232 protein-coding genes, 1 tRNA gene, 1 pseudogene and 1 riboswitch (1 of these 235 cut by a window edge) are annotated in these 225,739 nt (G+C 65.9%); of the genes and pseudogenes, 124 read left to right on the top strand and 110 right to left on the bottom strand.

Annotation, left to right across the window (positions count from 1 at the left end; genetic code table 11):
- The 3 genes from M2428_RS01170 to M2428_RS01160 all read right to left on the bottom strand — a co-directional run.
- Positions 1-3,511: the 5' portion of an ATP-dependent DNA helicase gene (locus M2428_RS01170; RefSeq protein ID WP_277522729.1), read on the bottom strand. Its footprint begins 119 nt before the window's first position; the window shows 3,511 of its 3,630 coding nt (coding positions 1-3,511); it begins with the start codon at positions 3,509-3,511; its stop codon lies off the left edge, out of view.
- A complete protein-coding gene (locus M2428_RS01165; RefSeq protein WP_277522727.1) occupies positions 3,508-6,873 on the bottom strand; it encodes an ATP-dependent DNA helicase in 3,366 nt (1,121 codons plus the stop codon). The genes M2428_RS01170 and M2428_RS01165 overlap by 4 nt, the downstream gene beginning before the upstream one ends.
- 74 nt (positions 6,874-6,947) lie before the next feature.
- The gene (locus tag M2428_RS01160; protein ID WP_277522725.1) at positions 6,948-7,364 is read right to left on the bottom strand and encodes an MGMT family protein; all 417 of its coding nucleotides are present in this window, start codon (positions 7,362-7,364) and stop codon (positions 6,948-6,950) included.
- Between the two features lie 97 nt (positions 7,365-7,461).
- On the opposite strand from M2428_RS01160, the gene M2428_RS01155 reads away from it, so the two are divergent.
- The 4 genes from M2428_RS01155 to M2428_RS01140 all read left to right on the top strand — a co-directional run bounded on the left by M2428_RS01155 (position 7,462) and on the right by M2428_RS01140 (position 11,045).
- Positions 7,462-8,172, top strand: coding sequence for a 3'-5' exonuclease (locus tag M2428_RS01155; RefSeq protein WP_277522722.1), 711 nt, complete (start codon positions 7,462-7,464; stop codon positions 8,170-8,172).
- Between the two features lie 435 nt (positions 8,173-8,607).
- The gene (locus M2428_RS01150; RefSeq protein ID WP_277523568.1) at positions 8,608-9,543 is read left to right on the top strand and encodes an ABC transporter substrate-binding protein; all 936 of its coding nucleotides are present in this window, start codon (positions 8,608-8,610) and stop codon (positions 9,541-9,543) included.
- Positions 9,544-9,546: 3 nt separating this feature from the next.
- Positions 9,547-10,311 carry an amino acid ABC transporter permease gene (locus M2428_RS01145; protein WP_277522721.1) on the top strand — a complete coding sequence of 255 codons (765 nt, stop codon included), beginning with the start codon at positions 9,547-9,549 and terminating at the stop codon, positions 10,309-10,311.
- Positions 10,308-11,045: an amino acid ABC transporter ATP-binding protein gene (locus M2428_RS01140; RefSeq protein WP_277522719.1), complete on the top strand. Its 738-nt coding sequence runs from the start codon at positions 10,308-10,310 to the stop codon at positions 11,043-11,045. Before M2428_RS01145 ends, M2428_RS01140 begins: the two co-directional genes overlap by 4 nt.
- A 112-nt stretch (positions 11,046-11,157) precedes the next feature.
- Here M2428_RS01140 and hemL read toward each other — a convergent pair whose 3' ends face one another.
- From hemL to hemE, 10 genes are all read right to left on the bottom strand, one after another.
- The gene (hemL, locus tag M2428_RS01135) at positions 11,158-12,489 is read right to left on the bottom strand and encodes a glutamate-1-semialdehyde 2,1-aminomutase (RefSeq protein ID WP_277522717.1); all 1,332 of its coding nucleotides are present in this window, start codon (positions 12,487-12,489) and stop codon (positions 11,158-11,160) included.
- A 5-nt stretch (positions 12,490-12,494) separates the two neighbouring features.
- Positions 12,495-13,619: an LLM class flavin-dependent oxidoreductase gene (locus M2428_RS01130; protein ID WP_277522716.1), complete on the bottom strand. Its 1,125-nt coding sequence runs from the start codon at positions 13,617-13,619 to the stop codon at positions 12,495-12,497.
- On the bottom strand, positions 13,619-14,599 hold the full coding sequence (hemB, locus tag M2428_RS01125) for a porphobilinogen synthase (protein WP_277522714.1): 981 nt from the start codon (positions 14,597-14,599) through the stop codon (positions 13,619-13,621). The genes M2428_RS01130 and hemB overlap by 1 nt, the downstream gene beginning before the upstream one ends.
- Positions 14,596-15,525 (bottom strand): uroporphyrinogen-III synthase, encoded by a 930-nt coding sequence (locus M2428_RS01120; RefSeq protein WP_277522713.1) that lies wholly within the window; start codon positions 15,523-15,525, stop codon positions 14,596-14,598. Before M2428_RS01120 ends, hemB begins: the two co-directional genes overlap by 4 nt.
- Before the next feature lie 65 nt (positions 15,526-15,590).
- Complete coding sequence (gene hemC, locus M2428_RS01115) at positions 15,591-16,589, bottom strand: hydroxymethylbilane synthase (RefSeq protein WP_277522711.1); 999 nt, start codon at positions 16,587-16,589, stop codon at positions 15,591-15,593.
- Positions 16,586-17,881 carry a ferrochelatase gene (locus M2428_RS01110; protein ID WP_277522709.1) on the bottom strand — a complete coding sequence of 432 codons (1,296 nt, stop codon included), beginning with the start codon at positions 17,879-17,881 and terminating at the stop codon, positions 16,586-16,588. Before M2428_RS01110 ends, hemC begins: the two co-directional genes overlap by 4 nt.
- Positions 17,878-18,624: a hydrogen peroxide-dependent heme synthase gene (gene hemQ, locus M2428_RS01105; protein WP_277522707.1), complete on the bottom strand. Its 747-nt coding sequence runs from the start codon at positions 18,622-18,624 to the stop codon at positions 17,878-17,880. The genes M2428_RS01110 and hemQ overlap by 4 nt, the downstream gene beginning before the upstream one ends.
- A gap of 147 nt (positions 18,625-18,771) precedes the next feature.
- Positions 18,772-19,644, bottom strand: coding sequence for a hypothetical protein (locus M2428_RS01100; RefSeq protein ID WP_277522705.1), 873 nt, complete (start codon positions 19,642-19,644; stop codon positions 18,772-18,774).
- A gap of 230 nt (positions 19,645-19,874) precedes the next feature.
- Entirely contained in the window at positions 19,875-21,374 is a 1,500-nt protein-coding gene (gene hemG / locus M2428_RS01095) for a protoporphyrinogen oxidase (RefSeq protein WP_277522703.1), read from the bottom strand.
- Positions 21,375-21,378: 4 nt separating this feature from the next.
- Positions 21,379-22,494, bottom strand: coding sequence for a uroporphyrinogen decarboxylase (hemE, locus tag M2428_RS01090; protein WP_277523566.1), 1,116 nt, complete (start codon positions 22,492-22,494; stop codon positions 21,379-21,381).
- Between the two features lie 204 nt (positions 22,495-22,698).
- Here hemE and M2428_RS01085 point away from each other — a divergent pair, with 204 nt between their 5' ends.
- The gene (locus M2428_RS01085; RefSeq protein ID WP_277522702.1) at positions 22,699-24,093 is read left to right on the top strand and encodes a glutamyl-tRNA reductase; all 1,395 of its coding nucleotides are present in this window, start codon (positions 22,699-22,701) and stop codon (positions 24,091-24,093) included.
- A gap of 85 nt (positions 24,094-24,178) precedes the next feature.
- On the opposite strand, the gene M2428_RS01080 is transcribed toward M2428_RS01085, so the two are convergent.
- Complete coding sequence (locus M2428_RS01080) at positions 24,179-25,198, bottom strand: SDR family NAD(P)-dependent oxidoreductase (protein WP_277522701.1); 1,020 nt, start codon at positions 25,196-25,198, stop codon at positions 24,179-24,181.
- A 97-nt stretch (positions 25,199-25,295) separates the two neighbouring features.
- On the bottom strand, positions 25,296-26,519 hold the full coding sequence (gene moeB / locus M2428_RS01075; RefSeq protein WP_277522699.1) for a molybdopterin-synthase adenylyltransferase MoeB: 1,224 nt from the start codon (positions 26,517-26,519) through the stop codon (positions 25,296-25,298).
- Between the two features lie 155 nt (positions 26,520-26,674).
- Between moeB and M2428_RS01070 the strand changes: the two genes are divergently transcribed.
- The 3 genes from M2428_RS01070 to M2428_RS01060 all read left to right on the top strand — a co-directional run bounded on the left by M2428_RS01070 (position 26,675) and on the right by M2428_RS01060 (position 28,024).
- Positions 26,675-27,322 (top strand): TetR/AcrR family transcriptional regulator, encoded by a 648-nt coding sequence (locus tag M2428_RS01070; RefSeq protein WP_277523564.1) that lies wholly within the window; start codon positions 26,675-26,677, stop codon positions 27,320-27,322.
- 61 nt (positions 27,323-27,383) lie between these two features.
- The gene (locus tag M2428_RS01065) at positions 27,384-27,608 is read left to right on the top strand and encodes a DUF3107 domain-containing protein (RefSeq protein WP_277522697.1); all 225 of its coding nucleotides are present in this window, start codon (positions 27,384-27,386) and stop codon (positions 27,606-27,608) included.
- A 113-nt stretch (positions 27,609-27,721) separates the two neighbouring features.
- Positions 27,722-28,024: a hypothetical protein gene (locus M2428_RS01060; RefSeq protein ID WP_277522695.1), complete on the top strand. Its 303-nt coding sequence runs from the start codon at positions 27,722-27,724 to the stop codon at positions 28,022-28,024.
- A 40-nt stretch (positions 28,025-28,064) separates the two neighbouring features.
- Here M2428_RS01060 and M2428_RS01055 read toward each other — a convergent pair whose 3' ends face one another.
- The 4 genes from M2428_RS01055 to thiO form a co-directional block, all read right to left on the bottom strand.
- Positions 28,065-28,733, bottom strand: a complete 669-nt coding sequence (locus M2428_RS01055; RefSeq protein WP_277522693.1) for a 4a-hydroxytetrahydrobiopterin dehydratase — start codon at positions 28,731-28,733, stop codon at positions 28,065-28,067.
- Between the two features lie 58 nt (positions 28,734-28,791).
- Positions 28,792-29,616 carry a thiazole synthase gene (locus tag M2428_RS01050; protein WP_277522691.1) on the bottom strand — a complete coding sequence of 275 codons (825 nt, stop codon included), beginning with the start codon at positions 29,614-29,616 and terminating at the stop codon, positions 28,792-28,794.
- A gap of 5 nt (positions 29,617-29,621) precedes the next feature.
- Positions 29,622-29,858, bottom strand: coding sequence for a sulfur carrier protein ThiS (thiS, locus tag M2428_RS01045; RefSeq protein ID WP_277522689.1), 237 nt, complete (start codon positions 29,856-29,858; stop codon positions 29,622-29,624).
- Positions 29,855-31,183 (bottom strand): glycine oxidase ThiO, encoded by a 1,329-nt coding sequence (gene thiO / locus M2428_RS01040; protein ID WP_277522687.1) that lies wholly within the window; start codon positions 31,181-31,183, stop codon positions 29,855-29,857. Before thiO ends, thiS begins: the two co-directional genes overlap by 4 nt.
- Positions 31,178-31,298, bottom strand: a riboswitch (TPP riboswitch). It overlaps the preceding gene by 6 nt.
- Positions 31,299-31,324: 26 nt before the next feature.
- On the opposite strand from thiO, the gene thiE reads away from it, so the two are divergent.
- Positions 31,325-32,020, top strand: a complete 696-nt coding sequence (gene thiE / locus M2428_RS01035; protein WP_277522685.1) for a thiamine phosphate synthase — start codon at positions 31,325-31,327, stop codon at positions 32,018-32,020.
- Between the two features lie 24 nt (positions 32,021-32,044).
- On the opposite strand, the gene M2428_RS01030 is transcribed toward thiE, so the two are convergent.
- Positions 32,045-32,716, bottom strand: coding sequence for a ferritin-like fold-containing protein (locus M2428_RS01030; protein WP_277522683.1), 672 nt, complete (start codon positions 32,714-32,716; stop codon positions 32,045-32,047).
- A 41-nt stretch (positions 32,717-32,757) separates the two neighbouring features.
- Between M2428_RS01030 and M2428_RS01025 the strand changes: the two genes are divergently transcribed.
- From M2428_RS01025 to M2428_RS01015, 3 genes are all read left to right on the top strand, one after another.
- The gene (locus M2428_RS01025) at positions 32,758-34,260 is read left to right on the top strand and encodes an RNB domain-containing ribonuclease (protein ID WP_277522681.1); all 1,503 of its coding nucleotides are present in this window, start codon (positions 32,758-32,760) and stop codon (positions 34,258-34,260) included.
- Between the two features lie 328 nt (positions 34,261-34,588).
- Entirely contained in the window at positions 34,589-36,364 is a 1,776-nt protein-coding gene (locus M2428_RS01020; RefSeq protein ID WP_277522679.1) for a DEAD/DEAH box helicase, read from the top strand.
- An 8-nt stretch (positions 36,365-36,372) separates the two neighbouring features.
- Entirely contained in the window at positions 36,373-37,245 is an 873-nt protein-coding gene (locus M2428_RS01015; RefSeq protein WP_277522677.1) for a site-specific DNA-methyltransferase, read from the top strand.
- Between the two features lie 172 nt (positions 37,246-37,417).
- Here the strand turns inward: M2428_RS01015 and M2428_RS01010 are convergent, their stop codons facing one another.
- Positions 37,418-38,263, bottom strand: a complete 846-nt coding sequence (locus M2428_RS01010) for a PHP domain-containing protein (RefSeq protein ID WP_277522676.1) — start codon at positions 38,261-38,263, stop codon at positions 37,418-37,420.
- Positions 38,264-38,387: 124 nt separating this feature from the next.
- On the opposite strand from M2428_RS01010, the gene M2428_RS01005 reads away from it, so the two are divergent.
- A complete protein-coding gene (locus M2428_RS01005; RefSeq protein ID WP_277522674.1) occupies positions 38,388-39,971 on the top strand; it encodes an aminopeptidase P family protein in 1,584 nt (527 codons plus the stop codon).
- Between the two features lie 84 nt (positions 39,972-40,055).
- Here the strand turns inward: M2428_RS01005 and M2428_RS01000 are convergent, their stop codons facing one another.
- The gene (locus M2428_RS01000; RefSeq protein ID WP_277522673.1) at positions 40,056-40,925 is read right to left on the bottom strand and encodes a general stress protein; all 870 of its coding nucleotides are present in this window, start codon (positions 40,923-40,925) and stop codon (positions 40,056-40,058) included.
- Between the two features lie 77 nt (positions 40,926-41,002).
- On the opposite strand from M2428_RS01000, the gene M2428_RS00995 reads away from it, so the two are divergent.
- From M2428_RS00995 to M2428_RS00985, 3 genes are all read left to right on the top strand, one after another.
- Positions 41,003-42,286, top strand: coding sequence for a CBS domain-containing protein (locus tag M2428_RS00995; RefSeq protein ID WP_277522671.1), 1,284 nt, complete (start codon positions 41,003-41,005; stop codon positions 42,284-42,286).
- 67 nt (positions 42,287-42,353) lie between these two features.
- Positions 42,354-43,067, top strand: coding sequence for a DUF1003 domain-containing protein (locus M2428_RS00990; protein ID WP_277523562.1), 714 nt, complete (start codon positions 42,354-42,356; stop codon positions 43,065-43,067).
- A gap of 11 nt (positions 43,068-43,078) precedes the next feature.
- On the top strand, positions 43,079-44,221 hold the full coding sequence (locus tag M2428_RS00985) for an Mrp/NBP35 family ATP-binding protein (protein ID WP_277522669.1): 1,143 nt from the start codon (positions 43,079-43,081) through the stop codon (positions 44,219-44,221).
- Between the two features lie 95 nt (positions 44,222-44,316).
- On the opposite strand, the gene M2428_RS00980 is transcribed toward M2428_RS00985, so the two are convergent.
- From M2428_RS00980 to sigE, 3 genes are all read right to left on the bottom strand, one after another.
- Positions 44,317-44,712, bottom strand: coding sequence for a twin-arginine translocase TatA/TatE family subunit (locus M2428_RS00980; protein WP_277522667.1), 396 nt, complete (start codon positions 44,710-44,712; stop codon positions 44,317-44,319).
- An 81-nt stretch (positions 44,713-44,793) separates the two neighbouring features.
- The gene (locus M2428_RS22215; protein WP_346780697.1) at positions 44,794-45,975 is read right to left on the bottom strand and encodes a hypothetical protein; all 1,182 of its coding nucleotides are present in this window, start codon (positions 45,973-45,975) and stop codon (positions 44,794-44,796) included.
- Between the two features lie 119 nt (positions 45,976-46,094).
- A complete protein-coding gene (sigE, locus tag M2428_RS00970) occupies positions 46,095-46,748 on the bottom strand; it encodes an RNA polymerase sigma factor SigE (protein WP_277522665.1) in 654 nt (217 codons plus the stop codon).
- A gap of 273 nt (positions 46,749-47,021) precedes the next feature.
- Between sigE and M2428_RS00965 the strand changes: the two genes are divergently transcribed.
- The gene (locus M2428_RS00965; RefSeq protein WP_229995003.1) at positions 47,022-47,654 is read left to right on the top strand and encodes an O-methyltransferase; all 633 of its coding nucleotides are present in this window, start codon (positions 47,022-47,024) and stop codon (positions 47,652-47,654) included.
- A 153-nt stretch (positions 47,655-47,807) separates the two neighbouring features.
- Here the strand turns inward: M2428_RS00965 and M2428_RS00960 are convergent, their stop codons facing one another.
- The 4 genes from M2428_RS00960 to M2428_RS00945 all read right to left on the bottom strand — a co-directional run bounded on the left by M2428_RS00960 (position 47,808) and on the right by M2428_RS00945 (position 50,849).
- Entirely contained in the window at positions 47,808-47,975 is a 168-nt protein-coding gene (locus tag M2428_RS00960; protein WP_079550332.1) for a DUF3117 domain-containing protein, read from the bottom strand.
- Between the two features lie 254 nt (positions 47,976-48,229).
- Positions 48,230-49,456, bottom strand: coding sequence for a hypothetical protein (locus M2428_RS00955; RefSeq protein ID WP_277523560.1), 1,227 nt, complete (start codon positions 49,454-49,456; stop codon positions 48,230-48,232).
- Positions 49,457-49,557: 101 nt separating this feature from the next.
- Positions 49,558-49,914, bottom strand: a complete 357-nt coding sequence (locus tag M2428_RS00950) for a DivIVA domain-containing protein (RefSeq protein WP_277522656.1) — start codon at positions 49,912-49,914, stop codon at positions 49,558-49,560.
- A gap of 35 nt (positions 49,915-49,949) precedes the next feature.
- The gene (locus tag M2428_RS00945) at positions 49,950-50,849 is read right to left on the bottom strand and encodes a TIGR00730 family Rossman fold protein (protein WP_277522654.1); all 900 of its coding nucleotides are present in this window, start codon (positions 50,847-50,849) and stop codon (positions 49,950-49,952) included.
- A gap of 197 nt (positions 50,850-51,046) precedes the next feature.
- On the opposite strand from M2428_RS00945, the gene M2428_RS00940 reads away from it, so the two are divergent.
- The 4 genes from M2428_RS00940 to M2428_RS00925 all read left to right on the top strand — a co-directional run bounded on the left by M2428_RS00940 (position 51,047) and on the right by M2428_RS00925 (position 54,328).
- On the top strand, positions 51,047-51,802 hold the full coding sequence (locus tag M2428_RS00940) for an amino acid ABC transporter ATP-binding protein (protein ID WP_277522652.1): 756 nt from the start codon (positions 51,047-51,049) through the stop codon (positions 51,800-51,802).
- Between the two features lie 58 nt (positions 51,803-51,860).
- Positions 51,861-52,745 carry a glutamate ABC transporter substrate-binding protein gene (locus M2428_RS00935; RefSeq protein WP_277522651.1) on the top strand — a complete coding sequence of 295 codons (885 nt, stop codon included), beginning with the start codon at positions 51,861-51,863 and terminating at the stop codon, positions 52,743-52,745.
- Between the two features lie 99 nt (positions 52,746-52,844).
- Complete coding sequence (locus M2428_RS00930) at positions 52,845-53,495, top strand: amino acid ABC transporter permease (protein ID WP_277522649.1); 651 nt, start codon at positions 52,845-52,847, stop codon at positions 53,493-53,495.
- Entirely contained in the window at positions 53,492-54,328 is an 837-nt protein-coding gene (locus M2428_RS00925) for an amino acid ABC transporter permease (RefSeq protein ID WP_277522647.1), read from the top strand. Before M2428_RS00930 ends, M2428_RS00925 begins: the two co-directional genes overlap by 4 nt.
- A 74-nt stretch (positions 54,329-54,402) precedes the next feature.
- On the opposite strand, the gene dapE is transcribed toward M2428_RS00925, so the two are convergent.
- The gene (gene dapE, locus M2428_RS00920) at positions 54,403-55,500 is read right to left on the bottom strand and encodes a succinyl-diaminopimelate desuccinylase (RefSeq protein ID WP_277523558.1); all 1,098 of its coding nucleotides are present in this window, start codon (positions 55,498-55,500) and stop codon (positions 54,403-54,405) included.
- A gap of 202 nt (positions 55,501-55,702) precedes the next feature.
- Between dapE and dapD the strand changes: the two genes are divergently transcribed.
- Together dapD and M2428_RS00910 are read left to right on the top strand one after the other, a co-directional pair.
- The gene (gene dapD / locus M2428_RS00915; RefSeq protein WP_277522644.1) at positions 55,703-56,713 is read left to right on the top strand and encodes a 2,3,4,5-tetrahydropyridine-2,6-dicarboxylate N-succinyltransferase; all 1,011 of its coding nucleotides are present in this window, start codon (positions 55,703-55,705) and stop codon (positions 56,711-56,713) included.
- Positions 56,714-56,878: 165 nt separating this feature from the next.
- Positions 56,879-57,676, top strand: a complete 798-nt coding sequence (locus M2428_RS00910; protein ID WP_277523557.1) for a hypothetical protein — start codon at positions 56,879-56,881, stop codon at positions 57,674-57,676.
- Positions 57,677-57,791: 115 nt separating this feature from the next.
- Here the strand turns inward: M2428_RS00910 and M2428_RS00905 are convergent, their stop codons facing one another.
- From M2428_RS00905 to fdxA, 5 genes are all read right to left on the bottom strand, one after another.
- Positions 57,792-58,403, bottom strand: coding sequence for a hypothetical protein (locus M2428_RS00905; RefSeq protein ID WP_277522642.1), 612 nt, complete (start codon positions 58,401-58,403; stop codon positions 57,792-57,794).
- 47 nt (positions 58,404-58,450) lie between these two features.
- Complete coding sequence (locus M2428_RS00900; RefSeq protein ID WP_277522640.1) at positions 58,451-59,203, bottom strand: TetR family transcriptional regulator; 753 nt, start codon at positions 59,201-59,203, stop codon at positions 58,451-58,453.
- 181 nt (positions 59,204-59,384) lie between these two features.
- A complete protein-coding gene (locus M2428_RS00895) occupies positions 59,385-60,668 on the bottom strand; it encodes a citrate synthase (protein ID WP_277522638.1) in 1,284 nt (427 codons plus the stop codon).
- Between the two features lie 228 nt (positions 60,669-60,896).
- Positions 60,897-62,045 (bottom strand): succinyldiaminopimelate transaminase, encoded by a 1,149-nt coding sequence (gene dapC / locus M2428_RS00890; RefSeq protein WP_277522637.1) that lies wholly within the window; start codon positions 62,043-62,045, stop codon positions 60,897-60,899.
- Between the two features lie 12 nt (positions 62,046-62,057).
- Positions 62,058-62,384 carry a ferredoxin gene (fdxA, locus tag M2428_RS00885; protein ID WP_026266493.1) on the bottom strand — a complete coding sequence of 109 codons (327 nt, stop codon included), beginning with the start codon at positions 62,382-62,384 and terminating at the stop codon, positions 62,058-62,060.
- Positions 62,385-62,535: 151 nt separating this feature from the next.
- Between fdxA and M2428_RS00880 the strand changes: the two genes are divergently transcribed.
- Entirely contained in the window at positions 62,536-62,784 is a 249-nt protein-coding gene (locus M2428_RS00880) for a hypothetical protein (protein ID WP_277522634.1), read from the top strand.
- 475 nt (positions 62,785-63,259) lie between these two features.
- On the opposite strand, the gene M2428_RS00875 is transcribed toward M2428_RS00880, so the two are convergent.
- The 3 genes from M2428_RS00875 to typA form a co-directional block, all read right to left on the bottom strand.
- Positions 63,260-64,069: a type IV toxin-antitoxin system AbiEi family antitoxin domain-containing protein gene (locus M2428_RS00875; protein ID WP_277522632.1), complete on the bottom strand. Its 810-nt coding sequence runs from the start codon at positions 64,067-64,069 to the stop codon at positions 63,260-63,262.
- A 332-nt stretch (positions 64,070-64,401) separates the two neighbouring features.
- On the bottom strand, positions 64,402-64,779 hold the full coding sequence (locus M2428_RS00870; RefSeq protein WP_277522629.1) for a hypothetical protein: 378 nt from the start codon (positions 64,777-64,779) through the stop codon (positions 64,402-64,404).
- A 26-nt stretch (positions 64,780-64,805) separates the two neighbouring features.
- On the bottom strand, positions 64,806-66,734 hold the full coding sequence (typA, locus tag M2428_RS00865; RefSeq protein ID WP_277522627.1) for a translational GTPase TypA: 1,929 nt from the start codon (positions 66,732-66,734) through the stop codon (positions 64,806-64,808).
- A 282-nt stretch (positions 66,735-67,016) separates the two neighbouring features.
- On the opposite strand from typA, the gene M2428_RS00860 reads away from it, so the two are divergent.
- Entirely contained in the window at positions 67,017-67,949 is a 933-nt protein-coding gene (locus M2428_RS00860; protein WP_277522626.1) for an SGNH/GDSL hydrolase family protein, read from the top strand.
- Between the two features lie 122 nt (positions 67,950-68,071).
- On the opposite strand, the gene M2428_RS00855 is transcribed toward M2428_RS00860, so the two are convergent.
- The 5 genes from M2428_RS00855 to M2428_RS00835 form a co-directional block, all read right to left on the bottom strand.
- Positions 68,072-69,793 carry an ABC transporter ATP-binding protein gene (locus tag M2428_RS00855; RefSeq protein ID WP_277522624.1) on the bottom strand — a complete coding sequence of 574 codons (1,722 nt, stop codon included), beginning with the start codon at positions 69,791-69,793 and terminating at the stop codon, positions 68,072-68,074.
- Positions 69,794-69,804: 11 nt separating this feature from the next.
- Complete coding sequence (locus M2428_RS00850) at positions 69,805-70,800, bottom strand: ABC transporter permease (protein WP_277522622.1); 996 nt, start codon at positions 70,798-70,800, stop codon at positions 69,805-69,807.
- A complete protein-coding gene (locus M2428_RS00845; protein WP_277522621.1) occupies positions 70,790-71,719 on the bottom strand; it encodes an ABC transporter permease in 930 nt (309 codons plus the stop codon). The genes M2428_RS00850 and M2428_RS00845 overlap by 11 nt, the downstream gene beginning before the upstream one ends.
- 222 nt (positions 71,720-71,941) lie before the next feature.
- Positions 71,942-73,582 (bottom strand): ABC transporter substrate-binding protein, encoded by a 1,641-nt coding sequence (locus M2428_RS00840; protein ID WP_277522619.1) that lies wholly within the window; start codon positions 73,580-73,582, stop codon positions 71,942-71,944.
- 336 nt (positions 73,583-73,918) lie between these two features.
- Positions 73,919-75,745: an ABC transporter ATP-binding protein gene (locus M2428_RS00835; RefSeq protein WP_277522618.1), complete on the bottom strand. Its 1,827-nt coding sequence runs from the start codon at positions 75,743-75,745 to the stop codon at positions 73,919-73,921.
- Positions 75,746-75,823: 78 nt separating this feature from the next.
- On the opposite strand from M2428_RS00835, the gene M2428_RS00830 reads away from it, so the two are divergent.
- Positions 75,824-76,450, top strand: a complete 627-nt coding sequence (locus M2428_RS00830; protein ID WP_277522616.1) for a PH domain-containing protein — start codon at positions 75,824-75,826, stop codon at positions 76,448-76,450.
- A gap of 23 nt (positions 76,451-76,473) precedes the next feature.
- Here the strand turns inward: M2428_RS00830 and M2428_RS00825 are convergent, their stop codons facing one another.
- The 3 genes from M2428_RS00825 to M2428_RS00815 all read right to left on the bottom strand — a co-directional run bounded on the left by M2428_RS00825 (position 76,474) and on the right by M2428_RS00815 (position 81,165).
- Positions 76,474-77,637 carry an ABC transporter permease gene (locus M2428_RS00825; RefSeq protein ID WP_277523555.1) on the bottom strand — a complete coding sequence of 388 codons (1,164 nt, stop codon included), beginning with the start codon at positions 77,635-77,637 and terminating at the stop codon, positions 76,474-76,476.
- A gap of 26 nt (positions 77,638-77,663) precedes the next feature.
- On the bottom strand, positions 77,664-79,205 hold the full coding sequence (locus M2428_RS00820) for an ABC transporter permease (RefSeq protein WP_277522614.1): 1,542 nt from the start codon (positions 79,203-79,205) through the stop codon (positions 77,664-77,666).
- Between the two features lie 178 nt (positions 79,206-79,383).
- Entirely contained in the window at positions 79,384-81,165 is a 1,782-nt protein-coding gene (locus M2428_RS00815; RefSeq protein ID WP_277522612.1) for an ABC transporter family substrate-binding protein, read from the bottom strand.
- Positions 81,166-82,087: 922 nt separating this feature from the next.
- Between M2428_RS00815 and M2428_RS00810 the strand changes: the two genes are divergently transcribed.
- From M2428_RS00810 to M2428_RS00790, 5 genes are all read left to right on the top strand, one after another.
- A complete protein-coding gene (locus M2428_RS00810) occupies positions 82,088-83,053 on the top strand; it encodes a helix-turn-helix transcriptional regulator (RefSeq protein WP_277522610.1) in 966 nt (321 codons plus the stop codon).
- Between the two features lie 180 nt (positions 83,054-83,233).
- Positions 83,234-83,995, top strand: coding sequence for an SDR family NAD(P)-dependent oxidoreductase (locus M2428_RS00805; protein WP_277522609.1), 762 nt, complete (start codon positions 83,234-83,236; stop codon positions 83,993-83,995).
- Positions 83,996-84,020: 25 nt separating this feature from the next.
- On the top strand, positions 84,021-85,001 hold the full coding sequence (locus M2428_RS00800) for an aldo/keto reductase (protein WP_277522607.1): 981 nt from the start codon (positions 84,021-84,023) through the stop codon (positions 84,999-85,001).
- A 94-nt stretch (positions 85,002-85,095) separates the two neighbouring features.
- Positions 85,096-85,518, top strand: a complete 423-nt coding sequence (locus tag M2428_RS00795; protein WP_277522606.1) for a hypothetical protein — start codon at positions 85,096-85,098, stop codon at positions 85,516-85,518.
- An 873-nt stretch (positions 85,519-86,391) separates the two neighbouring features.
- Positions 86,392-86,781 carry a hypothetical protein gene (locus M2428_RS00790; RefSeq protein WP_277522604.1) on the top strand — a complete coding sequence of 130 codons (390 nt, stop codon included), beginning with the start codon at positions 86,392-86,394 and terminating at the stop codon, positions 86,779-86,781.
- A 220-nt stretch (positions 86,782-87,001) separates the two neighbouring features.
- Here the strand turns inward: M2428_RS00790 and M2428_RS00785 are convergent, their stop codons facing one another.
- A complete protein-coding gene (locus M2428_RS00785) occupies positions 87,002-87,322 on the bottom strand; it encodes a DNA gyrase subunit A (RefSeq protein ID WP_277522602.1) in 321 nt (106 codons plus the stop codon).
- A gap of 123 nt (positions 87,323-87,445) precedes the next feature.
- Between M2428_RS00785 and M2428_RS00780 the strand changes: the two genes are divergently transcribed.
- The gene (locus tag M2428_RS00780) at positions 87,446-87,748 is read left to right on the top strand and encodes an antibiotic biosynthesis monooxygenase (protein ID WP_277522601.1); all 303 of its coding nucleotides are present in this window, start codon (positions 87,446-87,448) and stop codon (positions 87,746-87,748) included.
- Between the two features lie 264 nt (positions 87,749-88,012).
- Here the strand turns inward: M2428_RS00780 and M2428_RS00775 are convergent, their stop codons facing one another.
- From M2428_RS00775 to M2428_RS00755, 5 genes are all read right to left on the bottom strand, one after another.
- Positions 88,013-88,588: a hypothetical protein gene (locus M2428_RS00775; RefSeq protein ID WP_277522599.1), complete on the bottom strand. Its 576-nt coding sequence runs from the start codon at positions 88,586-88,588 to the stop codon at positions 88,013-88,015.
- Between the two features lie 323 nt (positions 88,589-88,911).
- Entirely contained in the window at positions 88,912-89,526 is a 615-nt protein-coding gene (locus M2428_RS00770; protein WP_277522597.1) for a carbonic anhydrase, read from the bottom strand.
- A gap of 406 nt (positions 89,527-89,932) precedes the next feature.
- Positions 89,933-90,976 (bottom strand): cytochrome d ubiquinol oxidase subunit II, encoded by a 1,044-nt coding sequence (locus tag M2428_RS00765; RefSeq protein ID WP_277522595.1) that lies wholly within the window; start codon positions 90,974-90,976, stop codon positions 89,933-89,935.
- Positions 90,977-90,985: 9 nt separating this feature from the next.
- Positions 90,986-92,395: a cytochrome ubiquinol oxidase subunit I gene (locus tag M2428_RS00760; protein ID WP_277522593.1), complete on the bottom strand. Its 1,410-nt coding sequence runs from the start codon at positions 92,393-92,395 to the stop codon at positions 90,986-90,988.
- A 48-nt stretch (positions 92,396-92,443) separates the two neighbouring features.
- Entirely contained in the window at positions 92,444-94,024 is a 1,581-nt protein-coding gene (locus M2428_RS00755) for a GMC family oxidoreductase (RefSeq protein WP_277522591.1), read from the bottom strand.
- A 219-nt stretch (positions 94,025-94,243) separates the two neighbouring features.
- Between M2428_RS00755 and zwf the strand changes: the two genes are divergently transcribed.
- From zwf to M2428_RS00710, 9 genes and pseudogenes are all read left to right on the top strand, one after another.
- Entirely contained in the window at positions 94,244-95,689 is a 1,446-nt protein-coding gene (gene zwf, locus M2428_RS00750) for a glucose-6-phosphate dehydrogenase (RefSeq protein ID WP_277522590.1), read from the top strand.
- The gene (locus tag M2428_RS00745; RefSeq protein ID WP_277522588.1) at positions 95,686-97,581 is read left to right on the top strand and encodes a glycoside hydrolase family 15 protein; all 1,896 of its coding nucleotides are present in this window, start codon (positions 95,686-95,688) and stop codon (positions 97,579-97,581) included. The genes zwf and M2428_RS00745 overlap by 4 nt, the downstream gene beginning before the upstream one ends.
- A gap of 623 nt (positions 97,582-98,204) precedes the next feature.
- Positions 98,205-98,825: a PhzF family phenazine biosynthesis isomerase gene (locus M2428_RS00740; protein ID WP_277522586.1), complete on the top strand. Its 621-nt coding sequence runs from the start codon at positions 98,205-98,207 to the stop codon at positions 98,823-98,825.
- Between the two features lie 158 nt (positions 98,826-98,983).
- Positions 98,984-100,636 (top strand): MFS transporter, encoded by a 1,653-nt coding sequence (locus tag M2428_RS00735; RefSeq protein WP_277522585.1) that lies wholly within the window; start codon positions 98,984-98,986, stop codon positions 100,634-100,636.
- A gap of 457 nt (positions 100,637-101,093) precedes the next feature.
- Positions 101,094-101,615 (top strand): hypothetical protein, encoded by a 522-nt coding sequence (locus M2428_RS00730; protein ID WP_277522583.1) that lies wholly within the window; start codon positions 101,094-101,096, stop codon positions 101,613-101,615.
- A 229-nt stretch (positions 101,616-101,844) separates the two neighbouring features.
- Positions 101,845-102,102, top strand: a pseudogene (locus M2428_RS00725) (DUF1775 domain-containing protein); the annotation flags it as partial.
- 34 nt (positions 102,103-102,136) lie between these two features.
- Positions 102,137-102,835, top strand: coding sequence for an FAD-dependent oxidoreductase (locus M2428_RS00720; RefSeq protein WP_277522581.1), 699 nt, complete (start codon positions 102,137-102,139; stop codon positions 102,833-102,835).
- Entirely contained in the window at positions 102,832-103,494 is a 663-nt protein-coding gene (locus tag M2428_RS00715) for an FAD-dependent oxidoreductase (protein WP_277522579.1), read from the top strand. Before M2428_RS00720 ends, M2428_RS00715 begins: the two co-directional genes overlap by 4 nt.
- A 37-nt stretch (positions 103,495-103,531) precedes the next feature.
- Positions 103,532-103,876, top strand: coding sequence for a cupin domain-containing protein (locus M2428_RS00710; protein ID WP_277522577.1), 345 nt, complete (start codon positions 103,532-103,534; stop codon positions 103,874-103,876).
- A 150-nt stretch (positions 103,877-104,026) separates the two neighbouring features.
- Here M2428_RS00710 and M2428_RS00705 read toward each other — a convergent pair whose 3' ends face one another.
- Complete coding sequence (locus tag M2428_RS00705; protein ID WP_277522575.1) at positions 104,027-104,395, bottom strand: hypothetical protein; 369 nt, start codon at positions 104,393-104,395, stop codon at positions 104,027-104,029.
- A gap of 436 nt (positions 104,396-104,831) precedes the next feature.
- Between M2428_RS00705 and M2428_RS00700 the strand changes: the two genes are divergently transcribed.
- From M2428_RS00700 to M2428_RS00690, 3 genes are read left to right on the top strand one after another with little or no spacing between them, the layout of a single operon-like run.
- The gene (locus M2428_RS00700) at positions 104,832-105,524 is read left to right on the top strand and encodes an MSMEG_4193 family putative phosphomutase (RefSeq protein ID WP_277522573.1); all 693 of its coding nucleotides are present in this window, start codon (positions 104,832-104,834) and stop codon (positions 105,522-105,524) included.
- 24 nt (positions 105,525-105,548) lie between these two features.
- On the top strand, positions 105,549-106,103 hold the full coding sequence (locus M2428_RS00695; protein WP_277522571.1) for a DUF3090 domain-containing protein: 555 nt from the start codon (positions 105,549-105,551) through the stop codon (positions 106,101-106,103).
- The gene (locus M2428_RS00690) at positions 106,103-106,870 is read left to right on the top strand and encodes an SCO1664 family protein (RefSeq protein WP_277522569.1); all 768 of its coding nucleotides are present in this window, start codon (positions 106,103-106,105) and stop codon (positions 106,868-106,870) included. The genes M2428_RS00695 and M2428_RS00690 overlap by 1 nt, the downstream gene beginning before the upstream one ends.
- A gap of 270 nt (positions 106,871-107,140) precedes the next feature.
- Here M2428_RS00690 and ychF read toward each other — a convergent pair whose 3' ends face one another.
- Positions 107,141-108,226, bottom strand: a complete 1,086-nt coding sequence (gene ychF, locus M2428_RS00685) for a redox-regulated ATPase YchF (protein ID WP_277522567.1) — start codon at positions 108,224-108,226, stop codon at positions 107,141-107,143.
- A 175-nt stretch (positions 108,227-108,401) separates the two neighbouring features.
- Between ychF and M2428_RS00680 the strand changes: the two genes are divergently transcribed.
- The gene (locus M2428_RS00680) at positions 108,402-109,640 is read left to right on the top strand and encodes a DNA recombination protein RmuC (RefSeq protein WP_277522565.1); all 1,239 of its coding nucleotides are present in this window, start codon (positions 108,402-108,404) and stop codon (positions 109,638-109,640) included.
- Between the two features lie 99 nt (positions 109,641-109,739).
- On the opposite strand, the gene M2428_RS00675 is transcribed toward M2428_RS00680, so the two are convergent.
- Together M2428_RS00675 and M2428_RS00670 are read right to left on the bottom strand one after the other, a co-directional pair.
- Positions 109,740-110,828, bottom strand: a complete 1,089-nt coding sequence (locus tag M2428_RS00675) for a 4-hydroxy-3-methylbut-2-enyl diphosphate reductase (RefSeq protein ID WP_277522563.1) — start codon at positions 110,826-110,828, stop codon at positions 109,740-109,742.
- Positions 110,829-110,847: 19 nt separating this feature from the next.
- Entirely contained in the window at positions 110,848-111,699 is an 852-nt protein-coding gene (locus tag M2428_RS00670; RefSeq protein WP_277522562.1) for a hypothetical protein, read from the bottom strand.
- A 231-nt stretch (positions 111,700-111,930) separates the two neighbouring features.
- Here M2428_RS00670 and xseA point away from each other — a divergent pair, with 231 nt between their 5' ends.
- Together xseA and M2428_RS00660 are read left to right on the top strand one after the other, a co-directional pair.
- Positions 111,931-113,217 carry an exodeoxyribonuclease VII large subunit gene (gene xseA, locus M2428_RS00665; RefSeq protein WP_277522561.1) on the top strand — a complete coding sequence of 429 codons (1,287 nt, stop codon included), beginning with the start codon at positions 111,931-111,933 and terminating at the stop codon, positions 113,215-113,217.
- Positions 113,218-113,373: 156 nt separating this feature from the next.
- A complete protein-coding gene (locus M2428_RS00660; protein WP_277522559.1) occupies positions 113,374-113,604 on the top strand; it encodes an exodeoxyribonuclease VII small subunit in 231 nt (76 codons plus the stop codon).
- A 25-nt stretch (positions 113,605-113,629) separates the two neighbouring features.
- On the opposite strand, the gene M2428_RS00655 is transcribed toward M2428_RS00660, so the two are convergent.
- The 9 genes from M2428_RS00655 to M2428_RS00615 form a co-directional block, all read right to left on the bottom strand.
- Positions 113,630-114,484, bottom strand: coding sequence for a PPK2 family polyphosphate kinase (locus M2428_RS00655; protein WP_277522557.1), 855 nt, complete (start codon positions 114,482-114,484; stop codon positions 113,630-113,632).
- 70 nt (positions 114,485-114,554) lie between these two features.
- Positions 114,555-115,775, bottom strand: a complete 1,221-nt coding sequence (locus M2428_RS00650; RefSeq protein WP_277522555.1) for a pyridoxal phosphate-dependent aminotransferase — start codon at positions 115,773-115,775, stop codon at positions 114,555-114,557.
- Between the two features lie 190 nt (positions 115,776-115,965).
- Complete coding sequence (locus tag M2428_RS00645; RefSeq protein WP_277522553.1) at positions 115,966-116,931, bottom strand: ABC transporter substrate-binding protein; 966 nt, start codon at positions 116,929-116,931, stop codon at positions 115,966-115,968.
- Entirely contained in the window at positions 116,928-117,674 is a 747-nt protein-coding gene (locus M2428_RS00640; protein ID WP_277522550.1) for an ABC transporter permease, read from the bottom strand. Before M2428_RS00640 ends, M2428_RS00645 begins: the two co-directional genes overlap by 4 nt.
- Positions 117,671-118,411 (bottom strand): ABC transporter permease, encoded by a 741-nt coding sequence (locus tag M2428_RS00635; protein WP_277522548.1) that lies wholly within the window; start codon positions 118,409-118,411, stop codon positions 117,671-117,673. The genes M2428_RS00640 and M2428_RS00635 overlap by 4 nt, the downstream gene beginning before the upstream one ends.
- On the bottom strand, positions 118,411-119,514 hold the full coding sequence (locus M2428_RS00630) for an ATP-binding cassette domain-containing protein (RefSeq protein ID WP_277522547.1): 1,104 nt from the start codon (positions 119,512-119,514) through the stop codon (positions 118,411-118,413). Before M2428_RS00630 ends, M2428_RS00635 begins: the two co-directional genes overlap by 1 nt.
- A gap of 227 nt (positions 119,515-119,741) precedes the next feature.
- Positions 119,742-120,887 (bottom strand): ribosome small subunit-dependent GTPase A, encoded by a 1,146-nt coding sequence (rsgA, locus tag M2428_RS00625; protein ID WP_277523553.1) that lies wholly within the window; start codon positions 120,885-120,887, stop codon positions 119,742-119,744.
- Between the two features lie 429 nt (positions 120,888-121,316).
- Positions 121,317-121,772, bottom strand: a complete 456-nt coding sequence (locus tag M2428_RS00620; RefSeq protein WP_277522545.1) for an NUDIX domain-containing protein — start codon at positions 121,770-121,772, stop codon at positions 121,317-121,319.
- Between the two features lie 34 nt (positions 121,773-121,806).
- On the bottom strand, positions 121,807-122,760 hold the full coding sequence (locus M2428_RS00615; protein WP_277522543.1) for a BadF/BadG/BcrA/BcrD ATPase family protein: 954 nt from the start codon (positions 122,758-122,760) through the stop codon (positions 121,807-121,809).
- Between the two features lie 36 nt (positions 122,761-122,796).
- Here M2428_RS00615 and M2428_RS00610 point away from each other — a divergent pair, with 36 nt between their 5' ends.
- The gene (locus M2428_RS00610) at positions 122,797-123,828 is read left to right on the top strand and encodes a nitronate monooxygenase (protein ID WP_277522541.1); all 1,032 of its coding nucleotides are present in this window, start codon (positions 122,797-122,799) and stop codon (positions 123,826-123,828) included.
- A 173-nt stretch (positions 123,829-124,001) separates the two neighbouring features.
- Here the strand turns inward: M2428_RS00610 and M2428_RS00605 are convergent, their stop codons facing one another.
- On the bottom strand, positions 124,002-125,000 hold the full coding sequence (locus M2428_RS00605) for a LysR family transcriptional regulator (protein WP_277522539.1): 999 nt from the start codon (positions 124,998-125,000) through the stop codon (positions 124,002-124,004).
- Between the two features lie 93 nt (positions 125,001-125,093).
- On the opposite strand from M2428_RS00605, the gene M2428_RS00600 reads away from it, so the two are divergent.
- A complete protein-coding gene (locus tag M2428_RS00600) occupies positions 125,094-126,431 on the top strand; it encodes an MFS transporter (protein ID WP_277522537.1) in 1,338 nt (445 codons plus the stop codon).
- A gap of 113 nt (positions 126,432-126,544) precedes the next feature.
- Here M2428_RS00600 and M2428_RS00595 read toward each other — a convergent pair whose 3' ends face one another.
- Entirely contained in the window at positions 126,545-127,708 is a 1,164-nt protein-coding gene (locus M2428_RS00595) for a PLP-dependent aspartate aminotransferase family protein (RefSeq protein ID WP_277522536.1), read from the bottom strand.
- A gap of 133 nt (positions 127,709-127,841) precedes the next feature.
- Here M2428_RS00595 and M2428_RS00590 point away from each other — a divergent pair, with 133 nt between their 5' ends.
- Positions 127,842-128,339 carry an Lrp/AsnC family transcriptional regulator gene (locus M2428_RS00590; RefSeq protein WP_277522534.1) on the top strand — a complete coding sequence of 166 codons (498 nt, stop codon included), beginning with the start codon at positions 127,842-127,844 and terminating at the stop codon, positions 128,337-128,339.
- Between the two features lie 105 nt (positions 128,340-128,444).
- Here M2428_RS00590 and M2428_RS00585 read toward each other — a convergent pair whose 3' ends face one another.
- Positions 128,445-129,686 carry an MFS transporter gene (locus M2428_RS00585; RefSeq protein ID WP_277522532.1) on the bottom strand — a complete coding sequence of 414 codons (1,242 nt, stop codon included), beginning with the start codon at positions 129,684-129,686 and terminating at the stop codon, positions 128,445-128,447.
- 177 nt (positions 129,687-129,863) lie between these two features.
- Here M2428_RS00585 and M2428_RS00580 point away from each other — a divergent pair, with 177 nt between their 5' ends.
- Together M2428_RS00580 and corA are read left to right on the top strand one after the other, a co-directional pair.
- Entirely contained in the window at positions 129,864-130,403 is a 540-nt protein-coding gene (locus M2428_RS00580) for an Lrp/AsnC family transcriptional regulator (protein ID WP_277522530.1), read from the top strand.
- Between the two features lie 7 nt (positions 130,404-130,410).
- On the top strand, positions 130,411-131,406 hold the full coding sequence (gene corA, locus M2428_RS00575; RefSeq protein ID WP_277522528.1) for a magnesium/cobalt transporter CorA: 996 nt from the start codon (positions 130,411-130,413) through the stop codon (positions 131,404-131,406).
- Here the strand turns inward: corA and M2428_RS00570 are convergent.
- The 4 genes from M2428_RS00570 to M2428_RS00555 all read right to left on the bottom strand — a co-directional run bounded on the left by M2428_RS00570 (position 131,403) and on the right by M2428_RS00555 (position 134,102).
- Positions 131,403-131,726 carry a hypothetical protein gene (locus M2428_RS00570; protein WP_277522527.1) on the bottom strand — a complete coding sequence of 108 codons (324 nt, stop codon included), beginning with the start codon at positions 131,724-131,726 and terminating at the stop codon, positions 131,403-131,405. The genes corA and M2428_RS00570 overlap by 4 nt on opposite strands.
- A gap of 72 nt (positions 131,727-131,798) precedes the next feature.
- Positions 131,799-133,391, bottom strand: coding sequence for an ABC-F family ATP-binding cassette domain-containing protein (locus M2428_RS00565; RefSeq protein ID WP_277522525.1), 1,593 nt, complete (start codon positions 133,389-133,391; stop codon positions 131,799-131,801).
- Positions 133,388-133,858: a GatB/YqeY domain-containing protein gene (locus M2428_RS00560; protein ID WP_277522523.1), complete on the bottom strand. Its 471-nt coding sequence runs from the start codon at positions 133,856-133,858 to the stop codon at positions 133,388-133,390. Before M2428_RS00560 ends, M2428_RS00565 begins: the two co-directional genes overlap by 4 nt.
- A 25-nt stretch (positions 133,859-133,883) precedes the next feature.
- The gene (locus M2428_RS00555) at positions 133,884-134,102 is read right to left on the bottom strand and encodes a hypothetical protein (RefSeq protein WP_277522521.1); all 219 of its coding nucleotides are present in this window, start codon (positions 134,100-134,102) and stop codon (positions 133,884-133,886) included.
- A 28-nt stretch (positions 134,103-134,130) separates the two neighbouring features.
- Between M2428_RS00555 and M2428_RS00550 the strand changes: the two genes are divergently transcribed.
- Positions 134,131-134,643, top strand: coding sequence for a hypothetical protein (locus M2428_RS00550; protein ID WP_277522519.1), 513 nt, complete (start codon positions 134,131-134,133; stop codon positions 134,641-134,643).
- On the opposite strand, the gene M2428_RS00545 is transcribed toward M2428_RS00550, so the two are convergent.
- Complete coding sequence (locus M2428_RS00545; RefSeq protein WP_277522517.1) at positions 134,573-135,262, bottom strand: GNAT family N-acetyltransferase; 690 nt, start codon at positions 135,260-135,262, stop codon at positions 134,573-134,575. The two genes, M2428_RS00550 and M2428_RS00545, sit on opposite strands and share 71 nt — an antisense overlap.
- Positions 135,259-135,543 (bottom strand): hypothetical protein, encoded by a 285-nt coding sequence (locus M2428_RS00540; RefSeq protein ID WP_277522515.1) that lies wholly within the window; start codon positions 135,541-135,543, stop codon positions 135,259-135,261. The genes M2428_RS00545 and M2428_RS00540 overlap by 4 nt, the downstream gene beginning before the upstream one ends.
- Positions 135,544-135,962: 419 nt before the next feature.
- On the opposite strand from M2428_RS00540, the gene M2428_RS00535 reads away from it, so the two are divergent.
- The 3 genes from M2428_RS00535 to M2428_RS00525 all read left to right on the top strand — a co-directional run bounded on the left by M2428_RS00535 (position 135,963) and on the right by M2428_RS00525 (position 137,313).
- Positions 135,963-136,109 (top strand): hypothetical protein, encoded by a 147-nt coding sequence (locus tag M2428_RS00535; RefSeq protein WP_277522514.1) that lies wholly within the window; start codon positions 135,963-135,965, stop codon positions 136,107-136,109.
- A gap of 68 nt (positions 136,110-136,177) precedes the next feature.
- Positions 136,178-137,092, top strand: coding sequence for a site-specific DNA-methyltransferase (locus M2428_RS00530; RefSeq protein ID WP_277522512.1), 915 nt, complete (start codon positions 136,178-136,180; stop codon positions 137,090-137,092).
- Positions 137,089-137,313: a hypothetical protein gene (locus M2428_RS00525; protein ID WP_277522510.1), complete on the top strand. Its 225-nt coding sequence runs from the start codon at positions 137,089-137,091 to the stop codon at positions 137,311-137,313. The genes M2428_RS00530 and M2428_RS00525 overlap by 4 nt, the downstream gene beginning before the upstream one ends.
- A 135-nt stretch (positions 137,314-137,448) precedes the next feature.
- Here the strand turns inward: M2428_RS00525 and M2428_RS00520 are convergent, their stop codons facing one another.
- Positions 137,449-137,583 (bottom strand): hypothetical protein, encoded by a 135-nt coding sequence (locus M2428_RS00520; RefSeq protein WP_277522507.1) that lies wholly within the window; start codon positions 137,581-137,583, stop codon positions 137,449-137,451.
- A 156-nt stretch (positions 137,584-137,739) separates the two neighbouring features.
- Here M2428_RS00520 and M2428_RS00515 point away from each other — a divergent pair, with 156 nt between their 5' ends.
- Entirely contained in the window at positions 137,740-137,982 is a 243-nt protein-coding gene (locus M2428_RS00515) for a hypothetical protein (protein ID WP_277522505.1), read from the top strand.
- Positions 137,983-138,066: 84 nt separating this feature from the next.
- Here M2428_RS00515 and M2428_RS00510 read toward each other — a convergent pair whose 3' ends face one another.
- A complete protein-coding gene (locus M2428_RS00510) occupies positions 138,067-138,540 on the bottom strand; it encodes a helix-turn-helix transcriptional regulator (RefSeq protein WP_277522503.1) in 474 nt (157 codons plus the stop codon).
- A 305-nt stretch (positions 138,541-138,845) separates the two neighbouring features.
- Here M2428_RS00510 and M2428_RS00505 point away from each other — a divergent pair, with 305 nt between their 5' ends.
- From M2428_RS00505 to M2428_RS00305, 41 genes are all read left to right on the top strand, one after another.
- Entirely contained in the window at positions 138,846-139,112 is a 267-nt protein-coding gene (locus tag M2428_RS00505) for a helix-turn-helix transcriptional regulator (RefSeq protein ID WP_277522502.1), read from the top strand.
- A complete protein-coding gene (locus M2428_RS00500; protein WP_277522499.1) occupies positions 139,109-139,345 on the top strand; it encodes a hypothetical protein in 237 nt (78 codons plus the stop codon). The genes M2428_RS00505 and M2428_RS00500 overlap by 4 nt, the downstream gene beginning before the upstream one ends.
- Positions 139,346-139,632: 287 nt before the next feature.
- Positions 139,633-139,995 (top strand): hypothetical protein, encoded by a 363-nt coding sequence (locus M2428_RS00495; RefSeq protein WP_277522497.1) that lies wholly within the window; start codon positions 139,633-139,635, stop codon positions 139,993-139,995.
- On the top strand, positions 139,992-140,363 hold the full coding sequence (locus M2428_RS00490; RefSeq protein WP_277522495.1) for a hypothetical protein: 372 nt from the start codon (positions 139,992-139,994) through the stop codon (positions 140,361-140,363). The genes M2428_RS00495 and M2428_RS00490 overlap by 4 nt, the downstream gene beginning before the upstream one ends.
- 82 nt (positions 140,364-140,445) lie before the next feature.
- Positions 140,446-140,574 carry a hypothetical protein gene (locus tag M2428_RS00485; protein WP_277522493.1) on the top strand — a complete coding sequence of 43 codons (129 nt, stop codon included), beginning with the start codon at positions 140,446-140,448 and terminating at the stop codon, positions 140,572-140,574.
- Complete coding sequence (locus M2428_RS00480) at positions 140,571-140,741, top strand: hypothetical protein (RefSeq protein WP_277522491.1); 171 nt, start codon at positions 140,571-140,573, stop codon at positions 140,739-140,741. The genes M2428_RS00485 and M2428_RS00480 overlap by 4 nt, the downstream gene beginning before the upstream one ends.
- A gap of 112 nt (positions 140,742-140,853) precedes the next feature.
- A complete protein-coding gene (locus tag M2428_RS00475; protein WP_277522489.1) occupies positions 140,854-140,991 on the top strand; it encodes a hypothetical protein in 138 nt (45 codons plus the stop codon).
- A gap of 80 nt (positions 140,992-141,071) precedes the next feature.
- Positions 141,072-141,749 (top strand): lambda exonuclease family protein, encoded by a 678-nt coding sequence (locus M2428_RS00470; protein WP_277522488.1) that lies wholly within the window; start codon positions 141,072-141,074, stop codon positions 141,747-141,749.
- Position 141,750: 1 nt separating this feature from the next.
- Positions 141,751-142,290: a hypothetical protein gene (locus M2428_RS00465; protein ID WP_277522487.1), complete on the top strand. Its 540-nt coding sequence runs from the start codon at positions 141,751-141,753 to the stop codon at positions 142,288-142,290.
- A complete protein-coding gene (locus M2428_RS00460) occupies positions 142,291-142,557 on the top strand; it encodes a glutaredoxin domain-containing protein (protein ID WP_277522486.1) in 267 nt (88 codons plus the stop codon).
- A 2-nt stretch (positions 142,558-142,559) separates the two neighbouring features.
- On the top strand, positions 142,560-143,003 hold the full coding sequence (locus M2428_RS00455; protein WP_277522485.1) for a single-stranded DNA-binding protein: 444 nt from the start codon (positions 142,560-142,562) through the stop codon (positions 143,001-143,003).
- Between the two features lie 238 nt (positions 143,004-143,241).
- Positions 143,242-143,553 (top strand): hypothetical protein, encoded by a 312-nt coding sequence (locus tag M2428_RS00450; protein ID WP_277522484.1) that lies wholly within the window; start codon positions 143,242-143,244, stop codon positions 143,551-143,553.
- Entirely contained in the window at positions 143,550-143,795 is a 246-nt protein-coding gene (locus tag M2428_RS00445; protein ID WP_277522482.1) for a hypothetical protein, read from the top strand. The genes M2428_RS00450 and M2428_RS00445 overlap by 4 nt, the downstream gene beginning before the upstream one ends.
- An 85-nt stretch (positions 143,796-143,880) precedes the next feature.
- Positions 143,881-144,213, top strand: coding sequence for a hypothetical protein (locus M2428_RS00440; RefSeq protein WP_277522480.1), 333 nt, complete (start codon positions 143,881-143,883; stop codon positions 144,211-144,213).
- The gene (locus tag M2428_RS00435) at positions 144,153-145,274 is read left to right on the top strand and encodes a DNA cytosine methyltransferase (RefSeq protein WP_277522478.1); all 1,122 of its coding nucleotides are present in this window, start codon (positions 144,153-144,155) and stop codon (positions 145,272-145,274) included. The genes M2428_RS00440 and M2428_RS00435 overlap by 61 nt, the downstream gene beginning before the upstream one ends.
- A 39-nt stretch (positions 145,275-145,313) precedes the next feature.
- On the top strand, positions 145,314-146,180 hold the full coding sequence (locus M2428_RS00430; protein WP_277522475.1) for a hypothetical protein: 867 nt from the start codon (positions 145,314-145,316) through the stop codon (positions 146,178-146,180).
- 1 nt (position 146,181) lies between these two features.
- The gene (locus M2428_RS00425) at positions 146,182-146,598 is read left to right on the top strand and encodes a hypothetical protein (protein WP_277522473.1); all 417 of its coding nucleotides are present in this window, start codon (positions 146,182-146,184) and stop codon (positions 146,596-146,598) included.
- Positions 146,595-146,951: a hypothetical protein gene (locus M2428_RS00420; protein ID WP_277522471.1), complete on the top strand. Its 357-nt coding sequence runs from the start codon at positions 146,595-146,597 to the stop codon at positions 146,949-146,951. The genes M2428_RS00425 and M2428_RS00420 overlap by 4 nt, the downstream gene beginning before the upstream one ends.
- Positions 146,952-147,016: 65 nt before the next feature.
- Positions 147,017-147,163, top strand: a complete 147-nt coding sequence (locus M2428_RS00415) for a hypothetical protein (RefSeq protein ID WP_277522469.1) — start codon at positions 147,017-147,019, stop codon at positions 147,161-147,163.
- Positions 147,164-147,251: 88 nt separating this feature from the next.
- Positions 147,252-147,650: a hypothetical protein gene (locus M2428_RS00410; RefSeq protein ID WP_277522468.1), complete on the top strand. Its 399-nt coding sequence runs from the start codon at positions 147,252-147,254 to the stop codon at positions 147,648-147,650.
- A gap of 136 nt (positions 147,651-147,786) precedes the next feature.
- Entirely contained in the window at positions 147,787-147,939 is a 153-nt protein-coding gene (locus tag M2428_RS00405; protein WP_277522466.1) for a hypothetical protein, read from the top strand.
- Positions 147,940-148,455 (top strand): DNA N-6-adenine-methyltransferase, encoded by a 516-nt coding sequence (locus M2428_RS00400; protein WP_277522463.1) that lies wholly within the window; start codon positions 147,940-147,942, stop codon positions 148,453-148,455.
- A gap of 58 nt (positions 148,456-148,513) precedes the next feature.
- Positions 148,514-148,642: a hypothetical protein gene (locus tag M2428_RS00395; RefSeq protein WP_277522461.1), complete on the top strand. Its 129-nt coding sequence runs from the start codon at positions 148,514-148,516 to the stop codon at positions 148,640-148,642.
- Positions 148,639-149,460, top strand: a complete 822-nt coding sequence (locus M2428_RS00390; protein WP_277522459.1) for a hypothetical protein — start codon at positions 148,639-148,641, stop codon at positions 149,458-149,460. Before M2428_RS00395 ends, M2428_RS00390 begins: the two co-directional genes overlap by 4 nt.
- Positions 149,457-149,756: a hypothetical protein gene (locus M2428_RS00385; RefSeq protein ID WP_277522458.1), complete on the top strand. Its 300-nt coding sequence runs from the start codon at positions 149,457-149,459 to the stop codon at positions 149,754-149,756. Before M2428_RS00390 ends, M2428_RS00385 begins: the two co-directional genes overlap by 4 nt.
- 120 nt (positions 149,757-149,876) lie before the next feature.
- Positions 149,877-150,131 (top strand): hypothetical protein, encoded by a 255-nt coding sequence (locus tag M2428_RS00380; protein WP_277522456.1) that lies wholly within the window; start codon positions 149,877-149,879, stop codon positions 150,129-150,131.
- Positions 150,132-150,145: 14 nt separating this feature from the next.
- The gene (locus M2428_RS00375; RefSeq protein ID WP_277522455.1) at positions 150,146-150,331 is read left to right on the top strand and encodes a hypothetical protein; all 186 of its coding nucleotides are present in this window, start codon (positions 150,146-150,148) and stop codon (positions 150,329-150,331) included.
- A 226-nt stretch (positions 150,332-150,557) separates the two neighbouring features.
- Positions 150,558-151,799, top strand: coding sequence for a hypothetical protein (locus M2428_RS00370; RefSeq protein WP_277522454.1), 1,242 nt, complete (start codon positions 150,558-150,560; stop codon positions 151,797-151,799).
- 58 nt (positions 151,800-151,857) lie between these two features.
- Positions 151,858-152,025, top strand: a complete 168-nt coding sequence (locus tag M2428_RS00365) for a hypothetical protein (protein WP_277522453.1) — start codon at positions 151,858-151,860, stop codon at positions 152,023-152,025.
- 166 nt (positions 152,026-152,191) lie between these two features.
- Positions 152,192-152,536: a hypothetical protein gene (locus tag M2428_RS00360; RefSeq protein WP_277522452.1), complete on the top strand. Its 345-nt coding sequence runs from the start codon at positions 152,192-152,194 to the stop codon at positions 152,534-152,536.
- Positions 152,537-152,547: 11 nt separating this feature from the next.
- Entirely contained in the window at positions 152,548-154,263 is a 1,716-nt protein-coding gene (locus M2428_RS00355) for a glycerophosphodiester phosphodiesterase family protein (protein WP_277522451.1), read from the top strand.
- Positions 154,264-156,301: 2,038 nt separating this feature from the next.
- Complete coding sequence (locus M2428_RS00350; RefSeq protein WP_277522450.1) at positions 156,302-157,378, top strand: terminase; 1,077 nt, start codon at positions 156,302-156,304, stop codon at positions 157,376-157,378.
- The gene (locus M2428_RS00345) at positions 157,344-157,955 is read left to right on the top strand and encodes a terminase TerL endonuclease subunit (protein WP_277522449.1); all 612 of its coding nucleotides are present in this window, start codon (positions 157,344-157,346) and stop codon (positions 157,953-157,955) included. The genes M2428_RS00350 and M2428_RS00345 overlap by 35 nt, the downstream gene beginning before the upstream one ends.
- A gap of 15 nt (positions 157,956-157,970) precedes the next feature.
- A complete protein-coding gene (locus tag M2428_RS00340) occupies positions 157,971-159,302 on the top strand; it encodes a phage portal protein (RefSeq protein ID WP_277522448.1) in 1,332 nt (443 codons plus the stop codon).
- Between the two features lie 2 nt (positions 159,303-159,304).
- Positions 159,305-160,516 (top strand): hypothetical protein, encoded by a 1,212-nt coding sequence (locus M2428_RS00335; RefSeq protein ID WP_277522447.1) that lies wholly within the window; start codon positions 159,305-159,307, stop codon positions 160,514-160,516.
- A gap of 119 nt (positions 160,517-160,635) precedes the next feature.
- Complete coding sequence (locus M2428_RS00330) at positions 160,636-161,133, top strand: hypothetical protein (protein ID WP_277522446.1); 498 nt, start codon at positions 160,636-160,638, stop codon at positions 161,131-161,133.
- A 3-nt stretch (positions 161,134-161,136) separates the two neighbouring features.
- Entirely contained in the window at positions 161,137-161,502 is a 366-nt protein-coding gene (locus M2428_RS00325; RefSeq protein ID WP_277522445.1) for a capsid cement protein, read from the top strand.
- 16 nt (positions 161,503-161,518) lie between these two features.
- Entirely contained in the window at positions 161,519-162,433 is a 915-nt protein-coding gene (locus M2428_RS00320) for a hypothetical protein (protein ID WP_277522444.1), read from the top strand.
- 12 nt (positions 162,434-162,445) lie between these two features.
- Positions 162,446-162,634 (top strand): hypothetical protein, encoded by a 189-nt coding sequence (locus tag M2428_RS00315; RefSeq protein WP_277522441.1) that lies wholly within the window; start codon positions 162,446-162,448, stop codon positions 162,632-162,634.
- Between the two features lie 16 nt (positions 162,635-162,650).
- Positions 162,651-163,010, top strand: a complete 360-nt coding sequence (locus tag M2428_RS00310) for a hypothetical protein (protein ID WP_277522440.1) — start codon at positions 162,651-162,653, stop codon at positions 163,008-163,010.
- Positions 163,007-163,402, top strand: a complete 396-nt coding sequence (locus M2428_RS00305; protein ID WP_277522438.1) for a DUF6093 family protein — start codon at positions 163,007-163,009, stop codon at positions 163,400-163,402. Before M2428_RS00310 ends, M2428_RS00305 begins: the two co-directional genes overlap by 4 nt.
- Positions 163,403-163,546: 144 nt before the next feature.
- Here the strand turns inward: M2428_RS00305 and M2428_RS00300 are convergent, their stop codons facing one another.
- Positions 163,547-163,804: a hypothetical protein gene (locus M2428_RS00300; RefSeq protein ID WP_277522436.1), complete on the bottom strand. Its 258-nt coding sequence runs from the start codon at positions 163,802-163,804 to the stop codon at positions 163,547-163,549.
- 220 nt (positions 163,805-164,024) lie between these two features.
- Between M2428_RS00300 and M2428_RS00295 the strand changes: the two genes are divergently transcribed.
- From M2428_RS00295 to M2428_RS00280, 4 genes are all read left to right on the top strand, one after another.
- Complete coding sequence (locus M2428_RS00295) at positions 164,025-164,408, top strand: hypothetical protein (RefSeq protein ID WP_277522434.1); 384 nt, start codon at positions 164,025-164,027, stop codon at positions 164,406-164,408.
- A 65-nt stretch (positions 164,409-164,473) separates the two neighbouring features.
- Positions 164,474-164,806: a hypothetical protein gene (locus M2428_RS00290; RefSeq protein ID WP_277522433.1), complete on the top strand. Its 333-nt coding sequence runs from the start codon at positions 164,474-164,476 to the stop codon at positions 164,804-164,806.
- A 191-nt stretch (positions 164,807-164,997) separates the two neighbouring features.
- Positions 164,998-165,510, top strand: a complete 513-nt coding sequence (locus M2428_RS00285) for a hypothetical protein (RefSeq protein ID WP_277522432.1) — start codon at positions 164,998-165,000, stop codon at positions 165,508-165,510.
- A 99-nt stretch (positions 165,511-165,609) separates the two neighbouring features.
- Positions 165,610-166,146, top strand: coding sequence for a hypothetical protein (locus M2428_RS00280; protein WP_277522429.1), 537 nt, complete (start codon positions 165,610-165,612; stop codon positions 166,144-166,146).
- A gap of 340 nt (positions 166,147-166,486) precedes the next feature.
- Here the strand turns inward: M2428_RS00280 and M2428_RS00275 are convergent, their stop codons facing one another.
- Entirely contained in the window at positions 166,487-166,684 is a 198-nt protein-coding gene (locus M2428_RS00275) for a hypothetical protein (RefSeq protein WP_277522426.1), read from the bottom strand.
- 46 nt (positions 166,685-166,730) lie between these two features.
- Between M2428_RS00275 and M2428_RS00270 the strand changes: the two genes are divergently transcribed.
- The 12 genes from M2428_RS00270 (at position 166,731) to M2428_RS00215 (ending at position 178,688) form a co-directional block, all read left to right on the top strand.
- On the top strand, positions 166,731-169,670 hold the full coding sequence (locus tag M2428_RS00270) for a phage tail tape measure protein (RefSeq protein ID WP_277522424.1): 2,940 nt from the start codon (positions 166,731-166,733) through the stop codon (positions 169,668-169,670).
- A complete protein-coding gene (locus M2428_RS00265) occupies positions 169,670-170,497 on the top strand; it encodes a hypothetical protein (RefSeq protein ID WP_277522422.1) in 828 nt (275 codons plus the stop codon). The genes M2428_RS00270 and M2428_RS00265 overlap by 1 nt, the downstream gene beginning before the upstream one ends.
- A 9-nt stretch (positions 170,498-170,506) precedes the next feature.
- A complete protein-coding gene (locus tag M2428_RS00260; protein ID WP_277522420.1) occupies positions 170,507-171,814 on the top strand; it encodes a hypothetical protein in 1,308 nt (435 codons plus the stop codon).
- Between the two features lie 9 nt (positions 171,815-171,823).
- Entirely contained in the window at positions 171,824-172,771 is a 948-nt protein-coding gene (locus tag M2428_RS00255) for a hypothetical protein (RefSeq protein ID WP_277522419.1), read from the top strand.
- Complete coding sequence (locus tag M2428_RS00250; RefSeq protein ID WP_277522417.1) at positions 172,771-173,349, top strand: hypothetical protein; 579 nt, start codon at positions 172,771-172,773, stop codon at positions 173,347-173,349. Before M2428_RS00255 ends, M2428_RS00250 begins: the two co-directional genes overlap by 1 nt.
- 97 nt (positions 173,350-173,446) lie before the next feature.
- Positions 173,447-173,881: a hypothetical protein gene (locus tag M2428_RS00245; RefSeq protein ID WP_277522415.1), complete on the top strand. Its 435-nt coding sequence runs from the start codon at positions 173,447-173,449 to the stop codon at positions 173,879-173,881.
- Positions 173,871-174,236 carry a hypothetical protein gene (locus M2428_RS00240; RefSeq protein ID WP_277522413.1) on the top strand — a complete coding sequence of 122 codons (366 nt, stop codon included), beginning with the start codon at positions 173,871-173,873 and terminating at the stop codon, positions 174,234-174,236. The genes M2428_RS00245 and M2428_RS00240 overlap by 11 nt, the downstream gene beginning before the upstream one ends.
- Positions 174,233-174,949: a peptidoglycan recognition family protein gene (locus M2428_RS00235; RefSeq protein ID WP_277522411.1), complete on the top strand. Its 717-nt coding sequence runs from the start codon at positions 174,233-174,235 to the stop codon at positions 174,947-174,949. Before M2428_RS00240 ends, M2428_RS00235 begins: the two co-directional genes overlap by 4 nt.
- On the top strand, positions 174,949-175,137 hold the full coding sequence (locus M2428_RS00230) for a hypothetical protein (protein WP_277522409.1): 189 nt from the start codon (positions 174,949-174,951) through the stop codon (positions 175,135-175,137). The genes M2428_RS00235 and M2428_RS00230 overlap by 1 nt, the downstream gene beginning before the upstream one ends.
- Before the next feature lie 61 nt (positions 175,138-175,198).
- A complete protein-coding gene (locus M2428_RS00225) occupies positions 175,199-175,606 on the top strand; it encodes a hypothetical protein (RefSeq protein ID WP_277522407.1) in 408 nt (135 codons plus the stop codon).
- A gap of 4 nt (positions 175,607-175,610) precedes the next feature.
- Positions 175,611-177,338, top strand: a complete 1,728-nt coding sequence (locus M2428_RS00220; RefSeq protein ID WP_277522405.1) for a glycosyl hydrolase family 28-related protein — start codon at positions 175,611-175,613, stop codon at positions 177,336-177,338.
- Between the two features lie 15 nt (positions 177,339-177,353).
- Entirely contained in the window at positions 177,354-178,688 is a 1,335-nt protein-coding gene (locus M2428_RS00215; protein ID WP_277522403.1) for a hypothetical protein, read from the top strand.
- Here M2428_RS00215 and M2428_RS00210 read toward each other — a convergent pair.
- The 11 genes from M2428_RS00210 to galU form a co-directional block, all read right to left on the bottom strand.
- Positions 178,660-178,845 carry a hypothetical protein gene (locus M2428_RS00210; RefSeq protein WP_277522402.1) on the bottom strand — a complete coding sequence of 62 codons (186 nt, stop codon included), beginning with the start codon at positions 178,843-178,845 and terminating at the stop codon, positions 178,660-178,662. The genes M2428_RS00215 and M2428_RS00210 overlap by 29 nt on opposite strands.
- A 158-nt stretch (positions 178,846-179,003) precedes the next feature.
- Positions 179,004-180,101, bottom strand: coding sequence for a tyrosine-type recombinase/integrase (locus M2428_RS00205; RefSeq protein ID WP_277522400.1), 1,098 nt, complete (start codon positions 180,099-180,101; stop codon positions 179,004-179,006).
- Between the two features lie 46 nt (positions 180,102-180,147).
- Positions 180,148-180,540 (bottom strand): hypothetical protein, encoded by a 393-nt coding sequence (locus tag M2428_RS00200; protein WP_277522399.1) that lies wholly within the window; start codon positions 180,538-180,540, stop codon positions 180,148-180,150.
- 58 nt (positions 180,541-180,598) lie between these two features.
- Complete coding sequence (locus M2428_RS00195) at positions 180,599-180,799, bottom strand: hypothetical protein (RefSeq protein ID WP_277522397.1); 201 nt, start codon at positions 180,797-180,799, stop codon at positions 180,599-180,601.
- Positions 180,796-181,107, bottom strand: a complete 312-nt coding sequence (locus M2428_RS00190; RefSeq protein ID WP_277522395.1) for a hypothetical protein — start codon at positions 181,105-181,107, stop codon at positions 180,796-180,798. Before M2428_RS00190 ends, M2428_RS00195 begins: the two co-directional genes overlap by 4 nt.
- A gap of 106 nt (positions 181,108-181,213) precedes the next feature.
- A complete protein-coding gene (locus tag M2428_RS00185) occupies positions 181,214-181,396 on the bottom strand; it encodes a hypothetical protein (protein WP_277522393.1) in 183 nt (60 codons plus the stop codon).
- A gap of 123 nt (positions 181,397-181,519) precedes the next feature.
- Positions 181,520-181,592, bottom strand: a tRNA-Ala gene (locus M2428_RS00180).
- A 46-nt stretch (positions 181,593-181,638) separates the two neighbouring features.
- Entirely contained in the window at positions 181,639-182,451 is an 813-nt protein-coding gene (locus tag M2428_RS00175; RefSeq protein WP_277522391.1) for an NAD(P)H-binding protein, read from the bottom strand.
- A gap of 108 nt (positions 182,452-182,559) precedes the next feature.
- Complete coding sequence (locus M2428_RS00170; protein WP_277523551.1) at positions 182,560-183,558, bottom strand: hypothetical protein; 999 nt, start codon at positions 183,556-183,558, stop codon at positions 182,560-182,562.
- A gap of 142 nt (positions 183,559-183,700) precedes the next feature.
- Positions 183,701-184,321 carry a GNAT family protein gene (locus M2428_RS00165; RefSeq protein ID WP_277522389.1) on the bottom strand — a complete coding sequence of 207 codons (621 nt, stop codon included), beginning with the start codon at positions 184,319-184,321 and terminating at the stop codon, positions 183,701-183,703.
- Between the two features lie 5 nt (positions 184,322-184,326).
- Positions 184,327-185,244, bottom strand: coding sequence for a UTP--glucose-1-phosphate uridylyltransferase GalU (gene galU / locus M2428_RS00160; RefSeq protein WP_277522387.1), 918 nt, complete (start codon positions 185,242-185,244; stop codon positions 184,327-184,329).
- A 105-nt stretch (positions 185,245-185,349) separates the two neighbouring features.
- Here galU and M2428_RS00155 point away from each other — a divergent pair, with 105 nt between their 5' ends.
- From M2428_RS00155 to M2428_RS00145, 3 genes are all read left to right on the top strand, one after another.
- Positions 185,350-185,973, top strand: a complete 624-nt coding sequence (locus M2428_RS00155) for a 5-formyltetrahydrofolate cyclo-ligase (protein WP_277522385.1) — start codon at positions 185,350-185,352, stop codon at positions 185,971-185,973.
- 154 nt (positions 185,974-186,127) lie between these two features.
- On the top strand, positions 186,128-186,382 hold the full coding sequence (locus M2428_RS00150; protein WP_277522383.1) for an FmdB family zinc ribbon protein: 255 nt from the start codon (positions 186,128-186,130) through the stop codon (positions 186,380-186,382).
- 157 nt (positions 186,383-186,539) lie between these two features.
- Positions 186,540-187,421 carry an RcpC/CpaB family pilus assembly protein gene (locus tag M2428_RS00145; RefSeq protein WP_277522381.1) on the top strand — a complete coding sequence of 294 codons (882 nt, stop codon included), beginning with the start codon at positions 186,540-186,542 and terminating at the stop codon, positions 187,419-187,421.
- A 101-nt stretch (positions 187,422-187,522) separates the two neighbouring features.
- On the opposite strand, the gene M2428_RS00140 is transcribed toward M2428_RS00145, so the two are convergent.
- From M2428_RS00140 to M2428_RS00095, 10 genes are all read right to left on the bottom strand, one after another.
- The gene (locus M2428_RS00140; RefSeq protein ID WP_277522379.1) at positions 187,523-191,779 is read right to left on the bottom strand and encodes an AAA family ATPase; all 4,257 of its coding nucleotides are present in this window, start codon (positions 191,777-191,779) and stop codon (positions 187,523-187,525) included.
- 297 nt (positions 191,780-192,076) lie between these two features.
- The gene (gene guaA / locus M2428_RS00135; protein WP_277522377.1) at positions 192,077-193,666 is read right to left on the bottom strand and encodes a glutamine-hydrolyzing GMP synthase; all 1,590 of its coding nucleotides are present in this window, start codon (positions 193,664-193,666) and stop codon (positions 192,077-192,079) included.
- A 165-nt stretch (positions 193,667-193,831) separates the two neighbouring features.
- Positions 193,832-194,341 (bottom strand): DUF3817 domain-containing protein, encoded by a 510-nt coding sequence (locus M2428_RS00130; RefSeq protein ID WP_277522375.1) that lies wholly within the window; start codon positions 194,339-194,341, stop codon positions 193,832-193,834.
- The gene (locus tag M2428_RS00125; RefSeq protein WP_277522373.1) at positions 194,338-195,315 is read right to left on the bottom strand and encodes an SURF1 family protein; all 978 of its coding nucleotides are present in this window, start codon (positions 195,313-195,315) and stop codon (positions 194,338-194,340) included. Before M2428_RS00125 ends, M2428_RS00130 begins: the two co-directional genes overlap by 4 nt.
- A gap of 125 nt (positions 195,316-195,440) precedes the next feature.
- A complete protein-coding gene (locus M2428_RS00120; RefSeq protein ID WP_018773745.1) occupies positions 195,441-195,929 on the bottom strand; it encodes a PTS sugar transporter subunit IIA in 489 nt (162 codons plus the stop codon).
- A gap of 89 nt (positions 195,930-196,018) precedes the next feature.
- Entirely contained in the window at positions 196,019-197,770 is a 1,752-nt protein-coding gene (locus M2428_RS00115; protein WP_277522370.1) for a glycerol-3-phosphate dehydrogenase/oxidase, read from the bottom strand.
- A 93-nt stretch (positions 197,771-197,863) separates the two neighbouring features.
- Positions 197,864-199,000, bottom strand: coding sequence for a GuaB3 family IMP dehydrogenase-related protein (locus M2428_RS00110; protein ID WP_277522366.1), 1,137 nt, complete (start codon positions 198,998-199,000; stop codon positions 197,864-197,866).
- Positions 199,001-199,129: 129 nt separating this feature from the next.
- Positions 199,130-200,980: an ABC transporter ATP-binding protein gene (locus M2428_RS00105; RefSeq protein WP_277522364.1), complete on the bottom strand. Its 1,851-nt coding sequence runs from the start codon at positions 200,978-200,980 to the stop codon at positions 199,130-199,132.
- Positions 200,981-201,062: 82 nt separating this feature from the next.
- The gene (gene guaB / locus M2428_RS00100; protein WP_277522362.1) at positions 201,063-202,574 is read right to left on the bottom strand and encodes an IMP dehydrogenase; all 1,512 of its coding nucleotides are present in this window, start codon (positions 202,572-202,574) and stop codon (positions 201,063-201,065) included.
- A gap of 241 nt (positions 202,575-202,815) precedes the next feature.
- Complete coding sequence (locus M2428_RS00095) at positions 202,816-204,882, bottom strand: acyltransferase family protein (RefSeq protein WP_277523549.1); 2,067 nt, start codon at positions 204,880-204,882, stop codon at positions 202,816-202,818.
- A 221-nt stretch (positions 204,883-205,103) separates the two neighbouring features.
- Between M2428_RS00095 and M2428_RS00090 the strand changes: the two genes are divergently transcribed.
- Complete coding sequence (locus tag M2428_RS00090) at positions 205,104-206,072, top strand: DUF389 domain-containing protein (protein WP_277522360.1); 969 nt, start codon at positions 205,104-205,106, stop codon at positions 206,070-206,072.
- 167 nt (positions 206,073-206,239) lie between these two features.
- Here the strand turns inward: M2428_RS00090 and groL are convergent, their stop codons facing one another.
- The 3 genes from groL to M2428_RS00075 form a co-directional block, all read right to left on the bottom strand.
- Entirely contained in the window at positions 206,240-207,850 is a 1,611-nt protein-coding gene (gene groL, locus M2428_RS00085) for a chaperonin GroEL (RefSeq protein WP_277522358.1), read from the bottom strand.
- 81 nt (positions 207,851-207,931) lie between these two features.
- Positions 207,932-208,228, bottom strand: coding sequence for a co-chaperone GroES (gene groES, locus M2428_RS00080; RefSeq protein WP_018773735.1), 297 nt, complete (start codon positions 208,226-208,228; stop codon positions 207,932-207,934).
- Between the two features lie 825 nt (positions 208,229-209,053).
- Positions 209,054-209,488, bottom strand: a complete 435-nt coding sequence (locus M2428_RS00075; RefSeq protein WP_277522351.1) for a hypothetical protein — start codon at positions 209,486-209,488, stop codon at positions 209,054-209,056.
- A 65-nt stretch (positions 209,489-209,553) separates the two neighbouring features.
- On the opposite strand from M2428_RS00075, the gene M2428_RS00070 reads away from it, so the two are divergent.
- Complete coding sequence (locus M2428_RS00070) at positions 209,554-210,786, top strand: class I SAM-dependent methyltransferase (protein ID WP_277522348.1); 1,233 nt, start codon at positions 209,554-209,556, stop codon at positions 210,784-210,786.
- Positions 210,787-210,875: 89 nt separating this feature from the next.
- On the opposite strand, the gene M2428_RS00065 is transcribed toward M2428_RS00070, so the two are convergent.
- Entirely contained in the window at positions 210,876-211,721 is an 846-nt protein-coding gene (locus tag M2428_RS00065) for a shikimate 5-dehydrogenase (protein ID WP_277522347.1), read from the bottom strand.
- Positions 211,722-212,031: 310 nt separating this feature from the next.
- Between M2428_RS00065 and M2428_RS00060 the strand changes: the two genes are divergently transcribed.
- Positions 212,032-213,183: a glutamate--cysteine ligase gene (locus tag M2428_RS00060; protein ID WP_277522344.1), complete on the top strand. Its 1,152-nt coding sequence runs from the start codon at positions 212,032-212,034 to the stop codon at positions 213,181-213,183.
- A gap of 71 nt (positions 213,184-213,254) precedes the next feature.
- On the opposite strand, the gene tsaD is transcribed toward M2428_RS00060, so the two are convergent.
- The 6 genes from tsaD to M2428_RS00030 all read right to left on the bottom strand — a co-directional run bounded on the left by tsaD (position 213,255) and on the right by M2428_RS00030 (position 219,071).
- Positions 213,255-214,355 (bottom strand): tRNA (adenosine(37)-N6)-threonylcarbamoyltransferase complex transferase subunit TsaD, encoded by a 1,101-nt coding sequence (gene tsaD, locus M2428_RS00055; RefSeq protein ID WP_277522341.1) that lies wholly within the window; start codon positions 214,353-214,355, stop codon positions 213,255-213,257.
- A complete protein-coding gene (rimI, locus tag M2428_RS00050; RefSeq protein WP_277523547.1) occupies positions 214,352-214,819 on the bottom strand; it encodes a ribosomal protein S18-alanine N-acetyltransferase in 468 nt (155 codons plus the stop codon). The genes tsaD and rimI overlap by 4 nt, the downstream gene beginning before the upstream one ends.
- Before the next feature lie 53 nt (positions 214,820-214,872).
- Entirely contained in the window at positions 214,873-215,544 is a 672-nt protein-coding gene (gene tsaB / locus M2428_RS00045) for a tRNA (adenosine(37)-N6)-threonylcarbamoyltransferase complex dimerization subunit type 1 TsaB (RefSeq protein WP_277522339.1), read from the bottom strand.
- The gene (tsaE, locus tag M2428_RS00040) at positions 215,544-216,236 is read right to left on the bottom strand and encodes a tRNA (adenosine(37)-N6)-threonylcarbamoyltransferase complex ATPase subunit type 1 TsaE (RefSeq protein ID WP_277522337.1); all 693 of its coding nucleotides are present in this window, start codon (positions 216,234-216,236) and stop codon (positions 215,544-215,546) included. The genes tsaB and tsaE overlap by 1 nt, the downstream gene beginning before the upstream one ends.
- A complete protein-coding gene (gene alr / locus M2428_RS00035; protein ID WP_277522335.1) occupies positions 216,233-217,453 on the bottom strand; it encodes an alanine racemase in 1,221 nt (406 codons plus the stop codon). The genes tsaE and alr overlap by 4 nt, the downstream gene beginning before the upstream one ends.
- 526 nt (positions 217,454-217,979) lie before the next feature.
- Positions 217,980-219,071: a carbohydrate kinase family protein gene (locus M2428_RS00030; protein WP_277522334.1), complete on the bottom strand. Its 1,092-nt coding sequence runs from the start codon at positions 219,069-219,071 to the stop codon at positions 217,980-217,982.
- A gap of 80 nt (positions 219,072-219,151) precedes the next feature.
- On the opposite strand from M2428_RS00030, the gene M2428_RS00025 reads away from it, so the two are divergent.
- Positions 219,152-220,585 (top strand): 6-phospho-beta-glucosidase, encoded by a 1,434-nt coding sequence (locus M2428_RS00025; RefSeq protein WP_277522332.1) that lies wholly within the window; start codon positions 219,152-219,154, stop codon positions 220,583-220,585.
- A 75-nt stretch (positions 220,586-220,660) separates the two neighbouring features.
- Here the strand turns inward: M2428_RS00025 and M2428_RS00020 are convergent, their stop codons facing one another.
- Positions 220,661-221,221: an N-acetyltransferase gene (locus M2428_RS00020; protein ID WP_277522331.1), complete on the bottom strand. Its 561-nt coding sequence runs from the start codon at positions 221,219-221,221 to the stop codon at positions 220,661-220,663.
- Between the two features lie 155 nt (positions 221,222-221,376).
- On the opposite strand from M2428_RS00020, the gene mshA reads away from it, so the two are divergent.
- From mshA to M2428_RS22210, 3 genes are all read left to right on the top strand, one after another.
- On the top strand, positions 221,377-222,642 hold the full coding sequence (gene mshA, locus M2428_RS00015) for a D-inositol-3-phosphate glycosyltransferase (protein WP_277522327.1): 1,266 nt from the start codon (positions 221,377-221,379) through the stop codon (positions 222,640-222,642).
- A 77-nt stretch (positions 222,643-222,719) separates the two neighbouring features.
- The gene (locus M2428_RS00010) at positions 222,720-224,432 is read left to right on the top strand and encodes a formate--tetrahydrofolate ligase (RefSeq protein ID WP_277522326.1); all 1,713 of its coding nucleotides are present in this window, start codon (positions 222,720-222,722) and stop codon (positions 224,430-224,432) included.
- Positions 224,433-225,265: 833 nt separating this feature from the next.
- The gene (locus M2428_RS22210) at positions 225,266-225,499 is read left to right on the top strand and encodes a DUF559 domain-containing protein (RefSeq protein WP_346780703.1); all 234 of its coding nucleotides are present in this window, start codon (positions 225,266-225,268) and stop codon (positions 225,497-225,499) included.
- The last annotated feature ends 240 nt before the right edge of the window (positions 225,500-225,739 follow it).

The following is a 225,739-nucleotide window of genomic DNA, read 5'->3' as shown; positions in this document are numbered from 1 at the left end:
CGGCCCGGACGTCCTCCAACGGGACCCCTTTGAGCCGGGCCCAGGCCAGGCGGTAGACGGCCAGCTGGACTGCCTTCACCTTCAGCTGGGCCGCCGAGGGGCGGCGGCCGGTCTTCCAGTCCACAAGGTCCCAGCCGCCGTCCGCGTCGCGGAACACGGCGTCGATCCTGCCCCGGACCACCACATCGCCAATCCGTGTCTCAACCGGGACCTCGACATGGGCGGGGGCGCGGTGCGCCCACTCGGACTGGCGGAAAGTTTCCACCATGGAATCCAGGCCGTAGGCCTCGTCGATGTGGTCGTCAGCGCCGGCAGCCTCGCCCAGGTCCAGCATCCCGGCGGCGCCGAAGTATTCCTCCACCCAGGCGTGGAAAGCCGTGCCCTTGCGGGCTGACATCCCCGGTTCGCGCGGGACTGGCCTGCGCAGGCGGGCCACGACGGAGCCTGCGTCATCTTCCAAGTCCACGAGAGTTGAAGCCGAGATATGGCCCGGCAGATGCACGTCCTGGACCACCGAACGACGGGAACGGCGTTCCAGCAAAGTGGCCGCCTCCGTTGCCCATCCGGCCGCAGGACCGCGCAGGAAGGGCCGCCGTCCGCCGTCGACGCCGGGGTGCGACGGGGCCGCGACGGTGTCCACATCACTGTCCACGTGGCCGTCCGGGCCGGCCTCCATTGCCTGCAGAACACGGGCCGCGGCGGATTCCATGGCCGCGCGCCGGCCTGGGACAAGGCGCAGTCGTTTCCCCGTCCGTGGATCATGCGGCCCTTCCAGAGGATCGTAGGGCCAGGCGGCGACTTCGAGTTCAGAGGTCAAGGGACTTTCGGCCGGCAGCGCGTCCTCGCTGACGGAGAGCGGGTGGATTTCGGCGGCGCCTTCCGCGGTGAGGCCCTCCAGCCCGGAAAGAAAGGGGGACATCTCAGCCAAACCGGCCCGGGATCCCACCCACGCGGCACTTGAAATCCAGAGCACGTGTTTCGCACGGGTGTACGCCACGTAGGCCAGGCGCCGTTCCTCGGCTTCGCCGTGCGCTTGGACCGCAGACTTGAACTCCTTCTCGGCGTCAAGCCAGCCCTTCTGGTCCGGCTGCTCAAGGTCCCATTGGGGCAGGTCGGCGCGATCGCCGCGCAACGGCCAAGGCAATGCCGCACTGCCGCTGCTCCACCGCGAGTCCCTGCTGCTGGGGAACGCCCCGGCATTGAGCCCGGGAACAAACACGACATCCCATTCCAACCCCTTGGAGGCATGCACGGTCAGGAGCTGGACGGCCTCGTGGTTCACCTCCGGCGCCGCGGCATCGAGGCCGTTTTCCTCGGCCGCCGCAGCTTCCAGCCAGGCGAGGAACGCCAGGACATCGACCCGCTGGGAGGTGTGCAGGAACCCGGCCGCTGCGTCCTGGAAGGCATCCAGGTTGCGGCGGGCCTGATGGATGCTGATCCCGGGCCGTGCCGCAACTTCGATGTCCAGGAGCATCGCCCGTTCAACCTCGCCGAGCAACGTGGTGAGATCGTCCCCCATGTAGCTGCGCAACTGCCGGAGCTCATCAGAGAGTCGCTGCAGCCGGCCGCGGGCCTCCGGGCTCAGCCTGCGGCCGTGCGCCGAGGTCCAGCCGTCGCGGGGCAGCCAGTCCAGGGCCTCGACCAGGCTGGCCGAATCCGTGATGTCGCCTTCAACCACTGCGTCATCGTCAGTATCCTCGGCGCCACGCCCGGCGTCGTCGACGTCCAGGCCGCCGGGGCGGCCCCGACGGCGGGCCAGGAAACTGGACCAGTCCCGCAGGGCCATCAGATCTGCCGGGCCGATCCGCCACCGCGCACCGGCCAGCAGACGCATGAGGGAGTCCGAGCGGCCGGGGTCGGCCAGGACCCGGAGTGTGGCGACAAGATCGATGATCTCGGGTGTGTCCAACAGCCCGCCGAGCCCGACGATTTCATAGGGAATGCCCCGGACTTCGAATTCGCGGCGAATGCATTCCATCTGTGCCCGTCGCCGGCAGAGGACAGCCATGGCCGGCGGAACCGGGTCGGCGGACTGCGGGGCGTCGAAGTCCGTTACCCGGAATTTCAGCACGTCTCCGGCGATCGCGGCGGCTTCGGCTTCGTCCGTGGCGAAGCGTCCCATCACGACCCTGCCCTCGACGGCGGCCGGGCTGGACTGCAAGGGCGGCACCTCGACGGCATCGGCAGTTTCCCGGGCCCCGGCGGCCCCGAGGTTCGCCGCCGCCTTGCTCAGCGGTGCCGAAATGAGGTTGGCCGTGGCCAGGATGTTGCGCCCGTTGCGCCACGCGGTGGTCAAATACGACGTCGGCGCCACGGCGAAGCGCCGGGCCGGGCCGGCCGGACCGCTTCCCTGGTCCCCGCCGGTTCCCTGGTCTGTGCCGGTTCCCTGGTCTGCGCCGGTGCGGTGGGCGGCGCCTTCGCCATTGATGAGGATCGGGAATTCGCGGACGAAGTGGAAGAGTTGCCCGGCCGACGCTCCGCGGAATCCGTAGATGGACTGGTTCGGGTCCCCCACCGCGGTGACCGCATGGCCGTCGCCGAAGAGCCGGGAGAACAGCACCAGCTGGGCGTGCGACGTGTCCTGGAACTCGTCGAGCAGCACTACCTTGTAGCGTTGACGCTCCGTTTGGGCGGCGACCGGAATCTCGCTGGCCACCCGCGCCGCCAAGGCCACGAGGTCGCCGAAGTCCAGGGCGCCGCGGACGCGCTTCGCCGCGGAATAGCGGCCCACCATGTCCGCGACGCTGGCCCGGGTGCGCAGCATCGCGCTGAGCTCGCCCGCCGCCCGGGTGGGGTTCTTCGTGGCCTCTGCGACATACGGCAGCGACTCGAACGCGGCGATCCGTTCCAGCAGCCAGCCACGGACCTGGGCCGGGTCCTGCAGGTGTTCCGCGCACTCTCCTGCCAGTTGGATCACGGCTTTGACCAGAGTCGACTTGGCGGACCGGAAGTGTTCGTAGTCCCCGTCAAAGGCTTCCACCACCTCGCTGGCGAGCTGGAACGACTGGGCGCCGCCGAGCAGCACGACGTCGCGTTCGACGCCGAGGCGGAGGCCGTAGTCGGACACGATGCCGCTCGCGTACGAGTGGTAGGTGGAAACCTTGGGTTCCAGCGCATCCGTGCTCAGCAGCCCGGCCGGGAAGAGAGTGTTCCCGGTGTCGGCCGCCGCGATGCGCGCCAGCGCGGCCAGCTTGGCCCTGATCCGCGAGGCGAGTTCACCGGCGGCCTTGCGCGTGAACGTGACGCCGAGGACTTCCTCCGGCCGGACCCAGCCGTTGGCAACGAGCCAGACCACCCGGTCGGCCATGGTGGCCGTCTTCCCCGAGCCTGCCCCGGCGATCACGAGCCGCGGCGTGAGGGGCGAGGAAATAATCAGGGACTGTTCGGCAGTGGGGCTGTTCTTCTCCCCCAGCAGTCCGGACAGCTCCTCCGGGCTGAACCTCGGCTCGGGAAGGGGAATCGGTGCCGGATCCGGATCGGCCAGGCCGGTCGCCGGCGCCTCGGGGGTCATTCAGTAACCTGCTTTCCCCGCAGGCACAGCGGGCACACTTCGGGGAGCCGGCAGCCGTGGCCGCCGTGGCCCCCCTTGGAAGGATCGTGACGGGCCTGGAATACACTGCCGGACATGACGCGGGCGGCGTCGCCGACCATCTCCAGCGCCCAGTTGTCCTGCGGGTCCAGTGGGGCCTGGGCTTGGATTCCGGGGCTCTTGGTTGTGGTGCCCAGCTGGGCCAGGACGGCCCCGCCGGGCAGCGGGGGTGGCCCGTCGTCGGGGCCCGCAAAGCCGCCGGCCAGCACGGCGGCCTGATAGGCGCCGAGCTGCGGGTGGCGGTCCAGGTCCGCCTTGCCGGGCTGGCGTTTGCCGGTCTTGAGGTCGATGATCACCAGCCGGCCCTCGGCGTCGATCTCGAGCCTATCCACCTGGCCGCGGAGCACGGCGGGCCGCGCCGGCCCGATGCTCCCACCGTCGCCGGGTTCGGATCCGGGTCCGCCGGTGGTCTCCGCCGGAACGTCTGGCAGCTTCACCTCAAAGTCCTGTTCGACCCCGATCAGGCTCCGGCCCTCGCTGCGCATCACGAGGACATACTGGGCGAGCTTGCGGACCATGGACTCGGCACGCTGGAAGTCCAGTTTGCCTTCCCAGTTGTCCTTCATCCCCAGTGTGGGCCAGCGCCGGACGAGTTCAGCAACGTATTCGCTGCCCGAGGCGTCCGGCAGGTCTTGCGCGATGGCGTGGACCAGCGTTCCCAGGCTGCGGGCGAAATCCGTCGCGGCTTCTCCGCCGGCAGCTTGGACGAACCAGTCCAGCGGCGATTTCTGCACGGTTTCGACCTTCGAGGGCGACACGAACACGGTACCGCCCGGGGGAACAACCGGCTCCCCAGAGGACAACTCGGCCAGTCCCCACCAGCTTGCGGGGTGGGCGCCGGGAACCGGCGGCTGAGCCGTGGCAAGGACTCCCAGCACGGCCGCGGCTTCGGCTGATTCGACAGCCTTGGGGTCGAGTTGGGCATACTGGCGCAGTTCCGCGACCAGCGCCCTGAGGGTAAGCGGACGCTCGACCGGGGTAAAGCCCCGACGGTCCTGCCCCGGCCGCAGCGGCGCCACATAGTCCAGGAACGAGGACGGCTGCTCATCCTCCGAGGACACGGCAGTACAGATCAGCACCTCCCGGGCGCGGGACACTGCGGTGGAAAAGCTTCGGAGCTCGTCATACCGGATTTCGCGCAGCCGGCTCTGCGGATCCAGCCGCAGGGCATACTCCACACCGTGTTCGACGGCGTCGGCGAACAAAGTGCTGCCGAGCAGCTCGCCGCGCAGCCGGGTGTTGGGCCACACGCCTTCCTGCAGTCCCGGCACAATCACCACCGGCCACTCCCGGCCGGCGGCGCTGGCAGGGGTCATGAGCTCCACCGCGTCTTCCAACTGCGCCCTGGCGGCCAGGGTATCCATGGGCAGTTCCTGGCTCAGCAGGTATTCAAGGAATTGCTCCGGGCCGGAGCCCGGCAGCTGGTCGACAAAGCGTTCCGCGGTATGGAACAGCGCCATCATGGCATCGAGGTCACGGTCGGCCCGGTCCCCGGCCGATCCTCCGGCGAGGGCGGCCTCGGTCCAGCGGGAGGCCAGGCCGGTGGAATGCCAGAGCGCCCAGAGCACCGTCTCGGCGTTACCTCCGGGGGCCTCGGCGGCGTCCCGCCCCGCCCGGATCATCCGGGCGATCCGGCGGGCCGAGTGCCCCTCGATGCCCAGCGTTGCCAGCGCCCCGGGCTCCAGCAGAGCTTCGACCAGGAGGGCGTCGCTGGTGCGTCCGCCGCCGCCCAGGAGTTCCTCCCGGCGCAGCGACTGCCGCAGCCTCCGCAATTCAATCGAGGTGGCGCCGCCTATCCGCGACGTCAGCAAGGACACGGCCGATTCGGGCGTGAGCGCCGCGGGGTCCAGTGCCACCGCATAGGCATCCAGTAGTGGACGGACCGCAACCTCATCCCGGACAGCGGATTCGGCGACGGGAATCCGGACCGGAATCCCCTGGCCGGCCAGGTACCGCTGCAGCTGGCTGAGCTGGCCGCCGTTGCGCACGATCACGGCAATGTCCCCGAGTTCCCGGGCGTCGTTCAGCTGGGCTTCGAGGATCCGCTGCGCCACGTACCGCAGTTCGTGGACCGGAGACGGCAGCAGGTGGGCCTCGACCGTCCCCGCGCGGCTGTCGGCGTGGGGCGGCCCGTCCGGCGTCGGGACAGCAGATCCCGGCGTTGGGACAGCAAATCCTAGCGTTGGGACCGGCGTACCGTCCGGCGTCGGGACCGGTTCTGGCTGTTCGAGCCTTCGTGCGGACTGTCCGCCGGACCTGCGGGAGATGCGCCCGGCCACAGACAGCCATGCCTCTGCCACGGCCGGGGCGTGCCGATGCGCGGTCCACAGCGGCCGTTCCAGGATCGCCCCGTCAGTGGCCAGGAGGCGGGGAAGTTCCGCCACGAGGTCGGGGCGTGCCCCGCGGAAGCCCTGAACCACGGTGTCCGGGGAGGCAGTGATGATGGCGTCCTTGCCGGCGGCGATGTCTGCCAGCAGTTCGAAGACTGCGGGGTTCGCCTCCTGGATGTCGTCCACGAGAATCAGTTGCAGGCGGTCGCGCTCGGCGGCGAGGAAATCCGGTGAGTCCTGGAAGATCTGGCGTGCGGCAGTGATGATGCCGGCGGGGTCGAAGGCCTCGGGCATGCGCAAATCCAGGACGTCGCGGTACTCCGAGTACAGTGCGGCCGCCGGAATCCAGTCGGGCCGGTTGCACTGCCGGGCCAACGCCACGAGGTCCTCGGCCGTCCGCCCGGATTCGATGATCCGGTCAAAGAGCTGGCGCACTTCCTGCCGGAAGCCGCGGGTCTGCAGGGCGGCGTCCAGGTCATCCGGCCACGGCAGTTCGAGGCCGGGCAACGCATGGCCCTCCAGCAGTTCCTTGATGATCAGGTCCTGTTCCGGACCGGAAAGCAGCTTCGGCTGGCGCGGAAGCGGGAGAAGGCCTTCGGCCTTGGCGCGCCGGATCAGGTCGAAGGCATAGGACGCCCAGGTCCGCGCCGGCGTCGTGCTCAGGCTCCGGTTCAAGCGGGCCGTGAAACGGTCGCGCAGCGTATCCGCGGCGAGCCTTCCGGGCGCCAGGATGAGCATCCGCTCCGGATCAAGGCCGTCCCGCAGGGTGCGGCGGACGGCGGCCTCGACGAGGACCGTCGACTTTCCGGTGCCGGGCGCCCCGTGCACCAGGACGGGGCCGGAACCGGGCGGGACCTCGACGGCGCCGAGCTGGTCCGGCGACAGCACCGGGACCGCGCTGTGGTGGGTCCGGGGCGGCAACAGGCGCAGCCCTGCAGAAGGAAACTTTGTCACTTTGGACTGTGCCTGCTCTGACTGTGCCTGCTGAAACTCTGCCTGTTCAAAATTCTGGCCGTGGCTGGGGGTACTCACACAGTCATTTCATCATCGGGTACCGACAATTTATGCGACTCCCGCTCGAGCCGCTCAGCGATGGCATCGATCCGGTCGAAGTCGGCGTCGGTGGGCGCCCATCGGCCGGACGCCAGGTCAACGCGCCAGCGGCCCTCGCCGGTCCGGAGGAAGTCGTCATAACGGCCCAGCAGCGGCGTCCCCTCCTGGAGATACAGCAACAAGGCCTCGTGCTCGAGGCCGGGCGGGGCCTCCCCGCTGGACTTCAGGACCCGCCACCAGGGCACGCTGCTGCCATGGTGGCTCATGACCGAACCGACCTGGCGCGGGCCGCCGGAGCCGAGCAGTTCTGCAACGTCGCCATAGGCCACCGCCGTGCCGGCCGGGATCAACGCCACGAGCTCCAGCACTGCCTCCACATACTCCGTCCGCATCGGTCCACCCTATCCGTTCCGGACGCCGGCGCCGTGCCCGGACGGCGCGCGGGCACGGCGGTCAAAAACTGTCGGAGGCAGAAGGTAGCGTTGACGCATGAGCACTTGGAACAGCCTTCCCCGCGCAGCCTTCGACCTCGAAACGACGGGCCGCAACTCCCGCTCGGCGCGGATCGTCACGGCGTCGGTCACGGTGGTGGACTCCGCCGGCGGAGTCATCAAGGAACACGAGTGGCTCGCCGATCCCGGCGTGGAGATTCCCACCGAGGCCAGCGATATCCATGGCGTCACCACCGAGCAGGCCCGCCGCGAAGGCCGCCCCGCCATGGAGGTGACGCGCGAACTCGCCGCCGTGCTGCAGGAGCTGTTCGACGACGGCGTGCCCGTTATCGCCTTTAACGCAAGTTACGACTTCACCGTGCTCGCGGCCGAATCGGCCCGCTACGGCGTCCCGCAGTTGAGCCGCTTCCCCGTCCTGGACCCCTACATCATGAATAAGCAGGTTGACCGCTACCGCAAGGGCAAGCGGACGTTGACCGCCCTGTGTGAGGAATACGGCGTCAACCTGGACAACGCCCACACCTCGGCCGCCGACGCCCTGGCCACCCTGCGCATGCTCGATGCCATGGCCGGTAAATTTCCGAAGCTCAGGATGCCGGCTAGCAACCTGCACCAGCTCCAGGTCGAATGGGCCTCGGCGCAGGCCGCGGATTTCCAGAGCTACCTGCGCAAGACGAAGCCGGCCGCCGTGATCGAAGGTGACTGGCCGGTTCTGCCTCCTGAGGACGCCAGCCGCGGCGACTTCTAAGATTTCTGAACGCCGGGCTTTCTAAACGCCTAAACGTCTGGACTCCGGGACGTCCGGAAACCTGTGCGGGAGCACTTCTTAAAACGAAACGTTCGCCGGTGCAAAGGCTTACCTAGACCCCCGCGGCACGTAATTCCAGTGATTGCGACGGAGCTCACACTGCCCGGGGCTTCCAACTGGCGCTTGCCCCGACGCCGATGATTCCGCCACTCCCTGTCGGCGCTTCCCGGATCACCGCCGATCAGCCCGGAACCTGAAGATACTTCGCAGATCCCGTGCGCCAGCCCTGATTCGTTCGAATTGAATGGGCGTCCCCGTGGGATGACACAATTATCTTTCGCGGTGTGTCTGCTCCACCCGGCGCCCAAGCCAGCGGCCGGGGGCCCCGATGAGCCTCCCGCGACCCACTGAATTTCAGACGAAAGTGATTGCGTGATGAAAAGCAAAGCCTTGAAGTGGCTGACAACCGTTCCCGTGGCCATCGCCGTGGCGGTCTCCCTTGCAGCGTGCGGCGGCGGGTCGGCGCAGACAACGGCGTCATCGACCGATGCCCTCCAGGGCAGCGACCAGAAATCCTTGGACAAATACACGACCAAGGACGTCACTCCCCTGGACAAGATTGACAAGTCCAAGCTCGGCCTGCTGAGTGAGGGAACACTGACTGTGGGCACCCTTTCGGACGCCCCGCCGAACATCTACATCGACAAGTCCGGCAAATTCACCGGCTACGACAACGAGCTCCTGCGCGCCATTGCGGACAAGCTGGGCCTCAAGGTGGAGTTCAAGTCGACCGGCTTCGCCTCGCTGCTCGCGCAGGTCCAGAACAAGCAGTTCGACCTCGGGTCCTCCTCGATTTCCACCACCGACGCCCGACGCAAGACCGTTGGCTTCACCAACGGTTACGACTTCGGCTACATGGCCGTGGTCGCCAAGAAAGACTCCAACATCAAGGGATTCAAGGACCTGACCAAGGACGCCCGCATCGCCGTGGTCCAGGGCACGGTGCAGGATGACTACGTCACCAACACGCTCCAGATCGAGCCCGTCCGCTTCGAGGACTACAACACCGCTTACGCCAACTTGAAGAACGGACAGGTTGACGCCTGGGTCGCTCCGTCCCAGCAGGCCACCGGCCAGGTCAAGGAAGGCGACGGCACGGTCATCGCCGAGTCGGTTGTGAACACCCAGAACTTCACCGCGTACGCCGTGAACAAGGAAAACCAGCCGCTCATCGACGCGCTGAACTCCGGCCTCGACGCCGTGATTGCCGACGGCACCTGGTCCAAGCTGACCAAGGAATGGTACCCGGACCGCGAGACCCCGGCCACGTGGTCCCCGGGCTCCAAGGCCGTCACCGTTCCGAAGTCCTAGTCCATGGATGCACTCGATCAACTCGTAAAGACCTTCTTTGACTGGGAGGCGATGGCAGCCGTCCTACCGAACATGATTATGTTCGGCCTGCCCAACACCCTGATCCTGGCGGGTTCCTCGGGCGTGCTCGGGTGCATCCTGGGCATGTTCCTGGCCGTCATGGGCACGTCCCGCATCACTGCGCTGCGTTGGCTCTCCCGGATCTACACGGATGTGTTCCGCGGCGTCCCGGCGATTGTGATCATCCTCCTGATCGGCCTCGGGCTCGGACCCGTGGTCCGGGTCACGACCGGATCCACGAACCCGTTCCCGCTCGCCATCTTCGCCCTGACCCTCATGGCGGCGGCCTATATCGGCGAGATCTTCCGCTCAGGCATCCAGAGCGTGGAAAAGGGCCAGCTGGAGGCCTCCCGTGCCCTGGGCTTCAGCTATGGCTCGTCCATGCGCCTCGTGGTAATTCCGCAGGGCATCCGACGGGTGCTCCCGGCCTTGGTCAACCAGTTCATCGCGCTGATCAAGGACTCGTCCCTGATCTACCTGCTGGGCCTGATCGCCAGCCAGCGTGAGATCTTCCGGATCGGTAACGACGCCGCCGCCAACACGGGGAACCTTTCTCCGCTGGTCGCCGCGGCGTTCATGTACCTCATCCTGACCGTTCCGCTCACCCACTTGGTCAACTACATCGACAACCGCCTGCGCACCGGCCGTCCTGAGAAACGTCAGCCGGACGACGCCGCGGCACTGATCGGGAAGGGAGCACAGCCATGAGCGAGTTTGCCTCCGGTTCGCTGACCGGCAAGAACCTGCACCTGTCCTTCGGCTCGAACCATGTCCTCCGCGGCATCGACCTGCACGTCGAGAAGGGCACCACCGCCTCGGTGATCGGCCCCTCCGGATCGGGCAAGTCCACGCTGCTGCGGGTCATGAACCGCCTGATCGAACCGGACCAGGGCGACATCCTGCTCGATGGCCGCTCGGTCCTGAAGGACAACCCGGACGAGCTGCGCCAGCGGATCGGCATGGTGTTCCAGCAGTTCAACTTGTTCCCGCACAAGACCGTGGTGGACAACGTCTCGCTCGCGCTGCGGAAGCTGCGCAAGCTGCCGGCCGAACAGGCCCAGGCCGAAGCGCTTGAACAGCTCGACCTGGTGGGGCTCAAGCACAAGGCCGACGCGCGTCCCGCCAACCTCTCCGGTGGCCAGCAGCAGCGCGTCGCCATTGCGCGCGCCCTGGCCATGAAGCCGGAGGTGATGTTCTTCGACGAGGCCACCTCCGCCCTCGACCCGGAGCTCGTCAAGGGTGTCCTGGCACTGATGGCCGACCTCGCCAAGGGCGGCATGACCATGGTGGTGGTGACCCACGAGATGGGCTTCTCCCGCAATGTCTCAGACACCGTCACGTTCATGGACGCCGGCGTGGTGGTCGAATCCGGTCCGCCGGAACAGATCTTCACGAGCCCGGAGACAGGACGGCTGCAGGGGTTCCTCGCGGACGTTCTCTAGGCCGCCTGCGGCAACATTAACGACTGATGGCACCCGCAACGGCGGGTGCCATCAGTCGTTTAATGATGCCGGCCAATAAAGCCCGACGCCGGGCCCCAACGCCGGGGGCAGGCTACGGCTTGGCGCCGGCCGCCGCCTTCGCCGCCGCCGGCAGGGCGTCGAAGATCCGGTTCATCGCAGTGTCGTCGTGCGCGGCGGAGAGGAACCATGCTTCGAAGACCGACGGCGGCAGGTAGACCCCCGAGTCCAGCATGGAGTGGAAGAACGGGGCGTAGCGGAACACTTCCTGGCCCTGGGCGTCGTCGTAGTTGTGCACGCCGCGGGCGCCCGTGCCGAAGGCCACGGAGAACAGGTTGCCCGCGCGCTGGATGGAGTGGTCCACGCCGGCCGCGTCGAGCGCGGAGGACAGCGCCGCGGAGAGTTCGAGCGAACGAGCGTCCACGAACGAGTAGACCTCCGGCGTGGCGTGCGTGAGGGTCGCGACCCCGGCGGCCATGGCCACCGGGTTACCGGACAGTGTTCCGGCCTGGTAGACGGGACCCACGGGCGCCAGGTAGTCCATGACCTCCGCGCGTCCGCCGAGGGCCGCCGTCGGCATGCCGCCGCCAATCACCTTCCCGAACGTCAGCAGGTCCGGGGCCCACGGCTCGGCGGCGTCGGCCGCCCCGCCGGTCAGGCCCCAGTAGCCGGAGTAGCCGGTGCGGAAGCCGGTCAGGACCTCGTCGAGGATCAGCAGGGCGCCGTGCTCGCGGGTGATCCGGGACAGGCCCGCGTTGAAGCCGTCGCCGGGGGTCACCACGCCCATGTTGGCGGGAGCGGCTTCGGTGATGACGGCGGCAATGCGGTCGCCGTGCTTGGCGAAGGCGGCTTCGACGGCGTCGAGGTCGTTGTAGGGCAGCACGAGGGTCTCGGCAGCAGTCGCGGCCGTGACGCCGGCCGAGCCGGGCAGCGCGAGGGTCGCCAGGCCGGAGCCCGCGGCGGCGAGGAGTCCGTCGAGGTGGCCGTGGTAGCAGCCGGCGAACTTGATGATGAGGTTCCGCCCCGTGAAGCCGCGGGCCAGCCGGACGGCCGTCATGGTCGCCTCGGTGCCGGTGGAGACCATCCGGACGCGCTCGGCGGCCGGGACGCGCTCCTTGACGATGGCGGCGAGGTTGGCTTCGTCCGGGGTGGAGGCGCCGAAGGACAGCCCGCGGTCGACGGCGGCGTGCACGGCGGCGAGGACGTCCGGGTGGGCGTGTCCCAGCAGCGCCGGGCCCCAGGAGCAGACGAGGTCGACGTAGTCGGCACCGTCTGCGTCGGTCAGGTAGGCACCCTTTGCGGACACCATGAACCGCGGCGTCCCGCCCACGGAGCCGAAGGCGCGCACGGGTGAGTTCACGCCGCCCGGCATCAGCTGGCGGGCGCGGTCAAAGAGTTCCTCGTTGCGAGGCATGCTGGAAGTCATGGTTCCTATTCTTTCAGTTCGCGGCCGGGACAGTGCGCGGCCAGCAGCGAGGCCACGCGGGGCGCCACTTCGGTGCCGAACAGTTCGATGGAGCGCATCATGGCCGGGTGCGGCAGGGTGCCGTTACTGTACTTGAGATCAAAGCGGTCAACGCCCAGGTTCTTCTTGAGCAGGACGACCTTCGCGGCCACCGTTTCGGGCGAGCCGACATAGAGGGCTCCCTCGGGGGTGCACATCGCGTCGAATTCGCCCCGGCTGGCTGGACCCCAGCCGCGTTCGGCCCCGATCCTGTTCCGCTGCTCGAGCCAGTGCGGGAAGAACTCCTCGCGGGCTTCCTCATCCGTGGCGGCGACGTGGCCGGGTGAATGCGTGGCCATCTGCTGCATCGGGTGCCCGCACTTGGCCATGGCCTCCCGGTAGAGGTTGGCCAGGGGCGCGAAGGACCGCGGCTGGCCGCCGATGATCGCGAAGATGATCGGGTAGCCGTACTCGGCGCAGCGCAGCACGGACTCGGGGGTGCCGCCGACGCCGATCCAGGTCGGCAGCAGGTGGTGTTCCAGCGGCGGATAGACGCTCAGGCCGTTGATGGCCGGCCGGGTGCGGCCTTCCCAGTGGACCGGTTTTTGGGCCCGGACCTTGTCGAAGAGCTCGAGCTTTTCCTCGAAGAGGACCTCGTAGTCGGCCAGGTCGAGGCCGAACAGCGGAAAGGATTCGATGAAGGACCCGCGGCCCAGCATGACCTCTGCCCGGCCGCCGGAGATGGCGTCCACGGTGGCGAAGCGCTGGAAGACCCGGATCGGGTCATCGGAGCTGAGCACTGTCACGGCGGAGCCGAGCCGGATGTTCTTGGTGCGGGCGGCCGCCGCGGCCAGGAAGACCTCCGGGGCGGAGACCGCGAAGTCGCGGCGGTGGTGCTCCCCCACCGCGAAGGCGTGCAGCCCGACGCCGTCCGCGAGTTCGGCCTGTTCCAGGAGCTGCCGCAGCACTTGGGCGTGCGGGACGGGGTGGCCGTCCGGGAAGACACCGACGTCGCCGAAGGTGTTCAGGCCGAGGAGGATGCGGTCGGACCCCACCGGCGCCGTGGGCGTGGAACTGGGCGTGGAGTTCCGGGGCTCGGGGGTCGCGTCCATCAGGACTCCTTCAGCCAGCCGGCAAGCTCGCTCGCCCAGTAGGTCAGCACCATGTTGGCGCCGGCGCGCTTGATGCCCAGGACGGACTCGGTGATGGCCGCCCGGCGGTCGATCCAGCCGTTCGCGGCGGCGGCCTCGATCATCGAGTACTCGCCGGAAATCTGGTAGGCGGCCACGGGGACGGGGCTCATGGCTGCGACGTCGGCGAGGATGTCCAGGTAGCTCATGGCGGGCTTCACCATGACCATGTCGGCGCCTTCGGCCAGGTCCAGGTCCACCTCGAGGATCGCCTCCCGGCGGTTGGCGGCGTCCATCTGGTAGGTGCGGCGGTCCCCGGTCAGCTGCGAGTCGACGGCCTCGCGGAACGGGCCGTAGAACGCGGAGGCATACTTCGCGGCGTAGGCCACGATGGCGGTGTTGGCGTGCCCGGCGTCCTCGAGGGCCTGCCGGATCACGGCGACCTGGCCGTCCATCATGCCGGAGGGGCCCAGGACGTGGGCGCCGGCCTCGGCCTGCGCGACCGCCATCTGGCCGTAGATCTCCAGGGTCGCGTCGTTGTCGACGTAGCCGTTGGCGTCGAGGACGCCGCAGTGGCCGTGGTCGGTGAATTCGTCCAGGCACACGTCGCTCATGATCACGAGCTCGTCGCCAACCTCGGCCCGGACGTCCCGGATGGCCTTGTTCAGCACACCGTCGGGGTCCAGGGAGGCCGTCCCGCGCGCGTCCCGGACCGCGGGGACGCCGAACAGCATGATGCCGCCGACGCCCAGTTGCACTGCCTCGGCCGCAGCACGCCTGAGCGAATCGGTGGTGTGCTGCTGCACGCCTGGCATGGAGGCGATCGGGTTGGGCTCGGTCAGGCCTTCGCGGATGAAGGCCGGCAGGATGAGTTCCGAGGCCGAGAGCCGGTTTTCAGCGGTCAGCCTTCGCATGGCCGGGGTGGTGCGGAGCCGGCGTGGGCGGTGGGTCGGGAAGCTCATATGGTGTCCTTTGCTGAGGGCTCTGCGACTGACGGATGAGGTGGGGAATCATGGTCCAGGGACCGGACGACGGCGGCAACCAGGCCGGACGCCGTCGGCTCCTGGGCGACGGCGGCGACGCCCAGTCCGAGGGAGTCCGCCTCGGCCGCCGTGGAACGTCCGATGGCGACGAAACGGCAGTTGCCCAGCGGGGCGAGGTCCGCGTGGATGCGGCGGGCGGCGCTCGGCGAGGCGGCGACGACGGCGTGCAGCCGGCCGGCACCGATTTCCGCCTTCGCCTCGGCCACGGTGAGCACGGTGGGCGGCGGTGCGTCCTGCCCTGCGGGACCGGTCCCTTGCGGCAAGGACTGCGGTGAGGTCGGCGCGGAGCCGGGCGGGAAGGCGGGCAGGGCCCGGCGCGGGTCGGCCGGATAGTCGACCGTGTTGTAGGCGGTGACGGCCTGGACGGAGGCGCCACGGGCCTCGAGGCCTTTCCGGAGCCGCGGGTCGGCAATGTCCGCCTGGGGCAGGAGCACGCTGCCTTGGTTCGCGGGCCAGATGTCGAGCAGGCCCGTTCCGGATTGCTGCCCCGTGGGCGCAAGGTCGACGCTGATGCCCCGGGATTCCAGGAAACCGCGGGTCGCCGGGCCGATCGTGGCCACGAGGATGCTGCCGGGCAGCCAGCTGCTGAGGGAGGCGCCGCGTTCGGCCGCTTTCGCCTCGAGAGCCTGGACGGTGGTCACGCTGCTGATCACGAGCCACGTGTAGGCCCCGGCGCCGAGGGCGTCGAACGCGACGTCGAGCGAGTGCTGGTCACTCGCCTGTTCGAAGTCGATCAGCGGCAGGAGCACGGGCTCGGCACCGACACGGCGGAGGGCCGTGACGAGCTCCCCCGCCCGGTCCGGGCTGCGGGCCACCAGCACACGGGCGCCGTCCGGCACCCTCATGCCCGGTGGCCCGCCCGTGTGGTTATGGTCGCTGTGCCGTCCCATGAAGTGGTGGAATCCGCGGTTCAGGAAGCCGTGAGGTCCGCGATGTCGGCGGCGCCGCGGGCCAGCAGGACTTCCGCCAGCTCGATCCCGAGCAGCGTTGCCCCGACCTCGGTGAGGCCATCGGTGGCCTTCTTGTCGCGGACGGTTGCCGTGCCGTCGACCGCGCAGACCACAGCTTCGAGGTAGAGCATGCTGCCCTTGCGGTAACCGTAGGCGCCCACGGGAGCGGCGCATCCGGCCTCCAGACGGGCCAGCAAAGCGCGCTCGGCGGTGACGGCGAGCCGGGTGTCCAGATCATCGAGGGCCGCCAAGGCCTGCGCCAGCACGCCCTGGGAGCCTTCCGTGGAACCGGCCCTGCGGGGCGCATCGGCGGTGCGGCATTCGATCGCCAGGGCACCCTGCCCGGCGGCAGGGAGCATGACGTCCGTCTCGAGGTATTCGCTGACCGCGTCGAGCCGCCCGATCCGGTGCAGTCCGGCGGCGGCGAGCACGACGGCGTCGAGGTCGCAGGACTTGCCGTCGACGACGGCGTCGTTCGTGTTGCCTGGCAGGCCGGGGACGCGCCCCAGCCGGGTCTCCACGTTGCCGCGGATGTCCCGGATGTCCAGATCGGGGCGGGCGGCGCGGAGCTGGGCAGCGCGCCGCGGGGAGCCTGTGCCAACGGTGGCGCCTTCAGGCAGGTCGGCGAGCTTGAACCCGTCACGGGCGCACAGCACGTCCCGGACGTCGACGCGTTTCGGCGTGGCCGCGAGGGTCAGCCCCAAGGCCGGACCGGTGGGCAGGTCCTTGAGCGAATGCACGGCGACGTCGCATTTGTCCTGCAGCAGGGCGTCGCGGAGCGCGGCGACGAAGACGCCGGTGCCGCCCATCTGGGACAGCGAGCCCTTGAGGACGTCGCCCTCGGTCCGGATGTGGACGAGCTCGACGGGGAACCCGCCGACGGCGGCCAGCTGGTCCGCGGTCTGCTGGGTCTGGGTCAGGGCCAGCTTACTGGCGCGGGTGCCGATCCGGACGGTCATGGGGTCCCCCGGCCCGCCGCCGTGGCAGCCGTGTCCGATGCCGTGGCCGCAGCCGCAGGTGCGGCCGGGTAGGGATCGTGTCCGGTCCCGACGGTGGTGTCGGCTCCGGCGATGGTGGGCTTTTCGCTGCGGAAGTTCGCGCAGCAGCCGGGGCGGCAGACGTCGTACCAAGGACCGAGTTTCGTCACATGCGGACGCTCGGCGACGTTGTTCGCGACGGTCCGTTCGCAGATGAGGTCCACGAGCCCGGCGACGAACTTGCGGTGCGTTCCGGGCGTGGGGACGCGGGTGGCGGCCAGGTCCAGCTTGGCGCAGGTCTCGAGCGCCTCGGTGTCCAGGTCCCAGACCACTTCCATGTGGTCGCTGACAAAGCCCAGCGGCACAATCACGATGCCCTTGACGCCCTGGCCGGCGAGCTCCTCGATGGCGTCGTTGATGTCCGGCTCGAGCCACGGCACGTGCGGGGCGCCGGAGCGGGACTGGTAGACGAGGGACCACGGTGCGGTCAGGCCCGTCCCGGCCTCCACCCGGCGGATGATCTCGGTGCCGGAGGCCAGGTGCTGCGCGGCGTAGGCGGAGTCTTCCTCGAATGTGCGGGGCTCGTCCTCGGACCGCCCGGCGGCCTCGGCGTCGCGGGTAGGGATGGAGTGCGTCGCGAACAGGATGTGCACGGGGGCGTCCGGGGTGCCTGCCGCGGCCAGCTGGGCGCGGACGTCGGCGAGGCCGGCGGCGGTGCCCTCGATGAAGGGTTCCACGAAGCCGGGGTGGTCGAAGTACTGGCGCACCTTGTCGACCTCGAGCTTGCCGTCGAGTCCGGTTTCCGTCAGCGCCATGCCGATGTCCTCGCGGTACTGGCGGCAGCTGGAGTAGCAGGAGTAGGCGCTCGTGGTGAGCATGAGGACCTTGCGGTGGCCGGCGTCGTAGATCTCCTGCAGGGTCTGCGGGATGTACGGGTCCCAGTTGCGGTTGCCCCAGAAAACGGGCAGCCCGATGCCGCGGGCAGCAAGTTCGGCCTCGAGTCCGGCCTTGAGCTCACGGTTCTGTCCGTTGATGGGGCTGATGCCGCCGTTGGCGCGGTAGTGGTGCGAGACCTCTTCGAGCCGTTCGTCGGGGATGCCGCGGCCGCGGGTGACGTTGCGGAGGAACGGGATGACGTCCTCCTGCCCCTCGGGTCCGCCGAAGGAGGCGAGGAGCACGGCGTCGTACTCCTTGGGGGCCATCCGGCCGGCCTCGGTGACGGGGTTCAGGGCGGTTACTGAGGCGGCGGACTCCTGGGGATCCAACGGACTCATGCAAGGACCTCTGCGATCTCGGCGGCGGTGACGCGGCGGCCGGTGTAGAAGGGGATTTCTTCCCGGACGTGGTGCCGGGCTTCGGTGGCGCGGAGGTGGCGCATCAGGTCCACGAGGTCCACGAGTTCGGGGGCTTCCAGGCCAAGGATCCATTCCCAGTCGCCCAGGGCGAAGGAGGAGACCGTGTTGGAGATGACCTGGGGGAAGTCTCGGCCCAGCATGCCGTGGTCGCGGAGCATCGCGCCACGCTCGGCGTCCGGCAGGAGGTACCACTCGTAGGAGCGGACGAAGGGGTACACGCAGAGCCACTCTGCAGGTTCCACGCCGCGGGAGAAGGCCGGGGTGTGGTTCTTGGCGAACTCGGCCTCGCGGTGCACGCCCATGGCGGACCAGACGATCTCGGTGCCTGCGAACAGCTTGCTGCGCCGGATGTCCCGGACTGCCCGCTGCAGCGCTTCCGGCCGGGGACCATGCAGCCAGACCATGATGTCAGCGTCGGCCCGCATCGCCGAGACGTCGTAGCTGCCGCGGTGGACAACGCCGGCGTCGGCGAGGCTTTTCATCAGCGCTTCGAAGTCTTCGGCCGCATCAGGGCCGCGCAGGATGTCCTCGGACCGCTTGAAAACGGTCCAGAGGGTGAAGAACTGCTCGGTTGAATCTTCGGGCGCCGCTGCCCCGGCGACTGATTCTCCGGGGGCTGACATTCCGGTTTTAGTGACAGATTCGGCAGAAGTGTGGCTCATGCATACCAGTCTGCCTCCTCTCCCCAGCTAAGTCGAAAAAAAGCACTTCTACAACGCGTAGAAGTGCTTTATTTCACACCCGGGAGCGGGTCCGCGACTGGCGAGTCCGCGAGTCCGCGGCTGGCGAGTCAGCCAGAAAAGGTCCTGTCAGCTCCGGCGCATCCGGACCACCGCGACGCCGGCACCGAGCGAGAACACCACCAGGCCGATGCCCCAGCCGACCAGCGGTGACGGCCCGGCGGGTTTCACCACCGAAGTTGCCTCCAGGGAGGAGTTGCCGGAGTGGCCCTTGGCCGGCGCCTTGGTCGAACCGGCCGCGTTTGATTCGGCTGTGTTTGAACCGGTTGGGGAAGGCTGCGATGTGGCCGGCTTCGAGGCCGACGCCTGCGTGCTGGTACCGCTGCCGGCGGCCGGCACTGCAGCCCCGGGCTGGGATTCGGCGGCCCGGTCGGCGCTGCCGCTTCCCGGTACCGGCTGGCCGGGAGCTTCTCCGGTGGGAGCGGATCCGGCGGATCCGCCGTCGGCGGGAGCTCCCGGCGCCGGGGCGGCGGGCGGCGTGCCGGGGACCTGCGGGGCGGCGGGCGGCGCGGGTTTCGCGGACGGGGTGCTCGACGGCGGGGTGCTGGTGCGCGGGGCCGTGGGCTGGGGAGTGCTGGGCTCGGGGTCGCCGGGCTCGGGGTCGCCGGGCTCGGGGTCACTGGGCTCGCTGGGTTCCGGGCTGCTGCCGTGCGACGGTGGCCGCGAAGGGGTGGCCTCGTCCGAGCCGGCGGACGGCGAGGGGCTCGGCGTCGTCGCGGAGCCCAACAGGCCCTCCAGCACGTCATCGAGGCCGAGGGTCAGCGAGCCCCGCGCCGACGGCGCGGTGGACGCCGCCGCGGACAGCCCTGTGGCCGCATGTGAGGCAGGAACCCCTGCGGTGGCAGCCAGCACCGCTCCGAGGGCGACTGCCGCCGCGCCGCGTCGAAGGCCCCGATGGCGCCCGTTTTTCGTTGTGGACACCTTGGACCTGAAAATAACCATGGTCATCGACCCTAGCCGGAATCGACCGGCAGGAAAAACTTGCAAAACCCGCGGAAATCCGGCAGGAAACCCCACGGGACCGCAGGGGTTCAGGGTGCCCTGGGGGCCGCTGTTACTCCTGTGACTGAGGGTGCTTTTGGGACTCGCGGGACCGCCTTCAGGGCAGCCGACTCGAGGCAGCGCCAGTCAGGGGTGCCGCGTTGGAGTGATCGCCTTCAGGGCAGCCGCCTTCAGGACAACAGGGTTTGGACCTGCCGCGGGGTGTCGGCCACGATCGCGGCCAGGCCGTTGCCGGACAGCCAGCCGCCCACCACGGCAAGCGTGCCGTCCGCTGCACAGATGCTCCGGACGGCCGCGACGCGCTGCCTGTGGCCCAGCGACGCAAAGGGCAGCGCACCGGCCCAGCGGACCACGTCCCAGCCAGCCACGTCCCCGGCGCCGACGGGAACGCCCAGCAGGGCCGAGGCGTCAGCCAGCGCTGCGCGGAACAGCTCATCGTCAGAGTGCGGCGCCGTGGGCGCTCCCCCGGCTCCGGGCTCCGGCGCCGGCCCTGCGGCAACAGCGCGTCCGTAGGAGAGCCGGAGCACATGCCTTCCCGGGCCTGTCCGCTCCGCCAGCCAGGCCCATTTGGCGGTGGCGTGGGTCAGTGCCTTGGCCTGCACGCCCGGGCTCTGCGGCGCCACAAGCACGCCGGTGCCGCGTGGCGCCGTGTCAAGGGCCGGGAGATCCACCACAAGCGTGACCAGGCTGACATCGGGTCCGGCGTCGGGGCGGAGGCCGGCAAGTTCGGGCAGGGTGTCCTCAAGCAGCCCGACGGCGGAGGGGCCCTCCACCGCAACCACGAGGAATCCGGCGTCGAAGGTGGCCAAGTCAGTGGCCACCCGCCAGCCGTCGGCTGTGCGCTGCACGGACCGGGCCGGGGTGCCGCTGAGCAGGGTGACGCCGCGCTGGCGCAGATCGGCGAGCAGGGCGGCGACGAGGGTGTGCATTCCGCCGTGCAGCCCGGCGACGGCGGACCCGGCCTTCCGGAGCCCCGCGGACTGGGCCTTCGCGGGCCCGGCCGGTCCGGCCGTGGCAGCCGCCGCTCCCCTGCGCTGGGCCGCGACGGCGGCGGCGAGGGAACCGTGCTGACGGATGCCGGCCCGCAGCCCGGGGGCCACCATGTCGACGTCGAGCACTGCGGGATCGGCCGAGTGGACGCCGCCGACAACCGGTGCCACGAGCCGGTCCAGGACCCGGCTGCCCATCCGCCGGCGGACCAGGGCTGACACGCTCGTGGTCTCAGCGCCGGTGCCCAGCGAGGCCGGCAGCACGGCGTCGATGGAGGCGCGGAGGGAACCCAGCAGGCCCAGTGACCGGCGGACTTCCGGGTCCCATGGGCTGGCCGGGATGCCCAGCACCCCGGTCTTGGGCAGTTCCCGCGGGCCGTCGGGCAGCTGGACCCAGGCACCGCCGGGGTTCGGCGCCACGATCTCGCCAGCCAGCCCGAGTTCCGCGGCGAGATCGGCTACGGCGGCGGTGCGGGTGGCGAAAGACTCTGCCCCGCTGTCCAGGGTCAATCCGGCTACGGCATGGCTGCCGACGCAGCCGCCCCAGGCTTCGCTTGCTTCCAGGACGGTGGTGCGGACGCCGTCCCGGGCGAACTCCCGGGCCGCAAGCAGGCCGGAAATCCCGCCCCCAATCACGACGGCGGCGCCTTCCACGGCAGTCCCGGCGGGGCCCGCATCCACGCTCTTACTCCGGAGCGATGGAGTGGATGAGTTCGACCACGCGCGTGAGCACCTCAGGATCCGTCTCCGGCGGCACTCCGTGGCCGAGGTTCACCACGTGCCCAGGAGCCGCGGAGCCGGCCGCGAGCACGTCGCGGACATGCGCTTCGAGGACCTCCCACGGTGCCGAGAGCAGGGCCGGGTCGATGTTGCCCTGCAGAGGAACGGTGCCGCCAAGGCGGCGGTTGGCCTCGTCCAGCGGCAGTCGGTAGTCGACCCCCACGACGTCGACGCCGACGTCGCGCATCGCGACGAGCAGTTCCGAGGTGCCGGTGCCGAAGTGGATCAGCGGTGCGCCAAGGTGCCGGACATGGTCCAGGGCACGGGACGACGCCGGCGCAACGAAGCGCTGGTAGTCGGCCAGTCCCAACGAACCGGCCCAAGAGTCGAAGAGCTGGCCGGCAGAGGCGCCGGCCTCCAGCTGGGCGCGGAGGAACATTCCGGAGGCGTCCGCGGCCCAGTTGGCCAGCGCAGTCCAAGTCTCGGGGTCGGCGTGCATCATGGTGCGCGGGCCGAGGTGGTCGCGGGAAGGCTTGCCCTCCACCATGTAGGCGGCGAGGGTGAAGGGCGCGCCGGCGAAGCCGATCAGCGGTGTGCTGCCGAGTTCGGCCACCGTAAGCCGGACGGCTTCGCGGATGGGCTCCAGGGCCTCCCAGGTCAGCTGCGGCAGGGCGGCAACGTCCGCAGCCGTGCGGACCGGCTTGTCCAGGACGGGTCCGACACCGGGCACAATGTCCACACCGACGCCGGCCAGCTTGAGCGGGATAACAATGTCTGAGAAGAAGATGGCGGCATCGACGTCGTGGCGGCGGACCGGCTGCAGGGTGATCTCGGAAGCCAGCTCGGGGCGCAGGCACGAGTCGAGCATCGCGACGCCCTCACGGATCTTGAGGTATTCGGGCAGCGAGCGGCCGGCCTGACGCATGAACCATACCGGCCGGCGGGAGGGCTTGCCGCCACGGTAGGCGGTGATCAGAGGAGAGCTTGCGGTGCGGCCGTCCATCAGCGGGTGCCCGGCATCGAGGCCGCCGGCGGCGCCATCCACGACGCCGCCATCGTTGGCAGCATTGCCCTCGGACATACTGAATGTGGTGGTGCCGGCACGTGCCGCAGCGCTTGGAGTCATGCCTTCGATTGTGCCCAAATTTGTGCCCAAAAGATAACGACAGCCTGTCACGCCGCCCATCCTGGGCCGCTCGGTGGCGGGAATCACAGGCCGGCGTGCCTGAACCCACGCCGGGACAGTTGTTCTACGCGGGCGCGAAAAAGCTATGATGGTGATGCTGTGGTTCTTTTTTCATTGGTGGCTACACACGCCGACATCGACCTCGAAACCGTTGCTCAGTTGAGCACCGGCGCTTCAGGGCTCGCCACATCCGCCCTCGCCGGATCGCCGGCCGTGGCGGGTGCCGTTGTCCTTGCCACCTGCAACCGCCTTGAAATCTATGGTGAAGCCCCGCATCCTGACGCTGTCGACGCGGCCCGGGCAGCCCTCATCACCCAGATCAGCGGAGCCAGCGGACTCAACGATCAACTCGTCTCCCGCGCCTTCAGCACCCGCACCGGCGCCGAGGTCAGCCAGCATCTCTTCGCAGTCAGCTCCGGACTGGACTCCGCAGTGGTCGGCGAACGCGAAATTGCCGGCCAGGTGCGCCGCGCCTTGATCACCGCCCAGCACGAGGGCACCGCCAGCTCCGGCCTGGTCCGGCTGTTCCAGGCCGCATCCAAGACCGCCAAGGACGTCGGCGCCCAAACGGCGCTGGGTTCGCGCGGCCTGTCCATCGTCTCCGTGGCGCTGGATCTCGCGACGGACCTGTCGGAAAACCCGGACTGGTCCGCCAAGAAAGCTGTAGTCTTCGGGACCGGCGCTTACGCCGGAGCCACCATGTCGCTGCTGCGCGAACGCGGCTGCACCGATGTCTGCGTCTATTCCTCCTCCGGCCGGGCCGCCGGCTTCGTCGCCACCCGGGGCGGCACGGCCCTGGACGAGGACACTCTTCCGGCCGCAGTTGCCGCGGCCGACGTCATGATCGGCTGCAGCGGCTCCGACAGCCGGGTCGAAGCGGACGATCTCGCCCGGATCCGGGCGAACTCGCCCCAGCCGCTCATCGCGATTGACCTAGCCCTGACCCACGATTTCGACCCCGCCGTCGGCGATCTCGACGGCGTGGAACTGCTCACGCTCGAATCCGTCCGGCTGGCCGCGCCGCAGGAACAGGCCGAGTCGCTCGAGCAGGCCAGCAGCATCGTGTCCGGGGCGGCCAGCGCCTTTGAGCAGGAGCGCGAGGCACGGTCCGTGGACTCGGCGATTGTCGCCTTGCGCCGCCACACGATGAACGTCCTGGACGCGGAGATGGAAAAGGTCCGGGCGCGGCACGGCTGCACCGCCGCCGCCGAGGAAGTCGAATTCGCCCTGCGCCGCATGGTGAAACAACTGCTGCACATCCCCACCGTCCGGGCGCGCGAACTGGCCTCCAACGGACAGCAGGAGACCTACATTGCCGGTCTTGAGGCGCTGTACGGCATCACGGTGGAGCCCTCCGCCGGCGCACCGGCCTCGGGTGCTGCCGGTTCCGCGGCGGCGTGCCCCGTCGACCACATCGCCGCTGTCCACAACCCTGGCGACCACAACCCTGGGGACCACATCTCCGGCGCGGGCGACATCCGCGAAACCGCGTAACTGCAGAGGCCCTCGGGCGTAGCCGCCCCGCGCAGTCAGCGCCGTCCGCGGCCTACCGGTGCTTATCGGTGCCTGCCGGTGCTCATCAGCGGAAGGCGTTGATCCCGGTCATGTCGGCCGACATCTGCCACAGCCGCGCGGCGGCCTCCCGGTCCACCGCATGGGCATCCACGCCCCTGATCCTCGCTTCGGGCGATCCCGGCACCGTGGGCTCGGCGATGTCGCAGTCCTCGCAGTAAACGCCGCCCATTCCCTCGAGCGCCGGTGCCGTCGCGGCCCAGACCGAAGTGGCGGCGCCCTGCGCGGGTGTTTTGAAGCGCGGGTCGAGCTTGCCGTGCTCGTCCATCCAACCCGCGGCGATCATCTCCTCCCGCGGCAGGTGCCGCTGCAGTTCCGTCATGATCCCGCCGGGATGCACGGCGAAGGCGCGCACGCCAAATTCCCGGCCCAGGGCGTCGAGCTGGACGGCGAAGAGCGCGTTGGCCGTCTTTGCCTGGCCGTAGGCCCGCCACTTGTCGTAGCCGGCGTCGAAATTGATGTCATCGAAACGGATCCCCGAGAGCTTGTGGCCGGTGGAGGACAGCGAGACCACCCGGGCGCCCCGCGCCGCTGCAAGCGCGGGCCACAGCAGGTTGGTGAGGGCAAAATGGCCCAGGTGGTTCGTGGCGAACTGCGATTCCCAGCCGGGACCCACCTTCCGCTCCGGACTTGCCATGATGGCGGCGTTGTTGATGAGGATGTCCAGGCTGCGGCCTGCGCCGGGCGCCGCGCCGGCCAGGAAGGCGGCGGCGAACTCCTTCACGCTGCCTTGGTCCGCTAGATCCAGTTCGGCAACGCTGACATCGCCGCCTTCGGTTGCCGGCGTCAGGCCGGAATCAGCGAGGACATCCCGGGCATGCTCCGGGCGGCGGGCCGGCACCACAACGGCGGCGCCGGCGGAGGCGAGTGCCCGCACGGTCTCCAGGCCCAGTCCCGAGTAGCCGCCCGTGACGATCGCGGTCTTCCCGGTCAGGTCGATGCCGGCAATGACCTCGGCCGCCGTCGAATCCCGGCCAAAGCCGGAGCCAATCTTCCGCTGGGACGTCACGGTATTTTCCTCGCTCATGGCCAGGCCTTTCGTAGGAGGGCGCCGCTCGACGCAGGGTTGATCGGCCGCGACGTGGACGGCCGGTTGGCCGGATGCCCGGGTCGCCGGGTTGGCCTCAGTACACCGGCTTCCCGGGTTCCACGTCCCGGACCCAGGCGAGAATGCCGCCCTCGAGGTGGCTGACGCGCTCGTACCCGGCGGCGCGGGCTGCGGACAAGACGGCGGCGGAACGTGTTCCGCCCTTGCAGTGGAAGACGATTTCGGCATCCTGGGGCAGTTCCTGCCACGCCTCCCCGGCAAGGATGCGGCCCTGCGGGATCAGCTCCGACCCGTCAATGCGGACAATCTCGTACTCCCCTTGCTCCCGCACGTCAATCAGGTGGAAGTCTTTGAGGCCGGCCTTGCGCGAGGCCAGCATGGTGGCGAGCTGGGTCGCCGTCACAGTGTGCTCGGTGCCGGCATCCGCCGTCGGGGTTATCCCGCAGAATGCCTCGTAATCGGTAAGTTCCGTGATGCGCAACGCCTCGGGGTCCCGGGCCACCTTGATCTCGCGCCAGGTGCCGCCGAGCGCGTCATAGAGGGCCAGCCGGCCCAGCAGGGACCGGCCGACGCCGGTGATCAGCTTGACGGCCTCGGTCACCATCAGCGCTCCGACGGCGGCGCACAGCATGCCGAACACGCCGCCTTCACCGCAGGACGGCACGGATCCGGCCGGCGGCGCCTCCGGGTAGAGGTCCCGGTAGGTGGGCCCGTGCTGTTCCCAAAAGACGCTGACCTGGCCGTCGAAACGGAAGATCGATCCCCAGACGTAGGGTTTGCCGAGGATGGCGGCGGCGTCGTTGACGAGGTAACGGGTGGCAAAGTTGTCGGCGCCGTCGAGGATGAGGTCGTAGCCGGCGAAGAGTTCCAGTGCGTTGGACGCGTCGAGGCGGAGGTTGTGGAGCCGGACGTCCACGAGCGGGTTCAGGGCCGCAATGGCATCGGCGGCGGACTCGATTTTGGGCCGGCCCACATCCGCGACGCCGTGGATGATCTGGCGCTGCAGATTGCTGAGGTCGACGTCGTCGTCATCAACGATGCCAAGGGTGCCGACCCCGGCGGCGGCGAGATAGAGCAGGGCCGGGGAGCCGAGGCCGCCGGCCCCGATAACGAGAACTTTCGCGTTCTTAAGGCGTCGCTGGCCGATCGCGCCGATCTCCGGAATGATCAGGTGGCGCGAGTAGCGTTCCACCTCGTCGGGGCTGAGGTCCCCTGCCGGATCAACCAGCGGTCCGGGCCGCGGATCCAGCTGCGTCTTGGCGGTTGCGGGGGCACCGGTGGCGGTGAACTTGGAAGCCATACTTCAATCTATGCCCGAAGATACCGCCAGGTCATATTACCCGCGCGTAAGGTGTAATTGAGTGCAAGGTAGATCAGTACAAGTGCAGTTGAGTGCGATTGCGCGCAATTGGGGTGAAAAGGGAAAGAAGGCCGACAGTGGTTCATCAGGCACCGGTGGAGCGGGACGAGACCGGCAAGCCGCCGGCCGGACAGACGCGGAGCGGACAGCGCTCGGCACGCCTGCCCCGTGACGAACGCCGGGCGCAGCTGCTGGCGGCTGCGCAGGAAGTTTTCGTCGCGAACGGCTACCACGGCGCCGCCATGGATGAGATCGCCGAGACCGCCCATGTCAGCAAGCCGGTGCTGTACCAGCACTTCCCTTCCAAGCGCGACCTCTACCTGGCGCTGCTGGACAGCCACCTCAGCAAGCTGATCGATCTGCTGCTTGGCGCCCTGAATTCCACCACAGACAATGACGAACGCGTCCAAGCGGTCATGCGCGCCTACTTCCGCTTCATCGCCCACGACGACCAGGCGCACCGGCTCGTCTTCGAATCGGACCTGATCAACGATCCCGACGTCAGTGCGCGGCTGGAAACGTTCAACAAGACCTTTGCCGACGCCGTCGCCCACGTCATCGCCGAGGACACCAAGCTGCCCGAACTGGAAGCCCAGCTGCTGGGCCGCGGACTCGCCGGGATGGCCCACGTGAGCGCCCGGTACTGGCTGGAAACCGATGGGAACCTCGATCTCGATGTGGCCAGCGACCTCATTTACCGTTTAGCTTGGCGCGGAATCTCCCGCTTCCCCAAAGAGACCTAGACTACAAATAGAGATTGACCTTAGACATTTTTTGGACGTTGATTGGCTGGGAGGCCTTGCTGTGGAAGTAAAGATTGGTATTCAGAACATTGGCCGCGAACTTGTACTGGAATCGGCCCAGGACGCCGACGCCGTCGCCAAGGTAGTCGGCGACGCGATCGCCAAGGGCGGCGAACTGCGGCTGAAGGACGACAAGGGCCGCCTGGTGATCGTCCCCGCCAATGTCCTGGGCTACGTGGAAATCGGAGCAGAAGAGGCCCGCCGCGTCGGCTTCGGCGCGCTCTAGCCCTGGCCGTCCGGGGCCGCCGTTGGAGCAGCGTCCCGGCTGAATCCTTCAGTACCGTTTTGCACTGCCGTTTTCTTCAATGTCGTTTTCTTCACAAGTGTGAGGTGTCCTGAATGCTTTCCCTGATTGTGGTCGCCCTGGTGACCGTTGCTGCGGGCTTCGTGGTGTGGGCCAACGACAAGCGGCACACGAAATACGGTGTCAGTGTCCCGGCCGGAGTCGCAGCGTCCGTCGGCATGTTGAGCTGGATCATCTTCATTGCGGCCGGACTCGGCTACCAGCCGGGCCTGACCTGGATCCCGTGGATCCTGCCGATGGTCCTGGGCACTGCGGCCTCGATCGCGGCCGTGGTGTACCTCGGCAAGACCCGGACCCGGCAGGACACCGAGCGGCTCACCACCATCTTGAAGCTTTAGCTGCGCATACCCCGGCAGGGGGCACCGGCAGTGCAGTGCCTTACGCCGGCACGTCCGGCCCGTGGCCGTCCTCGGTACACAGGCACAGCCGGTTTCCCTGTGCATCCGTGACCACCAAGTTGGGTGCGTGGTCACGGTTCATTGAGGCCCCGATAGCCGCGGTCTGGTCCAGTACCGGGCCGGATTCGGCCTTGCTCCGGTGGATGTCCAATTGGATGCGGCTGGCGCTTGGAGTGGTCGTTTCCCGGAACCGGAGCGAAGGGCCGCGGCCGTAGGGGTCCGTGAGATCCCCGAACCTGCCCTTGCGGTAACCGAGGGCGACCCGCCAGACCTCCGTAATCCCGGCGGGATTCTCGGAATCGATGGCTACTTCCACGGTGCGGTACAGCCCCGGTTGCGCGGTGGCCCCGACTGCGGCGGCCGCCACGCTGGCCGCCGCCGCAGCCTTGACGTCCCGCGGCGTCACCTCGGTGCCGGCGTCGTGGGAACTGTAGCGAAGAAAGACCCGGTTGTAGCGCCAGTCCAGGTCCGGGTGGTGGTTCTGCTCTTCGGCGAGGCGCCCGACGGCGGCGATCAGCTCGAGCGCCGCGGCCGCCGTCGGCGCCTTGTACACGGTCACCAGCCCGCCGAGGCGGTACCGCCAGTCCGGCAGGCCTGCGAGCGCTTCGTCGAGCTGGGGGCGGGTGAGGATGTCATCCGTGGCTGCCATGACAGTCTCCTTCACTGGTTGACCGACAAGACCGGCGGCCTGCCGGGAGCGGCCGGACTCAGAGGAACTCGGCGCGGCCTTCCATCGCCGACGACGCCAGCGCGTGCTCGCGGCGCGGGATCCTGCCAGCCTTTCTTGCCAGCCTACCGGCGATGACGGCATGCTTGAAGGCCTCGCCCATGAGCACGGGATTCTGCGCCCGGGTCACGGCCGTAGCCAACAGCACGGCGTCGCAGCCGAGTTCCATCGCCAGCGCCGCGTCCGAGGCCGTGCCGATCCCGGCATCCAGCACCACGGGTACGGACGCCCGCGAGACGATCAGCTCGATGTTGTGCGGGTTCAGGATGCCCAGGCCGGTGCCGATCGGGGCGCCCAGCGGCATCACGGCCGTCGCGCCGAGGTTTTCGAGCCGGAGGGCAAGCACGGGATCGTCGTTGGTGTAGGCGAAGACCTTGAAGCCGCGCGCCACGAGCTGTTCGGTGGCGTCCACGAGTTCGACGGCGTCCGGCAGCAGGGTGTGCTCGTCGGCAATGACTTCGAGCTTGACCCAGTCCGTTTCCAGGGCTTCCCGGGCCAGCTCGGCGGTGAGGACGGCGTCCCTGGCGGTGAAGCAGCCGGCCGTGTTGGGCAGCCCCCGGATCCGGTGGTCCTCGAGCAGCTGAAACAGCGAGCCCGTCTCCGCCGGCGAATAGCGGCGCATTGCCACCGTGGTCAGCTCGGTCCCGGAGGCCACGAGCGCCGCCCCCAGCCCGTCCAGGCTCGGTGCACCGCCGGTGCCCATGATGAGGCGGGAGCCGAGCGTCACGCCGTCGACCACGAACGGGTCGGCCACCGCCCTGGTCTCAGGTACGGCCGGTGTTCCTGCCAACGTCGTCTCGTTCATGCTGGTCATCCTCCCTGGACTGCCGTGACAAGTTCGACGTCGTCGCCGTCGGCGAGCGCCGTGGCGTGCCACTGGCTGCGCGGCACCACTTCGGCGTTGCGAGCCACGGCGACACCGAGCTTGCCCCCGTCGGCAGCCCGGCCGTCCGGGCCGATTCTGCGGCCCGTGAGCTGGCTGACGAGTGTGCTGACGGAGGCGCCGTCGGCGACGCTCTGATCCGTTCCGTTCAGTCTGATGTTCATGCTGCTTCCTTCTTAGGGCTGTCCCCGGACGTGTCCGGGATGCGGGAAAAACGGTCGGGGCGGAACCCGGCCCAGCGCGGATCCGGCGTTCCGTCCATGAGTTGCCGGCACACGGCCGCAGCTGCGGGGGTCAGCAGGACGCCGTGCCGGAAGAAACCTGTTGCGATGATGAGCCCCGGGAAGTCCCCGCCGTCCGGGTGGGCGACCCGCCCCAGCAACGGGGCGTTGTCCGGTGTGCCGGGCCGGGGCCGGGCCGTGGCTTCCAACAGCTCCAGCTCGGCGACTGCGGGCACCAGCTGCTGGGCATCCCGCAGCAGCTGGTAAACGCCGCCGGCAGAAACCGCGTGCGGACCCGACGGTCCGTCCTCGCGCTGAGTGGCTCCGATCACCACGGTGCCGTCCTGGCGGGGGACGATGTACACCGGGACCCCCCGCACCATGCCCCGCACGGTGGCCGTGAGCAGCGGCAACAGGCGCGGGGGCACGCGAAGCCGGAGGATGTCGCCGTAGACAGGCCGCAGCGGCAGTGCCAGCCCGGCGGGCAGGTCCCCGAGCCCCGCGGCGCCCAGCCCGTTGGCGACGACCGTTTCCGCAGCCCGCACGGAACCGCCGCCCGCCAGCCGCACCCCGGCGACATGTCCGTCCTGCCACAGCAGGCCCGCCGCGCGCCGCCGGACGAAGCTCCCGCCCTCAGCGCCGAGCACGCCGGCGAGCCGGGCGATCAGCAGCCGAGGGTCCACCTGGTGGTCGGCCGGGATGTCGAAGGCGCACGAGATGCCCGGACTCAGCAGGGGCTCCCGGCTGCGGGCCTCGCGCACTGTCAGTGGTTCCACGGTGAGGCCGCAGGCCTGCTGGACCTCCCTCAGGTCCGCGAGCGCGCGCCGGTCCGCGGCGTCGGCCCCGACGGCGAGGGTGGGCGTCGTCAGGTAGCCGGTACCGGCCCGGGGTTCCGTGCCGTCGGCACCGGCGTCGATCCCGGCACCGGCGTCGATCCCGGCAGCGAATTCGGGCCACAGCCGGGAGGACTCAAGCATCAATTCCAGGAGCTGCTCCTCCTGGTAATGCAGCTCGCTGACGGGGGCCAGCATTCCGGCCGCGGCCCAGCTGGCTCCGCTGCCGGGAGCATCGTCGATCAAAACCACAGACCGGCCCGCGCGGCTGGCCTCGAACGCGATGCCGTGGCCGATCACCCCGCCGCCGATCACGGCAACGTCGGCGGTGATGTCCCCGGCGGTGATTCGCTCTGCGGTACCGGGCCCGGTGTCACAAACCCCGGCGGCGGCGTCATTTGCGGCTTCGGCTGCGCGGCCGGCTCGTGTGCCCATAAAAAAATTCCTTCCCTACGCCGGTACTAGCCGGATCAGGTCAAGCGGTCGGCTCTGACGCCCTCTCAGCCGTGCAGCGGCGACATGGCTGCTGCGGGCTCCCGCGGTATGCGCCCAGTTTAGAGGAACTAGGCTGGACCCATGAGCCAGGACTCCCTCCACACCACCGCCCGCCTCTACTTGTGCACTGACGCCCGCAGGGGCCGCGGCGACTTCGAGGACTTCGTTGACGCCGCCTTCGCCGGCGGGGTGGACATCATCCAGTTGCGCGACAAATCACTCGAGGCAGCCGAGGAACTCGAACTCCTGGAGGTCCTGCACGCCGCAGCCCAGCGCCACGGACGGCTTTGGGCCGTCAACGACCGGGCGGACATCGCCTCCTTGTCCGGGGCACCGGTGTTCCATATCGGCCAGAAGGACATTTCGCTCGACGCCGCCCGCGGCTTCCTGGGCAAGGATGCCGTGATCGGCCTGTCCACCCACAGCCCCAAACAGGTGGACGCCGCCATTGCTGCCGCGCCCAGCCGCAAAGGACTCGACTATTTCTGCGTAGGCCCCGTGTGGGCCACGCCCACCAAGCCGGGACGCGCCGCCGTCGGCCTCGACCTGATGCGCTACGCCGCCCAGGCGATCGGCCGGGCGGACGCTGAGGGAACCGGCAAGGTGGACGGCGTCATGCCGTGGTTCGCGATCGGCGGGATCGACCTGAGCAATGTGGAGCAGGTAGTCGAGGCCGGCGCCCGGCGGATCGTGGTGGTCCGGGCGATCACCGACGCCGCTGATCCGGCCCACGCCGCGGGTGCGCTGCTGGCGGCGCTGGACGCCGCGGCATCCTAGGCAGGTTCCCGGCCGCAGCTGAACCTAGCCGGCGAGCCCCAGCCCTGCCATCCGGCGCGCGTGGTTCGCCGCGAGTTCGGCCGTCAGGCCGCTGACCAGCTCCCTGGCACCGGCGTCGTCCAGACCCGAGAGCCCGGCGAGGAACGAGTGCTCAAGGCTGACCCGCTGGGCATGGGTCAGGACCTCGCCCAACAGCCGCCTGGCCCACAGCGCCAGGCGCGACGCCAGCCTGGGATCATCGGCCAGGGCCGCCTTGAGTCGCTCCTGCAGCACGGCCGTGGACTCGCCGGTGGAGCGGACCTGGCCGATCAGCTCCCGGGTCCCGGCGTCGACGTACCGGCCGACGGCGCGGTAAAAGTCCGCGGAAACGGTGTCGATCACGTAGGCCTTCATGAGCGCTTCATACCAGTCCGCCGGGCGCGTGCGCTCGTGGAAGTGGTCCACCGAGGGTTGGAACGGCAGCATGGCAGCCTCGGTGTCCAGGCCCATGTGCTCGAGCCGGGCGCGGACCAGTTCGTAATGCTGGAACTTGACCACCGCCATCCCGCCCAGTACCGCGCGGTCATGCAGCGTGGGCGAATACCGGGCACTCGAGGACAGCCGCTCGAAGGCGGAAAGCTCGCCGTACGCCAAGATCCCCAGCAGATCCGCTACGAAGCTGTTGTAGAGGGCAGGATCGTCCGCAGTTGCGCTCATCATCCAAGACTAATAGCGGAAATCGGGCTACCCTGATTTTCGTGTCCCATCATCGCCTGACCCCCAGCGTCCACGAGCAGCAGAACCAGCTTGCCGAGGCTCTCAAGGCGTTGCGCACCACGCTGGAACTGCCCGGTCCGTTCCCCGAGGACGTGCTGCGCGACGCGCAAGCAGCGGTGGCCGAGCACAAGCTGCCGGACCTGGACCTGACGCATGTCGAGTTCGTGACCATTGATCCGGCATCGTCCACCGACCTCGATCAGGCCCTGTTCATCGAACGGAGCAACGGGGGCTACAAGGTGTTCTACGCCATCGCCGATGTCCCGTCCTTTGTCGCCCCGGGCGGGGCGCTCGACGCCGAGACCCGGCGCCGCGGCCAGACCTTCTACACCCCGGACGGCCGGATTCCGCTGCACCCGGAGATCATCAGCGAGGCCGCGGGCAGCCTGCTCGCCGGGCAGTTGTGCGCGGCGTTCGTCTGGGAGTTCGAGCTCGACGCCGCCGCAGAGGTGACCTCGGTCCTCGTGCGCCGGGCGCAGGTCCGCAGCCGAGCCAAGCTCAATTACAAGGGCGTCCAGGCCGAGCTCGACGCCGGCACCGCGGCGCCGGTACTGCAGTTGCTCAAAGAGGTGGGCATCAAGCGGGTGGAGCAGGAACGCCTGCGCGGCGGCGCGAGCCTGAATATGCCCGAACAGGAGATCCAGCAACTGCCCGACGGCGGCTACCGGATCGTGGCGGCCCCGCCGCTGCCGGTGGAGGACTGGAATGCCCAGATTTCACTCATGACCGGGATGGCCGCCGCCGCTCTCATGCTCCAAGGCAAGGTCGGCATCCTGCGCACCATGCCCGCCCCGGACGAGGCGTCGCTGCGGCACTTCCACCGCCAGACCCAGGCCCTCGGCAAGCCCTGGGACGGGGAAATGCGCTACGGCGAGTACCTTCGGACCCTGGACCCCATGGACCCCCGGCAACTGGCCATTGTGCATTCGGCCGGGATGCTCTTCCGCGGTGCCGGGTACACGCACTTCGACGGCACGGTACCGGGAGCCGCCGTCCAGTCCGCCATCGGCGCGGCCTACGCCCATTCCACGGCGCCGCTGCGGCGGCTGGTCGACCGCTTCGTGCTGGTGATCTGCGAGGCCCTGAGCAACGGCACCGAAGTTCCGGCCTGGGCCCGGCAGGCCCTGCCGTCCCTTCCGGCCATCATGGGCACCTCGGACCAGCTCGCCGCGAAGCTGGAGCGGCTCTCGCTGGACACCGTGGAGGCGGCGCTGCTGGTCAACCACGTCGGCCAGGAATTCGACGCCGTCGTCATCTCCGGCCCCAAGCCGGCGAAGAGCACCACCAATGGCAGCGTCAACGGAAATGGGAACGGCGGCAAAGCCAACGGCAACGGGAACGGCCCCTCCGGGATCGTCCAGATCGCCGAGCCCGCCGTGACCGCACGATGCCCCGGCGAACTGGAACCGGGCACTCAAGTCCGGGTCCGAGTGCTGTCCTCGGACATCGCCACCCGCGAAATCGAGCTGGAGCTCGTGGGCTGACGGCCCGCATCAGGCCCGCTATCGGTCCGCGGCCGGCACGCTCCAGCGGCGCGATCACGGGTCCAGTCGAGGATCCGGGCCTTATACAGCTAGACTGGAGAGGTAGAAATGGATGCCCGGTCGTTGATTTCCATGATTTTCGAATTCAACAAGCCCGCCCCTACGCGATCTTGAGATACACCCGTTGGTCCCCAGTGCCAGCATTTAGATAGCCCGCGATCGGCTTCCACTGGAAATGCTTGCGCGCCTGAGCGTGCTCCGGAACGGCCACTTTGGCCGGCCCCGTTGAGCAAGCAGCGCAGCCCAAAATGAATAAGGAAACTCCCCTGTGAGTGAATTGCACACGCACCAGCTTCTGACCGATGAGTCCGGCACGGAGACCATCGAGCCCGAAGAGACCATTATCTCGGACGAAAAGCCGCACGAGATTGCCGAAAAGACCTTCGCCGACTTCAACGTCCGCGCGGACATTGTGGAGTCTCTGGCCGACGCCGGCATCACCCACCCCTTCCCGATCCAGGCCATGACGCTGCCGGTCGCCCTGGCCGGGCACGACATCATCGGCCAGGCCAAGACTGGTACGGGCAAAACCCTCGGCTTCGGCATCCCGGCGCTGCAGCGCGTCGTCGGCCGTGACGACGCCGGTTTCGACAAGCTGGCCGTTCCCGGCGCCCCGCAGGCCCTGGTGATCGTGCCTACCCGCGAACTCGCCGTCCAGGTGGCCAAGGACCTGGAGAACGCCGCGAAGAAGCGCAACGCCCGCATCGCCACCATTTACGGCGGACGCGCCTACGAGCCGCAGGTCGAGGCGCTGAAGAACGGCGTCGAAGTCGTCGTCGGCACCCCGGGCCGCCTGATCGACCTCTACAAGCAGAAGCACCTGAGCCTGAAAAACGTCAAGATCGTCATCCTCGACGAGGCCGACGAAATGCTGGACCTCGGGTTCCTGCCGGACGTCGAGACCCTGATCGCCGGTACCCCCGCGGTCCGCCAGACGCTCCTGTTCTCGGCCACCATGCCCGGCCCGGTCATCGCCATGGCCCGCCGCTACATGACCCAGCCGACCCACATCCGCGCCGCGGACCCGGACGACGAAGGCCTGACCAAGCGCGACATCCGCCAGTTGATCTACCGTGCCCACAGCATGGACAAGGTCGAAGTCGTCGCCCGCATCCTGCAGGCCCGCGGACGCGGCCGTACCATCATCTTCACCAAGACCAAGAGAACCGCCGCGAAGGTGGCCGAGGAACTGGTGGACCGCGGTTTCGCTGCGGCCGCCATTCACGGCGACCTCGGCCAGGGCGCCCGCGAACAGGCGCTGCGCGCCTTCCGCAACAACAAGGTGGACGTTCTCGTCGCCACCGATGTCGCCGCCCGCGGCATCGACGTCGACGACGTCACGCACGTGATCAACTACCAGTGCGTCGAGGACGAGAAGATCTACCTGCACCGCGTCGGCCGTACGGGCCGCGCGGGCAACAAGGGCACCGCCGTGACCTTTGTTGACTGGGATGACATGCCGCGCTGGGGGCTCATCAACAAGGCCCTGGGCCTGAGCTACCCCGAGCCCGTGGAAACCTATTCCTCCTCGCCCCACCTGTTCGAGGAACTCGATATCCCCGCGGGCACCAAGGGCCGGCTTCCCCGCGACAAGCGCGTGCTGGCCGGCGTCGACGCGGAGGTCCTCGAGGACCTCGGCGAGACCGGCAAGAAGAACTCGCGCACCAGCGCAAAGGACAGTGGCCGTGACGGCGCCCGCGAGGGCAACCGTACGGGCGGACGTGACGGCGCCCGCGAGGGCAGCCGCACCGGCAGCCGTGAGAGTGCCCGTGAAGGCAGCCGCACCGGCGGCCGCGACTCGCGCCGCAGCGGCGCCGAAGCCGGCGGACGCTCCGGCGACCGCCGTCGCCGTCCCGCCGAGGCCGATGCCGCCACGGCGTCCACCGCCAGCGGACAGGGTCCGGAAACTGCTGCCGCCGCGACGGCGAAGGCCCCCACCGAGGTGGACCGGGCCACCCGTGCCCGGCGCCGGACCCGCACGCGCCGCCGCAACGGCGAGGTTGTGGCCGGCGGCGACGCACAGCCGAGCGGCGCCGAGGCCTAATCCCCTCCATGACTGACACCGTCTGGGCGCCGGACGGCAGCAACCTGGTGGTTCACGCGGACAACGCGGAATACCTCCCCACGCTGCCGGACGGCGCCTTCACACTGATATACGTGGACCCCCCCTTCAACACCGGCCGGGTCCAGCGGCGCCAGGAAACCAAGATGGTGCTCAATGCCGGCGGCGAGGGTGACCGTGTCGGGTTCAAGGGCCGGTCCTACGACACCATCAAGGGCGCGCTGCACAAGTACGACGACGCGTTCAGCGACTACTGGTCCTTTCTCGAGCCCCGGCTCGTGGAGGCCTGGCGGCTCCTGGCCGACGACGGCACCCTGTACCTGCATTTGGACTACCGCGAGGTGCACTACGCGAAGGTCATGCTGGACGCGATCTTCGGCCGGGAGTGCTTCCTGAACGAGATCATCTGGGCGTACGACTACGGTGCACGGGCCAAGTACCGCTGGCCCACCAAGCACGACAACATCCTGGTCTACGTCAAGAACCCGGCGAAGTATCACTTCGACAGCGCCGAGGTGGACCGTGAACCGTACATGGCCCCCGGACTCGTCACCCCCGCTAAACGCGAGCTCGGCAAGCTTCCCACGGACGTGTGGTGGCACACGATCGTTTCGCCGACCGGCAAGGAGAAGACCGGCTACCCGACGCAGAAGCCGGAGGGGCTCATCCGCCGCGTGGTTGCGGCCTCGAGCCGGCCCGGCGACTGGTGCCTGGACTTCTTCGCTGGTTCCGGAACGCTCGGATCCGTGGCCGCGAAACTGGACCGCAGGTTCGTGTGTGTGGACCAGAACCAGCCGGCCATCGACGTCATGGCCAAGCGCCTGGCCGCGCACGCGCAGTTCACGTCGTTCCCGGCGGCCTGACGGCGCCTGACCGCCTGACGGCCGGACCCTGTCCTGACCTGACCCTGACCCTGTCCTGACCTGCCAGCCCGCCCGTTGCGCTATCACTTCCGGCGGCTATTCGGGCCCTAGGAGGCCTCATAGGGACGCAAAGTGATAGCGCAACCCCGGGTCCAGGGTCTCGAACTGGCCCTCAGCGGACTACGGACGAGCCAGTACCCTGTTCCTCGATCCGGGCAAAGACTTCTGCGGAGGTCAGGTTCTCCCCCAGCAGGTTCGGCTTTCCTGCGCCGTGGTAGTCGGATGACCCCGTGACCAGCAGGCCGTAGCGTTCGGCGATGCGGCGGAGGAACCTCCGGCCCTCTTCGGGATTGTCGCGATGGTAGATTTCCAGGCCGGCCAGGCCGGCGTCGATCATCTCCCGGTAGGTCTCCTCCCCCACGATCCGCCCGCGGGCAGACGCCACGGGGTGGGCAAACACCGGGACGCCGCCGGCTGCACGGACCAGTTCGACGGCGAGCGCCGGCTCCGGCGCATAGTGCTGGACCCAGTAGCGCGACCTTGCGGTGAGGATGGAGCCGAAGGCCTCGGCCCGGTCTTCCACGACACCCGCGGCGACGAGCGCGTCGGCGATGTGCGGGCGGCCCAAGGTGGCGCCCGGCGCGACGTGGTGGATCACGTCATCCCATGTCAGCGGGTAGTCCTCGGACAACAGAGTGACCATCCGCTGTGCCCTCGTGTGCCGGGCATCCTTTGATTTCGTGATTTCCTCAAGCAGCCCCGGATGCGCGGGATCGTGGAGGTAGCTGAGCAGGTGGACGCTAATGCCTTCCGCCGTCCGGCACGAGATCTCCATGCCCGGGACGAGGGCCACCCCGGTTTTCCGGGCAGCGACGGCGGCCTCCGCCCATCCGGCAGTGGAATCGTGGTCGGTCAGGGCGATGACGTCGAGGCCGGCAGCGGCGGCGGACTCCATGACGTCGGCTGGCACCTGGGTGCCGTCGGAAACGTTGGAGTGCGCATGCAGGTCAATCCTCACCTCACCAGCCTAGTAGATGGCCGGATCCAAAGCCCCGGCTCCTTCACGCCAAGGCTCCTTCAGCTGCCCCACAGCGCGAGCGTGCCGTTGGCCTAAGCCGCGGCGCTGGTGAGACTATGGGACGGTGAACGATGCAGATAACACCCTAGTCTCCGCTTCCCAGCCCCTCGAAGAGCGCGTCAACAACCGCTCACAGCGGCCCAGCTCCGACGCCTTCAAGGCCTTCATGGCCAGCAACTGGGCGCCGGCCACGCAACAGCTCCCCGAAAGGGACGCCGTCGCCGGCCACGCCGCAGCCCGGCGCCGCTCCATCTCAGGCCAGTTCAAAGGTGAACGCCTGGTCATCCCCGCCGGTCCGCTGAAGGTCCGCTCGAATGACTGCGACTACCGCTTCCGGCCGCACTCGGCCTTCGCGCACCTCACCGGCCTCGGCCTGGACCACGAACCAGATGCGGTCCTGATCTTGGAACCGGTGCCGGAAGGCACGGGCGACGACGGCGGCCACCACCGCGCCACCCTGTACTTCCGCCCACTGGCCGGCCGCGACACCGAGCAGTTCTATGCCGATTCCCGCTCCGGGGAGTTCTGGATCGGCGCACGCCCAACCCTGGCCGAATTCCAGGCCAAGCTCGGACTGGCCACGGCGGACATCGCCGAACTCGAACTCGCCATCACCAAGAACGTCGGTGCGCCCGAGATCGGCGGAATCTCCATCAGGCTGGTCCGCAAGGTTGACGACAACATTGACGCCCTCGTGGACACCGCCCGCTACAACACGGCCAAGGATCCGGACAACCTTGACCTGAGCGTCCTCGACGCCCTGGACGAGAAGCTCACCGAGGCCCTCTCGGAACTGCGCCTCCTCAAGGACGAGTGGGAAATCGAACAGATGAAGACTGCCGTCGCGGCCACGGTCGCAGGCTTCACGGAGGTCGTGAAGGCACTTCCCCGCGCGCTGACCCACCACCGCGGCGAGCGCGTGGTGGAAGGGGCGTTCTTCGCCCGGGCCCGCGAGGAAGGCAACGAGCTCGGCTACGACACCATTGCCGCCTCGGGCAACAACGCCACCGTGCTGCACTGGACCCGGAACACCGGCAAGATCAACGCCGGTGAACTGCTGCTCCTGGACGCCGGGGTCGAGGCCGACTCTCTGTACACGGCCGACGTCACCCGCACGCTGCCGGCCAACGGCAAGTTCTCCGAGATCCAGCGCAAGGTCTACGAGGCAGTGCTCGACGCCGCCGACGCCGGCTTTGCCGCGGCCCAGCCCGGCACCAAGTTCCGGGACATCCACACCGCAGCCACCACCGTGCTGGCGGAACGGCTCGCCGAATGGGGCCTCCTGCCCGTCTCCGTGGAGGAAGCCGTCAGCATCGAGGGCCAGCAGCACCGCCGGTGGATGCCGCACGGCACCAGCCACCACCTCGGCCTCGACGTCCACGACTGCGCCCAGGCGAAGCGGGAACTCTACCTCGACGGCGTGCTCACGCCCGGAATGGTGTTCACGATCGAGCCCGGCCTGTACTTCAAGAATGAGGACATCGGCATCCCCGAGGAATACCGCGGCATCGGCGTCCGGATCGAGGACGACATCCTCATGACGACCGGCGGCCCGGTCAACCTCAGCGCTGCACTGCCGCGCAAGGCGGACGACGTCGAGTCCTGGATGGCGGGCATCTACCTGGAGGTCAACGGCCAGACGCCGTAGCTCGGAAAAGGCATAGATCAGGGAAGGGAGGGTTCCGGATGTCCGGAACCCTCCCTTTTCTGCTGCCTGTTTTGCGGCCTGGAATCAGTGCTGCTGGCCATCCTGGCCCGGCGCGGGCTTGTCGGTGTCCGTGACCCTGACGCCGTACTGCGGACGGCCGTCCGGGAGGTCCGGATAGGTCACCCCGGAGACCCGGCCGGCCGGGCGGGCCGGCTCTTCCGCTGTGGCCGGCGCCGTCGGCGCAGGGCCTGCGGCGCCCTCCTGCTGGGGCGCACCGCCCTGGTACTGTCCGGCCGGCTCGCCGCCGGTCTCCGGGGTCCGCTGGCCGTACGGATCGTTCCAGCCCGCGGGGCGCTGTGGCGCAGGACCCTGCTGCCCGGGCTGCTGGGGTTCCTGATGACGGTAGTCGTGCTGCGCGTAACCGCCGGCCGCGGCACCGGACGCGTCGTGCGGCGTCATGGGCAGCTGGTGCAGCATGCGCCGCGCTTCGCCGGCGGCCTCGAAGGAGACCACGACGTCATAGTTGGTCGCCACCACCTGGCTCGTTGACGTGAAGTCACGCTTGCCGCGCTGCATGGCGTAGGTGACGATGCCGAACAGCATGAAAAACGCGGCACCCATCAGCACGGACGTCACAATCGAGAAATAGCCGGGGGTGGTGGAGAAGAAGGACAGCATGACGCCGACGAAAAGGCCGAACCACATGCCGCTGAGGGCGCCGGAGAGTGCGACGCGGGGGTAGGTCAGCCTGCCGGTCACCCGCTCCACCATCTTCAGTTCGTTGCCCACGATCGACACCATCTGCACGGGGAACTGCTGGTCAGCCAGATAGTCCACCGCCTTCTGGGCATCGAGGTAGGAGTTGTAGGAACCGACGACGTCGCCCCTCGGGACGGCGCGGGCCTCGTCCGAACCGTTGGGGGCACCGGCCCTGGGACCAAAAATGTTTGACATAAGCCCATTCTCACCTATCCGGCTGGTGTGCGGCTGGAAATTCAGCTAAAAGAGAGCAGACTCGGTAGCCTGTAGGGGTGAGCACGAATCTTTCGCGAGTGTTTGTCGCGCGCCTCCTCGGACTGGACGTCTTCGACCCATTGGGCGACCGTCTGGGCCGGCTGCGCGACGTCGTGGTGCTCTCCCGCGGGACCAGGGGCGCCCCGCACGTGGTGGGCATCGTCGTCGAGGTCCCCGGCAAAAAGCGGGTGTTCGTCCCGATGACCCGGATTACGTCCATCGACCAAACCCAGGTCATCTGCACCGGGCTGGTCAATCTGCGCCGCTTCGAACAACGCGGCGCCGAAACCCTCGTGGTGGCAGAAATGTTCGACCGCCGGGTCACCCTCGCGGACGGCAGCGGCGATGCGACCATCGAGGACATCGCCATGGACAAGCACCGCTCCGGCGACTGGTTCGTCAGCAAGCTCTTCGTCCGCCGCGGCCACTCGCTCTCGCCGCTGAGCCGGCTGCGCCGCAACGAAACCATGATCATCGACTGGGCCGATGCCCGGCAGGGCGCCAAGACCGAGCCGCAGGCCGCCACCCAGTTTGTGGCCACGCACGAGGACCTCAAGCCGGCCGACTTCGCCGAAGCCCTCCAGGAAATGAGCGACAAACGCCGCTTCGAGGTTGCCAGCGAACTCCAGGACGAGCGGCTCGCGGACGTCCTGCAGGAGATGCCGGAAGGTGACCAGGTGGAGATCCTCTCCGCCCTGGACGTCAACCGCGCCGCCGACGTCCTCGAGGAAATGGACCCCGATGACGCAGCCGACCTCCTTGCCGAGCTCCCAAGCGCGCAGGCCGAGGAACTCCTGCAGCTGATGGAACCCGAAGGCGCCGAGGACGTCCGCCGCCTGCTCGAATACGACGAGGACACCGCCGGCGGGCTCATGACGCCGGTTCCGGTGATCCTGCCCCCGGAAGCAACCGTCGCCGAGGCACTCGCGCACGTCCGCCGGGAGGAACTCTCCCCCGCTTTGGCGTCCTCGATCTTCGTCGCCCGGCCACCCCTGGAGACCCCGACCGGACGATTCCTCGGCGTCGTCCATATCCAGCAGCTCCTGCGCTTTCCGCCGCCGGAACCGCTGGGCAACCTGGTGGACAAGAACCTGGAACCGGTCTCCGACCAGGCCCACATCAGCGAGGTCGCCCGCACGCTCGCAACGTACAACCTCAACTCCCTGCCCGTGGTCAACGAGGACGGACGGCTTGTGGGGGCGGTGACTGTTGACGACGTGCTTGATCATCTGTTGCCGGACGACTGGCGCGCCCACGACGACGACGCCCCGATAAGGAAGCTTGGAGGCCGCATTGGCTGATCCCACCGCACCACGGAACGCCCCTGTCCGGCCCGGCAGCAGGACCTCCGGCGGCCTCGACACGCCACTGAGCGGCCGGCAGCGCATCCTGCCCAACTTCCGTCCCGACCCGGACGCCTTCGGCCATGCCACGGAAGGCTTCGCCCGTTTCATGGGCACCCCCCAGTTCCTGCTCTACATGACCGTGTTCTGCGTCTTCTGGCTGTGCTGGAACACGTGGGCTCCGGAGGAATGGCAGTTTGATTCACGGGCACTCGGCTTCACGCTGCTGACGCTCATGCTGTCCCTGCAGGCCTCGTACGCAGCCCCACTGCTGCTGCTCGCGCAAAACCGCCAGGACGACCGGGACAAGGTGTCGCTCCAGCAGGACCGCCAGCGGGCCGAGCGCAATCTCTCCGACACCGAATACCTGACCCGGGAACTTGCGTCCCTGCGCATCGCGTTGCGCGAGGTCGCCACCCGCGACTACGTCCGCGCCGAGCTGCGCAGCCTGCTCGAGGACATGCTGGAGGCCCAGGAGGAACTGCGCACGCACGATCCTTCCGCTGGCGTCCACGAGACCCCCCGGGAAAAGGTCAAGGAGAAGTTGAAGGAGCGGCGCGACAAGCAGCGCAGCCCCCGGACCCAGCAGATCCCGCGGGTCAAGTCCGGCAGCAAGCGGGAAGACCCTGCGAAGGAGGGCAAGCGGGAAGACGCTGCGGAGAATCCGGCGGCGAACCAGTCCGGGGCCGCTGCCGACTCCACCCGCCTGCCCGCACACCGCACCATCCCCGAAAGCTGAGCATCGCCCGCATGAGCACCCCGATGGACCGCACTTCCCTGGAACAGGCAGTGCACGGCGCACTTGCCACCGTCATCGACCCTGAACTCCGCCGCCCCATCACCGAGCTCGGCATGGTGGAGTCCGTGGAGATCGCCGACGGCGGCCGAGTGCGGATCGTGGTACTGCTGACCATCGCGGGCTGCCCGTTGCGCGGCACCATCACAGCCGACACCGAGGCGGCCCTGTCCGCCGTCCCGGGGGTCACCGGCGTCGAGGTGGACTTGAAAGTCATGACGCAGGAGCAGCGCGACGCCCTCAAGGAGCAATTGCGCGGCGCCGGCGGCCAGCGCGGCATCCCGTTCAACGCGCCGGACTCGCTGACCAGGGTGTACGCCGTCGCGAGCGGCAAGGGCGGCGTGGGCAAGTCGTCGGTTACGGTCAATTTGGCGTGCGCACTGGCTGCCCAGGGCCTCCGTGTGGGGATCGTGGACGCGGATGTGTACGGCTTCTCCGTTCCGGGGCTGATGGGCATCACACAGGCCCCCACGCGGGTGGACGACATGATCCTGCCGCCGGTGGCGTACGGGGTCAAGGTCATTTCCATCGGCATGTTCGTCACCGGGAACCAGCCCGTGGCTTGGCGCGGACCAATGCTGCACCGGGCGCTGGAGCAATTCCTCACGGACGTCTACTTCGGCGACCTCGATGCCCTTTTCCTGGACCTGCCACCGGGCACGGGCGACATCGCGATCTCCGTAGCCCAGCTGCTGCCCAAGGCGCAAATCCTCGTCGTGACCACCCCGCAGGCGGCCGCCGCGGATGTTGCCGAGCGGGCCGGGGCGATCGCGACCCAGACGGGCCAGACCGTGGCCGGCGTCGTGGAAAACATGTCCTACCTTGAAATGCCCGACGGCGGCCGGATGCAACTGTTCGGAAGCGGCGGCGGCGCCGTGCTCGCCGAGCGTCTCTCGGCCACCGTGGGTGAGGATGTGCCCTTGCTGGGCCAGATCCCCCTCGAAGTCCTGCTGCGTGAGGGAGGGGATTCCGGGGTGCCGCTGGTGCTGGGCCGTCCGGAGACGCCTGCGGCCGTGGCCCTGGCGGGAATCGCCGGCAAGCTGGCGTCGGTTCCCCGTGGGCTCAAGGGTATGCCGCTGGGCCTGCAGCCCCGCTGACGGGGTCTCACTCACGGGGACTCAGTGATGACAGCTCCCGCTGGTGGCGGCTGCCGCCCGGGGCCAGGTATGTGGCCCAGGCGCTGCTGGAGGTCCTAGGTCGCCTCTGTGTCGAACGGTGCCGGCTCGCCCTCGGGCAACCGCTCGACCATCCGCGCCGGGCGGTGCTCTGCGACCGCAGTGGCGGCCGCGGCCGTGGACACAGCTGCGGGCGACCCGGTGCTCACCGGCTTGGTGTCATCGTCGAGGAGCGCTTCCTTGATGATGCGGCGGGGATCGTACTGGCGGGGATCGTACTTCTTCCAGTCGACATCATCGATATCGATGCCGACTTCTTCCTTGATCTGCTCCCGCGCGCCGGACGCCATCCGGCGCACTTCCTTGACGATATTGGCAAGTTTCTGGGTGTATTCGGGCAGCCTGCTGGGACCAATCACCAGAAGGCCGATGATCAGCAGAAGTAAGAACTCCGGTCCATTGATTCCAAGCACTTTAGGAAGATTACCCTCTCGCTCGGGCTGGCGACGACTTCGCGAGGGCCGAATGCCGACCATGTCCGGCCCGAACCTGCCTCACGGGGCCAGGTGCTCCAGGATTCGGCTCAGTCCGCGCTCGATCCGCTCCGGAATTCCGTTGCGTGAGCCCTGCACCGGGGCGCCGCCGCTGACCCGGGTGAGGGCGGCGGCGCCGTCGTCGGCCTGCTCGGCGGGCAGGTCCGAAATGTACGTGTACGTGGCCGCGGAGGTCTGGTAGATGGCCCGGTAGGGCGGGGCAGGGTTGACCCAGAGGGTGCCATTTCCGGTTTCGGGGGCGGCCGACCGGGTGCCCCCCTTGGCCCGGGTGAAGCCGTCCGCCACGGCGGCGTGTCCGGTCAGCACGTTAATGGGTGAAACTTCGGCCCCGGCGGGCGTGGGGGCCGAACCGGGGCCCCGGGCCGCAGCGTGCTGCTCGAGGACCGTGGCGAAGTGCTGGCCGTCCGTGAGGCGAAGTTCCAGGACCTCGTCCCCGGCGATGACGCCGGCGCGGGCCCACATGAGATGGAATCCGAGGGCGTGCAGCTCCGGACATGTCCATCCCTGCGAGCGGAACGCGGCAAGCTGCCCGGTGCTCAGCGTCCCAGCGGGGGTGAAGTCGGGCTCACCGCCCAGGCCGAACGCAACACGGGGCCCCGTTTCCTCTGCCCCGGGGCCGCCGGATCCGCCGGCGTCGAACAGTTCACCCGCGCCGACCGGTTCACCGCTGGCGGGCGGTCCGGCGGCGTCCGGTTGTGCGAGGGCGGAGGCCCCTGCGCCGTCGACCGGAACGGCGTCGTCGCCTCCCATGACGTACGCGGTTCCGGTCATGAAGGCCAAGGCGGCGACGGCCCCTCCGACTGCCAGCACTGGCAGGCGGGGGCCTCCGCGGCGCTGGGGATGCGCGGCAATATTAGCGGCTGCCGTTCCGGCGGTCGCTGTCCGATCCGGCAGGGAGTCGGCTGCGGGGAACTGCCCTGGCAGCCACCGATGAGTGCCGGCCTGTTCCGTCGCCGCCGTATCGGCTGCGTCCGCCGGCTCCGGGGCTGCCCGTTCCGGGGCTTCCAGCTCTGCCGGGCTCGTCCGTTCTGCCGCCGCGCGTTCCGCGGCCAGCTGCCCGGTCCGTGCCAGGAGCCGTGCGGTCAGGTCCTCGCTGGCCTCGGGCACGGCCGCGCCGCGGAGCTTCTCGAGGTACTGGCGCTCACGCTGTTGCCGGGCACGGCATTCGGCACACGATTCCACATGATCATGGCGGCCGACGGCCCACTTCCGGGAAGCACCGAATTTGGCACGGCCGGTCCTGCTCCAGAACCCGCAGCCAGAGCCTCCCAGTAAACGTTTCAGCAGACCCATTGACAGGTTCAGAGGAGGCCGGCGATGCGCGGCATCTTGAGCCGCGGCTTGAGGGGCTGCTTGGCCGTCTGCGCCGGACGCGGGTCGCGGTGCGCGAGCTTTTCACGCAACATGGTCCGGCCGCGGTGAATCCGGGACCGGACGGTCCCAAGTTTGATGTCCAGCGCGGCGGCGACTTCGTCGTAGGACAGCCCCTCGAGGTCGCACAGCACGACGGCGGCGCGGAAGTCCGGCGGAAGTTCCTCGAGCGCAGCCTGAACGTCGACGTCGAGGTTGTTGAATTCGAAGCTTTGCTCCGGGCCGGGCTCCCGGCCCGGCAGCCGCGACTCGGCGTCGTCGGCCAAGGCGTCAAAGCGGATCCTGCTCTTGCGCCGCGCCTGGTCCAGGAACAGGTTGGTCGTAATCCGGTGCAGCCAGCCGTCCAGAGTGCCCGGCTTGAAGTTTTCCAGCGAACGGAATACCCGGACAAACACCTCTTGGGTGAGGTCCTCGGCGTCGTACTTGTTTCCGGTCAGCCGGTACGCAAGGCGATAGACCTTGGCGGAGTGGTTCGTCACCACTTCCTCCCAAGTCGGCCGGACCCATTCGGCTTCCGCCGCGGTCCGTGACTGGCCGGTTGAATCAGTTGCCTCAGTTGCCGGGACAGGTGCCAGAATCGACATCGTCCGCTCCCCTCGTGGATGGTACCTACGCCTGAATTGTGCCTGCTCGCGCAGGTTCCTGCACACTTCATTCGACGCCGATCACCACGCGGATGAGCGGATACCTATCATTTCAAAATAAGCTGGGAATTTCCTGATTCATCGCGGTCTTCCGCCGAAGGCAGAACGAGTTCCTTCCTGCCCGTGCCACGGCGCTGGCGCCTCCGTGTCCCGTCCCGCCGGACACAGTACGCTGTAGGGAACACTCCCCTGCCGCCCAGAAAGCGATATCCCATGAGCGCCGATAAGTCCACGAGCTGGTCCTACGCAGAAGATCTGCCTGCCGAGGATGAGGTCCTGTTGCACGCGCGCGAACGGTCCTTCGAGCTTGGCGTGACCCCGATCGGTCCCGGCGTGGGCGCTGTGCTGACGGTGCTGGCGGCAGCGTCCAAGGCACAGACCGCGGTGGAGATCGGCACCGGCGCGGGAGTGTCCGGCGTGTGCATCCTGCGCGGGCTGGGCCCGCAGGCTGTCCTGACCACCATCGACGTCGACGTCGAACACCTCAAGGCCGCCCGCGAAGCGTTCCAGGAAGCCGGAAGCCCGGCCAACCGCACCCGCACCATTTCCGGCCGGGCCGGCGATGTCCTGCCCCGGCTTACGGACGGGGCCTATGACCTCGTGTTCATCGACGCCGACAAACCGAGCTACCCCAGCTACGTGGAACAGGCAGTGCGGCTGCTGAAGTCCGGCGGCCTCCTGATCGTCAACGATGCCCTCGACAAGGACAGGGTCGCGAATCCGGCCGCCCGGGAAGCCACCACCGTGGTGTTGCGCCAGATCGGCAAGTCCATCCGCGACGACGACCGTCTCGCCTCCGCGATGCTGCCCACCGGCGACGGCCTGCTGATCGCCGTCAAGAAGTAGCAGCAGGTAACAAACAGTCAAGAAATCGCGGCCAACAAATAACAACCACAGGCTGGCCGCCACGAAGCAGTGGTCAAAGCGCAAACAGCAAAGGGCGGGGTCCGCGGCCTGGTGGCCGGGACCCCGCCCTTTTGCGAAGCTCTTGGCGTGACGCTATTCGGTGACGCCGACGAGGCATTCCTTGAGGTTTGTCGCCTCAGCGGCATTGAGTTCGACTACGAGCCGCCCCCCGCCTTCGAGCGGAACACGCATGATCAGGCTACGTCCCTCTTTTGTCACTTCCATTGGGCCGTCGCCGGTGCGTGGTTTCATTGCCGCCATAAGGAATATCCCCTCCATTAGTCCCTGACATACCAGCCCGGCTGGGCTGCGTCCGCTTGGCCAATCAAGCCGTCCGGCAGCGCTCCAGGAGGCCGCCGTGACAGGCAAACTCACAAATAAATCGCTACGAATTCTGTGCGCTTCTTGTCCTTGCTTATCCTCTATTATCGCGTAACAATGCGCGCGTAGCTAATCGTTGGACTTTCCAGCGCGTCCCGCCATGCCGGGCCGGCACCGCTAAATGGTGCTGTGCGTCACGGCGGGTAGTCCCCTCCGCCCGGCAACTGCGCCCACGCCCACAGCCACACAATCCACACAATCTGCAGCAGCACGAACATGACCACCACGGCACCTCGGTAGGCGCGGGAACGCGAGAGGAGCGCGGCGCTGAGGGCGAGCGGGAACAGCGGCAACAGCATCCTGAACGTGCTGGTCTGCGGGTGCAGGAAGACCAGCAGGTACCCTATGTAGCAGCAGCACCAGAGCCTCAGTTCAGTGCCCAGGGCGACGACGGGGCGGGACATCATCAACAAGGTGAATGCGGCAACGAACACGAAGGGCGCCAGCACGCCAAGCGTCGGCCCGAACAGCATGATACCGGCGTCGAACCACGGCTTGAACGGCACCAGGTCATCGCCGCGCCATGCGGTTTCGGTCTTGGTATAGGCGCCCAGATCGCCGGTGGCGGCCCAGGCGATGGCCGGCCACAGCAACGCACCGATGCCGCTGACGGCAGTGAGTCCGCCCAGGGACCAGAGCTCCGCGTTGCTGGGGACGGCAGCACCGACCCTGGTCTGCGCTGTGGGGGCCTGCGCTGTGAGGCCCTGCGTCGTGAAGCCCGGCGCCGCGACGCGCAGCCAGAAACGGTAGAGAAACAACAGCCCCAGCATCACGGCAAACGGAACCCCGGTGGGGCGGGAAAGACACATCAGGACCACGACCGGCATGGCCCACAGGTACCGGCGCTCCATGACCAGCAGCAGTGCGGCACCCAGCAGCAGCAGGTTGAGGGACTCGGCGTAGGGCACCTGCAACACCGGCGCCACCGGGAAGGTCGCCAGGAACACTGTCCCCCAGAGCGCCGTGCGGTGCGTGGTCCGGTACCGGAAGATCCTGTAGGCCACGAGGGCTGCCCCTAGCCCGGCGACCAGCGCGATGGCCGTCAGCGACCACGCCGGGCCTGTGCCCGTGAGCCCGGAAACGACACGGCCCAGCACGGGAAACAGGGGGTAGAAGGCCCAGGTGTTCTCTTGGACAGTGCCGGCAGCGTCGGTCGGCAGAAGCGCCGGATACCCCTGCTGGAGGGCTTCGGCGTACCAGCGGGCGTCCCAGATATTGATGAAGTTCCAATAGTCGGGCTTCGCGAGGAACCACGGATTCACGCCCTGGTGCAGGGCGGCAGCCATGAAGATACAGGCGCTGACCAGCCGGGCGGCGATGTACAGGCCAGCCACCTGCACCCACCACGGCCACCGTGCCATCCTGGCGCCTGCGGCTGCGATGTGGCTCCACAGAGCCGCGTTCAACCCCTGCGGTTTCAGGGCCTCAGGCTCCGCGACAGTCTCGGGGTCTTCCACGTGGCTCACGGACGTTCTTCGGTAGGCGGACGGAGGCCTTCCAGTTCCTCCCCGAGTGCCTCGATCTTCTGGTCCTTGGCGATGATCTGGTCCCGCAGGTCATCCAGGACCTGATCCACCTGGTCCATCCGGTAGCCGCGGAGTCCGACGGCGAAGCGTAGGCGGTCGATGTCGGCCGCGGCTGCGCGCTCGGGCAGCAGAACCGGCGGCAGGGAGGCGACCGGCTCGTCGAAGCCGTCGTCAAAGGAACCGCCTGCACCGCCGTCCCGGTGTCGGCGGAAGATTTTCGGCGCCAGGCCGGTGCCCAGGAGGACGGCGACGCCGATCAGCACAATCGCCAGGAAGACCAGGAAGAGACTCACTAGACCATCGTGCCAGACGCCGGCGGGCGGACGGTTCAGCCCCGCGTTCCTGCGCCGTTTTCCTTGGTGTTCGCGTTGCCGCCTCCGTTGGTGGAGCCGCCGTTCGGGTTCCGGTGGCGGGCGGCGCCCTCCACGACCAGCTCGACGGCCAGCGCAGGGTCATCCACCACTTGCACGAGGTCCAGGTCTTCCGCCGAGACCATTCCTTCCGCGACGAGGGTGTCCCGGACCCACGCGAGCATGGGGCTCCAGAAGGCGGTTCCCACCAGCACGATCGGGAAGGAGGTGACCTTGCGGGTTTGGACCAGGACCATGGCCTCGAAGAGCTCATCCAGGGTGCCGAGGCCGCCGGGGAGCACGATGAAGCCCTGGGCGTACTTGACGAACATGGTTTTGCGGGCGAAGAAGTACCGGAAGTTAATGCCCAGGTCCACCCACTGGTTCATGCCCTGCTCGAAGGGCAGCTCGATCCCGAGCCCCACGGAGACGCCGTTGCCCTGCACGGCGCCCTTGTTCGCGGCCTCCATCGACCCCGGGCCGCCACCCGTGATCACGGCCAGTCCGGCCTCGGCCAGCCGGCGTCCAACCTCGACGCCGAGTTCGTAGTTCGGGCTCCCCGGGACGGTGCGGGCGGAGCCGAAGACGCTGACCGCCGGACCGAGATCGGCCAGGGCGCCGAATCCTTCCACGAACTCGCTCTGGATCCGCAGGACGCGCCAGGGGTCGGTGTGGACGAACTGGCCCAGCCCCGTGGTGTCCAGCAAGGTCTGGTCCGACATGGTGACCTTGGCGGCCTTACGGCGCAGCTCGAGCGGGCCCTTATGGCGGATCCCGTTGGGCCCCGGAGTGGTGCGGGCCTCGCGGGCCGGCTTCTCGGCGGGGTTCTGTTCGGCGTCTTGCTTGGGGCCGTGCTGCGGATCGGTACTCATGCCCATAGGCTAGCGCGGAACTCGCCCGCCGCCGCGTCGGCGCGTCGACGCGGGAGCGGCAGCAAGCGGCGGCCGGGGACCGGGGCCGGAGGCCGGCGGCGGCCCCGCAAGGGACCCTGACGTGCAGGTATCTCTTGAATCACGATCTGCACTAAACAGAGTGATTGCGGTCATATTGCGTCAATCTTCGCTAGATTCTTTCTATGACTACTCAAGTGTCCGGCGATGCCCTCGTCTCCCTGAAGGCCGTGAACAAGCATTACGGCCAGTTGCACGTCCTGAAGGACATCAACCTGAACGTCCGCAAGGGTGAGGTTGTTGTTGTCATCGGCCCCTCGGGTTCCGGCAAGTCGACGCTCTGCCGCGCCATCAACCGCCTCGAGACCATCGACGACGGCGACATCAAGATCGATGGCGTGGAACTGCCCGCCGAGGGCAAGGAACTGGCCAAACTGCGCGCCGACGTCGGCATGGTCTTCCAGTCCTTCAACCTGTTCGCCCACAAGACCATCCTGGAAAACATCACCCTCGGCCCCATCAAGGTCAAAGGCGTCCCCAAGGGCGAGGCCGACAAGGACGCCATGGCGCTGCTGGAGCGCGTCGGCGTCGGGCAGCAGGCCCCCAAACTTCCGGCCCAGCTCTCCGGTGGCCAGCAGCAGCGTGTGGCCATCGCCCGCGCCCTGGCCATGAAGCCAAAGGTGATGCTCTTCGATGAGCCCACCTCGGCCCTCGACCCGGAAATGATCAACGAGGTCCTGGACGTCATGGTCCAGCTCGCCAAGGAAGGCATGACCATGATCGTGGTCACCCACGAGATGGGCTTCGCCCGTAAGGCGGCGGACCGCGTCGTGTTCATGGCCGACGGCCAGATCGTCGAGGACGCGACCCCCGAGGAGTTCTTCACCAACCCCAAGAGCAGCCGGGCCAAGGATTTCCTGTCCAAGCTGCTGTCACACTGACCGACTACGATTTCGCACCCTGGCCGCCGGATGGCGGCCGCCCAATGAAAGGAATGTCATGAAGGCATTTTTGACCCGAAGGAAATCCCTTCTGGTTGCCGCTTCCGCAGCACTGGCGCTCAGCCTGAGTGCCTGTGGCGGCGGCTCCTCCACGACCACCAACCCGCCCGTAGCCGAGAAGCCGAGCTTTGCCGCCGATTCCACCATGGCAAAGCTTGCATCCGCGGGCAAGATCACCATCGGCACCAAGTTCGACCAGCCTCTCTTCGGCCAGAAGGGCCTGGACGGCAAACCGATCGGCTTCGACGTCGAAATCGGCAAGCTGGTTGCCGCCAAGCTGGGCATCCCCGCCGACAAGATCGAGTGGGTTGAAACTGTCTCCGCCAACCGCGAGCAGTTCATCAAGCAGGGCAAGGTGGACATGATCGTCGCCACCTACACGATCAACGACAAGCGCAAGGCCGAAGTCGACTTCGCCGGACCGTACTACGAGGCCGGTCAGGCTCTCATGGTGAACAAGGACAACAACACCATCACCAAGCCCGAGGACGTCAAGGGCAAGAACGTCTGCTCCGTGACCGGTTCCACGCCGGCCTCCACGATCGTCGAGAAGTACGGAGCTGTCCTGGTGCCGGCTGCGACCTACTCCGCCTGCCTTGAGCCGCTGCGGAACAAGCAGGTTGAAGCGATCACCACCGACAACGTCATCCTGGCCGGTTTCGTGGCCAAGGAGCCGGACGCCTTCAAGCTGGCGTCGGAGGAGACCTTCACCAAGGAGCCCTACGGCATCGGCCTGAAGAAGGGCGACACCGCCTTCCGCACGTTTATCAATGACCAGCTGGAAGCCTTCGACAAGGACGGGTCCTACAAGAAGGCCTGGGAAGACACCGCCGGCACGGTCATCAAGACCGCGCCCGCGCTTCCCACGATCGACCGCTACTAGTCGGCTGTGGCGGTTGCCGGGCGTGCGGATCTTCTGCAGCCCGGCGGCCGCCACTCCCGTCTTTCGCCTGGAATCCCCTCAACGCAGCTGAAGGAACTTATGGACGTCATCATTGAAAACCTCCCCCAGTATTGGGACGGTTTTCTCCGAACCCTCTTCCTGTCCTTGGTCTCGGGGATTATCGCCTTGATCTTCGGCACCGTGCTGGCGGCCGCCCGCGTCTCGCCCGTCGCCGCGCTCCGCGGCTTCAGCATGACGTACGTCGAGATCGTCCGGAACACCCCGCTGACCATCGCGTTCTTCTTCGCGGCGGTGGTTCTGCCCCGCCTCGGCGTCACGTTCCAGCAGTTCGAGGTCGCCGCCATCATCGCCCTGAGCGCCTACACCTCGGCCTTCATCGCCGAGGCCGTGCGCTCCGGCGTCAACAGTGTCCCGGTGGGCCAGGCGGAGGCCGCCCGCAGCATCGGCATGAAGTTCAGCCAGGTGCTCACCCTGATCATCCTGCCGCAGGCCCTGCGCACCGTGATCCCCCCGTTGATCAACATTCTGATCGCCTTGGTCAAGAACTCGTCCGTGGCCGGCGCGTTCTATGTGCTGGAACTCTTCGGCCAGGGCAAGCAGCTGGCCAACGCCAACGGCGACGCCGTCATGTGGGTTCTGGTCGGCGTCGCATTCTTCTACCTGCTGATAACCATCCCGCTGGGCTACCTCGCCAGCGTCGTTGAACGAAAGGTGGCAATCGCGCGATGAGCTCTGTTCTCTACGACGTCCCCGGCCCCAAAGCCCGCCGGGTTTCGCTGATCGGCTCCATCATCGGCGTGATCGTGATCGGCGGCCTCCTCGTCCTGGCAGTCATGACCCTCGCCCAGCAGGGAATCTTCGACCCCAAACGCTGGGCGGTCTTCCAGCTGCCCGAGGTCTGGGCCCTGATCGCCGCCGGCATCGGCGCCACGCTCGCCGCCGCGGCGGTGGCGGCGGTGATCGCCTTCCCGCTGGGCCTGCTCTTGTGCCTGATGCGCATCTCGGACAACGCCTGGGTCAGGGTGCCCACCCGGATCGTGCTGGAATTCCTGCGCGGCATGCCCGTGGTGCTCATGATGCTGTTCGTGCTGCTCGTCTTTGCCACCAGCTCGTTCGTCGCCGTGGTCGCCGGCCTTGTCCTTTACAACTCGGCGATTTTCGCCGAGATCATCCGCGCCGGCGTCCAGTCGCTGCCCAAGGGCCAGCGTGAAGCCGGCCTGGCGATCGGCCTCACCAGTTTCCAGTCCCGGCTGACCGTCGAGCTGCCGCAGGCCATCCGGCGCATGCTGCCCTCGCTGGTCGCGCAGCTCGTAGTACTGCTGAAGGACACCTCGCTCGGCTACATCGTCGCTTACGGCGAGCTGCTCCGGGCCGTGCAGGTCATGGCCGATTTCCTCGGCCCGCAGTACCTGTTCCCGGTGTTCTTCGTGGCCGCGGCCATCTACATCGCGATCGACCTGGCGGTCTCCCGCCTGGCCATCTGGCTCGAACGCCGCGGCTCCAAGCGGGCCGCCGGCGGCGTGGCGCACGTGCCGGTCGCCGGAATCCCGGTGGCCAAGTAAAGCCCCACCACCCACAAAGGGTCCGGAACCTCTCGGAGGTTCCGGACCCTTTGTGCGTTGCGGGGCGTAAATTGCTAGGCGCTGAGCCACGTCCGCAGCGCCCGCAGGCATTCCCTGACGGCGTCCGCCTCGACGTGCTCGTTGTCCTTATGCGCCAGCAGCGCATCGCCGGGTCCGAAGTTCACTGCCGGGATGCCGAGCTCACTGAACCGTGCGACGTCGGTCCAGCCGTACTTGGGCTTCGGCTCCGCCCCCACAGCGGCGACGAAGGACGCGGCGGCGGGGTGGTGGAGGCCCGGCCGCGCGCCGGCGGCGCTGTCGGTGCGCACAACGTCGAATCCGGCCAGCAGTTCGCGCACGACGGCTTCGGCCCCGTCCGAGGTTTTGTCCGGGGCGAAGCGGTAGTTAATTTCTATGACGCACTTGTCCGGAATGACGTTTCCGGCCGTGCCGCCGTGGATTTTCACGGCGTTGAGGCTTTCGCGGTAGTCCAGGCCGTCAACCGTCACGGTCTGCGGTTCATACGCCGCCAGCCGGGCCAGGATCGGGGCCGCGGCGTGGATGGCGTTGCTGCCCATCCAGGCCCGGGCCGAGTGGGCGGCCTCGCCGTTCGTGGTCACCTCGAAGCGGCTGGTGCCGTTGCAGCCGCCCTCCACCGTCCCGTCGGTTGGCTCGAGCAGGATCGCGAAGTCCCCGCCAAGCAGGGACCCGTGATTGCGCACCAGCCGGCCGAGGCCGCTCTTTACGGCCTCGACTTCCTCGTGGTCATAGAAGACGAACGTGATGTCCTTGTTCGGCTCCGCCCCGGCGTCGAACATGGTGGCCGCCAGCGCCAGCTGCACGGCGACGCCGCTCTTCATGTCGGTGGCGCCGCGGCCGAAGAGGATGCCCTCCCCCGGGGCCCCGGAGGGCCAGTACGACGGCACCGTGCCCAGCGAGCCATCGGTGGTGGGAAGCGGCACGGTGTCCAGGTGCCCGGCAAGGATGACGCGCTCGGGGCGGCCGAGGTTGGTGCGGGCGATGATCGAATCGCCGTCGCGGACCAGTTCCAGCTGCGGCAGCAGGCGCAGGGCATGTTCCACGGCGTCGGCCAGGGCCCTTTCGCTGCCGGAGACGCTGTTGATGTCAATCAGGGCGGCCGTGAGCAGAGCGACGTCCTGGCGGAGGTCCAAATGGACAGGCGTACGGGCGGGGACGCTGGCAGTTGCACTGGCGGTGGTGCGCGGGTTCGTGGGAGTCACCGTCCCACTTTATCTGTTCGTCTTCCCTTGGGGCCGCAGCAGCTGCCGGCCCGACATGTAGGTGGCGAGCATCTCCTGTCACTTGGGCGTCTCACGTTTCAGCGCCCGCGGGCCCTCTCGTTAGACTTGGGCCATGACTGAAACTGCTGCTTCCGCTGTGCCCACCGACGCCCGCTCCGCCTATGGCTACGGGGTGGCCACCGTCTCCACCCGCAACGGTGACGCCACCGTGCTGGACGTATGGTTTCCGGCGCCGGCGCTCGGAGTCGCGGCGGAGCACCTGCGTGGGGTGGAGAACGCGGACCAGTCGCTGATCGACATCGCCGCCAGCGGCACCGACCCGGACCGCGGCACGGAGCAGCAGGTTGTCTTCGCCCAGATCAACCTGGACGAGGCACCCGCGGACACGGCGGACGCCTACCTTCGCCTGCACCTGCTCTCCCACCGGCTCGTCCAGCCCAACACCATCAACCTTGACGGCATCTTCGGCAAGCTCCCCAACGTGGTGTGGACCAACTTCGGCCCCGCCGCCGTGGAGGACTTCGAACTAACCCGGGCGCGCCTGCGCAAGCGCGGCGCTGTCACCGTCTTCGGCGTGGACAAGTTCCCCCGGATGGTGGACTACGTGGTTCCCTCCGGCGTCCGGATCGCCGACGCCGACCGCGTCCGGCTGGGTGCGCACCTGGCCGAAGGCACCACGGTCATGCACGAGGGCTTCGTGAACTTCAATGCCGGAACCTTGGGTACCTCCATGGTCGAGGGCCGGATCTCGGCCGGCGTCGTCGCCGGTGACGGGTCCGACGTCGGCGGCGGGGCCTCGATCATGGGAACCCTCTCCGGCGGCGGCAAGGAAAAGATCGCCCTCGGTGAGCGGGTCCTCCTCGGCGCTAACTCCGGCGTCGGCATCAGCCTGGGCGACGATTCAGTGGTGGAGGCGGGCCTCTACGTCACCGCCGGCACGCGCGTCCGCGTCATCAGCCCGCGGGATGCCGACGGCGAGGACACCAGCCGGATAGTCAAGGCCGTGGAGCTTTCCGGGGTTCCGAACCTGCTCTTCCGCCGCAACTCCGCCACCGGCGCCGTCGAGGCGCTCCCCCGCAAGGGCCAAACCGTAGAGCTCAACGCGGACCTGCACGCCAACTGAACGCACGGGCTGGTACGGTGTGGCGGGCGGCGAAGACCGTACCGGCGGGGCCGACCCGCAACGATGAAGCAGCCGATGACGCAGCCCGCTAGGGCCTGAGGGAGTATGTCCGTGGCACGACGAGGGAGCTGGCGGCGCCGGATCGTCCTTCTGCTGACCCTGGCGATGGTCGCGGGCGCGATTTACACCGCGGTGGCGTTCCTGCAGCGATCGGAAACCTTGATCGCCGAACGCTGCACGGCCGCGGGCAGCGGAGGCGATGACCTCGCCACCGACCAGGCGGCCAACGCTTCCCTCATCACCGCCGTCGCGGTCCGGCGCGGGCTTCCCGCCAGGGCCGCCAGCATCGCGCTGGCCACCTCCATGCAGGAATCCAAACTGCGCAACATCGGCCATGGCGACCAGGCCGGCCCCGACTCACGCGGATTGTTCCAGCAGCGGCCGTCCCAGGGCTGGGGCACCACGGCCCAGGTGATGGACCCATACCACGCCAGCAATGCCTTCTACGATGCGCTCGTCGAGATCTCCGGGTACGAGTCGTTGGAGATCACCGATGCCGCCCAGCAGGTCCAGCGTTCGGCGTACCCGGAGGCCTATGCCCAGCATGAGCTGATGGCCCGCGCGTTCGCCTCCGCTCTGAGCGGCCAGACGCCCGCAGGCCTGGATTGCTCGCTGCGGTCCCCCGACACCGCCGGGGATCCTGCTAGGGTCACCGCGGAGCTGACCGCGGCGCTCGGGAATGTCCAGACGTCCAGCAGCGGCCGGACGCTGCTCGTGGATGCCGAAGGCACGCAGGCCTGGGCTGTGGGGCAGTGGGCCGTGGCCAACGCCAAAGAGCTCGCCATCACCAGCGTGGAGGTCGACGGCCGTGCCTGGAACCGGCAGTCCCGCGACGGCTGGCAGCCGGCCTCAGTCCCGGCCGGCCAAGTCCGGGTAACCGTCGCCGACGCGCCCGCCACCTGACCGCCGGCGGGCGGACTGCCAACCGGGCGACTGGCAGACAGCCAGCGCGGTCAGCCGCCAGGCGACTAGCGGACCGGCGGACAGCCGGCCGTCCGGCGGCCAACAACGCTCGGATTCAGACCAGCAGGTCGACCACCGGCTGCACGTAGCTGCGGAACAGCTCCGGCTGGGACAACAGCTCGTGGCTCATGATGATCTTGTCCGGCTCGAGGTACCAGGCCCGCGGCTCCGCAAGCGGGAGTTCGATGATCGTCAGGCCGAAATCCTTTGATGCGCGTCCCACATCAAGCAGGCGGTCCTCCACCATATCGGCCAGCAGCTCATTGTTGCCGTTGGCTTCGCGCTCCGCTTCGAGGGCCAGATATTCCCCCCGGCGTTCCCGGGCCCACGTCAGGGCCGCCCCGAAGTGGGCCTGCAGAACGCGCCGGAGGGCCGGCGAATTGCCGAACGCACGGAAGCCCGGCGGGGCGAGCTCGGGGGACATTTCCGGGTGGGCCTTCAGCAGCTGTTCCCACCAGGCCTCCCATTCGGTCTTGAGCGCAGCCGGGCCGCCAACCTCGGCGGTCAGGTGGGAGTGGTCCGCGGCACGAATCTTCGGGGCCACGTGGCACAGCGCCGGATGCCCCGCAGTGTCCAGACCGGCAGCGTCACGAATATAGAGGGCGATGAGCATGGGACCAGAAGTGTCCATCGTGATCCGCCAGCCAGGTCCGCCGGTGTGGTGCATCCAATTGCCTCCTTGGCATGCCGTACCTTCTCAGTCTATTCCTGTTGTTATGACGCGTTAATGGCTGGCTTCCCGGCCGCCAGCCGGCGGTTCAGGCCCTCTAGATGGGCTTCGAGCACGTCCTTGCACATCAAGGCCGTCATCCACTCGGGTTGCAGGAGGGCGTGCATCGTCAGACCGTCCAGAACTGCCAGCAGCAGCTCCGCCTCAGTGACGAGCACCTGCTGGTTGTTACCGACCGACCCATCGGCGCCGTCGTCGTCGGACTCCGTGCCGCTGGGGTCGGCGCCGCTGGTGGCATCGGTGCCGCTGGGGTTGGGCGTGCCGGCGCCGCGGCTCTCCGCCGCGTCGGCCAGGCCCAGGATGAGTCCGCCCACTACCGCGGCTACCGCGCGGTGGCTGCGGTCGGCCTCGGCGGACAGGAACGGCTTTGTCCGGGCGGCATTCTTGAAGGCCATCCAGACGCAGGCGTCGACCGCACGCTCCTCGTCCAGCGGAAGAAACTCCCCCAGCAGTGCCATGACGGCAACGTGGTGCTCGGCCGACCCTGGCGGCAGGTCCCCCTGTCGGGAGTCCGCGGCGGTGACGCGGCCTACGATCCGGTCCACCACCACGGCGAAGGCGTGGGTCAGGAGCTCGTCACTGCTGGCGAAATAGTGCCGCACCGAGCCGACGGCCAGCTGCGCTTCGTCTGCAACCTCCCGCAGGGAGGCCCGCTCAAGACCATCCGCAGCGATGATCCTGAAGACTGCGTCAACTACTTCCTGGCGCCGGATTACGGCGTCGACAAATTTAGGCACTGGTCTTTTTTAGCACGTCCGTGCCGCCGCCGCCCCAGGGCACACCGGTGCCTCCAGAGGCGTGGCTCGGGTCACAGCGGCGCCGACGGCCCTGGGAACGACGCTGGCCGCGCACCTCAGCGGGAGGTGCGCGGCCGGCGTCGTGCTTGCTGGCGCGTGCCTGCCGTGGCAGGCGGACGGGCTACAGCGACGGGTAGTTGCGTTCCGGTTCGCCGACGTAGAGCTGACGCGGGCGGCCGATCTTGGTGTTGGGGTCGCTGATCATCTCGCGCCACTGGGCGATCCAGCCCGGCAGGCGTCCGATGGCGAACAGCACCGTGAACATCTTTTCGGGGAAGCCCATGGCCTTGTAGATCAGGCCGGTGTAGAAGTCCACGTTCGGGTAGAGCTTGCGCTGGATGAAGTAGTCGTCGCCCAGGGCCTTCTCTTCAAGGCGCATGGCGATGTCGAGGAGCTCGTCATTTCCGCCGAGCTTGCTGAGGACTTCGTGGGCCGTGGCCTTGATGATCTTGGCGCGCGGGTCGTAGTTCTTGTAGACGCGGTGTCCGAAGCCCATGAGGCGGACGCCGTCTTCCTTGTTCTTGACCTTCTCCATGTAGTCCTCGGGCTTGATGCCGTCGGCCTGGATCTGGCGCAGCATCTTCAGAACGGCCTCGTTGGCACCGCCGTGGGCGGGGCCGAAGAGGGCGTTGATGCCGGCGGAGACGGACGCGAACAGGTTGGCGTTCGAGGAGCCGACCAGGCGGACAGTGGAGGTGGAACAGTTCTGCTCGTGGTCAGCGTGCAGGATCAGGAGCAGGTCCAGGGCCTTGGCGATTACCGGGTCCACCTCGTACTGCTCGGCCGGCAGGCCGAAGCTGAGGCGCAGGAAGTTCTCCACCAGGTTCATCGAGTTGTCCGGGTACAGCATGGGCTGGCCGATCGACTTCTTGTGGGCGTAGGCGGCGATGACGGGCATCTTGGCCATGAGGCGGATGGTGGAGACTTCCACCTGCTCGGCGTTGAACGGATCCAGAGAGTCCTGGTAGAACGTCGAAAGCGCGGACACGGCCGAGGACAGTACCGGCATCGGGTGGGCGTCACGGGGGAAGCCGCTGAAGAAGCCCTTGAGCTCCTCATGCAGCAGGGTGTGGTGGCGGATCCTCTGGTCGAAGGCTTCCAGCTCAGTGGGGGTCGGCAGGTTGCCGTAGATCAGCAGGTAGGAGACTTCCAGGAAGCTTGAGTGCTGGGCCAGCTGCTCGATCGGGTAGCCGCGGTAGCGCAGGATACCGGCGTCACCGTCGATGTAGGTGATGGCCGAGGTGGTGGCTGCGGTGTTCATGAAACCGGGGTCGAAGGCGACGGCGCCGGTCTGCTTCAGCAGCTTGGAAACGTCGTAGCCTTCGTTTCCTTCTACAACCTTGATGCGCGGGAGTTCGAGTTCGCCGCCGGCATGGCGCAGGGTTGCGCTGGTGGTTTCAGTCATGGAGTCTCCTCATGAGGCATCGGGGCCTCTGTCGAAAGCTGGTCCAACATCTGGTGAAGCTGCCCGCGGATCCTGTGCGGACAGGATTTCCAAAGGCTGCGCTGCCTTCTTGTGGAAAGCCACCATTGATCGTCAGTTAAAAAGTACCTTCACTTCGCGGGTGGTACTAATCCGGGAGGCGTCCAAAGCGCCGAAAACGCGCCACATGTGGCACGCGTCACAGCATTGTTACGCTTCCGGGGCCAGCCGCGATACCGCTGCGTCGATCCTCTCGTCGCTGGCGGTCAGCGCCACCCGGATGAACCCGTTGCCGGCGTCGCCGTAGAATACCCCTGGGCCGACGACGATCCCGCGGTCCGCGAGCCGGCCCACGGTGTTCCACGTCGCCTCGCCGGCGGTGGCCCACAGATATAGGCCAGCCCCGGACTCATGGATTGTCAGGCCGAACGCCTCCAGCGCGGGCACGATCCGTTCCCGCCGGCCCCTGTACAGGTCTTTCTGGGCCCGGACGTGGGCGTCGTCGCCGAGGGCCACCCGCATGGCTTCCTGGACCGGATAGGGAACAATCATTCCGGCGTGCTTGCGGCTGTTGACCAGATTCGCCATCATCACCGGGTCGCCGGCGACGAATGCGGCCCGGTACCCGGCCACGTTGGACTGTTTGCTCAGCGAGTAAACGGCAAGCAGGCCTTCGTGGGAACCCTCTGCGACCTCTGGGTCCAGGATGCTGGGGACGGGAGCGCCGCCGCGCTGGACGTCCCACTCCCCCCAGCCGAGTTCGGCGTAGCATTCGTCGGACGCGACGACGGCGCCGAGCTCGCGGGCTTGCCGGACGATCCGCCGCAGCGATGCGATGTCCCGGACGCTGCCGGTGGGGTTGGCTGGTGAGTTGACCCAGACCAGGCGCACGCGGGCCCGGGTGCCGGCGTCGAGCTCGTCGAGGTCGTCGGCGGCGATCTGCTCCGCACCCGCCAGGGTGGCACCGATGTCATAGGTGGGGTACGCGACCGTGGGGCGGACGACGACGTCGCCCGGTTTCAGGCCGAGCAGGAACGGCAGCCACGCGACGAGTTCCTTGGAACCCACCGTCGGCATCACATCCCGCGGATCGAGCCCGGGCACGCCGCGCCGGCGCGCAAACCAGCCGGCGATGGCTTCCCGCAGGGCCGGCGTCCCGTGGACGGTGGGATAGCCGGGGGCGTTCGCGGCGGCGCGCAGCGCGTCCTGGATGAGAGCCGGCGTCGGGTCCACCGGGGTTCCGATGGAAAGGTTGACGGCTCCTGCCTCATGCCGGGCTGCCGTGGCGAGATACGGCGCCATGGCCTCCCACGGGTAGTCGGGCAGGCTCAGGCCGAAGGTGCGCACCGCGGATGTCACCGTAGCGCCGTCCTAGTTGTCTTGGTTCTGCGGCGGCAGGGCGGCGATCATGGGGTGGTCGGTGTGGGTGTTCCCGACCTTCGCCGCGCCGCCCGGGGAACCGAGTTCGTCGAAGAACTCGACGTTGGCCTTGTAGTAGTCGGCCCACTCTTCGGGGGTGTCGTCCTCGTAGTAGATCGCCTCCACGGGGCAGACCGGCTCGCAGGCACCGCAGTCCACGCACTCGTCGGGGTGGATGTACAGGGAACGCTCACCCTCGTAGATGCAATCGACGGGGCACTCCTCAATGCATGCCTTGTCTTTAACATCTACACACGGCTGCGCGATTACGTACGTCACGTCCCTGGCCTCTCCACGTTGGTTCCGGCGAACGGCCGGATGGTTTCCCGGCCTGAGCGCCGGGCTGCTGACTTCCGAGCCTATTATCTCCCAGCCTGTTCCCGCGAACCTAGCGGGACGTCATACATGCTCCGCGTCTTACTATGATCAGATGAGCTCGCCCTTGCCTCTACCCCAGCAGTTCCTCTCCGGCGCCCCGCTCGGCACGCGTGTTGTGGTCCGGTACAGGATCGACGGAGGACTGACGGATGCCCTTGGCGAGCTCGTGGAACGCGCCGACGGCGTGTGCACCGTCCGCACCCGCCACTCCGACGTCGTCATCGCCCTCCCCCTCGTAGTAGCGGCCAAGGAAGTCCCGCCGCCCCCGCCGCGCCGCGCCCGCCGCGTGCAGGGCCCCTGAGCAACGCGGGCCCGGGTGCCCGGTGGTCGCGGGTGTGCGCGGGCGACCAGTGGACATGCCCTCCCCCGCACGCCACCAGTGGACATGCCCACCCTTTGCTGCCAGTCGTGCAGATGCCCACTCGCAACCCCCGCGTCCACTGGACATACCCTCCCCCGCTTTCCAGCCGCGCACATGCCCACCCGCCACCCCCGCGACCAATGGACATACCCTCCCCTCGCTACCGGCGATGGACATTTCACCGTTATGCACATCAGCGCCAGGCAGCGCGGGACATGTCCAGTGGTGAATCGACGGAGGAATGGACATGTCCAGTCGAGACTGGGCGCAGTGCGGGATCACGGTGCAACCGGGAAGCGCGGGATCGCAGCGCAGGGGGCGAAGCGCAGGATCACGGTGCTGGGGGCGAAGAGCAGGATCACTGCCCAAGTGCGCGGTGCAAGGACGCACGAAATTTGGGAATTCGGGCCTGACTCTAGGCGGCGGCAGACAGCCTGTTCAGCGCTTCCCGGACCATGGTGATGAAATCCTCAGGATGGTCCCTCAGCAGCTGGTAGGTCACGATCAGTGTCGGGATTCCCCGGCGCGTTGTGACGTTCCAACGCCGCCGGTCTTCCTCGAAACTCGTCCTGTCCATGTGGAACCCGGCCCCGTCAGCCTCTATGCCGAGGCGGCCATCGACCATCAGGTCCAGGTGTCCCATGCCCGGAACGTTTACCTGCGATTCAACGTGGAAGCCGGCCCGCCGCAGAAGGAACCGGGCCAGGCACTCAATGACCGACTGCGACTGTGGGACGATCGCCGATACGATCCGGCGCTCCCGGGAGTCATTCCGGCCATCGAGCCGCTGACGCAGCGAACCCAGCGGGAGTCCCTTCAGCACCACGGCTGATTCGGCGATGATTAGCCCGTCTGGTTCGGGCAAGCAGCGCAAGCATTGGATGACCGTGTCCAGGAGCGTCGGCGGCACGGAGCCTCGGTGGCAGACGAAGCCCTGGTAGTGCCTGCTGTGGGTGAGGGCTACATGCGGCTGGGTTGGGGTCTGGAGAACCCACAGTCCGCTGAAGTGGGCCGCGGTGATGCACGCCGGCTCCGCCGGAAGCGAGCGAATGGAGATCAGCTGCGCGTCCGCACCGGGCAAGGCATAGACGCCGCGGGCTACCCGGGACACCGATCCCGCGGCCATCGCCGACTTGAGCTGAGAATCAGAGACCCCCGCCGCGGCAATATATTTGGCGCGGGCGACGCCGTCGTAATGCGAGAGCACCTCGAGGATGTTGGCCATCTACCCATGGTGGAGCCGCAGGCTGCGCCCGCATAGTCGCATCCCGCGCTATGTGGACAACCCAACCGCTCTGGCCGGCCAGGGCCGCAGCAGGCCCGGGGCGAGGACTGGACATGTCCCGCGCACCGGCCCTGCGGCGGACACAATTCCATGGTGCTCACTCGAGCGAACGAACAATGAGCATGTCCCGCGACCAGGGGGTAGTGCCGAACAGGCCCAACCATGAGAACTGGACATGTCCCGCGCACCAGCCCTGCGGCGGACATAATGCCATGGTGCCCACTCGAGCGAACGAAAAATGAGCATGTCCCCCGCGTGGGGGCGGGCGGGTCCTAGCCGGGCGGCCGCCGGTACCGCCGGCACCAGGCGAGCATGGCCAGGGTGATGCCTGCGATGCCGAAGACCCAGATATTGCCCGAGGTGTCGCCGATGACCAGGCGCTTGCCTGTTTCCAGGGTGGACCACCAACCGGTCAGCGCGTAACACAGGACTCCGCACACCGCCGTCGGGACGACTGAACGGAACGCCGCCCCGAGCCAGAGCTGGACCGAGCCCAGCAGCACGAGCGCCGCGACAGCGCCCCACGGGACGTCCACACCGCCCAGGACAAGATCGTGCCGATGCAGGGCCGTGCCTGCGAGGGCAACAAAAAGAGCTGCCGGCACGGCGGCGGCAATACCGCCTGCCGTACCGGCAGCTCTCTTAGTCACGTTTCAGCCGAAGCCCGGAGCCGGGATCAGACCTTGGCGCGGGCGCGGTTGGACTTGGCGCGCTGGTTGACGTCCAGGATGAGCTTCCGGATGCGGATGGACTCCGGCGTAACCTCGACGCACTCGTCTTCGCGGGCGAATTCGAGGGACTCTTCGAGGGTCAGGTCGCGCGGGGGCGTCAGGTTCTCGAAGGTGTCCGAGGAGGCTGCACGCATGTTGGTGAGCTTCTTTTCCTTGGTGATGTTGACGTCCATGTCGTCGGCGCGGGAGTTCTCGCCGACGATCTGGCCTTCGTAGACCTCGGAGGTGGGCTTGACGAAGAAGGAGCCGCGTTCCTGCAGGTTGATCATGGCGAACGGGGTCACAACACCGGCGCGGTCGGCGATCATCGAACCGTTGGTGCGGTACTCGATCGGGCCGGCCCAGGGCTCGTAGCCCTCGGAGATGGACGCTGCGATGCCGGCGCCGCGGGTGTCCGTGAGGAACTTGGTGCGGAACCCGATCAGGCCACGGGCCGGAACGATGAACTCCATGCGGCACCAGCCGGTGCCGTGGTTCGCCATGTTCGTCATGCGGCCCTTGCGGGCGGCCATCAGCTGAGTGACGGCGCCCAGGTACTCTTCGGGCACGTCGATGGTCATGTGCTCCATCGGCTCGTGGACCTTGCCGTCGACGGTCTTGGTGACAACCTGCGGCTTGCCGACGGTCAGTTCGAAGCCTTCGCGGCGCATCTGCTCAACCAGGATGGCCAGCGCGAGCTCGCCACGGCCCTGGACTTCCCAGGCATCCGGGCGCTCGGTCGGGAGCACCTTGATGGAGACGTTACCGATCAGTTCCTTGTCCAGGCGGTCCTTGACCTGGCGGGCCGTGACCTTGGCGCCCTTGACCCGGCCGGCCAGCGGCGAGGTGTTGATACCGATGGTCATGGAGATGGCCGGATCGTCAACAGTGATCAGCGGCAGCGGCTGCGGGTTGTCGACATCGGTCAGGGTCTCACCGATGGTGATCTCCTCGATACCGGCGACGGCGACAATCTCACCGGGGCCGGCGGACTCTGCGGGAACGCGGTCCAGGGCCTTGGTGGCCAGCAGTTCGGTGATCTTGACGCTCTTCATTTCGCCGTTGGCACGTGCCCAGGCGACGGTCTGGCCCTTGCGCAGAGTGCCGTTGTAGATACGCAGCAGCGCGAGGCGGCCGAGGAACGGGGAGGCGTCGAGGTTGGTGACGTGGGCCTGCAGGACACCGTTCGGGTTGTAGGTCGGTGCCGGGATGTGCTCGATGATGGCCTGGAAGAGCGGCTCGAGGTCCTCGTTGTCGGGAGCCGAACCGTCGGCCGGCTGCTCGAGGGACGCGCGGCCAACCTTGGCGGCGGCGTAAACAACCGGAACGTTGAGGATCTTGTCCAGGTCGAGGTCCGGAACTTCGTCGGCGAGGTCGGAGGCCAGGCCCAGGAGCAGGTCCATGGACTCGTGGACGACTTCTTCGATCCGCGCGTCGGGGCGGTCGGTCTTGTTGACCAGGAGGATCACCGGAAGGTGCGCGGCGAGGGCCTTGCGCAGCACGAAGCGGGTCTGGGGCAGCGGGCCCTCAGAGGCATCGACGAGGAGGACGACGCCGTCGACCATGGACAGGCCGCGCTCGACCTCGCCACCGAAGTCGGCGTGGCCGGGGGTGTCGATGACGTTGATGGTGATGGTCTCGCCCTTGGAGGACGGTCCGTTGTAGGCCACGGTGGTGTTCTTGGCCAGGATGGTGATGCCCTTTTCACGCTCGAGGTCACCGGAGTCCATGACCCGGTCTTCGAGGTGGTTGTGCGCGGCAAAGGAGTTGGTCTGCTTGAGCATGGCGTCGACCAGCGTGGTCTTGCCGTGGTCAACGTGGGCCACAATCGCGACGTTGCGCAGGTCACTGCGCGATGCAGTGGCTACCGCGGTGTTGGTGGTGGTTTCAGACATGCGTTATTGCTCGATTCAGTGGTGAAGTCAGCTGTTGTATCGCGACATTTCCAACCGGAACGCACGACGGATAAGTCCCTTTGGCACAGGGCACCTTCTACCATTCTAAACGCTAGGTCATTTATTGGCCTAAAATGCGAACCGGCGGCCGGCCACCGCACCGTCGCCGGAGCAGGACGGGCGCACGGAAGTGGTTTATTACCTGTGAGTAAAATCACTGGATTTTCCGGCGCCCATGCACCATCATTGCTCTGATAGCAGCAAGCAAGCCCGGAGTCATACATGCGAAACGCCTCGGCCCTGTCCAGCTTTGTCGCAACGATGATCGCCGTAGGCGTAGTTCTTGGCGGCTGCGGGACGGCCTCTTTTTCATCTGCGAACGACGCAGGGTCTTCCAATGTGGACTCTTCCGACGGCGGATATTCTGACGCGGGTTCTGCGGGCGCGCCACTGACCGCCAGCCAGGCCGGAGCGGCCAACGGGGCCGGCGTGCCGGTTGCTGCAGGGTCCGCGGCGGAGACGCGCATCGGGTCCGCCATCGACCCCGCCGATCTGCCGGGCGGCTCGATCTACCGCAATCCTGCCAACGGCCGCAACGAGGTCATCGTCAAGGACACCAGCAACGTCGCCGTGTTAATTGGCGACTCACAGTCGGAACCGTCTTTTGGCTGGCCCAGGCAGGGTCTGGCCGCCGCCGGGTACAAAGTCTTCTTCTGCGGCCGGGGCGGCACCGGTTACGTGGCGTCGAACGGCAAAACCGGCAACTACATTGACGCGCTCCAGCGCGGCGACTGGAAACTCCCGTACGGCACCCCTCCCCTCGTGGTGATCGAAGGCGGCGGGAACGACGCCGCGCGCGGGGCCTCGAACGCGCAGATCGTCGCCAACGCCGAGCGGCTGATCGCCAGCATCCAGCAGCGCTATCCCGCGGCCCGGGTGATCATGGTCGGAACGCTCGCGCGGGGTGCCCACTACGGTGGTGGACGCCGCTCCGAAGTGGACACACTCCTGGGCAAGGTGGCGGACCGGCACGGGCTGACGTTTGTCAGCGCGGGCGACTGGCTCACCCGGTACAACCTCACGGGTTCAATGGCGGACGGGGTTCACCTGAACCGGCAGGGCCACGCGGTCCTGGGCGCCGTTTTCGGCCAGCGGCTGGAGTCACTGGGGCTCGACTACGCAGACCCGGACATGCTCGCCGGTTTGTCCCGCTAGCGCCCCGCAGGGCGGGCGCACCTAGCGCCAAAGCAAAGGAGCCGGTGCCCGCCCCAACGGGCGGACACCGGCTCCTTTGCTGCCAGCGGCGGACTTGTTCAAGCCCTACGGAAAGCGGCCGCTCAGGCTACTTCCACTTCCGGCGGCAGCATGAGGCCCGCGCCGGGGATGGCGTTGAGCAGCGCCCGGGTGTAGTCCTGCTGCGGTGACTCGAAGACGTCGTCCGTTGAGCCCGTCTCCACCAGCTTGCCCTTCTCCATGACGCACACGTGGTCCGCGATCTGCCGGACCACCGCGAGGTCGTGGGTGATGAACAGGTAGGTCAGGACGAGCCGGGACTGCAGTTCGGCGAGCAGGTTCAGCACCTGCGCCTGCACCAGCACATCCAGTGCCGAGACGGCCTCGTCGCAGATGATCACTTCGGGGTCCAGTGCCAGGGCGCGGGCGATCGCGACGCGCTGGCGCTGGCCACCGGAGAGCTCATTCGGGTACCGCTGCATGGTGGACTGCGGCAGCGCCACCTGATCCAGCAGTTCCCGCACCTTCTTCTCGCGGCTCGCCTTGTCCCCGATCTTGTGGGTCCGCAGCGGCTCCTCGATGGTCCTGAAGATGTTGTACATCGGGTCCAGCGAACCGTACGGATCCTGGAAGATCGGCTGTACCCGGCGCCGGAAGGCGAAGAGATCCTTGCTGTTTAGCGTGGAGGTGTCCACGCCGTCGAAGATGATCTTGCCGGAGGTCGGCGCCAAGAGGTTCAGTACCATCTGCGCCACCGTGGACTTGCCGGATCCCGACTCCCCCACGATCGCCGTCGTGGTTCCCCGCTTGACGCTGAAGGAGACGTCGTCGACGGCGGTGAAATCCGTGGACTTGCCCAGGCCCGAGCGCAGCTTGAAGACCTTCCGCAGGTTCTGGATCTGCAGGACCTCGTCCGTCTTGGACGGCTCAACCACACCGGTCTCGCTCGGGGCGAGCATGTCGTCGGTCTCCACGCCCAGTTCCTTGGCGGCCTGGATGCGCCGGGACGCCAGCGACGGCGCCGAGGCGACCAGCCGCTGGGTGTACGGGTGCTGCGGGTTCTGCAGCAGCTCCAGTGAGGGCCCGGACTCGACGACCTGGCCGCGGTACATGACCACTACCTGGTCGGCGCGCTCGGCGGCGAGGCCGAGGTCGTGCGTGATCAGCAGCACCGCGGTGCCCAGTTCCGTGGTCATCTTGTCCAGGTGATCGAGGATCTGGCGCTGCACGGTGACGTCGAGCGCCGACGTCGGCTCGTCCGCGATCAGCAGCCGCGGCTGGCAGGCGAGCCCGATCGCGATCAGCGCGCGCTGGCGCATGCCGCCGGAGAACTCGTGGGGGTACTGCTTGGCGCGGCTGCCAGCGTCGGGCAGCCCGGCCTGGGACAGGACCTTTGCGACGTCGTCGGGGCCGCTCGGGAGGCCGTTGGCCTTCAGTGTCTCGCGGACCTGGTCGCCGATCTTCCACACCGGGTTGAGGTTGGACATCGGGTCCTGCGGGACCATGCCGATGCTGTTGCCCCGGAGTTCAATCATCCGCTTTTCGCTGGCGTTGGAGATGTCCTCGCCATCAAACAGGATCTGGCCTGCCGCGACGCGCCCGTTGCCCGGGAGCAGACCGATTGCGGCCAGCGCGGTGGTGGACTTACCGGAGCCCGACTCGCCCACAATTGCCACGGTTTCGCCCGGCATGACGGTGAGGTGGGCGTTGCGGACGGCGTTGACCTCGCCGTTGCTGGTGGTGAACCCGATGGCCAGGTTCCTGATTTCAAGCAGCGGGCGCTCGGTGGCGTACTCAGCTTCCTGGAAGTCAACAGAGGCGCTCATGGTGTCCCCTTTCATCGCTTGCGGGCTTTGGGATCGAGGGCATCACGCAGGGCATCGCCCAGCATGATGAAGCTCAGGACGGTGATGGACAGCGCGATTGCCGGGTAGAGCAGCGGCATCGGGTTGGACCGAAGCGAGGCCTGCGCCGCCTGGATGTCGTTGCCCCAGGACATGACGCTGGGCGGCAGCCCGATGCCAAGGAAGGACAGTGTGGATTCGGCCACGATGAACGTGCCCAGGGAAATGGTGGCCACGACAATGATCGGGGCCAGCGAGTTCGGCAGGACGTGGCGCATGAGTGCGCCGAACTTCGAGACGCCGAGTGACCGGGCGGCCGTGACGAAGTCGGCGTTGCGGACCTCTATGACGGCGCCACGGGTGATGCGCGCGATTTGGGGCCAGCCGAAGACGATCAGGATGAGCACCAGCGTCCAGACTGTCTTGTTCGTCCGGAACATCGGCAGCTGCATGAGCACGATCGCGCCCAGGATCAGCGGCAGGGCGAAGAAGATGTCATTGATGCGGGCCAGGACGGAATCGATCCAGCCGCCGTAGTAGCCCGCCACGGCACCCATGATGCCACCGATCAGCAGCACTCCGATGGTGGTCAAAAGGCCAACCGTCACCGAGGAGCGGGTGCCGAAGATGACGCGGGCGTAGACGTCGCAGCCCTGCTGGGTGAAGCCCAGCGGGTGGCCCGCGGCGGGGCCGGCGTCGGAGTTGGCCAGCTGGCACGCCTCCGAGGTCGGGTCGATCGGCGAGAACAGCCCGGGGAAGAGGGAGACCGCCACGACCACAAGGATCAGGAGTGCGGAGATGATGAAGAGCGGCTGCTTGCGCAGGTTCTTCCAGGCCTCGCCCCACAGGCTCAGTGGTGCGGCTTCGTCCTTGACCCGGTCCGTCACCTGAAGCGGGGTCTCGGAGACATCGGCCACGAAGTGCTCGGTCCGGCGGGCCGGGCGGCGGGAATCGGCGTGCCGTGCGGTGGTGGTGTTATCAGGAGTCATAACGGATCCTCGGGTCAAGCCAGCCGTAAAGCAGGTCAACGAGCAGGTTGGAGAGGCAGTAGATCAGCACCAGGACGGTAACGATCGAGACCACCGTGGGCCCTTCGCCGGACAGCACGGCCCGGTAGAGCCGGTTGCCGACGCCCGGAACGTTGAAGATTCCTTCCGTGACGATTGCGCCGCCCATCAGGGCACCGAGGTCGGCGCCCAGGAAGGTAATGACGGGAATCAGGGAGTTGCGCAGGATGTGGACGCGGACCACCTGGAACCGGGAGAGGCCCTTGGCGGTGGCGGTGCGGACGTAGTCGGCGTTCATGTTTTCGATGACGGACGTACGGGTCAGGCGCAGGACATAGGCGAACGATCCCAGTCCCAGCACGATCGCCGGCAGGATGAGGTCCTGGACGGTCGCGGCGGAGCTGACGGTCGGCTTGGCCCAGCCCAGCTGGACGCCGATGGTGAACTGCAGCAGGAAGCCCAGGACGAAGATCGGGATGCCGATCACTACCAGGGACGCGACCAGGACCGTGGCGTCAAAGAACTTGCCTTTGCGCAGGCCGGCGATGAGGCCGAAGACGATGCCGAAAACTGCCTCGAAGATCAGCGCCATGATGGCCAGCCGGGCCGTGACGGGGAAGACCTCGCCGAGCACGGCGGCGATGGGGCGTCCGGAGAAGTCCTGGCCGAGGTCGAACGTGAAGATGCTCTTGAGGTAAAGCAGGTATTGCATCCAGAACGGCTGGTCCAGGTGGTACTGCGCCCGCAGCTTGGCTGCCACGGCCTCGTTCACCGGCTTGTCGCCGAACAGTGCCACGATGGGGTCGCCGGGCAGGCTGAAGACCAGGAAGTAGACCAGCAGTGTTGCGCCCAGAAAGACGGGAATCAGTTGCAGGAAACGCTTGAGGATGTATGTCGACATCAGCGAGTCACACCCTCGTTGGCAGGCATCCTGTCCAGGGATGCGGCGGAGTTGTTCATCAAAGAACCTTTTCACTATGGATGCAGGCCGGCGCCGGTTCAGTCACGGCGGCAGGGCTGCGAAAAGTTCGCCCGAAGAGCCGGGCATCAAGAAAATAAATGGTGGGAAAACACGACGACGGCGGAGGCCCCAGTATGGGCGGCCCCCGCCGTCGTTTTGTTGTTACTTACCGGTTACGTTGTAGTACAGCGGGACGCCGTCCCAGCCGTAGTCAACGTTGGTGACCTTGTCGCTCCAGCCGCCCTGGGCAACCTGGTACCACAAGGGGATGGCCGGCAGGTCCGTCAGGAGGATCTCCTGGGCCTTGTTCATGGCCTTGTTGCCGTCGCTGACCGACGCGGCGTTCAGGCCGTCAGAGACGGCCTTGTCGAACGTCGGGTTGGCGTAGTTGGCGTCGTTGGAGCCGGCGCCGGTCTTGTAGATCGGGCCGAGGAAGTTGTACAGCGACGGGTAGTCTGCCTGCCAGCCGGCACGGATGGAGCCGGTGAGGGTCTTGGCGGTGGCGTCGTTGCGGGCTTCCTTGAAGGTGGCGTACGGCTTGCCTTCAACCTTGATGCCGAGCGTGTTCTTGAGCTGGTTTACCACTGCCTCAACCCACGCCTTGTGTCCGCCCTTGTCGGCGTTGTAGGCAATGGTGAAGGTCTTGTTGGCGTCCCACTTCTGGATCGCGTCAGCCTTGGTCCAGGCTTCCTTGGCCTTGGCGGCATCGAACTTGAGGTTGTCGGAACCGGCGATCGAGTCGCTGTAGCCGTCAAGCACCGGAGCCGTGAAGTCCTTGGCGGGCTGGCGTGCGCCGTTGAAGATCACCTTGGTGATCTCTTCGCGGTTGATGGCCATGGAGATGGCCTGGCGGCGGAGCTTGCCGGCCTCGCCGCTCCATTCCGGGAGGTATTCCGGGATGGCGATGGTCTGGTTGCCGGCGTACGGCTTGTTGATGGTGCGGTCGCCGAGGTCAGACTTGAAGTTCTTCAGAGCGCTGGTGGGGATGGTCTGGAGGATGTCCAGCTCGTTGCTCAGCAGAGACTGGTAAGCGGAGTCGTCGTTCTGGAAGATCTTGAAGGTCACGCCGGCGTTCTTGGCCTTGCGCGGGCCGTTGTAATCCGGGTTCGGGACCAGCTGGATCTCCACGTTGTGCTGCCAGCCGCCGTCGGCCATCTTGTACGGCCCGTTGCCGACCGGCTTCTCGCCGAAGCCCTTCGGGTCCTTCAGTGCGCCGGAGGGAACCGGAACAAATGCGGTGTAGCCGAGGCGAAGCGGCCAGTCAGATTCCGGCTGCTTCAGTTCAACGGTGAAGGTCTGGTCGTCAACGACCTTCAGGCCGGACATGGTCTCGACGGTGGAGCCTTCTTTGCTGGCTTCGTCGTAGCCCTTGATGCTTTCGAAGAAACCACCGCTGAGCTGGGCGTTCTTGGCTGCGGCGCCGAAGTTCCAGGAGTCGACGAAGGACTTGGCCGTGATGGCCTCGCCGTTCGTAAACTTCTGGTCCTTCTTGATCTTGATGGTGAAGTGCTGGCCGTCCTTGCCCTCGATGGACTCGGCGAGCTCGTTGACCGGCTTGCCGCTGGGATCGTAGCTGACCAGGCCCGCGAAGATCATGTCGATGACCTTGCCGCCGCCAACTTCGTTGGTGTCGGCAGGCATAAGGGGACGCTGGGGTTCGGAGCCGTCGGCGAGGATCACCTTGCTGGTGTCTCCGCCGGTACTGCCGCTACCGGTTGCAGAGCCGCTGGCACCGCATCCGGTCAGGGCGAGGGCGGCGATAGCCACCATGCCCAGTGCTTTGGAAGTGCGCGAAAAACGCATTCCGCCTCCTATGAGTTGTGGGAGTTCGTGAGGGAAAAACTTATGCTTCCCCGTAAGCAGGCACAGGGGTATCCCCTGTGACGTGGCCTACATATGGAAGTAGCCTAGCCCTTAAATGTCCAAATGTTGGAACTCCGTTGCCAAACCGTGATCCGACAATCTCATGACGGTTAACGTCAAGCGCGGTGTATTTCAAGTCACACGCTACTGGCTGGTACTATTTGCCCGCCGTGTGACCCGGGTTACCCGCGCTTAACTGGAATCTGGCGGTTTTTCGCCCCCGGGGCACACCTCAGTTCGCCCCGGGGCACACCTCAGTTCGCCCCGGGGCACACCTCAGCTGGCCCCGGACAGCAGCTGCGCACGCAGCTCGCGACGCTCGCGTTGCTTGTCCGGATCCGGCAGCGGAACGGCCGCCAGGAGCCGCTGGGTGTAGGGCTCCTGGGGGTTGCGGAGGATCTGGTCCCGGGTCCCCTGCTCCACGATTCTGCCGCGCTGCATGACGCAGATCCGGTCAGCGAGCACGTCCACCACTGCGAGGTCATGCGTGACGAAGAGGCAGGCGAACCCCAGTTCCTTCTGCAGGTTCTGGAAGAGGTCGAGCACCTTGGCCTGGACGGAGACGTCGAGGGCGGAAGTGGGCTCGTCGGCGACCATCAGCTTGGGCTTGAGCGAGAGGGCACGCGCGATCCCCACGCGCTGCTTCTGCCCGCCGGAGAGTTCGTGCGGGTACCGGTTGCGGTAGTCCCGCGGCAGCTCGACCTGGTCCAGCAGCGCCTCGATCCGGTGCTGCAGTTCGGCGCCCTTCGCGGCCCGTGCCAGGAACATCGGCTCCCCGATGCTTTCCCCGATGGGCAGCCTGGGGTTCAGGGACGACGACGGATCCTGGAACACCATGCCCACATGCCGGCGCATCTCGCGGAGCTGGCGGCCGTTCTGCTTGGCGGCGGAAATGTCCTGCCCGACCACGCGCATGGTGCCGGCCGCCACGGGTAGCAGACCTACGGCGGCCCGGCCGATGGTGGTCTTGCCGGAACCCGACTCACCGACCAGGCCGACCACCTGTCCGGGATAGATGACCAGGTTGGCCCCCTCTACGGCGCGGAAGGCCGGCACCCTGCCCTGCTTCGGGTACTCGATGGCGACATCGCTGAGCTCCAGGACCGGCTCGCCCTTCGGCTTGGCCGCCTCGGCCGCGGCCAGGGCGGCGGCATTCTCGCGCTCCCGCCGGATCAGCTCGTCTTCCGGAATGGAGAGGATCTCGACGTGGGTCGCGGCGGCGAGGGCGGCGGTGACGTCCACGTCCGCCGCGGAATCCGCGCCACCCTGGCCCAGGTGCGGGACCGCGGCCAGCAGCGCCTTGGTGTACTCGTGTTGGGGGTTGTGGAAGATCTGCGCCGCCGTCCCGGTCTCGACGATGAAGCCCTTACGCATGACGGCGATCCGGTCGGCGAGGTCAGCCACCACCCCCATGTCGTGGGTGATGAGCACAATGGCACTGTCCAGTTTGTTCCGCAGGTTGCGCATGAGGTCCAGGATTTCGGCCTGGACGGTCACGTCGAGGGCCGTGGTCGGCTCATCGGCAATGAGCAGCTTCGGGTCGCAGGAGAGCGATTGGGCGATCATGGCACGCTGGCGCTGGCCGCCGGAAAGCTGGTGGGGGTAGGACCGGAAGGCCTTCTCTGGGTCGGGCAGTTCGACAAGATCCAGCATGCGCAGGGCGCGGAGTCGGGCTTCTTCCGGGGATACCTCATTGTGCAGACGCACAGTTTCCACGATCTGCGCCCCGACGGTGTACACGGGGTTCAAGGCCGTCATCGGCTCCTGGAAGATCACGGCGACATCCTTGCCGCGCACTGCGCGGATATTGGCCTCGTTGCTTCCCAGCAGCTCACGGCCGCCGAGCTTGACACTTCCGCTCACGCGGCTGTTACTGGGCAGCAGGCCCAGCAGCGCCATTGAACTGGCGCTCTTTCCGGACCCGGACTCCCCCACGATGGCGAGCACTTCGCCGGCCCGGACCTCGTAGTTCAGGCCGATCGCGGCGGGGACCCATTTCTTGTCCACACCGAAATCCACGCTGAGATCCCGGACCTCCAGGACGGTTTGGCCTTTGCCAGGGGCGGGTGACGCCGGCGGATCGAGGGTGATGAAGTCAGTCATGATGGGCTATCCTTCCGCCCGGGCCGCCGGTGCACCGGGGATTAGTGCTGCGGCTCGGAATACTGAATTATTGGGGGCATGGGCTCTGCGCACGCCGGAAAAGTTGAAGTCTTCAAAGCACGAACCAACAAATGGTTCGCGTGGCTGTCCTGGGCGGTGGCCGCGTTCGGTGTCGTGGCCACGGTCGTCATGGCAGGCCCGGGAGCGCTGGGCGGCATCGCCCCGCTGGCCTTCATCGCCTTCATGGGCTGGCAACTGTTCTGGATGCCGTCCGTTGTGGTCCACGACGCCGGCGTCACCCTGGAAAATCCGTTCCGCTCGATTGAAGTGCCGTGGGCCGCGCTGGTGCACGTCGATACCCGCTTTGCACTGACGCTGGTCACCGCCGAGAAGAGCTATACGTCCTGGGCCGCGCCCGCTCCCGGCATCTGGGGCGGCCGCCACGCCCGCCCGGAAGACCTCCACGGCCTGCCGGCAACGAGCTACGGCCCCGGCAAGTCGGTCCGTCCGGGCGATCTGAAGACCACGGACTCCGGCCAGGCCGCCATGCTGGTGCGGGCGCGGTGGCATGAGCTGGTGGAAGGCGGCCAGCTCGCCGCCGGCGAGGCTTCCAGCACCGCCGCTACCGTCACTGTCCGCTGGGTGGCGATCGGCGCCGTCGTACTGCTCCTGGCGGCCAGCTACCTGGCTGTTACCGCCAGCTAGCCGGTGCCTGCACGGGGCCGGCATTACTGGCCCCGTGTTCCGTCGGCCGGTCCGTCGTTCCCCGGCTCCTCGGGCCGGAACCCTGCTTGCCGGAATCCCTCTTGCCGGTATCCCTCTTGCTCGGTGCCGTCCAGACCGGTGACAGCGCTTGCCTGCACCACGGGGCCGCGGTGATCTGCCGCCTTCTTGGCATTGAACTTCTTCTGCCGCGGGTCAAAGGCGTCCCGCAGGCCGTCGCCGATGAAGTTGATGCTGAGGCAGATGAGCACGATGAACATGCCCGGGAACCAAAAGAGCCAGGGCCGCGTGGCAAAGGCCTGCTGGTTCTGCGAGATGAGCAGGCCCAGGGACGTGTCCGGGGCCTTGACGCCGACGCCAAGGTAGCTCAGCGCCGTTTCCGTGAGGATGGCTGCGGACATTGTCAGGGTCACGTTCACGATCAGCACGCCGACGGCGTTGGGCAGGATGTGCTTGAAGATGATCCTGGCATTGCTGGCGCCGGAAATCCGGGCCGCATCGACAAACTCGCGTTCGCGCAGTGACAGGAATTCCCCGCGCATCAGGCGGGCCAGGGCGACCCAGCTGATCAGGCCCAGGAAGATTCCGAGGGCCAGGACGCCATTGGTGCTGGCGAAGGAAGCGAACCAGCTTCCCTGGTCCCGGCGGCCGGCAAGCTGGGCCATGACGGCGGCCAGCAGCAGGGCGGGAATGATGATGATGACGTCGGTCAGGCGCATCAGGATGGCCTCGGGCCAGCCGCGGAAGTAGCCGGAGATGGCACCGACCACGACGCCGATCAGGCCGGCGATGAGGCCGATCACGATCATGATGGTGATGGACTGCTGGGCGCCGCGCATGGTCATGGCGAAGAGGTCGCGGCCGATCCGGTCCTGGCCGAAGGGATGTTCGCCCCAGGCCAGCGGCCACAGTGAGGAGGTCGGTGCGCCGTCGTTGACCAGGGGGGAGACTTGCTCGTGGGTGTACTTCCACCAGCCCGGGATACCCAGATAGCCCACGGAGGTGAAGGCCACGATGAAGATGAGGGAGAAGACCACGAGGCCGATGATGGCGCCGGAGTGTCCGAGGAAGCGTTTCCGGACGATCTGGCCCTGGCTGAGGCCCTTGGCCTCGATGATCGGCTCAATGCCTGCGGCGGCTGCTATCCGCGAAGCTTCGTCTTCGGCCATGATGACTTCCTGCTGGCTTGGCTGGCTCATGCTTTTACCCTTACGCGCGGATCCAGTGCGGAGTAGGCCAGGTCCGCGATGAGGTTGAAGACCATGGCCGTGATGGCGACGCAGATGAAGACGCCCATGACCGGGTTGGGATCCACGTGCGCGATTCCGTCCAGGAAGAGGAAGCCCATGCCACGGACCGAGAAGACTGTTTCGGTGATGACGGCACCGCCGATCAGTGCTCCGATGTCGAAGGCCACGATCGTTGCGATCGGGATCAGGGCGTTGCGGAAGGCGTGGCGCATGACGACGGTCCGCTCGCTCAGGCCCTTGGCCCGGGCCGTGCGGATGTAGTCCATGTTCATGATTTCGAGCATCGAGGCCCGGGTGAACCGCGTGTAGCTGGCCAGTGAAATGAGGATCAGGGCCAGGGTGGGCAGGATCAGGTGGGTAAAGGTGTCAAGGCCCAGGACCCAGAAGTCGCCCTGGATGTTCGGCGTGCTGGCACCGATGGTGGCGATCGGCCGGCCGCGCACGCGGCTGTTGTTGAAGTAGCTGGGCCATGCCTGCATGTACCGGTCCAGCAGGATCAGGAAGCCGACCAGGAACGAGGTGATTCCCGCCGCCCGCATGGACTGCCCCCGGTCATAGCCGCCCACCAGATAGCCGATGCCCACGCCGATCAAGACGAAGGCGATCGCCAGCAGCACGATCATCACGAACGTGGCCTCGTTGAGCAGCGGCTGGAGGAGGAAGTACAGCACGACGCCGACGCCGACGGAGATGAGGGCGGACTGCAGTGCCTTGCGGTTCTTCAGCCCGGCCGAAAGCAGGGTCACGGCAAAGGCGATGCCGGCACCGGCGATGGCGATGACCACGGGACCCAGGCCCGGGGTCTTGAACCATTCGGTGGCGGAGAAGTAGACAAGCACCGCGGTGACGAAACCGAAGGCGACGGCGCCGGCGAGCAGCCGGCGCCGCATGGGCCCGCCCGCCGCGACGGCTGTCACTGCGCCGATGACGACGCCGATGCCGAGGGCTGCGGGCAGCGGTACATCGGGGTTTCGCAGGAAGTTGTTGAAGCCGATGGCGCCGAATTCCTTGAGCAGGACGGCGACCCAGAAGATCGGCAGGGAAAAGAACAGGAAGGCCATGAAGGTGACCCCGTAATCCAGGGTGCTGTACTGGCGCAGGGCGGTGATGATGCCCAAGGTGATGCCGATCAGGATGGCGAGCACCGTTGCCGCGGTGACGAGGGTCAGGGTCTGGACCAGCGCGTGGCCGAGGGCCTCAGTGACGGGCTGGCCGGCGATGTTTTTCCCGAGGTCGCAGGTGTTGGCGAAGGGCACGAGACACTGGACCGCGCCGCCGAACCATTTGAAATACCGCAACGGGGCGGGGGTGTCCAGCTGCAGGAGCTCGGATCTCGCGTCCATGAGCTGCTGCTTCTGCGCCGAGGGGTTGGCGCGGAATTCCTCCAGGGGATCACCGGACGCCGCTGTCAGGAGATACACGAAGTAGGACGCGCCGAGAAGGATGAGGGCGGCAGTCACAAGCCGCCGGAAGATGTAGGTCACCATTGGGATAGAACCTCGGAATTCGGGCCCAGGGATTGCCCGGACCGGTCGCGGAGTTTGGCCGGTTTCCCGCCGATGTGGCGGCGGGACCACGACATCGCCAGGATATCGCCAGAAAGGCGTCGGGACCGAAGAGCTGTGGTCCCGACGCCTTTCCAGCAGTGTTACTTAGGGTCGCGGGCTACTTCTGTGCCCATTCCCAGAAGTTCCACCAAACACCGGTCTGGTTCGGCATGTACTTCACACCGGTGATGCGGTCGCTGTACGCGTCCACGCCAACCGACTGGAACAGCGGAAGGCCGTAGGCCGAATCCCAGATCATCTTGTCGATCTGCGCAACGAGGCCGTCCTGCTTGCTCTTGTCGGTGGTGACAATCAGTTCATCCATCAGCTTGTCGGCTTCAGGGTTGCTGAACTGGTTGAAGTTGGAGTCGTTGCCGGACTTGAAGATCTGCGGAACGCCGGACACGCCGACACCCGAGTTGCTCCAGCCAAAGATGGTGGCGTCGTAGCTGCCGTCACCGAGGGCCTTGCCCCAGTCAGACTTGCCGAGGCCGCCGTCGACGATCTTGAAGCCGGCCTTGGTGGCGGACTCGCTGATCAGGGAGTAGGCGTCAACACGGTTGGGGTTGTCCTTGTTGTACATGATGCGAACTTCGGGGGTGGCGCCGTTGAGGAGCTTCTTGGCACCCTCAATGTCCACACCCTGGTAGGCGGAGGAACCGTTGTTCTTGACCGTCTCGGCGTACGGGGCCTGGTCCGGAACGAAGAGCTGCGAGTCAAGCGGTGCAGCCTTCGGATCAAGCTTCTTGACGATCTTGTCGACGATGTCCGTACGCGGGACGGCCTTCATGAACGCCTCGCGGACGTTCTTGTCGGCAAACGGGCCCGAGTAGTTCAGGTCGATGTGGTCGTAGGCGAGCTGGTTGCCGACGTCGACCTTTACGCCCTGGCTTTCGAGTGCCTTGAGCTGCTCCACGGTGTCAGCGGACGCCTGCGGGGCGATGATGTCGGCCTCGCCGTTCTTGAGTGCCTGCACCTGGGCGGGTGCCTCACCGATGTAGCGAACGGTGATTTCGTCCAGCTGGGCTTCCGGACCCCAGTTGTAGTCCTTGTTCCGGACCATGGTCAGGGACTGGTCCTGGCTGACGCTCTTGACGATGAACGGGCCGTTGGAGAGGTAGAGGCTCGGATCGGCCGGCAGGGTCTTGGTGTCGAAGCCGGTGTTCCACAGGTCTGCCATGGCCTTGAGCTGGGCGTTCGCCGGCTTGGGGGCCTTGGCGTCGCCGCGGGGCATGCCCTTCAGGAGGTCAATGAACGCCTTGGTGTCCGCCAGGCCTGCCTTCTTCGCGAGGACGTGCGCCGGGATGTCGATGCCGGGGCCGCCGATGGCGATTTCCCAGTCAGCGAACGGCTTGGAGTACTTCAGCGTCATGCTGCGGCCGTCGTCACCGAGTTCCGGGAAGTCGGTGAGGGCAATACCGGTGGGGTCACCGGCGTAGGAGAAGTAGGACGTCCCGGTTTTCGCCTCCGCATTAGCGTCGTTGTAGTAACCGGAGAAAGCGGCCCACTGCAGCACTAGGTCGGCCGCGGTGACGGGCGTACCGTCTGACCACTTCACGCCGTCGTTGATGGTGTACTTCACCGTCAGCGGATTGTCGGAGACCTTTTCCATCTTGCCGAACTTCTCGTTGCGGACAACGTTGAGCTTGTTGTCGATGTAGAAGAAGCCCGAGTGCGTGGCATAACTGATCTTCGAGTTGATGTCAGTGTTGCCATCGGCCGTGTTCGGGTTGAACGTATTGAACGCGTTGACCTCTACTACGGTTGCCGATCCGCCTTGCTTGCTTGCTGCGGCCGCAGTGGACGGGGTTGTCCCGCCGCTGTTGCCTGCGCAGGCGCTGAGGGCGATGGCAGCTGCTGCCGCCACGCCCACTGCTTTGGAAATACGACCCAAGCGCATTCCGCCTCCTTGTTTCTGTGGTGTGGGTGTGACCGGCGCCGGAAGCGCCAGACAGACGTCCACACTCCCCCAGCGGCAGTGTGGCCCGTCTCACATGGCATGAAGCGTAAACCCCGAAGGCCACCTGGAGCCACCAAAGTTGACCCACCGTAAAGTTCGTTACCGAGCTGCAACATTGGACACGGTCCGCAAAGCCGGCTTTTCACAAAAACACTGACGGCTGCGTAGCAAAAAGACAAAAAGAACCGCTCACAGGAACAGCCCCGATCCGAAAATCGAGGCTCCTCCAGTTAATCGATAATTACTTGGCAGAATTACCGCACTGCCTAGCTGCGGACGTCAAACGTTGAAACGGAATTCGACCGCGTTCCGTCACAGAGAAACCTCTACTCATCGCGATGGGGCGTTGGCGTTGAGAACGTCGACACGCCGGCTCCGTTTCAGGAACACGCACCCGGGGCGGAGGCTGAGATCGATCGCGGCGATACGTGGGTGGACCTGGCCGGTGCCAGGACCCGGCGGCGCATGTTCGCATTCCGGCTCTGGAACCTTGGGGAATCTGTGATTCGCATCGATAAGTGGCGGTGTTTTCGCCGCGCTAAATGTCACCCTGTGGCCCGTAACCGATCCGTCAGCGGGCGTGTGTGTTCTTGGAATCCTTCGTTTGCGCGAAGGGCACCCATCGCCTTCGCAACGAGTCAGTCCCGGGTGATTTTCGCCGTCGACCCGACGAGGTTTCGGAAACGCTGCTTCCTTTACGTCGTTCGCGGACGCGGTTCATGAGACGCAGCGCGCCTAAGGTGGGCGGCGGCGAGGGTCTTGTGGACGGTCGGTTTATGAGGGTCCACATCTGCATCCACCTCACGTGGGGGTGTCTGATAGACACTGCCACCGCCCGCCCAGCCTGCGTAGCGTGGTGGACGTGGAAAGAAAAGAAGAAATCCGTGACTTTCTGATCTCGCGACGCGCGAAGATCAGCCCGGAGCAGGCCGGCATCCCAAACTATGGCGAGCTACGCCGTGTGCCGGGCCTGCGCCGTGAGGAAGTGGCGCAGCTCGCCGGGGTAAGCGCGGACTACTACACGCGGCTGGAACGGGGCAGCCTGCGCGGTGTATCGGACGCGGTGCTCGAAGCTGTGGCTTCCGCCCTTCAGCTGGATGAGGCAGAGCGGACGCATCTGATGGACCTGGCGCGGACGGCCAACTTGCCGTCGTGGCGCGCGGCGCGCCGACCACCGCAGCAGCGGGTCCGTCCCGGAGTACTGCGTTTGCTGGACGGGATGACCGGAGCCGTCGCAATGGTGCAGAACGGACGTTCGGACGTGCTGGCCGCCAACCTCTTGGGCCGCGCGCTGTACGGGCCTGTGTTCGAGTCCACGGCAGCTGCTGGTCCGGAGACTCCGAGCCGGCTGCCGAACCAGGCGCGCTACCTCTTCCTCGATCCCGGCGCTGGTGACCTTTACCCCGATTGGCGCGCGATCGCGGCCAGCACGGTGGCGATGCTGCGATCGGAAGCGGGGCGCAATCCCCATGACAGGGCGTTGAACGAGCTGGTTGGGGAGCTGACTACACGTAGCGGGCTGTTCGCCGCATTGTGGGCTGGCCATGACGTGCGGATCCACACCACGGGAACCAAACGATTTCACCATCCGGTCGTCGGGGAATTGTCGCTGCAGTTCGAGACTCTTCACCTTCCCGGCGATGAGGGACAAACCCTGTTCACCTTCACGGCCGAGCCGGGGTCCGCGTCCGAAAACGCGCTGACGTTCCTCGCCAGCTGGGCGGCATCACCTCCCGAGAAAACAGCCACCGGCGGATCTTCTGCCCCGGAACTGCGCTCCCACGCGCGGCCCAAAACACTTAACCCAGGAAAGACAGAGCATGACTGAACAACGCGACGCTAGGAACTAGCAGAAGCCTGACACCCTCTATCGGCGCCGGCCGCGCCCCTGAACGCGGGGCGCCGGCAGGCCGACCAATTCAAGCAACTCCCAACAACAAATTCCGATGGACGCACGTGGCTGGCGCCTGCCCAACAATCGACCACCCCATTTGAAGGAGAACCACCGATGACAGCAAAACTGACCGGCACCGTTGCGCTGGTAACCGGCGCGAGCAGCGGCATCGGTGAGGCCACCGCCCGCCGCCTCGCCGAGCAGGGGGCATCCGTCGCCGTCGTCGCCCGGCGCCAGGACCGCCTCGACAAACTCGTGGCCGAGATCGAGGCAGCCGGCGGCACGGCACATGCCGTCGCGGCCGACATCACCGACCGCGCCCAAGCCGAACAGGCCGTAGCGGAGGTTGTCGATCGCTTCGGCCGCCTGGACATCCTGATCAATAACGCCGGGCTCATGCTCCTCGGCCCAATCGTTGGTGCCGATGTTGAGGAATGGGAGCGGATGATCTCCGTCAACCAGAACGGCCTGCTCTACATGACCAACGCGGCACTGCCGCACCTGCTCGCGGCGGCTCAAGACGGGCTGCGGGAAGTGGCCGACATCGTGAACATCTCCTCGATCGCCGGGCGGCAAGCGTGGGCGAACTTCGGCGTTTACAACATGACCAAGTTCGGAGTGAACGGTTTCACCGAGGCCCTGCGCCAGGAAGTCACGAAGAAACACGTCCGTGTCGGTGTGCTCGAGCCCGGTGCGGTCGACACCGAGCTCGTCTCGCACAACAACGAAGCGGTCCGGAACGAGCTCGCCGCCTCGGATGCCATCCCCGAGCCGCTGCAGCCCGGGGACATCGCCGAGAGCATCGCCTTCATGGTGACCCGCCCTCGCCGATCCTCCATTGCTGAGCTGTGGGCCATGCCCACTTCCCAGGCCTGAGAACCACACCGAAAGGAATCACAACATGAAGAACGCACGCCTCGGAGGACTGGAAGTCTCCCGCATCGGCCTCGGTGCTATGACCATGGCCGGTACCTACACGAGCGAAGGGACACTGGATAACGCTGAATCGATCCGCACCATACACCGCGCGCTCGACCTCGGCGTCACCCACATCGACACCGCCGAGATCTACGGCCCGTTCCTCAGTGAGGAGCTCGTCGGCCAGGCCCTCAAGGGCCGCCGTGACCAGGTGAAGATCGCCACGAAATTCGGGCTCGTATCCCACTCCGGCGGCGGCCCCGGCGTGATCGACAGCAGCGCCCTGAACATCCGCACGGCCGTCGAGGGATCCCTGCAGCGCCTCGGCACTGATCACATCGACCTCTACTACCAACACCGGGTCGATCCGAACACCCCGATCGAAGAAACCGCCGGGGCACTCGCGGACCTGATCGCCGAGGGCAAGGTACTGCACTTCGGCCTGTCCGAAGCGTCCCCGGCCACGATCCGACGGGCACACGCCGTGCAGCCCGTGACCGCGCTGCAGACCGAGTACTCCCTGTGGACGCGCGACGTCGAAGAGGAGATCCTGCCGCTGCTGCGCGAACTCGGCATCGGCTTTGTCCCCTACTCACCGCTCGGACACGGACTGTTGACCGGCCAGATCCGCTCTGTCGATGACTTCGCCGACGACGACTGGCGCAAAACCAACCCCCGCTTCACGGGCGAGAACTTCGTCCGGAACCTCCGCATCGTCGACGAAGTTCAGAGCATCGGCGCAGAGATTGGCGCCACCCCAGCCCAGACCGCGCTGGCCTGGCTGCTGACCCGCGGCGAGGACATTGCCCCGATCCCCGGCACCCGCCGGGTCTCCCGGGTCGAGGAGAACACCGCAGCCGACTCCGTCGAGCTCACCACCGACCAGCTCGAACGCCTGAACTCACTCCAGCCCGCAGCAGGGGCACGGCACGACGACGCCAACATGGACTCCATCGATCGCTGAGCCCAAAACCAGCGCACATACCGGCGTAGATGCCGGCACAAGTACTCATCCTTACCTTCCCTGACTCTTCCCTCCGCGAACGGAGTGCCCAGTTATGAAGTACCGCACCCTCACCGGCACCGGCATCAGTGTCTCGAACCTCGCCCTGGGCACCAGGCGCTTCGGCAGCGAGACAGCTGAGAACGATGTGTTCGGAATCCTCGACCGGTCGTTCGCAACCGGCGATTCTCGTAACTGCGTCTCGGAACGTGTTGGGTTGGTCCGCTTGTTCACCGTTGGTTACAAGACGCGGCCTACGGTTTGGGAACGTTCCCGGGGGTTGGATTTTTTTGTGCCGTCAGAAGTAGGCAGAAAGGGTGGCCAGGACAAGCGGGGCCCCGATGAGAAGGGCAAGGAGCCATCCCGCGCGGCGACGTCGCGCGCTGTCCACGAGAGATCGCAGCCGGGCGAATTCGTTTTGCAGGAATGCAGGGTCCACCACGGCAGGCGGACTCCGGTGCCACGTTCCGTGCCGTAGGGCTGCAGCCACAATCGCCGCTGTCTGCCTGGACGTGAGTAAGTTCGGGCGGTCGCCGAGCCACCGCAGGAGTTGCCGGTCCGAGACCACAGCAACGTCGAAGGTTCTCTCTCTGACAGTCATGCTCTTCGGGGCAACGACGACCACAATGCCGGTGACTTCAACTGTCGCATTCATTCCAAGGGTGAGATGGCGGGCGGTCGCAAAAGCGATAGCCGCCAAGAACACGTGTTCTTAGCGGCTATCGCAAAAGGTCTCAGGAAGTCAGGACCTATACATTAAATCTAAATTCCACCACGTTACGTCACCGAATAACCTTTGGTTCACCACGACGGACCCCGCGACGGGACGTTTGCGTGGCGAACCTCGACATGCCGGGTTCGTCTCGGGAACACTCGCCTGGGGCGGGGTTCGATTCGGCGATGTTTGCGCGGGCCCGGCCGGGTCAGGACCCGCTAAGGTTCGCGTTCCGGTCCTCGAACTCGGGGAATCCGTCCACACGTGCACCCCGGCCCGCGTGAATCGCAGAGCGGTTTTTGGCTGTGATTCGCAGCGAGAGATGGCGGTGTTTTTCGCGGGGCCAAATGTCACCTCTGTTGCCCGTAGCCGAACGCTGAGCAGGCGGAAGAACTCAGGCCTTTTCGGCCCCTGTCCGCCGGCGCGGAAGAGGCCCGAGAGGTCCTCGCCCCGGCTGAACCCGTTCAAGCCTGCAAACGATGCCTGGTGCTGAGTGGGGTGCCCCTATGTCTTTCGTCAAGTAGCGTGCTGTCGGCTTCTGGGTGTAGATAGTTCAGGATTTGAGCATCAGGTTCAGCGCCATTGGCGGAGGACAGCCGGGCCCTTGCATCACTACTCGTGCTCAGGGGGAAGCGGATGATGAGCAGAATCGACGATCTCATGCCCCGGTCCGACGACCGCTGGGCCACCGCCACGCGACGAGCGCAGGGCACTGCAGATCAGGGCCTTGGCGGTGCCCTGAAGACCTACTACACTCTTTACTTCCCGGCCGGGGTGATCATCCTTGTCACAGCGGGGACCGTCGGAGGGATGCTGGCCTTCGGAGGCGGACCGGCGGGCTGGCCGTCCTTTCTCGTGTTCGGATTCTTCCTTTCCGTGCTGGGTGCCGCCATCGGGGGCTTCATTTACAACGCGAAGAAAATCGCGCCTGCGGCGGAGACGGGCAGGATCGACGTGCTGCTTTCGCTGGAAGACGAAGAGCGAAAAAGACATCCGGCGCCAGGTTCTCGGGAAGACACCGCTTGACACGGAGCATCTTGTCGTCTCGCAGGCCGCCGCTGTGCAACTGCGAAAGAGTCTCGCCACCCAGGTCATCTGGATGTCAGTGCTCCCGCTTGTATTCATTCCCCAAGTCATACGAGGAGCCGGGTTCATGGCGGCTGGCGTGCTTGTCATGGTGATTGGGGCGATGTACCTTGTCCGAGACTTCCGGCGGGCTGGCAGGTTCCTTGACCGCGCGACCAGTTCAGCGCCCATCGGGCAACCTTGATCTAAGTTCTTCTGCACGGGAAACGATGGCTTGACGCTGGTCTCGGGTGAATCTTCTGACCTGCAGGTCGAGGACTACCCGGCTGCCCAGTGCTCCCCCGCCCAACAGTTGACCCACGCGACGGATTGCTTCGTCCACGTCCTCTGAATCGTCAATCACCTGGAAGACCTCGTCGCGCCGATCCATCGCCCGCACCAGAGCCTCGAGGAGGATCAGGCCGATGGCCACACCAAGGACGACTGAGAGCCCGAGCGCGAAGAGAAGCGACTTGCCAGTAACGGTCCTGTTCTGAGCCATCTGTACATAATGCGGTTCGCCTGCACGGCGAACAACGGCATGCCCGGTAAACGGGTACCCCGGACGGCCCATAAACCGGTCTCGTTTGGGGAACCCCCAACGGGAATCTGCAAGACTTGCCCCATGATTACCGAACACGCGCTGCTGCCCGTCATTTCCGGCCAGGAAGAAGACTTTGAGGCAGCATTCGATCGCGCTCGTTTGATCATTGCGTCAATGCCCGGCTTTGCCTCTTTATCGCTCTCGCGCTCGATCGAAACTCCCAACACGTACTTACTTCTCGTGCAGTGGGACAGTTTGGAGGACCACACCGTTGGCTTCAGGGGATCCCCCAAGTATCAGCAGTGGCGGGAGATACTGCACAAGTTCTACGAGCCGTTTCCTTTAGTCGAACACTACGAGCTCGTGAACTCTGCTCCTCGGTAGAGCGCTCACAGGCTGGCCGTCGTCCCGGAAGGGGATACCTATTCGTGCATGATGGCCGACCAGCTAGCGGGCAGTCGCGCGGGATGATGCGAGCCTAGGCATCCCGGTAGTGGAGGCGCCGGAGTAGGGAAGACGGGTCGTCCGGCTTTGGGAACGTCGTCCCGAATTTCGCCCAGTGGCCGCTGCAGACGTGAAGTCCCTCTACGACATCGCGGTTCCCGTACCGGTATAAGAGCCAAACGTGAATGTCGGCCAGTGGCGGGTTCAATTGCGGCGGCATGAGGTCGCACGAATTCGACGGGGCACATAGCGGCTGAACGCTGCTGTCAGGTTCCCTGGCGGACCGAACGGGTACATCACCAAGTGCTTGTTCGGGTACCCGTTCAACTTCTTGGCCAGGGCCTGCGCTCCGCCATGCTGCTCCTTGTCGACGATGTGCAGCGATTGCCGGATCAACTCCCATGGATCATCAGGTGAGGGTTCGTGCACGATAGACCACTCGATCTGATGAGACTCAACGTCCGAATGCTGACAGCGTTGAACGCACAGCACTTTGACCCCATCGTCGTAAGCCCGAAGGCCGAGGATCGGGTCGGGATCGACACCCGGGCGCAACTGCCGTTCGTCGCGCGATGACCAGTGATACTTACATCCGGGCTTCGCCGTCCACCGCAGGACATCTGCCTCGATTTTGTGGCGCACGGCTTTGGTGGCGCCTCCCACGATCGTGTACGGCATCATCACCCATACGCAGTGGGGCAGTGTCGCATCCGGCATCGGGTTCAGGCGTTGTTGTGCTTCACGGACGGCATACGGAGTGGTCGTAATCACTTCCGCCACGTGGTTCCCGTCCAGAGATAGAAAGGAGCACGGTGTACCGCATCGTCCAACGCACGCCCTAGTCACGTGCCAATCAAAGCCTCAGCAGTCCCGTGCGCCCGGTAAAGGATCCCCTTTGGGCTGAAGGGTGACAAATAGCGCTGCGAATAGACCGCCATTTATCGCTTCGAGCCACAGGCGGAAAACCGGGCCCTGGGGCAAGTTGTGCCATTACCTATAGTTCGTGAGACCGCGGTGACCTCCGCCGAAAAGCCGGGACTTCGTTGCTTCACCGACCCCGGGGGACACAGTTCCAGGGTGCGCCGCCCCGGGAGGATGCGCCGTTAGAGCAGGCCGGATCCGGAGACCAGCTGCGCGCGGCCTTCTTCGAGACGATACGCGACGCCGAGCACCGCGGTGGAAGAATCCTTCACAGCGGAGGCGATGACCTGGGAGCTCTCCAGCAGCCGGTCCACCGTCTGCCGGGCGTGCTCGATGACCATGTCGTTGACCTCGGTCTTGTCATCGCGCAGGGAGGCCAGCACCGACGGGGTGATGCGTTCGACCAGGTCCCGGATGAAGCGCGGCGGCATATCCCCGGTTCTCACAGCGTCCTTCGTGGCGGTGACTGCCCCGCAGTTGTCGTGGCCCAGGACGACGATCAGCGGGACGCCCAGGACCGAGACGGCGTACTCGAGCGATCCCAGCACAGCGTCGTCGAGCACGTGCCCGGCGGTCCGGACCACGAAGGCGTCACCCAGGCCGAGGTCGAAGATGATCTCCGCGGCCAGCCGGGAGTCTGCGCAGCCGAAGATGACCGCGAAAGGGTGCTGGGTATCAACCAGCTCGCTGCGCCGCTCGACCCCCTGGTTCGGGTGCAAGGCCTCGCCGGAGACGAAACGGGCGTTGCCTTCAAGCAGGCGCTGCCATGCTTGGGCGGGGCTGAAAGTGGTAGTCACCCCTGCCACGTTACTCGTCCCGCCTCGGGGTCGCAGAGAGATTCCCGGCGGCAGAGCGGACTTGAAAACCCGCTGGGATGTCATTCGGAGGGCGTCAACAACGGTTGTTTGACTAGTCGCCTTGAAGGGGCTTCCATGGGCCTCTGACCGCCGGGGGAGGAAGCACGAGAACTCGGGTATCCGATCACAGCCGGCAACTCTCCCGTATTCTTTCAATCCCGAACAATTCGCTGTTGTGAGACCGCCTTTTGTTGGACGGCATTTCGAGACAGCGGCGGCCCTTGTGGTGCAGGGAACTCCTGAGGCCCCGGGCGAGCCGCCGCCTGTCTCAATAATCGATCGTTCGTGAGACTGAGGCGTGTCAAGGAGGTCAACGGCTCGCTTGCTTGCCGCCTCGTCAGCGAAGTCAGGCACGGACGACCCCGGAGCCCCGGTCGGGCTCGTCGTCGACGCCTTCTTCGGGAAGCAGTCCGCGCTGGTCGAGCACGTACAACAAGATGAAGGCCGGCACGATCAACAGCACGGCGAGACCGGCCGCGACCAGCACGGCCGTGATCGTGCCCGACGGCGCAGCGGCCGCCGAGACCGTGAGCGTTTCGGGCAGCAGGTAGTCCCACTGTGCCACGCCCCAGGCCAGCACGAGGGCGCCGGCCGCGGCGATCGCAGCCAGCCGCCCTCCGCGGTGGGGTCGGCCTCGGAGCAGGAAAAGCGCGCCGAGCCCGGCGACCGCCGAGATGATCACCAGCGGCAGGGCGCGTGAGGTGAGTCCTCCGAAGACGTAGCTGGCTTCGCTGCGTACGACGAAGAGACCGACCAGCGCGACGGCTCCAGCCACGGCCCCAGCCGCCACGGCGCGGACGCGGAAGTAGCCGACCATCGCCTCGTCGGAAAGGCGATGGGCATCCCAGGTGAGCAGTACCGCGGCGACGTAGGCCGTCACGGATACGGCGAGCAGACCCATGACGACCGACGTCGGGTTGACCCAGCTGTGCAGCGGATCGCCCGCCCGACCGCCGGCCGGAACCTGGCCGGATGCGATGCCTCCCGCGATGGCGCCGAAGCAGTAGGGCACCAGCACCGAGGAGACGGCGAAGATGGCGCCGAAGCTGCGGCGGGCTCGCCGCCGAAACACCGCCTTCCGGAAGGCGAAGCTGGCACCGCGCAGGACGATGCCGAGGGCCGCCATGGTGAGGGGCACGAACATGGTCAAGGTGATCGACGCGTAGGCCTCGGAGAAACACGTCCAGAGCACGACGAAGCTGAAGATCAGCCACACGTGGTTCGCTTCCCACACGGGCCCTATCGAGTGGTCGATTACCTCGCGCGGCCGCTCCCCACGCTGCGCGCCACCAGCGGTCAGGTCCCAGAAGCCGGCACCGAAGTCAGCGCCGCCGAAGATCGCGTAGATGGTGATGGCAGCGAACAAGAGCAGGGCTGCGGCGGTATCCATGGGTGACCCCTAGGTCTCTTTCACCGGCTCGCGCGGTCCGTACGGGGAGTCTGTCTCCTCGAATCGGCGTGCCCCACGGTAGCGACGACTCGTCCCGCGCAAGACGAGGATTGTGGTGACGCCCAGCCCGATATAGAGGATCGTGACCGCGATGAAGGTGATCCAGACTCCGGTGTTGGTGGTCGCGGCGTCCTCCACCCGCATCTTGTTGTAGACGATCCACGGCTGACGGCCGACCTCGCTCACGGTCCAGCCCGCCTCCATCGTCAGGACGGCGAGGGGTCCGGCGGCGACGGCGCAGCGCAGGAACCACTTGCTGCGAGGCATGTCTCGTCGGAAGATCCACGATGCCAAGTACCACAGCGTGAGCAGGAACAGGGCAGTGCCGACGCCGACCATGATGTCCCAAGCGAGATGGACGACGTTCACTTGGCGGTTCGTCGGCCGCTCGTCGGCGGGTACAGCGTCGAGCCCCTGCACGACGGTCGCCCGGCCAGTGCTGGGGTCCGACAACCACGAGGCGAGCCCGGGGATGGGGACACCGCCCACCACTTGTCCTTCTGAGTTGAGATGGCCGAGCAGCGTCTCGGGCACGTCACTGCTGGTCGTCGGCACCAGCTCGATGGCGGCGAATTTGACCGGCTGATTGCTATAGACCCAGCGAGCTAGACCGTCACCGACCCCCATCTGCACCGGGACGGCGATGGCGGCCACAGTGAAGGCGATGAGAAAGCCGAGCCTGTGATAATGGTCCCGCCGCCCGCGCAGCATCGCCGTCGCGTAGACCATGGCCACCAGGAAGCCGCCGACCAGGTAGGCCGCAGTCACCATGTGCGCCGCCATCAGCGGCATCGCCCCGTTGAAGATCACCCCGAGCGGGTCCACCGCCACGACGTTCCCGGCGGTGTCCAGAGTGACCCCTTCGGGGGAGTTCATCCACGCGTTGGCGGCCACCACCGAAACGCTGCCGAAGATGCCGGCGACGGCGATCGGGACACCGGTCCAGAAGTGGGTCCAGGGCTTGAGCCGCCGCCAGCCGAAGATGTAGATCGAGATGAAAACGGCCTCGAGAAAGAAGAAGAGACCCTCGAACGCGAAAGGCACGCCGAACGCCTCGCCCCAGTGACCCATGAACTGAGGCCACAGCAGGCCGAACTCGAAGGAGAGAACCGTTCCGGTGACGGCGCCGACTGCGAAGGTGACCGCCATGTACTTCGACCAGCGCTGCGCGAGCCGGATGGCGTCAGCGTCGGCCCGCCTGATGCCTCGATAGTTGGCGATCAGCGCCATCACCGACCAGGACACGCCGAGTGGCACCAAGATGATGTGGAAGGCCAGCGTGAACGCCATCTGTGCTCGAGCCCACGGAACCGGGTTCACCTCTATCACGGGGATGAGGACGTCCGCGAACAGCGTCATGTCGCACCCCTTCCCGCGGGATTGACAGCTGCCATGGCGACCCGGGGACTAGCCAAGGCGTTCGGTGAGGTGGTCGCCGACCCGCAGGGCGTTGGCGATTGCGGTCAGGGACGGGTTCACGGCGCCGATGCTGGGGAAGAAGCTGGTGTCGACGACGTAGAGGTTGTCCAGGTCGTGGGCTTTGCAGTTCACGTCGAGAGCGCTGGTTGCGCGATCTCGGCCGAAACGGACGGTGCCTGCTTGGTGCGCGGTGGCGCCGATCGGCATGCTCTTGTGCAGGTAGAGGCTCCGGTCCAGCAGATGGTGCTCGTGCATGCCCAGCTTGCCGAGCATGCCGTCGAGTTTGTGGCGCAGCCGCTTTACTCCTTCGACGTTGTTCTTCTCATCTATGCTGAGGTGGATGGCGTCGTCCGCGTCGAGCGTGACGCGATTGTCGGGTTGCGGTAGGTCTTCGCCGCAGAGCCAGAAGTCGACGGCGTGGTGCGCCAGCACCTCGAAGGGCAGGTCCGGAGAGATCTTGCCGGCCCATCGCGGCGACTGCGCGCGGAGCTCCTCGTCGTCGGACTTGCCGAGCATCTGGATACCGCCGAGCGGATAGTCCCAGTCGTCGGACCCCAGATACCAGTCGTTCATCGCCAGCGTCTTCTGGAACAGCGTGGGGTTGGGCTCCCGGGAAACGGTCATCAGCGCGATGTTGTTGTGCCGCATGTAGTGCCGGCCGACCACTCCGGAGCTGTTGGCCAGCCCGTCGGGGTGGCGGTCTTGGCGAGATCTGAGCAGCAGGGCGGCGGAGTTAACCGCGCCGCAGGCGACGACCACGATGTCGCCGGTGAATCTGGTCTCGGTGCCGTCGTCCAAGGTTGTGACGACCCCGGTGACGCTGTGTCCTGAGGCGTCGGTTTCCAGGCGCTGCACTTGGGCGCCGGTGACCAGTGTGACGTTGTCCTGGGAGAGCACCGGATCCACGCAGATGACTTGCGAGTCCGATTTTGCGTTCAGCAGGCATGGGAAGCCATCGACCCGGTCGCAGCGGATGCACGCACTTGCCCGTGCCGCCCGTCCAGGTTCGATCTCCTGGAGGTTGACGCCGATCGGGAGGTGGAAGGGGTGCAGCCCGAGCTTCTCCAGGTCGTCGTTCAACTGCTGGATGCGAGGTTCGTGGGATACCGGAGGGTGGGCGTACTGCGCGCTGGCATGGCCTTCGCTCGGGTCCTCGCCGTGCTGACCGTGCACCAGGTAGAGATGTTCGGCTTGGGTGTAGTAGGGCTCCAGGTCGTCGTAGGAGATCGGCCAGGCCGGTGAGATTCCGCCATGATGGCGTAGCTCGCCAAAGTCCTCCGGACGGAGGCGGAACAGTGCCGCGCCGTAGAACTTGGTGTTCCCGCCGACGTAGTAGTTGACCTCGGGCTGGAACTCGCTGCCGTGCCGGTCGTACCCCAGCTCTTTCGCAAGGTACTTTCCGCGGACGAACACCGCCTCGGTCTGCCAGTTGTCGCGCTCACGCGGCAGGAACGGACCTCGCTCCAGCCAGAGCACCTTCGCCCCGTTCGTAGCAAGCCGGTGGCCGAGCGTCCCGCCCCCGGCTCCCGTCCCGATGATGACAACGTCATAGTGCTGGCCGTCTGTCACGCCGCATCCTCCTGGAGCCTGTTCTCGGATCTACCGATGCTGCCTCTAGACATTGAGCCTGCCCCCCGGGGTGGACGGCGTCATCACCCAAAATGGGTGGTGACGGGGACCGGGAGGCGGTGGTTGGCTCTGATAGAAACCGGTCTGCGTCAGCTGCCGCACGGAGGCCACGAGCAGATTCATTTGCCGGTAGAGGGCCGATCACGTCGAGGAGATGCCATGACAGCAACGATGAATAGCCGAACCGCGGCTGGGCGTGGCCAGCCGGCTAGCGCTGGTCAGGGTTCCGCCGATGTGTTCGTGGTGTTCGGGATCACCGGCGACCTGGCCAGGGTAATGACGTTCAGATCGTTGTACCGGCTGGAGCGGCGGGGTTTGTTGCAGTGCCCGATCGTCGGGGTGGCTGTCGATGATTGGACGGTTGACCAGTTGGTGGAACGGGCCCGGGTTTCGATCGAAGGCACTGGGGAGGTGATCGACGCCGACGTCTTCGGCCGTTTCGCGGCCCGGCTGTCCTATGTGCAGGGCGATTTCGGCGATGCAGCGACCTATGGGCGGGTCGCCGAGGCGATCAAGGGCGCCGACAGCCCGGTGTTCTACCTCGAAGTCCCACCCTTCCTGTTCGGCACAGTCGTCAAGGGCCTGGCCGGGGCCGGCCTGACCGCGACGGGGCGGGTGGTGGTGGAGAAGCCGTTCGGGAGTGACCGAGCCTCGGCTCGCGCCCTGGCCGAGGAGTTGCACCAGTTCCTCGACGAATCGCAGTTGTACCGGATCGACCACTACCTGGGGAAGATGGGCCTGGAGGAGATCCTTTACCTGCGGTTCGCCAACACGATGCTTGAGCCGATCTGGAACCGGAACTATGTCGAATGCGTGCAGATCACGATGGCCGAGGACTTCGGCGTCGAGGACCGTGGCCACTTCTACGATCCCGTCGGTGCGCTGCGCGACGTGGTGGTCAATCACCTCATGCAGGTCGTGTCCGCGGCCGCAATGGAACCACCGTCTGGGGGTGATCCGCAAACGATCAAGGACTCGCAGGTCGCTTTGTTCCGCGCGGTCTCCGAGGCCGATCCTGTCCACTACGTCCGCGGCCAGTACGAGGGTTACCGGAGCATCAACGGCGTGACCGCGGATTCGACGACGGAGACGTACGCCGCGTTGCGGCTCGACATCGACAATTGGCGCTGGTCGGGTGTGCCGTTCTTCATTCGGACCGGCAAGAAGCTTCCGGTCACTCAGACCGAGCTTCGGCTGGTGTTCAAGCAACCGCCCCGGCTCGGCTTCAACTTCGGATCCGATCGCCGACCAGAGCCCAACCAGATCGTCATCAAGCTTGATCCGTCGACCGGCGTCAGGCTCAAGGTCGAGGCTCTACGTGCGGACACGGCCGGCCCCGGCGCCATCGATCTCGACATGGAGTTCGCCGATGAAGGGGGCGAGGGGCCGACTCCGTATGAGGTGTTGCTCCAGGCGGCGATGGTCGGGAAGAGTACGCGGTTCACCCGCCAGGACGGGGTCGAGGAGACGTGGCGGATCATGCAGCCACTCCTGGATGCGCCGCCACCGGTGCACAGCTACACGCCCGGGTCTTGGGGTCCGACAGCTGCAGATGAACTGACCGCCGACTACGTCGGTTGGCACCGGCCCTGGGTGCCGTCATGAGTCCCAACGCTCCGCGGCAGGCCACCGAGCAGAGCGCTGCCGCGCCCTCCCCGTTCCCGCCGATCGCGGACTATGCCTTCCTATCGAACTGCCACACGGGCGCCCTCATCGCGCCCGACGGAGGCGTCGGCTGGCTCTGCGTCCCGCGTTTCGACTCACCCAGCGTGTTCGGCACCCTGCTCGATCGCGGAGCCGGCTACTTCAGGCTCGGCCCGTTCGGGACCAACCACCCGACAGCCCAGGTGTATGAGCCCGGGACCAACGTCCTCTGCACGACCTGGAAGACCCAGACGGGTTGGGTTGAGGTCCGCGACGCCTTGACCATGGGCCCGCGGGAGAGCGAGGACGAGGTCACCCCGCATACCCGACCGCCCGCCGACGACGACGCCGATCACCTGCTGGTGCGTACCGTCCGCTGCCTGGACGGCACCGTCGAGATGGAGCTGGTCTGCGAGCCGGTGTTCGACTACGGCCGGACGCCAGCCGCATGGACGTTGGTCGACGGCAGTCGACACATCGCCGATGCCAGCGGTGCGGGCCAGACAATCAGGCTGCAGACCGATTTCGCCCTCGGCGTCGAGGGCGAACGGGTCCGCGCCCGACACGTCCTGTCCGCCGGTGAGGAGTTCTACTGCGCACTGTCGTGGGCCGAGGGGCTGAATGCGCCGGGCGACGTCCTGGACGCCACCCGCCGCATCAATGCCACCACGCGGTTCTGGCGCACCTGGTTGGGCCGGGCGCGAATGCCCGACCACCGCTTTCGCGACCCGATCCAGCGCTCAGCGCTAGCCATCAAGGGCCTCACCTACATGCCGACCGGGGCCACTGTCGCCGCGCTCACCACGTCGCTGCCGGAGACGCCTGGCGGTGAGCGCAACTGGGACTACCGCTTCACCTGGATGCGCGACACCACCTTCACCTTGCAGGCGCTGCATTACCTGAATCTCGACTGGGAGGCCGAGGAGTTCATCCAGTTCGTCGCCGACCTCGAGCCGAAGTCCGACGGCGCGCTGCAGATCATGTACGGCATCGACGGCCGGCGCGATCTGACCGAGTCCACCCGCGACGATCTGTCCGGCTACGCGGGTGCCCGACCGGTCCGGATCGGCAACGGAGCGTTCGACCAACGCCAAAATGACGTGTTCGGCGCCGTGCTCGACTCCATCCTGTTACACACCCGACGCAGTGACCGGCTGCCACTGCGGCTATGGCCCATCATCAAGTCCCAAGCCGAATGCGCCACCGCCGTCTGGCGCGAACCCGATCAGGGAATCTGGGAGGCCCGCGGTAAGCCCCAGCACTACGTGTCCTCCAAGCTGATGGGCTGGGTCGCGTTGGATCGCGCCGCGAAGCTGGCCGGGATCCGCGGCGACACAGATCTCATCGCGACTTGGCGGGACACCGCGGATGAGATCAAGGCCGACATCCTCGAGCACGGCGTCGACAAGCGGGGTGTGCTCCGTCAGCACTACGACACGGACGCGCTGGACGCCTCCACCTTGCTGGCCGCCATCTTCGGATTCCTGCCCCCAGATGACAAGCGGCTCCGGGCCAGCGTGCTCGTCATCGCCGACGAGCTGACAGAGCACGGCTTCGTGCTGCGCTACCGCACCGGCGAGACTGACGACGGCATGTCCGGAAAGGAGGGCACATTCCTGATCTGCTCGTTCTGGCTCGTGTCCGCGCTGGCGATCATCGGCGAGGAGCAGCGGGCGCGTGACCTGATGGAGAAGCTGTTGCGGGTCGCCTCGCCGCTCGGGCTCTTCGCCGAGGAGTTCGATGTCGACACCGGCAGGCACCTCGGCAACTTCCCGCAGGCGTTCTCCCACCTCGCGCTGATCGAGGCAGCAGCGCGGATCATCGTTGTCGAGCGGCTCCAGGAGTTCTCGTGATGAGGTGACCCGTGCTGCGGGTCCATCCACAGGACAGCGACCCGCCCGATTACGATCGTTTTGCGGCTCAGTTCCTTGGTTGCGGCGCGGACCTGGCTGGCACTGAAATCCAGTCGGTTGCTTCCGCTGCGGCGGGCGGCAGGTGCATTGGTGGTCGCGGCAGGCCTGATGCTGAGCGGCCTTGCCGTTCCAGCCGAAGCAGCCACCGTGTACAAGGCTCCGCTGCGCACTGCCGTGCGCGGACTCATCGTCGCGGCCGAGGTCAATGCCGGCTATGACCGGGACCGTTATTTCGGCGTCTGGCGGGATACCAACGGGGATTACCAGAACACGCGTCAAGAAGTACTGGTCCAGGAATCCAAGACCGCCGTGTCGTTTACCAGCCGCGGCTGCACGGCCAGTACGGGACGCTGGGTGACATCGTGGGACAACCGCGTTCACACCTCCGCGTCGACGGTGCAGATAGCCCACACGGTTCCGGTTCATGAGGCCTGGGGATCCGGGGCCAGGTACTGGTCCCAGGCCCGGCGCGTGGCCTTCTACAACGACCTCGGCGACAGCCGTACCCTGAGCGCCCAGACGTCCGCGCTCAACTCCTCGAAGCAGGCCAGTGGCCCGGAGGCGTGGATGCCGCCGAAGAACCGCTGCGCGTACATCGGCCAGTGGGTGGCGGTGAAGATCCGCTGGGGCCTCCTGCCCCAACGTCACCATCACCGTATCCCGCGCCTGAATCGTCAGATGCCCTCCCCCCTGAGGCGGACTACCGGCTGCGCATCTTCAGTCCCGGCGGTGAACTGCCATTCGCCGGACACCCGACCCTTGGCTCAGCGCACGCCTGGCTCGAACAGGGCGGACACCCGCAATCGGACCAGCGCATCATCCAGGAATGCAAAGCCGGGCTGGTCGAGGTGCGCCGGAACGGCAGCGCACTGTCCTTCGCGGCCCCGCCGACCACCCGTACCGGTCCCCTTGAAGAGTCCTACGTCGGGGACATCGCGGCTGCTTTCGGCATCGGCCGTTCCAAAGTCCTGGCCCACCAGTGGGTCGACAATGGCCCAGGGTGGGCGGTCGTGCAGCTTGCCAGCGCGGAGGAAGTCCTCGCGCTGGAGCCCGATCTGTCCGCTATCCCCGAGGCGATGGTTGGAGCGATCGGCCGCCACCCGGAAGGCTCAGAACATGCCTTCGAGATGCGCACCTTCGCGCCGGGAGTGGGGGTGGCCGAGGACCCCGTTTGCGCGGCATGAACGCCAGTGTCGGGCAGTGGCTCGCTGCCACGAAAGCCGGCCCCTCCGCCTACCGCGTTTTTATTGGGTCAACGCGCTACCTTGACAGGGGATCCGGGTGCGCGGAGCATGTCGTTCATGCGCGCAACGTCCAGCGGCACAGCGCTTGGGCAGGGACCATGAGTGCCGGGGCAACGACAACGGCGCGGACTGGCTCCGGCCTGGTCCTGGCCGTGCTGGCATCAGGCCAGTTCCTGATGACTCTCGACAGCTCGGTGATGAACGTTTCGATGGCCACGGTGGCCGCGGACCTGGGCACGACGATCACCGGCATCCAAACGGCCATTACCCTGTACACGCTCGTCATGGCGTCGCTGATGGTCACCGGCGGCAAGGTGGGTACCATCATGGGCCGCCGCCGGGCGTTCGCCCTCGGCCTGATCATCTATGCCGCCGGTTCGCTCACTACGGCCCTGGCCCCCAACCTTGGGGTGCTGCTCCTGGGCTGGTCCCTGTTAGAGGGGATCGGCGCGGCACTGATCATGCCCGCGATCGTCTCGCTGGTGGCGGCCAACTTCCCGCCCGAGCGCCGCGCCGCAGCCTACGGGCTGGTGGCTGCCGCGGGCGCCATGGCAGTCGCGGCGGGCCCGCTCATCGGCGGCGCAGTGACCACGTTTGCATCCTGGCGGTATGTCTTCCTCGGCGAGGTCGTCATCGTCCTGGCCATCCTGCTGGTCCTGCGCAAGGTCGAAGACGTTCCACCGGCCAAGGTCCGGCTCGATCTGGTGAGTTCCGCACTGTCGATACTGGGACTGGGCCTGGTTGTGTACGGTGTGCTGCGTTCGGCTGAGTGGGGGTGGGTGCAGCCCAAGCCCGGCGCGCCGACCGTCATGGGGCTCTCTCCCGTTGTGTGGCTGCTGATCGGCGGGCTGCTTGTCCTCTATCTGTTCATGCGGCGGACCTCACACCTCGCCTCAGTGGGCGGCGAACCGCTCATCGATCCCGCGCTGTTCCGGAACCAGCGTCTCACCGGCGGGCTCAGCGTATTCTTCGCTCAATTCCTCGTGCAGGCCGGCGTGTTCTTTACCATCCCGCTGTTCCTGTCGGTGGTGTTGGAGCTGAGCGCGCTGGAGACCGGGATCCGGATCTTTCCGCTGTCCGTGTCGCTGATACTGGCCGCTGTCGGAGTCCCCAAGGCCTGGCCGCGTGCCAACCCCCGCCGTGTCGTCCGGCTGGGGCTTATGGTGATGATCGTCGGTATCCTCATCCTGGTCGCGGGAATGGACCCCGGGGCGAACGCAGGCATTGTCGCCATTCCGATGCTGTTGATGGGCTTCGGACTCGGGGCGCTGTCCTCGCAGCTGGGCGCCATCACGGTCTCCGCGGTGCCGGACTCTCAGAGCGCGGAGGTCGGCGGGCTGCAGAACACGGCCACCAACCTAGGGGCCTCCCTGGGGACCGCCCTGATCGGATCGGTCCTCATCGCCACCTTGAGCACGTCGTTTATGGCCGGCATCCAGGACAATCCCGCCGTGCCAAGCTCCGTGCAGCAGCAGGCCTCGGTCCAGCTCGCCAGCGGGGTCCCTTTCATTTCCGACACCCAGCTCCAAGGCGCGCTGGACGACGCCGGAGTCGACCAGGCGACGGCCGATGCCATCATGTCCGTCAACTCGGACTCCCGACTGGAAGCCCTCCGGGCCGCACTGGCCCTGACCGCGCTGCTTGCGATCGCTGCACTGTTCATCACCGGACGCCTCCCCGATAAGGCCGTCGGCGCACCGGACCCGTCCCCGCGCGTTGCGCAGCCCGCCGAACCCGGCGAGCCCCGATAGCGTTCGCTGCCTGCCCGCATGCTTTTCGCCGCCCACGTTCGCATCTAACGCATGGGTTCCATTTTCAGTGAGTTTGTCCGACTGACCACCGCCGTTCCCCAGTTCGCTCTCGCCTTCACACCTTCCATCGGCACGATGGAAGGTGTGACTGTGGGAACACTACATCGCGAGCCCGTGTCGGTTTCATTTTTGCGGGATGATGTGCGCGGCGTTCCGGGGTGCATATGGTCGTGGTATCCCCATCCTGACAAGTAGGTGATTCTCGTGAGTGACCCACCCCCGGCAGTTCAGCCCGCAGCCACCGCGGTTGCTAGTTATGCCCACGCCTAGCGGGTCGGCTTTGCCATCTTCATGATCCTCGGCCCGCTCGTCCTTCTTGCCGCGACGATTTATCCATCCTCCGCATGGCATCCGGGTCACGAGCGGGTCGGAGTACTACGACGCCGCGCACGACCACATGACGCAGTTCTATGTTGCGCACACGCTGTTCTTTTTCGCAGGGGTCACCTTGATCCCGGCAGTCATCGGGCTGAACCGCCTGGTGCGGCGCAGCCATCCCAAGGCGGCATTCTGGGGGCTCGTGCTCTCGGCCATGGGCTTCGTGGGCTGGGGTGCGTTCGACGGCCAGGACTTCATGACCTACATCGCCGGCTCGGAGAAGAACCTGGACACGAACACGATGCAGACCTACATCGACGACGCGCTGGCGAACACCGAAGTCACGATCCCGACAGGCATGGTCTTCCTGGTCCTCGTCATCGGACTCGTCGTGACCTGCGTCGGACTGCACCGCGCGGGTATCCTCCACTTCGGGCTCGCGCTGTTGATGCCGATCGGCATCGTCGGCATCTTGACCTTCCTCGAGTACCCGCCGCTGCTGATCGCCTCGGGCCTCTGCGTGTGCGCCAGCGTGGGGACCATCGGTGTGCGGCAGATGCGGGAGCCGGACAGGACGGTAGGGCAGGCGGCGACGGCATGACTGGATCATGCTCCTTGGCGTGAAGAAGCCGTCAACGATCGAGATCTCATCATGTTCCAGAGCAGCTCTTTTCGGCGTCGCACCCTTGCTGGTGTTGGGGTCGGCATAGGCGCCAGCGTCGCGGCGATCCTGGCCCTGCCGGGCATCGCCCAGGCACACGTAACTGTCCAGCCCGGAACCACCATAGGCGGCGGTTTCTCGGTGGTCGCCTTCCGGGCCGAACGAGCGCGACGACGCCAGCACCACGCAGCTGCGGGTCACCCTGCCAAAGGACCAGCCGATCAAATCGGTCCAGACCGCACCAGTGCCCGGGTGGAAGGTCACCACAGCGACCCGTCACCTCGACAAGCCCATCGAGATGTTCGGCGAGCAGCTGGACACCGTGGTCTCCGAAATCACCTGGACTGCCACAAGAACAAGGAAGGTCGACGTCGCGCCGCTTTGGCTGTGGGCGGCCCGCCGCCAGGGACGTTGCGGTCGACGCTGACGACCCAGACTCTGCAGCAAAAAGGAGACTCACCATGAATAATCAGTCCTCTCATGTCGATGTTGTCGTGGTAGGGGCCGGCTTCGCGGGCCTTACCGCCGCCCGGAACCTCAGAAAGGCCGGTGTTTCGGTTGTCGTGCTTGAGGCCGACGACCGCGTCGGCGGTCGATCCATGCCTGGAAGTCTCGCGGGGTATGTCGTGGACCTTGGCGGGCAGTGGGCGGCGAGTTCCCAGACCCACCTGCTGGCCCTGGCCGAGGAATTAGGGGTCAAGACCTATCCGCAGTACGTCGGGGGCGAGCACATCATGGACATCACGGGGCTCGAGGCCCGCTACAAGGAAGGCGAAGACCTTCCCCTTGAGCCCACAGATCTCGAAGAGTTCAACAAGCTGATGGGCGAGCTGGAGGCCGTGGCCGGCAAGATCGACGTCGGCGCACCGTGGGCCATGGAGGGCGCGGACGGCCTTGACGCCCAGACGTTCGAGAGCTGGCTGCTGGGTGCCACCACCTCGGAGCCGGCGCGGGCCGTCTTCCGGCTGATCGCGCAGACAGTATATTGCGTCCAGCCCGGCCAGCTGTCACCGTTTGCCGTCATGTACTACGCCGCTGCGGACGAAGGGATCGGCCACATGATCGGCACCGTTGGCGGCGCCCAAGAGACCCTCTTTGTGGGCGGCGCCTGGCAGCTGGCCGCGAAGATGGCCGAGGGCTCGGCGACGCGGTCATCGTGAACGCGCCGGTACGGTCGATCGCGCAGACCAACGACGGGGTGACGGTCACATCTGACGCCGGCGTCTGGACCGCAGCGTGGGCCGTGGTGGCTACTGCCCCGCCGATGGCCGCTCGGATCTCCTACACTCCCCCGATGCCCCCGCGTCGGGACGCATTCACCCAGCGGATGCCGATGGGCAGCATCATCAAGGTACACGTCGCCTATGAGACGCCGTTCTGGCGCGCCAAGGGTCTCAGCGGATCAATCCTCTCCGATCGAACGGCCACGGGCTTGTGGATGGACCATTCGATCCCGGGCGTCGAAACCGGCGGCATGGTGGGCTTCTTCGGGGGCGGCCACGCCCAAGCCTGGGCCGAGCGTTCACCCGAAGAGCGACGCGCCCGCGTCCTTGAAGATCTCGCCACCTATCTGGGACCCGAGGCGAACAAGCCGACCGAGTATGTGGAACGGTCCTGGCCGGCCGCGCCCTGGCAGCGGGGAGCGTACTGGGCCATGCCCACCCCGGGCGCCCTGACCGCCTTTGGGCCCGCCCTGCGCGAGCCGGTCGGCCGGATCCACTGGGCCGGCACCGAAACGGCCGACGCCAACATCGGCTATCTCGACGGCGCGATTCAATCCGGCGAGCGAGTCGCCGGGGACATCGTCAACCACCTTTGACCGCGCAACCGCCGGCCACGCCTTCCTGGAGGGAACCATGGAAAATACCACTGAATACCGAAGCTCCTCCCTGACCGCAGGGTCATGGGAACAACACCTCGAGGACGGCCTGAAGGCCGGAGAGGTCCACTGGCTCCGCCAGGAGGGAGAGGGAGCCCCGATGGCCGGACTGTGGAGGGTTGGCCCCGAGGAGGGCGCAGAACTCCCCTACCGCGTCACCGGCTCCGACACCTTCCACGTCATCGAGGGCGAAGCCGAACTGGAAACCCCCGACGGGGACAGGATCGAGCTCGTCGCCGGCGGCATCTACTCCTTCCCGGACGGGTTTACGGCCACCTGGAGAACCAAGTCGAACTTCCTCAAGTTCTTTGTAATTGGCTAGACGTTCGACGCCTGGCCCACCGGCGCCGACGGGTTCAAGCAACTTCGGCTTCATCGGCGCCGAACCAATCAGTGGGCGTCGGCGATCTACCGGGAACGGCGCCGATCGAGCCAGACCGCACCCCGCAGGAGAGGGTCAGGCCGTGTTGCTTCAGCTGTCTTTGAGTCGCCTGCCGCCGGGAAGATTTTCACCCCAGGACGGGTACATCGCACCGGCATTGTGTTCGGCTTCGCGGCGGGCTGTCTCTGCTTCGATGGCTTTCGCTACGAAGTGACTCCAGGTGTTATCCCCTTCGGCGTAGCTGGTCGCCCGGTACGCGGCCCGCGCCCGGTTCTGGAGCGCGGCGGGGATACTCACCGTCATATTCGCTGTTTCGGTTTCTGTGGGTTCTGCCTTCTTTGGCGTTTCCGGCCGGTGTCCGGGGAGCATCCGGGCCAGCGGTGCCTCGCCGGCCGGTGCTGCGGTGCGTCGCAGGGGCAACCCGAGGGCGGGCCGTCCGGGTGTAGGTTCAGCGCTCACGCGTTGACCTCCTGGGTTTCCGCGATGGCGATGCGACGCGTCACTTCCATTGCGACTGCGTGGAGATCTTCGGCCACGCTGGAAGCCGACTTTGGCCCGGCATGTCCGGCCTTCGCTTCACCGCGCAGGACCTCCCACCATTTCGGTCCCTTGCTGAGCTCCCGCTCGAGCTCGAGGGCGGGAACTACTGGATCCGACGCGGAGCGGGCACGGGACGTCCTCCATGCGGGGGTCGACTTCGGCCGGGGGTGCTGGCTGTGCCGGTTCTTCCGGTTTTGCTGTGTCGGCCATGAGCTGGTCAATGCCTGCCGAGTCCGTCTGGGCGGCTTTGAGCGCCCCGCGTGCTTGAAGGGTTCCGCCAGTGCTTTATCTGCCTGTTCGACGCGCGACCCGGTATGGTTCACACCGCCATCGAGCGCGTGGCTAGGCTGGGTGGATGGCGACAGTTATTCTCGTGCGGCACGGCCGCACCACAGCCAATGCCACTGGACTGCTGGCCGGTCGGGCCGTCGGCGTCAGCCTGGACCAGATCGGGCGCGACCAGGCGGCTCTGACCGGAGACCGGCTCGCGGCCGTGCCCGTAGTCGGGGTGGTGTCGAGCCCTCTTGAGCGTTGTCAGCAGACCGCCCAGCTCATCCTCGATCGCCAGGCTGGCACGCCGTACGCGCCGGTCGATCTCGATCTCACCGAGTGCGATTACGGCCAGTGGCAGGGCCGCACGCTCAGTGATCTCGCGACCGAGGATTTGTGGCCGGTTGTGCAGTCGCAACCGTCCGCCGTCGTCTTTCCCGGCGGTGAATCCATGGCCGCGATGCAGGCTCGGTCGGTGGCAGCGATTCGACGCCACGATGCAGCCTTCGAAGCCGAGTACGGGCCAGGGGCCGTGTGGGTGGCGGTGAGTCACGGTGACATCATCAAGTCAATCCTCGCCGACGCGCTCGGCATGCACCTTGACCTGTTCCAGCGTATTAACGTGGGCCCCGCCTCCGTATCGATCGTGCACTACGGCGCTAGTCGGCCGAGCGTCTACGCGACCAACACCGACGCGGGTGATCTGTCGTGGCTGTCGAACGGCATCCACTCTGGCGATGCGCCGGTGGGCGGCGGTGCAGGGCAAAAGGCGCCATGAACCTCATGTGCCTAAAATACTGACATGCCTACACGTGTTCACGAGTTTGCCTGGCCTGATCGGGTCGTCGTTGGCACCATTGGCCTTCCGGGGGCGCGCACGTTCTACCTGCAGGTGCGCGCAGGGACGCAGATCGTGAGCATTGCCCTGGAGAAGCAGCAGTCGGCTCTGCTCGCGGAGAAGATCGACGAAATTCTCGACCAGCTCATCACAGTCGAGGGCAACCCCTTCAGCGTTCCCACGAGTACTCCCATTGAACTTGTCGACAATGACCAGCTCGAGGCCGTTCAGGAGCAGTTTCGCACCGGCGCCATGAGCTTAGGTTGGGACCCAACCACGGCCCAGGTCGTAATAGAGGCCTACCCCATCACCGATGTCGATGCTGATGACAACGACGAATCGCTTGATGAGGACGGCGCTAACGAGCCCGAAATGCTGCTGGTGCGAATGCCGGTCGGCACCGCCCGCGCATTCGCCAAGCGCACCCGTGAGATCGTGGGCGCCGGGCGTCCGACGTGCCCGCTCTGCGGTTACCCCATAGACGCCGACGGGCACATCTGCACCCTTCCCGAGGTCTGATGCCAGCGCCGGACCTAGTGACCGCCGAGCTGACGCTCACCGGCCGCATCACGACGGCTTCAAACGCTACATTTCTGGGCAGCATCGGCGACGTGGTGGTCGTCTATAAGCCGATAGCAGGCGAAAGTCCGCTGTGGGATTTTCCCCACGGCACCCTGGCTCACCGGGAGGTGGCCGCCTACCTGGTCTCGCAGGTCTTCGGCTGGGACGTCGTGCCGCACACCTGGCTGCGCGATGGTCCGATGGGCGAAGGAATGGTGCAGCTCTGGCAGGAGCAAGACCCCGCCCAAAGCGCCGTGAACCTGGTCGCGACGGACCACATGCCGGAGACGGGCTGGAAACACGTTCTCGAGGGACGAGATGAGAACGGACGGATGGTCGCCCTCGTTCACGAAGACTCGCCAGCGCTCAGACGCATGGCGGTGTTCGACATGGTCGTCAACAACGCCGACCGCAAAGGCGACCATATTCTTGCCATGACGGACGGACACCGGCACGGCGTGGACCATGGGCTCACCTTTCACCGTGACCACAAGCTGCGCACGGTGCTGTGGGGATGGCTGGGAGACGCTCTGACCGCCGAGGAACGCGACGGCATCGATCGTGTCAGCGAAGGACTGCACAGTGGGCTGGGCCGAAACCTGGCGGACTTGCTCAGCGCCGAAGAAATCGGATCGCTAGCCGCGCGCTGCGCCCGGTTGCGCGTGGCAGGGCGATTTCCGGCTCCGAGCGGTGAGATGTCAGCGGTGCCCTGGCCGCTGTTCTAAGGGAATTACGGCTACGGGCTTCGCAGGCTGTGTCACGTTGAGTCGTTCTCTGCGGGCGCGCCCGCAGAGCGGATCCAACGCCAGGCAAGAACGGTGCCTTAAGTCTTTTGACCGACCTTGATTGCGGCCACGAGTTTGGTCACTCGTTCGTTATGCAGCAAAATGCGGGCGGCATCATTTCGACTTTGCAACCGGTGGCAAAAAGCGCATGGCCGCCAAGAACACGTGTTCTTAGCGGCCATCGCAAAAAGGTTTCAGGGAGGTCAGGACCTACACATTGAACCTAAATTCAACCACGTCGCCGTCGGCCATGACGTATTCCTTGCCTTCGATCCGGACCTTGCCGCGGGCCTTCGCCTCGGCCATGGAGCCGGCCTCGACGAGGTCATTGAACGAGACGACCTCGGCCTTGATGAAGCCGCGCTGGAAATCGGAGTGGATCACGCCGGCCGCCTGCGGGGCGGTGTCGCCCTGGCGGATGGTCCATGCCCGGGTTTCCTTGGGGCCGGCCGTCAGGTAGGTCTGCAGTCCGAGGGTGTGGAAGCCGACGCGGGCCAACTGGTCCAGTCCGGATTCATCCTGGCCGTTCATTTCCAGCATCTCGCGGGCTTCTGCCTCGTCGAGCTCCACCAGATCGGACTCAAGCTTGGCGTCCAGGAAGATGGCGTCTGCCGGAGCCACGAGGGCACGCAGTTCCGCCTGCTTCTCCGGGCTGCCGAGGATGCCCTCGTCGGAGTTGAAGACATAGATGAAGGGCTTGGCCGTCAGCAGGCCGAGTTCCTTGAGGTGCTCCATTTCCAGCTTGTCGCTCTTGATGGAGGAGAAGATGGTGTCGCCGCGTTCCAGCACTGCCTGCGCCGCCAGGATGGCTGCCAGCTCGGCCGCATCCCGCTTCTTGATCTTTACTTCTTTTTCGATCCGGGGGATGGCCTTTTCGATGGTCTGCAGATCGGCCAGGATCAGCTCGGTGTTGATCGTCTCCATGTCGGAGCTGGGATCAACCTTGCCGTCGACGTGGATGACGTCCGGGTCATCGAACACGCGGACAACCTGCGCGATGGCCTCGGCCTCGCGGATGTTGGCGAGGAACTGGTTACCAAGGCCCTCGCCCTCGGAAGCGCCCTTGACGATGCCGGCGATGTCCACGAAGGACACGGCTGCGGGCAGCAGGCGCGCGGAGCCGAAGATGCCGGCGAGCTTTTCAAGCCGGGCATCCGGCAGGTTCACGACGCCGATGTTCGGCTCGATCGTGGCGAACGGGTAGTTCGCCGCGAGGACCTGGTTGCGGGTCAGTGCGTTGAAAAGGGTTGATTTGCCGACGTTGGGCAGTCCGACGATGCCAATAGTAAGTGCCACGAGCATATATTCTACCCGCACAGGCCGGTGATCGTTGCGGCGGCGGCGGGAAGGCCGCCGCCGCAGCCTCCGCGGCGGGCCCGTGCGCAGATTCCCGGGTGTCAGTATCGGCGTAAGTCGGGGCGTTCCGGGAGTCGCAGCCAAAACTGTCACAGGGGCATGCCACAGTGAAGTCATGGATGCTTTTGCACTGATTCTTGCCCTGCTCATGCTGCTCACGGGCGCCGTTGCGGGCGCCGCCGTCGTCTTTGTCCTGCTCCGCCGGCGCTATCTGGCCGTGGAACAGGACTTCGACGGCGTATCGGCCCGGCTCTCCGATGTCAGCGCTCAGTTCGCCGCCGCCGACGCCGAGAGGCGCCTTCTCGCGGCACAGAACCGGGAACTGGGCGAGTCCCGGAACCAGGACGGCAGTGTGCTCCGAGCGCTGGCGCCAGTGGCGGAGAAGCTCACGGCCGTGCAGCAGCAGGTGTCCCTTCTCGAACGCGACCGGCTGGAGCAGTACGGCCAGCTGGCCCAGCAACTGCAGGAGGCCCGGCTGTCCGATGAGCAGCTGCTGCGCTCTACGCATGCGCTGGAGTCTGCCCTGCGCTCCAACAGCGCCCGCGGCCAGTGGGGCGAGGTCCAGCTGCGCCGGGTGGTTGAGGCGGCAGGCATGCTGCGGCATGTGGATTTCCATGAACAGGTTCACAGCGGGCAGGCCCACAGCTCCGGGCCGGACGGCAGCCTCCGGCCCGATCTCGTGGTGCAGCTGCCCGGGGACAAGCAGCTCGTTGTCGACGCAAAGGTTCCGCTGGCGGCGTATCTCGCCGCCCAGGACCTCGGCGCCTCCCAGTCAGGCCAGCAGTCCTCGCAGCTGCCGGGCAGCCAGCAGGCTCACCTCGCGGCGCATGCCAAGGCCCTCAAGGCCCACGTGGACGCGCTGGGCAACAAGAAGTACTGGGACATCCCCGGCAACTCTCCGGAGCTGGTGGTGTGTTTCCTGCCGGCGGAATCCATACTGGCCGCCGCCCTCTCGGCGGACCCGGCCTTGCTGGACTATGCCCTGTCCAAGAACGTGGTTTTGGCTTCCCCCGGGACCCTGCTGGCGGTGCTGAAGTCGGTGGCGTTCACGTGGCGGCAGGACGTGTTGACGGACAGCGCCCGGGAGCTCTTCGAACTGGCGCGGCAGCTCTATGACCGGATGGGAACGCTTGGCGAGAACGTCACCAAGCTGGGGTCATCGCTGAAGACCTCGGTGGAGCGGTACAACTCCATGGTCGGGACCCTTGAGGCCCGGGTCCTGCCCACCGCCAGGAAGCTGAACGCCCTCGAATCCGTCGGTCTGGTCACTCCGCCCGCAGTCGAGGTCACGCCGCGGGCAGTCGCGGCCCCGGAGCTGCAGCCCCGGGACCAGTCCGAAGAGTCCGCGGCCTAGGACTGTTCGGCGCCAAGAATTCGGCGCTTAGGACTGATCAGCGCCAAGAGCCCGCGGCCTGGGGGCGCCTAGGGTTCGGTGCCTGGGACTGATCAGTACCTAGGACTGTTCGGGGCGGGTGCCGCGGCCGCCGAGGGCGCGGGTGACGTCGCCGGCCTGCTTCAGGGTGGCCCGGAGCTCCTTCGGCAGGGAGAACAGGAGGTCTTCTTCGGCCGTGACGACTTCCTCGACCGATCCGTAGCCGTAGTCGGCCAGGAGCCGGAGCACGTCCTTGACGAGGACTTCCGGGACAGAGGCCCCAGATGTCACGCCCACCGTGGCGACGCCCTCGAACCAGGTCTCGTCGACCTCGTTGGCGAAGTCGACCCGGTAGGAGGCCTTGGCACCGTATTCCAGTGCCACCTCCACGAGGCGGACGGAGTTCGATGAGTTGGCGGAGCCCACCACGATCACGAGTTCCGCCTGGGGCGAGATCTTCTTGATCGCCACCTGCCGGTTGGTGGTGGCGTAGCAGATGTCGTCGCTGGGCGGATCCTGCAGGGTGGGGAACCGTTCCTTGAGCAGGCGCACGGTCTCCATGGTTTCGTCCACGCTGAGGGTGGTCTGCGAGAGCCAGATGACCTTTTCCGGGTCGCGGACCGTGACCTTGTCAACCTCGTGCGGGCCGTTGATGATCTGGATGTGCTCAGGAGCCTCGCCGGCGGTGCCTTCCACTTCCTCATGGCCGTCGTGGCCGATCAGCAGGATGTCGAAGTCATCTTTGGCGAACCGGACGGCTTCGCGGTGCACCTTGGTGACCAGCGGGCAGGTCGCGTCAATGGTACGCAGGCCGCGGTCCTCGGCGGACTGGACGACGGCGGGCGAGACACCGTGCGCGGAAAAGATCACGAGGGCACCTTCCGGGACCTCGTCGGTTTCATCGACGAAGATGGCGCCCTTCTCCTCGAGGGAGCTGACCACGTGGACGTTGTGCACGATCTGCTTGCGGACGTAGACCGGCGGGCCGTAGTGCTCCAAGGCTTTCTCCACCGCGATGACCGCACGGTCAACACCGGCGCAGTAGCCGCGCGGGGCTGCCAGCAGGACCTTTTTGGGACCGGCGACAGGGGCCGCCGCCAGAACGTCTTCCGGTGAACGCCGCCGGCGCGGAACGGATGGCATCGGAACGGAAACAGCGGTGGAGGTCATGCCCCCATGCTACCGGTGTTCACTCTTGCCCCCGTTTGCGGCCCCCGGCTACGCGGACAGCCACACCTGCGGCCAGCAGGGCTGCTCCCGCCACTGCGGCGGCGACGATCCACTGGCCGAAACTGGCAGAGCTCGCCGCGACAAACTCGTTTTTGAAGAGCTCCGCCACATCGTTCCCGCTCGAGGTCCCGGCGACGGCGGCGCTGGCGGCATCGCTGGCCAGCTTCCATGCCCCGGCGAGCACCAGGGCTCCGACGCCCATGCCGACCAGGACGGTCCACCGGCGTCGGGCCGCAACGAACGCCAGCACGAAGGCGATGCCGGCGCCGACGGCAACGGCATAGCCCATCGGGGCGAAGACGGTGACGCGTTCGATCAGCTGGCGCTGGTTGGACTGCCCGATATGGATCAGCACTTGGGCGGGGGCCTCCAGCGGAAGCGTGGTCGCTTCGGTTACCTGCTTGGCCACCAGCCCGACAAGCGGTGCGACATCCAGGGTGAGCGACGAGGTGCCGTCAACCTCCGGCGGCAACGTGCTGGGGTCGGCGAACGTGAGGCGGTGGCTCTTGCGCAGGGTTTCCGCCCAGGCCTCGGAGTAGCCGGGCAGTCCCGTGAGAGATTGTGCCGCGTTGTCCAGGACCGGCCGGGCAAGCTCGGTGAGCGCCTCAGGGATGCCGGCGCTGGAGGCCAGGCCATCGACGGCGGCCGTGGCCAGCCGCTGCTGGAACGCCGGGTTCTTGCCCAGCGGTGCGGTTAGGGCGACAAAGCCCTCTTCCTGGACGATGTTGCGGTCCACCCACATGGCTGGAACGGCGACGGCTGCCATCAGTAGCCCGACAAGGACGGCGGCGGCAGAGACAAAAGTGCGCAAGGGATTCCTAGGAGGTCGATGGCATCCCTCCCATCCTAGGGCGGGGCAGGGCGCGGCCATAAAGTCGGGCCCCGGTGGTAGAGCTATGGATAGAGTTGAAAGAGACAACTTCCGGCTGCCGGCCGGCCCTCCCGCGGGGGAGCGGGCCGCCGGCAGTCCCCCTCGGGCAAAGGACACGCACGCATATGCACAAGGCACTCCACAGGGCACCCTCGGCCATGGAGCCCACGCGTGTCTGAGGACGTGGCGGCGGCCACCACGCTACCGGCCACGGCGGCTGAAACCAGCCCGGACAACCCCTGGCCGCTGCAGTTGCTGTCCCAGAAGCTCAAGATGCACATCGACCGTGCGCCCTCGGCATGGGTTGAGGGGCAGGTGATCGAGCTCAACCGTCGCGGCAGCAACGCGTACCTGACGCTCCGGGACATCGACGCCGAAATCTCGCTGCCGGCGTCGGTCTGGACCACCGTGCTGGACCGCCAGGCCGCTCCGCTGGAACGCGGTTCCCGGGTTGTGGCCCTGATCAAGGCCGAATTTTGGCTCAAGACGGGCCGGCTGAACATGTCCGTGAAGGACATCCGGCCTGTGGGTCTCGGCGACCTCCTCGCCAGGATCGAGCGGCTGCGCCAGGCCCTCGCCGCTGAAGGGCTCTTTGCCGATGCCCGGAAAAAGCGACTCCCCCTGCTCCCGCACCGGATCGGCCTGATCACCGGCCGGGACTCTGACGCCAAGAAGGATGTGCTCCGCAATGCTGCCCTGCGGTGGCCGGCCGTCGAATTCGAGATCCGCGAAGTAGCGGTCCAAGGCAACACAGCCGTAGCCCAGATGATCGCGGCATTGCGGGAGCTCGACGCCCACCCCGTGGTTGACGTCATCGTCATCGCCCGCGGCGGGGGCGCCCTCGAGGACCTGTTGCCGTTCAGCAGCGAGGAGCTCATCCGGGCCGTCTCGGACGCGTCCACGCCCGTTGTGAGTGCGATCGGGCACGAAGCGGACCGGCCCATCCTCGACGACGTCGCAGACCTCAGGGCCTCAACGCCCACCGACGCTGCGAAGAGGATCGTTCCGGATGTCGCAGAGGAGCTTGTCCGGGTCCGGCAGGCCCGGGATCAGCTCCGTCGTGGAGTCACCCGGCTCGTTGAACGCGAGGGCGACCGGTTAGCGTCCCTGCGCTCCCGCCCCGTGCTGCTCTCCCCCGACGTCATGATCACCCAGCGCCACGACGACGTCGGACGGCTCAAGGTCCGCTCGCTCTCGTCCATCAGCGCCGCCGTCGTGCGGGCAGCGGACCAGCTGGTCCACCTCAAGGCGCAGGTGCGCGCGCTCTCGCCGCAAAAGACGCTGGATCGCGGCTACGCGGTGGTCCAGCTCGCCGGCTCCGGAACGGCCTCCGCGACCCACCGGGACGTTGTGCGGAACCCCTCGCAGGCGCCCGCCGGCACGGACCTTACGGTGCGGGTGGCCGGCGGCCGGTTCACCGCCCAATCAACCGGCGGCCAGGAGCCGGCCGAGGACTAACCCAGCTGACCAAAACCGGGCACGCAGCGCTTGATCCGGCGTCACTCCGGGAACCAGCCGACAGCCCGGCAGGCCCACTGCACCACTGCACCACTGCACAGGACCATCGACCAGACACTGCGGAAGCAGAAACCGCGACAACCAAGGAGCATCCACATGGCAGAAGAAACCAGTCCGAACGCCGACATCGAGGCCCTCAGCTACGAGGACGCCCGCGAGCAGCTTGTCGCAGTGGTGGGCAAGCTGGAGACCGGCGGCGCCAGCCTGGAGGAATCGCTCGCGCTGTGGGAACGCGGTGAGGCACTGGCCAAGCGCTGCGAACAGTGGCTCGAAGGCGCCCGCAAGCGTCTCGCGGCAGCCCGGGACCACGCCGCGGACAAGGGCTAGGCGCCCGCCCTTCAAGGCCCGCGGTTCAGGACCGCTTTACCAGTTCGCGCTCCATGTCCAGGTCCAGGTCCGGAACCGGCCATTGGAGGTTCATGCCGTCGAGGGCCTCCAGTAGGAGTTGCTGCACGGCGATGCGGGCGTACCACTTCTTGTTGGCCGGCACCACATGCCACGGGACCAGATCGGTATTGGTCTTGTCGATAGCCTTCTGGTAAGCATCCATGTAGTCAGCCCAGAAGGCCCGTTCCTTCAGGTCCCCACTGCTGTACTTCCACTGTTTGGCGGGGTCATCCAGCCGGGCCAGGAGGCGGTCCTTCTGCTCGTCGCTGCTGATGTGCAGCATGACCTTGACGATCTTCGTCCCCGCCCCTGCCTGCCTTGCCTCAAATTCGTTGATGGCGCCGTAGCGGCGCTCCAGCTCCTCGGGGCTGGCCCAGCGGTGGACGCGGTGAATCAGGACGTCCTCGTAGTGGGAACGGTCGAAGACGCCCACCATCCCGGCCGCCGGCACTTCCTTCTCAATCCGCCACAAGAAGTCGTATGACTTCTCCTCCGGAGTGGGTGCTTTGAAGGACTTCAGCTGGACACCGTGGGGGTTCATGGTGCCCATGACGTGGGTGACGATTCCGCCCTTGCCGGCAGTGTCCATGGCCTGCAGGATCAGCAGCAGCCGTTTGGTTCCGCCGAACAGGGACTCGGCAAAGAGCTGTTCCTGGAGCTGGGCGAGTTTGCCGTCCAGTTCCTCCAGCAGCTGCTCTCCGTCGGCCTTGTCGCCGTCGTAGCCGGGCGTCGAGCCGGGGTCCAGCGACTCCAGGCTAAAACCCTTCCCGACCTTCAGGAGTTTCGAGGGGTGGTCATCGAATGTCGCGGAGCCTGCCATCAATACCTCTTTCCGGTTGGCGCAGCCGCGGTAGTCGGGGCAGGAGCCCCGTTGCGCTGCTGACCGAAGCCTAGTTCCCCTTGTACCGGCTCAGGAAGTCCGCCATGCGGTTGATCGCTTCTTCGAGGTCCTTGACGTTAGGCAGCGTCACCATCCGGAAGTGGTCCGGCCGGACCCAGTTGAACGCCCTGCCGTGGGACAGGAGGATCTTCTGCTCGCGGAGCAGGTCCAGGACAAATTTCTCGTCGTCGCGGATGTGATAAACCTCAGGGTCCAGCTTCGGGAACAGATACATGGCCCCGCGGGCCTGCTGCGTGCTGACGCCGGGGATGGCGTTGAGCATGTCGTAGGCCTTGTTCCGCTGCTCCAGGAGGCGTCCGCCGGGCAGGATCAGGTCGTTGATGCTCTGGTAGCCGCCAAGCGCGGTCTGGATGGCGTGCTGGGCCGGAACATTGGCGCAGAGGCGCATGTTGGCGAGCAGGTTGATGCCCTCGAGGTAGTCCGCGGCGTCCTTTTTCGGCCCGGAGATGGCCATCCAGCCGGCCCGGAACCCGCAGACCCGGTACGCCTTGGAGAGACCGCTGAAGGTCAGGCACAGGACATCGTCGCCGGTGAGCGAGGCGAGGTTTACGTGCACCGCGTCTTCGTAGAGGATCTTCTCGTAGATCTCGTCGGCGAAGAGCACCAGGCCGTGTTTCTCGGCGAGGGCGACGATCTTTTTCAGCGTCGCTTTCGGATACACCGCACCCGTGGGGTTGTTCGGGTTAATGATCACGATGCCCTTGGTGCGAGGGGTGATCTTCGCTTCCATGTCCTCAAGATCCGGCTGCCAGCCGGTTTCCTCGTCGCAGAGGTAGTGCACGGGCTTCCCGCCGGCCAGGGCAACCGAGGCAGTCCACAGCGGGTAGTCCGGGGTGGGGATGAGGACCTCGTCGCCGTCGTCGAGCAGGGCCATGAGCGACATCGTGATCAGTTCGCTGACGCCGTTGCCGAGATAGATGTCATCGACGTGGATGTTCTGGATCCCGCGGGTCTGGTAGTACTGCGAGACGGCGGTGCGGGCGGAGAAAATGCCGCGCGAGTCGCTGTAGCCCTGGGCATGCGGCAGGTGGCGGATCATGTCCACCAGGATCGCGTCCGGCGCTTCAAACCCAAACGGGGCCGGGTTTCCGATGTTCAGTTTGAGGATCCGGTGACCCTCCGCCTCCATCTGCTGGGCGGCCTGAAGAATCGGTCCACGGATGTCGTAAAGGACATTATGAAGCTTGGTGGACTGCTTGAATTCTGCCATCCATCAAATATGCCATATGGAGGATGTACTTCCGCTGAGACATGACTCACACGCGGACCCGGCAGTAACAACAACGACGCCGGTGCCCGGGCTGCAAGCCCGGACACCGGCGTCACCGGCAGGTCAGTCGTGGCCAGCGGCCCGGCAGGGTCCGCCGCAGCATGTTGCCACGGCGGGCCCCCAGCGCTGGCTACTGCTTAACGATGCCCTTCTCCTTCAGCCACGCGTCCGCGGCGTCCTTCGGATTCTGCTTCTGGCTGCCGCTCACGGCACGGTTGAGGTTGATGAGGTCTTCCGTGGTGAGGACCTTGGACACGGAGTTGAGGGCTTCCTTCGCCTTGTCCGTCATCTTGGCGGTGTTGTACAGCGGCAGCACCTGCTGGGCGATGAAGTTGTTCTTCGGATCCTCCAGCACCACGAGGTCGTTGTCCGGGATGGACGGGGTGGTGGTGTAGATGTCCGCCACCTGGACCTGGTCCGAGAGCAGAGCCTTCAGCGTGACTGCGCCGCCGCCGTCGCTGAACGGTTCAAGCTTCTTCGGGACACAGTTGTAGTTCTTCTTCAGGCCGGGCAGCCCGTAAGCGCGCTCGGCGAAGGTCGCCGGGGCGCCAATCACGAGGTCGCTGCAAACCTTCGCCATGTCTTCGATGGACTTCAGCTGGTGTTTCTCGGCAGTGGCCTTGGTAACCACCATGGCGTCCTTGTCCTCCGCTTTGGAGGCATCCAGCACGGCCAGGCCCTGCGGGAGCTTGGCCGGGAGGGCCTTCGCAATGTCCTCGGCCGAAACCTCGGTGGCGTCCTTGTTTACGTACAGCAGTAGGTTGCCGCTGTAGTCGGGAACAACATCCACCGACCCGTCCTGGACTGCTTTCAGGTAGACCTCGCGCGAGCCGATGTTCGGCTTGGTGCTGGCCGTGACACCCGCGGCGTTCAGGGCGCCGGCGTAGACCTCCGCCAGGATCTGGCTCTCCGGGAAATCGGCGGAGCCGATCACCAGGGCGCCGCCTGAACCGGAGGCGGCACCGCTGCTGGCCGGGGCCGAGCTGAGCGGGTTGGATGATCCTCCGCATGCGGACAGGGCCATGGCCAGGCCGACGCCGGCGGCCACCGCGCCGAATGTGCGCCTGCCGAGGGCTCGTTGGCGGGATTCCTTCATGACGTACCTCCTTGAAGAACAGTCCCCGCGAGTACGGGGTCTGTGAGATCAACCGCAGCCTGCTGGCTGCGGTTTGGCTGGGACGAGGCGCCCCGCGACAGGAACAGCCTCTGGATCAGGGCGAGGACAAGGTCGACCGCGATGGCGAGGGCGGCAATCAACAAGGAGCCGCCCAGCATTTGCGGGAAGTCGGAGAGCACGAGTCCGTCGAACAGGTAGCGGCCCAGGCCGCCCAGGTTGATGTAGGCGACTACGGAGACGGTCGCGATCACCTGGAGCACCCCGGTCCGGAAGCCTCCGTACATCACGGGCAGCGCGTTGGGGAATTCCGCCCGGAAGAGGACCTGCCATTCGGTCATGCCCATGGCGCGGGCGGCGTCCACTACATTGCGGTCAACACTGGAGATCCCGGCGTAGGTGCCGGCCAACAGGGGCGGCACGGTCAGGATCACGAGGGCCCAGATCGGCGGCATCAGACCGATCCCGGCGAGCAGGACGAAGAGGGTCAGCAAGCCGAGGGTGGGCAGGGCGCGCAGCGCGCCGGCGAGTGCCACGATGGCAACCCGCCCGCGGCCGGTGTGTCCGACGTAGAGGCCGATGGGCACGGCGATGGCGGTGGCGATCAGCATCACCAGGCCCGTGTAGAGCAGGTGCTCGGCCAGCCGCGTCGGGATTCCGGCGCTGCCGGACCAGTTCTCCGGGTTGGCGAGCCAGGCGAAGGTGTCCGTGACAACATTGCTCATGCGTTTCCCCCTCCGGTCTTGGGGCGTGAAAGCAGCAAGGCCCCGTCAGCGGCGCCAGTCGTGTCCTGGGCGGCGCCTGGACCGGCGCCAGCGCCCGTGGCCGCCGCGGCCCGGGTCCACGGGGTCAGCAGCCGTTCGAGCAGGACGAGGATGGAGTCCATCAGCAGCGCGAGGATCAGGATGGCGATGATGCCCACCACCACCTCGGTGACGAAATCACGTTGCAGGCCGGAAGTGAAGAGCATTCCGAGGTTGCCGATGCCCAGCAGTGCCGCGACGCTGACCAGTGAGATGTTACTGACCGAGACCACGCGAAGCCCTGCGAACATTACCGGCAAAGACAGCGGCAGATCGATCTGCATGAAACCGGCGAAGGGTTTGAAACCCATCGCGACGGCCGCCTGCCGGAGGTCCTCGTCCACCGAGTCGAAGGCATCCAGCGCGGCGCGCACCAGCAGGGCAACGGCGTAGATGGTCAGGGCCACGACCACGTTGACAGGATCCAGGATCCGCGTTCCGAGGATGGTCGGCAGGATGATGAAGAGCGCCAGGGACGGGATCGTGTAGAGCAGCGAGGACCCCGTGAGCACCGTGGACCGGAGGCCCCGGTTCTGCCGGGCGAGCTGGGCCAGCGGGATGGCAATGAGGACCCCGAACATCATCGGCAGGATGGCCAGGACGAGGTGCTGGCCGGCGAGGCTGAAGACCTCCGCCCTGTTGGCCAGGAACCACTCCATCAGAGCCCTCCGTGCCGGATGCTGCGGTCTGACTCGATCACAGCGAGCACTTCCGTGGCCGCGATAACCCCGGCCACGCGGCCGTCGTCGTCCACGGCGACGCCGAGGCCCGACGGCGAGGACAGGGCCGCGTCCAGGGCTCGGCGGAGCGTGTCCCCCTTGCGGAACAAGGAGCCGCCGGGAACCATCGCCGGACCGGTTCCGGTGGCACTGCCGGGCCCGGCCCAGCCAAGGGGACGGAGCGCGTCGTCAACCACCAGCTGCCAGCCGTCGGAGCTGCCCTCCTCCCGGAGCTGTTCGGCCGTGATAGTGCTGACCGGGTGGATGGTGACGCCGTCGGAGGGGCTGAAGGCAAGGTGCCGGAACCCGCGGTCGCGGCCCACGAATGCGGCCACGAATTCGTTTGCCGGAGCCCGCAGGATCTCCTGCGGGGCGGCGTATTGCGCCAGCTTGCCGCCGACAGCGAATACGGCCACCTTGTCGCCCAGGACGGTGGCCTCGTCGATGTCGTGGGTGACGAAGACGATCGTCTTGGCCAGGTCATGCTGGAGCCGGAGCAGCTCCTTCTGCAGTTCATCGCGGACCACCGGGTCCACGGCACTGAAGGGCTCGTCCATCAGCAGCACCGGAGGATCGGCCGCGAGCGCCCGGGCCACGCCCACGCGCTGCTGCTGGCCGCCGGAGAGCTGGGACGGGTACCGCTTGCCGAGGGAGGAGGCCAGCCCGACGACGTCGAGCAGTTCCTGGGCGCGCTTGCGGGCCTCGGCTTTGGACACGCCGTTAAGCCGTGGAACGGTGGCGATGTTGTCCAGCACGGAGCGGTGCGGCATCAGCCCGGAAGATTGCATGACGTAGCCCATGGACCGGCGCAGCTGCGCGGCCGGCACTGAAGTGACATCAGCCCCGTCGACGGTGATGACGCCCGAAGTGGGCTCCACCATGCGGTTGATCATCCGCAGGGAGGTGGTCTTCCCACAACCGGAAGGTCCCACGAACACCGTGATGGCGCCCTTGTCGATAGACATGGTCAGCCCGTCAACGGCGGGCTGGCCACCCTGGTACTGCTTCGTGACGTTCTGGAACTCGATCATGGCTTCGGCCATTTCCGGGCTTACCTAACTGTTGGCGGCAACATCGACAGGGACCAGCCAACTTCGTCAGTGTGCTGGCCATAAAGCAGTTAGCACTTAGACTAACCAGCGCCCCGGACAATGTCAGCGGCGCCGCGGCTCCCGTAAGGCTTCGGAAGCACAACGATTTCGGATGGGTGGCGCACCGGAAATGCTTCCGCTGCGCCACCAGGACCGTTTGTGTCACCGCGGAGTGTGCCTCAGCGGGGCCGCCGCCGGCCGCCCTTGCCGCCCTGACTGCCCTTGCCGCCGCGGTCGCGCGCATTTTCCTGGCTGTCCCGCTCGGCCGACCGCTGGCTCTTGCCCGCCACCGCAATCTTTTGGTGCCATTCGCGCTGGTAGGCCCGCCGGGCGGCCGCGTCGTGGCGGCGGGCCAGGGCGGCGAGTTCGCGCTGCAGCTTCAGGTAGCTGGCCCAGCGGCGTTCGGCTAGGACGCCGTCGGCGAGCGCAGCCTGGATGGCGCAGCCGGGCTCCCGGCCGTGCGCGCAATCCGAGAAGCGGCATTGCTCGAAGAGCTCTTCGAGGTCGCCGAACATCTCCTCCATTCCGTCCTCGGCGTCGAAAATCCCGAAGCCGCGCACCCCGGGTGTGTCCATCAGGACGGCGCCGCCGGGCAGGGGAACGAGCGCGCGGGACGTGGTGGTGTGCCTGCCCTTGCCGTCGCCGGCGCGGACTGCCCCGATCTCTTGGGTCGCGGCGCCGGCGAGGGCATTGATGAGCGTGGATTTGCCGGCGCCGGAGGGCCCCAGCAGCACCAGCGTGCCGCCGGGCGGCAGATGGCCCAGCAGTTCGTCGAGGCCGTCGCCGTTCTCAGCAGAGGTGGTGACGACGTCGACGCCCGCCGACTGGCGCACGACCGTCCCCACGACGTCGTCCGCGAGGTCAGCGATGTCCGCCTTCGTGATGATCACGAGCGGCGTGGCACCAGAGTCCCAGGCCGCGACCAGCGTCCGTTCGAGCCGGTTGTGCGTCAACGGACGGTCCACCGGAACGACGATCCCCACTACGTCCATGTTGGCGCCAAGGACCTGCGCCTCGGAGGAAGCCTCGAAGGCACGCTTGCGGCTCAGCTCCGAGTGGCGCGGCACTACGCCCACGATGGCGGGCTCCCCCGCCGCGTTCGAGCCCAGCCAGACCCAGTCCCCGGTGGCGGGAAGCTCCCCGCCGCGCGGATAGGGCAGGTGTGTGGTTCCGCCGCCGTCGGCCACCAGGACGAGGTTGCGGTCCACCCGGATGACGCGGCCCGGGTAGCGGCCTCCCGGTACGGGATTGGCGGCGAACCGCTCGGCGACGCCGGCCGTGTAACCGTAGTGGACTGGCCCCTCGGGGCCGCCGTCTGCGGACAGGGATGAATTGGGAACAGATGAATCGGTGAAGAGGGCGCGGCGGGCGCCCGGCGATGCAGCATGTGTAGTCAACGAAAACCCTTTGATGGGGCCCCGTGAAGCGGCGCAGGTGCGCTGCGGCAAGAGATGCCGCGTGCGTGGAGACTAGCGCTGGATGGCTAGGCTGCGCCGTGGGACGGGGCAGGAGTAATGACATGGTTTGTATCGGTGCGCTGCGCGCTCAGAAATATCGCATTCATTGCTTCCACCCCCCCGTCGTTGGCCGGCTTGCTGCGGCCGGCCCTGTCTGATCCCGCCTGGTCCCGCCGACGGACTGCAGTGCTTCTATTGGGCTACTGCGTTTGTTGGGCTACAGCGTTTAGTACGCTGCTGCGCTTCTTCCCGGCGGTTTCTACAGAATAGCCATGGCGCCCGCGCCTGGCTAGCGGTTTAGCCGGAAAGTTTTCCGTTCAGCGGCCTCTCGCGGTACAGGCGCAGCCCGGCTTCCACCAGCGAGACGCGGTTCAGCTCGGCCACCGCCTCCAGCGGAATCCAGGCCGCGTGGGTGGTGCTGCCGTTCACCTCGTGGCGCAGTTCCCCGCCCGTGATCGTCGCTTCGTAGACCAGCCGGAGCGACTGGAAGTCCCGCTCGCCGCCGTCGAGCCGGACTTCGGATGGCCAGTGCCCGACGTCGATCCCCAGCAAGGCGCCAACCTCGGCGTCGTAGCCGGTTTCCTCGTGGATCTCGCGGCGACAGCCGTCAACCGGGTGTTCGGCCAGGTCGAGCCCGCCGCCCGGCAGCGTCCAGCCCTCGCGGCCGTCCTGCTTCCAGTACGCCAGGAGGATCTCGGCGTCACGGATGATGACGGCGTAGGCGGCGGGCCGGGTGTCGAATTGCATGCTCATCCCTCCAGCGTAGTAGCCGGCGGAATCCCTCCGGCTACTCCTGGTCCGCCACCAGCTGGAGCACGCCGAAGATGGGCTCCTGCTCCAGGACCCGGACATCGGTGATCCCCGCGGCGGCCAGTGCCGCGCGGAACGATTCCTGCAGCCGCGGCACGTTCATGCCGAGCCCGCTGCCCAGGATGACCGGACCCTCGATGTCGAGCTGCCTGACGGTCTGCGCGGCCAGGTCGGCGAGGTCGCGCCCGGCCTGGTCCACGAGGGCCTGGCTCGTCGCATGGCCGGCGTCTGCGGCCTCCACCACGAGGCGGGCTTGCTGGGCCCAGAAACGGCGTCCGGTCGCGGGCGAGTGGAAAAGCGCGATTAGCTTGTTCGGGTGGTCCACGCCGCAGGATGCCAGCAGGGCGGTGGTGAGTTCGTCCGGTTCCAGCCCCTGGTTCATCCGCCGCAGGCTGTGGCGGACGGCCTCCCGGCCCAGCCAATAGCCGCTGCCCTCGTCGCCGAGCAGGTAGCCCCAGCCCCCGGCCCGGGCTTCCTCGCCACGGCCGTTCCTGCCCCACGCGGCCGAGCCAGTGCCGGCGATGACTGCGACGCCGGTGCTGGCGCCGCCAGCGGCGAGCAGCAGCCGGGAGTCGTGGACCACCGTGATCCGGGCGCCGGGCACGTGGGGGGCAATCAGGGCCGCGAGCGCCGCGGCGTCGTCGTCGGTGTCGATGCCACCGGCTCCGGCGTAAACCTGGGCGACGTCTCCCCCACCGATACGGGCGAAGAGTTCCGCCAGGTTGCGGGCGGCCTCCTCAGGGCTGACGTTCTGGACATTGGAGCTGCCCACCGATTCGTCGGCCACCGGGGCGCCGTCCTCGAATCGGACGCCCCGGGTCTTGGTGCCGCCGATGTCCAGGCCGATCACAGCACCCGTCGTCGCCGGGGCGGATGGCGTGGTGGAAGATGGAACGGAGTCCGCCCCCGGCGGGAAGTCAGTGTTAGTCACTGGAACAGGTTACTGAATGGCTGCAAGGAGCCCGCAATGTCCCACGATCTTTTCGGCACACCCGTCATCGCGGCACCCATGGCCGGAGGAACCTCGACGCCGGCCTTTGTCGAGGCCGTACACCGCGCCGGCGGCCTCGGCTTCCTGGCGGCCGGCTACAAGAGCGTGGCGGCCATGCAGGCGGAAATCCGCACCGTCCGGGAGTCCGGCGCCCGCTTCGGGATGAATGTGTTCGTCCCGGATCCGGCCCAGCTGCGGCCGTCCGCGGCGCTGTTGGCCGAGCTCGAGGACTACCGGCTGCAGCTGCTGGCCGATGCCCGGCGGTACGGTGTGGAGCTCCCGCCGTTGCGGGTCGATGACGACGACGAGTGGCAGGGAAAGATCGATGCCCTGTTGGCGGAGCCCGTGGAGCTGGTCAGTTTCGCCTTCGGGCTGCCCGGCGCCGACGTCGCCCGCGCTCTGCAGCGGGTGGGCTCGGCGGTGCTTGCCACTGTTACCAGCACGGCCGAGGCCGTACGGGCGGCAGAGCAGGGCGTGGACGCCCTGGTGGTGCAGCACACGAGCGCCGGAGCACACAGTGCGGCGTTCCTTCCGGCGTCGGGGGCACAGCCGGGCGGGACGACGGCGGAGCTGCTCGCGGAGGTGCGGTCCGCCGTCGACCTGCCGCTGGTGGCCGCGGGCGGCATCATGGACGCGGCCGGGCTCGACGCGGTGCTGCGCGCCGGGGCTGCAGCAGCCCAGCTCGGCACCGCCTTCCTCCGCACGGACGAAAGCGGTGCCAGGCAGCTGCACAAGGATGCCCTGGCGGATCCGCATTTCACCCAGACCCGGCTGACACGCGCCTTCACCGGCCGGCAGGCCCGGGCCCTGGAGAACGAATTCGTCCGCGACCACCCCGAGGCGCCGGAGGCCTACCCGGCGATCCACCACCTGACGGCTCCCCTCCGCGCCGCGGCCGCCGCAGCCGGCGACCCGGAGCGCCTGAACCTGTGGGCAGGCTCGGCTTGGCGGCAGGCGCAGGCCGGACCCGTCGCCGCCGTCGTGCACGGGCTGCTCGCCGGCCGTTGACCGGCGCTGCCTGCCGCGGCGCAGCCCGCTGCACAGGCCGCTGAGGGCTGCCCGCTGCAGGATCCCGAGTTCGCCGGAAACGTGCGAAACCGCCGTTTCCTTTCGGCGACGTCGCACGCTTCCGGCGACTTCGACGACCTTGGCGCACCCTTCCGGCGACTTGGCGGCCCGGCTCAGCCTCCCGAGCGTTCGCGCACGAAGCCTGCCAGGAGTGCCGGCCCGTCGCGCAGCACGAGTTCGCGAAACAAGCGCACGGGATCGGACTCGGCATCGGCACCGCCGCGGCGTTCCCGCCACGCGAGGCCGATCTCGCGGAAAGCCAAGGCCGAATCCAGGGGAATCTCCACCCACCCGGGCCCGCCGTCGTCGGCTCCCGGGCCCGCCGGATGGTGGTGCCGGCCCGGTGCGGAGCCGCCGGGCGGCAGGATGCTGACGCCGAGCCCGGCCGAGACGAGCCCGCGGACGGTGTGCGAGTCTTGGCTCTCGAAGGCAATTCGCGGGCGGAACCCCGCCTCCCGGAACAACGCATCGGTCAGCGAGCGCATGCCGTAGCCGGACCCCATCGCCACGAACGGCTCCTGCCGGATTTCGGCGACGCGGACCCGACGGCGGCCGGCCAGGGGATGCCGGTGGTGCACCACCAGGCGCAGCGGTTCCCGGTACAGCGCGGCCGAACCGATTCTCTTGCCTGGCGTGGCGACGGGGGCCGTGAGCGCCAGGTCCGCGGAGCCCGCGGCCAGTTCCGCGAGGCAGCCGTCCCGTGCGCCCTGGCTGAGGTCAAAGGCAGTCTGCGGGTGCCGGCTCCGGAACGCACTGATGAGCAGCGGCAGCATCGCCTCGCCGAAGGTGTGCTGGAACGAGACCGCGATCCGGCCGCGGACCACTTCCGATTCGTGCCGGACGAGATCCAGCCCCGTCTGGAATCCGTCCAGGGCGACCTCGATGTGGGGCAGGAGCGCCTTCGCCGCCGGCGTCAGCCGCACGCCGCGGCCGTCCCGGATCAACAGCTCCGTCCCCACAATGGCGCTGGCCCGCGCAATTGCGCGGCTCACCGTCGACTGCGGCAGGCCCAGAAGCTCGGCCGTCTCAGTAATGTGCTCCGTCCGCCCCAGTTCTGCCAGCAGCGGCAGGAGAGGCAGCAGCTGAACCAGCTGCCTGTGTTCGACGTCCATGTTCCACTCTCCGTGCACTGTTGCATTTTTGCTATCTATTCTATGGAAATCATGCATTGTAAGCATCTCTCGGTCAGGCTTTAGCCTGAGTGCATGCCACGCTTTTCGGCGCCCTTCGGCGCAGGTCCCCGTCCCGTCCCCAATCCTGCAGCTGATCCTGCAGCTAACGCTGCAGCGTGGGCGGGCCATCCGAAGGGTTCCGCAGCCTACCGGCGGATCCTCGCCGGGCTTGCCTTTGCCGGCGTCGCGACCTTCGCCCAGCTCTACTCCACCCAGGCGGTGCTCCCCCTCCTGGCGGCGGACCTCCGCATCTCCGCCGCCGAGGCCGCGCTGACCATCTCCCTGGCAACGGTGGGGCTGGCCCTGACGGTGCTGCCGTGGTCCTTCCTGGCCGACCGGATCGGCCGCGTCCGGGCAATGATGTGGGGCATCTCCGCTGCCACCATCCTGGGCCTGCTGGTCCCCCTGGCCCCCAGCTTCCCCGTGCTGCTGGGTCTGCGGATGCTGGAGGGAATGGCGCTAGGCGGCATCCCCGCCATCGCGATCGCATACCTCAACGAAGAGGTCAACAAGGCCCATGCCGCCCTCGCCGCCGGTAGCTATGTCGCCGGGACCACCCTGGGCGGCCTTGCCGGGCGGCTGGTCGCCGGACCGGCCGGCGAACTGTGGGGATGGCGGGCCGCTGCCCTGGCCGTCTCCGTCCTGGCCACCGGGGCAGCTGTCCTGTTCCTCGTTCTCGTGCCGCGGGCCCAGGGGTTCACCGTTGCGGCCGCGGGCGGCCTCCGCGGCGCCATGGGTACGCTGGCCGGCCATGCCCGCAATCCCCGGCTGCTGGCCCTGTACGTCCAGGCGTTCCTGCTCATGGGCGGATTCGTGGCCGTCTACAACTATCTCGGATTCCGGCTGTCCGGGGAACCGTTCAGCCTGCCGGCCACCGCGATCAGCCTGATCTTCCTGGCCTACCTCTCCGGAACTGTCTCGGCGCGCTGGGCAGCGGGGCTGACGTCCCGGTTCGGCCGGCGCACGGTCCTGATCGCCGGCACGGCGCTGATGGCGGGCGGCTTGGCCCTGACACTCACGGAACTGCTGGTCCCGATCCTGGTGGGATTGCTGCTGTTCACGGGCGGCTTCTTCGCCGCACACAGCATCGGTTCGGGCTGGACCGGGCTGATCGCCACGACGGGCCGGGCGCAGGCCGCCTCGCTGTACAACCTCGCCTACTACCTCGGCTCCAGCGTGCTTGGCTGGGCCGGCGGCCTGATCTTCCAGCGGCTTGGCTGGACGGCCCTTGCCCTGACAGTCACGGGACTGGCCGGCGCGACGGCGGCAATCACCGCCGTCGCGCATCCCGCGTCGGTTCACGCAGCCGCCGGCAGGGCCGGCGGCGGCGGGAGCAAGGCCGCCGGCGGCGGGGCCACGGTGTCCGGATAGGCGCCGATCCCCGCTAGGCCTCGGGTCCGGCCGGGTGTCGAGGTCCGCGGGCTACCGCGTGGCGCCGATCCCCGCTAGGCCTCGGGCCCGGCCAGGTGTCGAGGTCCGCGGGGCTAACGCGTGGCCTCGATCGCCTGCACGAGGTCGGCGACGATGTCGGCCGGGTCCTCCAGTCCCACCGAGATCCGCAACAGGCTCGCGTGCGGCTTGGCCGCGGCCTCGACCGGCCGGTGGGTCAGGCCTGCGGGGTGCTGGATGAGGGTGTCGATCCCACCGAGGGAGACGGCGTGCGTGATCATGCCGACGGCGGCCGGGATCCGTTCGGCGTGCTCGGCGCTGGCGAGCTCGAAGGCCATGAGCGATCCAGGGCCGGACATCTGGGTCCCGACGAGGCCTCGCGGGTCGCATTCAGCGAGTCCCGGGTAGTAGACCCGCTTCACAAGCCCGTGCCCGGCCAGGGCAACCGCGACCTTTTCGGCGCTGGCCTGCTGGGCGCGGACCCGCACAGGGAGCGTCGCCAGCCCGCGGTGCAGCAGGTAGGCCGGCCACGGGGTCAGGATTCCGCCCGTCACTGCCCGAATCTGGCGCAGGCGCACCGCCCACTCAGAGCCTGCGGCCACCACACCGCCCATAGCGTCACCGTGGCCGCCCAGGAACTTTGTAGCGCTGTGCAACACCATGGCGGCACCGTGCTTGAAGGGCTGCTGCAGCACCGGACTGGCGAAAGTGTTATCCACCAGAAGCGGCACGCCGTCGGCAGCGGCAGCCACCTGTGCGATGTCCACCAGCTCAAGGGTCGGGTTGGCCGGCGTCTCCAGGATCACCAGGCCGGTGTCCGGCCGCAGCGCGCCGCGGACGCCCTCCGGCGTCGTGAAGGTGACCTCGTTGCCGAGGACGCCGGAGGCGAGCAGGTAGTCGCTACCGCCGTAAAGGGGCCGCACGGCGACAACATGCTTCTTGCCCGCCGCCACAACGGCGAGGAGCACTGCGCTCAGCGCCGCCATGCCGGTGGCAAAGGCGACAGACTCGGGCGCGCCTTCCAGAACCGCGACGCCCTCTTCGAACCGCGCCACCGTGGGGTTCCACAGCCGCTGGTACACAGTGCTTTGCCCCTCCACGTGTGCCCCGCCGGTGGCCATGTGCTCGTAGGCCAGGCCGCCGTCGTGCACGGACGGCAGCGGTGCCGTGGTGGACAGATCGATGGGCACCGCATGCACGCCCAGTTCCGTGAGCCCGTTCCGGCCCGCGTGGACCGCCAATGAATCTTGAGAGAGCACCCTAACTCCTTACGAATATTCGCCATTGAATTCCGCAAGTATCTGGCAATAATTCGAGCATTTGTAGGGGTTCTGAATGGAACTGTCGGATAGTGCCGTTTATGATGAATAGACAACACTATGAGGAGGATCCGTGAGCAGCAGTGCGAAGAATGTTCGGCCGGGGGCCGGCGAACCGCTGGACGCGATCGACGAGCGCCTGCTCGCTGCCCTCGTCGCGGATGCCCGCATCTCCAACAAGCAGCTGGCAGAGCTCGTGGGGATCGCGCCGTCGACCGCGCTGATGCGCACCCGCGCCCTGTCCGAGCGCGGCATCATCGAGGGCTTCGAGGCCAACCTGAGCCTGTCCGCGATCGGACGCTCGGTCCAGGCCCTCATTGCGGTCCGGCTCCGGGCCCACGACCGCGAGCAGATCGACCGTTTCACGGCCCGGGTGCCCAAGCTCCCGGCGGTGCTCTCAACCTTCCACACGTCCGGTTCAGTGGACTATCTGCTGCACATCGCCGTCGCCACCACCGAGGACCTCCGGGACTGGGTACTGGACAACCTGGCCACCGACCCCGTGGTGGGCCACACCGAAACCACGCTGGTCTTCGACCACATCCAGGGCAACCACGGCCCGCTGCCGTAACAGCGGCCGCCGGAGCGCCAGACCCCCGAGCGCTTTTATTGCCGCCGGCGCTTTTATTGCCCACGGCGCACTTATTTCCCACGGCGCACTGGCGGCGACGGCTGGCTAGACCTGCTGGCGCAGGGCGTCCCGCAGGGTCACGGCCGCCAGCGTCAGCGCGGCCGCGGCACACACCGTGACGAAACCGGCGACGGCGGCCTGCAGCCCGACCATCCCGGCCGCGAGCCCCAGCCCGATAACCGGGATGGCGCTGCCAAGGTACGTGATGACATAGACCGTGCTGATGATCTGGGCATGTCGGGCGGGCTCCACCTTGCCTGCAACGTCGTTGAAGACCGTCCGGAAGGCTACGCCCTGCCCCACGCCGGCAGTGATGCTGGCCAAGATCAGCAGCCACGGGCTGCTCCAGGCGGCGGCCGCGGCGATCAGCAGCACGGAAACGCCGAGGACGGCCAGTCCGGCGGACACGGCAAACCGGCCCCGGATGGCCAGCAGCTGGCTCAGGGCCGAGGAGCCCAGCGTCAGCCCGGCCAGCAGGCCGATCAGCGGCCGCGAATCGGCGTGGACAATCTGGGCGAAATAGCCGGGCGCGAGCGAGAGGCAGAAGCCGAAGACCGTGAAGCTCAGGAAGCCCACGGAAGAGGCCAGCCAGAAGGCGCCGCGCGCGTCGCTCGAGACCGACGGCCGCCGCGGTGCCAGGACACGCAGCGGCTGGGGACCGGCATGCAGGCTGATGGCGGGCCGCGCCTTGAGCAGGTAGAGGGGCACCAGGACGGCAGCGAGGACGAAGGAGTGCAGGTAGTACGGCGTCGACGTCGGGCCCGGCAAAAGTGACATCAGTCCGCCGATCGCCGGGCCGGCCGCGACGCCACCGGCCGAGGCCAGGAGCGTGAACCGGGAGGCCCACTCCGGCCGGCTGGGCAGGAGTTCGCGCAGGGCGGCCGAGCTGGCGCCGGTGGCGAGCGCTACGGCCACGCCCTGCAGCGCGCGCCCGACGCAGAGCGCCACGAGGCTGTCTGCAGTGGCGAAGACAAAGCCACCGGCCAGGCCCACCAGGACCGCGAGCACGAGGGCGGCACGGCGTCCGATGTGGTCGGACCAATGACCGGCCAGGACCAGGGTGGCCACGAGCGCCAGGACATAGGCCGAGAACGCCACCGTAACGTCGAGCGCCGTAATCCCCAGTTTTGCCTGCAGCAACGGGTACAGCGGAGTCGCCAGGTTCGCGCCGACGAGCAGCGTAAAGATCACGACGCCTGCCATCACGAGCCGTGCGGTGGTGGAAGCGTCCCAGCCCCAGCGGTCAGCTGTGGCCGGGCGCATGCGGAGTTCGCTGAAGACAGTCATGGCCGTGCCCTTGCAAAGTGCAGGGCCGGGCTTTCCCTGTTGTGGGGGAACCGCCCGGCCCGGTCGAAAGATTGGTACCTACAGAGTGCAATACCAATGATCTTCATGGCTAAATTCTGTGCCAAAATTGAGCAAAACAGTCATTCCCGGACTGTTGAAGTGAACCGGAGTGATGATTTGAACAGTCTGGACCCTACCGACCTCAAGATCCTGCTGGAGCTGATCCGGGATCCGCGGATCCAGATCGGCGACCTCAGTGATGCCCTGGGGATCGCCCGGAACACCGCCCAGTCGCGCGTGCGGCGCATGCTGCGCTCGGGCGTACTGCACGACGGCGGCCGCGAAATCGATCTGGAGGCGGTGGGCTACGACGTCGTCGCCTTCGTCACGATTGAGGTCAACCACCGGGAGCTCGACGGCGTCGTCGGGGCCCTGCGGCTGATCGCCCAGGTCCTGGAAGTCCATGAGATCTCCGGGCGCGGCGACGTCTGGTGCCGGGTGGTGGCGACGGACACGCACAACCTCCAGGCGGCCCTCCGGTCGATCCTTCGGATCAAGGGAGTCATCCGCACCGAGACCGTACTGGCGCTGCACACCCATATCCCCTACCGAACCGAACCCCTGATCAGCCGGCTCGCCCAAGGCAACGCGATGGCTCCCGGCCGGTCCGCGTCGCGGCGGGCCGGTTCCGCCGAACTCCAGGTGAACAAAGGATAATGTCCCGGTGACTATCATCGACAACGCCGTCTACGTTGACGGCATCCGCAGCGCCGAGCCGCGGAACCTCGAGCAGACTTTCGAGACCCTGACCGAGCGCGGGGGCATGGCCTGGATCGGTCTCTACCGGCCCACGCCCGAGGAAATGGCGGCCGTGGCGGCGGAATTCGGCCTGCACGGGCTGGCGGTGGAGGACGCCATCTCTGCCCATCAGCGCCCCAAACTCGAACGCTACGATGACAACCTGTTCGCTGTGCTCCGGCCTGCCCGGTACCTGGACGAGACCGAGACTGTGGAGTTCGGCGAACTCCACATTTTCACGGGCCGGAACTTCGTGGTCACCGTCCGGCACGCCGAGACGAAAGTCGTGGGCCAGGTCCGGCACCGGATGGAGAGCCGGCCCGACCTGCTGCGCCACGGCCCCGAGGCCGTCCTGTACGCACTCATGGACCAGGTGGTGGATGACTACGGTCCTGTGGTGGCCGGGCTGGAAAACGACATCGACGAGATCGAGGACCAGCTCTTCAGCGGCGACCCCCTGGTGTCCCGACGGATCTACGAACTCGCCCGGGAAGTCATCCATTTCCAGCGCGCCATCCACCCGCTCCCGGCAATGATGCAACAGCTCCGGCGCGGCTTCCAGAAGTACCGGGTGGACACGGAACTGCAGCACAGCCTGCGCGACGTCGAGGACCACGTTGAGCGGCTGATTTCCCGCGCCGACTCGTTCCGTGACCTGCTGCAGAACGCGCTCACCCTGGACGGAACCCTGACCGCCAACCGCCAGAACGAGGCCAGCGCGGAACAAAACGAACAGGTCAAGAAGATCTCCTCGTGGGCCGCGATCTTCTTCGCGCCGACCTTTGTGGCCGGACTGTACGGCATGAACTTCGACCACATGCCGGAACTGCACTGGACGCTGGGCTACCCGATGGCGATCGCACTCATGGCCGGCACGGCGGCGCTGATGTACGCCATCTTCAAGAAGAAGGGCTGGCTCTAGCCGGAAGCGCGGCGGTCCCGGACCTGGACCATGAGCCGCCGGAACGCCAGGATAAAGACGACCTCGACCAGCACCATGAGCCCGAGCAGCAGCCACTTCCCGCTTGCAATGAAAACGATGGCCCCGATGAGGACCAGACTGCTTCCAAGCGCCAGCGAGTAGACGGCAAATCCGAGGGCGACCCGGGCGCTGCGGACGCCCGTGCGGAAGCCGAATCCCAGCGGCTCTCCGCCGGGGTAGCCGGCAACCCGGTCCGGGCCAGCGGGCTTGAGCTGGTCGAACTCCTCCCACGGGTCGCGGTCGTGCTCCTGGTTGGTCATGTTCTTATTATCTCGCTGACCGGATTGCCGCGCCTGGGTCAATCGTCCCGCCCCGGTCGTCCCGGCGTTCCGTTAGGCCGCGCGTACGTCGACCTCGCCCGGTTCCGCGCCGTCGCTGCCGAAGACCAGCCGACGGGTGGCGATTTTCTCGGTGAAGAAGCGGTCGTGGCTGACTACGACGACTGCCCCGGGGAAGTGGAGCAGTGCCCGCTCCATCACCTGGGTGCTGGACATGTCCAGGTGGTTGGTGGGCTCGTCCAGGAGCAGCACCGAGGCGCCGGAGAGCAGGCACTGGGCCATGGCGACGCGGGCTTTCTGTCCGCCGGAGAGGTTCCCGATTTTCTGTTTGAGGTCGGCCTCGGAGAACTGGAACATCGCGAGGAACCTGTTGACGGACTTCTTCGTGGCGCTGAAGGCGAGGCTGTCCGGCAGTGCGTTGACCGCGTGCGAAACGGTGTCGGCGTCGTCGAGTTCTTCCAGCATTTTGTTGTACGAAACAAAACCGGGCCCCTTGGCCCAGACCACCTCACCGGAATCGGCCGGCTCCTCCCCGGTCAGCACTTTCAGCAGCGTGGACTTGCCACTGCCGTTGGAGCCCAGGACCACAATCCTGTTGCCACGGCGGATCTCAAGGCTGAGGTCCTCGAACAACACTTTCTCGCCATAGGACTTGCCCAGTCCTTCGACCCGGCAGAGGACATCCTTCACGTGCAGCCCGCCGTAGATCTCCGTGACGATCTGGTCTACGGGGCGGGGCGTGCGAGCTTTCTTGATCTTGGCCAGCTGGTTCCCCAACCCGCGGCTGGCGGCTTTGGCGGCCTCGCGGCGGTCGGCAATGCCCTCCGCTTCAAACGCGAGGAGCTCGGACTCATGGACGAACTGCGCCTCGAGCGTTTTGAGCCGGAACTGCTTCTGGACAACGTACTCGGCGAAGTTTCCCGGGTATTCGTGCAGATGGAAGTTCTCCACCTCGATAATCCGGGTGACCACAGCATCGAGGAACTTCCGGTCGTGCGAGACGATGATCGCGGCGCCGCGGTAGTCGCGGAACCAGTTTTCCAGCCATTCGACGCCGGCCACGTCGAGGTAGTTGGTGGGCTCGTCCAGGAGCAATACGTCCGGACCCTCCAACAGGATCTTGGCCAGGGCAGCGCGGTTGCGCCACCCGCCGGAGAGTTCGTCAATCGCGCATGTGCGGTGAGCCTCGCTGAACCCCAGCGTGGTCAGGACGGTGGCGATGCGCCGCGTGTAGTCCCATCCGTCCAGACGGTCCATGTCCTCGAACAGCTCGGCCTGGCGCCCGATCAGCCGGTCCAGCTCTGCTTCGGCGGGGTCTGCCGCAATGGTGGCGTCGATGGCTGCCAGCTCGGCCTCGGCGGCCTTGATCTGGACGAACAGTCCGTCAAGGACCTCAAGGATGGTCGCCTCGCCGTCCAGCTCGGAAAACTGGGAGAAGTAGCCCACTCTGGTTCCCTGCTCCACGGTGACTGTTCCGGCGTCCGGGGAGACTTGGTCCAGGATGAGCTTGAGGACGGAGGTCTTCCCGGAGCCGTTCTTGCCGATCAGGCCCACCCGGTCCCCGGGCTCGAGGCGGAAGAACGCCTCGCGGAGGATCTGTGTGTTATCGAAGCGGACGCCGACGTCGTGCAGCCGGATCAGGCTCATTGCTGCGCGAGACGGTTGCGGACGATTTCGCTGACGGCCTTGCCGTCAAAACGTCCGGCCACCGTGGCGGTGACGGGCTTCATCACTGCCCCCAGTTGGCGCAGGGACAGCTCGACGCCGTCGGCCTTGAGCGCGGCGATGGCCTCGTCCACGATCGTCTCGACTTCGGCTGCGGTGAGTGGCTTGGGCAGGTAGGCCTCGATCACCTCGGCTTCGGCGATCTCGGCGGCCGCACGCTCGGCTTCGCCGGCTTCGGTGTAGATGCGGGCTGTGTCGCGGCGCTTGGCGGCTTCCTTCTGCAGGAGGGCAGTCACCTGTGCGTCGTCCAGCACGATTGGCGTCTTGCCCGATTTTTCCCGGGTTTCGATCTCGCCGAGGACGTTGCGCACAGTGGTGAGGGCAACCTTGTTGCGGTCCTTCATGTGGGTCACGACGTCGGCGTGCAGGCGTTCTTTCAGGGTGGTCATAATTCTCCTCGTTTTACTGACAAGGCTAGCGGCAGAACCCGTTGGTCCCGATCGCCGAGAGTATCCGCTGCGCGTCCTGGTCCGAGACGGCCGGGACGCCGCCGCTGAACTCCGCTTTTGCGGCGGAGATGAGCTGGTCTGCCGGCGCCTGCCCCCGGAGGCGGCCGCAGGGGCTGCGGGCTTTGTCGACTGCCCGGTCGCGCGAGTCCCGGGACCACGCCGCACCCGCTTGGTGGCCTGACACTGTCCGGGCCGCGGCTTAGGCTGATCGCATGCCGCCAACGCCTGCCCCGACTCCAGTTCCGGTTGAAGTCTTCCTCCATTCAAGTCCGGCCGAGTGGTGGCAGATCGTTGCCGCGCTTGCCCCTGTTGCGGTGCTCGTAGCGGCAGCTGTGGGAGCGTTCATGGCCTGGCAGACATTGCGCCAGAAGGCCATCGCCGATGACCGCGCCGAGTGGTGGAAACGGACACAATGGGCGCTGGACAGTGCCCTGGACCAGGACGAGGACACCAGAGCCCTGGGGCTGGCGGCGCTGGAGGTGCTCGCCAGCAGTGAGTTGGCCCGGAATGAGGAACTCGAACTCCTGGACATCGCGTGGAAGTCCGTGAACGGGTACGAGGAACCTCTGGCTCCCCAGCACATCCCCGTGAAGGCTTCCAGCCCTGCGACCGCCTCGCAGCACCGGGTTCAGGTTGCGGCCGCCAGGCTGCGCGTCACACTCGACCGGCGCCTGGGACGGCCGACACCGGACCAGACAAAGACCCTTGCCAAGGAAGAGCCCTAGCGGGTCCGTCCTCGAGTGGGAGCCTCAGGATGATGGCCGCGCAGACGCACTCGGGGCCGCACATGGGGCAGAGGTAACCGGCCACTCTCTGGTCGTCCGCCCAGTAGCTGGGGATGGTAGCCAGCTGCGCAAAGCCGGCTCGCTCAAACATCCCCAGGGACGAGTGCTGTGGATCGGCCGAGACCCACGACGCGCAGACGACGTAGCGGCAGCCGCCAGCCTTCAGAAAGTCCAGGCAGGCCGCCAGCATGATCGTGCCGAGGCCCATCCCCCGGGCTGAAGGGGCGACGACAATGGACTTAATTTCGCCGACCCGGCGCCCGCCCAAACCGGCGTCGGCGGTGGCGAGACGCAGGCGGTCTTGCAGCGCCGTGTGGGACGTCTGGTCCAGGACGCGCGCGGTCGTTGCGCCAAGGAGATCGCCGTCCCGGCTGCGGGCCCGGATGAGGACTCCCCCGCCCTCAACCGTGAGTTCAGCCAGAGCCGATGGGCGGATGAAACCAGAGCCGAGGGATTCGTTGAGGAGCGCTGCCGCTTGGGTGGCCACGGCGGGTCCCGGCGCGCCGACGTGCAGACTGACGTCCGACGCCGTCCGGGACCTGATCCCTGCGGCTGTCATGTTGCTCCTGATTTCAAAGCTTCCAGGTCCGCCAGGTCCTGGTCCGTGGGTTCGGCCCGGTCGATGATGAGCGCCTGCCTCACGTGTCCCAGTTCGGCCCGCGTGATGACGTACGTTGCTGCGTTCACAGTCAGGATTCCATTGAGCCCAGGCGCTTCCAGGCTCTTCAGCGGCACCACCCACGAGTCCTGGTCGCCGGTGACGGTAGCGAAACGGCCCGCAAGAAAACCCGGGTCTGCGCCGAGCGTGAGATTGATGAGCTGGCTGTGGTTCGGGATCATCGTCACTCTCCCCCAAGAGTACGGAAGCTGCTGGCAATGGGCGCGGCTTTGCCCGCAAACCTAACACGTGAAATCGACCCCGGGGCGGCTTCCTGGAGAATATTTTGATGCCGTATTCGGTCTGGGGCCGGCACCTGAATCTCAGCATGCCTATGGAAGGGTGCGCCGACGGACGGCCTGCAGCCGCAGGCCGATGGTCCCGAAAACCTGCAAAAGCGTGGAGCTAAGGAGATTCGAACTCCTGTGAATACCCTGAATTGTAGCGGGTTTTCCCCTAGAACATAGGGGTTTTTGTCTCCGTTTGTAGCGTTTTGTCTCATCTATTCCATCCTGTTGTTGCCCTTGGCAACACCATGTCAATGCGAAATAGTCACTGCGAATCACTGTCGACGCGTCGTGATTCACGGTACAATTGACTTATGAGCGAACAGAACCCGGACGGCCTCGCAGCCGCAAGACGATATGCACGCTGGCACCTCGGCGACGCGCATTGGGCCGACGCAATCCTTCGGGCCTACGCGAATCCCGAAGCCATGAACAAGGAACTGGACGAGGAGCAAGGATGACTCCGGGCGCTCCCCGTATAGTGCATGGCGACTGCCTCGAAATAATGAAGATGCTCCCCGACAACTCCGTGGACAGCATCGTGACGGATCCGCCGTATGGGCTGGGTTTCATGGGGAAGGCGTGGGATGCGCTGCCGCCGGGTCAGGACTGGGCCGAGGAATGCCTGCGGGTGCTGAAGCCGGGCGGGCACCTACTCGCGTTCGGCGGGTCACGCACATGGCACCGGCTCGCTGTCGCTGTCGAAGATGCCGGGTTCGAGATTCGGGACAGCATCGCCTGGATGTACGGCAGCGGGTTCCCTAAACACCGGGCCGCTCTCAAGCCCGCCTTTGAGCCCGTCGTCATGGCCCGCAAGCCGTTCAAGGGATCACTGACCGCCAACGAAGCCATCCACGGCACCGGGGCGCTCAACATCGACGCGTGCAGGATCGGGACTAGCGGCGGGCGAACTGTCCACACCCGAAGTTTCGGCGATGACCGGGGCCAATGGGCGGGAAACGTTCCGACTGGCGAGGTGACGGACAATGGCGGTCGTTGGCCGGCTAACGTGGTCCTCGATGAGCACATGGCCGGGGTGCTCGACGGGCAGAGTGGGGTGCTCGCCGCGGGCAACCGGCCCCGGGTTCGCAACGCCGACGATGACCGAACCGCATACGGCAAGTTCGCCGGTCAGCAAGACTTGACACAGCAGCGCATGGATTCAGGCGGCGCGTCTCGGTTCTTCTACGTGGCGAAGGCCCCGAAGAAGGAACGCCCGGTCGTTGACGGCGTCGCGCATCCAACCGTGAAGCCCCTAGCACTGATGCGCTGGCTGGTCCGCCTCGTCACCCCCGAGGGCGGGACGGTCCTGGAGCCTTTCGCCGGTTCGGGCGCTACGGTTGAGGCGTGCATCCTCGAAGGGTTCCACTGCATCGCCATCGAACGCGAAGCCGAGTATTTGCCACTCATTCAAGCAAGAATCGACAGACAGGACGCAGCATGAGCGAGAACCAAGTGATCCCGGAAGCTGCGGTTGAGGCGGCGGCGAAGGCAGCATATGGAGTGAAGCCCGTGGAGTTATTTGGGGACGATGAACCTGTTCCTTGGGAGCATCTGGGCGACTCCGTACTTGGCCAAGCGCATAAAGTGCATGAGTTGAAAAGAGCAAAACAGGCCCTCGAAGCCGCAGCCCCGTACCTTATTGCTAGCCAAGCAAAGCATTAGCCCTTAAACTTGCCAGTGGGGTCCGGCGTCTGGTCTAGAACAGGTTGCGCCGTTTGCATAGAGACTTAAACGACATTTAGATAATGCGCCCACAAAAAAAGCGCCTCCACTCTCCATTGAGTGGGGGCGCTTTTGTTAGTTCTGGGCGGCGACCATCCGCCCGGCCCGCATCTGGATCGCGGGGCAGAGTTGGCAGTCCCAGCAGCCGGCGTCGGACGCTTCCTGGTCGGTCAACGTGGCGGCCCGGTCCATGAGTACCCGCTTAGTCACCCCGAGCCCCTTAGCTATCTCGGACAGCTTCCCAGACTTGCAAGCCCCCGCGATCCGATCCACAGGCAACAGGCGCCGGGCAGTCTCATAGCGGACACCCATCTCAACAGCCTCGAGCTGCCTAGTCCCATGCCCCCGCTCAATATGGATGCCCTCATGAACGAGCGTGCACAACAACTGCGCCGCCGTCAGACGATCATCAACAAAGATCCTGGACCCGTCCGTGTACCCGTGAACACCTTCAGGCAAACGACCAAACACAACTTCAACCACAACAACCCCACACTTGTTATACCCAAGGCCCCAACGGCACTTGATGGGTCAACTGTAAGGTTGCTGTCCGACAGTAATTACCAAAAACCTGATAACAGGTGTCACAAATTCATTACCGAAATGTGAGGTTTCGGTAACACGGCTGTAACGATGCAGGTCAGGGCCGAAAGACCCTAGTAGGTCAACTTTTGTTGCCGTGTTTCGCGTCACCTAGTCCCGGTCGTCTTCGCCCTCAACGTGATCATCCGAGGCGGCAAGGTCGTAGTGGTGCTGCTCCGTGGATGCCCCCAGGCCGGCCTGCAACGCCTCCATGCGGGTAGCGACCTCACGCATCAATTCAGCCGTGGAGAACGCCGACAGCGGGCGCGGGGCAGGCTGCTCAGCGGGCTTGTCCAAGTCCGCGAACGTGACAGACGACGCGGCCCGGTTCGGATCCTCCGTCAACGCATCAATGACCTGATTGCGCCACCCAAGGGCCACCTCGAGCTTGCGGAGAGTCTGAGGGCGCGGCCACCGCTGGGCAAACTCAAACTGCTGAACAGTGCTGTCAGACCCAAGGCCCGCCAGCTCTGCGAAGGCGACCCGGCCCAAGCCAAGCTCCTCGCGCCGCTGCTTGGCCAGAAGACCAAGCCGCCGCATCATCGCATCCTGGCCGTAATCACGTTCGCTCTGTACTGCACTCATCAAAACCTCTGTTCCGCCGCCGGCTCAATGGCGACTCTTGTTACTGCTGGTGGGACTGGCTCTGGACTTAGATGCCTGCCGAGACCCTGCTCATGTCGAAACTCAAACACGCCGCCCCCAGTAGCAGCAAAAGATTTTTAATTGATACTACTGGACTAAATCCAGTAGCACAGGGTTTTTCGCAGTCGAATTTATGTTCGAAAGCGGGCTATTTTTCCGCGGAATCACGCGGAATTACGTGGAGTCACTGGATGCTACTGCCTAAATAGTTGACAGGTAACTGCGTGCTACTGCATGATGGGGGCATGCAAACAGTGAAAGCCAGCAAGGCTCCCAAAGACCCCGAGATGGTCCGAGTTGGTCGGACTCTCTTCACCCTCCGCGAACGCTACGGATACACGCAGGAAGGTCTAGCCAAAGAGCTAGACGTATCCCGCCAGTACATCAGCCTTATTGAGGCCGGCTTCAAGCCGCTTCAGGATCGCCTCCTCTCCAAGGTTGCCGACCTCCTCGAAATCACCCCGCTCGCAATCAAGCGCTTCGACCACGAAGAGCTGCTTCAAGCAGCATGAGTGTTTTTGATGAGCGGTTCATCACAGTGCAGGAACTTGCCGGGATGCTCCAGACCACGCCAACGGTCATCTACAACCGCCTCTACGAATGGCCGCACATGAGGACCACTGCGAACGGCATCATCCGCTTCCGCGAAACACACGTCGAACAAATCCTCGAACTCATGACAAAACGACCCGCACCACCAGTGACCCGGCCCAACGTCGGGACCCGGGCCAGGAGAAACAGATGAACGCAGAAGCCGCGTGATGGGGATGAGTACCACGGTCAGATCCACGACAGGTACAGCCCCGATCATCATCACCCGAATCAGCCCAGACAAAGTATTCATCCAAACCGAAGACGGCGCGGCACAAGAGTACTGGGTAACCGAAATCCGAGCAGCAATCGAAGGAGAAACGAAATGAGCACCGCTAAGCACCGCGACACCTGGACCGCCGAACGGTTCAGCGCCGACATCCGCCAGCTCGGAGCCGTCGCAACCGGCAAGCGCGTAGACCTCACCAAGGGATACCGCAAATGAGCGCCCGGGAGGATATCGCCGCGCTGCTGTTCACAACCGACAACAGCAAGGCAGTAGCGCCGTGGTCCGAATGGGAGCACTCGAAGAAAGAACCTCGGCTAACCGAATACGTCTATGCAATGGCCGACGCCATCCTCGCCGCGGGCTACTCGAAGCCCCACACCATCACCACGGTAGAAGAACTGGACGCGCTGCCCGAAGGCTCTATCGTCCGCACCGAGAGCTATTCGCTCTACGTCAAAGACGAGATCAGGGTCGGCCCGACCTCGTGGTGGGTCACCACAAACGAGCAGTTCGACTTCCCCAGCATCGACATCACCCTCCCCGCCACCGCCCTCTACATCCCGGAGGAATCATGATCCCCGCATCGAACATGCACGCCCGCTGGCTGGTGCGGCATTACGCAAAGCAGCACGTCACGGAAACCGAATGGGACGAGTCGTCTTATTCCTGGATCGCACGGGCACGCCGTACGCAGGCCGCAATGAACGCGGCTATCGGGGCAAGGGTGAACGGCGCCGACCTGAACCAGCTCATCACCGACTTTGAGGAGCTCGAGTCTGTCGAGTGCGGAACCCACCCCGACCTTGTCGTCAACAACGCCGGCACCATCGACAACACCCTCGAACTCACCGAACGCGTCACCAAGCAGATCAACGACAGCATCACCGAACTGTTGGCCTGCGCCGAACCGTTCGCCCGAGCAGAAGAAAAGGTCAGCGCATGAGTGCCCTGATCCTCCTCCTAGGGGCCATCTACTTCGGCATCGAGTCGGCCCGCCTCATCACCCAACCGGCCAGGAGGAAGTAATGGCGCACCTCGAGAGTTGCCGAATCCGCCGCGAACTGACCGGCAACATCTGGACCTACTACTCAGACCCCGACCCGGCATGCAACGACCGCAGCCACCACGACGCATACACCGAGGAGACAAAATGAACGCCCAGCACCCCCAGAACAGCAACGTCCAGCAGGTCCGCACCTTCAGCAAGCAGGCCGTACTCAATCACGTCCCGCGGAACCTGGAGGAGGAACGGCTGGCGTTGCGGTACCTCGACAAGTTCGCGCCGGATCTCGTAGGCGTCATCATGGGTGGTGTTCTGTGAACAACATTGAGGTGCTGTCTGGAATCCAAAAAATTCTGAACGAATGGCACGAGGGAACTGCGGCAAATGCTGACGTGGTCCGTCAGGTAAACAAGCTGATGGAGGCCCGCACATGACCCCGGACCCTAACGACCCCACCGAGCAGGCAGCGTTCCGGGAACTTGACCAGCTACGCCGATGCCCCGACAACTGCCCGCGCCGCACAGACGACGCCATGACCACCCCCCTCGACCTGAACGACATCGAATAACTTTGCCCGGCGACTCACTGTGAATCACTGCAAAAAGTCAGTGAAACAGGATAGAATCAGAACCTACGAAAGAAGGCATTATGAGCCTGCAAGTATTCAACGACCTTGAGCAGGGCACGGACGAGTGGCTTGCTGCGAGGTGCGGCATTGTTACCGCGTCCGTGGTTGGGCAGCTCATCACCCCCAAAACGATCAAGCCGGCAGTGAATGACACGTCACGCAGCCTGACCGCAACACTCGCCGCCGAACGCATCACCGGCCACGTCGAACCCATCCAGGCGAATGCAGCCATGGAACGCGGGACCCTGGATGAGCCCTACGCCCGAGAAATCTACAGCGAGAACTTCGCGCCCGCCACCGAGGTTGGTTTCATGGTCCGCGACGACTGGGGATTCAAGCTGGGCTACTCCCCCGACGGACTCGTGGGCGATGACGGTTTGATTGAAATCAAGTCCCGCAACCAGAAGATCCAACTCTCCACAATCCTCGCCGACGAAGTACCGCTTGCGAACATGGCGCAGTGTCAGGCGGGGCTCATGGTGTCGGGCCGCGAATGGATCGACTACGTGAGCTACTGCGGCGGAATGCCCCTCTACGTCAAGCGCGTGTACCCGGACATTCGCTGGCACCTTGCGATCAAGGAAGCCGTCGAAGCCTTCGAAGACGCCGCCGCACTCATGGTCGCCAACTACCAGGATTCCGTCGCCGGGCTACCCACCACCGAGCGCATCAACCACTACGAAGAGATGAGGTTCTGAGATGGACTTGACCGAAAGCATCGCCCCGAAATCTGACCAACTCAACGCCGATGATCTGATGGCAGGCCCTGTGACTGTGACCATTGCCGAGGTCGCTAAGGGCACACCCGAGCAGCCCGTCGATGTCCACCTCGTGGAGTTCCCCGGACGCGCCTACCGACCGTCCAAGAGCATGCGTCGGGTCATGGTCAGCGCGTGGGGTGCCGAAGCCAGCACATACGCCGGGCACCGTCTCACCCTGGTCCGCAACCCCGAAATCACGTTCGGGCGTGACAAGGTCGGCGGCATCGAAATCAGCCACCTCTCCCACATCGACAAGCCGCTAACCATCGCACTCACCGCAACCCGTGGCAAGCGCAAGAACTTCACCGTCGCACCACTGCCCGCCCCCACTGCCCGCGACTTCCTGGCCGAAGCGAACGCGGCAGGCGATGACATTGCACTACTCCGGGCGCTCTACACCGCAGCACAGCAAGCCGGCGAACCCGCCGACACCCTCAACGCCATCAAAGCCCTCGCCACACCAACCGAAGGACAGTAAGTGCCCCGCATCGTCACCCTCTACACATCCCCAGGCTGCCAGCCGTGCCGCGCCACTAAGCGGTGGCTCGACAAGAACGACGTGACCTACACCGTCAAGGACGTAACCGAGGACCCGGCGGACCTCGCCGCGGTCAAGGAACTCGGCTACATCGCAGCACCCGTCGTAATCGTCTCCACCGGGGATCCCGAAACCGAAATCCACTGGCAAGGATTCCACCCCGACAACCTCAAGAAATACACCCACTCCACGAAAGAAGCAGCATAAAAATGAGCACCATCACTTTTACCGGCAACATTGGCAAGTCTCAGGGCCTGAAGTTCAGCAATGACGGCAAGCCCCGCCTGTCGTTCTCCGCGGCCGAAACCGCCCGCGTCAAGGATCAGTCCGGGCAGTACGTGGACGGCGGGACCACCTGGTTCAACGTGACCCTGTTCGGCTACACTGCCGAAGCATTGGACGCGCAGATCGCAGCGCAGGGAGGCAAGGGCAAGGTCATCGTCACTGGCCGCATGTCCACCCGCGAATACGAGCACAACGGCGAGAAGCGCGAATCCCTCGACGTGGTCGCCGACTCGGTCGGGCTCGTCCCCCGCAACCCGCAGCAGGGACAGGGCCAGCAGGCTCAGCAGCCCGCACAGCAGAACCAGTGGGCAGCGGCACCCCAGCAGCCGGCGTGGGGCAACGGCCCCGACAAGGAACCGCCGTTCTAGGCCCTTTTAGCATCAGCACCAAGTCACTGCATTTCACTGCATCAACCCAGTAGGCGCCCCCGAAAGGGGGCGCCTGGACCCCCAAGGAGGACGCTTTGAGCAAGTTTCATCTCACCGTGGCGGACAACATGGCCGCACTCGCAAAATGGCATACCGTCGAACACCCGCTAACGTCATGGGCCGCCTGCCCCCACTCCCCGTGCGACCACATGGACACCGAGTTCCGGCGGTGCTGGAAATGAGCAACTACCTGCCGGGCGTGTCGAACATCAAAGACCTGAACAAGAAGCTGAAGGAATACCGCGAGATCGAGCGGCAGATTGACGAGGCGATCCAGGAGAAGCACCGCGAGCTGGCCCGGATCTCCTACGCGAAGAACAAGCTGAAGATGAAAGCCACCTACGAGCCGACCGACGAGGCGTGGGAGTACTGGGAAGCTAACGCGGTCCGCATCGCCAAGATGCCTCGACCCATCCACGGCGGACCCGCAGGACTCCGCAAGGCCGCAGCAGAAGCCGCCGCCTACGACGCCGGGAAGAAGGCCGCATGATGCCCCTGCAAATCTTCGAGAAGCACCCCGGCAACGGTCAGCCCGTCTACCGCGTTGGTGGATCGTTTACCCCTTACGCCATCGTCGCCGTAGACAAGCGGTTCACGGATGCTGAGCTGGCGGCGGAATGGTGGGCATCGCATGGCGAAGCAAACCAGACCATGACCGGCAACCCAACGCTCCTGTTTAGCCGCCGGGCCACCATTCTCCGCTTCGCAACCTTCCCCCACTTCGACGCATGAGCGCGGCCACGGAGGAACGCAAAGCCCAGCGCCGGCAAGCAGACAAGGCCCGCAAAGAAGCGCACAAGATCCAAAGGACCACCAAATGAAGAACCCCACCGTTTACCGCGACATCTGCGGCACCGAGAACGGCTACCGGGCCCACACCAAACGTGTAGAGGAACGGTGCCAGCCCTGCAAAGAAGCCTGGACAGCCCGCTGCCGCAAATACACCAAGACAGCCCCCACGCTGCCCACAGCCGCCGAGGTCATCGCCGAGATTGAATGGATGCTCAGTCTCAACCAGGGCACAGGCTACATCCTCAAAGCCATTGGCTACGCAGGCCGCGAAGGCTCCCTCCGCACACGCCTGCAAAAGTGGGGACGCCTCGACGTGTACCACCGCCTCATCGGCGAAGAATACTGGGCGGCGGCGTGAGGATCCGGAGCGCAGAAGTCTGCGCCGGATACAACGGGCTCGGCAAAGCGGTGGAGCAAGTCTTCGGCTCTCGTACTGCTTGGTTCTCAGAGTTCGAAGAAGCCCCATCTAGGATCCTCGCCCACAACTACCCGGGCATCCCCAACCACGGCGACATGACAAAAATCGACTGGGCAGCGGTCGAGCCAGTCGAGATCCTCGCAGGAGGCACCCCATGCCAGGACCTCTCCACATCGGGGCGGCGCCGCGGCATGACCGAAGGCAGCCGCTCCAACCTCGCCGTGGAATTCCTCCGCGCCGTCGAAATCATCCAACCGGACTACGTCGTCTGGGAAAACGTAAGGGGGGCATATAGTGCCACGGCCGACAGCGATCTGGAACAGTGCCCGGGATGTATGGGAGACACCGGAGACGGAAGGGTTGTTCTGCGAGCACTTGGGCGTCTACTTGGAAGTCTGGCCGACCTCGGGTTCGATGCGGAATGGCGTGGCCTACGAGCTGCCGACGTGGGAGCCTGCCACCCTCGATACCGCGTCTTCGTCCTGGCTGCTCACCCCCGTCGCCTCCGAAGGCGCAAAGGCGACCTTCCAGCAGGGATCCGCGAAGCGGGCGCAAACCGGGCAGCCATTCCTAACGAATCAGATACGCGACCTATACGACCTGAATCAGCCGCGACTACTGCCGACCGTAACGACATCGGAAACTACGGGGCCGGGGAACGGGCCGAACAAGACTGGCGGGGACAACCTGCGGACAGTGATCTCACTTCTACCAACTGGGACGTCTACGCCGAAGCCATCGCCCGCCACGAAGCAGTTATGGGAAGACGTGCCCCTGCCCCTACCGAACCCACAGGACGCAACGGTGGACACCGCCTAAGCCCCCGCTTCACCGAGTGGATGATGGGCCTGCCTGATGGATGGGTTACTGATCCGGCAATTGGTATCTCCTGGCAGGAACAGATCAAAGCCTGCGGAAACGGAGTCGTACCCCAGCAGGCCATCGCGGCGCTGACAGACATGCTCGCCGCATTCGAACATCAGGGAAGGGCTGCGGCATGAGTACTGAGTCACTGCAAATCACTGAGGGGACTACAGCGAATGGCTGACAAGAGAGCATTCGCCCAGTTTGACGTCGGCTACCTAGACAACCCGAAGATCATGGATGTTCTTGACGAGTCCCCTACTGCGGTCCTGATGCACGCAGCGTCGGTCCTGTACTGCGCCCAGCACCTCACGGACGGGGTTATCGCATCAGGCCCCATGCAGCGCAAAGTAGGCGGCTCAGCGGCTGATACAAGGCTCCTCATCGACAAGGGGCTGTGGCACATCCCAGGCCACGAATGCCAGTTCTGCCCCGAGGTCGAAGAAGGCAAGGTCTACGTCCACGACTACACCGAACACAACCGCACATCCGAGGGCGTGAAGCGCAGCGTGGAGGCCGGCAAGAAGGGGGCCGCCGCCAGATGGAACAAAAATGCGGTACCCAATGCGGATCGCATGCGAACCGCATACGAATCGCATAGCGATCCGCAATGCGATTCTTCCGAAATCGCAATGGCTAGAGAGAGAGAAAGAGAGAGAGAAGAAGAAGCTAAAGCTTCTTCCCCGAAGATCCCGCGGCCCGACATTGATCAGGTCATTCAAGGCTTCTCCGAACTACTCACAGCCAACGACGTAAAGCACAAGCCCGGAGAGTCATGGCGGACAGCGGCGAGGCTCCTGATCGACAAGGACGGGTACACCCCGGAGCAGGTTCTGTTCGTCGCCAGGTTCGCGACAACGGATGAGTTCTGGATGTCTAACATTCTTTCCCTGCCGAAGCTGCGGGAGAAGTTCGAGGCTCTAAAGATCAAAGCGCAGGGAAATAAACCCAAGACAGGGTCGCAGGTCAGGCTTCAGGCAGGCTTTGACCTCCTCCAGGAAACAAGGGCCGAAATGGCTGGACAACTAGAACTAGGAGCATGATATGCGGCTTGACGAGACAGTAGCCCTGATCACTTGGATCAACCAGCACGACCCTCGGGTGCAGGTCACGAAGGGTGCCCGCGACATCTGGGCTCACTCGCTGGCCCCGGTGACTTACAACGAGGCTCAGCAGGCGGTTCTTGAGCATTACCGGGCGAACGATCAGGACCTCCCGAATCCTGGGACGATCCGCAAGCGGGCGTTGGCTATCCGGGCGTCCCGCGAAGCCGGGCAGCGCGCCATCGAGGGCCCTGCGCAGCCCGTGAAGCATCCCCTGAGCTGGCGGAAGCGCAACCCGGAGGAATGGGACCGACTGTTCGAGCAGGGGCGCCGTGAGGGCAACGATGAGCGCCGCAGGGCCACCGAGGCTCGCAAGGGTGACGCCGAGGGCAACCACGATGGGTGGATGGCAGCATGACCGACCTGCAAATCTTCGTCCCGAAGCCTGATGAGTGGATCAACAGCAACCAGCGCCTCCACCGGATGGTGAAAGCGAATCGCGTGAAGGCGTGGCGGGCAGCAGCGGCCGATGCGGTCCCACCAGGATGGGCGTTCGATCACCCAGTTCGGATCGTGGCGCACGTCTGGAAGGATCGCGCCGGCAGGTACGACCCGAACAACCTCAACACCACCACGAAAGCATGCGTTGACGGGTTCGTTGATGCCGGCCTACTCGTGGACGACGACTGGAAGCATGTCACCGGCCCCGATCACCGTCACGGTGGCAAAGGTGAACCCGGCATTATTTTTATGTTCACCAAGTCACTGTGAATCACTGCACATATGCAGTAGACTAGTCACACGCCCCACCCTTGCGCGGTGGGCACGAAATGGAGATGAGCACCATGACAATCCTTCAAGAGCTGATAACCCTAGTCGAGTCGTTGGACGAAGACACCCACGATTACCGCGATGTGCGTGCTATCAAGCGCATGGCCCAAAATTTGCAGAAGATCGCCGAGAACATGGAGCCCGCAAAATGAGCCGCCTCCGTACCTGGTTTGAGCGCCACATCATCGCCGACGACCCTTGCCCGCAGTATTCACGCCTCGACCGGATGGACGGACTCAAATGAGCGACTACAGCGAGCACCTGATCAGCATGGCCGGCGGGGACGGGGAGGCTGACCTCGATGCCATCGAATCGCGAGCACAAGCCGCCACCACAGGGCCGTGGGAAGTCACGAAGGAAGCCACGATCATTGCCCCTATCCCGAACTCGGGTGATGCGTACTGGCTGTTCGAGGCCCACGCCGCCCACAAGGACGGGCGTGGCATCCCAGTAGACGACTGCATTGCCGACGCGGAGTTCATCGCTCACGCCCGCACGGACATCCCCGCCCTCCTCGCCATGGTGCGGGAACAGCGGGCCGCGATTGAACGGGTGGAGAAGCTGGCGGACAAGCTCGAAGCGATACAGGGGTATCGCCGGGCAGCCACTCACCTCCGCGCCGCGCTGGAGAAGTCATGAGCGAGGACATCCGCGCGTATCAGGCCAGTATCCAGCGTGACGGCGCGGCACTGTCAGCGGCGATCAAGACCCGCCGGCGCAGGAAGTGCATCGCGGAAGGGTGCCACATTGACGGGACATGCGGGAGGTGCGGGCTGTGAGCCAACGAATGCCAGACTACGACGCGCTCCTGGCCCGTGAGTCAGAATCCCGCGAACGGATCGCCAAAGCTTTGTACGAGATCGAACTGCAACGCGGCAACGGCATCCACTGCCCCAGCAACATCAAGCACATCTTGGAAGGAAACTGAATGGGAACTGTCAACGCAGGCTTGTTCACATCGACCACGGATGATTGGCCCACGCCGCTCGACCTGTTCGATACGCTCGACGAAGAGTTCAACTTCACACTTGACCCGTGCGCGTCCGCAGCTAATGCCAAGTGCCCGAACTTCTACACGCAGGACGATGACGGGCTGGCCCAAGAGTGGGTCGGCTCCGTATTCATGAACCCGCCCTACGGCAGGGAAATCGGGAAGTGGGTTGCGAAGGCATATGAGGCAGCGGAGTCCGGCGCTACCGTTGTCTGCCTCATCCCGTCCCGCACGGATACGAAGTATTGGCACGACTATGTTATGAAAGCATCCGAGGTTCGCTTTATCCGTAGCCGTCTCCACTTCGACAACCCTTCCCACCAGGAGCGTAAGGCCAGCGGTGCCGCGACCGCACACAATGCCCCTTTCCCATCCGCCGTGATCGTATTCAAGGGCGCAAGTTCAGGCTTCCCACTTATGACAGCCATCGCAAGAAACGGAGAATCGCTATGATTTCAGACGAAGCGGTAAAGGCTGTGTACGGTAACACCAACCCCTGTAGGAGTCAGGAATGAGCGAAGTTATAGATCACGCGCTAGCGGAGGCGCTATGGGCTTGGGCCATGACGGTGCTGATTGCCTGCCTGCTGGTGCTGGCAGTTATGCGATGGTCAGACGCGGGCCGGAAGGACGGCCAGTGATCCCGGAAGCGACAGGCCCATCGTGCAAGTGCGGCGCCGAGACGTCCGATGGCATCTACCTCTGCCACGCGTGCTGTGCCCGCCTGGAGCAACTGTTGTGCGAGCTGGACAGCGTCGTGCAGGATCTGGTGTCGGCGATTCCGCGGGCCAGCCTGACAGCCTCGTACGGTGAGCGTGTCAGCTCGAGCGGATCCTTGCACGCGCCGTTGCCGATCAACGACACCGCGTTGGATGCGCACATGGCGTTGGACAAGTACCTGCGGGAGATATGCACAAGACTCACAAGATTCACAGGTATTCACACGACCCGGCGCGACTCGTCAGGGCTCGCGTCCTACCTGCTGACCCACATGGGGAAGTTGCGCACGCAGGATTGGGCCGGCGATGTTGAGGGCGAGCTGGGCAAGCTGCTGCGGGAGTGTGAGGACGTCACCCGCGTGCACGAGCAAAAAGTGTTCGCCGGGACATGCGGGGAATGCGAAACGGACTTGTACGCGGTGAAGGGTTCCGATTCGGCCCGGTGCAAGACGTGCGGGCTCAGTTACGAGGTGGCCAGGTGGACGGCGTACGCGCAAACCGCCAAAGACTACTACATCGGGACCGCCGCCGACCTCTCACGCAAACTGTCTGCACCCCAGTACGGGTACACGATCACCGCCGACCAGATACGCAAATGGGCGACACGGGGCAAACTAGACCGCGCCAACCCTGACACAGACGAGAACGGCAAACCCATCCCGCCCGCATACAGGCTCGGGGACGTGCTCGGGCTCAGGATCAACAGGTACAAACAATTCCCAATCAATGGAGCGGCATGAAAAAGGTCTACGCAACGATGGTCTTTTCTAGCGAAATGATCTACACGGAGAAGGCATGGACTGATGGGAGGTATGCCCGCAAGGCCATCCGCACCGAGGCGCCGCCGACTTCAGAAGCGTGGGAGCGCTACCGAGCCGCCAAGGCAGGGCTCGCGGCGCTAGAGGCTTACGAGGGCACTGAATGGGGTGGCCCCGACTATGGGACCGAAGTTCCCGAACCGGAGCCGACGGTCACCTTTGAATACCTGGAGACGCATGATGAATGGCTGGCAAGGTGCGATACCCTTTCCGCGTAACCGCCAACTCACTGCGTTTCACTGTTGCGTGGCAGTGATTTGTCCTGTATTCTAAAGATAGTAGAGAAATGGCTTCCGGAGACGGGGGCCATTTCTTTTGCCCACGAGCAAGGGGTCACCATGAGCGTTCAGGTAGTAGAAGCCCAAGCCCCAATCTTGAACGCCGGGCACCGTTGCGATGCGTGCGCATCCTCCCGCGCCTATGTTGCGGTCATCCTCAAATGGAGCCCAACACTGCGGAATGGCGGGGAGCTGCTGTTCTGCGCTCACTGCTTCCGCAAGCATGAGCAAGCCCTACAGTTGTTCGTGGCGCAAGTGATTGACGAACGCTACACCTTGACCAAGCACGTCCAGGATGACGGACATTTCGAATGAAACGGAGGGACGGCATGTACAACCCATCACAACGCCCCCGTCACCCTGTCGCCGTCGCTGAGCTGAACGACGCGAACGCCTTGCGCGGCCTTGTTGCCGCCATTGACGACAAGCTGGACGAAATGTCCACCGCCGGCTGCCGATCAGGTGCCATGCACGCCCGGGCCATCCTCATCGGGACCATCAAGGCAACCATCTAAGTTTCCCGACGACGCTGGTCAACAGGTCAGACGCGATGCGACCGTAAGGGTATTCCGCGCACTGAAGCCAGGGACTGCTCATCCCTCCGAGCTGCCCGCGTCGTCGGGGATTCACTTCCGGGAAATGTCACGCAAACATGCAAGCCCGGTTGCCCCACCTGCCTAGCCGTCACGCAGGAAGTACAAACCTGACGGCAACACTTCATCCCCTGAGCAAGGAGTCCCAATGCTGTGCAAATACGGATCCGCATGGACGCCGAACACTGAGGCAATGACCTCGAGGCAGGCCGCGAAGTTCACGGGTATCTCAAAGTCGGTTATTAATGATCACCGGGCCGGGAAATGTGTTTGCGACAAAGCTAAGGCTATTCCTGCTGGCGAGTCCGAGACGCATAACCCGGACGGTTCCAGCTCATACTCACGGTTCAGCGAAACGCCGTGGGGTCATGACGACTACCGGGCCTTCATCGCGTCGAAGGGTCAGGACCCGGACAAGGTCACGTTCACTTGGGGCTGGACCTCGAACCCTGGCGGCGGCTTCTGGAATAAGCTAAATAACGTCCGGCCTATTGCTGGTTCTGATGACAAATCTGAACAAGTGGACCTCCCGGCGCTCTACGCCGCTGCTAAGTACGCCACGCCGACGCCAACGCCGCCCTATCAGGAGCGCGCAACGGTCATCGTGTGGGCGGATCCGCAGATCGGCAAGACCGGCTCACGCGGCGGCACTGCTGAACTGATCGAACGCTCAACGGTCATCCGTAAGAAGCTGGCCGCGCTCCTCGGCGAACGCAACCCCTCGCAGATCCTCATCGCTGATGCTGGTGACGGCATCGAAGGGTTTGAGTCCGGCGGCAATCCCATGTTTACCAACGATCTTTCCCTCTCGGGCCAGCTCGACACGTACGGCACTGAGTTGTTCGAGTACATCAACCTGGCGCACGCTTACGCGCCGGTTACCGTTGCGGGGATTCCGAGCAACCACGCAGCCTGGCGGTGTGGCAAGCAGAACCTCGGACGCCCCAGCGACGACCTCGGACTGTTCATGCACAAGCAGGTCCAGAAGGTCACCGACGCCGCCGGCATGAACGTCTCATGGGTCAAGCCTGCCGAATACGACGAGAGCGTGTCCGTGGACTTCTGCGGCACGAAGATCGGCATGGTACACGGCAACCAGTTCGGGCCCGGACAAGGCGTTACCTGGTGGCAGAAGCAAGCCTTCGGTGCTCAGGCTGTCGCATCCGCTGATGTCCTCGTGCACGGCCACTACCACTCGTTCAGCGCCTCGGTTGCTGGTCGTAACCCGGTCAGTGGGCGTCAACGCTACTGCCTCGGCGCGCCCACGCTCGACAACGGCTCCGACTGGTTCCGGCAAGTACAAGGCCGCGACTCCGATCCTGGGCTCATGGTCTTCGACGTTACCGACAACGGGTTCGACCTTTCGTCACTCACGATTCTCACGGCATGACATGCCTGCTTCTACTCTGTTGGATCCTGTTTTGCCTAGGCTGCCTCAAGGAGTGAGCATGCGCCTATACAACGCGCTCGTTGAAATGATCGAGGCCCGCGCCGAACATATCCGCGAAGTCACCGCCACCGTAGCCCTAGGTAAATACGCCGAAGGGTATAAGGACGCGCTTCAGGACTCCAACGACTTCGAGATTGTCTACATAGACGAAACCGAAGAAGACTGATTAAACAACATCAGTCACTAATGACTGACCGAATAGGCGCCGCTACCGCCTGGATGGTTGGAACAAAGAATAGGAACGACTCGTAGGAGGCGTCATCTCCCGCGCAGGGTCAAGCGCACGCCGCTCGTCGCGATGACGCCGGCACCTAACTTACTAAGGAGAACGCATGGCTGTTCAGACAGTGGGCGAGAGGAACAGCCTCGCCACGAAGTACGGTACCGACGCCCCATACGCCGCGCTCTACACGACCGCACCCGGCGCGACCGCCGGCACTGAGGTGACAGGCGGCACGCCCGCCTACGCCCGCAAAGCCGTCACCTGGGGTGCTGCTTCCAACGGCGCCATCACAGCGACCGCAACCTTTGACGTGCCGGCAGGCGTGACCATCGTAGGCGCAGGCCTTCACAGTGCAGCAACCGCCGGAACATACATCGACGGGCAGGCCGTGACCTCGCAGGCATTCGCCTCCCAGGGCACGTACACGATCACCTTCACATACACACAGTCATAAGGGGGTAGTCCGTGGCCGTTACAGCACTGTTCGGTCCGGGCAACTCCACTACGGCATCCGCCGCCGCCGCTTCCACCCTCAGTGTCGCGAAGCCCGCGAACGTTGCTGACGGTGACCTGCTCGTAGCGGTTGCGTTCTCACAGTTCGCCACAGGGACAGTCACCTCTGCCCCTGCTGGCTGGACCCTGATCCCTGGGACCACGTTCACCGCCAAGTCCGGCGGCGTGTACTACAAGGCCATCCCGTCCGCTGCGGCCGAGGCTGCGACGAACTATTCGTGGACGTTCTCAGGGTCCGGCAGGATCGCGCTCGATGTGTTCCGTGTTACCGGGGCGTCCCAGTCGAACCCGGTTGATGCCGTGGGAACGATGGCGGTTCAGGGCGTCGGGAACACCACCATCCCGTCCGTTACCGCCGTCGCCGCTAACGCACTGCTCGTTGGTGTGGCGTACTGGAACAACTCGAACACGACCGTATCGGTTGTGACCCCAGGTGCGGGTATGACGGACGGCGAACAGGTCGCGTCCCCCACGACCGGCTCCACGTCCGGCATTGATGTTGCCTACCAGCAACTCAACACCGCAGGCGCCACGGGTACACGGCTATTCACCTTCAACCCGGCAGCGGCTACCAGCGCGGGCGTCATGTTCACCCTCGCCCCGCAACCAGTCGCCAACTTCACCGGCTCCGGCACCCTGACCGTAACGGGCAAGGCGAACACGTCCGGGTCCGTAGCACTCACCGGCGCCGGCTCCCTCAGCGTCACCGCCGGCCTGTCCTACAACAGCACGGCAAACCTGACAGGATCCGGGTCGCTCACCACCAGCGCAACCCCCAGCGCAAACGGTACTGCCACACTCACCGGCTCAGGTTCCCTCACCGCACTTAAGCCCGGGCCGCTCGACACCTGGCTCCAACAGCCCACACTCTACGTCGCACACCGTGGCGGGTCAGCGGACTGGCCCGAAGAAACGCTCTATGCGTACACGCAGGCAGCAGCATGGGCCAACGCCGCAACGCTCGCCCTCGAATGCTCCGTGTGGATGTCCTCGGATGGCGTGTTCGTCGCCTCCCACGACCAAACCACAGGCCGGATCTTCAACGGCACCAGCTACGACATCAACGTCACACCGTGGGCGACACTCTCCACACTCACCACCAAAGTCGGCGGCTACCCCATCGCCCGCCTCGACAACCTGCTCCCCGCATTCCCAGACCGTGCATGGTTCGTGGAAAACAAGGGATCAAGCGGCATCACCGCGTTCTTCAACCTCCTCGACGCTAACGGCGGACCAGCCAGGATCGTGGCGAAGCAGCCAGCCAACAACATCACCGTCAACGCTGAAGCCCGCAACCGCGGGTACAAGACGTGGGGCTACTACTTCGACGCAGACACACCCACCATCGCGGCCACACAGTCACGCTGGGACCTGCTCGGTGAAGACTATGCAGCATCTGCGGCGTCATGGGCTGCGGTCAAGTCCTACGGCAAGCCCGTACTCGCCCACATTGTAGACACCGCGCCACACAAGACCCTAGCAGCGTCCTATAGCCCGGCAGGTTACATGGCATCCGGGGTACAAGAAGTCGTACCGCAAACACCGGCAATCGCAGGGCTCGCAGGGTCAGGAACACTGACAGCGGCAGGCACAATGTACGTCGCACCAGCCATCGACATCACCGTGACAGCCACACTAGAACCGCGCAGATGGGCAGGGACACTATGAGATACGAACGCGAATCCATAGAGTTCCAACCCGTCACAGTCACAGTGGATGGGGCCGTGGTTACGACCGGAGTTACGTTCGCAATCACACCGCACAGTGACAGGCCAGTAACCTACATCGCACCAACCACGGTGGCAGGCAAGACAGGCGTCATGGTGCAAGGGCTAACGCCCGGGCTCCATGCCGTATGGGCCAAGGTAGCGAGCACGCCAGAAGCTGTGGTCATTAACTGCGGCACCATCATCATCACGTAAGGGGCGGGCATGGCACGCGCGAAGAAGATATGCGCGAAGCCTGGATGCCCTCAGGTCACAGCAGGTACACGCTGCCCAGCTCATGCCGCCGAGGCTGAGCGTGAACGTGGCAGCCGAGAGTCAAGAGGCTACGGTCCCGAGCATCGTGCGTTGCGCAAGCGATGGGCGCCGATGGTTGCGACCGGTGACGTGCTCTGCGCTAAGTGTAGCCAGCCCATCAAGGCAGGCAGCGTGTGGCACCTAGGTCACACCGCAGACCGCGCCACATGGACAGGGCCAGAGCATCCATACTGCAACCTCAGCGACGCCGGCAAGAGGTCACACAGGAACGCCTAAGGCGACTCTGAAGCGACCCTCAAAGGGGTGCCGCCGACGGCCTGACGGGGTGGGGGGTGACCCAAAAAGCGCCCATGCAGACCACCGCCGGTGATCCCTTCGATGTCCGCACATGGTTCAGAGTTCGCAAGACCTGTCAATAGGCAGGCAAGCAAAAGCCCCGCGCTGCGCTAACAGCCGGGGCCACGATCAACCTAGCTAGAGGTTCGATATGTCAATTGTCTCATGTTCTGTCGACGGATGCGATAGGCCAAAGAGTGCCCGCGGCTGGTGCATTAAGCACTACCAACGGTGGTACAGCACTGGCTCCGTCGCAGACCCTATAGAGCATGCGGTATGCGGTCATTGCGGCGGTCCAACCGAACGGAAGGGTGATAGCGGCCCGCACCCAAGGTATTGCTCGGGCAACTGCTCATCCAAAGCGTCATATTTTCGGCGCAGGGATGAGATTGGGAACCGCCGACGCGCTGAGACCGCGGCTAGACCTAAGCCTGTAATTACTTGCAAGCATTGCGGAGATTCCACTGAGGCTCGTAAGTCGACCACCATGTTTTGTTCCAGCCGCTGCGCCACGAAGTTCCGCCGCGGCAATCATGATGGGACATGCTCGGGAGAGTCCTGCCACCGGACAGCGGAGGCTCGAGGGATGTGTATCGTCTGCTGGCGCCGCTGGGCAAGGGCGACTGGTCGTGAGGCTAATCCTGCATGGGATGACAACCGGCGGGCGCATTACCATAAGCGTCGCGCGCAGAAGCGTGGCACTCAGGTTGAGGATCTGCGCCCGGTTGATATTTACGAGCGCGATATTTGGATCTGTGGCTTGTGCGTGACTCCGGTTGATCCGACTTCGGCATGGCCTGATCCTATGAGCCCTAGCTTGGATCACATTTTGCCGCTCTCTAGGGGCGGTACGCATACGTATGAAAATGTTCAACTTGCCCATTTGACGTGCAATGTGTCGAAGGGTAATCGGATAGCGGCTTAGGAGGTCAGAATGGCTCGTGGTGGCGCTCGTAATAGGTCTGGGCCTTCGGTTGATCCGAGGTCTGCGCGTTCTGATTCTCGGGGCCTAAGTTTTCAGGCCCTCCCCCGCGAGGGGTTCGATGGCGACGTGCCGGACTTCCCATTGCCGGCTTTGGCTGAGCGTGAGGCTGAGGTTTGGGATTCGCTGTGGCGCACTCCGCAGGCTGCGGCTTGGTTTGCTGAGCCGTGGCGGTGGCGCGCGGTTGCGCAGTATGTTCGCTGGTCTGTTCGCACGGAGGATCCCGAGTGCCCGGCTACTGTCATGGGCCAGGTGATCCGCCTTGCTGATCAGATCGGGTTGACTCCTGCCGGGATGAAAGAGAATGGATGGGCGCTTGCTGCTGATGAGGTTCAGGCTAAGAGGGATGACAAGCCTGCCGCTACGTCTCAGGATGTGCCTAAGCGCCGTCTGAGGGCCGTTCCTGGTGGAAGCTAACGGGTTTCTTGTTGATTTTCCGACGCTTGGCGACTTGCTGGATGCCTGGTATGAGCAGCATTGCCGGGTTCCGGACGGGTTTACTCGTGGAGCGGCGTTTCGTCAGTCTGATTGGCAGTTTTGGTGCACGGCGAACCATTACCGCATCCGTCCTGATGCTGTATGGAACGCTGAGAAGCCGCTTCTAAACCAGGCGTTCGTTTACCGGCGTTCGCAGGTTGTGGCGCCTCAGAAGACTGGCAAGGGCCCTTGGGCGGCTGCCGTGTCTACTGGCGAGGCTGTTGGGCCGACGATCTTCAATGGCTGGGCTGTTGATGGGGACGTTTATGAGTGCTCGGCTAATGGCTGCGGCTGCGGTTGGTCGTATGACTACCTGCCGGGCGAGGCTAAGGGCATTCGTCACCCGTCGCCGCTGATTCAGTTGACGGCTACGTCTGAGGATCAGGTTGATAACATCCTGCGCCCGCTGAAGGCGATGATTCGCCTGGGTCCGCTGGCTGACTTGCTGCTGATCCGCGAGGACTTTATCCGCATTGTTGGCGAGGCTGGCAATGAGGACATGGACCGCATTGATGCTGTGACTTCCAATGCTCAGTCGAAGCTTGGTAACCCGATTTCGTTTGCGTTCCAGGATGAGTCTGGCCTGTATACGAAGACGAACAAGATGGTGAAGGTTGCCGAGACGCAGCGCCGCGGTGCTGCTGGTATGGGCGGCCGGACCATTGAGACGTCTAATGCTTGGGACCCTTCGGAGAATAGTACGGCGCAGCGGACGTTTGAGTCTCAGTCGCAGGATATTTTCAAGTTCTTCCGTCAGCCGCCGGCGCATTTGTCGTATGGCAATAAGCGTGACCGGGCGCAGATTCACAAGTTCGTTTATGAGGGCTCGCCTTGGGTTGATCTTGCGTCGATTGAGGCTGAGGCTTCGGAGCTTATGGAGACTGACCGCGCGCAGGCTGAGCGGTTCTTTGGTAATCGGCTGGTGTCTGGTTCGGGCGCTTGGTTGCGTGATGGCATGTGGGAGGCGGCGTATGCGGGTTCAGAAGTGGATGCCGAACCCGCCTGACGGTACCGCGATTTCGCTGGGCTTCGACGGCAGCGAAAGCAATGACTGGACTGCGATTCAGGCTGAGACTTACGACGGGTTCACGTTTACGCCGCGCTACGGCCCGGATGATCGTCCGACGATTTGGAATCCTGCCGAGTGGAATGGTCAGATCCCGCGCTCGGAGGTTCACGCCGCGGTTGACGAGCTGTTCACGCGCTATCGCGTTGAGCGGTTCTACGCGGACCCAAATGACTGGTTCTCCGAGATTGGCGACTGGTCATTGCTATACGGCGATAACCACGTTTTCGAGTGGCCGACGAACCGCATCAAGGCGATGTACGCCGAGATAAAGCGGTTCGAGATTGACCTGTCCACGCGGCGAATCACGCATGACGGTTGCCCGATCACTGCCATTCATATGGCGAACGCACGTAAGGCCGCTAAGGCGGCTCAACAGTACGTGCTCATCAAGCCTGCCGACCACCAAAAGATTGATGCCGTGATGGCGCGGATCCTCGCACACACGGCTGCCAGCGACGCTAGGGAAAGCGGCTGGGATCCCACGCCGAAGCGGCGCCGGGTTGTTGTTTCTTAGACGATGGAGGGCCTGATGGCTGTTTCTGATGCCCTTGCACGGTTGGATACGAAGCTCGCCGGGCTAATCCCTGGCTTGGACCGTGTTGATAAGTATTTTGAGGGCGAGCAGCCGTTGAAGTACATGGCGCAGGCGATGCAGTCGGAGATTGGCGACCGGGTTAGCCAGTTGGTTCTGAATTGGTTGCGGTTTGGTGCTGAGGCGTATGAGAATCGGCTTGACATTGAGGGGTTCCGGTATCGGGGTTCTTCGTCGTCTGATGATGAGTTGTGGCGCATTTGGCAGGCTAATGGGCTTGATGAGCAGTCGCAGCAGGCGCATTTGGATGCACTTGTCCTTGGTCGCTCGTATGTGATTGTTGGTAGCGGCGATGAGGACAGTTCCGACCCGATTGTGACTGTCGAGAGCCCGTTTCAGGTGTTTGCTGAGCGGGATCCTCGGACGCGCCGTGTTTCTGCCGCGATTAAGCGGTGGCAGGAGGGCGAGGGCAAGGATATTGTCCAGCGGGCGACGTTGTATCTGCCTGATTCGACGGAGTCTTTCGCGTTCGGTAAGGAGTGGCTGTCTACGGGGCCGGCGGATGAGCATGGCCTAGGCCGCGTTCCTGTTGTGCCGCTGGTGAACCGTCCGCGCATTTTGAAGCCTGATGGCTTGTCTGAGTTCCAGGATGTCATTCCGGTGGCTGATGCGGCTAACAAGATGGCTACGGACATGATGGTCAGCGGCGAGTTTCATGCGATGCCGCGGCGCTGGGCTGTCGGCTTGAAGGCTGACGATTTTGTGGACAAGGACAATAACCCGATCAGTGTTTGGTCGCGTGATACTGGCACTTTGTGGGGCTCTGAGAATGATCAGGCGAAGTTCGGTCAATTCAACGAGGCTGACTTGAGCGTCTTCCATAACTCGATCAAGTTGCTGGCGCAGTTGGCGTCTCAGATGCTGGCCTTGCCCCCTCACTACCTCAGCTTTGTTGGAGACAACCCGGCGTCGGCTGATGCTATCCGGTCTTCTGAGACTCAGCTCGTGAAGCGTGTGGAGCGTAAGCACACGTACTTTGGCGGGTCTTGGGAGGATGTGCAACGCCTTGTGCTGCGGATTAAAAACGGCAAGTGGGACGAGGACGCTAAGACGCTCGAAACGGTCTGGCGCGATCCTTCCACGCCGACCGAAGCGCAGAAGGCTGATGCGACCGTGAAAAAGGTCCAGACGAACATCATTCCTGTTGAGCAGGCCCGGATTGACCTGGGTTACACGCAGCAGGAGCGGGACAACATGGTTGAGATGGATGCACGCGCGAAGTCCAACCCTGATATTGCGAATTTGGCTAGGTCTATTAACGGGGGTTAGCGATGATCCCGGACGCGGCGGTTGCCCACTATAAGCAGATGCAGCGCCTACAGGCACTTGTCGTCCTAGCTGGTTCGCAGTTGTGGTCCGAGGTTAGCCTGTCGGACCTTAGTGGTTCGTGGGCGACGCAGGTTCCTTTGCTGGTTCCTGTGTTGTCTGGGGTTCAGGTGAAGGCTGCGGCTGCCGGCGCGTCGTATGGCGCGCAGACCCTCGCTGATCAGGGCTTGTATGAGCCCCCGCAGCACTTTGTGAATCCGTCCGCGTTTGGTGGGCTCGCGTCTGATGGGCGGACCCTCGAGGGCTTGCTCTACGGCGCTGTTCCGCACGTAAAGACGCTGATTGCTGGCGGCATGGATCCTAGGCAGGCGTTGGGGCAGGGCGGCAAGTTCCTGACTACGCTTACCCGGACTCAGGTTGCGGATGCTGGGCGCGGCGCTGCTGGTGTTGATACGGCGACGCGCAACCGGGTTTCCTATGTTCGCATGCTCAATCCGCCGTCATGCTCGCGCTGTTCGATCTTGGCGGGGCGTGTTTATCGCTGGAACGCTGGTTTTCAGCGGCACCCGAAGTGCGATTGCGTGCATGTTCAGACGACGCAGACGAAAGCTGCTGAGACTGAGGGCCTAGTCCACGATCCTTACGAGTATTTCAAGTCGCTGTCCCCCGAGGATCAGGACCGGAACTACACGAAGGCGGGCGCTCAGGCGATCCGCGATGGCGGCGACATCTTCCAGGTGGTCAACAGTAGGCGCGGCTTGAAGCCGGGCGGCCTGACCACTTCCGAGGGTACGTCTAAGCGCGGCAACTTCGGGCGGAACGGCCCGCGACTCACCCCTGAGGCCATATATGGCAAGGGGCTTAGCCGCGAGGCCACTCTCGCTGAACTTGAGCGTTTCGGCTACATCTTGCCGGGCGGTCAGAATCCCTCGGGGGTCCTTCGTGGGCAGGCTGAGGGCTTCGGGCAGTTGGGGCGCGGCGGCACTCGTGTTGGCGCCCGTGAGGCTGTCCTGAGGGCGCGTGAGACCGGCGTGCGCGACCCGAACGCGCGGGTGACAATGACGGCGGCTGAACGTCGCGTGTTCGACGCTCAAGCTAACTGGGATGCCGTCAGATCTGGGCGTAACCCGTTCACGAACGCGAAGAACGCGAAGGTCACTCCGGAAGTTGCGGCGCGTGTTGAACGCGAATACCGCAAGCACATACTCGGCTATTAGGCCGCGGGCTGGCATCCCTCATCACTGCCACTTTTCCCTGCGTGATCATTCCGCAGCGGCGCAAGTTTCCTATTCCGGGATGGATGAGGAAGTAACAACGATCAGATCAGGAGGCCGTGATGGCTGACGAACTAACCACCGAGGCTATTGCTGAGGAAGCCCCCGCGGCTGCCGATGTAGTGGCTGACGAAACCGCGGCAACTGAGGCGGAAGTGCAGCCCGACGCGGGCGAGCTCGACCGCCTGCGGGCCGCGCTGGCGAAAGCCAACAAGGAAGCCGAGAAGAACCGGCTTCGTTTGAAGGAAGTTGACGACGCGAAACTGTCGGAGATTGAGAAGGCGCAGCGTGATGCTGCCGAAGCCGCTCAGGAACTGGCCAACCTTCGCCGCGACAGCCTCCGTCAGAAAGTCGCGCTTGATGCTGGGTTGCCGGCCAAGTGGGTGGCTCGCCTTCACGGCGATGATGAGGAATCACTCCGGGCGGATGCCTTGGAAATCCTCGCTGATCTGAACAAGACACGGACGCCGGCCCCCGACGCCTCACAGGGCCCGAGGGTTAACGCGCTTTCGGATGACGAAAAACTCTACGAATCCATCTATGGATCAAGGAAGGCCTAAACAATGGCTGAATATCTTCCGGTAAACACTCCGGGTCAGGCGCTGGTTTCGACCGCGTCCGCTTCTATCTCCGGCGGGCAGCTCCTAGCTGTTTCCGGTTCCGGCACTGTCGCCCCCGCTGGCGCTGCTACTCAGGCTTGGGTTGGTGTGGCGGCGTTTGACGTTGCTTCCGGCGACCTCGTGACCGTTTACGCGGGCGGCGTGCAGGAGTTTGTCGCTTCTGGCGCTATCACCGCTGGTGCGGCTGTTGTGTCCGGCGCTGCCGGCACCGTCGCATCGTCCGCCACCCCGGCTGCTGCAACTCAGGTTGGCGTGGCTCTGACCACGGCTGCTGATGGCGCAAAAGTCCGCGTCAAGCTCGCACGATAACTAGGAGACAACTACTTTGGCTTATTCATACCCCCCGGTTGCCCCTACTTTTTCGGGCGACAACGAAACCATTTCCCGCTTCCTGAACTCCCCGTCCGTTGTGGCGCGGCGCGTGCAGGACATCACCGCTAACCGCTTCATTGCGGACGTGCTGCTGAGTGGCCGCACGGACGTTTCCGGCGGCGCTATCACGTACGACGTTGACGAGGACCTGTACACGGTTCGTCCGGTCGGCGCAGTGTCCCCCGGCGGCGAGTACGACCTGACCACGATTGCCAATGGCACCCCGCAGGTCGCCAAGGTCACCAAGTGGGGCCAGGACACCGAGGTTACTGACGAGGCTATCAAGCGTCAGAACTTTGGCGCCGTTGAGAAGGGCTTGGGCAAGCTGTCCAACTCGATCATCAAGAAGGTTGACTCGATCAGCCTTTCCCTGATCGCCGCGACGGTCACCCAGACTCAGGCTGTCACCTCGGGCGCATGGTCGGTCTCCGGCACTGCCGCGATCCTGCGCGACATCATGCTCGCCAAGGCCAAGGTCACCGCCCTGAATAAGGGTTACGACCCGAACGTCCTGGTTGTCGATGACATCACTTGGGCTTACCTTGCCTCTGATGCTGCTGTCATGAACGCTCGCGGCCGCGAAGATTCCGCGAACGCGATCTACTCGGGCAACTTCCCGACGATTGCGGGCCTGACCGTTCTGCCTACCCCGAACATCCCGGGCGGCTCTGGCGCATGGCTGATCGACACGACCGCCCTTGGTGGCATCGCTGACGAGGCCCTTGGTGGCGGCTACACCCAGGCTGGCGCTGTTGAGACGAAGGTTATCCGCGAGGACCTGAACGACAAGTGGCGCCTGCGCGCCCGTCGCGTCTGCGTCCCGTACGTGACCGAGCCCGGCGCTGCCATCAAGATCACCGGCGTTTAGTAGGAGGCCCAAATGACCCACAAGGTCATCTCGCCGCTGGTGTCCATCAAGGACCCCGCAGGCAAGAACACGTATTTCTATGAGGGCGCTACTGTGCCCGATGGTTTCGACAAGGGCGACGTTGATCGCCTGGTTGAAGCCGGCATGCTCGAAAAGGCTGAGCCCGAGGCTAAGCCTGCTGTCGCACGTTCGTCTAAGTAGTTAGGGAGGGGGCGTCATGGTTGTTGTGACTCCTAATGATGTTGCTGCGGGGTGGCGTCCCCTTTCTGATGCTGAGGCACTGGCTGCGGCGGGGTTGATCGCTGAGGCGGTTACCTTGCTGACGGTTACGGTTCCTGGCTTCGATTCCAAGGACGTGGGCGTGGCCCGGCTGGTTGTGTCGCGGATGGTTCGCCGGGTGATGAAAAACCCGGACGGCTACCGGATCCGCAACGAGTCGATTGATGACTACACGGAGGGCGGCACCGTCGATTCGGCGCTGTCCACTGGCGAGTTGTATGCGTCCACGGATGAGTTGGGCTGGCTGGGTGTGCGGGCTGCTGGTCCGCGCGCCTTTGAGATTCGGCCCCGCTCGTGAGTGCGGTTGCCGCGACCTTGCGAGGTCGGGAAGCTGCTGAGGCGTTGATGGTGGACGCGTGCACGGTGACTCGTCCGGGTGATCCGGTGACGGATCCTGAGACGGGCAACGTGACCCCCGGTTCGACGCTGGTCTATAGCGGCCCGTGCAAGGTGCAGCAAACCATTTCCCAGGCGTCGAACCCGAACGCTGGTGGGCATTCGTTTACGGTGCAGGATTCGCGGGTTGATTTCCCGGTGGCGGCTGGCCCGTTGCTGGTGGATGACGTTGTGACGATCACGGCTTCGGTGCTGGATCCGCAGATGGTGGGGCGTGAGATGCGCGTCGTTGAACTGTTCCACAAGTCGTTTGCGACTGCGCAGCGGACGCGGGTTTCTGAGGTGGTCGCGTGAGTCGCGGACGCATCCAGGTACGCACGCAGAAGCGCCCCCACTCGCTGGAAGAGTGGAGGCGCTTTTTTGTGGGCTATAGGTCGAACGCCCACGCGATGTACAAAATGATCGCGGCAACTATCAGGAACCACGGCAGAATGTGGATCACTTTGCGAGCCCGAGTGCATCAAGAATGTCGCCGACCGCGGCCTCTGCTTCAGCCGTTGTCATTTCAGCGTGACCGCGGAGGGCGCTGACCGCATAGCCGAACGCTTCATCGCCTACCGAAGCCAGATGCGGGGCAGCGGCTTCGAGGATAACCCTGAGGTCATCCCGGGTCACGTACACTCCAGCCCCGTGCGGCAGCACGCCATACGCCGCTTCCACCGCCTCATCCGGGATCACTTCTTTTGATTCGCTCATGCACCAACTCTACCGCATTCCACTGCATTTTGGCAGTGATTCGCAGTGATAATCTGGACACAGAAGAGCCCCATGGTTTCCCGTGGGGCTCTTCTCGACTCGACTGAGTGCTTCATCCATTGCAGCGGATAGATCAATGCTACACCCGCCTTGAATCACTGTCAAATAGCAGTGATCCACAGTTGGCCGCAACGACTATTTCTATCGATACGGAGACCATGTGAGTGATGGCATAGCCGAACTCAGGCAACTATCTACCAACCTGGGCCGCGTCTCCGGATCTGCCGTGAAGGATGTTGACGCTGTCATAAAAAAGGGCGCGCAAAACGTCAAGACGGAGATGAACTATTCCGCGGTGTGGTCTAAGCACTTCAAGGCTATGGCCGGATCGATTACTTACGACTCCTACTACCTCCCCGGGAAGGTCCGCTATGTGGTCGGGCCCGACAAGGGCAAGCGTGGCGGCGCCCTAGGTAACATCGCCTACTTCGGCACGAGTAAGGGCGGCGGAACGCTGGACATTGAACAGCCGCTGACAGCCGAGGAGCCGCGGATGATGTCTGCTCTAGCGGCACTTGCCGAGAAGTGGGCTGGTCAGCTATGACGGGTGATGCGCTTGCTGCCGGGTTCGAGGCGCTGATTACTGGTGTGACGGTCTACAAGGACCGAGTGCCAGCGACACCCTCGTTCCCTTACGTGTTCGTGGTGACGAACTTCCCGACCGTTTCTGAGCGCGCCGTAACCCGGTCTGTTCAGGCGAGGGTTCTTCGGTCACGCACACAGATTGTCGGACTCACGGCTTCGTCGGTGCGGATCGTGGCGCAGAAGCTCGCGGACGCGCTCGAGGGTGAACGTCCAGAGGTTCCTGGCTGGGTTCTCGGCGCTATCGAGTCGGTCACTAACGAGCAGCCGCTCCTGCCGGATGAGGACGTGACTATCAACGGTCAGCATCCCCTCTACCAGCCCTTCGATTGGGTCCTTACCGGATCCCCCACGCCCTAGGAGGCCCCTTGTTTATCAGGGTGAAAGACAAAGAGTCCGGTCACGAGTTCGACGTGCCGGCAGAAGATTGGCGGGTTGCTGAGGGAATCCTCACGCCCGTCAAGAGTGACCGCTACCCCGAAGTAGACCGGCCTCGCCCCCCGAAGCACAACATACAGCCCATTCGGGCATCCAAGAAAGAGGAAAGCTAAATGGCTGTTGACATTCCCAGCACACCGGCTGACGGCAACGTTCTCGTCAAGCTCGTTACTGCTATTGCGGACACGTCCGCCCCGAAGCTCACTGAGCTGAACGGCGCCCCCGCCGTGGACATCTCCTGCTACCTGACCGGCGGCGGCTACAAGCCTTCCCTGTCCGAGCAGGTCATCACCGATGAGCGTCTTTGCACGACTCAGACGTACGAGCAGAAGGGCCGCTCTCAGCGTGGCCTCGAGGTCGAGTACATCGACAACACGAACTCGCCGAGCGCTTCGACGTTCAACAAGGCGAAGGACACGCTGGTTCCGGGCTCCGCTCAGTACGTGGTCGTTCGCACTGGCCTTCCCTACACCACCGCACTCGCCGTGGGCCAGAAGGTCACCATTTACCCGGTGACTGCTGGCGAGTACAACGACATGCCGCCGGAAGCTAACTCGGTCCTGAAGACCGGGCAGAAGCTGTTCGTGACCGGCAAGGTGCAGATCGCAGTGGCTACGGTCGCTTAGTTCTGCCTGCTTGATACCCCTGTTCGCCCGTGTGTTGTGGGACCGCGGGCGAACAGGTCAAGTCCCACTTGTCCCGCTAAAAGACTTTAGGAGTACCTGATGGCTCTTGTTGTGAAGCGTCCTGAGACGCGCGTCCTGTTTTGCCTCGATGGCGATCTGAAAGCAGCCCATGAGGCTGCCGAGGCTGAGTTCAACGCGGCCCGTTCGAAGTCCCTCGCTGATGCCCGGCTGAACGACCCGGCTAAGGATCTGGCTAAGAAGGTCAACGACCTTGAGGAAGAGATGAAGGCGGCAACTGTTTCGTTCCTGGTCCGCGGGATGCGGCGCGGCGACTGGAACGACCTTGTCGCTGCCCATGCCCCGCGTGAGGGTAACGCGCTGGATAAGTCGTACGGCTTCAACGTTGAGGCCCTGATGAAGGTTGCTGTGCCGAAGTCCATTGCCGGGGTTGAGAATCACGCCGGCGAGGCGCTGGACTTCAGCGTCAAGGACGAGTGGGATGCCCTCGCGGATGACATGACCGATTCGCAGTATGAGGATTTTGTGCTGGCGACTCTCCGCGTGAATAAGGGGCGGAACGAGGTCCCTTTTTCGCTCAGCGCCTTCAGGATGATCCAGGACTCAGATCAGACGTAGAGACGGCGCACGCTCTCGGCATTTCGTTGAAGCGGTTCCATGGGTGGGAGCCTGCTACATCGTATGAGTATGAGGCTGGGCGGCTTGTGTCGTCCCGGCCTGAGCCTGAGTGGGATGAGGCTGAGCAAACGGTAATGCTTGCGTTGCAGGCGTACCGCGGCTCGTTGTGCCCGCTGTGTGGTGGCCCGTTGTCGGTGTGCACGAACCCTGAGAATGAGTTGAAGTTCAAGGGTGGCCTGCCGATCCGCTGCCATGCCACGACGGCGCGGGCTATCGCGATGGAGCCCTACAAGGACCAGCCCAACAATTCGGCGCTAATGATCGCTCCCGTACTGGCTGACTAGGTCCGGTCAGTGTCGCGCTGGGCTATTCCAACAATTAGTGCAACCAGCCCGCCGAAGAACAGTAGGGCGGCTGGCGCGGTGAATGATCCCGAGAATACGGCGAACAGTACGCCGACGATCATTGCCAGCCCGCCTAGCTGCTTAGCTACGTAGCCCTTCTTTGGCGCCTTATGTGGTGCTGTCTCGTTTGTCATGCCGCGATTCTAGCGGGTTGTCCAGGAAATTAACACAGGAGGCCCCGTGGCTGATCGCAGCATATCTATTTCCCTTGAGGCCAAAGTCCAAGGCTTTGTCTCGGGGATGCGTACGGCGCAACAGGCGACCAACGACTTTGCGAACCGCACGGCTTCGTTTGCTCGTGAGAATGAGCAGCATTTCGACCGCGTCGGCAAGGCGTCAATGGTGTTCGGTGGCGCGATTCTGGCTGGCATTGGCATCGCGGTGAACTCTTTCATGGAGTTTGATTCGGCGATGTCTGAGGTTCAGGCGTCTACCCATGAGACTTCGGCGAACATGGACCTCCTGCGGGATGCCGCGGTCAACGCTGGCGCTGACACTGCGTTCTCCGCTAAGGAAGCCGCTAAGGGCATTGACGAGCTAGCTAAGGCTGGCGTGTCAACTAAGGACATTCTGGGCGGCGGGCTGACCGGCGCACTGTCGCTGGCCGCTGCTGGCTCACTTGGCGTTGGCGATGCTGCTGAGATCGCGGCAACGGCGATGACGCAGTTCAAGCTCTCGGGCGATAAGATCCCGCACCTCGCGGACCTGCTGGCTGCTGGTGCTGGCAAGGCTCAGGGCTCTGTCCAGGATATGGGCATGGCTTTGAAGCAGGCTGGCCTTGTTGCAGCCTCTACCGGCCTAACCATCGAGGAAACCACGGGTGGGCTCGCCGCCTTTGCGTCCGCGGGCCTGATCGGTTCTGACGCGGGAACGTCGTTCAAGTCGATGTTGCAACGCCTAACTCCGCAGTCTCTTGAGGCTAAGAACAAGATGACTGAGCTTGGCATCTCTGCATATGACGCGCAGGGCAAGTTTATCGGCCTGTCTAAGTTCTCCGAGAACCTGAAGACCTCCATGCAGAACCTAACCCCGGAGGCCCGCAATGCGGCTATGGGTGTCATGTTCGGTTCTGACGCGGTCCGTGCCGCGAACGTCCTTTACGAGCAGGGCGCTCAGGGCATCTCGGACTGGACTGACAAGGTCAACGATGCGGGCTATGCGGCGGTTACTGCTTCGATCAAGCAGGACAACCTGGCGGGCGATATTGAGAAGCTTGGCGGCTCGTTCGATTCGGTCCTCATCAAGGGCGGGTCTGGTGTTGCGGAGTCTATGCGCGGCCTTGTGCAGGGCGCCGAGGACATGGTTGATGCGTTCGGTAAGATCCCCGCGCCCATCCTGAGCGCTGGGCTTGGTATGGCTGGTATGGCTGGCGCGGCACTGCTTGTGGGTGGCGCAGTCATTACTACGGTTCCGAAGTTCCTTGAGTTCAAGGATTCGATGGAGAAGATTGCCCCCGCCGGGTCCAAGGCTGGGGATGGTATCCGAAAGGTTGGCAAGGCTGCTGGCGTTGCTCTCGCCGCTGTTGTGGCGTTGCAGATCGCTGCCGCCATCTTCACCGAGAAGCACACGAAGTCCGCCGAGGATTACGGGCAGGCTCTGCTGAAGGTCGGCAAGGCCGCGGGGACGATTGACACATCCGGGCTCGATTCCATCATGGGTAAATTCGATTCGTTCGCCGGGACTCCGGTAAGCAACATCGACAATATGGCCGATGCTGTGGCCCGCCTGACTCATCAGAATTTCGATGATGCCGGCAACAAGTTTTTCGAGGGGTTCACCAACTTTATTGGCCTGCCCAAGGGTGAGATTGGTCAGCTTGAGGATCGTCTCAATGGCCTTGGCGATGCGATGGGGAACCTGGTCAAGAACGGTGCTAGCGAGACTGCGGCCAAGTCTTTCCAGGCTCTCACAAAAGAGTTTGAGAAGAACGGCAAGGGCGCGAAGGAAGCACTCGAAGCCCTGCCCGGCTACAAAGATGCGCTGCTCGCTCAGGCGTCGGCTGCCGGCGTGGTTCTTGAGGGTCAGGATCTTCTTGACTTCGCTATGGGTAAGATCCCTGCGTCGATGGCTGGCGCTGCTGGCGCGGTTGAGACCTACACTACTGCCGCTGGCACGTCAGCTCCCGTTACTGAGGATATGGCTAAGGCGCTTGAAGAAGTAGGCCTTAGCGCCGAGGGCGCGGTCACGGACATTGACGCTTTCGCTAAGTCGCTGTTCGCCGCCGGCCTCCTGTCGCTGTCCTCATCAGACGCGGCTATCGGCTACCAGGATGCTATCGACAAGATGACTGAATCCGTCACTAAGAACGGCACGACCCTTGACCTGAACACGGAGAAGGGCCGCGCCAACCAGTCAGCTTTCAACGGACTGGCGCAGGCCGCAATGACATCGGCTCAGGCCTCCGCTGCTGAGACTCTTGCAACGCAGGGTTCGTCGGCGGCACAGGCTGGGCTTCAGGGCGCATTGCGAACCAGCTACAACGACCTCGTCCGGGCTGCTGGTCAGCTCGGCAAGACTGGCGACGAAGCGGACACGATGGCCCGTAAGGCTCTCGGCATCCCTAAGAACGTCAACATTGACGCATGGATCGCCGACCACGCGACCGGCACTCTTGACGCGATCAGGGGCAAGGCTGACGGGCTCGACGGCAAGACGATCAACCTTTTCACGAATATCCACGAGACGACTTTTCTCAACACGGTCCGGTCAGACTCGGTCGCGCCCACTCGCGGCACCGCCGACAAGCGGAAAGCCGCATACGCCACGGGTGGTCGCGTCTACGGTCCGGGTACGACTACGTCTGACTCTATAGATGCGCGGCTGTCCAAGGATGAGTACGTGCTGACGGCGGCGGCAGCTAAGAAGATCGGCTACGCGACGTTGGACGCGTGGAATGGCGGCGATACGCAGCCGATAAAGGCTGGCAGGCAGTACGCGCCGGCTAGTGCCCCCGCCAGGCAGATGCCGTCCGCGTCTTCCTCGAATGTCAACGTAGCCGCCCCAGCGGTGGCGGTGTACATCGGTAACGAGCAGTTGGACGCCCGCACTTATCGGGTTGCTTCTTCTGTTGTTTCAGCGGCTGATCGTCAGTCCACTTATGCACGTCCTGGGAGGCGCTGATGGTTGCTGTAACGGTTGAGGCTTTGGTTGATGCGCCGTGCCCGCGGGTTGGCGTGACGATCACGGGCCTCGGTGTTGGTGATTCGGTGGTTTCGGTTTGGCGTTCCGCGGATGGGCTCAGGGAGCCTGTCCGCGGCGCCCGGCGGGTGTCGCTCGTTGATTCGACGTACCTGATTGATTACGACGCCCCGCTTAGCAGGCCTATCACGTATGAGGTTGAGGTGATTAGCGGTCCGTCCGGCGCTGACCGCGTCACCTCATCTTCGGTGACGGTCAACTCGGACACGGGATGGCTAATGGATCCGCTCGTGCCGCAGTCCGCTATCCCTGTGGTTGGTGGCGACGGTGACGACGGGCCCTACCTTCGCGGCGAGGCTCTGGCTCAGCTCGAGTACGCGGCTGATGTGTCCCTCATTAGCGTGATGGGTTCGGATAAGCCGATGGCGTTGTTTGGTCAGCGGATGGCTGCCCGGGGTGTTCCTTTGTCGATGGGTACGCGGTCGGCTGAGCAGAACGCGAGGCTGAGGGATCTGCTCATGTCTTCGGCGCTGGTGCTGTTCCGTCCGATTCCTGGCTTCGGTATTGATTTGCCGGGTTCGATGTTTGTCACGGTCCCGTCGGCTGTTGAGGCCCCGGTTGATGTGGCGTGGGGCGGGAACCTGACGTGGTGGGATTTGAAGGCTGACACGGTCGCGGCCCCAACGCTCAAGGTCCTCACGGCGACGTTCACTTACGGCGACGTGGCCCTACTGTTCGCAACGTATCAGCAGAAGCAGGACGCGGCTACGGGCACCTATTTGGATGATTTGAAACACCCGCTCGGTTAGGAGCCTCCCTTGTTGCCGATTGATGATGTGTCGCGTGCGGCGTTGGATGGTTCGAGGCCTGCTGATGAGTTGGTTGTGTGGGCTTGGTATGACGGGGATTTGGCGTGGCCTGATCCTTTGGGGGTTGTGTCGTGGTCGTTGAGCGGTTCGTCTGATGCGTCTACGAAGGTTCAGCGGCAGCTCAGTCTGAAGGTCGCGGACGCGGATGGTTCGTTGTCGCCGTGGCTGTTTGATGACCCGCTCGGGGTCGGCGGCGTGGTGTTGCAGGTTGTGTACCGTGTTGGCGGTGCTGGTGCGGTGAATGTTGGTTGGTTCCGGGTTGAGGGTAACTCGCCGGATGGTTCGGTGAACGGCTACACGCTCCCGGAGTACGGCTATTTGGAACCGGATTCGGCGGCGGCACCGCATGAGCGGCGGACGTTCGCGTTCACTGGCGCTGTCGTTGATGTTGACGCGGTGGACCTAACAGCGGATGTTGACCGGGACAAGTTCCTGGCACCACAGTCGCCCGCGGGCACGAGTCCGACCGTGCTGGGTGAAGTCACACGCCTAGTGCAGCGGCATTTCCCCATGGTTGTTGACATCGGCGTGACGGACGCGTCGGTGTCGCGGAAGCTCGTTTATGACCGGGAACGCCTCGAAGCCGTGCAGGATTTGTTGGCGAACATTAACGCCCGGTTCCGCATGGGTGGCGACGGCGAGATGCGCGTCTACCCGATCACCGGTACGGATCCTGTGTGGCGGGTTGAGCCCGGACAGGGTCTGGTCAGTGTCCATCGCAAACAAACCATTGACGGGCTTTATAACTGCTGGGTCGTTGAGGGTAAAGAGGGCGCGAACGGCAAGCCGGTCACGGGTACCGCGTACCTGCGCACTGGGCTTCTCCGCTGGGACGGACCCCACGGCAGGGTGCCCGACTTCTACTCCTCGGAAATGATCACGACATGGTCGCAGGCGGTCGCGTATGCGGAGACGCTACGGGACCGGCAGGCCGCGTCCTGCGCGGTTGAGCTTGAGGTCGAGACGGTCCCCCGCCCGGAGATTCAGGCTGGCGACCGCATCGAGGTTGGCTGCCCCATGCCTGCCGGGCATGTCGTCTATTTGCCGGGCGAGGTCGTCTCGGTGTCTGCCGGCGGATCCCCCATCCCCGGCCCAACAAAGTTCACCGTGTCGTGCGCCTATCAGGACGTGGCGGCAGCGATTGGCCGCACACCGTTCGGCGATCATCTCACGTCATCGAAGCCTGCCCTCACCTGGGACCGGATGCCGTCCACATGGGGCGCGCTGCCCGCCCTCACTTGGAACAACTTGCCCTAGGAGGCGCCGATGGCTGCTTTGAAGAAAACCCTTGCGGCCATCCCAGCAGGCGGCACCCGCCGCGTGTACGGGACCGCCTACTTCGACGGGTCCCGCTGGTGGGCGAACCTGAACGGAAACCTGCTGGACGCGTACTGGGCGAACTCGGTAAGCCCTCAGCAGGACGGCCCTATCGCGGTTGAACTGACGGAGCAGGGCAACGGGCAGTCATCGGCACTCGTCACTGACGGATACTCCGACCAGCCCCGGCCCCGTACCGGGACCGTCCTAAGCGTCGGCATCACGGAGATTGTGCTGACCGGCGCCGACGGGATCACCTACACAACGTCACGGTTCTCCGGGTCCTACATGGTCGGCGATCCGGTGTATGTGGCGTGGGACGCAGCTGCCCCGATCATCCTCGGCAAGCTACCCTCCATCACCCCAACACCGCCCACGCGGACGCCTGTTGAGGCGTCGCCGATCACCCCGACCGGCACAGCTAGAGCCGCCGCGGGGAAGACGAACACTTGGTGGGGTCCGGGCGGGTGGGGGTCTTGGGCTGAGTCGAAGCAGGGCGGCGAACAGGTTTACTCCGGCACATGGGCTGGGAGCACGGTTACGGGCTCCTGGTTTTACGGGGCGGCGTTCACGAACCTCGGCTCAAAGACCATCACGGAGATCCGGTTCCGCCTCCCGAAGCGCCTCAACATTGGCGGCTCCGGTTCGGCGACCGTCCACCTTTACGCGCACACCTCGAAGTATCAGCCCGGCGGTGATGTGAACCGCACCGTTGGGCCATGGGACGTGACCGTAACCCAGGGCCAGGGCGCGCACTGGATCACCCTGCCCCTTACCTTCGCCCCGGTCCTCAAGGCTGGCGGCGGCATCAGTATTACCGGCGACCCGTACGTCGGGTTTGACGGGCGACTCAAAGACCCGCAATCGGGCCGCATAGAAATGGACTGGACAGCCTAATGCCACAGACACGAGACAACGGGATTGTTGTTCCGATCAACTCTGACGCTTACAACCTGACAACCGACCTTGCGACGATGGCGGATTCCGCCGACGTGGTTACTGTCGTGTCGGGAACCTCCGCCCGGAACGCGTTGACCAAGTACGAGGGGCGCCTCGTCTACCGGACCGACACGACACAGATTGAGTCAGTTGTTGGCGGCTCGTGGCGGGACGGCACGCGCGGATATTCGCCCCTGTCACCAACGGGCTGGTCAGCGACCGGGGACATTACGATCACACCCGAAGGCACCAAGAAGCGCGTCGTAGCCGACCTGATCATCACCCGGACCGGCGGCGACTTCGTCCTCGGGTCAGGCTCGTGGAACATCCTCGGGACCGACGACTACGTACTACCTTCCCAGGTCCGGGGCAGCTCCCCCGTCAAGTACCTGTCCGTTCCTGTTGTCGGCACCGCCACTAACTACAACGCGAACGTGGCCTATAACCCGACCGGAAAAATGTCGATCCGATCCGTCAGCTCTTTCACGTTCGCGACCGACATGTTCTTCACCATTAACGTCGCCTACTACATCTAACAAACGTGTGGCCCCGGACTTGCGCTCCAGGGCCACACAGCACCCACCCTATACGACCGCCGCCCCGGCAGGTCACAACACGCCGGGAGGCAACCTTATGCGCAAAACACTTGCAGGTCAGCGTCGCATCATCAATGGTCGCCGCGGATCCTTCCAACTTCTATTCGCTTTCGTGTACCTGATTCTTGGCGCATCGTTCCTGCTCGCATCCCCGAGCCCGTCACGGCAGGCCGCACTCGGCTGGTTGGGCGTCCTCGTCCCGCACCTCGGGTACATCTGGATCATCGCCGCCATCTTGGCGCTCACAGCCGTACACAAGGCCCGCGGCGACGACTCCTACTCCTACGCCGCACTGACGTTCGCGCCCATCATCTTCGGCGGGCTGTTCCTCATCGGCATAGCACTTGGCGCACCAGCTACCGGGTTCATCTCGACAGCGACGTACTGGCTGCTCGGCGCCGCAGTGATGGTCGTCTCGGGCATGTCAGGCGATAACGACCGATGCGCAAGGACACCACCAGATGGACAATAACCAACTACTAACCCTGCTGGGCGTGCTCATCGTCGCCGGCGGCGGCGCCTACGGTGCGACCTACGCGGCCCGCACCTCCTCGAAGACGGCCAAGGAAACGAACGCGGTCACGTTCTCCAAGAACCTCATGGAACGTCTCGAATCACTCGAGGAAGACGTAAAGGGTTTGCGGGCTGACCTCAACATGGTCTCCCGCAACTTCAGCACCGCGATCAACTTCATTGAGCGGATGGTCTTCTGGGCCAAGGGTGGATCCAAGCCGCCCATTCCCGGCATCCCAGAATCGTTGAAAGCGCACCTGGACCCGTCACTCATCGACCGCCACGAAGAACAGCAGGAACGAGAAGGCGCATGACAACCATTAACGAATCGCAGACAGCGAAGGGCTACACGCCCGCCGCCCGGGTCCCGGCAACGTTTGGACGAAAGCGGACCATCGACGGGATCGTGATACACCATTGGGGGAGCCTCGGTCAGCGTCACGACGATGTTGTGAAGTTCTTCGTGAGCGGACCCGGCACGACTTCGGCGCACTTCGTTGTCAGCGCGGGCCGCATCGACTGCCTCGTGTCCCCCCTGGACGCAGCCTGGCACTCCGGCAACGCGGTAGGCAACGCAACGACCATCGGCATCGAATGCCACCCCGAAGCCACAGATGAGGACTACGCGACCGTAGCCGAACTCGTCAACTTCCTCCGCAGTCAATACGGGCCCCTGCCCCTCAGCCCGCACCGGCAGTGGAACGCGACCGCATGCCCCGGCATCTGGGACCTGCCCCGCATCGACCGCCTCGCAGGATCCGCAGCCATCGCACCGCAAAGCTCATCGACAGAAGAGGACCCCTTCATGGCCTACACAGATAAAGAGCGCGCCGAAATTCTCGCCGCCGCCCGCCTCGTCAACCGCTACCTCGACGCCCCCACCGGCTCCATCCCGCAGAAGGTCGCCAAGGCCATCCTCGAAGCGCCCGTCACTCGCAAGGGTGGCACCCGCAGCGGGGATACCACGCTCGGCAACACCATCGCCTACCTTGACTCCAACCTCGACGCAGTGAAGGTGCAGCCGTAATGAACGTCAACCCGAAAGTTACCGCCGCGACTGTAGCCGGCGCCGTGACCACCATCATTGTTTGGCTGCTGACCTTCGCGGGCATCGACATGCCCGTAGTTGTGCAGGGCGCCATCACGTCCATCCTCGTCTTCACCGCAGGCTACCTCACCCCGGCAAGCAACGAGCCCGGCGCCCACGAAGCCTGACCCCAGTAGACCATCAGCGGCGCTCCTTGAGGGCGCCTTTAGCATTTAAGGAGAGGCCGCTATGGCTATTGCATTCACCCCGCTCGGGTTCCTGAAGCCGGACGGTAACGAGCTGGTCCGCAACGGTGACAACGCCATTGCCGCGAACGCGCAGACCGCCGACTCCGCACTAACGTCCGCGCAGGCGATCATGGCATCCACCCAGGCTGGCCTCGCGTCAACGACCGTGCGGGTAGACGCGGCAGAGGCGACCATCGCCGAAACGCAGGACACCCTCACAACAACGCAAGCCACACTCTCCGAAACCCTCGGACGAGTCGGGCAAGTCGAAGTGAACATCCAGTCCGGCCTCGGCGACGGCCCCGGACTGCTCGAGGACGTCATGCACCCCGGCACCTATTTCATCACCAACACCACACTCATCCAGCCCGACCCGGCAAACCCGGGCTTCTACCTGATCGGAGCGTGACCGGATGGTTAACCGCCTGGTATCCGTCAACGACAGCAACACGCTCCCCGCATCAGTCCTCGTCGCGGACGCCAACCTGCCCGCAGGTGCGAAACTGTCTGACATCGCAGGGAAAGTCCGCAAGGGTGAAAACGTCATCAACGTGCGCGACTACGGCGCTGTGGGCGACGGTGTCACGGACGACTCCGCCGCGTTCACCGCAGCGTTCGCAGCAGCCAACACGGCCCTCTACCGGACCTCCACCGTCCTCATCCCGCCGCTGACGTACAACCTGCTCACCCGGGTACGGCTCACCAGCAACGTCCACGTGCTCGCCTACGGGGCTACTCTCACGAAGACCAGCACGGCCAACGGTTACGCGTTCTTCTACACCGGCTCGGACGGGTTCCGCGGCTACGGGTCCGGCAACTCGAACATCCTGTGGGAGGGTGGCAGGTTCCTCGGCAGCTTCGTGGACACTGTAGGCCGTTGCGCGTTCGCCCTCCACCACACGGACAACTTTGAGGTCAAATACGCTGTCTTCGAGCAGATGCAGGCCAAGGGTCACGTCATTGACCTGCTCGGCTGCTCAGCGATCCGCGTCCGTAATTGCAAGTTCCTGGGGTTCAACGCCGGAACGGGTAACTCCGCACGGGAAGAAGCGATCCAGCCTGACGTGTCCGACGCCGGCGCATCATCCTCCCCGGACCTGCCCGGCTCATACGACGGCTTGCTGACCAAGGACGTCACGGTAGAGGACTGCAAGTTCCTCCCGCTCACGGTCGGCGCAACCACATACCCGGCACCCAACCCGTTCGGGGCGCACTCCATCCAGGAAGGCAAAACCCTTGACCGGATGCGGTTCCTCCGCAACTACGTCCTCGACCCCCGGATAGACACGACCTCCGACTACAAGGGCGTCGTCCACTTCGTTGCTGCCACAAACTCGCAGTTCAACGACAACGTGTTCGAGTTCACCACGCCCAGCAACACGCCAACCATTGTGCTCTACTCCACCGACTTCGGGCAGGTAGCGACGGCAGGGCACGAAGCGACGGACACCTACACGCCCGCCTCGTTCGCGTCAGGCGGCGTGGCATGCGACAACGTTGAGGTCGCCCGCAACACGTTCATCAACTACGCGGCAACCAACGCAGAGTCCGTCATCTCGATTAAACCCCTCGCAGCCGGCGGGAACATCAAGGCCGGACTCATCAAGGTACTCGGCAATAAAGCCAAGTTCGGTACCGGCACATCCGACGCGGCAAACTTCATCAACGTCGACTACGCCGAACACATCGTGATCGACGGCAACGAACTAAACGGACCCTTCCGCGGTGTTGATGTGGAAGCCGTGGACGTTGTCGATGTTGGCATGAACCGCCACGTCGGGCCCCGAGTTGACGGGTGGCGCTTCGACACAGTCGGCGCCCTACGGATTGCCCGGCTCCGGATCCTCAACGCCGCAGCAACAGCCGTGTACATCGCCAACTCCCAGAAGGTGCGGCTGTCCAACTTCACCGCCGCCAGCCTGGGAGGGTCGCGCGCTGTAGCCCTGAATAACGTCAACAACTTCAGCGTCTGGGAAGCCGACGTCACCGCCCCGTCAGGCACCAGGGGCATCGAAGCGTACACCGGCTCAGCGAATGGCAGGGTCTACAACTCCACCATCGCAGGCGGCACAACAACCCATGTGGACATCTCCACAGTGACCGGCAACGCCGTGACCGAAACCGGGAACCTGAAACTCTGAACGGGAGCATGACCCATGACTAACCGCATCGTCGCAGTGGGGGACGACTTCACAGTCCCAGCCGCTGTCAAAGTCACTGACGCCAACCTGCCGACACGGCTCAGCGGCGCGTCACTGGACGCCGCCTACACCGCAGCAGGGGCCACAAGGGGCGCGTCAGACCCGCTCGCGTACCTCGATAACGTGTCGCTCCTGTGCGAGTTCCCCGTGCGCGAAAACGGCGAAGTGTCCTGGCCGCAAGGGTTCAGCATCAACAAGGCCGCGAACGAGATTTACGTCGCCAACCAGAACGGCACAGAGTTGCGTATCGACGTGCGCGACCTGACAACCGGTGTCCGCAAGTCCTTCAAGACTGCCACGACCGAAAACGGCGCGTTCACCGAATCACTGTCCTACTTCACCAACGGCAGCGGTGAGCTGTGCTTCATGGTGTGGCCCAAGACGGGCGGCGGCGTCCCCTCGGCCTACGCGATCTTCAACTACACCCTAGGCACCCTCGGCGCACAGATCCCCATCTACGGGTTCTCCCGCGGCGACGTATCCGGGAACTACCTCATCACCTCTGATGCGTGGACAAACTCGGTCACGAAGTTCTACGTCTACGACTGGGCAACGGTAAAGGCCGGAACGCCCACCCTGCTCGCCACCATCCCCGTCGAAAACACCGGCGCAACCGCGGCGAAAAACCAGGGCATCGCCATCGTCGGGTCACACTTCTACCTGTCAGAAGGCGCGCAAACAGACTCGCCAACCCTGATGGTGTGGGACTTCACCGGCAAGCTCAGGGCAGTCCGCCAGTACAGCCGCGCCGCATTCCAGGCCGCGGTGAACGTACTCAAGCCCGGCTACCTCAGCAACAGCGCTTACACGTATGAGGCGGAGGGTGCGACCAACCTTGACGGGAAACTCGTCACCGGCCAAATCGTCAACAACAACCCCTCGGTCGTTGGCGATTCCCGGATGCTGGTGTTGCAACACAACCGCATCGACGGCGCCAAAATGTTCTCCCAACCCGTCACGACATACGTCTACGACACAGGCTGGCAGCCACTCACCCTCGAAGGCACCTGGACCGTCGCCAACAACACGCCGCCCATGTACCGCCGGATCGGCAACGAAGTCCGATTCAAGGGCGCCGTCACCAACACCACCGCCTCGACCACGCTCTCGACCTTCGCCACACTGCCTGTTGGTGTGCGGCCCGCCGAGCAATCCGGTTACGCCATCTCATCCAACGCCAACACGGTAATGAACTTGCAGATCCTCACTAGCGGAGCCATGCAGCTCTACTCCGCCGCAGTGACTACCGCCTGGCGTCAACTCAATGGGATACGGTTTCTACTGGACTAGCGATCAGTTCGCGCAGTGCGTCCTCGTAGTCTTTTGCTATCTCCGAGACGGGCCGACCGAACGCGGGGTGATCCCCGTACCCGTGCCGTTCGCCGTTGGTAGCGTCCCGGTATTCCACGGTCAGGCTAAGAAGTTTTTCCCCAATGGTAATAGTCATGTCAATAGATTAACACGGGCCGCGTCGTAACAACGTAGCCCGAGGCAACCGTGTAGTATCGTCTACCGTGCGTCAGGGAACCCAACGCCCCAGACGCGCCGCGCGCGCACAACAAAGCCCCCGTATCCTTCACCGGATGCGGGGGCTTTTCTTGTTGGTTAAGAGGCTAGCTCGGGGATGTCATCCGGCAGGCCTAGCGCCTTGGCTGCGTGCTGGGCTCCCTTGAAGTGGGCGTCCGGCATGAGGTGAGCGTACAAATCCAACGTAATCCCGATGGAGTTGTGGCCCATGCGCACGCTGAGTTGGTACATGTCCATGCCCGCGTGGAGGAGCGCCGCGGCGTGAAGGTGCCGGATTGAGTGCACGGTGATGTGCTTGTGCCCGTCCTTGCCGAACCCCGCCTCGGTCCTTGCCTTGTTCCAGGAACGATTGTAGAAGGCCTGTGCAGTGAACTCCCCGCCGTCCTTCATGCGGAACACCGGGCCTTTGTCCTTCGTGGCAGCCTCAACCAGCGGGCGCACTGCTAGCGCCGTGGACGGGGCGAGCGACACGCGCCGGCGGGACTTCCTAGACTTCGGCTCACCAACGTACCGGGCCTCACCTTCGCCGCCGAGCTTGTGCGCCTTCGTGATGAACACGAGGGGCGGGTCCGTGTCGAGCGTGAAGTCCTTAGCGACTAGCGCCGTTGCCTCAGAGAAGCGGCAACCAGTGCCCACGAGGAAGTCTAGGAAGGGGCGGAAGTGCGGGTCTGTACGCTCGCGTATGGCCCTGAAATCTTCCATGTCTATGTCGTCCCCGTCGTCACCAACGCGGACCTGCTTGGGGAGCCTGACGCCCTTGCACGGGTTCCTGGTGATGAACCCCTGCCGCTCAGCCGTCTCCATCGTTGCTGACAGTAGACCATGCTGGACGGCAATAGTCTTAGGCCCCTTCTCCCGGCCCTGCATCCACTTGATCCACTGGACGATGTGCTCATGCGTGACAGCCTTGATCTTCATCTGACCCAGCGGCCCGGAGAAGTGCAGGCGGACAGCGGACGTGTACCGCTTCAGCGTGTATGGAGTGACGCCGACAAGCTGGTCAATGTGCGTCAGCATCGCCTCAGAGACGGTCGGCCCGTCGTGCTGGGAGTCCTCATAGACCTTCGTTGCCGCGCCGAGTGAGTTGCCGTTCGCATCAAGCAGCCGCTTCCACATCTCAGCCTCAGCGCGGTCATCAAAGGTGATCGAGTCACCCCGGCCATTCTCACGCCACATCACCTGATGCGCTTCGGAACCGTCAGCGCGGGTCCGGGTACGGATACTAGCCACGGGGAAGTGGCTCAATGGGATATACCCGGGAGCACGCGCACTCAATGTGGCCGCAGCGCGGGTTAGTGCAATGTGACGCGCCTTCTAACTCCGGGCGCCCGCAGTTTGGGCATCCAAAACTTACCCGTTCGGCGATAACTCCGGCGCGGAGGGATTCGTAGAGCGCGATGGCCGCTTCGGATTTGGCGATCTGCTCTCGGCGATGCTCGATATGGGCGTCCAGCGTCGAGGTGTCGCCCGGCTCAATCCACCAGGTGTATTCACGCGAACCGTCCGGCATGAGCCACTGCTGAGTATGGTCGCGCTTACTGTACGGGTAACCAGTGGCATGGTTATTCACTCGGCGCGGCGTGGCATCTTGCGGGGTCACTTGGTTCTCGCTCATGCGCCTGCCTTTCACTTGGTAGGAGTAGTTAATGTGGTCATCAGCGCGGGTGCGGATACTAGCCATGTAGATCCTCAGCCCTGCGCATCATCCAAACTAGTGCGTTGTCCGGCGCGGTGATCGTCTCCAACGGGAACGCTGCCACCGCATCTAAAAGGGCCTGCGCGGCGAGGATAGGATAAGCCGCTTCCAACGCAGCCAGCATCGTCCCCTCACAGTGGGCTTCAACAGCCGCCTCAACCGCCGCGTCGGGGATCACTTGGCCCACGCTCCAACCATGCGCCCACGAGGTTCCCAGTACTGCGGCTGGCTGTAACCATTGTCGATGGACGCCTGAGCCGCTTCCCGCGTTTTGTAGCGCAGGTTCTCCGCGGGGCTTTCGTTGGGCCCGCCTTGGGATCGAAACACGGCCCACTCAACATCCGCGAGCATGTGCGGTGCCGCAGCTTCGAGGGCGCGAACTAAGAGTTCGCGGCGCTCGTCAACCGACTGGGACGAGAACCCACACGCATATAGGGCCGCCTCAACCGCCGCGTCGGGGATCACTTGGCGCCCCCATGCTTCCATTCGCCGCTGTGAAGCTGGTAGGACCACTTCCCGCAAGTTTTGCACTTCCATGTGTCATAGAGCGCCGACCACACTGGCGCAACCACGTGCGACGATTCGTCCCGGATCACTGGACGGCCCCCATGTGCTGGGCGGCTGCCTCAAGTGCGGCCCGAGCTTCAGCCAGCGCATACTCGCGGTCTTCGGGCTCAAGGTCTTCGACTCGGGACCAGAAGCCATCGAACCTCATACCGCTAGCCTCACTGATCGCGTTCGCCGCAGCCTCTACTGCTTCATCGGGGATCCTCATGCGCCTGTCTTTCACTGGAGTGGTAGTAGTGCATCACTCTAAGTTTAACAGGGTCTTGGCAACACTTCTAGGCTTCCTGTCAACACCGGCTAAAAGTTCCTTGGATTCTAGGGCCTAAATCGGTGGAGCTAAGGAGATTCGAACTCCTGACCTCTTCGATGCGAACGAAGCGCTCTACCAACTGAGCTATAGCCCCGAAGCAACGCCGGTCCTGAGGGAACGGCGTTGCCGGTGTCCCTAGGCTACAAACTATCTGCGCTGTTTTCCAGCCAGCCGCGGAATGTCTCGTTGCCGTGTCGCGCCTCCGGCACCAGGTTCAGCCCCTCGCGCAGATAGCGTCCCATCGCGCCGGGCAGCGGCAGTCGCACCAGTTGGCCCTTGACGCCCGTGGCCCGCTGCCACTCCCGGGCAAAGTCCGCCATGTCCTTGGATTCCGGCCCGCCGAGGTTCAGCACCCGGTGCCGCGGTCCCGCTGCTGGAACCGGCGCCGGTTCCAGGGCGGTTTCCAGGAGCACCGCGGCAGCGTCGGCCGGCGACACCGGCTGGAACCGCGCGCCTCGCGCCACGGGGATGACCCGTACCTTGGAGCCGGCGCCGAACATCATCGCCAGCAACGAGTGAAACTGGGTGGCACGGACCACCACTGTCTCCAGTCCGGACAGCTCATAGACGTGCTCCTTGGCGGCCTTCGACCGGTAGAACGCGTACTTGCTGCGATCGCAATTCACGATGGACAGCATGACGGCCCTGGCCGCACCCGCATCCTGGGCGGCAGCCAGAAGACGCGCGCCGCCGTCGGCGAAGTTCTTGCGCGCCTTCCCGGAGCGCCCCTCCAGGCAATCGATCACGACGTCGGCGCCCGCCAGGGCGGCCGCGACGCCTTCGCCCGTCGTCACGTCAGCGCGGAAGTATTCCGCGCCCCCGATGTTGGCGGAGGAGCCGGCCGGCGGCGGGTTACGGCTGAGGACGGCCACCGAGTGCCCGGCGTCCAGCGCCCGGCGCACCACTTCACGGCCAACTTGGCCGGTTCCGCCGGCGACGCAGATCCTTGTCATGACCCGAGGCTACCGCAACGAAGCCCGCGGGCGATGCTGCGGGGAACGAAAAACCCGGGCAGCCATTGCTGGCTGCCCGGGGCGAAATCTCCGGAAGAACGGACCGGATCAGGCGCGTCGCCGCTGGAGGACATCGTCCAGGTTGCTCAAGGCGCTCTGGGCCTTGCTGAGCTGCTTTGACTCGGAATCGTCGGCGGTCTGAAGATCCGACGCGGCCGGCCGCGTCGAGGCCTGCTTGAGGGACGGCTTCCCGACGGCCTTCGGGGCTTCAGGGAGGTCCAGGGGCATGGGGGCTGCGCGTTCTGCCTTGGCCGCTTCGACGTAGGTGGGCTTGGGAACCTCGACGGGCTCCCAGCTGGAGCCCTCGGCGGCTGCCGCCGTTTCGGCAGCCACGGCTGCCGACGTATCCCCCGAGGCCGCAGCTTCGGCGAGGGCGGCCTGGCGGAGCTCCAGTGCGGTCAGCGGCTTCGGCGCCGGCTCGGGCGTGACCCGGCCCGCTTCCGCGTCGAAGAGAGGGCTTTCCGGCCGGGCACCGGGACGGCCGGCAGGAAGGGAAGGAACCTGCTCGGGCACTGAGGGCCGCGCAGTGGGGCGTTCCGGGCTGCCCATGGCGGCACGGAATGCGGCGTTCATTTTCCGCCGGCGGTCGCGGACCGCGAGGCGGCGGAGCAGCGCCACGGCGGCGACGGCGCCCAGCAGGGCCATCGCCGGGAGCCAGCCCGAACCGATCCCGAAGAGTCGAAGGGCCGCGGATACCACTCCCGTGAGGAGGGACAGAAGCCCTGCTACCGCCAGCACCAGCCGTCCCCAACGAATCCGGAACGCCGGGGAAGTCGCCGCAGAGATCGGATTCCCTCCAGAGGTCGCCGCGGTGCTGGCACCAGAACCTGGAGTGCCGGCGGCCGGTTTTGCGCGCTGGGTGCTGATCATGGGTTTCTCCTGCTGCGCTGCCATTTTCATAACCTTCCCCGCATGTGGATCTGCTGGTTCCATGTCTATGACGTCCGCCAGAAATTCGCCTGCAGGCTGCAACTGGTGACGCCCGTTCCGGAGAACGTAAGGCGCCACCCACACGATCCAGAGCGCAACAGCAATGACAAGGATCACAGAGCTGCTAAGAGGGAAGTCCACACTCAAAACCGTATGAGGTACATGGGGTGCTGCCCCGCATTGTCAGAGGTGTGTCGCGCGCGCGGCGGCCACTGGCCGGTGTCGGGGCGTCGTGGCTGGTCAGGCGGCCATCACGGGTTCAGCCCTGGCGGGTCCTCAGCCACCGTGCGAGGAGGCCTTCCGGCACTTCCTCAGCTGTGAGCGCGAAGGTACGGTGGTCCGCCCATTCGCCGTTGATGTGCAGGTACCTGGGCCGGAATCCCTCGTCGCGAAAGCCGAGTTTCTCCACCACCCGCAGGCTCGGCGCGTTCTCCGGCCTGATGTTGATCTCCATACGGTGCAGACCAAGGGTGCCAAAGCAATAGTCCGTTGCCATGGCCACGGCGGTCGGGGCAATCCCCCGGCCGGCCCGCTCCTTGTCGACCCAATAGCCGAGCGTCGCCATCATGGCCGATCCCCACACAATCGAGGACACCGTCAGCTGCCCCACGATCACCGGGGCCTGGTGGCCGGGCGTCCACTCCGCGATCACGAAGGGCAGGGCAGTGGCCTGCGCGGCCTGGGCCTTGAGCGAGCGGACCATCTGCCGGTAGTCGGGCAGGCCGCCGCCGGGGACCGGGTTTGAGGCCTCCCAGGGGGCCAGCCACTCGCAGTTACGGGACCGGAGTGCAGTCCACTCCTTGCGGTCCCGGTACCGGATCGGGCGCAACACGATGTCGCCACTCTCCAGAGTCACCGGCCAAGTAAAGCTGCCCCCCACGGGAATTACTTTGCGAGGCTGGGGGCCAGGCTGGAGGCGAAGCCGGGCAGCCATTCGCGCAGACCCGGACCGAGGTCCTCACTGTCGCAGGCGAGCTGGACGCAGGCCTTGAGGTAGCTGAGCTTGTCGCCGGTGTCGTAGCGGCGGCCGCGGAAGACGACGCCGTACACGCCGTAGCCCTCGCCGGTGCCGGTCGAGAGTTCCTGCAGCGCGTCCGTCAGCTGGATTTCTCCGCCACGGCCGGGCGCGGTGCGCTCAAGGACTTCAAAGACGGCCGGGTGCAGCACATAGCGGCCAATCACGGCGAGGTTGGACGGGGCGTCCTCGACGTCGGGCTTCTCCACGAGCTGATTGATGCGGACGTAGTCCTCACCGCCGATCGCCTCGACGTCGGCGCAGCCATAGGCGCTGATCTGGGACGGATCCACCTCGATCAGGGCGACCACGGACCCGCCGGTCTTGGCCTGGACCTCGATCATGGTGCTGAGCAGCTCATCGCGGGCGTCGATGAGGTCATCGCCCAGGAGGACCGCGAACGGCTCCTGCCCGACGTGCTGCTTGGCCCGGAGGACGGCGTGGCCGAGGCCCATGGGATCGCCCTGGCGGACGTAGTGGATGTCACCGAGGTTGCTGGCGGCCTGGATGGACTCAAGCTTCGCCGTGTCGCCCTTCGCCTCAAGAGTGGCCTCCAGCGCGGGAACGCGGTCGAAGTGGTCCTCCAACGCCCGCTTGTTGCGGCCTGTGATCATCAGGATGTCGTTCAGGCCGACATTCACGGCCTCCTCAACGACGTACTGGATGGCCGGTTTGTCAACGACAGGCAACATTTCCTTGGGCATGGCCTTCGTCGCTGGAAGAAACCTGGTACCAAGGCCCGCGGCGGGGATGACGGCCTTACGGACGGAAGCGTTGGGTGTATTCACTCGACTAATCTAACGGAGGGACCAATCATTGCGTAATTTTTAGTCGAACCTTCCCGCGGCCGTCCCCGGCGCGTCGGGGCCGCAAGAGGCAGAGGACGGGCCAGCATGGCGTCAAAAGAGGAAATACGCTCCTGCCACAGGGCAAGGCGTTCCGCACTGCCGCTGGCCGCACAGGATGCCGCCGCGGCGGGCATCGCCCGCCATGGGCTCCAATGGGCCTCCGGACTCGCCCGCGGCCGGCAGGGTATCTTCGCGGCGTACCTCGGTGTGGGCGCCGAACCGCCCACGCTGCCGCTGCTGACTGCCCTAACCGATGCCGGGCACCGGGTGCTGCTTCCGGTTTGCGAACCCGAAATCGAGCTCAGCTGGGTGTACTGGACTCCGCAGTCCGGTTTTGTCCGCAGCCGGTACGCCCCCATCCAGGAGCCTGTCGGAGAGCGCCACGGCACCGCCGTAATGCGTGACGTCACCGCAATCTTCCTCCCGGCCACCGCCCTGGATTTATCGGGGAACCGGATCGGACAAGGCGGCGGCTACTACGACAAGTTCCTTGCCGCCCTGGCCACCTTGTCCCCTGCGTCCGGCGAGGCGTCCGACGCCGCGGCGCTGCCGACTGCCGCCGTCGTCTACGACACGGAGGTGCTGCCCGCGGGCAGCATTCCCGCTGAGTCGTTCGACCGGAAGGTCGACGCCGCCCTGACCCCGGGCGGGATCATCCGCCTGGGCTGATGCCGCCTCGGCTGATATGGGCTCGTGCCAAGGTGATAGAATTAGCACTCAGGCCCTGCGACTGCTAAGGGCGGAACCGGTCGATAGGCATATCGGCAGTGATCCGGCTCGGCAGCACGGGACCTGCTCGTTTGCCCCAGAGTGAGGATTTCCAGTGCCCACGTATGCATACGCCTGCAAGGACTGCAGCCACGCCTTCGAGATCGTGCAGTCGTTCAGCGACAACTCCCTGACGTCCTGCCCCGAGTGCCAGGGCACGCTGCGCAAGAAGTTCAACAGCGTCGGCGTAGTGTTCAAGGGCTCCGGCTTCTACCGGACCGATTCGCGCGATGCCAAGGGCAGCACGGTCTCCCCGGCTCCTGCAGCTCCGGCAGCCACCTCCGCACCTGCACCCGCCGCCGCGGGCTAGCAGGGAACCCGCCGGCTTTGTGCGGGCCCGTCAGATGCCGGCCCGCCAGGTGGGCCGCTGCCGGCTGAGGCAGCGTAGTCCTTGGGCCTGCTGGCCGTTGTCCACATAGGCGGTTCCTCGGCTCCCGCCGATGTGTGCGGGTCCGTAGCGTGGCGGCATGGCTCTTTCACACACGGCGGTTTCCCCGCCTTCGTTCTGGACGTCGTCCACGGCTTCGTTCTGGGTTTCGTCTCTGCCCTCCCGCCCAATGCCTGTGGAGAGCTCCGGCCGCTGGGCCCGCGCGGTGTTCCGCCCCGCCAACCTTCCTGCCGCCACATTGTCCGCGGCTGGCCGGCCGTTCCGGAATCGCCGCACGGATCCCCGCGGGCAGCGGCCGCCCCGCGGCCGTCCGTCGCTGCACCGCGTGCGCGGCTGGTTGAACCGGAACCGGCGGCTTATCGCGGCCCTCCTGTTCTGCATCCCCGCAGGCCTTACGGTTCAGCAGCTAACTCCCGCGCCCGCTGACACCGTCATTGCCTTCGCCGCAGCAGCAGATCTTCCCGCCGGGAAGACGCTGGTACCCGGCGACGTCAGCACCATCAGCGTGCCGCCGGGCCTCGTGCCTGCCGGCAACCCCGCAACCGAGGCCGCGTTCGAGGGAAAACAGCTGGCCGCACCGCTGCGTCGGGGCCAACTCCTCACCGACGCCCAGATCCTGGGCCCGGGCCTGCTCGCGGGAAGCCCGCCCGGCTCTGCGGCCGTACCGCTCAGGATGGCGGATCCGGCCTCCGTCCAGCTGGTTTCCCCCGGGCAGCTCGTCAACGTGGTGCTCACCGGCGGCAACGGCCTTGACAGAGCCGGCGAAAGCCAGATCCTGGCCGAAGCCGTTCCGGTGCTCTGGACGTCGGCGCCGGGCGGCAAGGCAGGGCCGTGGCCCGCCACCGCGGAGACTGACGGGCTGGTGGTAGTAGCAGCGGCGGCCGATCAGGCACGAAGACTGGCGGGCGCATCTACCCAAGGCAAGCTGTTCTTCGTGCTTGTCGCGGCCCCGCCGGGCTAGCGCCCGGGCAGTCCTCCGCCGGCCTGAAGCCCGGGCAGTCCGCGCCGCGGGTTGCCGCCGGCGGCGCTATCCCCAGGCTCGGCGGTGCCCGGCCACTACCGTCAGCCCCAGTGCGGAGGCTTCTGCTCCTGGAGCCATGCGTCGTGATCGTAATTGTCAGGCTGGTCACCCCAGCGCCGGGGGTCGTCTTCCGCCGCCTTGTTCGGCAGCACGCCTACGGGGACGGTGGCCTGTGCCTCCGAACGGCGGGACGCCTCCATGGCCGCTTCCTGGTCTGGCCCGTCTCCCGCGAACTCGCCGGACCTCGGCTCAGCGGTCTTGGGCTCAGCCGTCTTGGGCTCAGCGGTCTTGGGCTCAGCGCCGCCGCTCGCGTCGCCCTCGCCAGAGCCCGTGTTGTCGGTGTTGTCTGTATTGCCTTGGATGTCGCCGTCCGCACTCATGCTGCCGGCCTCCTTACTGCCTGTATTGCCTGTCATTCCTGGTGCTGGTTCCTGCCGTCGCGATTCCTGGCCCGCAGTTTCGTGGCCCCGGAACACCTGTCCCGCGGGTTCGGCCGCCACGTGGTGCTCCGCGGCCCGCGCCTCGTCAATCGCCAAATGCTCGATGTCGTCGTCAAAGAACCCGTGCGATGTCCGGAGCCGGCTGGAAACGGGAGGCTTCTCCAACCCGAGGTAGCCGCCAATCCGATCGGCGCAGGCCGAGGGGTCGGTGAAGACCTCTATGGTCCACAGTGGCATATAGCGCCAGCCAAGCCGTTCCAGGAGCTGCGGCCGGAGTCGGCTCCGTTCCCGGACGCTCATCCGCCGGTACTGGCCGGTGCCATCTGACTCGATCGCTACCGGACGGGGAATTTCCGCATCGTCCTGGCCGATCGTCGTCATGGGATCGGCCGCCGCCACCATGTTCAGGACGCCGTCGTATTGGTGCCACACCCGTGCCCCACGTGCGCGGAGCCGGTCGCCCAGGTCGGCCACCAGCGGATCGGCGCCGAGCGCCTGCTCGCTGGCCGCGGCCCGGGAGGCGGGGCTGCCAAGATCCGTATTGCCCGCGATCTCACGGTCCAGCAGTTCGTAGAAGTCCACGGCGCCGTGGCTGAGGCGGCTGACATCGAGGTCTTCGGGGCGGAAGCAGCTGAGCACGTGCAGGGACCGGCGGGCACGCGTCATGGCCAGCGCGAATTTGGCGCGGCCCCCCTCAGCGGAGAGCGGCCCGAGGCTGTGGAGGGTGCGCCCATGCGGGGTGCGGCCGTAGCCCGGGGAGAAGATGACGTGGTCACGGACCAGGCCCTGGGCCCGTTCCAGATCCACCACGCGGAAGGACTCGTCCCCGGCCGTGAAGAAGCTGCCGAGCATGGGGTAGTTGGGCAGTTGCGCCCTGATGGCCTCGCCAATCCGGGCGGCGTGGCGAAGGCTGCCGGTCACCACGGCCAGCGAGGTCCGGGGCCGGAGTCGGGCGTGTTCGAAGACGAGTTCCACTGCGCGGTTCACCTCGGCAACAACCGATTCAACGCCGTCGTGGTCAGCGCTGGGCAGCCCCGTGCCGTCGGGGAGATACTCCACGCTGAGGGTACGGTCCAGGCCTGTGGCGGATTGCCCCTCAGGGAGCCGGGTGAGTTCCCCGCTGTAATAGCCCTTACTGAGCTGGCGGACCAGGTCTTCATCGACCGCACGGTAGACGGTCCTCAGGTTCCGGACGGGAAGCACGGCGGAAAGTGCCTGGTACGAGCTCTCAACGCTTTGGTACGAGCTCTCCCCCGCCGCGAGCCGTTCGACGCCCACGGTAAAGGTCCGCGGGCTGGCGATCTGTTCGTCGCCGAAGGCGATGACCTGCCGGGAGCGGGCGATGGCCGGGAGGACTGCCTGCAGCGAGGTCGTCTCCGCGTCCAGGATCACGACGGCATCGAAGGTCTGCTCGATCGGCAGGAGGCCTGTCAGGAGGTAGGGGCTGACGGACCATACCGGCACGAGGGTGGGCAGCAGCTCCTGCGCCTGGCCGCTCAGGGCTGCCAGGGTCACCCGGCCGTCCTTGAGCAGGCTGCGCAACAGCTCGGCCTGGCGGGGGTACGCCGCGATTGCCGTACGCCAGCGCTCGGACAGGTTCCATCGCAGCCGGGCAGCGCCGCTGGCGATGTGGGCGTTGTCGGCGAGACGGTACTCGGCCTCCAGCTGGCGCAGGGCGTCGCCGTCGGACATGGCGAGGTAGTCATCGCCGCTGATCATGGCTTCCAGGGCCGACTGCCACCAGGCCAGCTCCAGCTCGGCGGTCACCGACCGCTCCGGAACCTCGCGCTCGGCAAGGTCGGCGAGGAGCTCGCCGAGGCCGTGCTCGCGCATGCTCTCGACAAGCAGGGTGCGCTCCGGCAGGGTTTCCAGGGTCGCGGTGTCGGCGACGAGCCGCCGCACCCGGGGCAGGAGTTCGTCGTACGGCGCGCGGTCCAGGTCACCGCCCGCGGGGGTGTGCTTGACCGCCTGGCCGAGTTCGGCCAGTTCGGCAGCGAGTTCCCGGTACAGGCCCGAGATTTCGGCCAGCCCGGACGGCACGGCCGGGTGCCGCTGCGTGGTGGCGTAGCCGGACCAGGCGGCGCGCTGCTCCTGCACGAGGACCAGGGAACTGTGCAGGTCCGCGATGTGCACGCCGGGCCGGACGTACTCCTTGGCTACCCTGCGCAGGCGTGAGCGCTGCATGGACGGCATCTCGATCCCGCGTTCCCTGCGCCAGCTGGAGGACGCCGTGGCGGAGATCAAATCATGGACGGGCCGGTCAAAGATGTCCGGAGTGAACTTGTCCAGGCTTTCGCGGACGGCCACGAGCAGTTCGATCTGCTCGCCCCATTCGGCGAAGGTCCCGCCGAGCCGGATCTCTGCGTGTTCCGCCACGGCGTCCATGCGGCCGCGCAGCAAGGGCAGTTTCTCTGCCACGGACTGGGCGACGTTCTGCGCTTCCTGCGTCTCCTTGCGCGTGAGCAGGCGCGCGCCGTGCCAGGGGCTGGTGGTCGACGCGCGGCTGAAGCTGCCGAGCTCGGCAGCGCGGCGGAGCCGGCCGGCGAGCTCCTCGCGGTCGCGGATGTTGTCCAGCACGCTGCGCTTGAGCCGGACCGTCGTCGCCGGGGCCGGCTGGATGGACGTCAGCTCCGCCAGCGACTGCATGGCCTCGTACGGCGAACAACCCCAGCGTGCCCGGACGTTGTGCAAGGAGGCGACATGCTCCATCAGGGCGTGGCGGTGCCCGGTCAGTGTGGCGTGCAGGTTGCTCAGCTGCGGCTGGAGCGACTTTTCGTTGCGGACGATCGCCCGGACCAGCTGGCCCTTGAGCTGCAGCGGGTTGGCGTTGCCGGTCAGCTGCAGGAGCACGGAATCCAGGCCCAGGCCATCGAGCTGTGCGGAGATCTCGGCGAGGCTGGCCCGCCTGTCCCCCACCACCAGGACGGATTTTCCCTCGTCCACGAGGGCGCCGATGGTGTTGATGACGGTCTGGGTCTGGCCGGTGCCCGGCGGGCTGCTGACCACCAGCGAGTCGCCGGCGCGGACGGCGTCGATGACATACTGCTGGTCCGTGTCGGCGTCGAGCAGCAAAAGCTCCTCGGCGGGGTCGCGCTCATCCGTGCTGGGGAAGCGGCCGGGCGCCAGCACGGGCACCTCGACCCGCTCGCCGGAACCGGACCGTGCCAGCGCCGTGACAAGGGGGTTGTTCTGGTTGATCCACGGATCATCGAGGTTGCCGGAGAGGTCGGAAAAGGTGGAGACGAGCAAGTTGTGCTCGATCTCCGCGCCGTGGATCGGCTGGACCAGGGTGCCCAGGCGGTCCAGAACGGGTTGGGGGTCATAACGGGCCGTGCTGTACGCCATCCGCGTGACCGCGTTGACGTCAAAGACGATCCCGTGGACTGATTTGAGGTGCCGGACGAGCGCCGGGTTGATCTGCGCCTGTTCGGTGAGTTGCAGTTCATAGTCGTCCTCGCCGGGGCGCACCGTGAGGGAAATGGCGGTGAGCATGACCGGGGCCGAGATCCGTTGCGGCTTGCCCCCGACGGCGGATGTCCAGACGACCGTACCGGCGGAGAAATACCCCGCATCGATGCCACGGTCATTGGCGAGTTCGAAGATCTTGGAGCGCAGGTTGCGCGATGCCCTGGCCGCAACAACGTACTGCTGGCGGTCGCGGATCAGGGTGGAGAGCCGGGTCCGCCGGCCTGCCATCAGCTGGGCAAGCCCTGACGGATGGGCATGGGTGAGGTCGATCGAGCCTTCGGGCGTCTTGGTGAAGCGCAGCATGGTATCTGCTCCGGTGACGGGCTTGAGCCCCGACAGCCATTTCCTGAACTCCTCGGAGCCCTCGGGGTGGCCTTGACCAACTGACACTGCTGCCTTCTTTTCTGTGCTCGACTTCTCTGTGCCGGACCGTGGCGGGCTCGACTCTGGCGCGTTCGACGTATCAACGCTCGTCTGTGTTGCGTCCGCGCTTTCCCTGGCCGCGTTGTGTGTGCTCGCGGTTGTCTGGCTGGCGCGGGACGCCTTGGACCATACCGGCATGCTTTCGAGGGTAGCCCGAATCACCCGCAGGTGCGGGGCCGCAACACTGGGCGGTGCGAAATTCAGCTCGAATTATCAGGAACAAAAATGAAATGGCCGGCCTCGAAAGGCCGGCCATTCACATTGCTATTCCCACTCGATGGTTCCCGGCGGCTTGCTGGTCACATCCAGCACCACGCGGTTGACACCGTCCACCTCGTTGGTGATCCGGCTGGAAATCCGGGCCAGAAGATCGTAGGGCAGCCGCGACCAGTCGGCGGTCATGGCGTCCTCGGAGGACACGGGGCGGAGGACAATCGGGTGACCGTAGGTGCGGCCGTCGCCCTGGACGCCGACGCTGCGGACGTCCGCCAGCAGCACCACGGGCATCTGCCACACTTCGTCATCCAGTCCGGCGGCGGTCAGTTCGGCGCGGGCGATCGCGTCAGCCTTGCGGAGCAGGTCCAGGCGTTCCTGGGTGACATCGCCGACGATCCGGATGCCGAGGCCCGGGCCGGGGAAGGGCTGGCGTCCGACGATTTCCTGCGGCAGGCCGAGCTGCGCACCGACCGCGCGGACCTCATCCTTGAACAGGGCGCGCAGCGGCTCAACGAGTTCGAACTGCAGGTCCTCGGGGAGACCGCCCACGTTGTGGTGGCTCTTGATGTTGGCCGCACCTTCGCCGCCGCCGGATTCGACGACGTCGGGGTACAGGGTGCCCTGGACGAGGAACTTGATCTTTTCACCGTGCGCCGCTGCCTCGGCGATGATCGCCAGTTCGGCTTCCTCGAAGGCGCGGATGAATTCGCGGCCGATGATCTTGCGCTTGGTCTCGGGGTCGCTGACGCCGGCAAGGGCGCTCAGGAAGCGCTCCTGCTCGTTGGCGACGTAGAGCTTGACGCCGGTGGCGGCCACGAAGTCTCGTTCGACCTGTTCGGCTTCGCCCTCGCGCAACAGCCCGTGGTCAACGAAGACGCAGGTCAGCTGGTCGCCGACTGCGCGCTGGACCAGGGCGGCGGCCACTGCCGAGTCGACGCCGCCGGACAGGCCGCAAATGACCCGGGCGTCGCCGATCTGGTCGCGGATGCGCTGGACCTGTTCTTCCAGAATGTTGCCGGTGGTCCAGTTCGGTTCCAGCCCGGCGCCCTTGAAGAGGAAGTTTTCCAGGACCTGCTGGCCGTAGGCGGAGTGCTTGACCTCGGGGTGCCACTGGACGCCGTAGAGGCGCTTGTCCTCATTGGCGAACGCGGCGACGTCGGCGCCCGCCGTCGTCGCGAGGACCTCAAAGCCCTCGGGCGCTTCATGGACGGAGTCGCCGTGGCTCATCCAGGTGCTCTGGTGCTGGGGCATGCCGGCCAGGATGGAGCGGCCCTCGCCCAGGGTGGTGGTCTCGGTGGCGCCGTATTCACGGAGCCCGGTCTGGGCCACCTTGCCGCCGAGGGCGTTGGCCATGGCCTGGAAGCCGTAGCAGATGCCGAAGACCGGGACACCGGCCTCGAAAAGGTCGGCGCCGACGCGGGGGGCGCCGTCGGCGTAGACGCTCGAAGGGCCGCCCGAGAGGATGATCGCGGCGGGGTTCTTGGCCAGCAGCTGCTCGGTGCTGTACGTATGCGGAACCACTTCCGAATACACATTCGCTTCCCGGACGCGGCGGGCAATCAGCTGCGCGTACTGGGCACCGTAGTCAACAACCAGGACGGGCCTGTGGGACGTCTGGGATGCAGAGGGAGTAGTCACCCCACTAGCCTACTTTGCGCCGCTGCCCGCCCGCACATTGAGAAGCCGGCGTGGGTCCCGAATCACGGGCGGAGGTAAGCGAACTCACACGCCCGACGGCGGCTGCCGGCGCCGTGTCCCACTTCAGAAGCGCTGGGTTCGGTACCGCGGGCTTAGTGCCGGGGCTTAGTACCGCTGCGGAGCCTGCGGGTTCGCTGCGAGCTCGGCCTCGACCTCTGCGTGGAACTTCTTCTCGACAAAGAAGGACAGGAACGGCACGACGCCGCCCAGGGCCATGACCACGAGCTTGGTGAACGGCCAGCGCATGAGCGACCACAGCCGGAAGTTGGAAATCAGGTAGACGACGTACATCCAGCCGTGCACAATCAGGACCGTGATGGACAGGTTGACGCCCCCGATCACCCCAGGAGGCTCGGCGTCGGCGAATCCGAAGCCGAACGGCTGGCCGGTGACGGCGTTCGTGCCGCCGGCGAAGAGGTACTGCCCGAAGCCGTACCGGGCGATCAGTTCGGCGCAGAGCAGCAGCAGCATGGTGCCGGTCAGGTAAGCGAGCACCTTGTAGAACTTCAGGGCGGACCGGATTTGGGCCTCGGTGCCGCCAAAGCGGCGCTTCTTGCCGGCCTTCCCCGTGCCGTTGGTTGTCTGCGGCTGGATGGCGGGCTTGGGCTCGATCATGATTGCACTCTCGGGTCTGTGGGGTGGGGGGCTGTGGGATGCGCGTCGGTGGCCAGTTCGGCCGTGGGCTGTTGGGCTGGATGGGATTCGGCGGTGTGGGGTTTGGCCGTGTGGGGTTTGGCCGTGTGAGGTTCGGCGGTGTGGGGTTCGGCCGTGTGGTGTCCGGCGTGGGGCTCGTCCCCGCCCTGTTCCTCGTCGAACTCGTCTTCGAGGTCCCGGCGGTAGTCGTCCTTGACGAGCCGCCACCAGATGAACAACGCGAAGCCGGCAAAGACCACCCATTCCACGGAATAGAAGAGGTTCAGCCAGTTGAGCTGCTGCGCGGGCGGCTGCGGGCCGATCCGGAGCGGTTTGACGTCGCCGCCGGCGGCGGAGGGCCCGACGTCGGTGCCGCCGGACAGTTCGGTGCTCGCGGCGACGAAGCCCGGGTAGCTGCTGACGTTCCAGTCGTTGATGAGCTCGGCGACCGAGACGGCGCTGGCACGGCCGGGACCGGGATCGGTGTTCGGCAGCGGGGACTCGGAGGGCAAGAGCCGTCCGGTCAGTTCGATGGTGCCCGACGGCGGCGCCACGGCGTCCGCGGGATCCGCCACCCAGCCGCGCGCGACCGGAATCCAGGTCTGGGGCGTGGCCCCGCCGCCCAACAGGGCCGGGGCATCCTTGACCGCGAAGGCGGAAACGATCCAGTAGCCCTTCGCCCCGTCGTTGAGCCGGCCCGGGACCAGGACCTGCTTTTGGGGATCGTAGGTGCCGGTGGCGGAGACCATCTGGTCGGCCACCGATCCGGGGAAGAATCCGCCCGGCTGCAGGACCGCGGTGAGCTGGCGCGTCTCCTCCGTTGTGGTGGAGACCGGGGCTTCCGCCTGCGTTGAACGGCCAAACTGCCACTGGCTGAGCAGCACAAAGACCCCGGAAATGGCGATCGCGAACACGAGTCCTGCGATCCAGCGGGGTTTGAGGGCAGTTTTCAGCACCTCTTAACCGTACTTCGTCCCTGTGTAGAACAGCGAAACGGGGCAGAAGAAGGGCCTGCCCCTAGAGTGGGGCAGCGGGGTCCCTGCGTGGCGACGGAGTCGACACGCAGGGACCTGCCGCAATCTCAGTGGTCGAAGAACACCAGGCTCGAATTGATGAGTTCGGCGATCACTTCGGCGTCGTAGGCGCGCCGGAGCGACTCGCGGAAGGACTCCTTCGACAGTGAGCGTGCCAGTGTAGCGAGCACTTCGAGGTGATCGGAAAATGAACTCGCCGGGGTGGCGATGAGCAGAATCACAGTGGCCGGGCCGTCCGCTGCGCCGAAGTCGAGCGCCCTGCCGTACTTCGTAATGCCGACCGCGATGGAGGTCTGGGAGACCAGCTCGCTCCGGGCGTGCGGCAGGCCCACACCGCCGGGCAGACCGGTGGCGAGCTGGTGCTCCCTGGCGTTGACCTGTTTGAGGAATCCCTCCAGATCGGAGATTCGTCCAGCCGCGTGCATGCGTTCCGCGAGCTGGGATGTGGCGTCGAGCTTGTCCGTGGCATCCATTTCGAGGATCACCATCTCGGGTGTGGTGAGCTCGGCGTCGTACCGGTCCAGTGGTTCCGCCAAGAGATGTCCCTTCGAAGTGGCGTCAGTGCACGCCGGCCGGCAGTCCAATGACTAGCGTTGTAATCTGCACTGCCGGCCGGCGCTGCGTCTCAGCGCAGGGGCACGATGTCCTCCACGCCCAGCCGTGCGGCGTCGGCGGATTCGTCGTCCGGCTGCTGCTGGCTCAGGCGCTCGGCATCAACCCGGGCCAGATAGTGCTTGATTTCGCTCTCGCGCTGCGCATCACTCCAGCCGAGAACGTCTCCCATTAGTTTAGCGACTACGGGAGCGGCGGACACACCGCGGTCCCACGCCTCGATCGAAATCCGGGTGCGGCGGGTCAGGACGTCCTGGACATGGCGGGCGCCCTCGTGCGTGGCCGCGTAAACGGCTTCGGCGGCCAGATAGTCGTCCGCGCCCGGCAGTGGCTCGGCCAGTTCCGGGCTGTCGGCGATGAGAGCCAGCACCTCAGGCGTCATGGCACCGTAGCGGTTGAGCAGGTGTTCGATCCGGGCCACGTGGACGCCGGTCTCCTCCGCCATACGGTTCCGCTGGTTCCACGCAGCCTTGAAGCCGCTCGCCCCCAGCAGCGGGACGGACTCCGTGCAGCTGGGTGGGACGCGCTCGTCCATGCTGCGCGTTGCCTCGTCGACGGCATCCTTGGCCATGACCCGGTAGGTGGTCCATTTCCCGCCAGCCACCACCACGAGACCCGGTACGGGGTGGGCCACCACGTGTTCGCGGGAGAGCTTCGCGGTGGAATCGCTTTCCCCGGCCAGCAGCGGACGCAGCCCCGCGTAGACGCCTTCGACGTCCTCTCGGGTCAGCGGGCGCTTGAGCACCTTGTTGACGTGCTCCAGCAGGTAGTCGATGTCCTTGCTGGAGGCCGCGGGGTGGGCCTTGTCGAGGTGCCAGTCGGTATCCGTGGTTCCGATGATCCAGTGCCTGCCCCAGGGGATCACGAACAGGACGGATTTCTCGGTCCGCAGGATCAGCCCCACCGTGGACTGGATCCGGTCGCGGGGCACCACGAGGTGGATGCCCTTGGAGGCCCGCACCTTGAGCTGCCCGCGGTCTGTCACCATGGCCTGGGTTTCGTCGGTCCAGACTCCGGTGGCGTTGATGACCTGCTTGGCCCGGATCTTGAAGCTGGAGCCGTCCTCGTGGTTGACCACCTTGGCGCCGACCACGCGCTCGCCTTCGCGCACGAAGTCCACAACCGACATCTGGTTGACCGCGTGGGCGCCGTAGTGCGCCGCGGTCCGCACGAGGTTGGCGACGTACTTGGCGTCGTCGACTTGACCGTCGTAGTAGCGGATGGAGCCGACGAAGGCGTCGTCCTTGAGGCTAGGGGCGGCGCGCAGGGTTCCGCGCCGGGTCAGGTGTTTGTGGAAGGGGACGCCGCGGCTGTGCCCGCCGGTGATGGACATCGCGTCGTACAGGGCGATTCCGGCGCCGATGTACGGCCGTTCCAGGAAGGGCTTGTGGAGCGGGTACAGGAACGGGACCGGCCGGGCCAGGTGCGGTGCCAGCACTGAGAGAATGAGGCCGCGTTCGTGCAGTGCCTCTTTGACCAGGCCGAAGTCGAGCATTTCGAGGTAACGGAGGCCACCGTGGATCAGCTTCGAGGAACGCGACGACGTCCCCGCGGCCCAGTCATTGGCCTCGACGATGCCGACGCTGAGCCCGCGAGTGACGGCGTCGAGGGCGGCGCCGGCGCCCACGATGCCTCCGCCCACGATCAGGATGTCGAGCTCTTTGCCGGGGGCGGTGCTGCCCCTGAGCACCGTGATTGAAGCCTCGCGTTCCGCAGGCCCAAGGGCACCTCCGGCCACGGCAGAACCGCCGGGAAAACTGTTCATGTCACGCCTCCATCCGGGTCAAACCTCGTTAGGGCACCAGACTACGTCCAAGTTTCCCGGATGGGCAGGGCCTAACAACCGCCAGCTTAGGGTTCAGTTGCCGGCGTACGGCGAGACGACGACGTCGACGCGCTGGAATTCCTTCAGGTCCGAGTAGCCGGTGGTTGCCATGGAACGGCGCAGCGCTCCGATGAGGTTGGAGGTGCCGTTGGTGTGGTGTCCCGGCCCGAACAGGACCTCTTCGAGCGGGCCCACCGTTCCGACGTTGACCCTGTCGCCGCGGGGCAGTTCGAGGTGGTGGGCTTCCTGGCCCCAGTGCCAGCCCTTGCCGGGGGCTTCGTCGGCGCGGGCCAGGGCGCTGCCCAGCATCACGGCGTCGGCGCCCATGGCGATCGCCTTGACGATGTCACCGGAGGATCCCATGCCGCCGTCGGCGATCACATGGACGTAGCGTCCGCCGGACTCGTCCATGTAGTCGCGGCGGGCGGCCGCGACGTCGGAGATGGCGGACGCCATCGGCGAGTGGATGCCCAGGGCGCGGCGGGTGGTGGTGGTGGCTCCGCCGCCGAAGCCGACCAGCACGCCGGCGGCACCGGTGCGCATCAGGTGCAGGGCCGGGGTGTAGCCGGCCGCTCCGCCGACGATCACGGGTACGTCGAGTTCGTAGATGAACTGCTTAAGGTTCAGCGGCTCGTGGTCCTTGGAGACGTGCTCGGCCGAGACCGTGGTTCCGCGGATGACGAAGATGTCGACGCCGGCGGCCAGCACGGTCTTGTAGTGTTCCTGCGTGCGCTGCGGGGTCAGGGAGCCGGCCACCGTGACGCCGGCGGCGCGGATTTCGGCGAGGCGCGAGGTGATCAGCTCGGGCTGGATCGGCGCCTGGTAAAGCTCCTGCATGCGCCGGGTGACGGCGGGGCTGTTGGTCTCGTCCGCGAGGCCCCCGATCTCGTCCAGCACGGACTGCGGGTTCTCGTACCTGGTCCACAGGCCTTCGAGGTCGAGCACGCCGAGTCCGCCGAGGCGGCCCAGGGCGATGACGGTTTCCGGCGACATGGCCGAATCCATCGGCGCCGCGATGACGGGCATGTCGAACTTGTAGGCATCGATCTGCCAGGAGACGGAGACGTCCTTGGGGTCACGGGTGCGCCGGTTGGGGACGATCGCAATGTCATCCAGGGAGTAGGCACGACGCCCACGCTTGCCTCGGCCAATCTCAATCTCGTAAGTCACTGCTCTAGGTTATCCCAGCGGACGCGGGGCGCCGCTTCGGCGTACTGTGGCGTCATGCTGTGGCGGCACGGACAGCGCCGGATTTTCGTCGGACACGTTGCCGGGACCACCAGCATCGGGGGCGCCCCCTCACTCGCCGCTGACGTTCTCGGCATCCGGAACCGTCAGCTGGGATTCGAACATCCGGAAGTAGCGGCCGCGGAGCGCCACGAGTTCCTTGTGGGTACCTTGTTCCACGATGCGGCCGTCCTCGAGCATGTAGACCACGTCAGCCTTCTCGATCGTGGCCAGCCGGTGGCTGATGGCGATGATGGTGCTGCTGCGTTCCGCGAAGAGCCGCGTGAAAATCCGGTGCTCGGCCAGCGCGTCGATGGCCGACGTCGGCTCGTCCATCACCATGAAGGAGGCGTTGCGGTAGAAGTTCCGGGCCATCGCCAGGCGCTGCCACTGCCCGCCGGAAAGCCCGGAGCCCTTCCGGCCGCGCGGGTCCTCCATCCAGTTGCTGACGTGGTTGTCCAGGCCGTTGGGCAGTTTGTTGATGAATTCGAGCGCTTCGGCATCCGCGGCGGAGCGGCGGACCCGTCCGTCGTCGCGGGGCGAATCGACGTCGCCGAAGAAGATGTTTTCCGCCGCGGTGGCGAACTCGTACTTGAGGAACTCCTGGCTGAGCACCGCCAGGTGCCGGTGCCAGGATGTGACGTCGACGGCGGCGAGGTCGACGCCGTCGAGCATCACCTGCCCGGAATCGGGACGGTACAGCCCGGCCAGGATGCGGATCAGGGTGGACTTGCCGGCACCGTTCTCCCCCACGATCGCGATGTGCTGGCCCTGCCTGATGGTCAGCGAAATGCCGCGGATCACTTCCAGTTCGCTGCCGGTGTACGTGAAACGGATGTCCCGCAGTTCCACCGTTTTGGGCGCCTGCAGCAGGGGCGGGGCGTGGCCGGACTGCACGGGCAGCGCCATGAAGAGCTCGTAGTCCTTGAGGTTTGCCAGGTCCTCGTCGATCGAACTGAGCGAGGAGACGAGGTTGTTGGCGGTGGACAGGGCGCGGCTGACAATCTGCTGGACGTACAGGAACTGCCCCACCGGCTGCGCATGGGCGATGATCTGGCCCACCACCCAGATCAGGGAGACCACCTCGGCGCCGTACTGCAGGGCATCGGCCGCGAGCTGTTTGGGAATGTAGCGTTTCTGGAAGTCCAGCCGACGCTTTTCGTCGGCGTCCCGCAGGGTGGAGCGCAGCCCCATCAGGTGGCCGACGATCCCGTAGAGCCGCATCTCGGCGATGTGCTGCGGGCGCAGCAGGTTGGTTTCGATCATCCTGCGTTGCCTGCGGGAATCGACCTGGGTGTTCCAGTGCGCGATCTGTTCGCGGGAGAGCTTGAACTGCAGGTAGACGCTGGGCACGATCGCGACCAGGACGATCACGGCGATCCACCAGCTGACCAGCAACAGCGCGCCGATGGCTAGGAGCACGGAAACGAGCTGGGTGAATATGGCGGCAATCCGGTCCAGGACGCGGGCATAGGAATCGGAGAATCGCTTGGCGCGGTCGTACAGGTCCACGGTCTCTTTGTCGTCGTAGCGCCAGAAGTCCAGGGTCAGGAAGCGCTCGTACATGAGATCCCCGACGATCGCGCCGACCCGGAAGCTCATGAGCTGCTGGATGTAGCGGTCCACGCTGCTGAACGATCCCCAGAAGAGCCCGAGTGCCGCGGTGATGATGACGTAGACGATCGCCTGCCCGCCGGCGGCGGCGTCACCCGCGTAGGCGGCGGCCAGCGCCGTGGTGGTCAGCGCGGCGAAGTACGTCGTGACCAGCGGGAGCAGTGCCGAGATCAGCGATCCGAGGATCTTCATGACGACGGCGGCGGGTGAGGCCCGGAAGCTCACCCGCAGCACCTGTGCCACGGCTTGGGCGTAGGGCTTGAGCGCGAGCTTGCGTTTGGGCGCACGGGCCGGCAGGAGTTCGGACATGTCTCCAGCCTAGTTCCGGGCGCAGACACGAACAGGCCGTGAGGAGAAACCCCCACGGCCTGTTCGCTGATGTTCCGGCGGTTTAGCGCGACCCGTAGTTTGGGGCTTCGACCGTCATCTGGATGTCGTGCGGGTGCGATTCCTTGAGCCCGGCCGCGGTGATGCGGACGAACTTGCCGCGCGCCTTCAGTTCGGCCACGGTCGGGGCGCCGGTGTAGAACATGGTCTGGCGGAGGCCGCCGACCAGCTGGTACGCCACGGACGACAACGGACCCCGGTACGCGACCCGGCCCTCGATGCCTTCCGGGATGAGTTTGTCATCGCCGGAGACGTCGGCCTGGAAATAGCGGTCCTTGGAATAGGAGGTGTTCTTGCCGCGGGTCTGCATGGCGCCAAGGGAACCCATGCCGCGGTAGCTCTTGAACTGCTTGCCGTTGACGAAAATCAGGTCGCCCGGGGATTCGTCGCAACCGGCCAGCAGGGAGCCGAGCATCACGGTGTCGGCGCCGGCGACGAGCGCCTTGCCGATGTCGCCGGAGTACTGCAGGCCGCCGTCGGCGATCAGCGGGACGCCGGCCGGGATGGCGGCTTTCGCCGACTCGTAAATGGCGGTGATCTGCGGGACGCCGACGCCGGCCACCACGCGGGTGGTGCAGATAGACCCGGGACCGACCCCGACTTTGATGCCGTCGGCACCGGCGTCGATCAGTGCCTGGGCACCTTCACGGGTGGCGGCCTGGCCGCCGATGATGTCCACGTGCGCCGCAACGGGATCGGACTTGAGCCGGCGGATCATCTCCAGCACACCCTGGGAGTGGCCGTTCGCGGTGTCCACGAAGAGGGCATCCACGCCGGCGTCCACGAGCGTCATGGCGCGTTCCCAGCCGTCGCCGAAGAAGCCGATCGCCGCGCCGACGCGCAGGCGGCCCTCGTCGTCCTTGGTCGCGAGCGGGTACTGCTCGGCCTTGGTGAAGTCCTTGGTGGTGATCAGGCCCTTGAGCCGGCCCTGCTCGTCCACGAGCGGGAGCTTCTCGATCTTGTTCGTGGCCAGCTTGTGCGAGGCTTCCTCGCGGCTGATGCCGACGTGTCCGGTGACGAGCGGCATCTTGGTCATGACGTCGCTGACCAGCCGGAGCGGGAAGTCAGATTCGGGCACGAAGCGGGTGTCGCGGTTGGTGACGATGCCCAGCAGCCTGTTGCCCTCGTCCACCACCGGGAGACCGGAGACGCGGTAGCGTGCGCAGATCTCGTCCAGTTCGGCCAGCGTGGCCTCGGGGCCGATGGTCAGCGGGTTGGTGATCATGCCGGATTCGCTGCGCTTGACCCGGTCCACCTGGTCGGCCTGGTCGGCGATGGAGAGGTTGCGGTGCACGACGCCGAGGCCGCCCTGGCGCGCCATGGCGATGGCCATCCGGGACTCCGTGACGGTGTCCATCGCGGCGGAGAGCAGCGGGGTCTGGACCGTGATGCGCTTGGAGATCCGGGAGGACGTGTCCGCTTCCGAGGGGATCACGTCGGTGTGGCCGGGCAGGAGCAGGACGTCGTCGTACGTCAGGCCGATGAAGCCGAAGGGATTGTGTTCGGGCTGGGTCATGAGTGCGCCTCTTACCTTGGGTTACGGGGTTCACGGGTAGGGGTTGCAACAGATGACCAGCCCGTCATTACGGGTCTGGTCTGTGCAGAAGGTCGTGCAGAAGGTTATGCAACAGGTTGTGCAGAAGTCCTTAATAAATAGTAGAACCTTGGCGGCGATAGCCATATTCCGGGGCAGTAATGTGCGGCTTCGATGTGAGCCGTCCCATGCCGGCAAGGCTCCCCCGCCCGGCCGGGCGGGCCTATTTCCAGCCGGTGGCGGCGAGCAGCCGCTTTTCGAACATGGGGACCATGGTCTGGACATAGGTCTTGGTCAGGTGGTTGTCGTCCTTGTAGACGTAGACGTTGCCGACCACCGCGGGGCAGGTTCCGTTGGCGCAGATGAAATCGCTCATGTCCATCAGGGCCAGCCTGTGCACCTGGCCGCGGTACGCGTCGAGCGGCGAGGACCCCGCGAGCGATTCCTGCTGCGGCACGTTGCATTCCGCCGCATCCTCGCCGTTCTTCTGGACGCACTCGGGCATGTTGATGTTAAAGCGGGGGTTGTCGCGGATGCCCACAACATCCATGCCGGCGTCGGTGAAGGGTTTGATGCCCTCCAGGTACTGCGGCACTTCGGTCTCGAACGGCGCTTCCTTGTGGGTCAGGGACGCAACCGTGAAAACGGCGTCGGGTTTGTGGTCCAGGACGTACTGCGTGCTGGCCCTGTTGAACGCGTTGCAGTCCGCGTCGCGCTCCGGGGACTCCCCGCCGAAGCGGCAGTTGCCCTTCAATAGGGTGACCACTTCCCAGCCGTGGCTCTTCGCGATGGGGCCAAGTGCCGCCATGTACTGCTGGGCATGCGAGTCACCGAGCACCACGATCCGCTTGGTGACCTTCTCCGGTTTGTTGTTCTGCAGGCAGCCCTGCAACAGGGGGTCGCTGGCGACGTTACCGTCCGTGCACAGCCCGTCGATGTCCGCCCACTCGTTCTTCATCGCGGCCGGCGCAGGGATGATTTTCGCCTGTGGAGTGGGTTTGCCGGCGTTTTCCGGTGCCAGGGCGGCCGCACCGGGGGTCAGTTCCTTGGGCTGGGATGCCGCCTCGGCCTCGTCGGCGACGAGCTGGCTCTGCCATACGGCGACGGGACCGGCCAGCAAGGCACCGCAGGCGGCGATCACGACGGCGGTACGCCAGGCGCGGCGCTTGGGCCAGTGCCACTCGCGCAGCGGCTTCTCGACGAAGCGGGTGGTGAGCACGGCCAGAACGACGGACGCGGCAACGATGCACAGCCCCTGGAACAGGTTTGGCGCCGTGATGCCCGCCCCGGCGAGGGCCAAAACCAGCAACGGCCAGTGCCAGAGGTAGAGCGCATAGGAGTTGTCCCCCAGCGCCACCAGGGGTTTCCAGGTCAGGAGGCGGTCGACGCCGAACCGGCTGCCGCTTTGGCCGGCGGTGATGATCGCGGCGGCCGCCAGCGTGGGCCACAGCGCGATGAACCCGGGGAAGGAACGGTCCACGGTCAGCAGCAGCCCGCAGGAGAGCATGGCCACCAGCCCGGCCCAGCCCAGTACGACGCGGAGGATCTTGCCCGGCTTCAGGTACGGCAGGGCGAGGGCCAGGAGCGAGCCGAGAGCGAACTCCCAGAGCCGGGCGCCGGTATCGAAGTAGGCGTGGGCCTGGTTCGTCGTGGTCTGGTGAATCGAGTACGCGAGGGACACGGCGAAGACGGCGCCGAAGGCCCCGGCCAGCAGGGACCGGTAGCGCAGCAGCGCATGGTCCTGGCCGGCCCCGCGGCGGAGCAGTCGGGACAGAAGGGCCGTGCCGGCGAAGACGAGCGGCCAGAGCACGAACACCTGGCCCTGGATGGAGAGTGACCAGAAGTGCTGGAGCGGGCTCGCGCCCGAATGGTCCTGGGCGTAGTAGTCCACAGCGCTGTCCGCCAGGAGCCAGTTCTGCCGGTACAGCAGAGAGGCCCAGGCCTGCTCAAGGACGTCGGGCCAGCGGCTTTGCGGCAGGATGGCCCAAGTGCCGGCAAGGACGCCGAGAATCACCACGACGACGGCGGGCAGCAGGCGCTTGAGCAGATGCAGCCAGTGGCTCAGCAACCGGAGCGGCGCGCCGCTTTCGACCTTCCGCGTGAAGCTGAGCGTCATCAGGAATGCCGAAATGAGAAGGAAGATGTCTACGCCGCCGGAAACCCGCCCCAGCCACACGTGGTAGGTGACCACCATGAGGACCGCGAGGGCGCGCAGGCCCTGGACTTCGGGGCGGTAGCTTGATTTTCGGCCCGCCGGAGAACCTGCGTCCGCCCTTGGCGGGGTGGCGATGGTTCGCACGCTCGACACAGATAACCCTTCCGGCCAGTTTCCAAAACATCAATGTTACCGAAACGTAATTTTCTTGGCCAATCGCCGGGGCCCCCGAGGGGCCCCCGGAAGCCCTGGCAGGGAACCTCCACGCGCCCGACTGGCGGCGCACTCGCGGCCCGGCAGGCGGCGCCGGGCGCGGCGCGGAAGCTAGGCTGGGACGAGTCTGAGGAGGCCGCCAAGTGATCGTGCAGCTGCGCATTTGTGTCCCGGGAGAGTTGTCCGGAGTTGTTGTCGAAAGTTGTACAAGTCACGTCGGCGTCTCGGAAGTCGCGCTGGCCAAGGGTGCTTCCGTCATGCCGCCCGGGGACGTTATCCAGGTCCTGCTGGCGCGCGAATCCGTGGAGGGGCTCGTGGAGAAGCTCCACGTCCTCGATGTCCAGCAGCGCGGATCAATTTCGGTCCTCGAACCGGACCTGGTGCTCTCGGACCGGGCCGACCGGGCGGAGGCGGAGGCGCCGGGTGAGGGCGCGGACGCCGTGATCTGGGACGAGGTGTCGCGGCAGACCGGCGAAGATTCGCGCCTGACGTGGAGTTTTCTGGCCTTCCTGGTCCTGGCGACCCAGCTGGCGGCCATCGGCATCGTGACCGACTCCACCATTGCGATCGTCGGCGCCATGGCCGTGGGGCCGGAGTTCGGCCCGCTGGCTGCGCTGGCCGTGGCCCTGGTCCGGCGCGAGCGGCGGCTCGGACGCGACGCGGCCGTGGCCCTCGGCGTCGGGTTTCCCGTCGCGATGCTGGCTGCCGCCCTGGCGGCGTGGCTGTCCGTGCCGCTCGGGCTGTTTCCCAGTGACGCGCTGAACCGCGGTTCAGCGGTTGAATTCATTTACCATCCGGGCCCGTACTCCCTGATCGTCGCCGTCCTTGCCGGCATAGCCGGGATGCTGTCGGTCATCAGCCGGCGCTCGGCGGCGCTGATCGGGGTGTTCATTTCGGTCACCACAGTGCCGGCGGCGGGGTTCGTGGCTGTGGCACTGGTCCTGGGCGAGTATCAGAAGGCGGCGGGCTCCGCCCTGCAGCTGTTCCTGAACCTGCTGGGAATCGTGGTGGCCGCCGTCGGGGTTCTGATCTTCTACCGGCTGGTGACCAAGCGACTGTCGCCGGACGCCGCACTGCGGCTGCGGCGCAGGGCGGACCGTACACGGCGCTGACCAGGTAATGCCGGAACCAGGGACTGCCGGAATGCCGGGTCTTCGCGCCAGAATCCGGGCAATTTACAGCCGGACCACTGCAGACGCGCAGCAGAACCCGAAAGAACCCCGACAGACAAAAAGGACGGCCCGGCAAGATGCCGGGCCGTCCCCTGTGCGGGCAGAGCCTAGTGCTTGTGCCCTGCGTGCTCGTCTTCGTCAGCCGGCTTCTCCACCACGAGGGTTTCCGTGGTGAGGACCAGTGCCGCGATGGAGGCCGCGTTGCGCAGAGCGGCTCGCGTCACCTTCACGGGGTCGATGACGCCGGCGGCGATCAGGTCTTCGTATTCGCCGGACTTGGCGTTGAAGCCCTGGTTCACGGCGGATTCGGCCACCTTGGCAGCCACGACATAGCCGTCGAAGCCGGCGTTCTGGGCGATCCAGCGCAGCGGCTGAACCAAGGCGCGGCGGACGATGCCGACGGCCGCAGCCGCGTCACCTTCAAGGGCCTGGACCGCAGCGTCCTCGTCGAGCGCCTTCAGCGCGTGGATGAGGGCGGAACCGCCGCCGGCCACGATGCCTTCTTCGAGGGCAGCGCGGGTCGAGGACACGGCGTCCTCGATGCGGTGCTTCTTTTCCTTCAGCTCAACCTCGGTGGCAGCGCCGACCTTGATCACGCCGATGCCGCCGGCCAGCTTGGCCAGGCGTTCCTGCAGCTTTTCCTTGTCCCAGTCCGAATCGGTGCGGGTCAGCTCGGCGCGCAGCTGGGCAACACGGGCGGCGACGTCCTCGGCCGAACCGGCGCCGTCGACGATCGTGGTGTTGTCCTTGGTGATCGTGATGCGGCGTGCGGTGCCCAGCACCTCGAGGCCAACGGTGTCCAGGCTCAGGCCCAGCTCCGGGGAGACAACCTGCGCACCCGTGAGGGTCGCGATGTCCTGGAGCATGGCCTTGCGGCGGTCACCGAAGCCCGGCGCCTTGACGGCGACAACGTTCAGCGTGCCGCGGATGCGGTTGACGATGAGCGTGGACAGGGCCTCGCCCTCGACGTCTTCGGCAATGATGAAGAGCGGCTTGGAGCTCTGCAGCGCCTTTTCCAGCAGCGGCAAGAAGTCCTGCACCGAGGAAATCTTGCCCTGGTTGATCAGGATCAGGGCGTCCTCGAGGACGGCCTCCTGGCGTTCCGCGTCGGTGACGAAGTACGGGGACAGGTAGCCCTTGTCGAACTGCATGCCCTCGGTGAGGACCAGCTCGGTCTGCGTGGTGGAGGACTCCTCGATGGTGATCACACCATCCTTGCCGACCTTGCCGAACGCCTCGGCCAGCAGCTCGCCGACCTCGTCGCTCTGGGCGGAGATTGCGGCAACGTTGGCAACCTGCGTGCCTTCAACCGGGCGCGCGTTCTCCAGCAGGCGGGCGGCGACGGCCTCGACCGAAACCTCGATGCCGCGCTTGATCTCGCCCGGTGCGGCGCCTGCCGCTACGTTGCGCAGGCCTTCCTTGACCAGGGCCTGGGCCAGGACGGTGGCGGTGGTGGTGCCGTCACCGGCAACATCGTTGGTCTTGGTGGCGACCTCCTTGGCAAGCTGCGCGCCAAGGTTCTCGTAGGGGTCATCCAGCTCGATTTCACGGGCGATGGTCACGCCATCGTTGGTGATCGTGGGGGCGCCCCACTTCTTGTCCAGTACGACGTTGCGGCCGCGCGGGCCCAGCGTGACCTTGACAGTGTTGGCGAGCTTATCGATGCCGGCTTCAAGCGACCGGCGGGCAGCGTCGTTAAACGCAAGCTGCTTTGCCATGGTTTTGTCCTTTCAAGACAGAACCCCGCGCAGCTGATCCATACAATGCGTAAGGATCGGCTGCGCGGGGGTCCAAGAGAGTTACTTTACGACGATCGCCAGAACGTCGCGGGCGGAGAGCACGAGGTACTCGGTGCCGCCGGTCTTGACTTCGGTTCCACCGTACTTGGAGTAAATGACGACGTCGCCAACGGCAACGTCAATGGGAACGCGGTTGCCGTTGTCATCGAAGCGGCCGGGGCCTACTGCAACAACTTCGCCTTCCTGCGGCTTCTCCTGTGCGGAGTCCGGGATAACCAGGCCGGAAGCCGTGGTCTGCTCGGCTTCGAGCGGGCGGACAACAATACGATCCTCAAGAGGCTTAATAGAGACCGACACTCGGACCTCTCCTTTTCGTCAGCAAATTTGTGGACTATGAAGCGGTGATGCCAAGGCGCACAGACCGTCGTCGCGGTGCCGGCAGCGTGCCTGGCGGAAGCCGCTTCATGTGTTAGCACCCTCCTAGGGAGAGTGCTAATGACGACTCTATGTAAATGGTTAGCACTCGGTCAAGGCGAGTGCCAGATATTCGTTCCGGGTGAACATCTCCCCCCGGTGGGACATGCCCATTCTTTGCTGCGGCGGGAGGACACTTGGGCCTCATGCTCACTGCTGGCACTGAGCGATGGACATGTCCTCCCGGGTGCGGGCTGCCCAGTGGGACATGCTCAATCTTTGCTGCGGCGGGAGGACACTTGGGCCTCATGCTCACTGCTGGCACTGAGCGATGGACATGCCCCACGGTTGCGGGCTGCCCAGGAGGACATGCTCACTCCTGGTGCTGGACCACGGGCATGCCCAATCAGTGCAGGCGCGGCAAAGGGACATGCTCAATCTTTGCTGCGGCGAGAGGACACATGGGCCTCATGCTCACTCCTGGCTCTGAGCGATGGACATGCCCCACGGTTGCGGGCTGCGCGGGAGGACATGCTCACTCCTGGCGCTGAACCAGGGGCATGCCCAACCAGTGCAGGCGGGGCAAAGGGACATGCTCAATCTTTGCTGCGGCGAGAGGACACATGGGCCTCATGCTCACTCCTGGCTCTGAGCGATGGACATGCTCAACGGGTGCGGGTTGCCCGGGAGGACATGTCCACTCTGTTTGCCGAGGGGTGGGCCCGTGGCCGATTGGCCCGTGGCCGCGTGGTCGTCGATAGCGCGCGGCTACTGGCCTGCGAGGTCTTCGAAGTCCACGTCCTGGCCGTCGTCTTCGTCCGCGTTCCGACCTTCGTCGTTCCGGTGCCGGTACACCAGCACGGCCCCGGCGGCGGCCAGCAGGACACCTGTGATGAGGAAGATGATGCCGCCGAGCCGGGTGGCGGTATAGGTGTCCCGGATGGCCCGGGCCTCGTCCGTGGCGTCCTGGACGTTCTTGCCGCCGACGGAATACACGGTGGCGTTGAAGGAATCGAGGAAGAAGATGATCACCAAGAGGGCGATGCACACGACGGCGATCACAGCGCCGGCGATCAGGGCCGGCCGGGCGTAGCGGGCCAGCCCCTGCGGGCTTCGGCGCCCCTGCCCGGCGTCGTCGTTCCCGGCTGTGTCCTGCCCGGTTGTGTCCTTTGAGATGCTGTCGCCTGTGCCGCTGTCTTCCATCCGTCAAGCCTAGCCCCCGTAGTCGGGTCACAGCGTGCCCGCGGAGCTCAACTACGCTGGATGGCATGACTGACGCACCGCAGGAACATATTGCCCCGATCCTCACGCCCGAGGGCTGGGAGCTGCTGGCGTCGCTGGGCCCGTACCGCGAGGACGAGGCCTTCCGCTTGACCGCGGCGCTGCGCAAGGCCGGGCACTCCCCCGAAATGGTCTCGGCGGTGCTCACGCAGTCCCGGCTGCGGACCAAGGCCGAGGCCAAATTCGGCGAGTTCGCCCGGCAGATGATCTTCACCAAGGCCGGCCTGGAGCAGGCCACCCGGCTGACAGTGGCGGCGCGGCACGCGCAGCGGTTCGCGGAGGCCGGGATCGGCCACGTCGCCGACCTCGGCTGCGGGCTAGGGGCTGACGCGATGGCCCTGGCCTCCCTGGACCTCGTGGTTACCGCGGTGGAAATGGACGAGGCCACGGCCGCCTGCGCCACGATGAACCTGATCCCATTCCGCAACGCCACCGTGGTCCACGCGGACGCCACCGCGGTGTCGCTCGAGGGGGTCGACGGCGTCTGGCTCGACCCGGCCCGGCGCACCACATCCACCTCGGGAACCAAACGGATCTGGGATCCGGAGGATTTCTCCCCTCCGCTGTCCTTCGTGGAGACGCTGGCCGGCTCCGGCCGCGCCGTCGGCGTCAAGATGGGGCCGGGCATGCCGCACGATTCCGTTCCGGCCGATTGCGAGGCGCAGTGGGTCTCCGTGGGCGGGGACGTGACAGAGGTGGCCCTGTGGTTCAACGCAGTGCGTCGTCCCGGGGTGCGGCGCGCGGCACTGGTGCTCGGCCCGCAGGGTGCGGCCGAACTCACCAGCGGGGAGAACTTCGACGGCGGCCCGGTGGCGCCCGTGGGTCCCGTGGAGGGCTATCTGTATGAGCCCGACGGAGCTGTGATCCGTGCCGGGCTGGTGGCCGACGTCGCCCTCCAGCTGGGCGGGCATCTCGTGGACGAGCACATCGCCTATATCTGCGCCCCGGACCTGCAGGACACCCCGTTCGCCAAGGCGTACAAGGTTTTGGAGGTGATGCCGTTCAACGTCAAGGCGCTCAAGTCCTGGGTCAAGGACGAAGGGATCGGCGTCCTGGACATCAAGAAGCGCGGCACGGCCGTCACGCCGGAAGAGCTGCGCAAGCAACTCCTGCCCGGCGGAAAACCGGCCGGTTCAAAGGCCAAGAGCAAGAAAACGGCCACCCTGGTCCTCACCAGGATCGGCGAGGACCGGGTGGCCATCTCGGTGCAGCCCGTCTAGCCCGGCCGACGCAGGATCCCGGCGCAGGCTCCCGGCCGAAGCGGCCGGAAGCCAGGGCTACTGGCATCCTGGGCCAACGGGCCACTGGGCTACTGGGCCCGCATGAACTCCTCGGCGGACCGGATCTGCTGGTCCGTGGGCCGGATCCCGGTGTAGAGCACAAACTGCTCCAGCGCCTGAATTGTGGCTACCTCGGCTCCGGTGATCACGGTCTTGCCGGCCGCGCGGGCGGCCTTGATGAGCGGCGTCTCGGCCGGAAGGGCGACGACGTCGAACACCACTTTTGCGGCGTCGATGGCCTCCTGCGGGAAGGACAGCGCCTCGGCGTCCGGCCCGCCGGCCATACTCCCTGCCATACCAATAGGCGTGACGTTGATGAGCATGTCGGCCGAGCCGGTGCCGGACAGCGCCGAGCCCAGTTCCGCGCTCCAGGCGAAGCCGTACTGGTCAGCCAGGGCGCGGCCGGAGTCCTCGTTGCGGGCCACGACGGTCACGTTTTTGAAGCCGGCATCCCGCAGCGCCGCGACGGTGGCCTTGGCCATCCCGCCGGAGCCCAGGACCAGCACCGAGTAGTCCGTGGGGACGGCGTTGCTGTGCAGGAGCTGCTCGATTGCCGTGTAATCGGTGTTGTAGGCCGTCAGCCGGCCGCCGTCGTTGACGATGGTGTTGACCGAATCGATGGCCTTCGCCGACGGGTCCATGACGTCAACGAGGGCGATCACGTCCTCCTTGTAGGGCATGGACACCGCGCAGCCGCGGATGCCGAGGCCGCGCACTCCGGCGATCGCCTGGGCGAGGTCGGTGGGGGCGAAGGCCTTGTAAATCCAGTTCAGGCCAAGCTGCTCGTACAGGTGGTTGTGGAAGCGCGTCCCGTTGTTGCTGGGCCGGGCCGAGAGCGAGATACACAGGGTCATATCTTTGTTCAGAATGGGCACAGCTCCATTAAACGCCAGGATGGGTCCGGCCACCCCGGCCGCCGCACCCCCAGCCGTAACATGAACCGTCGCTGACCAGCCGCTTTGTGAAGACACTCACGCACCAGCGGCATCTTTGGCGCCGTCCGGGAGGGCGCCCCTGCACTAGACTTGGACCACCCGTAGCCCTGCCAGCCGCCCGGCCGGCGCTCTGGTGTGGGGAAATGTTCGAGTGCCACCGCCGGTGACACGCCCAGCGCACGTCCGAGGGTTGGCAGCGCATTTCCCACCAGGACCGCGCCCAGCGACAGCAAAACAGTGAAGGGACCACATGAAGATCGAGTTCGCTTCATCCAGGCAGTCGACTCTTGGCGTTGAATGGGAGCTGGCGCTCGTCGACGCCGAGACCGGTGAGCTGGCCTCCGTGGCGAACCAGGTGCTCCGCGGCGTCGCTGCCCGGCATCCCGAACTCAATGAGGACGACGAGCACCCGCACATCAAGCAGGAGCTGCTGCTGAACACCGTGGAGCTCGTCACGGGCATCTGCACCACCGTCGCGGAAGCCAAAGCAGACCTGAACAGCTCGCTCGCGGCCGTCCGGGAGGTTACCGATCCCATGGGCGTGGAAATCTTCTGTGCCGGAAGCCATCCCTTCAGCCCGCCCCAGCTGCAGCCCGTCACGGACAAGGAACGCTACGCCAAACTCATTGACCGGACACAGTGGTGGGGCCGGCAGATGGTCATTTACGGCGTCCACGTCCACGTCGGCCTGGACAGCCGGGACAAGGTCCTTCCGGTTCTGGACGGCCTGGTCAATTACTTCCCGCACTTCCAGGCGCTCTCCGCGTCCAGCCCGTTTTGGGGCGGCGAAGACACCGGCTACGCCTCGCACCGCGCCCTCATGTTCCAGCAGCTGCCCACCGCCGGGCTGCCGTTCCAGTTCGCCAGCTGGGACGACTACGAGGCCTACGTGCAGGACATGTTCACCACCGGTGTCATTGACACGCTCTCCGAGATCCGCTGGGACATCCGCCCCGTTCCGGCCCTGGGCACCATCGAGATGCGCATTTGCGACGGACTGGCGACCCTCGAGGACGTCGGAGCGATCGCCGCATTGACGCAGTGCCTGGTGGACGAATTTTCCACCACACTGGACAACGGCGGCACCATTCCCACGATGCCGCCGTGGCATGTCCAGGAGAACAAGTGGCGCGCGGCCCGGTACGGCCTGGACGCAATCATCATCCTCGACGCCGAGGGCAACGAGCAGCTCGTGACGGAGCACCTGCGCGAGACACTCAAACGGCTTGAGCCCGTGGCGGCGAAGCTGGGCTGCAGCGCCGAACTGGCCGACGTCGAGAAGATCATCGAGCGCGGCGCCGGCTACCAACGCCAGCGCCGGGTTGCCGCTGAGCACGGCGGGGACCTGCGCGCCGTCGTCCTGGATCTGGTCAAGCAGATGCGCCAGGGGCCGGAAGCGTAGCCCCGGAGCGCAACAGCCACGCACCGGGCCGGTGGAGCTTCATCCGGCCGAATGCTCGGTCGCCCACAACCTCAGGCGGAGACCGTCGTGACCGGCATCGAGGAGTCCGGGGCAAAGCCGATCCCGCTCGGTTCCACTCCGGCCATCACCAGTTGCGCCCCGAGTGCCGCCACCATGGCGCCGTTGTCCGTGCACAGCGGCAGCGGCGGCACCGTCAGCCGGATCCCGGCGGCGCTGCAGCGCTGTTCGGTGAGCTGCCGCAGCCGCGAGTTGGCCGCGACGCCCCCACCCAGGAGGACCTCCGTGATCCCATTCTCGCGGCAGGCGAGCACGGCCTTGGCGGTAATGACATCCACCACGGCCTCCTGGAAGGCAGCGGCGATGTCCGCCACGGGGACCTCCTCGCCGCGGGCCTCGAACTGCTCCACGCAGCGGGCGACGGCGGTCTTGAGCCCGCTGAAGGACCAGTCGTAGCGGTGCGGCCCGGGTTCCTCGGCGGTGCCCATGTACTTGGGCTGGGTGAGGCCGCGCGGGAACCGGATGGCCTTGGCGTTGCCGGTGCGCGCGAGTTTGTCGATGGCCGGACCGCCCGGGTAGCCCAGGCCCAGGAGCCGCGCCACCTTGTCATACGCTTCGCCGGCTGCGTCATCGATCGTGGAACCCAGCAGCTCGACGTCGTCCGTAATGCTCCGGATCCGCAGGATCTCGGTGTGGCCGCCGGACACCAGGAGGGCGCCCACGTTCTCCGGCAGGGCGAGCGGCGCGGTGTGCGGCGACGGAGTGCCGCCGCCCTGCTGCAGGAGCCCGACGCCGACATGGGCGACAAGGTGGTTGATGGCGTAGAGGGGTTTCCCGGTGGCGACGGCGAGCGCCTTGGCCGCGCACACCCCCACCATGAGCGCCCCTGCCAGGCCCGGCCCGGAGGTGACGGCGATCGCGTCGATGTCCGCGAGCGTTACGTCCGCCTCCGCGAGGGCCTCCTCGAGGGTGGGGACGAATGCATCGAGGTGGGCGCGGGAGGCGATCTCGGGAATCACGCCGCCGAAGCGGACGTGTTCGTCCATGGAGGATGACACGGTGTTGGTCAGCAGGGCGGTCCCCCGGACGATGCCGACGCCGGTCTCGTCACAGGATGACTCGATGCCGAGCACGAGCGGCTGGGTGCGGTTCATGGTCGGCCTGCTTCCTTTGGCTGGGGGCTGAGTGGTTCGCGGGGCAGTTGGAGCCGCATGATCAGGGCGTCGACGCCGTCGCGGTAGTAGCGGGGCCGGACGTGGATCTGTTCGAAGCCGAAGCGCCGGTAGAGCTGCTGGGCCCGGGGGTTGTCCGCCCTGACCTCGAGCAGCACGTCCTGGGCGTGGCGGCGGCGGCTTTCCACAATCAGCTCGGTGAGCAGGGCCGAGCCGATGCCCTTGCCTTCCTGCTCGGGCACCACGGCGATGGTCTGGACGTCCGAGATCGGTTCGATGCACATGAGCCCGGCATAGCCCACGATCCCGCCGCGAACCTCCGCCACGAGGTAGCGCCGGGTATCCGTCTGCGCCAGCTCGTCGTGGAACATCTGCAGCGGCCAGGCATCCACGGGAAACAGCCGGCGCTCCAGCGCGTGGACCTCGGGGATGTCCGCGGGTTCCATGTCCCGCAGGGTGACCCCGCCGGGCAGCCTGAGCGGTGCGGCGTGTTCCCGGCTCACAGGGCACGCTTCCGGGGTCCGGGCACCTGGGCGTCGGATTCGCGCAGGTACAGAGGGCTGGAGTCCAGGAGCTGTTCCCCCGCTGCGAGCCGGGCGAGTGCGAACTGGCCCAGCGAGAGGGCCTCCGGCTGCCGGGTGCTGAATTCGGCGACCGCCTTGACGACGTCGGAGTACATTCCTGCGCCGGCACCGTAGACGGGCAGATCCGGCAGATCCGCGGCGAATCCCACGTGCGGGCCGTCCGCCAGGTGCGGCAGCTGGGCATCGGTGAGGGTATACCGGGCCCAGTACACTTCCTTGCGGCGCGCATCGGTGGCGACAATGAATTCCGCGGCCGAGTCGGTGGATTCGGCTACTTCCAGGGCGATCGCGTCCAGGCTCATGACGCCGTACAGCGGCTTGCCCCAGACAAAGGCGAAGGTGCGGGCCGTGACGATCCCGGAGCGCAGTCCCGTGAACGGTCCGGGGCCGACGCCGGTGACGATTGCGTCGACGTCGCGGCCGCTGACGCCGGCCTCGGCCAGGAGCTCGTCGATCCCCGGGGCCAGGACCTCCGCGTGGGTACGTGTGTCTTCGGTGGCGAAGCTGGCGAGCACGGATTCCGGTGCGTCATCGGAGACCAGCGCGGCGCTGGCGACGGCGGAGGTGTCGATGGCGAGGATCAGCATCAGGAGTTCCGTTCCGGGGTCTGGGGCGGGGTCTCGGGCACGGGTTCAGTGGCGGGCCCGGGCTCAGTGTCGGGCCCGGGCGCAGTGTCGGGCGCCGCGGGTTCGAGACCGGGCAGCGCCGGCGCTTCGGCCCAGCGCGGGCCGAAGCCGCGGATTACCACGGTCCGCGGCTCGTCGTCGTCGTCCGTGTCGAAGTCCAGCACGCCGGGATCGGCGGCCGCACGCGGCGTCCCGGCGGGATCAGCCGCGGCGGGATCAGCCGCGGCGCCTCCGCGGGGGCGGTGGAGTTCCACTTCAAGCCGGCTGTCGCTCAGGTGCTCAACCCGGCCGCGGCCCCATTCGACCACCGTTACGGCGCTGTCCATGGTGTTTTCGAGGTCGATGTCATCGATTTCAGCGGCCGACTCCAGCCGGTAGGCGTCCACGTGCACCAGGTCCGGACCGCCCGGCCGGGGCCCTCCGGGGAGATTGGGGTGGATGCGCACCAGGACAAACGTCGGCGAAATGATGCCGGCCCGTACGCCCAGCCCCTCTCCCAGCCCCTGCGTGAAGGTGGTCTTACCGGCGCCCAGTTCGCCGGTCAGGACCAGCAGGTCCCCTGTCTGCAGTACGGCGCCCAGGGCCGCGGCGAGCGCATGCGTCTCCGCCGCCGTCCGGACCTCAAGGCCCCGTTCCCACGCGGGCCCGCTCACGGCCGCTCTTCGCCGGCGGAGGGCTCTTCGTGAAGGTAGCGGCGCGGCACCCGGGGGCTGATCCTGGTGACGATCTCATAGTTGTTGGTGCCGGCGGCCCTGGCCCAGTCATCGGCCGTGGGTCCGCCGTCGGCGCCGTCGCCGAACAGCACCGCCTCGGCCCCGAGGATGCTGGGTCCGCCGGCCGCCACGTGGCGGGGTCCGAGGTCGATCACCATCTGGTCCATCGCGATGCGCCCCACCACCGGATAGTTCACACCCTCGACCCGGACCGGGCCGCCGGTGGCGATGCGCGGCACGCCGTCGGCGTAGCCCAGCGGGATGAGCCCGAGCGTGCTGACGCCGTCCGTGCGGTAGTTCAGCCCGTAGGAAACGCCTTGGCCGGCGGGCACGTCCTTGCAGTGCGAAACCACAGTGCGGACCGTCATGGCCGGGCGCAACCCGAGCTCGGCCGGGCTTTGTCCTTCGAAGGGGGAGAGCCCGTACAGGCCCAGGCCCACGCGGACCAGGTCGAAGTGTGTGTCCGGCCGGGAGAGGGTGGCCGGGGTGTTGGCCAGGTGGCGGACCTCGGGATCCACGCCGGCATCGTGGGCGACGGCGAGGACCTGGCGGAACGCGGCGAGCTGCTCGTCGGTTTCGGGCCGTTCGGGTTCGTCGGCGACGGCCAGATGGGAGAAGATCCCCACGACCCGGAGCAGGCCCTGGTCTTGGTGTTCCATGGCTTCGCCGACGAGGCTGTCCCAGGCGTCGAGGGTGGCGCCGTTGCGGCCGAGCCCGGTGTCGACCTTAAGGTGGACACGTGCGGGCCGTTCCTGCTCGCGGGCGGCGGCCACTATCCGGTCGAGTTCCCAGCCCGAGCAGCCGATGTCGATTCCTGCGGCCACTGCGGCGGCGAAGTTGCTGTCCGGGGTGTGCAGCCAGGCCAGCAGCGGCGCCTCGATCCCGGCGGCGCGCAGGGCGAGGGCCTCGGAGATGTGGGCGACGCCGAGCCAGGTGGCGCCCGCGCCGAGGGCCGCCCGGGCCACCTGGACCGCACCGTGCCCGTAGGCGTCGGCCTTGACCACGGCCATGACCTGCGCAGGTGAGGCCACTGCTGCGAGGTGGCGGACGTTGTCCCGGATGGCGTCGAGGTCGATTACGGCCGAGCGCTCCTCGCCGTGTGCCGGCACTGCCGCCGAGCCGGGCAGGAGATCGCCTGTTGCTGCTTGGTAAGTCACTTAACGATTCTAGGCGCGGCGCCGCAGGCCGAATAATCGGCGGCCAGGTGCCTCGGCTGGACATGCCCTCCCTCCCCCGCGGGACATGCCCATTCTTCGCACCCACGAACGCGCACAACAGGTACAGGTCCACTCCCTGGCCCCAGCGAGGGACATGCCCAGTGGTGACAGGAACCCGCCCCAGCGCCTACCGCGGGACATGCCCATTCTTCGCACCCACGAACGCGCACAACGGGTACAGGTCCACTCCCTGGCCCCAGCGAAGGACATGCCCACGGGTGGCAGGGAACCCACCCCGGCGCCCACCGCGGGACATGCCCATTCTTCGCACCCACGAACGCGCACAACGGGTACAGGTCCACTCTCTGGCCCCAGCGAGGGACATGTCCAGCGGTGAAGCAACCCAAAAGGGGACATGCCCAGTGGTGAGCAACCCTGAAGAAGACATGCCCGTGGCGACTGGAACCCTCAGGAGGACATGTCCAGTGGTGGCAGGAAGGACCCCGCCCCGGGCGCCCCAGGCCAGTTACGCGTCGGACAGGTGGGCGATGGTCGCCGTCGCCCGCCGCTGCGCCTCGGGCGGGACATCCCGCACGATCTCTTCCAAGAAGCGGTAGCGGCGCAGCCATTGACTGCCTTGCCGTTCCTTCCGGGCGTTGGCCCGCTGCCACCAGTCGGCAATGTCTCCCCAGCCGGGTGCGGCAAGCGAGCCGCCCACTTCTTGGACGGCCAAGGCGGCGCACAGATTGGCAAAGCGGAGCCGGTCTCCCAGCGGCCAACCGGCCAGGGACCCGACAATGAATGCCGCACCGAAGCAGTCTCCGGCACCGGTGGGATCGTAGGCCCGGACAGGCAGGGACGGGACCCACTCCTCCTCCCCCGTTTCCGAATCCACGGCCATGGATCCCTGAGCCCCGAGGGTGACCACCGCTACCGGAACCCGCTCCGCGAGCGAGTACAAAGCGGACCAGGGGTCGTCGCGGCCCGTGAAGTTCATGGCCTCGTGCTGGTTCGGCATGAAAGCGTGGAAATACTTCAGGTTATCCAGCCGGGTCGAGGACCACGCGCCGGTGGGGTCCCAGCCGACATCGCCGAACAGCAGGACGCCGTTCTTGTGCGCGTCGACAGCCCACGGTTCGAGTTCCTCCCCCAGCTCCGCAACGGCTGCGAGCGCCGGCGGCGGGCATCCGACCAGCTCGGTGGAGGTCACCGGTGCCGGGTGCCCGTGCGTCACCATGGACCGGTCCTTCTCCACGCTCAAGGACACCGTGACGGGCGAATGCCAGCCCGGCACACGCCGTGACAGGGACAGGTCCACATGTTCCTGGGCGGCGAGGATCTTCCAGTTGTAGTCGCCGTAGCCGTCATCGCCGAACACGGCGGCAAGACCGGTCCGCAGTCCCAGCCGGGACGCGGCGATCGCCTGATTGGCGACACCCCCGGGGCAGCTGCCCATCCCGTCGCTCCAGATTTCCGTTCCGGGCTGCGGCGCGTGGGGCAGCCCGGTGAAGATGATGTCCTGGAACACGGTCCCGGTCAGGAGCAGGTCAAACCCGTCCGCGGCCGGGCTGCGGACGGCAGAGAGCGGATCAAAGCGCCGCGCCGGGGTCGCGTCCATATACGGCACACTACGCTGTACCGCCGTCGAGGGAAACCGCGGGAAGGGGGGCCCTGACCAGCGGGGAATAGACTGTCCGAATGCGGCTCACGATCGCCGGCGGGGGCGGGTTCCGGGTCCCCCTGGTATACCGGGCGCTCTCTTCCGGCCCTTTCGCGGGGCTGGTGCGGGAGCTGGTGCTCTACGACGTCGACTCCGGCCGGCTGGCGGCCATCGAGGCGGTCCTGGCCTCCCTGGCCCAGCAGGGTCCGCCGGGTACCGGCCCGCAGATCCGTGCCGTGTCCTCGCTCCCCGAGGCTCTCGACGGCGCCGACATGGTCTTCGCCGCCATCCGGCCCGGCGGCACGGCCGGGCGGACCGCCGACGAGCGGATCGCCTTGGACCTCGGACTCCTGGGCCAGGAAACCACCGGCGCCGGCGGCATCTCCTACGCGCTGCGGTCCATTCCGCCGATGCTGCGGCTCGCGGAGGAGATGCGGAGCCGCTGCCCCGGGGCGTGGCTGCTCAACTTCACCAACCCCGCCGGTATGGTCACCGAGGCCCTGGTACCGGTGCTCGGGCCCAGGGTGATTGGGATTTGCGACTCCGCCAGCGGCCTGGTGCACCGCGCGGCGCGGGCTGCCGGCGTCGCGCTGCCGGAGGGCACGCTCGACGGCGTGGGCTACTACGGCCTGAACCACCTCGGCTGGCTGTACCGGCTGGAGGCCGCAGGCCGGGACGCCCTCCCGGAACTGTTCGCGAACCCCGCGGCGCTGTCGGGGTTCGAGGAGGGCCGGCTGTTCCCGCCCGGGTTGCTGGCCCGACTGGGCTGCCTGCCGAATGAATACCTCTTCTACTACTACGACACCGCTCGGGCGGTGGCCGGCATGCGCGCAGCAGAGCAGACCCGGGGCGAATCCATCGCCCGGCAGCAGGCCGAGCTCTATCCCCGGCTGGCCGCCGCCGGGCCGGAAGCTTTTGCGCTTTGGGACGCCGCCCGCCTCTCACGCGAGGAAGGCTATCTCGCCGAAGCCCGCGCCTCGGGCGAACGCCGTGACGAGACCGACCTCGCCGGCGGCGGCTACGAGCGGGTGGCACTGGCGGCCATGCGCGCCCTCGCCGGAGGCGGCGCCGCGGACCTGATCCTCAACACACGCAACACGGTCAACGCCGCGGGATCCGCGGGGTCCGCAGAACCGGAAGCGGGCGCCGCCCGCTCAGCAACGCAGGCGGTGCTGGCCGTACCGGGACTGCCAGCCGACGCCGTCGTCGAAGTTCCGTGCAGGGTGACGCCCGACGGCGCTGTGCCGGTCCCGCAGGAACGTCCGGGACCCGCACAACTGGAGCTGATGCGCCGCGTCAAGGACGTCGAACGGCTCGTGGTGGAGGCGGTGGCGACCGGCCGCCGGGAGGCAGCCCTCGCCGCGTTCGCCTTGCATCCGCTCGTGGATTCGGAGGTCCTCGCCGGCAAACTGCTGACCGGCTATGAAGCCGCGTTCCCGGAACTGGGCCGCCTCTGGCACCGCGGCCAGTAACGACCCGCGGCCAATGACGGCCCCGCCAGTAGCGGACCGGCCAGTAGCGGACCGGCGGCCAGCGGGCCAGTACGCCTATAGCTTTCTGTACATCACGTGCAGACCCACGTAGCCCAGTTCCGGGTGGTTGAACGCCTCGGGAATGGTCGCGAGCACCTCGAAGCCCATGGATTTCCAGGCGGCAACGGCCCGGGTATTGCTCGCCACCACGGCGTTGAACTGCATGGCCCGGAAGCCGGCGTCGCGCGCGGCGTCGAGCGAATAGGCGCAGAGTGCCCGGGCCAGTCCGCGGCCCGCCTGGGCGGGATGGACCATGTAGCCCGCGTTGGCGACATGGCTGCCGCCACCGCCCTGGTTGGGGTGCAGCTCGCCGGTGCCAAGGATGGCACCGGCAGTACGGTCACTGTCACCGGCGCTATCATCGGGACCGATTGCGACGGCGACGAACGTCTGGCCCGGCGCCTGCTTGAACCAGCGCCCGCGGGCCTCGTCCTCGGCGGTGTCCCGGTCCCACGTAAATGTCTCCCCGGCCCGGATGACCGGTTCCAGGATCGCCCAGATGCCGGGCCAGTCCTCCGGGCGGGCCTCCCGGATTGTCCAGCCGGCTGCAGTATCGGGTTCTGTCGTTGCGCTCACAGCGGCCACGTTAGCAGGACGCCCCGGTATGGGCCCGGACCTGCGCCGAGATGCGGAAACGGCCCTGTGCCGTGGCCCGGGAACGTGCCCGTGAACCGGCCGGCACTTCAGGAGTAATGTTTTATCGACATGCAGTCTGCAGAGGAAGGGGAACCGTGTCGCTGATCCGCCGCGTCGCTTTCCTTTCCCTGCACACCTCGCCCATGGAGCAGCCCGGCTCCGGCGACGCCGGCGGAATGAACGTGTACGTCCGGGCGCTGGCCGCGGCCCTGGCCGAGACCGGCGTGGAAGTGGAGATCTTCACCCGGTCTACCTCGGCCACGCAGCCCGCCGTCGAACACCCGTCCCCCGGCGTCTGCGTGCACAACGTCCTCGCCGGCCCGCCCCGGAAGCTGCCCAAGGAGGAGCTTCCGGGGCTGCTGCACAACATGGTCGCCGAGATCGACCGGATCCGCCATCTCCAGCCGCACGGCCGGTATGACGTCATCCATTCCCACTACTGGGTGTCCGGGGTGGCCGGGCTGGAGCTCGCGGAGCTGTGGCGGCTGCCTCTCGTCCACACCATGCACACGATGGCGAAGGTCAAGAACCAGCTCCTCGAGTCCGGCGAGCAGCCCGAACCGCGGCGGCGCGAGGACGGCGAGCACCGGATTGTCGACGGCGCCACCCGGCTGGTCGCCAATACCGGCACCGAAGCGGCCGAGCTGGTCTCGCACTACAACGCCGACATCGACCGCATCGACGTCGCGCCGCCCGGCGTGGACCTGGCCGTCTTCACACCGGCCTTCAGGAACCGCGCCCGGGCCCAGCACGACATCGCCCCCGGCAAGTTCCATCTGCTGTTCGCCGGCCGGATCCAGCGGCTCAAGGGCCCGCAGATCCTGATCAAGGCCGCCGCGCTCCTGCGTTCCCGGCGCCCAGACATCGACCTGCAGCTGACCATCTTGGGGGCCGTCAGCGGCGCCAAGGACTTCAACCTCAAGACGCTGATCAGCGCCGCCGGAATGGACGACGTCGCCACCCACCATCCGCCGGTAAACGCCCCGGAGCTGGCTGGCTGGTACCGGTCCGCCGACGTCGTGGTGATGCCGTCCTACAGCGAGTCCTTCGGGCTGGTGGCCCTGGAGGCGCAGGCCTGCGGGACGCCCGTCCTCGCCACGAAAGTGGGCGGCCTCTCCCGCGCCGTCCAGGACGGGCGGACGGGGATGCTGATCGAGGGGCACAAGGCCAGCGACTGGGCGGACGCCCTCGAAGCGCTCTTCGATGACGCCCAAACCCGCACCGACATGGGACACGCCGCCGCGATCCACGCCCAGGAATTCGGCTGGCAGCGCACCGCCGCGATCACGCTGGAGAGCTACCACACCGCCGTGAGCCAGTATTTTGGAAACCTGACCATCCCCGTGGGCCACACACCCTGAACCGGATCCGCCCCAACCCCCGCCCGGCAACACCGGACCGGGACCAACCCGCCGACGCCACGAGCCGAAGGACAACGATGTCTGAGACCACCACTGCCGGGAACAACGTACCGAGCGACCTGGAGATTGCCCAGCGGGCAGTCATGAAGCCGATCGAGGAGATTGCGGCGGCCGCCGGCATCAGCCCGGAGGCGCTGGAACTCTACGGGCCCTACAAGGCCAAAATCGATCCGGCGAAGCTGACCGTTCCGGCGGGCGCCCCCACGCGGGCCCCCGGCAAGGTGGTGCTGGTCTCCGCGATGTCGCCCACCCCCGCGGGCGAGGGCAAGTCCACCACCACGGTGGGGCTCGCGGACTCCCTGGCCCGCGCCGGGCACAGCGTGATGATCGCGCTGCGTGAACCCTCGCTCGGCCCCATCCTGGGCATGAAGGGCGGCGCCACCGGCGGCGGCTACTCCCAGGTGCTGCCGATGGACCAGATCAACCTGCACTTCACCGGCGACTTCCACGCCATCACCTCGGCGAACAACGCCCTCATGGCCCTCGTGGACAACCACATCTTCCAGGGCAATGAGCTCAACATCGATCCGCGCCGGATGACGTTCAAACGGGTCCTGGACATGAACGACCGGTCCCTGCGGGAGGTCGTGATCGGCCTGGGCGGGCCGGCCCAGGGCACGCCGCGGCAGGACGGCTTCGACATCACCGTGGCCTCGGAGATCATGGCCGTGTTCTGCCTCGCCACGGACCTGAACGATTTGCGCGAACGGCTGGGCCGGATCACGTTCGGCTACACCTACGACCGGCAGCCCGTCACGGTGGCCGACCTCGGCGTCCAGGGCGCCTTGACCATGCTGCTCAGAGACGCGATCAAGCCCAACCTCGTGCAGACCATCGCTGGCACCCCGGCGCTGGTGCACGGCGGGCCCTTCGCCAACATCGCCCACGGCTGCAACTCCCTCATCGCCACGCAGACGGCCCGCCGCCTTGCGGACATCGTGGTCACCGAGGCCGGTTTCGGCGCGGACCTTGGTGCCGAAAAGTACATGGACATCAAGTCACGGATGGCCGACGTCGCCCCGTCCGCCGTCGTCCTCGTGGCCACCGTCCGGGCGCTCAAGATGCACGGCGGCGTGCCGAAAGACCGGCTCACGGAGCCCAACGTGGGGGCGCTGGCCGCCGGCGTCGCCAATCTCCAGCGCCACATCCGCAACGTGGAGAAGTTCGGCATCATCCCGGTGGTCGCGGTCAACAAATTTGCCACGGACACCGCCGAGGAGCTGGCGTGGCTGCTTCAGTGGTGCGCCGCGGAGGGTGTCCAGGCCGCGGTGGCCGACGTCTGGGGCCGCGGCGGTGGCGGCGACGGCGGCGACGAGCTCGCGGCGAAGGTGGCGGCCGCGATCGACACCCCGCACAGCTTCCGGCACCTGTACCCGCTGGACATGTCCGTCGAGGACAAGATCCGGACCATCGTCCAGGAGGTCTACGGCGCCGATGGCGTGGACTTCTCGGTGCCCGCGCTTAAACGGCTGGCGGAGATCGAGAAGAACGGCTGGTCCGGGATGCCCGTGTGCATGGCCAAGACCCAGTACTCCTTCAGCGACGACGCCACCCGGCTCGGCGCCCCCAAGGGCTTCACCATCCACGTCCGCGACCTCATCCCCAAGACCGGCGCGGGCTTTATCGTGGCCCTCACCGGCGCGGTCATGACCATGCCCGGCCTGCCCAAGGTTCCGGCAGCGATGCGCATGGACGTGGACGACGCCGGCAACCCCGTCGGCCTCTTCTAACCCACCCTCCCCCGCTCCCGCTCCCGCTTCTCCCACCCCCGGTTGCGCTATCACTTCGGGTTGCCATTCCGGTCCTTGACCGCTCAGAGTGATAGCGCAATCGGGGCCCTGTGGATAACCGAAGCGGGGACCCGGCGTTCGGACAAGAATGGTCCGCATGCGCCCACCAGCACCCCTGCCGGCCCACCTTTCCACCGCACCCTTCACGGTCTATGAGGCGCGGGCCGCGAGCCTGGGCGGCGCCCGGCTCCGTTCCTCCGACCTCACCTCCGCGGGCCGGCTGATCCATGTGCCCACGGGCTGGGATTTTGAAATCCGCAGCCTGGCCCGTGCCCTGTCGGCCGCGACCCCGGGCGCATGGATTTCGCACCTCACAGCCGCCGTACTGCTGGGGCTTTGGCTCCCATCCTGGTACCGCGGCTGCCGCGAACTGCATCTGCGCAAGCGCAGGGCCCTCCCGCCGGTCCGGCGCGCGGGCGTGGTTGGGCATACCGTGCTGGCGTTCGACGACGAGCTCATGGTCCTGGACGGCATCCGGATTTCAACACCCGCCCGGACCTGGCTGGACCTTGCCCGCATCCTGCCGCTGGACGATCTCGTGGCGGTAGGCGACCAGCTCGTGCGGCAACCACGCGCTGAACTGGAGGACCGCACGGAGCCGTGGGCCACGCTTCCCCAGCTGGCGGCGATGCTGACGCGGCACCCCAAGCTCAAGGGAATCGTGAAAGCACGTGAGGCGACGGCACTGATCAGGCCCGGTGCCGACTCGGCCCCCGAGACATTCCTGCGCCTGGCGCTGACCGCAGCCGGAGCCGGAGTTGCAGCTCCGGATTGTGCCGGAAGACCCCTACTCCCCCGCCGCGGACCTCGGCTACCGCCGGCGGCGGGTGGCCATCCAGTACGACGGCGGCCACCACCTGACCCGCGAACAGCAGTCCCGGGACAACCGCCGGGACGAATCCTTCAACGCGGCCGGCTGGCGGTATTTCAAGTTCAACGCCGACGATTTGGCAGATGACTTCCGCGGCGCGGCCCAAAGAGTCCGGTCCGCCCTCCGCCCCCGTTAAACGCCGGTTGCCCTATCACTAACAGCGGCCAAACCAGAGGCAGAGTCATATGGTCGCAGCAACGCTCTGATTGATGGAGCGTTAGATGGCCAGAGTGTTTTCCCTCGATGCGCGCACTGAGTTCTTCGATTTGGTATGCGCAGGAATGTCGATCCTGGGTGCCGCCCGGCGTGTCGGTGCATCGGGCGGCACCGGGACGAATTGGTGGGCCGAGTCTGGTCAGATGACGATAGTTATGGG

It is taken from the genome of Arthrobacter sp. ES3-54 (assembly GCF_029504395.1).
In the GTDB taxonomy this organism is placed as follows: Bacteria; Actinomycetota; Actinomycetes; order Actinomycetales; family Micrococcaceae; genus Arthrobacter.
The sequence above is the reverse complement of the archived record's forward strand: the minus strand, read 5'-3'. Positions and strand labels throughout refer to the sequence as shown.

Excerpts from the sequence above, each read along its gene's own strand:
- M2428_RS00930 (WP_277522649.1), top strand. The coding sequence starts at position 52,845 with ATGGACGTCATCATTGAAAACCTCCCCCAGTATTGGGACGGTTTTCTC.
- M2428_RS00500 (WP_277522499.1), top strand. The coding sequence starts at position 139,109 with ATGAGTGTTTTTGATGAGCGGTTCATCACAGTGCAGGAACTTGCCGGG.
- guaB (WP_277522362.1), bottom strand. The coding sequence starts at position 202,574 with ATGACCCAGCCCGAACACAATCCCTTCGGCTTCATCGGCCTGACGTAC.
- M2428_RS00830 (WP_277522616.1), top strand. The coding sequence starts at position 75,824 with ATGGGCTCTGCGCACGCCGGAAAAGTTGAAGTCTTCAAAGCACGAACC.
- M2428_RS00925 (WP_277522647.1), top strand. The coding sequence starts at position 53,492 with ATGAGCTCTGTTCTCTACGACGTCCCCGGCCCCAAAGCCCGCCGGGTT.
- M2428_RS00510 (WP_277522503.1), bottom strand. The coding sequence starts at position 138,540 with ATGAGTGCAGTACAGAGCGAACGTGATTACGGCCAGGATGCGATGATG.
- M2428_RS00935 (WP_277522651.1), top strand. The coding sequence starts at position 51,861 with ATGAAGGCATTTTTGACCCGAAGGAAATCCCTTCTGGTTGCCGCTTCC.
- M2428_RS00790 (WP_277522604.1), top strand. The coding sequence starts at position 86,392 with ATGATGAGCAGAATCGACGATCTCATGCCCCGGTCCGACGACCGCTGG.
- M2428_RS00660 (WP_277522559.1), top strand. The coding sequence starts at position 113,374 with ATGGCAGAAGAAACCAGTCCGAACGCCGACATCGAGGCCCTCAGCTAC.
- M2428_RS00545 (WP_277522517.1), bottom strand. The coding sequence starts at position 135,262 with ATGACAGCCGCAGGGATCAGGTCCCGGACGGCGTCGGACGTCAGTCTG.
- M2428_RS00710 (WP_277522577.1), top strand. The coding sequence starts at position 103,532 with ATGGAAAATACCACTGAATACCGAAGCTCCTCCCTGACCGCAGGGTCA.
- M2428_RS00215 (WP_277522403.1), top strand. The coding sequence starts at position 177,354 with ATGACTAACCGCATCGTCGCAGTGGGGGACGACTTCACAGTCCCAGCC.
- hemC (WP_277522711.1), bottom strand. The coding sequence starts at position 16,589 with ATGACCGTCCGGATCGGCACCCGCGCCAGTAAGCTGGCCCTGACCCAG.
- M2428_RS00360 (WP_277522452.1), top strand. The coding sequence starts at position 152,192 with ATGGCTGTTCAGACAGTGGGCGAGAGGAACAGCCTCGCCACGAAGTAC.
- M2428_RS00280 (WP_277522429.1), top strand. The coding sequence starts at position 165,610 with ATGGCTCTTGTTGTGAAGCGTCCTGAGACGCGCGTCCTGTTTTGCCTC.
- M2428_RS00330 (WP_277522446.1), top strand. The coding sequence starts at position 160,636 with ATGGCTGACGAACTAACCACCGAGGCTATTGCTGAGGAAGCCCCCGCG.
- M2428_RS00475 (WP_277522489.1), top strand. The coding sequence starts at position 140,854 with ATGACCCCGGACCCTAACGACCCCACCGAGCAGGCAGCGTTCCGGGAA.
- M2428_RS00855 (WP_277522624.1), bottom strand. The coding sequence starts at position 69,793 with ATGAGCGCCTCTGTTGACTTCCAGGAAGCTGAGTACGCCACCGAGCGC.
- M2428_RS00070 (WP_277522348.1), top strand. The coding sequence starts at position 209,554 with ATGACTGACGCACCGCAGGAACATATTGCCCCGATCCTCACGCCCGAG.
- M2428_RS00605 (WP_277522539.1), bottom strand. The coding sequence starts at position 125,000 with ATGGACGTCGAACACAGGCAGCTGGTTCAGCTGCTGCCTCTCCTGCCG.
- M2428_RS00955 (WP_277523560.1), bottom strand. The coding sequence starts at position 49,456 with ATGGCACGGTGGCCGTGGTGGGTGCAGGTGGCTGGCCTGTACATCGCC.
- M2428_RS00835 (WP_277522618.1), bottom strand. The coding sequence starts at position 75,745 with ATGACTGACTTCATCACCCTCGATCCGCCGGCGTCACCCGCCCCTGGC.
- M2428_RS00450 (WP_277522484.1), top strand. The coding sequence starts at position 143,242 with ATGAGCAACTACCTGCCGGGCGTGTCGAACATCAAAGACCTGAACAAG.
- moeB (WP_277522699.1), bottom strand. The coding sequence starts at position 26,519 with ATGGCTTCCAAGTTCACCGCCACCGGTGCCCCCGCAACCGCCAAGACG.
- M2428_RS00910 (WP_277523557.1), top strand. The coding sequence starts at position 56,879 with ATGGTCGCGGGCGCGATTTACACCGCGGTGGCGTTCCTGCAGCGATCG.
- M2428_RS00745 (WP_277522588.1), top strand. The coding sequence starts at position 95,686 with ATGAGTCCCAACGCTCCGCGGCAGGCCACCGAGCAGAGCGCTGCCGCG.
- typA (WP_277522627.1), bottom strand. The coding sequence starts at position 66,734 with ATGTCTGAAACCACCACCAACACCGCGGTAGCCACTGCATCGCGCAGT.
- tsaB (WP_277522339.1), bottom strand. The coding sequence starts at position 215,544 with ATGCTGATCCTCGCCATCGACACCTCCGCCGTCGCCAGCGCCGCGCTG.
- M2428_RS00310 (WP_277522440.1), top strand. The coding sequence starts at position 162,651 with ATGGTTGTTGTGACTCCTAATGATGTTGCTGCGGGGTGGCGTCCCCTT.
- M2428_RS00780 (WP_277522601.1), top strand. The coding sequence starts at position 87,446 with ATGATTACCGAACACGCGCTGCTGCCCGTCATTTCCGGCCAGGAAGAA.
- M2428_RS01120 (WP_277522713.1), bottom strand. The coding sequence starts at position 15,525 with ATGAGGGTGCCGGACGGCGCCCGTGTGCTGGTGGCCCGCAGCCCGGAC.
- M2428_RS00655 (WP_277522557.1), bottom strand. The coding sequence starts at position 114,484 with ATGGCAGGCTCCGCGACATTCGATGACCACCCCTCGAAACTCCTGAAG.
- M2428_RS01030 (WP_277522683.1), bottom strand. The coding sequence starts at position 32,716 with ATGAGCGCAACTGCGGACGATCCTGCCCTCTACAACAGCTTCGTAGCG.
- M2428_RS00720 (WP_277522581.1), top strand. The coding sequence starts at position 102,137 with ATGAATAATCAGTCCTCTCATGTCGATGTTGTCGTGGTAGGGGCCGGC.
- M2428_RS00105 (WP_277522364.1), bottom strand. The coding sequence starts at position 200,980 with ATGTCCGAACTCCTGCCGGCCCGTGCGCCCAAACGCAAGCTCGCGCTC.
- M2428_RS00220 (WP_277522405.1), top strand. The coding sequence starts at position 175,611 with ATGGTTAACCGCCTGGTATCCGTCAACGACAGCAACACGCTCCCCGCA.
- M2428_RS00430 (WP_277522475.1), top strand. The coding sequence starts at position 145,314 with ATGGCTGACAAGAGAGCATTCGCCCAGTTTGACGTCGGCTACCTAGAC.
- M2428_RS00735 (WP_277522585.1), top strand. The coding sequence starts at position 98,984 with ATGAGTGCCGGGGCAACGACAACGGCGCGGACTGGCTCCGGCCTGGTC.
- M2428_RS00875 (WP_277522632.1), bottom strand. The coding sequence starts at position 64,069 with ATGGCCAACATCCTCGAGGTGCTCTCGCATTACGACGGCGTCGCCCGC.
- M2428_RS00315 (WP_277522441.1), top strand. The coding sequence starts at position 162,446 with ATGACCCACAAGGTCATCTCGCCGCTGGTGTCCATCAAGGACCCCGCA.
- M2428_RS00560 (WP_277522523.1), bottom strand. The coding sequence starts at position 133,858 with ATGACCACCCTGAAAGAACGCCTGCACGCCGACGTCGTGACCCACATG.
- M2428_RS00690 (WP_277522569.1), top strand. The coding sequence starts at position 106,103 with ATGCCAGCGCCGGACCTAGTGACCGCCGAGCTGACGCTCACCGGCCGC.
- M2428_RS00225 (WP_277522407.1), top strand. The coding sequence starts at position 175,199 with ATGGCTATTGCATTCACCCCGCTCGGGTTCCTGAAGCCGGACGGTAAC.
- M2428_RS00525 (WP_277522510.1), top strand. The coding sequence starts at position 137,089 with ATGAGCGAGAACCAAGTGATCCCGGAAGCTGCGGTTGAGGCGGCGGCG.
- M2428_RS00620 (WP_277522545.1), bottom strand. The coding sequence starts at position 121,772 with ATGAGCATGCAATTCGACACCCGGCCCGCCGCCTACGCCGTCATCATC.
- M2428_RS00265 (WP_277522422.1), top strand. The coding sequence starts at position 169,670 with ATGGTTGCTGTAACGGTTGAGGCTTTGGTTGATGCGCCGTGCCCGCGG.
- M2428_RS01015 (WP_277522677.1), top strand. The coding sequence starts at position 36,373 with ATGACTGACACCGTCTGGGCGCCGGACGGCAGCAACCTGGTGGTTCAC.
- M2428_RS00485 (WP_277522493.1), top strand. The coding sequence starts at position 140,446 with ATGGCGCACCTCGAGAGTTGCCGAATCCGCCGCGAACTGACCGGCAAC.
- M2428_RS00025 (WP_277522332.1), top strand. The coding sequence starts at position 219,152 with ATGCGGCTCACGATCGCCGGCGGGGGCGGGTTCCGGGTCCCCCTGGTA.
- M2428_RS00275 (WP_277522426.1), bottom strand. The coding sequence starts at position 166,684 with ATGACAAACGAGACAGCACCACATAAGGCGCCAAAGAAGGGCTACGTA.
- M2428_RS01155 (WP_277522722.1), top strand. The coding sequence starts at position 7,462 with ATGAGCACTTGGAACAGCCTTCCCCGCGCAGCCTTCGACCTCGAAACG.
- M2428_RS00765 (WP_277522595.1), bottom strand. The coding sequence starts at position 90,976 with ATGGATACCGCCGCAGCCCTGCTCTTGTTCGCTGCCATCACCATCTAC.
- M2428_RS00840 (WP_277522619.1), bottom strand. The coding sequence starts at position 73,582 with ATGCGTTTTTCGCGCACTTCCAAAGCACTGGGCATGGTGGCTATCGCC.
- M2428_RS00410 (WP_277522468.1), top strand. The coding sequence starts at position 147,252 with ATGAGCGACTACAGCGAGCACCTGATCAGCATGGCCGGCGGGGACGGG.
- M2428_RS00245 (WP_277522415.1), top strand. The coding sequence starts at position 173,447 with ATGCGCAAAACACTTGCAGGTCAGCGTCGCATCATCAATGGTCGCCGC.
- thiE (WP_277522685.1), top strand. The coding sequence starts at position 31,325 with ATGAGCCAGGACTCCCTCCACACCACCGCCCGCCTCTACTTGTGCACT.
- zwf (WP_277522590.1), top strand. The coding sequence starts at position 94,244 with ATGACAGCAACGATGAATAGCCGAACCGCGGCTGGGCGTGGCCAGCCG.
- M2428_RS00550 (WP_277522519.1), top strand. The coding sequence starts at position 134,131 with ATGCCGCCAACGCCTGCCCCGACTCCAGTTCCGGTTGAAGTCTTCCTC.
- M2428_RS00455 (WP_277522485.1), top strand. The coding sequence starts at position 142,560 with ATGAGCACCATCACTTTTACCGGCAACATTGGCAAGTCTCAGGGCCTG.
- M2428_RS00800 (WP_277522607.1), top strand. The coding sequence starts at position 84,021 with ATGAAGAACGCACGCCTCGGAGGACTGGAAGTCTCCCGCATCGGCCTC.
- M2428_RS01130 (WP_277522716.1), bottom strand. The coding sequence starts at position 13,619 with ATGGACGCGACCCCCGAGCCCCGGAACTCCACGCCCAGTTCCACGCCC.
- M2428_RS00235 (WP_277522411.1), top strand. The coding sequence starts at position 174,233 with ATGACAACCATTAACGAATCGCAGACAGCGAAGGGCTACACGCCCGCC.
- M2428_RS00210 (WP_277522402.1), bottom strand. The coding sequence starts at position 178,845 with ATGACTATTACCATTGGGGAAAAACTTCTTAGCCTGACCGTGGAATAC.
- M2428_RS00585 (WP_277522532.1), bottom strand. The coding sequence starts at position 129,686 with ATGACTGTCTTCAGCGAACTCCGCATGCGCCCGGCCACAGCTGACCGC.
- M2428_RS01140 (WP_277522719.1), top strand. The coding sequence starts at position 10,308 with ATGAGCGAGTTTGCCTCCGGTTCGCTGACCGGCAAGAACCTGCACCTG.
- M2428_RS00945 (WP_277522654.1), bottom strand. The coding sequence starts at position 50,849 with ATGGGCATGAGTACCGATCCGCAGCACGGCCCCAAGCAAGACGCCGAA.
- M2428_RS00675 (WP_277522563.1), bottom strand. The coding sequence starts at position 110,828 with ATGACCTCCACCGCTGTTTCCGTTCCGATGCCATCCGTTCCGCGCCGG.
- M2428_RS00600 (WP_277522537.1), top strand. The coding sequence starts at position 125,094 with ATGCCACGCTTTTCGGCGCCCTTCGGCGCAGGTCCCCGTCCCGTCCCC.
- M2428_RS00250 (WP_277522417.1), top strand. The coding sequence starts at position 172,771 with ATGCCACAGACACGAGACAACGGGATTGTTGTTCCGATCAACTCTGAC.
- M2428_RS01110 (WP_277522709.1), bottom strand. The coding sequence starts at position 17,881 with ATGAGTCCGTTGGATCCCCAGGAGTCCGCCGCCTCAGTAACCGCCCTG.
- M2428_RS00785 (WP_277522602.1), bottom strand. The coding sequence starts at position 87,322 with ATGGCTCAGAACAGGACCGTTACTGGCAAGTCGCTTCTCTTCGCGCTC.
- hemE (WP_277523566.1), bottom strand. The coding sequence starts at position 22,494 with ATGTCCGAGGGCAATGCTGCCAACGATGGCGGCGTCGTGGATGGCGCC.
- M2428_RS00385 (WP_277522458.1), top strand. The coding sequence starts at position 149,457 with ATGAAAAAGGTCTACGCAACGATGGTCTTTTCTAGCGAAATGATCTAC.
- M2428_RS00175 (WP_277522391.1), bottom strand. The coding sequence starts at position 182,451 with ATGACAAGGATCTGCGTCGCCGGCGGAACCGGCCAAGTTGGCCGTGAA.
- M2428_RS01060 (WP_277522695.1), top strand. The coding sequence starts at position 27,722 with ATGCTTTCCCTGATTGTGGTCGCCCTGGTGACCGTTGCTGCGGGCTTC.
- M2428_RS00010 (WP_277522326.1), top strand. The coding sequence starts at position 222,720 with ATGTCTGAGACCACCACTGCCGGGAACAACGTACCGAGCGACCTGGAG.
- M2428_RS00365 (WP_277522453.1), top strand. The coding sequence starts at position 151,858 with ATGCGCCTATACAACGCGCTCGTTGAAATGATCGAGGCCCGCGCCGAA.
- M2428_RS00960 (WP_079550332.1), bottom strand. The coding sequence starts at position 47,975 with ATGGCGGCAATGAAACCACGCACCGGCGACGGCCCAATGGAAGTGACA.
- groL (WP_277522358.1), bottom strand. The coding sequence starts at position 207,850 with ATGGCAAAGCAGCTTGCGTTTAACGACGCTGCCCGCCGGTCGCTTGAA.
- M2428_RS00650 (WP_277522555.1), bottom strand. The coding sequence starts at position 115,775 with ATGGCAGAATTCAAGCAGTCCACCAAGCTTCATAATGTCCTTTACGAC.
- M2428_RS00880 (WP_277522634.1), top strand. The coding sequence starts at position 62,536 with ATGAGCTCGCCCTTGCCTCTACCCCAGCAGTTCCTCTCCGGCGCCCCG.
- M2428_RS01160 (WP_277522725.1), bottom strand. The coding sequence starts at position 7,364 with ATGCGGACGGAGTATGTGGAGGCAGTGCTGGAGCTCGTGGCGTTGATC.
- M2428_RS01000 (WP_277522673.1), bottom strand. The coding sequence starts at position 40,925 with ATGTCAAACATTTTTGGTCCCAGGGCCGGTGCCCCCAACGGTTCGGAC.
- M2428_RS00145 (WP_277522381.1), top strand. The coding sequence starts at position 186,540 with ATGGCTCTTTCACACACGGCGGTTTCCCCGCCTTCGTTCTGGACGTCG.
- dapD (WP_277522644.1), top strand. The coding sequence starts at position 55,703 with ATGACTGAAACTGCTGCTTCCGCTGTGCCCACCGACGCCCGCTCCGCC.
- M2428_RS00700 (WP_277522573.1), top strand. The coding sequence starts at position 104,832 with ATGGCGACAGTTATTCTCGTGCGGCACGGCCGCACCACAGCCAATGCC.
- M2428_RS00680 (WP_277522565.1), top strand. The coding sequence starts at position 108,402 with ATGGATGCTTTTGCACTGATTCTTGCCCTGCTCATGCTGCTCACGGGC.
- M2428_RS00060 (WP_277522344.1), top strand. The coding sequence starts at position 212,032 with ATGAAGATCGAGTTCGCTTCATCCAGGCAGTCGACTCTTGGCGTTGAA.
- M2428_RS00825 (WP_277523555.1), bottom strand. The coding sequence starts at position 77,637 with ATGGCCGAAGACGAAGCTTCGCGGATAGCAGCCGCCGCAGGCATTGAG.
- M2428_RS00850 (WP_277522622.1), bottom strand. The coding sequence starts at position 70,800 with ATGACTCCTGATAACACCACCACCGCACGGCACGCCGATTCCCGCCGC.
- M2428_RS00540 (WP_277522515.1), bottom strand. The coding sequence starts at position 135,543 with ATGATCCCGAACCACAGCCAGCTCATCAATCTCACGCTCGGCGCAGAC.
- M2428_RS00905 (WP_277522642.1), bottom strand. The coding sequence starts at position 58,403 with ATGCACCACACCGGCGGACCTGGCTGGCGGATCACGATGGACACTTCT.
- M2428_RS00940 (WP_277522652.1), top strand. The coding sequence starts at position 51,047 with ATGACTACTCAAGTGTCCGGCGATGCCCTCGTCTCCCTGAAGGCCGTG.
- M2428_RS00860 (WP_277522626.1), top strand. The coding sequence starts at position 67,017 with ATGCGAAACGCCTCGGCCCTGTCCAGCTTTGTCGCAACGATGATCGCC.
- hemL (WP_277522717.1), bottom strand. The coding sequence starts at position 12,489 with ATGACTTCCAGCATGCCTCGCAACGAGGAACTCTTTGACCGCGCCCGC.
- M2428_RS00425 (WP_277522473.1), top strand. The coding sequence starts at position 146,182 with ATGCGGCTTGACGAGACAGTAGCCCTGATCACTTGGATCAACCAGCAC.
- M2428_RS00325 (WP_277522445.1), top strand. The coding sequence starts at position 161,137 with ATGGCTGAATATCTTCCGGTAAACACTCCGGGTCAGGCGCTGGTTTCG.
- M2428_RS00795 (WP_277522606.1), top strand. The coding sequence starts at position 85,096 with ATGAAGTACCGCACCCTCACCGGCACCGGCATCAGTGTCTCGAACCTC.
- M2428_RS00465 (WP_277522487.1), top strand. The coding sequence starts at position 141,751 with ATGGACTTGACCGAAAGCATCGCCCCGAAATCTGACCAACTCAACGCC.
- M2428_RS01145 (WP_277522721.1), top strand. The coding sequence starts at position 9,547 with ATGGATGCACTCGATCAACTCGTAAAGACCTTCTTTGACTGGGAGGCG.
- M2428_RS01055 (WP_277522693.1), bottom strand. The coding sequence starts at position 28,733 with ATGGCAGCCACGGATGACATCCTCACCCGCCCCCAGCTCGACGAAGCG.
- M2428_RS00415 (WP_277522469.1), top strand. The coding sequence starts at position 147,017 with ATGAGCACCATGACAATCCTTCAAGAGCTGATAACCCTAGTCGAGTCG.
- sigE (WP_277522665.1), bottom strand. The coding sequence starts at position 46,748 with ATGTCGATTCTGGCACCTGTCCCGGCAACTGAGGCAACTGATTCAACC.
- M2428_RS00635 (WP_277522548.1), bottom strand. The coding sequence starts at position 118,411 with ATGGAGTGGTTCCTGGCCAACAGGGCGGAGGTCTTCAGCCTCGCCGGC.
- M2428_RS00400 (WP_277522463.1), top strand. The coding sequence starts at position 147,940 with ATGGGAACTGTCAACGCAGGCTTGTTCACATCGACCACGGATGATTGG.
- M2428_RS01100 (WP_277522705.1), bottom strand. The coding sequence starts at position 19,644 with ATGGTTATTTTCAGGTCCAAGGTGTCCACAACGAAAAACGGGCGCCAT.
- M2428_RS00845 (WP_277522621.1), bottom strand. The coding sequence starts at position 71,719 with ATGTCGACATACATCCTCAAGCGTTTCCTGCAACTGATTCCCGTCTTT.
- M2428_RS00345 (WP_277522449.1), top strand. The coding sequence starts at position 157,344 with ATGCGGGTTCAGAAGTGGATGCCGAACCCGCCTGACGGTACCGCGATT.
- M2428_RS00695 (WP_277522571.1), top strand. The coding sequence starts at position 105,549 with ATGCCTACACGTGTTCACGAGTTTGCCTGGCCTGATCGGGTCGTCGTT.
- M2428_RS00570 (WP_277522527.1), bottom strand. The coding sequence starts at position 131,726 with ATGACCAACCAGGAGCACGACCGCGACCCGTGGGAGGAGTTCGACCAG.
- M2428_RS00445 (WP_277522482.1), top strand. The coding sequence starts at position 143,550 with ATGATGCCCCTGCAAATCTTCGAGAAGCACCCCGGCAACGGTCAGCCC.
- M2428_RS00760 (WP_277522593.1), bottom strand. The coding sequence starts at position 92,395 with ATGACGCTGTTCGCGGACGTCCTCATCCCCGTGATAGAGGTGAACCCG.
- M2428_RS01050 (WP_277522691.1), bottom strand. The coding sequence starts at position 29,616 with ATGAACGAGACGACGTTGGCAGGAACACCGGCCGTACCTGAGACCAGG.
- hemB (WP_277522714.1), bottom strand. The coding sequence starts at position 14,599 with ATGAGCTTCCCGACCCACCGCCCACGCCGGCTCCGCACCACCCCGGCC.
- M2428_RS00230 (WP_277522409.1), top strand. The coding sequence starts at position 174,949 with ATGAACGTCAACCCGAAAGTTACCGCCGCGACTGTAGCCGGCGCCGTG.
- M2428_RS00200 (WP_277522399.1), bottom strand. The coding sequence starts at position 180,540 with ATGAGCGAGAACCAAGTGACCCCGCAAGATGCCACGCCGCGCCGAGTG.
- M2428_RS00370 (WP_277522454.1), top strand. The coding sequence starts at position 150,558 with ATGCTGTGCAAATACGGATCCGCATGGACGCCGAACACTGAGGCAATG.
- M2428_RS00420 (WP_277522471.1), top strand. The coding sequence starts at position 146,595 with ATGACCGACCTGCAAATCTTCGTCCCGAAGCCTGATGAGTGGATCAAC.
- M2428_RS00300 (WP_277522436.1), bottom strand. The coding sequence starts at position 163,804 with ATGAGCGAATCAAAAGAAGTGATCCCGGATGAGGCGGTGGAAGCGGCG.
- M2428_RS00820 (WP_277522614.1), bottom strand. The coding sequence starts at position 79,205 with ATGGTGACCTACATCTTCCGGCGGCTTGTGACTGCCGCCCTCATCCTT.
- M2428_RS00515 (WP_277522505.1), top strand. The coding sequence starts at position 137,740 with ATGAACGAGCGTGCACAACAACTGCGCCGCCGTCAGACGATCATCAAC.
- M2428_RS00240 (WP_277522413.1), top strand. The coding sequence starts at position 173,871 with ATGGACAATAACCAACTACTAACCCTGCTGGGCGTGCTCATCGTCGCC.
- M2428_RS00640 (WP_277522550.1), bottom strand. The coding sequence starts at position 117,674 with ATGAGCAATGTTGTCACGGACACCTTCGCCTGGCTCGCCAACCCGGAG.
- hemQ (WP_277522707.1), bottom strand. The coding sequence starts at position 18,624 with ATGAGCCACACTTCTGCCGAATCTGTCACTAAAACCGGAATGTCAGCC.
- M2428_RS00030 (WP_277522334.1), bottom strand. The coding sequence starts at position 219,071 with ATGGACGCGACCCCGGCGCGGCGCTTTGATCCGCTCTCTGCCGTCCGC.
- M2428_RS00495 (WP_277522497.1), top strand. The coding sequence starts at position 139,633 with ATGAGCGCCCGGGAGGATATCGCCGCGCTGCTGTTCACAACCGACAAC.
- thiO (WP_277522687.1), bottom strand. The coding sequence starts at position 31,183 with ATGGGCACACGAGCCGGCCGCGCAGCCGAAGCCGCAAATGACGCCGCC.
- M2428_RS00155 (WP_277522385.1), top strand. The coding sequence starts at position 185,350 with ATGGCGTCAAAAGAGGAAATACGCTCCTGCCACAGGGCAAGGCGTTCC.
- M2428_RS00490 (WP_277522495.1), top strand. The coding sequence starts at position 139,992 with ATGATCCCCGCATCGAACATGCACGCCCGCTGGCTGGTGCGGCATTAC.
- M2428_RS00535 (WP_277522514.1), top strand. The coding sequence starts at position 135,963 with ATGAGCGAACAGAACCCGGACGGCCTCGCAGCCGCAAGACGATATGCA.
- M2428_RS00380 (WP_277522456.1), top strand. The coding sequence starts at position 149,877 with ATGAGCGTTCAGGTAGTAGAAGCCCAAGCCCCAATCTTGAACGCCGGG.
- M2428_RS00985 (WP_277522669.1), top strand. The coding sequence starts at position 43,079 with ATGAGCACCCCGATGGACCGCACTTCCCTGGAACAGGCAGTGCACGGC.
- M2428_RS00130 (WP_277522375.1), bottom strand. The coding sequence starts at position 194,341 with ATGATCGAGCCCAAGCCCGCCATCCAGCCGCAGACAACCAACGGCACG.
- M2428_RS00205 (WP_277522400.1), bottom strand. The coding sequence starts at position 180,101 with ATGTGGCGTGAGAATGGCCGGGGTGACTCGATCACCTTTGATGACCGC.
- M2428_RS00115 (WP_277522370.1), bottom strand. The coding sequence starts at position 197,770 with ATGAACAGTTTTCCCGGCGGTTCTGCCGTGGCCGGAGGTGCCCTTGGG.
- M2428_RS00645 (WP_277522553.1), bottom strand. The coding sequence starts at position 116,931 with ATGAAGGAATCCCGCCAACGAGCCCTCGGCAGGCGCACATTCGGCGCG.
- M2428_RS00815 (WP_277522612.1), bottom strand. The coding sequence starts at position 81,165 with ATGCGCTTGGGTCGTATTTCCAAAGCAGTGGGCGTGGCGGCAGCAGCT.
- M2428_RS00480 (WP_277522491.1), top strand. The coding sequence starts at position 140,571 with ATGAACGCCCAGCACCCCCAGAACAGCAACGTCCAGCAGGTCCGCACC.
- M2428_RS00185 (WP_277522393.1), bottom strand. The coding sequence starts at position 181,396 with ATGAGGATCCCCGATGAAGCAGTAGAGGCTGCGGCGAACGCGATCAGT.
- M2428_RS00255 (WP_277522419.1), top strand. The coding sequence starts at position 171,824 with ATGGCTGCTTTGAAGAAAACCCTTGCGGCCATCCCAGCAGGCGGCACC.
- rimI (WP_277523547.1), bottom strand. The coding sequence starts at position 214,819 with ATGGAACCCGCGGACATCCCCGAGGTCCACGCGCTGGAGCGCCGGCTG.
- M2428_RS00340 (WP_277522448.1), top strand. The coding sequence starts at position 157,971 with ATGGCTGTTTCTGATGCCCTTGCACGGTTGGATACGAAGCTCGCCGGG.
- M2428_RS00505 (WP_277522502.1), top strand. The coding sequence starts at position 138,846 with ATGCAAACAGTGAAAGCCAGCAAGGCTCCCAAAGACCCCGAGATGGTC.
- M2428_RS00805 (WP_277522609.1), top strand. The coding sequence starts at position 83,234 with ATGACAGCAAAACTGACCGGCACCGTTGCGCTGGTAACCGGCGCGAGC.
- tsaD (WP_277522341.1), bottom strand. The coding sequence starts at position 214,355 with ATGAACCGCACCCAGCCGCTCGTGCTCGGCATCGAGTCATCCTGTGAC.
- M2428_RS01150 (WP_277523568.1), top strand. The coding sequence starts at position 8,608 with ATGAAAAGCAAAGCCTTGAAGTGGCTGACAACCGTTCCCGTGGCCATC.
- M2428_RS00075 (WP_277522351.1), bottom strand. The coding sequence starts at position 209,488 with ATGGAAGACAGCGGCACAGGCGACAGCATCTCAAAGGACACAACCGGG.
- M2428_RS01080 (WP_277522701.1), bottom strand. The coding sequence starts at position 25,198 with ATGAGCGAGGAAAATACCGTGACGTCCCAGCGGAAGATTGGCTCCGGC.
- M2428_RS00895 (WP_277522638.1), bottom strand. The coding sequence starts at position 60,668 with ATGACTGAAACCACCAGCGCAACCCTGCGCCATGCCGGCGGCGAACTC.
- M2428_RS00190 (WP_277522395.1), bottom strand. The coding sequence starts at position 181,107 with ATGGAAGCATGGGGGCGCCAAGTGATCCCCGACGCGGCGGTTGAGGCG.
- M2428_RS00630 (WP_277522547.1), bottom strand. The coding sequence starts at position 119,514 with ATGGCCGAAGCCATGATCGAGTTCCAGAACGTCACGAAGCAGTACCAG.
- M2428_RS00395 (WP_277522461.1), top strand. The coding sequence starts at position 148,514 with ATGAGCGAAGTTATAGATCACGCGCTAGCGGAGGCGCTATGGGCTTGG.
- M2428_RS00375 (WP_277522455.1), top strand. The coding sequence starts at position 150,146 with ATGTACAACCCATCACAACGCCCCCGTCACCCTGTCGCCGTCGCTGAG.
- thiS (WP_277522689.1), bottom strand. The coding sequence starts at position 29,858 with ATGAACATCAGACTGAACGGAACGGATCAGAGCGTCGCCGACGGCGCC.
- M2428_RS00565 (WP_277522525.1), bottom strand. The coding sequence starts at position 133,391 with ATGAGCCTGATCCGGCTGCACGACGTCGGCGTCCGCTTCGATAACACA.
- M2428_RS00285 (WP_277522432.1), top strand. The coding sequence starts at position 164,998 with ATGGCTGTTGACATTCCCAGCACACCGGCTGACGGCAACGTTCTCGTC.
- M2428_RS00470 (WP_277522488.1), top strand. The coding sequence starts at position 141,072 with ATGAGCCTGCAAGTATTCAACGACCTTGAGCAGGGCACGGACGAGTGG.
- M2428_RS00335 (WP_277522447.1), top strand. The coding sequence starts at position 159,305 with ATGATCCCGGACGCGGCGGTTGCCCACTATAAGCAGATGCAGCGCCTA.
- M2428_RS00730 (WP_277522583.1), top strand. The coding sequence starts at position 101,094 with ATGACGCAGTTCTATGTTGCGCACACGCTGTTCTTTTTCGCAGGGGTC.
- M2428_RS00965 (WP_229995003.1), top strand. The coding sequence starts at position 47,022 with ATGAGCGCCGATAAGTCCACGAGCTGGTCCTACGCAGAAGATCTGCCT.
- M2428_RS00610 (WP_277522541.1), top strand. The coding sequence starts at position 122,797 with ATGTCCCACGATCTTTTCGGCACACCCGTCATCGCGGCACCCATGGCC.
- M2428_RS00440 (WP_277522480.1), top strand. The coding sequence starts at position 143,881 with ATGAAGAACCCCACCGTTTACCGCGACATCTGCGGCACCGAGAACGGC.